This is a genomic window from Micromonospora sp. ZG13 (assembly GCF_059359355.1).
In genome coordinates, this window is sequence record NZ_JCADBQ010000003.1 from 343251 (window position 1) to 571346 (window position 228096).

Genomic DNA, 228096 nt, shown 5'->3' on the forward strand with positions numbered 1-228096 from the left:
GGCCACCGCCAGGTCGGCGATGGTGGTGTCCTCGGTCTCGCCGGAGCGGTGGCTCATCATGCACTTGAAGCCGGCCCGGTGGGCCAGGTCCACCGCGTCCAGGGTCTCGGTCAGCGAACCGATCTGGTTGACCTTGACGAGGACCGCGTTGGCGGCCTTCTCGGCGATGCCCCGGGCGATGCGCTGCGGGTTGGTGACGAAGAGGTCGTCGCCGACGATCTGGACGCGGTCGCCGAGCGAGGCGGTCAGCGTCTGCCAGCCGGTCCAGTCGTCCTCGGCCAGCGGGTCCTCGATCGACACGATCGGGTAGTCGCCGGCGAGCTTGGTGTAGTAGTTGCTCATCTCCTCGGCGCTCTTCGCGGCGCCCTCGAAGGTGTAGGTGCCGTTGTCGAAGAACTCCGTGGCGGCGACGTCGAGCGCGAAGACGATGTCGGTGCCGAGCCGGTAGCCGGCCTTCTCGACCGCCTCGGCGATGAGGTCCAGGGCGGCGGCGTTGGTGGGCAGGTTGGGCGCGAAGCCGCCCTCGTCACCGAGACCGGTGGAGAGGTCCTTCTTCTTCAGCACGGACTTGAGCGCGTGGTAGACCTCCGCACCGGAGCGCAGCGCCTCGCGGAAGCTGGGCGCGCCGATCGGCGCGATCATGAACTCCTGGATGTCGACGTTCGAGTCCGCGTGCGCGCCACCGTTGAGGATGTTCATCATCGGCACCGGCAGCAGGTGCGCGTTCGGGCCGCCCAGGTAGCGGAAGAGGCTCAGCTCGGCGCTGCCGGCCGCCGCCTTGGCCACCGCCAGGGAGACGCCGAGGATGGCGTTCGCGCCCAGCTCGGACTTGCTGTCGGTGCCGTCGACGTCGAGCATCTTCTGGTCGATCAGCCGCTGCTCGCTGGCCTCGTAGCCAATCAGCTCGTCGACGATCTTGTCCTCGATGTTCGAGACCGCCTTCTCGACGCCCTTGCCCTGGTAGCGGTCGGCGTCGCCGTCGCGCAGTTCGATCGCCTCGAAGGCGCCCGTGGAGGCGCCGGAGGGCACCGCCGCCCGGGCGATCGTGCCGTCGTCGAGTCCGACCTCGACCTCGACGGTCGGGTTGCCCCGCGAGTCCAGGATCTCCCGCGCGACGATTCCCTCGATGGTTGCCACTGAGTCGCTCCTCGTTTGTGTGTTCCGGTCCGGTATGGGCCGCGACGGTGCGGCTGAGGCAGTTGTTAAACGCAGCGTATCGGGCGGCGCTCGGACGCGGGCGGTCCGGGCGCTCGGCGGCCCCATCCGAAACCTGCCTCCGGGCAGTGTTTTACACGGACATTCCCGGATTCTCGTGCCTCAACCGGCAACGGGTTTGCGCGCGGTTGACCCGATCGGCCAGGCTGGGCGCCATGCCCGCCGCCTCGACCACCCTCCGCATGCTCGCCGTGTCGGTCATCGCGTCGCTCACGGTGACCGGTTGCCAGACCCTCGACGACGCCGGCCGGGCGATCGGGCGGTCCGACCTGGTGAACGACCTGGCCGCCCGGCTCGACCGGGCACTGGAGCTGACCTACTCCGCCGACTACCAGCTCCCCGGCGGGCAGACCGCCACCATCGCCCAGGCCCAGGACCCGGCCCGCTCCGCCTACACCTGGCCCGGCGGCAAGCTCACCGTCACCCCGGAGGCCACGACCCGCTGCGAGACCGCCGCCGGCCGCGCGACCTGCACCCTGGAGGCACCGCCCGCGCCCAACGCGAAGCCCACGGTGACCATGTTCACCGAGGCCAAGCAGCGGGGACTAATCACGCCGCCGGTCGTCGTGGGGCTGCTCACCACCGCCGCGCTCGACCCGCAGGCGGTCATCGACCAGAGCGACACCACCCTCGCCGGCCACCACGCCACCTGCGTCGACGTGACGCAGTCGGCCGGCGACTTCACCGCCTGCGTGACCACCGACGGGGTGCTGGGCAGCTTCACCGGCCGGGTCGACGGCCGCCAGGTCGAGCTGGCGCTCAACCGCTACCGCGAGACGGTCGACGGCGCCGCGTTCGACCTCCCGCCCGACGCCGGCGTCGTGGACCGCCGCCCGGCCAGCTCGTGACCGATCCCCCCGGCGATTTCGTGGCCAGGGCCGACCGGAAGCCCCCCGCCCGCGCCCAGCGCGACCGGTAGTACCGGCCGTCACGATCCCACCCGGCTCCGTCGGGAAGCGCGGCCCGGACTATGAACAACCGAGCGGATTCGCCGGCCTCATCGCCCCCGCTGCCGGCCCCGTTGGTGGACGCCCGGACAAATGACGGTAGGTGTCAGGCCACCGAAATGGCCTGACACCTACCGCTTTCACCGCCTTGCTTCGCCCTCAGCCAGTATTAATTGGACCACTGCTCTGACTCGATTTTCTTCCGGCGACTCGCTGAACCTCCGCTCGATCCCCTCTCTGATCACTCTCTCGAGGCGACCAGCCGAAGTATTCAGCAGATCGACGTTGTTGTCGGAAAGCAACACGAGGACCTCCAGAATCACATCGGAGTACTCATTCGGATGGCCGGGATACACCATGTCCATCGGGTCGACAGCTTCCAGCGATCTGGCCAGAAGTTGGTACTGCCAGGGAAACCGACGGCGCATGACAGTCGTCACCACCCGCGTCTCCGCATAGCCCTGGAAGTCCCAGAAGGACGGATGAAGGGGTCCCTCTTCCGCCGAAAGATGATCCATCAGTCAACCCTACCGCCGTTCCAGGATCGTCCTGAAGACGGCGTTGCCGTTCTTCTTGATCTGGTAGACGGCGTATGCGTTGGTACCGAAGGGCACGAGAACGCGGTCCTCAACCCGCCCATCCGAGTGGCTGTCAGGGATCGTTCCCTCGGGGAAGCCGTCCTTCTCGATCCTGACGCTGAGATCGCGCACTGCTTGCTGCGCCTCCCGGGCGTTGCCGAAACCCGCACGGAGGGCCCGCTCGTCGTCGATGTGATGCAGGTGCGTGTTGAGCGCCTTGCGCGGAATGTCCCCCGGCTTCGGAAGGCAGACCTCCGAGTTGGCTTCTGCCAGGGGCAGGCTCTGAGCCTTGACCGTCGCAAGCGACCCGCCTGCCCCCTGTTGAGATACCTGGCTCTGACTCTTGAGATGCAGAGGCCCTGAGCCATCGGCAGGAGCCGTCGCGGCAACACCTGCGAGCGAAACAGCACCGCCCACAAGGCAGGCCGAGTCACGCTTGCGGAGTTTGTTCAGTTCCCGGATCAGGTCGGCACCGCGTTTGCCGCCGAACAGCCAGCCACCGACCGGGATCATGGCGGCGAGGGCTTCGACGCCTCCCTGGACGTCGCCGCTGGCGAAGGCTATGAAGGCGTCGAGTGCGTCGCAGGGTTCTCCGACGACCGGGACGAACCCGCAGATGGCCAGAACGAGCTGAACGACGACCTTGGCCTTGGCGGCCTCTTCGGCGTTCTTCTCCGCGTAGTACTCCATGACGGTGTCGCAGGCTTCTGAGCTGCCGAACATGATCGTGCAGCTGTTCTGGCCGTCGAGGATCGCATTGAGCAGCTCACCGCCCTTGCAGGCGATTCCGTGCAGACGGTGGGCCAGCTGGCACTCAGGGAGGTTGTCGTAGTACTCCTGCCTGGCTTGGCGGCGTTCCGTCTCCTCCCTGTTCTGCAGGTCGATGGCGATCTTGAGTGCCTCGGCCGCGAGCCGGGTCGCCTCTGCGGCGTCCTTGCCGGCCGCGAGGGCCGACTTCTTGGCTTCGTCCGCCGACTTGCGGGCATCCGCGGCGAAGCCGTGCGCACGATCCGCAGACGACTGCGCCCGGGCTGCGGCAGCATTCGCAGCGGCCGCGTCGGCCTTGGCGGCGTTCGCCGCGTTCCGAGCACTCTGCGCCGACTGCGCTGCCTGTTCGGCGGACCGCTTGGCCTGATCTGCGGCGTCGGCGGCCTGGTTGGCGTAGATCTCCGCCGCCCTTGCCGACGCGGCGGCCTGGTCGGCGTACGCCTGCGCCTCGCCAGCGGCGTTCCTCGCCAGGGCCGCCAACCGGGCAGCCTCGGCAGCGCTCTGCCGCGCGAGGGCGGCGTCCTTGGCTGCGTCATGGATGATCTGCTGGATCTTCAGTACGTGCGCTGCGGTCTCGGCGTCCCGCTGGCGGGCGACGTACTGCACGACGGTGATGTAGTGACGCAGTCCGGCTCGCGGACCGGACAGGGCGATCTGCCCCGCCGCTTTGACCTCCGGGCCGCCGGCCGCCATGATCTGAGAGATCTTGATCCGGTCGTCGTGCTCCGCAGCGTCGAACTGCCCCCGGCTCAGGAACGCCTGACGATCAGCGGCCGTACCGTCCAGGGCCGCGGTTCCGGTCTCCTGGGTTCTCGGACCACCGTTCGCCATGATCTGAGTGATCTTGATCCGGTCGTCGTGTTCCTTGCCTTGGTACTCGCGGGTGGCAAGGAACGCCCTGACGTCGGTGATCGTCCCGGCCAGGGCAACCCTGGCCGCGTCCTTCAGCGCCTCCTTGTCCGCGGTGTCGTAGATCTGCGCGACCTTGGCGCGGTCGTCCTGCTCTGCAGCGACCTCGAGAGAGTTGAGGACGAAGTCCCGGACGTCCGTCTCCGAGCCCACCAGGGCGCGCTCGGCAACCTGCTGGGTCCACTTGCCGCCGGTCGTCAACAGGCGAGCAGCAATCTTCCGGCCGTTGCGCAGCACCACATCCGCCGGCGCACCGGGAGCCCGCGCCGCGGCGAGCAACTGGCGGGTCTCCTCGTCCCGCCGTGCCTGCTCCTCCGCGTCGTAGGCGGCCTTCGCAAGTCGCTCCAACTCGACGGCCCGCTCCGCCTCAGCCGCCGCCATGCCCTCGGCCACCAGGCTGTCGAGCCGCTCCTTGTCCGCGTCCCGAGCGTTCACCTCGACCAGGCGGGCCTGCTCCACCGCCTGGGCGGCGGTGTCGGCAGCCGCCAGGGCGGCGTTGGCGTGTGCGGTGGCTTTCGCCGCCGCGTAGGCAGCCTCGCCAGCGTGGGCTGCCGCCTCGTCCGCCGCCGCTGCCGCCGCCTCAGCCCGATCAGCCGCCTCACGGGCGTGACGTTCCGCTTCGCCGGCTGCGGTCGCGGCCTTACGCGCCAGCGCCTCCGCCCGGTCTGCCGCCCGATCGGCTTCCGCTGCCCGACGCCGGGCCTCCTCCGCCGCCCGGCGCGCCCGGTCAGCCTCCGCCTGGGAGACGTTCGCGTGGTTGCTTGCCGCATCCGCCGCTGCCGCCGCCTCGTTGGCATTCGCCACCGCGCTACGCGCAGCCTTTGAGGCGTCGCCCGCAGCGCCCGCCGCGTTCTTGGCTGCCTTCGCCGCATCCGCGGCCTTGCGCGCCGACGCCGCCACGTTCCGGGCGTTCTGCGCCGCCTGCCGCGCCTTGGCAGCCTTGGTGGCGTCCCCCGCCGCTTCCGACGCCGCCGAGTACGCGCGAGAAGCCGCGTCACCGGCCAACGCCGCCGCCGACGCCGCACGAGCAGCCGCGTTCGACGCCACCCGCGCTGCGCTGTTCGCCGCCGCTGCAGCCCCGATCGCCGTCCGCGCCGCCGCAGCCGCCCGCTTCGCCGCATCCGCCGCCCGGGCCGCCGCAGCCGAGGCCTTCATCGCAGAGTCCTTGGCCGCGGCCGTCTCGGCCGCAGCCCGCTGCGCCGCCTCCTTCGCCAGCCGTGCCGCTTCGATCGCCTTGTCCGCAGCCGCCTTCGCCGCCTGCGTCTCACGCTCCGCGATCTGGCTGGACTCCTTGGCCAGGTCGGCGAGTCGGCTGACCGTCGACAGTTCCTCGTCCCTCGCGCGAGCGACGTGCTGGCCGTAGCTGAGGAACTCCTCCACCGCAGCAGCATTGCCATCCAGTGCCGTCTGTGCCGCAGCCTGCACATACGGCCCGCCCGACATCATGATCTGCGAGGTGCGCACCCGGTTGTCGTGCTCACGCGCGAGGTACTGGCCCTTGGAGAGGAACTCCGTCACGTCGGCTTCACTGCCGTCCAGCGCTGCCTGACCAGCAGCCTTCAGACGAGAGCCGCCCACCGCCATAAGCTGGGTGACTCGAGTCCGCTCATCATGCGGCAGAGCCCGTTCCCAGCCAACGTCTAGAAAATCGAAACGGTTTGCGGTCGAGCCATCCAGTGCCGCTTGGGCAGCTTGTCGGGTGGCAATGCCCCCGCTCGCAAGGTAGCTGGCCACCTCGGCCGCGTTGTCCTGGTTGACCGCCTCTTGGAGACCCCGACTGAGAAATTCCTCAAAATCGGCGTCACTACCGGTGAGCGCGACTTCGGCGGCGCGAGCAGTGGCCGGACCGGCGCTCCGCATGAGTTCCACAGCCCACTGCCGTGCGTTGAAGGCAGAGGGCTCCGAAGCTGCGGCCGGAGACGGAACAGCGAGGAGCGCGGCGAGCAGGGCCACCACGACAGTGGCGGTTGTCAATCCCCTTGTTCGTAGCCACCGACCGGGGGTATGGAACGATTGGGCAGGTTTGTCGAGCATCGATCCCCCGTATATCAGGCGTCAGTCGGATACGCCGCATCGGCGCGGCACGCGAGAGCCTACGAGATGAGCGTCGATCTCGTTGTCCCGCGAAGACCGCCGCTCAATGGACGTGGCGGCCCGAATCGTCTTCCGCATCTGCACGGGACAGTTAACGAGTTGCTGCAGCGCCTATGAGGCAATAAGCAACGGAGAGTAACCGTGAAGACGGTGTGCCAGTCGTCCACTCCGAGAAATCCGAGCAACGAACCACCGCGACCGTGATACCGATGCTCCGCCCACGGGAGCCCGCGGGCGGTTGCCTCAGCCCAGGGGCGGTGCCACAGCGCGAACGACGAGTTCCGTCACACGCCGAGCAGGGTGCGCAGGTGGCGCGGGGGCGGGCAGTCGTGGGCGAGCATCGCGTCGTGCCACTCGCGCACCGATACTCCGGCCGGGCGGGCGGCGGCGATCCCGGCCACCTCGCTGTAGCCGACGAAGTACGTCGAGAGCTGCGTCGAGGTGAGCAGGGCGCGCCGCCACTTGCCGGCCGCCTCCCCCTCCTCCTGGAAGCCGCGCCCGGTCATCAGCGCCATCGCCTCGGCCTCCGGCAGCTCCTCGCAGTGCACGAGCTGGTCCAGCAGCGCGTTGATGGTCATCCGCAGCTGCATCTTGAGCTGCTGCAACCGCACCGGCAGGCCGCCGAAGCCGAGGCCGGCCATCAGCTCCTCGGTGTAGACCGCCCAGCCCTCGATGAAGGGCCCCGACTCCGTCAGCGCCCGCACCCGCGTCGGACCCACGTGCCGGCGGGCGTGGGCGAGCTGGAGGAAGTGCCCCGGCATCGCCTCGTGCACCGTCAGGTTGCGGATCATGTGGTCGTTGTACTCCCGGTAGAACGACTCGACACGATGTGCGGGCCACTCCTCGGGAGTGGGTGCGATGCAGTAGAAGGTCGGCACGTCCGCCGTCTCCAGCGGGCCGGGCGAGTCGCAGTACGCGACCGCCACGCCCCGGGCGAACCGCGGCATCTCCTGGATCACGCACGGGTCGTCGACCAGGGTGACCAGGTCGTGGGCGCGTACGAAGTCGGTCGCCTCGTCCAGGCTGACCGAGGCCAGGTCCACGATCGTGGCGTCGTCGGGGTGCTCGGCGGCCAGCAGGTCCAGCGCCCGGCGTACCGTCTCGTCGTCGGCCGGGCCGCCGACCAGCTCGACGGCCGCCGCACGGATCTCCTCGCCGACCCGGTCCAGGTTGGCCCAGGCCCGGCGCTGGATCTCGGCGGCCCTCAGCTCCGTGTCGAGGGTGTGCCAGAGCCGCGCCTCCCAGCGGCGCCGGCCCAGCCGCGGGTCCCGCCCGGGGCCGGCGTCGGCGGCCAGGCCCTGACGCAGCCACGCGACGAACTCCTCCAGCGCCGCGATCGCCGCCGTGGCGGCCGGCTCGACCCGGTCGTACAGGGCGGGGGCCTGCGTCAGCAGCGCCGGCACCTCGTCGCGGATCAGCGCCGCCGTGCCGGTGAACTGCCCGACCGCCGTCTCGGCGTGGATGCGCGGCATGTCGCGCAGCGTCGCGCGCGCCGTCGCCAGCGCGTCCGGTACGGCGGCGAGCCGCCCGGCCAGGCTGTTCAGCCGGACGTCGACCGGGGCGTACGGGCGGGCGAGCAGCGCGTGCAGCAGCGGCCCGGGGTTGTGCCGCAGCGGGTCCCACTCGTGGGCGCGGATGTCGCCGGACTCGAACAGCTCCCGGTCCACGAACGAGGTGAGCAGTGCGTGGTCGACGCGCTCCTCGACGTCCAGGGCGTCCGGGTCCAGCTCGGCGAGCGCGTCCGCGGCCTCCCTGAGCATGGCCTGGTCGGCCGCGACCGTTTCGGCGGAGAGGTCCGGCAGCCGGTCGTCGTAGCGGTGGTCACCGGTGGTGGTCGCCAGCCCGGGCCGGCTCTCCAGCAACGCGTCGACGATCCGCTCCGCGAGCGGCACAAACGATTCCACCCGCCGACCCTACCGGGTCGACTCAGGCCTTTTCGGCGGCGCGGACCGCGTCCGCGTAGGCGAGGGCGGCGCGGCGCAGGGCCGCCTCCGGGTCCAGACCCGCCTCGCGAGCCGCCGCGACCGAGGACAGCAGGCTCGCGCCGAGCCTCGCCTCCGGGTCCACCTGGGAATCCGCGAGGGGCGGCGGTACGGCGAGGCCGACCCGGCCGGCGCGCTCCAGGATCTTGGCGGCCAGGGCGAGCGCGGGCTGGCTCAGCGCGATCCCGTCCAACACCGAGTCACGTGCCTTCTCGGCCCGCTTGATCCGCTCCCAGCTCGCCTCGATCTCCGCCAGCGTGCCGGCCTCGGCGTCGGCGAAGACGTGCGGGTTGCGCCGGACCATCTTGTCGACCAGCCCACCGGCCACGTCGTCGACGGTCCACCGCTGCGCCTCGGGCAGCTCCTCGGCGAGCCGGGCGTGCAGCACCACCTGGAGCAGCACGTCGCCCAGCTCCTCGCGCAGCGCGTCGGTGTCACCCGCGCTGATCGCGTCGTACGCCTCGTAGCACTCCTCCAGCAGGAAGCCGGCGAGGCTGCGGTGGGTCTGCGCCCGCTTCCACGGGTCGCCGCCCGGGGAGGCCAGCCGGTCCATCACCGCCACGGCGTCGAGCAGCCGGGCCCCGGGCGGGTCCCAGGAGCCGTACATCAGCTCCAGCTCGGCCAGGCCGGGCTCGCGCGCCAGCCGCAGGCCCAGCTCCCGGGCCAGCGACTCGTCGCCGGCCGGGCCGGCCAGCCACACCGCGACGCCGTGCGCCGCCGCCGCGTCCAGCAGCGCCTGCGTCGCCCGGCCGTCGACCACCGTGACCTCGGCGCCCGCCGCGCGTACCGCCGTCGTCAGCTCGCTCTCCGCCCCCGCCAGCACCGGATGCCGGCGTACGGCGTCCCACGCGGCGGCGGTCAGCAGACCGGCCGGCAGCCGGGGCGAGGTGACGAGCAGGACGATCCGGGCGGGCATGCTCAGCTGTCGGTCCCGCCGGCCGCCTGCGGCCCACCGGGGGACAGCGGGTCCGGGGTGGAGACGTCGGTGACCCCGTCGGAGCCGGCCTCGCCCAGCGGCACGCTCACCGCCGGCGCGTTGCCGGAGAAGCTCAGCACCGGGAACTCCAGCGGACGGTAGCGGGGGTTGACCGTCACGTCGTACGCGGCGACCGCCTCGGCCAGCGACTTGCGGGTGGCCAGCGCGGTGCGCAGCTGCTCGCCGTCGAGCTGGCCGGCGGCGGCCTCGTCGGTCACGTCGGCCGGGATGGCACCCGCCTTGCGGCCCGCCGCCACCACGTCCGCCAGGTCCTGCGCGGTCGGCTCGGCCGGCGCGCCGGTCGGCACGCCCGACAGGCAGGTGTAGAGCTCGGCGACCTGGCGCACGTAGCCGGTGTCGGGCGAGAGGCCGAACTGCTGGGCGAGCTGCTCCGGCGCCACCTGCCCGCGCGGCTGGTAGTTCTTCTCCGCCGAGACCCGCTCGCAGACCTCGGCCAGCACCAGCACGCTGACGACCTGACCGCGGCCGGGCAGCTGCGGCGCCTGCGCCGGAGGCTGCCCCTCGGGCGCCTCGGGCTGCCCGGTCGGCGCCGGGTTCTTCGCCCGCAGGTCGTCCACGACGTCGGTGACGGCATCCTCGGTGATTCGCAGGTCGCCGACGTAGGCGGCGACACCGGGCTCGGCACGGCAACCGGAGAGGGCGACGAGGCCGAGCGCCACGCTGGCGACGGCGACAAGACGGCGAGCACGCATGACGGTCACTCTCTCATGCCGCCCCGGACCAGCGTGACGCCGCCCACCGGTCAGCCGGCCGCCCATCCCCCGGCGTCCGCGCCCGCCGGTCTGCCCGCCGCACCGCGCCCGCTCGCCACCCGCTCGGCGTCCGTCGCTCACCGGGCGGGGGCTCCCGCCACCGCCGGCTCGCCCAGCACGTCCTTCAGCAGCTGGGCGCACCACTCCAGCAGGGCCTGGTCGCGCAGCGGCTCGCCGCCCACCCGTCGGGTGTTCGGCCGGGGCACGCTGACCTGGTCGAGCGCGGACTTGTAGACCGAGTCCGGGTGGTAGCGCTTGAGCCGCAGTTGCTTCGAGTCGGGCAGCGGCAACGGGCCGAACCGGATGTGCTTGCCCTGCATGGAGACGTCGGTGAGGCCGTAGCGGCGGGCCAGCAGGCGGAACCGGGCCACCGCGACCAGGTTCTGCACCGGGGCCGGCGGCTCGCCGTAGCGGTCCGTCATCTCGGCGACCACCTCGCTCAGCCGCTCGGCGTCGCGCGCCTCCGCGAGCTTGCGGTACATCTCCAGGCGCAGCCGCTCCACGCCGACGTAGTCGTGCGGCAGGTGCGCGTCGACCGGCAGGTCGACCTTGACCTCGGTCTCCTCCTCCGGGCGCTCGCCCTTGAACGCGGAGACCGCCTCGCCGACCATCCGCACGTACAGGTCGAAGCCGACGCCCTCGATGTGCCCGGACTGCTCGCCGCCGAGCAGGTTGCCGGCGCCCCGGATCTCCAGGTCCTTCATCGCCACGTACATGCCGGCGCCCAGCTCGGTGTGCTGGGCGATGGTCGCCAGCCGCTCGTGGGCATGCTCGGTGAGCGGCTTCTCCGGCGGGTAGAGGAAGTACGCGTACGCCCGCTCCCGGCCCCGGCCGACCCGGCCGCGGATCTGGTGCAGCTGGGCCAGGCCGAGCAGGTCGGCCCGCTCCACGATCAGGGTGTTGGCGTTCGGGATGTCGATGCCGGACTCGACGATCGTGGTGCAGACCAGCACGTCGAACTCCTTCTCCCAGAAGCCGACCATGACCTTCTCCAGGGCCTCCTCGCCCATCTGGCCGTGCGCCACCGCGACCCGCGCCTCGGGCACCAGCTCGCGCAGCTTGCGGGCCGTCCGGTCGATCGACTCGACCCGGTTGTGCAGGTAGAAGACCTGCCCGTCGCGAAGCAGCTCGCGGTGGATGGAGGCCGCCACCTGCCGCTCGTCGTACGCGCCGACGAAGGTGAGCACCGGGTGCCGCTCCTCCGGCGGGGTGGCGATGGTGGACATCTCCCGGATGCCGGTGATGGCCATCTCAAGGGTGCGCGGGATCGGGGTGGCCGACATGCTCAGCACGTCGACCGAGGCGCGCATCGTCTTCAGGTGCTCCTTGTGCTCGACGCCGAAGCGCTGCTCCTCGTCGACGATGACCAGGCCGAGCGACTTGAACCGGGTGGCCGCCTGGAGCAGCCGGTGGGTGCCGATGACGATGTCGGCGGTGCCCGCGGCGGCCATCTCCAGGGTCCGCTCGGCCTCCTTCGGCGTCTGGAAGCGGGAGAGCTGCTTGATGGTCACCGGGAACTGGCTCATCCGCTCGGCGAACGTGTTGTAGTGCTGCTGCACCAGCAGCGTGGTGGGCACCAGCACCGCCACCTGCTTGCCGTCCTGCACCGCCTTGAACGCCGCCCGTACCGCGATCTCGGTCTTGCCGTAGCCGACGTCGCCGCAGATCAGCCGGTCCATCGGGACGGTCTGCTCCATGTCCCGCTTGACCTCCTCGATGGCGGCGAGCTGGTCCGGCGTCTCCTGCCACGGGAAGGCGTCCTCCAGCTCCCGCTGCCACGGGGTGTCGGGGCCGAAGTTGTGCCCCTTGGACGCCTTGCGGGCGGCGTAGAGCTGGATGAGCTGGGCGGCGATCTCCTTGACCGCCTTGCGGGCCCGGGCCTTGGACTTCTGCCAGTCCGAGCCGCCCATCTTGTGCAGGGTGGGCTGCTCCCCGCCCACGTAGCGGGAGAGCTGGTCGAGCTGGTCGGTGGGGACGAAGAGGCGGTCGCCGGGCTGGCCGCGCTTGCTCGGGGCGTACTCGATGACCAGGTATTCCCGGGAGGCGCCGTTGACGGTGCGCTGCACCAGTTCGACGTAGCGGCCGATGCCGTGCTGCTCGTGCACGACGTGGTCGCCGGCCTTCAGCTCCAGCGGGTCGATGGTGTTGCGCCGCCGGCTCGGCATCTTGCGCATGTCGCGGGTGGAGGTGCCCCGCCCGCCGGTGACGTCGTTGCCGGTGAGCAGCACGAACCGGGACGCCTCGTCGACGAAGCCGCTGGTCAGGCTGCCGCAGGAGACGAGCACCTCGCCGGGGGCGGGCGCGGTGGGGATCTCCTCGGTCAGCCGCGCGCCGAGGCCGGCGTCGCGGAGCACCTCGACCGCCCGCTGGGCGGGGCCGTGCCCCTCGAAGACCAGCGCGACCGACCAGCCCTCGCCGGCCCAGCGCTTGAGGTCGTCGACCACCCGGGCGGTCTCGCCGTGGTAGAGCGGGGCCGGCTGCGCGGCCAGGGTCACCGCGATCGCGTCGTCGGGGGTGACGTCGTACGCCTCCGGCCCGTCCTCCCACGGCTGTCGCGCCGGGGCGGCGTCCGCCTCCACGAGACCGAACGGCGACAGCGTCCACCAGGGCTGGCGCAGCTTCGCCGCGACGGCGCGTACCTCCGCCAGGGTCCGGAAGGCGGCGGCGCCGACGTCGACCGGGGCCTGGCCGCCGACGGCCGCCGCGGCCCAGCTCGCCTGGAGGAACTCGTCGGAGGTACGCACCAGGTCGTGCGCCCGGGTGCGGATGCGCTCCGGGTCGCAGAGGAGCACGTGGGTGCCGGCCGGCATGGCGTCCAGCAGCAGCTCCATCGAGTCGGCGCCGATCAGCGCCGGGGCCAGGGACTCCATCCCCTCCACCGGGATGCCCTCGGCCAGCTTGTCGAGGATCTCGGCCAGCTCCGGGTGCTCCTCGGCGAGGGCGGCGGCCCGCTTGCGCACCGACGGGGTGAGCAGCAGCTCCCGGCACGGCGGCGCCCACAGCCTCGGCACCTGCTCGATGGTGCGCTGGTCGGCGACGGCGAAGGTGCGGATCTCCTCCACCTCGTCGCCCCAGAACTCGACCCGCGACGGGTGCTCGTCGGTGGGCGGGAAGATGTCGAGGATGCCGCCGCGCACGGCGAACTCGCCCCGCTTGGTGACCAGGTCGACCCGCGCGTACGCCATGTCGGTCAGGCGACGGGCGACCTGCTCCAGGTCGGCCTCCTCCCCGGCGGCGAGCTGCACCGGCTCCAGGTCGCCGAGGCCCTTGAGCTGCGGTTGCAGCAGCGACCGAACGGGTGCCACGACCACCCGCAGCGGGCCGGTGCGGCCGTGCGCGTCGGCCGCCCCGGGGTGCGCCAGCCGGCGCAGCACGGCCAGCCGCCGGCCGACCGTGTCGGAGCGGGGCGACAGGCGCTCGTGCGGCAGCGTCTCCCAGGACGGGAACACCGTCACCTGCCCGGGTGGGAGGAGGGTGCCCAGCGCGGCGGCCAGGTCGTCGGCCTCCCGGGTGGTGGCGGTCACGGCGAGCACCGGACGACCCGCGCCGCCCGCCCCGCCGGCCTCGTCGGCCGCGACGGCGGCGACCGCGAAGGGACGCAGCGCGGCGGGCGCGGTGATGTCGAGGCCGTCGACCTGCGCGGCACCGGAGCGCGCCAGGTCACGTGCCCGGGCCAGCCCCGGATCGGCCAGGGCGGCGGAGAACAGACCGGTGAGCATGGGATCACTTCCAGCGGGAGGACACGACGATCACCCCTCGCCCGGCCGGGCGGGGGGTCCACCGGTCGACACTATCTCTCCGGTCGGACGAACCACCCCCGCGTAGGTTGGATCCTCGACAATCCGCGCAGGGCCACCCGAGGGGGAGGACGGATGCCTGAGGGAGTCGGCAGCGACCCGCGCCGGAAGACCACGCCCGGCCGGTGGCGGGTGCTGGGGCATCCGGAGGGGATCCTGATCTACGAGGTGCGCTGCATCGTCGAGAGCCACGGCTGGACCGAACCCGCCGTCGAGAGGTTCTACAACCTCATCCTCGGACGGTCGGGGGCGTACCGGCGGCGGCTCAACGGTCGTACGACGTTCTCGGACGCCACCTCGGTGCTGCTCACCCGGCCGGGCGACGTGATGTCCGTGTCCCACCCGCTGGGCTGCGGCGACTCGTACACCTGCGTGCAGGTCGACCCGGCGGTGCTGGCCGAACGCCCGGACGGGACCCGCTGGTTGGAGACCGCCGGCTGGGAGGGCACCTCCGACGCGGCGCTCGACCTGGCACACCGGATGCTCATCGCGGAGTTCCGGCGTGGAATCGACCGGTTCGAGATGTCGGAGCGGCTGCACCGCTTCCTCGACGGGGTGCTCAACCTCACCGACGCCCGGGCCGAGCCACCGGGGGCCGATCTGGCACGCGCCATCGGCCGGCGGCCCGCCACCCAGGTCGCCCACCGCCGCCTGGCCGACCGGGCCCGCGAGGTGCTCGCCGCCGGCGCCTTCTCGCTCGGCCTCGACGAGGTGGCCCGGGAGGTGGGCGCCTCCCCGCACCACTTGAGCCGGGTGTTCCACCGGGTCACCGGCAGCAGCCTCACCGCGTACCGCAACCGGCTGCGGGTCCGCGCGGTGCTGGACACCCTCGCGGAGGCGGACGGACGGCCGCTGCGCGCCGTGGCGGCCGAGCACGGCTTCGCCGACCAGGCGCACCTCACCCGCGTGGTCCGGGACCACGTCGGTCATCCACCGGCCCGCCTGCGCCGCCTGCTCACCCACCACTGACCGACCCGCCCGCCGCCCTCCGCGCCTCTCCCCGCCCGCCCCGGCGCGCCGGGGCACCGGGTCGCGGGACCGCCGCCCGGGCCAGCCCCGGATCGGCCAGAGCGGCGGAGAACAGACCGGTGAGCATGGGATCACTTCCAGCGGGACGACACGACGATCACCCCCTCGTCCAGTTGGACGGGGGCCACCGCTTGACACTATTTCTCCGGACGTGCGAGCCACCCCCGCGTACGCTTCTTCGATGGTCCGCGACGGTCAGCCGAGGGGGAGGACGGATGACTGAGGGAGTCGGCAGCGACCCACGCCGAACGACCACGCCCTGCCGCTGGCGGGTGCTGGGTCACCCGGCGGGGATCTCGCTCTCCGAGGTGCGCTGCGGCGTCGAAAAGCGCGGCTGGACGGCACCGACGGTCCTGCTGCGTCACGAGGTGAACCTTGGCTGGTCGGGCGCCTACCGGCGGCGCATCAACGGTCGTACGACGTTCTCGGACGCCACCTCGCTGCTACTCACCCGGCCAGGCGACGAGATGCAGGTGTCCCACCCGCTGGGCTGCGACACGTTCACCCGCCTGGAGATCGAGCCGGCGGTCCTCGCCGAACACCGGGGCGGGGCGCGCTGGTTGGCGACCGCCGGCTGGGACGGCACCTCGGACACGGCGCTCGACCTGGCACACCGGATGCTCGTCACGGAGTTCCGGCGAGGGCTGGACCTGTTCGAGATGGCGGAGCGACTGCACGGCTTCCTCGGCAGGGTGCTCGACTTCGTCAACGGCCGGGCCGAGCCACCGGGGGCGGACCTGGGGCGCGTCGTCAACCGGCGCCCCGCCACCGCGGCCGCCCACCGTCGCCTCGCCGACCGGGCCCGGGAGGTGCTCATGGTCCGCGACTTCTCTCTCACGCTCGACCAGGTGGCGCGGGAAGTGGGCGCCTCACCACACCACCTGAGCCGGGTGTTCCAGCGGGTCACCGGCAGCAGCCTCACCGCGTACCGCAACCGGCTACGGGTCCGCGCGGTGCTCGACACCCTCGCGGAGGCGGACGACCGACCGCTACGCGCCGTGGCGGCGGAGCACGGCTTCGCCGACCAGGCGCACCTCACCCGTGTGCTCCGGGAGCACGTCGGCCACCCGCCGGCCCGCCTGCGCCGCCTGCTCACCCACGACTGACCGACCCGCCGCCGCCCTCCGCGCCGGGTCCCGGCTGCTGGCGTCGGAGCCACAGGGCGGCGGGATCGCGGGCCGGTCGGGGCCGAGGCCGAGTGGGCGACGAACCGAGCATCGATGTTCAAGACCCGCGACCGCCCGACGGACGACCATGGAATCCGTCAGCCGGGATCGAGCCGCCGCAGCGGCGGTCGGGGTGCGCGGACCTTTTCGGGGAGGCCCGCAGCTCCACCCGGCTGCGACCTCGGCGGCAGCGAACTGCCGTCGCCGCCCGCCGGCGGTGTCGTACACCCCCCGTACGGCACTCCGGCGGGCGCGCGATGCTGTGGCTCGCCGGTTGATCACTAAACGTGCCGGCGGCCGGGCCCGGGGGCCGCGACGACCCTGCCCGAGCCGGCCGGCCAGCCAGGAAGGATCTTGACGAGGGCGACCGGCCGTGATCGGCTGCGCTGATGGACAACCAGTGGCGGGCACAGTTCGACGCGGAGGTCACCTTCGCCAACGGCGGCGGGCTGCGGACGGACGGGTTCCGACTGGACGTCCCCGGCCCCGACACCACCGACGACGAACTGGCGGCGCTGTTCGTCCGGCACCTCGGGCTGCTCATGGTGGCCGAGGTACGGATCACCGGCCGGACGATGATCGAGGAACCGCACAAGGGCGGCCGGGGCGTGGCTGCCCGGCCCGGCCCGGAGGGCAACTCCCGGCGGCTGGTCGAGCTGAGCCACGTGGTCACCGACGGCATGACCACCCTGCCGGGGTGGCCGGCGCCCCGGATCACCGAGTGGCTGACCCGGGAGGCGTCCCGGGCCAACTACGCCCCCGGCACCGAGTTCCAGGTGGGGCGCATCGACATGATCGCCAACACCGGCACGTACGTCGACACGCCCGCCCACCGCTTCGCCGACGGCGCCGACCTCGCCGCCACCGGGCTGGAGCGCCTCGCCGACCTGCCCGGCGTCGTGGTCCGGGTGCCTGCGGGCACCCGTGCGGTGGACCGGCTGCTGCTGGCGCCGTACGAGGTCGCCGGGCACGCGGTGCTGCTGCACACCGGTTGGTCGGCGCACTTCGGCACCGACCGGTACGGCGCGCCGGAGGCGCCGTACCTCACGGGGGACGGCGCCCGGGCCCTGGTCGACGCGGGCGCCGCCCTGGTCGGCATCGACTCGATCAACATCGACGACATGAGCCCGGCGGCAGCCGGCGAGCGCCCCGCGCACAGCGCCCTGCTGGCCGCCGGCGTACCGGTCGTGGAGCACCTGACCGGCCTCGACGCGCTGCCCCCGACCGGCTTCCGGTTCACGGCCGCCCCGCCGATGGTGGCCGGCATGGGCACCTTCCCGGTACGGGCGTTCGCCGTCCTCGACCCCACCTGACCCGCCGCACCACGGACCCTGAACCAGCCCCGAAACGTCCACGACGTCCTGATCACCGGGAGCGCCTACCCTGCGGCGGGTGGGGGGTCAGTAGTGGGCTGTGATGCGGCGCTCGACGGCGTCTACGCGGATCTCGCCGCCGTACGGGACGATCAGCTGCGGGTCGGTGTGGCCGAGGTCGACGTCGAAGACCACCACGGCGTCCGGCGCGTACGTGGCGAGCGCCCGGGTGACCGCCTCCCGCTGCGCGTCGGCCCAGGCGCGCCGCTCGTCGGGGCTGTGCGGTCGTTCGAAGTCCCACGCCTTCGCCCGGCCGACGAGGACCGCCGGGAAGCCGGCGAGCAGCCCGCGCTCCCCCATGTTGCGCAGGATCCGGAACACCTCGGTGGCCGGGGGCAGTTCCTCGGAAGTCTCGACCATCAGCACCGACCCGGCCAGTTCCCCGGCGGCGGGTACCCGGTCGGCGGCCAGCAGCCAGTGCAGGATCTCCAGGTTGCCGCCCCAGGTGCGCCCCTGGACCACCGTCGCCGGCCCCTGCCAGCGCCAGCCCTCGCCCGGCAGCATCTCCGGCTCGTCGGCCAGCGCCGCCGGGTCGTGCCAGTCGTTGGGCCGGTCGCCCCACTGCGGCGCGGGGGTGAGGTCGTACCAGCCGGAGGTGAACAGGGCCGCGCGCAGCGAGTCGAAGGTCAGCGGGTGCGGGCTGCCCGGCCGCCCGAGGTGCACCAGCACCGATCCGCCGTGGTAGGACACGATGCCGAGCCGGTACAGGTGGTTGAGGACGTTGGTGTTGTCGGAGTAGCCGAAGTACGGCTTCGGGTTGGCCCGCAGCACGGCGTCGTCCAGGTGCGGGGTGACCGTGATCAGGTCGTCCCCGCCCACCGTGGCGAGCACGGCGGTGATCGTCGGGTCGGCGAAGGCGGCGGTCAGGTCCCGGGCCCGGTCGCGGGGGTCGGCGCCGAACACCCGGGTCGTCGGATACTCCACCGGTTCCAGGCCGAACTCCTCGCGCAACCGGCGCAGCCCCAGCTCGTACACGTGGGGGAAGAGGGCCGGCAGGCCGGCGGAGGGCGAGACGACCGCGACCCGGTCTCCGGGGCGGGGCTTGGGGGGATAGTTCGGCGACGTCATGACCGGACGCTACCGACCGGCGGAACCGGTTTTTCCGGTCGCCGGCCCGCCGCCGCGCTGGCAGACGGCCCCTAGGCTGAGGCTCCCCCAACTTGATCGAGAAACTGGAGCCCTCGTGACCACCCCCGCCGGACACCCGTCGCAGCCCTTCCACGGCGGCCCGCCGCCCGGCGGAGGGTGGGCAGGCCCCGTGCCGCCGCCGGTGACCCGGCGCATCCCGGAGGACCAGCCCTTCGTGGTACGCCCCAACGTCGCGAAGCGCGGCCTGCTGATGATGGGGGTGGCGCTGGTCCTCATCCTCCCGATCGCCTGCTGCGCCGGCCTCGGCGTGGTGAACTCGACCGATCCGCAGTCGCGCTCCCAGTCCGTCGTCGGCCTCCTCGCCGTGGTGGGGTGTCTGCTGGCCCTGATCGCCCTGCCACTGGGGATCCAGCTCTGGCTGATCGGCTCCGGCGGCCCGGTGCTGGCGCTCGGCCCGGCCGGGCTCTGGATCCGCACCCGACCGACCCGGGGCCAGGCGATCTGGCTGCCCTGGGAGGGCGTCGCGCAGATCTCCCGCCGACGGTGGAGCCTGGAGAAGATGCTGGTGGTCACGCCGCGCGACGCACGGGTGCTCCAGAACCTCGGGGCGTTCACGGCGCTGGACGGCGCGGCGCTGAACGTCTTCTACGGCTCCGGGCTGGTCGCCACGCTCAACTTCGCCGACCGGCCCGAGGCGGAGATCATGGCGGCGGTCGCCCACTACAGCGCGGGTCGCTGCCAGCTCGTCTGATCGACGGCGGCCCCGGCCGGGCCACCGACCTGTTCAAGTCTGCCGGCTACTTCGACCGCCGGTCGACCGGCTGGCCGATCGCCGGCTCACCATCTGGACGTCGCTGGGCGTGGCGGGTGTGCTCAGCGCCACCCCGTTCCAGGCCGCCGCCGCGCCGGCCGACGCGCCGCACCTGTCCCCACCAGCGAAGACGCGCCCGGCGCCGGCTGAGACGCGAGGAAGGGCCACCTGCCGTACCGCGGGCGATTGCCCGGGTCCCCCTCCTTCCCGGCGGGGGACGCGGATACGATCCAGGGAGTCGGACAGCGCTGTCCTTCGTACTCGCGTAAGGAGCGCATCGTGACCGACCAGCACGACCACGACGGCCCCGACGCCGCCCTGCGGGCCGACATCCGCCGTCTCGGCACCCTGCTCGGGCAGACCCTCGCCCGCCAGGAGGGCCGGCCGCTGCTCGACCTCGTCGAGGAGATCCGCGCCCAGGTGCGTTCCGACGCCCCCGCCGCCGCGCAGCGCCTCGCCGGCCTGGACGTCACCACCGGCACCAAGCTGGCCCGCGCCTTCTCCACCTACTTCCACCTGGCCAACATCACCGAGCAGGTGCACCGGGCCCGGGAGCTGCGGCGCCGCCGGGCGGTGCAGGGCGGGTGGCTGGACCAGGCGGCCAAGATGATCGCCGAGCGCGGCGTGCCCGCCGAGGAGATCGCCGCGGCGGCGCGGCGGCTGGCGGTACGGCCCGTCTTCACCGCCCACCCGACCGAGGCGGCGCGCCGGTCCATCCTGTCCAAGCTGCGCGCCATCGCCGACGAGCTGGACACCGAGACCGCCAACGCGATCCTCTACGGCGCCAGCGACGAGGGCCCGGCCAACCGCCGCCTCGCCGAACTGCTCGACCTGATGTGGCAGACCGACGAGCTGCGGCTCGACCGGCCGGACCCGACCGACGAGGCCCGCAACGCCATCTACTACCTGCGCGACCTGTACGCCGAGGCCGCCCCGCAGGTCCTCGACGACCTCGCCGACACGCTGCGCGCCCTCGGCGTGGAGACCTCCCCCACGGCCCGGCCGCTGTCCTTCGGCACCTGGATCGGCGGCGACCGCGACGGCAACCCGTTCGTCACCCCGGCGGTGACCCGCGAGGTGCTGACGATCCAGCACGAGCACGGCATCGCGGCCACCGAGAAGGCGATGGACCACCTGATCGACGAGGTGTCGGTGTCCCGGCGGCTGCGCGGGGTGTCGCTCGACCTCTCCGCCAGCCTCGCCGCCGACCTGGACGCGTTGCCCGAGGTGGCGGCCCGGTTCCGCCGGGTCAACGCCGAGGAGCCCTACCGGCTCAAGGCCCGCTGCGTGAAGGCGAAGCTGGCCAACACCCGGCAGCGGCTGCGCCAGGGCACCGCGCACGTGCCCGGGCGGGACTACCGCGGCTCCGCCGAGCTGGTGGCCGACCTGGAACTGCTGCGCGCCTCGCTGGCCCGCAACGCCGGGCAGCTCACCGCCGTGGGCCGGCTCGCCTCCACTATCCGTACGGTCTCCGCGTTCGGGCTGCACCTGGCGACCATGGACGTCCGGGAGCACGCCGAGGCGCACCACGCGGTGCTCGCCCAGCTCTACGCGGCCGTCGGCGAGGTCTCCGACTACCCGTCGCTGAGCCGGCAGGAACGCACGAAGCTGCTCGCCGACGAGCTGACCGGTCGCCGGCCGCTCTCCACGGTGGACACCCCGCTGACCGAGGCGACCCGCAAGACGTTCGACGTGTTCGGCACCATCCGCGAGGCGCAGGACCGGTTCGGCGGCGAGGTCATCGAGTCGTACATCGTCTCGATGACGCTCGGCGTGGACGACGTGCTCGCCGCCGTGGTGCTGGCGCGCGAGGCGGGCCTGGTCGACGTGCACAGCGGCCGGTCCCGCATCGGCTTCGTACCGCTGCTGGAGACCCCCGCCGAACTGAACACGGGCGGCGAACTGCTCGACGAGCTGCTCTCGCTGCCGGCGTACCGGGCGCTGGTCGCGGCGCGCGGCGACGTGCAGGAGGTGATGCTGGGCTACTCCGACTCCAACAAGGAGGCCGGCATCACCACCAGCCAGTGGTCGATCCACCGGGCCCAGCGCGCGCTGCGCGACGTGGCCGCCCGGCACGGCGTGCACCTGCGGCTGTTCCACGGTCGCGGCGGCACCGTGGGTCGCGGCGGTGGGCCGACGCACGAGGCGATCCTGGCCCAGCCGTACGGCACCCTGGACGGCGCGATCAAGGTCACCGAGCAGGGCGAGGTCATCTCCGACAAGTACTCCCTGCCGTCGCTGGCCCGGGAGAACCTGGAGCTGACCCTGGCCGCGGTGCTCCAGGCCACCCTGCTGCACACCGCGCCCCGGCAGCCCGCCGAGATGCTGGAGCGCTGGGACGCCACCATGGAGCTGGTCTCCGACTCGGCCTTCCGGTCGTACCGGTCGCTGGTCGAGGACCCGGACCTGCCGGCGTACTTCTGGGCGTCGACGCCCACGGAGCTGCTCGGCGCGCTGAACATCGGCTCCCGCCCGGCGAAGCGGCCCAACACGGGCGCCGGGCTCGCCGGGCTGCGCGCCATCCCGTGGGTGTTCGGCTGGACCCAGACCCGGCAGATCGTGCCCGGCTGGTTCGGGGTCGGCTCGGGCCTGGCCGCGGCCCGGGAGGCCGGCCTGGAGGACGTGCTGGCCGAGATGCACCGCAACTGGCACTTCTTCCGCACGTTCCTGTCGAACGTCGAGATGATGCTCACCAAGACCGACCTGAGCATCGCCCGCCGCTACGTCGAGACGCTGGTGCCGAAGAAGCTGCACCCGATCTTCCACAAGATCGAGCAGGAGTACGAGCTGACCAAGCGGGAGGTGCTGGCGGTGACCTCCTCGCCGGCCCTGCTGGAGAACTCCCCGGTGCTCCAGCGCACCCTGGCCGTCCGCGACACCTACCTGGAGCCGCTGCACCACCTCCAGGTGGCCCTGCTGCGCCAGTACCGGGAGTCCGGGGCGGCGGGCCGGGCGGTGGCCACCGCGCCGGGCGGCCGGCGGGCACCGAGCGACGGTACGGCGCTGGAGCGCGCGCTCCTGACCACCGTGAACGGCATCGCCGCCGGCATGCGCAACACGGGCTGAGCGGCGGCCGGGGCACCTTCCCGCGCCTTGCGCGCCGGAGGGTGTCCCGGCCGACCCGCCACCGACGAGCCTGCCCGACACCGTCGCCGCCGGCCCCACCGATCACCGCCGGCCCCACCGGTCACCGCCGGTCGCGGCCGGTCGCCGTCGGTCCGGCCGGTCGGGACCGGTCGCCGTCGGTCCGACCATCGCTGGTGCGACCGGTCGCCGCTGTCGCTGGTGCTACCAGTCGCCGCCGCCGAAGTCGCCACCCCCGAAGTCGCCGCCGCCGAAGCCCCCACCGAAGTCACCGCCACCGCCGAAGTCGCCGCCGACCTCGCCGCCCTGCTCGCCGAAGCCGGTGGCGTCGCCGAAGCCCTCCTGGTAGCCGGCCTCGTAGCCGTACCCGGGATCGGCGAAGCCGGGCGAGAAGAGCGCGTCGGCGATCAGGACACCGCCGAGGACGCCCGCGCCGGCGCCCAGCGCGGTCTTCCACCACGGGGTGGAGTACCAGCCCGCCGGCACCGGCCGGCCCTGGTAGCGCCCGCCGGGGTAGTAGTAGGGGGTGTCGCGGCCGGGCTGCGGCCCGGCCTTGAAGGTCTGCCCCTGCACGTCGACCTGACGATCCCGGGTGAGCCGCCCGGCACCCTGTGCGGCGGCCAGCGGGGGCAGCTCGGGACCGGGGTCGATGCCGAGCGCCACCCGGGCCGCCCGCGCGTACGTCAGTCCCTCCAGCGCGGTCTCCCGGGCCAGGCGGAACTGCTCGACGCTGCGGGCCTGCTCGAGCTGGCTGCCGGCCGCGTTGTAGCGCTCCCCCGCGTCGACGAGCGCCTGGCGTACGGCCGGGTGGTCGCCGTGCAGGTTCATCACCTGGCCGCCGAGCCGCTCGTACCACCGCTGGGCGTCGGCCCGTACGTCGGCGAGGCGCCGCGCCTCCCGCGCGGCGCTCTCCCGGCGCCACCACAGGAACGCGCCCACCAGCAGCACCACGAGGATGAGCAGGGGCAGATATCTCATGGCAGCGACGTTACCCAGGCCAGGCCAGTGCCACGCCTGGGATCGGCACCGCGCAGCGGGGCCGGCGGGCGGCGACCGTGCCGGTCACCGGCGAGCGGCACTGTCCGCGCGGGAGCGGCACGGCGGCGCGCGGCGCGCCGGTCTGGCAAGCTCCGGGGGTGGACTTCTCGACGCTGGCCGTGGTGATCGTCTGCCTCGCCGCCGGGGGTGCGGTGGGCTGGTACGCCGCCCGGACCCGCTCGGCGACCGAAATCGCCCGGCTGGACGCCACGCTGCGGGCCACCCGGGAGGGCGAGGGGCGGCTGGAACAGTCCATGCGGGCGCTGAGCTACGAGGCCACCGCGCAGTCCCAGGAGGCGGTGGCCCGCGCCGTCGCCCCGCTGCACGACACGTTGCGCCGCTACGAGCAGCGCGTCGCCGAGTTGGAGCACGACCGGGTCGACGCGTACGCAGAACTGCGCGAACAGGTCCGCGCGATGAGCACGGTCTCGGGCGAGCTGCGTACCGAGACGAAGCAGCTGGTGGCGGCCCTGCGGGCACCCCAGGTGCGGGGCCGCTGGGGCGAGCACCAGTTGCGCCGGATCGTCGAGGCGGCCGGCATGCTGGAGCACTGCGACTTCTCCGAGCAGGTCACCGCCGCCACCGACCACCAGGGGGTCCGTCCCGACCTCGTGGTGCGGCTGCACGGCGGCCGGTCCGTGGTGGTGGACGCCAAGGCGCCGTTCGACGCCTACCTGACGGCGATGGAGGCCCGCGACGAGCGGGGTCGCGACACCCATCTCGACGCGCACGCGAAGCACCTGCGCGCCCACGTGGACGCGCTGGCCGCCAAGACCTACTGGGCCGCGTTCGACAGCACGCCGGAGTTCGTGGTGCTCTTCGTGCCGGCCGACCCGTTCCTCGACGTCGCGTTGCAGCGCGACCCGACGCTGCTGGAGCACGCGTTCGCCCGCAACGTGGTGCTGGCGACCCCGGCCACCCTGGTCGCGCTGCTGCGCACGGTCGCCTACTCGTGGCGGCAGGAGGCACTGGCGCGCAACGCGGTGGCGGTGCACTCCCTGGCCCGCGAGCTGTACGGGCGACTGTCGACGCTGGGTGAGCACGTCGGCAAGCTCGGCGCGTCGCTCGGCGGCGCGGTGACCGCGTACAACCGGGCCGTCGGGTCGTTGGAGGCGCGCGTGCTGGTCAGCGCCCGCAAGCTCGCCGAGCTGGGGGTCTCCGACCAGGAGCTGGCCGCGCCGGCGCAGGTCGAGCTGGCGCCCCGTCAGCCGCAGGCCCCGGAGCTGCTCGGAAACGCCGAGGCCGGGGCGCCGACCGGTCGGTCGACACTGGACTGACGGCCGATACCTATCATCGCCGATGTGACAATGGACGGCCGCCCATGTCACGAAGTGGTCACAACGAACTCCACGGTAGTGACATTGACCAGCGGCAGCGCGAAGGATTCGGTCACGCGTGCCCTGCATCTGAGGGCCCTGTTCTCTGGAGGAAAGAGAACGTGAGCAAACCCCGAAACCTGAGCCGGCGGACCTCCGCCGCGCTCTTCGCGTCGGTCGTGGCGGCCAGCGCGGTGACGGTGGCCGGTGGCGCCGCCACCGCGAGCGCCGCGCCCACCGCCGCACCCGACGCGTCCCAGGCCACCCCTGTGGAGGCGCTGGGCTCGCACGACGCCAAGCTCCTCGCCGAGGCGGAGGCGAAGAAGGCCCCGACCGTCACCCTGATCGTGGCCACCAAGAAGGGCGAGGCGAAGGACGTCGCCGCCGACCTCAAGAACCTGGGTGCGGCCGTCACCGAGCGCTACGACAGCATCGGCTACGTCCTGGCCAAGGTCCCCACCTCGAAGGTGGTCAAGGCGGCCACGCTGCCCGGCGTCTCCGCCGTCGACCTGGACGAGACCATCCAGCTGCCCGACCCGACGCCCGAGGTCGCCCCCTCCGGCAAGAAGGCGGCGAAGCAGGCGGCGACGCTGCCCGGCCCGGGGGCCGACACCCCGGCCGCCAACCCCTACATGCCGACCAACGAGATCGGCGCCGTCGACTTCGTCGCCAAGAACCCCCAGTGGGACGGCCGCGGCGTCACGATCGGCATCATGGACTCCGGTGTGGACCTCGCTCACCCGGCGTTGCAGAAGACCACCACGGGTGAGCGGAAGATCGTCGACTGGGTGACCGCGACGGACCCGTTCGAGGACGCCACCTGGCGCCCGATGCTCACCGAGGTGACCGGTCCGACGTTCACCTCCGGCGGCGCGACCTGGACGGCCCCGGCGGGCACCTACCGGTTCAACCGGTTCAGCGAGTCGATCACGGCTGCCAGCGATCCGGCCGGTGACATCAACCGCGACGGGGACCGGACCGACACGTTCGGCATCCTCTACGACCCGGCCACCCACAACATCTGGGTGGACGTCAACCAGAACAACAACTTCACCGACGACGCCATGATGCGGCCGTACAAGGAGAAGTTCGACGTCGGCTACTTCGGCACCGACAACGCGGCCACCCCGGTGGTCGAGCGGATCCCGTTCGTGGTCGAGTACCGCGAGGACGTGGACACCGCCCCCATCGGCGGTCCCGGCCTGGTGGACTACGTCAACATCGGCATCGTCGAGAGCACCCACGGCACCCACGTCGCCGGCATCACCGCCGCCAACGACATGCTCGGCAACGGCGCCTTCGACGGTGCCGCGCCCGGTGCCAAGCTCGTCTCGGCCCGCGCCTGCTCCTGGGGCGGCGGCTGCACGTACGCCGCCCTCACCACCGGCATGGCCGACCTGGTGATCAACCGCAAGGTCGACGTGGTCAACATGTCGATCGGCGGCCTGCCGGCGCTGAACGACGGCAACAACGCCCGCGCCGAGCTCTACAACAACCTGATCACCACCTACGGCGTGCAGATGTTCATCTCGGCCGGCAACTCCGGCCCGGGCCTGAACACCATCGGCGACCCGTCGGTGGCCGCCAACGTGGTCAGCGTCGCGGCGAGCATCAGCAAGGACACCTGGCTGGCCAACTACGGCTCTGCGGTGAAGAAGAAGAACGCGCTGTTCAACTTCTCCTCCCGCGGCCCGCGCGAGGACGGCGGCGTCAAGCCGAACATCGCCGCCCCCGGCTCGGCCATCTCCACCGCCCCGACCTGGCAGCCCGGCAACGCGGTCCCCGAGGCCGGCTACGCGCTGCCCCCGGGCTACGCGATGCTGAACGGCACCTCGATGGCCTCCCCGCAGGCCGCCGGCGCCGCCGCGCTGCTGCTGTCGGCCGCCAAGGCGACTGACAAGGGCGTCACCCCGGCCGCGCTGCGCCGGGCGATCTACACCTCGGCCAAGCCGATCGGGGACGTTCCGACGTACGCCCAGGGCTACGGCATGTTCAACGTGCCGGGCGCGTGGAAGCTGCTGCGTAAGGGCGTGGAGACGCGGTCCTACACCTCCGAGGCCCCGGTCTGCACCGTCCTGTCCGGTCAGCTGGGCACCCCGAACCGGGGCACCGGCCTCTACAACCGCTGCGCCTCCACCGACGGTGGGCAGCGGATCGGCCAGTCGAAGAGCTACCAGGTCAAGCTGACCCGCACCAGCGGGCCGGCCGGCACCGTGAAGCACAACGTGGGTCTGCGCGGCAACGACGGCACCTTCAAGGCGCCGAAGACCGTCTCGCTCCCGCTGAACAAGACCGTCACCGTCTCGGTCACCGCCAAGCCCGCCACCGCCGGCGCGCACGGCGCGATCATGACGATCGACGACCCGGCGACCTCGGTCGTCGACTTCGAGGTCTCCACCGTCGTGGTGGCCTCGAACGACGTGAAGAAGCCGAACTTCTCCTTCTCGGCCGAGGGCTCGGTCGACCGGAACGGCTTCACCTCGTACTTCGTGACGGTTCCGCCGGGCACGGGCGCCCTCCAGGTGAACCTCTCCGGCATCGCCACCGGTTCGCAGACCCGGTTCATCGCCTTCAACCCGTACGGCGTTCCGGTGGAGAGCACCTCCAGCCTCGCCTGCTACACCAACTTCTCCGACGCCAACGCCTGCAAGCCGCAGGAGCGCGACTACCAGAACCCGATCGCCGGGGTCTGGGAGATCGAGGTGGAGTCCCGTCGGACCTCGCCGTCGCTGAACAACCCGTTCCAGCTCACGGCGCGGGTGCAGGGTGTCGCGGTCGAGCCGGCCGTCGTCGAGCTGCCGTCGGTCACCGCCGGTACCGCGACCCCGGTGACCTGGTCGCTGACCAACACCTTCGGCCCGGTCGCGGTGACCGGCCAGGGTGGCCCGCTCTCCAGCGTCCACGCCGAGCGGCCCACCATCGCCGAGGGCGCGTCGCAGGAGTACACCGTGGAGGTGCCGGCGGGCGCGACCCGCTTCACCGCCCGGATCGGCAACCCGGCCAGCGCCGCGGCCGACCTCGACCTCTACGTCTTCCGCGGTACCGCGGAGGTCGGTCGGGCCGCCGACGGCGACTCCGAGGAGGCCGTGACCATCAACAACCCGCCGGCGGGCACCTACCGGGTGGTCGTCGAGGGTTACGCGGTGGACGGGGCCGGTGGCAGCACCGCCTACGACTACCGGGACTCGTTCTCGGCGGCGGCGCTGGGCACCCTCTCGGCGCCCGCCACCCCGCTGGACCTGGCCCACGGCGCCACCGCCACCCTCACCGGTACGGTGACCGCCCAGTCCACCCCGGTCGCCGGTCGGGCGCTCTTCGGTGAGCTGTCCGTGGTGACCACCGAGGGCGCGGTCGTCGGCCGCGGCGCCGTCTCCATCGGCACCGTGAACTGACCCGTCCCGCACCGGAAACACCGGAGCCCGCCCCCACCCGGGGGCGGGCTCCGCCCGTTGTGTCGGCTCAGCCCCGGCGGGCGGTCTCGACCAGGAAGGGCGTGCCCTGCTGGCAGGTGGTGAGCAGGTCGCGCTGGACCCGGCCCGTCACCGTGACCTTCGTGCCCGGCTTCAGCAGGTCACGCGGGCCGCCGACCAGCAGGTAGTTGTCGAGCAGCAGGCAGTTGGGCTCCACCCCGGAGGTGACGGTCCCGGTCAGGGTGGTGCCGCCGGTCGGCGGCTTCGTCGGCGCGTTGCTGGGCCTCGGGGGCGGGGGCAGGGCCGGCCCCGTCGGGTCCACCGGGTCGCCGGGGGTCGGGGTCATTCCGGGGGTGCCCGGATCCGGGCTGGGCGGGCTGGTCACCGGCTGCGCTCCCGTCGGGGTCGGGGTGGGGGTGTCGCCGGCACCGTCCTGGCCGCCGCAGGCGCTCAGCGCCACGCAGACGGCCAGCGCGGAGACGGCGAGCCGAAGAGTCCTCATACCCTTGTCTGACGCAGCGGGACCGCGAGCCGTTCCCGCCCGGTCAGCCACGGGCCGCGGCGGCGGCCTTCATGTCCCGCTTCAGCTCCTGCGGCAGCGAGAAGGTCAGCCGCTCGTTGGCGGTCACCACCTCGTCGACGTCGGTGAAGCCGCGTGCCGCGAGGTGGGCGAGCACCTCCTGGACCAGCTCGTCGGGGACGCTGGCGCCCGAGGTCAGGCCGACCGTACGCGCCCCCTCCAGCCACGCGTCGTCGATCTCGTGCGCGAAGTCGACGAGGTGACCAGCGCGCGCGCCGGCGTCCAGGGCGACCTCGACCAGGCGTACGGAGTTGGAGGAGTTGGTCGAGCCCACGACGATCATCACGTCGCACTCGGGCGCGATCTCCTTGACCACGTGCTGCCGGTTGGAGGTGGCGTAGCAGATGTCGTCGCTGGGCGGTGACTGGAGCATCGGCAGCCGCTTCTTGAGCCGGGCCACCGTCTCCAGCGTCTCGTCGACCGAGAGGGTGGTCTGGGAGAGCCAGACGACCTTGTTCGGGTCGCGGACGGTGATCGTGTCGGCGTCCTCCGGGCCGTCCACGAGCTGGATGTGCTCGGGTGCCTCGCCGGAGGTGCCGATGACCTCCTCGTGCCCCTCGTGGCCGATCAGCAGGATGTCGTAGTCCTCGGCGGCGAACCGCTTCGCCTCCTGGTGCACCTTCGTGACCAGCGGGCAGGTCGCGTCGATGGCCCGCAGCGAGCGGCTGCGGGCCTGCTCGTAGACCTCGGGGGCCACCCCGTGCGCGGAGAAGATGACGGTGGCGCCCTCGGGCACCTCCTCGTTCTCCTCCACGAAGATCGCGCCCTGGGCCTCCAGGGTCTGCACGACGTGCTTGTTGTGCACGATCTGCTTGCGTACGTAGATCGGGGCGCCGTAGAGCTTGAGTGCCTCCTCCACGGTCTGCACCGCGCGGTCCACGCCCGCGCAGTAGCCGCGGGGCTTGGCCAGGATCACGCGCTTGCCGGTCCGGGACGTCACTTCAGCCTCAGTCACCCACCCATCGTACGTGTCGCCCCGTGGGGCGACGCGGGCCGCGACCGCCGCCACCACGGCCCGCACCCGGCCGGGTGGGCGCACCTGGCGCGACGCCCGCCCCGCCGGGGCCGGCTCCGGGGTGCCGCCCGTCGAGCCGCGCGGGAGTGTCCGGGGCGGGCCGTAGGGTGGGGCGGGTGAGCACAGGTGAGGTGGGGCGGAGCACGTCCGAGGAGCCGTGGCCGGTCCGGGTGGTCAGCCAGAAGGTCGGCGCCTGGATCGCCCGGCTGGGCTGGGTGTGGGTGGACGGGCAGGTGGCGCAGATCAGCCGCCGGCCGGGCGCCAGCACCGTCTTCCTCACCCTGCGGGACCCGTCGGCCGACCTGAGCCTGACGGTCACCACCAACCGCGACGTCCTGGACGTCGGCGCGCCGGAGCTGCGCGAGGGTGCCCGGGTGGTGCTGCACGCCAAGCCGGAGTTCTACGCCGCCCGGGGCACGCTGAGCCTGCGCGCCGACGAGATCCGGCAGGTCGGCCTCGGCGAGCTGCTGGCGCGGCTGGAGAAGCTCAAGAAGCTGCTCGCGGCCGAGGGGCTGTTCGACCGGGCGCGCAAGCGCCGGCCCCCGTTCCTGCCCAACCGGGTCGGGCTGATCACCGGCCGCGCCTCCGCCGCCGAGCGCGACGTGCTGACCAACGCCCGCCGGCGCTGGCCGGCGGTGGAGTTCCGCACGGTCAACGTGGCCGTGCAGGGGCCGAGCGCGGTTCCCCAGATCGTCGACGCGCTCAAGGTGCTGGACGCCGACCCGACCGTCGACGTGATCGTCATCGCCCGGGGCGGCGGCGGCATCGAGGACCTGCTCCCCTTCTCCGACGAGGCGCTCTGCCGGGCCGTCTTCGCCTGCCGCACGCCGGTGGTGAGCGCGATCGGCCACGAGACCGACGCGCCGCTGGTCGACTACGTCGCCGACGTACGGGCCTCGACCCCGACCGACGCGGCCAAGCGCGTGGTGCCCGACCTCACCGAGGAGGTACGCGTCATCCGCCAGGCCCGCCACCGCCTCGAACGCGCGGTGCGAAACCTGGTGGACCGCGAGTCGCACCGGCTCGACGGGCTGCGTTCCCGGCCGGTGCTGGCCCGCCCGCAGGTGATGGTCGACCAGCGGTTCGTCGACCTCAACGGGCTGCGCCAGCGGGCCGGCCGCTGCCTCGACCACCGGCTCGCCGCCGCCGACGACGACCTGCGGCACACCCTGGCCCGGCTGCGCGCCCTCTCCCCCGCCGCCACCCTCGACCGGGGCTACGCGATCGTCCAGCGCGCCGACGGGCACGTCGTACGCGCCGCGTCGGAGGTCGGCAAGGGCGACCCGCTCCGGGTACGCCTCGCCGACGGCGAGCTGGCCGCGACGGTCGACGGCTGAACGACGACGGGATCACGATGTGGTGGGATGGCAGCGATGACTGACGAGAAGAAGGACGAACCGCTCAGCTACGAGCAGGCCCGCGCCGAACTGGCGTCGGTGGTCGAGCGGCTGGAGACCGGCGGCACCACGCTGGAGGAGTCACTGGCGCTCTGGGAGCGCGGTGAGAAGCTCGCCGACACCTGCCAGCGCTGGCTCGACGGCGCCCGCGCCCGGATCGACGCCGCCCGCCAGGACCCCACCCCCTGACCGCCGCGCCCGGGCTCGCCGGGCTTGCCGACGATCATGGAGTTGTGGTGGGCGGTACAGGGCGTTCTGCACCTTGTGTCACCCACCACAACTGCACGATCGACGCGGGCGGAAGCTGCGACGCGGCCGGGGTCAGTTGAAGAGGTTGTAGAGCTCGGTGGGGGCCTCGACCACCTGGTCCGCCGGGGGCTTCTGGGCGGCGGTGGCGTTGCCGTAGTCCGAGTACGTGATCCGGATGTCCTGCGCCTTGCTCTGGCCGGCGGCCGGGATCTGGATGACCATCTCGCTGAGCCGGCCCTGCGGGTCGAGCTTGGCGGTGAACGGCACCGACTTCGCCTGCGCACCGAGCGCCGTGATCACCGTCGGGTCCACCGAGCCGGCCTCCGCCGCCTTCGAGACGTCGATGGTGCCGGCGTACGCGCCGTCGCCGGTCTGGCGTACCTCCGTGATGCCCTGCGTCAGCACCTCGCTGCCGGCGGGGTCGACCTTGTCGAAGTCGAAGCCGAGGTTGCGGTTGCCCTTGATCCGGGTCTGGTCCAGGTGCTGGTACTTGCCGAGGTTCAGCTTCTGCACCCCCGGCACGCTGCTGGCGGTCGTGCCGCCGAGCTCGACCTTCACCCAGCTGTCCGGCTTGTAGTGGACGAGGTCGAGCTTCATGAACAGGTCGTCGGTCGGCTTGCCGATCGTCACCCGCATCTCGGCGCTCTGGGTGGGCTCGTGCACCCGACCCTCGGCCGTCGAGCCGACGCCGGACATGGTGAACCGGAAGTTGCCGTTGCTGATCTCGCGGGTGGAGGCGAGCAGCGCCTGCTTGGCGTCTCCGGACCCCGGGGCCGCGCTGCCGGAGGCAGGGGCCCCGCTGCCGGAGGCGGCGGGCGCGCCGGACGTCGAGACGGACGGGGAGGCGGACGAGCCCGCCGTCGGGGTCCCGGAGGCGTTGCAGGCGGCCAGGCCGGGAGTGAAGAGGGCGGCGGCCACCAGGCCGGCGCTCAGGCGTCGAACAGTCATACGTGTCTCCCACGTGGGTCACCCGACGCACCTGGCGGCGGCCGGAAACCGGGCGACGCACCACGTCGGCTGCGCCGCGCGAACCCCGCCGGGCCGGCTGCCGGAGGCGACCCGGCCCGGGTTCGCCCCACTCCTGTTCCCTGTCGCCGCGTCGCACAATCACCGCGATGTCCGGTTGCCCCGGTCGGGTGACCCCGGAACGCGGAAACGGGGCGGCCGAGGCCGCCCCGTTCCGTGTGCCGGTGCTACTTCTTGAACATCTCGTACGTCTCGGGGGACGCCTCGACCACCTTGTCGGCCGCCGGCTTCTGGGCGGCGGTGGCGTTGCCGTAGTCCGCGTACGTGACCTTGATGTCGTGCGCCTTGGTCTCGCCGGCGCTCGGCACGGAGATGACCAGCTCGGTGAGCCGGCCCTCGGCGTCCACCTTGGCGGTGAAGGGCAGCGCCTTGGCCTGCGCGCCCAGGGCCTTGACCGTGTCGGCGTCCACGGCGGAGGACTCGGTCGCGGCGGACGCGTCGAGCTTGCCGGCGTAGCTGCCCTCGGCGGTCTTCTCCACCTCGGTGATGCCCTTGGTCAGCATCGCGCTGCCGGCCGGGTCGGCCTGCTCCATGTAGCGGCTGAGCTCACCGGCGTCCTTGACCTTGGACTGGTCGAGGTGCTGGTACTTGCCCTTCATCTTCTCCGCGCCCGGGATCATGGCACCCAGCTCGCCGAGGTCCAGCTTCACCCAGCTGTCCGGCTGGATGAAGATCAGTTCCATGCCCATCGACGAGCCGGAGCCGTCGTCGAACTTCATGCTGAACTGGGCGCTGTTGCTGGGCTTGTGCACCAGGCCCTTGCCGCTGAGCCCGTCACCGGCCAGGGTGAAGGTGAAGTTGCCCTTCTCGAGCTCCTTCGTGGAGGCGATGAGCGCCTCCTTCGGGTCGGCGGGCACGGCCGACGCTGCCGAGCCCGCACCGGCCGGCGCGGGATCGTCCGACTTGCAGGCCGCGAGGCCGGGAACGAGCAGGGTGGCGGCGAGCACGCCGACGCTCCACCGTCGAATGTTCACAGTTGTCTCTCTTCGGGAAACGGAAAGCACCCGGCAGGCCTCAGCCGCCGGGCAGTGAGCCGGGGCAGCGTAGCCGATCCGACCGACACCTGGGGGGGCGGTTTCCCGGGGCGGGCTACCGGATCGCGGTGGCCAGGTGCCGCAGCTCGTTGTCCCGGGCGTCGCCGACCACGATCACCGTCCGGTTCGGTTCGAGCAGGACCAGCGCCTGCTCGTTGCCGCGGGCGGTGTACCGCTGCCAGGTGCGTCCGCCCAGGTCGGTCTGACCCTGCGGTTGCCCCTCGGCGGTCAGTTCGGTCGGCAGCAGCCGCTCCGGCGGGACGCTGCTCTGCACCAGCTGGGCGCCCCGCCCCTCCGGGGTGAGGTAGCCGAGGCGGAGGCTCGATCCGCCCTCGACAATCTGGAAGTTCGCGCTGACCGTGCGCCACCCGTCGTCCAGCTCCGCCGGCTCGCTGACCGGGAAGGCGTTGGCGGCCCGCGCCGACTCGATGGCGGGCGCCGGGTCGACGGTCGTCGGCTGCTCGCCGCCGAGGAACCCCCGGTAGAAGGCGATCAGCAGGGCGATCGGGATCAGCAGCACGAGCAGCGAGATCGCCATGTCCTTCGGCGAGCGTTCCGACTTGCGGGTGTCGATCGCCGGCGGCGGCGCGGGCCGCTCGCCCGTCTCCGCCACGCCGTCGGGCGGGGGCGCCCCCGCCGCGCCGGCGGGCTCGACCAGCGCCGGTTCCCCCTCGGGTACGGCGGCGGCCCGGCTCGGGGCGACCGGCGGCTGACCGTCCGGCGGCGTCGGGTCGGCGGGTACGCGATCGGCAGGCTGTGCGGCTTCCACCCTGCCATCTTCGCAGCCGCCCGACCGGCCGTATCCGGGCCATCACCGCCCCGATCCCGCACCGGGTGAGCCATCGTGTGAGGATCAGCGACAAAGCCGGCAGCGGCGACGCCGCACCCTGCCGCCCCGCAACGTCGCGAGGAGGAGCCGTCATGACGAACACCAGGACCCGGATCCCACAGGATCTCGACCGCAACCTCGCCCTCGACCTGGTCCGGGTCACCGAGGCCGCGGCGATGGCCGCCGGTCGCTGGGTCGGCCGGGGCGACAAGGAGGGCGGCGACGGGGCCGCCGTCGACGCGATGCGCAAGCTGATCAACTCGATCCCCATGCGGGGCGTCGTGGTGATCGGCGAGGGCGAGAAGGACAACGCCCCGATGCTCTTCAACGGTGAGCACGTCGGCGACGGCAGCGGCCCGGAGGTGGACGTCGCGGTCGACCCCGTCGACGGCACCACGCTGATGAGCAAGGGCATGCCGAACGCGGTGGCGGTGCTCGCCGTGTCCGAGCGGGGCGCCATGTTCGATCCGAGCGCGGTCTTCTACATGGAGAAGCTCGCCGTCGGACCGGCGTACGCCGACGTGGTGGACATCAACGCCGGGGTGGCCGAGAACCTGCGCCGGATCGCCAAGGTCAAGGGCACCGACGTCTCCGAGGTCACGGTCTGTGTGCTGGACCGCAGCCGCCACGACGACCTGGTCACGCAGATCCGCCGGGCCGGGGCGGGCATCCGCTTCATCTCGGACGGGGACATCGCCGGTTCCATCGCGGCGGCCCGGGGCGAGTCGGACGTCGACGTGCTGATGGGCATCGGCGGCACCCCCGAGGGCATCATCTCCGCCTGCGCCCTGAAGTGCATGGGCGGGGCGATGCAGGCCAAGCTCTGGCCGCGCGACGCCGAGGAGCGGGAGAAGGCACTCGCGGCCGGGCACGACCTGGACCGGGTGCTCAGCACGGACGACCTCGTGACCGGGGACAACTGCTTCTTCGTGGCCACCGGCGTCACCTCCGGCGACCTGCTGCGTGGCGTCCGCTACCGGGCCGGCGGCGCGTACACGCAGTCGATCGTCATGCGCTCGAAGAGCGGCACGATCCGGGTCATCGACTCGTACCACCGGCTGGAGAAGCTCGCGCTCTACTCGGCGGTCGACTTCGACGGCCGCCCGCTGGCCGAGCAGGAGTGAGCGTCACCGGGACGCTGGCCCCGCCGGCTCCGTCGGCGGCCCGCCGGATCACCGGCGTGGGCCTCGCGACCGCCTCCGGGCTGGCCGTGGCCGTGCAGTCCCGGATCAACGGCGAGTTGGGCGTACGCCTGGCCGACGGGATCGCCGCCGCGGTCGTCTCGTTCGGGCTGGGCCTGTTGGTGCTGCTGGTGCTGGTCCCCGCCACCCCGGGTGGGCGGCGGGGGCTGGTCGCCCTGCGCGACGCGCTCACCGACGGCACGCTACGGCCGTGGCAGTGTCTCGGCGGGGTGTGCGGGGCGTTCCTGGTCGCCGCACAGGGGCTGACGATCGGCGCCCTCGGCGTGGCGGTCTTCACGGTCGCGGTGGTGGCCGGCCAGTCCGGCAGCAGCCTGGCCGTCGACCGGGCGGGCGTCGGCCCGAGCGGCCCCCAGCCGGTCACCGGCCAGCGGCTGGCCGGCGCGGCGCTGACCGTGGTCGCGGTCCTGCTGGCCGTCGGCGACCGGCTCGGCGATCCCGCCACCCTCGGGCTGGCCCTGCTGCCGCTACTCGCCGGCGTGGGCATCGCCTGGCAGCAGGCCGTCAACGGCCGGGTACGGATGGCCTCCGGCAGCGCGCTGACCGCGACGCTGGTCAACTTCTCCGTCGGCACGGTGGCCCTGCTGGTCACCTTCGCCGTCGACGTCGCGGTACGGGGCTGGCCGGCGGGCGGTGCGCCGGCCGAGCCGTGGCTCTACCTGGGCGGGCCCATCGGGATCGTGTTCATCGCGATCGCCGCGGCGATCGTCCGGTTCACCGGCGTGCTGCTGCTCGGCCTGGCGACCATCGCCGGGCAGATCGTCGGCGCCGTACTCCTGGACGTGCTGCTGCCCACGGCGGCCTCCCGGCCGAGCGCCGTCACCCTGCTCGGCGCGGCGCTGACCCTGGTCGCCGTCGGGGTCGCCGCCCTCGCACCGGTCGTGCCCCGCCCGTCGCGCTGACCGGCCCGCCGCCGGCCGGGCTGCCGGGCCCCCGGCGGGAGGCGCACCGCGGCCGCCGGTGCGTCAGGTGCCGTCGGACGAGTGCCCGGGGAACAGGTGCGCGCTCGGGTCGATGGCCACCGCCGCGTTGTTGACCGCCGTGGCGGCCTCGCCGAAGCCGGTCGCGATCAGCCGCACCTTGCCCGGGTACTCCGTGATGTCGCCCGCCGCGAAGACGCGGGGCAGGTTCGTCGCCATCGCGCTGTCGACCACGATGTGCCGGCGGTCCAGCCGCAGGCCCCACTCGGCCAGCGGGCCGAGGTCGGCGGTGAAGCCGAGGGCGGCCACCACCGTGTCGACGGGCAGCAGCTCCGCCGCGCCGCCGCGTACGGTGATCTCGGCGCCGGTGACCGCGCCGTCGCCGTGCAGGCCGGTCACCTCGGCGTTGACGATCACGCGGACCGGCAGGCCCAGCACCCGGGCGACGGTGGCCGCGTGCGCCCGGAACTTCTCCCGCCGGTGCACCACCGTCACCGAGCGGGCCAGCGGCTGGAGCGTCGACGCCCAGTCGAACGCGGAGTCGCCGCCGCCGACGATCAGCACGTCCCGGCCGGTCAGCTCCGTCGGTCGCGGTACGAAGTAGACGATCCCGGTGCCGGCGAAGTGCTCGGCCACGGGCAGCGGGCGGGGCGTGAAGCTGCCCAGCCCGCCGGTGACGATCACCGCACCGCACCGCAGCTGCCCGCCGTCGGCGAGGCCGAGCACCGGCTTGCCGTCGGCGTACGAGAGCTTCTCGGCGCGGTTGCCGAGCAGGTAGCAGGGGTCGAAGGGGGCGGCCTGGGCCACGAGGTTGGCCACCAGGTCCCGGCCCTTGACGGCCGGAAGGCCGGCCACGTCGTGGATGAGCTTCTCCGGGTACATGGCGGTGATCTGGCCGCCCGGCTCGGGCAGCGCGTCGACGACCGCGACGGAGAGCCCCCGGAATCCGGCGTAGTACGCCGCGAACAGTCCGGCGGGGCCGGCCCCGATCACCGCGACATCGACCTCGCGCATGGGCGTACCGTCGCTTTCCGCTCACGGATCAACGCGTGCTGATCCCGACGGTAGGGCCGGCGGTGCGCTTCGGGCAAGCATGTCCCGTGCTCGGCTGGTGCCGGCGCGTCGGCGGTGCTCGCGGCGCGGCCCGGCCAGCTCGGCCAAGCTCAGGGCATGGTGAGCGTGGACTCCGAGCGGTAGGGGCCGCCCAGGTCCCGGCGGCGCCGGAAGATGATCGCCGCCACGACCCCGCCGAGCAGCCCGAACAGGTGCCCCTGCCAGGAGATCCGCTCGTCGGTGGGGAGGATGCCGACGAGTTGCCAGCCGTAGAGCAGGCCGACCAGCAGGAAGACCGCGAAGTTCCACCAGCTCCGCTCGACGATGCCCCGGGTGAGCAGGATGCCCAGGTAGCCGAAGATGACGCCGCTCGCCCCGACCACGACGGAGGTCGACGAGCCGGTGAACCACACCCCCAGCCCGCTGACCAGGATGATGACGAGCGTCGACCAGAGGAAGCGGCGGGCGCCGGCGGCCAGGACGAAGGTGCCGAGCAGGATCAGCGGGATGCTGTTGCTGTAGAGGTGGTCGAAGCCGTGGTGCAGGAACGGCGAGAAGAAGACCCCGTCGAGCCCGTCGATGCGCTTCGGGATGATGCCGGCGGTGGTGTCGAAGCCGGCCGCGAGCCCCTGGTCGAGGGCCTCGATGAGGAACAGGAACGGCACCACCGCGCACATGGCGACGAAGGCCCGGCCGAGCGCGGCGTAGAACGCCTCGGTGCCGAACCGGTTCGGGTCGCCGCTTGGCGGGTGCAGGGTCACCCGTCAAGAGCTATCAGGTGAGGGGCGCAGCCGCCACTTCTGCGGGCGATCCGAACGACGAGGGCGGGGTGTGTGGACGCCCACACACCCCGCCCTCGAAGGATCGGTCAGTACCAGCCCACGTCCTGGGAGTGCGCCCAGGCCTTGCAGGGCGAACCGTAGCGGCCCTCGATGTAGCCGAGGCCCCACTTGATCTGGGTCGTGGGGTTGGTCTGCCAGTCGTCGGCGACGGAGCCCATCTTGCTGCCGGGCAGCGCCTGCGGGATGCCGTACGCCCCGGACGAGGGGTTGCGGGCCTTGTGGTTCCAGCCGCTCTCCTTGTCCCAGAGCTTGTTGAGGCAGGGGAACTGGTCCATCCCGAAGCCCGCCTTGACCATCAGCGCGCAGCCGACCTCGCGGTTGCCGCTGAACTCGGCGCAGGACGCCGGGATCGGCCCGTCGTACGGCTTGCTCTCGGCGGCCTTCTCGGCTGCGGCCTTGGCGGCCGCCTCGCGCGCCTTCTTGCGCGACGCGGCGGCGGCCTCGGCCTCGCGGGCGCGCTTGGCGGCCTCCTTGGCCGCCGCGGCGGCGCGCAGCTTCGCCTGGTACTCGGCGGCCCGCTGCTTCGCGGACTGCACCTGGTGGCTGGCCTGCCGCTCGTGCTGGTACTCGAACTCGGCCTGCTCGACAGTGGCGCTGACCTGCGCGGTCAGGCCCTGCTGCTGGGTCTGTCGGTCTTCGCCCAGGTAGACACCGCCAGCGACGCCCACGGAGAGCAGCGCGACAGCGGCCGTACGGGCGCCGAACCGGCTCCACAGCCGACTCACGAAGTGGTCCCTTCGTCGGGTTCAAGGACACGGCGCGGGGCGGCACCCCGGGTGGGATGCGTCCGCGTCGCGAGCGCCCCGACCCGGTGTCGGTCGCAGCCGACGTACCCGGTGGATGCTGGCGTGTCCTGTGACGAACGATCACCAACGATCTTCTCGGTACGTGGGCGCTCGTGGGACACCATCGCGCACAGTGGGACTGTTGGGAAACCACGAGCCTGAATTGTGATCTGCGCCACAATGAGAATGCGGACAAACTCCTACATAACGGCCGTCATTGCGGGATGTCCTCCAGCAGATCCGTCACCATTGCGGCGATCGGTGAACGCTCCGAGCGGCTGAGGGTGACGTGGGCGAAGAGCGGATGGCCCTTGAGCGCCTCGATCACCGCGGTCACCCCGTCGTGCCGCCCGACGCGCAGATTGTCCCGCTGGGCGACGTCGTGGGTGAGCACCACGCGGGAGCCCTGGCCGATGCGGGAGAGCACCGTGAGCAGCACGCCCCGCTCCAGCGACTGCGCCTCGTCCACGATCACGAACGCGTCGTGCAGGCTGCGGCCCCGGATGTGCGTCAGCGGCAGCACCTCCAGCAGACCCCGCGAGGTGACCTCCTCCAGCACGTTCTCGTGCACCACCGCGCCCAGGGTGTCGAAGACCGCCTGTGCCCAGGGCGACATCTTCTCCGACTCCGAACCGGGCAGATAGCCCAGCTCCTGGCCGCCGACGGCGTAGAGCGGGCGGAAGACGACCACCTTCTTGTGCCGGCGGCGTTCCATCACCGCCTCCAGCCCGGCGCAGAGCGCCAGCGCCGACTTGCCGGTGCCGGCCCGCCCGCCCAGCGAGACGATGCCGACCGACTCGTCCAGCAGCAGGTCCAGCGCGATCCGCTGCTCGGCCGAGCGGCCGTGCAGCCCGAACGCCTCCCGGTCGCCACGGACCAGCCGTACGGTCTTGTCGGGCAGCACCCGGCCGAGCGCCGAGCCCCGGCCCGAGTGCAGCACCAGACCCGTGTGGCACGGCAGCCCGGCGGCGGCGTCCAGGTCGAGCGTCTCGCCCGCGTAGAGCCGGCCGATCTGCTCCTCGGCGAGCTCCAGTTCGGCCATCCCCGTCCAGGTCGGGTCGCTGGCCTGGCCGTGCCGGTACTCGTCCGCCCGCAGGCCCACCGAGGCGGCCTTGACCCGCAGTGGCATGTCCTTGCTGACCAGGGTCACCTCCCGCCCCTCGGCGGCGAGGTTGAGCGCGACGGAGAGGATCCGGGCGTCGTTGGAGTCGGTACGGAACCCCGGCGGGAGGACCCCGTCGTCGGAGTGGTTGAGCTCCACCCGCAGGGTGCCGCCGGAGTCGTTCGCGGGCACCGGGCGGTCCAGCCGCCCGTGCCGGACCCGCAGCTCGTCCAGCATGCGCAGGGACTGCCGGGCGAACCAGCCCAGCTCCGGGTGGTGTCGCTTGCCCTCCAGCTCGGAGATGACCACGAGGGGCAGGACCACCTCGTGCTCGGCGAAACGGTGGAAGGCCGCCGGGTCGGACAGGAGCACCGAGGTGTCCAGGACGAACGCCTGGCCTGCTGGTCGGGGCTCCTCGTTGCCGACCGGAGCGGCGGACGCGCTGCGGCGGCTCCGGGTGGCGCGGCGGGTCGTGGCAGTCGCGGCCGGGGTCTGGTCGGTCCCGGCGGGCGTACGGCGAGTCGTCACAGGCCTGCTCCGACGGATGGGCATCCGCCACCCGCGTTCCGCCTCCTCCGGTGCCCGGGGACACGGGGTCGGATGCGGAACCCCGTGCGCGAGGTCGCAGATCCGGGCGGACCGGCTGGCCCGGGAGAACCCCGCGCCATGCCTAGACGCTAGCGGCGTCGGACCCCGTGGGCTAGAGGGCGACGGTGGATCTGCGGGGACCGGCGGGTGAACTCGGCCGGCGGCGGAACCGGCCGGGATGCATGCCCCCTGCGCGCATCCCGGCCGGTGGGACCACCGTCACCGGTCTGACGTGGCCCCGACGGTGCGTGTCCGCCGCGGACGACGCACCGTGCCGTTACGGTCGACGGGGCCTCGGGCTCCCCGTCGACCGGGCTCAACCGGTCCGCCGGACCAGGGTGCCGGTCGGGTGCCGCCCGGTGACCGGGGCGACCGGCGCCGAGAACGACGAGCCGGTGTACGTGGTGCCGGGCCGGACCACCGTGCCGGCGACCCGGGCGGCGGTGACGGGCGACGGGCCGGCCAGGGCCGACGCGATGGCGGCCTGGGCGTCGCGGCGACGCCGGTTCCACGCCCCCCGGTCGCCGTCGAAGTAGCCCTGCCGGTAGCCGAACCGGTAGCCGATCCGGTAGCTGAGCTGACCGTGCAGCCGCCCGGCCGCGTAGCTCGTGGCACCGAGGACGAGCACGAGGAAGACGGCGAGGAAGGGGCTCATCCGGCGGCTCCCGTGCGCCGCGGGTCCCGGGTCATCGCTCCTCCGGCTCGGTCGGCGTCGGCTCGGCGACGAGGAGGCGGTCCAGGTCGTCGGTGCTGACCTCCTCGACCAGCTCGACGCTGATCCGGCAGCCGTCCAGGACGACCTCGGCCACCGAGGAGCGACGGATCTCCCCGCCGGCGTCGTACACCCGGACGCTGACCTCGGGGCAGCCGAGGTGGGTACGCCAGGAGTCCCACTCGGTGCGGTCGCCGACGCTGAGTGACAGGTAACGGCAACCTCTGGCGAGGTAGAGCCGCCATGGCGCGCTCAGGCCCGTGGCCACCCCCTCCGCGATCAGGCCGAAGGCCTGGGCCCGGGTGGCTAGCTCGGTCACCACGCCCCCCTCGCGCCGGGGGCGTGACACATGTGAGCACCGATCGTCTCATGCACGTGACACACCGTAGATTGTCCCATGGACGTGACAGTATCAGCTTTTCGTCCGTTTACGACGGCCTCTACGGGCTTCTATTCTGCCCAGGTGACACCCCTCAGGAGCGGTGCCGGATCGTTTACCGGCGCGTCGACGACTACGTCACGTCCGCGTGACAACAGCGTGCCAGGACACGCACCGGTGGCCGGATGGTCGTACCGTCACCGAGTGACCGAGACGGCCAACGCACGGAAGATCGCCTTCGCCACCTTCGTCCGGCGGGCGCTCGACGAGGCCCGGGCCACCCGGGCGTGGAGCGGCACCGAGGTGTCCCGTCGCACCGGCGTCTCCCGGCAGACCATCAACCGCTGGGTCCGGGGCGACTGGGCGAGCGACCCGGAGGCGGAGCGCGTGGTCGCGTTCTGCGAGGGTCTCGGGCTCAGCCCCGCGACCGCTTTCGCGGCACTGGGCTGGGAACGGACGTCCGCCCCCCGCAGCACGCCGACCCCGCCGCCGATGGACCCGGACGTGGAGGCGCTGCTGCGTCGGCTCGTGGACCCAGACGTCTCCGACGCGGAGAAGTTCCACATCCGGGAAACCATCAGATACCTCGCGTATCGGCCCACCCTCCCGGTCGATGTCCGAAAACGAGGGAAACAGGCCGGCTAGTTCCTCAGATGGCGAAAGAACGGCAGGTCAGACTCATTCGTTTCGCTCCGGGGCCGGAACGGGCGCGCTAGCGTCCGTATTCGTACTGCTTGGGCTCGTCGTCGGCGGGGGGACGGGACAAGGCCGAACCCAGCCCTGCGGGACAGAAGGAGGGGTCTGTCCATGACCCTGAAGTGGATGGCAGTCGTGATCGCCACCGTGTCGCTGACACTGGGCGTGACCGGAAACGTGGTGACCCTGGCGGTCAACGGCGGGCAGCTTCCCCTGCTCGTCAACCTCCTCGCGCTCACCTCCGCCAGCACCGCGGTGATCCTGGCGGTGGTCGCCGAGCTGCACGACCGGCTCGACAACCGGGTCAGCGCCCTGACCGACTTCCTCGTCGGCCGGCTGAAGGAGATCGAGGAGCGCACCGGCGACCGCAACAGCGGATTCGTCGAGGGCTACCTGCTCAGCCACGGCCAGGATGCCGCCGTCGTGCCGTTCGGCCGGCGGGGACGGGGAGCCGCCGAACGCTGACCGTCGGGCCCGCCGCGCACCGACCGCACCCCTCCGGGGCGCCGGCCGGCAGCCACCGCTCGGGCGGGGATTGAGCCGCCCCGCCCGGGGTACGCTGTCGCGCGTGCCGCCGTTGAATCTGGGCAACCAGCAGCCGAGGACCCCGTTGGACGCCGAGCAGGCCTGGCGGACGACCGCCGGTCGGTCGGCCGGGACCGTGCTCTTCTTCGACTTCGACGGCACCCTGGCGCCGGTCGACGACGATCCCACCGCCGTCCGCCCCGCCCCGAAGGTGCTGGCCGCGATCGAGGCGCTCGCCCCGGTGGTCCGGCGCGTGGCGATCGTCTCCGCGCGCCCGGTCGACTTCCTCCGCGACCACCTGGGCGGCCTGTCCGGCGTCGACCTCTACGGCCTCTACGGCCTGGAGCACAGCCACTCCGGCGGCGAGACCGTGACGGAGCCGGCGGCCCTGCCCTGGGTGCCCACCATGGCCGAGCTGAACGACCTGGCCCGGGCCGAGCTGCCCGAGGGCACCCTGGTGGAGTACAAGCGGCTCTCCGTGGCGCTGCACTGGCGCACCGCGCCGCAGCTCGGCGCGGACGTGGAGCGGTGGGGCCGGGCCCAGGCCGAGCGGCTCGGGCTCAAGGTCCAGGCCGGGCGCATGGTGCTGGAGCTCAAGCCGCCGGTCGACCGCGACAAGGGCATGGTGATCGACGAGATCGTCCGGGACGCCGAGGGCGCCTGGTACTTCGGCGACGACGTCTCCGACATCAAGGCGTTCGCCGCGCTGCGGGCCCGGGCCGCCGCTGATCCGCACTTCTTCGGCGTCTGCGTCGCCGTCGCCAACCCGGAGACGGGTCACGAGGTCGCGGAGGCCGCCGACCTGACCCTGGACTCCCCCGCCGCCCTCGGCGACTTCCTCACCGACGCCACCCGGCACCTCACCTGACGCGCCCGCGCCGGCCGGGGGCGGCACGCGCACCGGCCCGCCCCGGCGACCGCGCACCGGCCCGTCCCGCGACGGCGCGCGCTGCGGGGCCGACCCGGCGAGGGCGCTGCGGGGCGGTCAGGCGCCGTAGCGGCGTTGGCGGTTGGCGTAGGAGCGCAGGGCGCGCAGGAAGTCGATGTGCCGGAAGTCGGGCCAGTTCAACTCGCAGAAGTAGAACTCCGAGTGGGCCGACTGCCACAGCATGAAGCCGGAGAGGCGCTGCTCGCCGCTGGTCCGGATGACCAGGTCGGGGTCGGGCTGCCCCCGGGTGTAGAGGTGCTCGGCGATGTGCTCGACGTCCAGCACCTCGGCCAGTTCCTCGATGGTGCCGCCGGTGGCGGCGTACTCCAGCAGCAGCGAGCGCACCGCGTCGGTGATCTCCCGTCGGCCGCCGTAGCCCACCGCGATGTTGACCTCGGCCCCGCCGCTGCGGTCCCGCGTGCGTTCCTCGGCGGCCTTCAGCGCGGCGGCGGTCGAGGCCGGCAACAGGTCGAGCGCGCCCACCATCCGCAGCCGCCATGGGTTGCCCTCCTCGGCCAGCTCGACCACCAGGTCCTCGATGATCTGGAGCAGCGGGTCGAGTTCCTTGGCCGGTCGGCGCAGGTTGTCGGTGGCGAGGAGGTAGAGCGTCACGTGCCCGATGCCGGCCTGGTTGCACCAGCCCAGCATGTGTTTGATCTTGACGGCGCCCATGCGGTGCCCGTCGTTCGGGTCGACGTAGCCCATCTCCCGGGCCCAACGACGGTTGCCGTCGCACATCACGCCGACGTGCCGGGGCACCGGCTTGCCCGCGAGCTTCGCCGTCAGGCGACGCTCGTACACCGAGTAGATCAGGTCCCGCAGAGTCATCACCTTGCAGCGTAGCGACCCACGCCCCGGATCACCGCCTCGGAATGCGCTCCCGCGCCGACAGACCGATGCCGATCATGCCGAGGGTCCGGGCGTCGAGCCGCCCGTCGCCCAGCCCCAACTCGACCACCGTCCGGTAGACCCGGTCGTCCCGGCGGGCCGCGCGGACCGCCGCGTCGACCACCTGCCGGCGCCGGGCCAGCCACGCCGCGACCGAACTGTGCCGCAGGTGGGTGCCGAGGCGGCGGCGCAGCGTGGCCGCGTACCGCCGGGCGGCCTGCTCGGGCGAGCCGGCGGCAGCCGCGCCGGCGAGCGCCCCGGACAGCAGCGCGTAGAAGATGCCCTCCCCGGTGAACGGGTTGATCAGGGAGAGCGCGTCGCCGGCGAGCACCAGCCGCCCCTGCCCCGGGGCGGGGCGGTGCGTCGACAGCGGCAGGTGGTGGGCGCGCAGGTCGGTGACCGTGGCCGGGTCCGTGCCGGGCAGCAGCGCGCCGAGCCGGTCGACCAGGTGCGCCCGGCTCAGCGGCTCGCCCCGCAGCACCTCCCCGTACCCGACGTTCGCCCGACCGTCCCCGATCGGGAACGACCAGGCGTACGCCGGCCAGCGCGGCGCCGAGGTGACGATGAGCTGTTCGGGCGGGCCGGTCAGCGCCGGCGCGTACCCCCGGATGGCGAGCGCCAGGTGCCGGTCGGGATTCGGCCGGTGGCCCAGCGCCCGCCGGAGGACGGACCCGGCGCCGTCCGCGCCGACCACCGCCCGCGCCGCCAGCCCGCCGTCGAGCACCACCCGGTCGGCCCGGACCTCGACGTGCCGCACCGCGTGCCGGCGCAGCCGCGCGCCGGCCGCGACCGCCGCCGCCACCAGCCGGGCGTCGAAGACCTTCCGGGGCACGGTGTACGCGGGCCGCGGCAGCGCCCGCGCCACGGTGCCGCCACCCGGGCCGACCAGCCGGAGCGCCGGCAGGGGCGCGTACCCGGCCACCGCGTCGGGCACCCCCAGCTCGTCCAGTACGTCCAACGCGTGCGCGGCGATGCCGTCCCCGCACGCCTTGTCCCGGGGAAATTCGCTCCGGTCCAGCAGCAGTACGCTCGCCCCCGCCCGCCGGGCCGCCAGCGCCGCGGCCGACCCCGCCGGACCGGCCCCGACCACCACCACGTCGAACTCGTCGCCCACGGACTCGTCGCCCACCGCGTCGCCTCCCACCGCCGGTCCGGCTCCCTGCGGCCATCCTGCCGCCGGAGACGCGCAGCGCGGCGAAACCCGCCCGGCACGTCGGCGAGGACGTCCCGCGACCCCCACAGCGACGGCACCTCCCGACGCCACGTCGCCACGTCGGGGTGGCGGGGTGGCGACGTGGCAACGCGGCGGGGTGGCGGGGCGGCGCCGTGGCCACGCGGCGGGGTAAGCGCGGCGGCGCGGCGACGCCGACGCGCAGGAGATCTTGGTAGATGCGCGCCCCTCGCGGGGCATGTTCCTACCAAGATCGGCAGGAAGGACGGGCTGACGCCGTTGGGGACGAGTGCCAGGAGCGTGTCCTGGACGGAGGATCCGTCGCGGTGGGTGTCGCGGCAGGACGGCCGTTGGGGACGGGGCCGGGAGCGGTCTCATGGACGGGGCAGCTCGACAGCGCGGATGCGTCCCTACGCCGGCCGGGCGGCCCGTTCGGCGCGGGTGGCGCGCCAGAGGCCGTAGAGCGTCAGCGCCGCCGCGGCCACCAGCGGCCCGCCGTCGCGGACCAGACCGTCCGGGCCGAGCAGCCACCAGCACAGCGGCAGGTCGACGGCGAGCACGACAGCGGTGACGACCAGCAGCAGCGTGCGCGCCCAGCCCTTACCGCGCATGAGGAAGGCGGTGCAGAAGAGCACCGCGTAGCTGGTCACGATCCCGGCGGCGAACCAGAGCAGCACGGCGGGCACGGCGGTCAGCCGGTCGTCCAGCACCGCGCCGCCGGCGACCAGGGCCGGGACCAGCATGAGCGGGCTGTACGTGAACGCCGCGACCCGGCTGGTGAGCAGCCAACCGCTGACCTCCGGCCGGCGGGGCGGGGTCTCCCGCCAGGAGATGCCCTCGCGGTCGATGACCAGCCGGGGCCGGTGGCGGACCAGGTGCCCGGACACGGCTGGCGAGCGGTAGAGCAGCCAGACCACGGCGGCGCAGAGCACGGTGAGCAGGGCGAAGCCGAGCAACCCCGGCAGCGGCGGCACGCCCTGGCGGGGCACGATCAGCCGGCCGACCGCGAAGACCGTGGTCACCCCCAGGATCAGCCCGAACGGCCGGGCCACCCGCCGGCCCCGACGGACGTGCCCGATCAGCAGCAGGAAGCCGAGCGAGCGCAGCATCGCCCAGCCCGTCCGTACCGCCAGCCCGAAGCCCTGCTCCGGGGCGTACCACCAGTTGAGCAGCTCCACCACGACGGTGGCCGCCGCGGTCAGCGCGAGCAGCGTGGTCAGCGCCCGGACGGCGGACGGCCGCCGGACCTCGGTCGCGGCGGCCGTCCTCATGGGAACCGATGATGCCCGGTCGGGGCGTCCGTCACACCTGTCTCAGCGCTGCGGCGCCGCGTCGAGCCGGGCGCGCAGCGCGTCCAGCTCGGCCCAGAGCACGCCCGGCAGCTTGTCGCCGAACTTCTCGAACCACTCGGTGACCATCGGGAGCTCCTTGCGCCACTCCTCCGGGTCGACCTTCAGCGCGATCCGGACGTCCTCCGGGGTCATGTCGAGGCCGTCGACGTCGAGCGCGTCCTGGGCCGGGACCATGCCGATCGGGGTCTCCACCGCCTCGGCGCGCCCCTCGATCCGCTCGATGATCCACTTGAGCACGCGGGAGTTCTCGCCGAAACCGGGCCAGAGGAAGTTGCCCTCCGGGTCCTTGCGGAACCAGTTGACGTAGTAGATCTTCGGCAGCTTGGACTCGTCGCCGTCGGTGCCCTTGCCCATCTCGATCCAGTGCCGGAAGTAGTCGCCGGCGTGGTAGCCGATGAACGGCAGCATGGCCATCGGGTCGCGGCGGACGACGCCGACCGCACCGGAGGCGGCGGCGGTGGTCTCCGAGGAGAGCGTCGCGCCCATGTAGACGCCGTGCACCCAGTCGCGGGCCTCGGTCACCAGCGGGATGGTGTCCCGGCGGCGACCGCCGAAGAGGATCGCGTCGATCGGCACGCCGTTCGGGTCGTAGTAGTCCTCGGCGAGGATCGGGCACTGCGTGATCGGGGTGCAGAACCGGCTGTTCGCGTGCGAGGAGAGGCTGTCGCTCTCCGGCGTCCAGTCGTTGCCCTTCCAGTCGACCAGGTGCGCCGGCGGCTCGCCCATGCCCTCCCACCAGATGTCCCCGTCGTCGGTCAGGGCCACGTTGGTGAAGATGGAGTTGCCGCGGTCCAGCGTGCGCATCGCGTTGGCGTTGGTCTTCCAGTCGGTGCCGGGCGCGACGCCGAAGAGGCCGTACTCGGGGTTGACCGCGTAGAGGCGGCCGTCGGGGCCGAAGCGCATCCAGGCGATGTCGTCGCCGATGGTCTCGACCTTCCAGCCCGGGACGGTCGGCTCCAGCATCGCCAGGTTGGTCTTGCCGCAGGCCGACGGGAAGGCCCCGGCGACGTGGTAGACCTTGCCCTCCGGCGAGGTGATCTTGAGGATGAGCATGTGCTCGGCGAGCCAGCCCTCGTCACGGCCCATCACGCTGGCGATCCGCAGCGAGTAGCACTTCTTGCCCAGCAGCGAGTTGCCGCCGTAGCCGGAGCCGAAGGACCAGATCTCCCGGGTCTCCGGGAAGTGCGAGATGTACTTCGTCTCGTTGCACGGCCACGCCACGTCCTGCTGGCCGGGGGCGAGCGGCGCGCCGATGGAGTGCAGCGCGTGGACGAAGTCCGCGTCGTCGCCCATGGCCTCCAGGACCGTGGCGCCCATCCGGGTCATGATGCGCATGGAGGCGACCACGTACGGGCTGTCGGTGATCTCGACGCCGAACATGGGGCTCTCGGCCTCGACCGGGCCCATGCAGAACGGGATGACGTACATGGTGCGCCCGCGCATGCAACCGCGGTACAGCTCCGTCATCGTCCGCTTCATCTCGGCCGGCGCCATCCAGTTGTTGGTGGGGCCGGCGTCCGCCTCGTCGACGGAGCAGATGAAGGTGCGCTCCTCGACCCGGGCGACGTCCGTCGGGTCGGTGCGCGCGTAGAACGAGTTGGGCTTCTTCTCGGGGTTGAGTCGGATCAGGGTGCCGGCCTCGACCAGCTCGTCGGTGAGGCGACGCCATTCCTCGTCGGACCCGTCCACCCAGACGACACGGTCGGGGGTGGTCAGTTCAGCGACCTCACGGACCCAGGCGAGCAGTTTGGGGTGGGACGTCGGGGCCTGATCGATACCCCGAACGGTAGCCGGAGCAACCATGACACATCTCCTTGGTGGTCGACGCTGACCGATCTATGGGATGCACGAGTCTTGACGGCGCTATGCGTCGCCTTCGTGGGAACCTGGGATTGGCCTCAGCGTAAACCGGGTGAGGTCACCAGTCAGTGGGACTGGTTGTGAAGAACTGCACAAGCTGCGGTCACGCTGCGGCATCACGAGCTAATACCCGCTTTCACGCGCAGTTTCACGCAAATGCTCAGGTGAAACCTCACACGCCCGCCGGCGGCGTCCCGTCGACGCAACCCACCGAACCGCCCCGCCGCGCCGTCGATCTCGTTACGCTCTGTCCACAGGCACACACCCGGACAGGTGGTCCGTCGTTGCTACCCGTACGGGATGCCACCAGCCGGTAGGCTCGCGTCGTGGCCGCGACGATGACCGGGGAGCCCGGCTCCCGGCAGACCCGCACGGGTCTGGTCCACTCGCTGGTGGAGCGCTTCGGCCATCTCGTCCGCGAGCTGAGCAAGTTCGCCACCGTGGGCGGGGTCGCCTTCCTGATCGACTTCGCGCTCTTCAACTACCTGACGACTGTGCGGGGTGTCGAGCAGGTCACCGCGAAGACCATCTCGACGGTGATCGCGGCGACCGTCGCGTTCGTCGGCAACCGGTTCTGGACGTGGCGGCACCGCAAGCGCTCCAACCCGGCCCGCGAGTACGCGCTGTTCTTCTTCTTCAACGGCGTCGGCCTGGGGATCGCCGTGGCCTGCCTCGCGATCAGCCGCTACGGCCTGGGCAGCATCTGGCCGGAGGTGTTCCAGACCCCGCTGGCCGACAACATCGCCAGCTTCGTCGTCGGGACCGGCCTCGGGACGCTGTTCCGGTTCTGGTCCTACCGACGGTTCGTCTTCGTCGAAGCGGGAACTCCCACCGTTCCGGAAGAGAAGGACGACCGAGACCACCGGGCGTGACCTCCCGCCCACCCCGTCCCGGCCGGAGCCTGCCGGCCCCGCCCACTGCCCTAAGGTGTTCCGCATGCGTCTTGTCCGTCTGCTGCCTGAGCGCTGGCAGAAGTTCATCCACGAGGCGCTCAAGTTCGGAATCGTCGGCGGCGTCAACACCGTAATCAATTACGCCGTGTTCAACGCGCTCGCACTGACCGTTTTCGTCGACGGTCAACTGAAGGCGACGGTCATCGCGACCGTGGTGGCGACCATCACATCGTATCTGATGAATCGTCACTGGACGTACAGGGATCGTCCGAAATCGGCCATGCGGCGCGAGTACGTCCTCTTTTTCCTCTTCAACGGCGCCGGCCTGCTCATCGAGCTGGGCGTCCTGGCCGCTGCCAAGTACGGCCTGGGCCTGACCAGCCTGCTCGCCCTCAACGTGGCGAAGACCGGCGGCGTGCTGTTGGCGACGCTGTTCCGCTTCTGGTCCTACCGGACGTTCGTCTTCCAACCGGCACCCGCGCACGCGGCGGACACGTGGCACAGCATCCCGCGCGACGAGTGGGACACGATGGCCGAGATGGACCCGGTGGCCGAGCTGGCCGAGTCGATCTCCGAGCTGGAGGAGTCCGAGCCGCCGCCAGGTGCCGGGCGGCGCGTCCCGCGCGTCGCGCCCGGCCCGGGCCCCGCGCCGGCGGCGGGCCCGGCGGCCCCGGTCCAGGGGCGCCCCGTCCCGCTCGACGCCGGCCTCGGCGGCTCGCTGGACCGGGAACTGGAGGCGGAACTGGCCGCCGAGCTCCAGGCGAGCACCCGCCGACCGCCGCGCCGCTGACCCGCGCCGGGGCCCGCCGCCGGTCTCAGGCGGTGGGGTCGCGCAGGGGCTTGCCGTCGTGCAGGTCCGCCAGGATGTCGCGCATCTCGGAGTCGCCGAGGGAGTGCTTGTCGTGGTGGGCCTCCACCAGCTCGTAGAGCTTGGTCTGGACCTGACCGACCTTCGGCACGTCGTGCAGGACCGACTGGCCGCGCTCGCCGGCGGACTCGATGGTCAGCGTCCCGCAGCCGAGCAGGCGCTCCACGAACCGCTGGTTCATGGCGTGGTCGTTGATCCGGGTCAGCGGGATGTCCCGCCGGTCCCGGGAGAGCACGCCCTGTTGGAGCAGCACCCGCTCGTCGGTGAAGAGGTAGTGGGTGGTCCGCCAGACCAGGAACGGCCACAGCGCCAGCCACAGCACCGCCAGCAGGGCCAGGCCGCCGATGACGGCGAGCGCGATCGAGCCGCCCCCGCCGGACGGCAGCAGGACCACACCGGCCACCACCGCCGCGATGGCGAGCACGAGCACCGCGACCGGCCGGACCAGCGCCTTCCAGTGCGGGTGCAGGTGCAGTACGACGTGCTCGTCCTCGGTGAGCACGTCATCGGGGAACGCCACGGGAACCTCCTCGCAGAAACGGACGCGCTGACCGTAACCGCTCCCCTGTCGCCGGGGGATCAGCCGCGCGGCGGTCTGCGGGATTCAGCGCAGGTGCAACACGTCGCCGGCCGCGAGGGCGCGGGCACCGGCGGAGGTGGCGACCAGCAGCTGGCCGTCGGCGTCCACGCCGGTCGCGGTGCCGGTCACCTCCTCGCCGCCGGGCAGCAGCACGCGTACCTGCCGGTCGACCGTCGCGCAGGCGGCCAGGTAGGCGTCGCGCAGGCCGCAGGCGACCGCGTCGCCGCCCGCCGCGCGCCACTCGGCGTACCAGTCGGCGATCCCGCGCAGCAGCGCCCGCAGCAGCGGGTCCCGGTCGGTGGCTGCCGCGCCGGCCAGTTGCAGGGAGGTCGCCGGCAGCCCCGTCGGGTTCTCCGGCAGTTCGTCCGCCCGCAGAGTGACGTTGAGGCCGACGCCGAGCACGATCGCGGGCGGCCGGGCCGGCAAGGCCCCCGGCACCGCCTCGGCGAGGATGCCGGCGCACTTCGCGTCGCCGACGAGCAGGTCGTTCGGCCACTTCAGGCCCGCGTCCAGCTCGGCCAGCCGGGTGACCGCCTCGACGAGGGCGACGCCGGCGAGCAGCGGCAGCCAGCCGTACCCCGTCTGGGGTGCCGCCGGCCAGTCGCGGTCGGCGACGGCCTCCCCGGGGCGGAGCAACACGCTGGTGGCGATGCCGGCCCGGGCCGGCGACTGCCAGACCCGGCCGCGCCGGCCGCGCCCGGCCGTCTGCCGCTCGGCGACCACCACCAGGCCCTCCGGCTCGCCGGCCCGGGCCGCCTCGGCGACGTCCGCGTTGGTGGAGCCGGTCTCGACGCGCAGCTCCAGCCGGGCCCAGGGTCCGTGCGGGGCGACCAGCGCCCGCCGCAGCCGCGCCGCCGACAGCGGCGGGCGGTCCAGATCGGTGTACGGCGAGCCCGGCATCCCGTCAGCCTACGGCCGCCCCCGGCCGGCCAGCCGGGGGCGTCACGGCTCGGCTGAGGCGAACTGCACAGCGGCGGCGGCCTGAACCATCGTTATATTCCCAGGGTGACTACCGAGACCGGGATCAACATCCACAGCACCGCGGGCAAGCTGGCCGACCTGGAGCGGCGGGTCGACGAGGCGGTGCACGCCGGGTCGGCGCGTGCGGTCGAGAAGCAGCACGCGAGGGGCAAGAAGACCGCCCGCGAGCGCATCGAGATGCTCCTCGACGAGGGTTCCTTCGTCGAGCTGGACGAGCTGGCCCGGCACCGGTCCACCAACTTCGGGCTGGCGAAGACCCGCCCGTACGGCGACGGCGTCATCACCGGCTACGGCACCATCGACGGCCGGCAGGTCTGCGTCTTCGCCCAGGACTTCACCGTCTTCGGCGGCTCCCTCGGCGAGGTCTTCGGCGAGAAGATCGTCAAGGTCATGGACCTGGCCATGAAGATCGGCTGCCCGGTCGTCGGCATCAACGACTCCGGGGGCGCGCGCATCCAGGAGGGCGTCGCCTCGCTCGGCCTCTACGGCGAGATCTTCTTCCGCAACGTGCGGGCCAGCGGCGTCATCCCGCAGATCTCCCTGATCATGGGCCCGTGCGCCGGCGGCGCGGTCTACTCCCCGGCGGTCACCGACTTCACCGTGATGGTCGACCAGACCTCGCACATGTTCATCACCGGCCCGGACGTCATCAAGACGGTCACCGGCGAGGACGTCGGCATGGAGGAGCTGGGCGGCGCCCGTACGCACAACTCGCGCAGCGGCAACGCGCACTACCTCGCCACGGACGAGCAGGACGCGATCGACTACGTCAAGGCGCTGCTGTCGTACCTGCCGTCGAACAACCTGGACGAGCCGGTGGTCTTCGACGCCCCCGCCGACCCCGACGTGACCGACGCCGACCGGGAACTGGACACGCTGATCCCCGACTCGGCCAACCAGCCGTACGACATGCACCGGGTCATCGAGCACGTCCTCGACGACGGCGAGTTCCTGGAGGTCCAGCCGCTCTACGCGCAGAACATGGTCGTCGGCTACGGCCGGGTCGAGGGCCGGCCGGTGGGCGTGGTCGCGAACCAGCCGATGCACTTCGCCGGCACCCTGGACATCGCCGCCTCGGAGAAGGCCGCCCGGTTCGTGCGCACCTGCGACGCGTTCAACATCCCGGTGCTGACCTTCGTGGACGTCCCCGGCTTCCTGCCGGGCACCGGGCAGGAGTGGGACGGCATCATCCGCCGGGGCGCGAAGCTCATCTACGCGTACGCCGAGGCCACCGTCCCGAAGGTCACCGTGATCACCCGCAAGGCGTACGGCGGCGCGTACGACGTGATGGGCTCCAAGCACCTCGGCGCGGACCTGAACTTCGCGTGGCCGACCGCGCAGATCGCGGTGATGGGCGCGCAGGGTGCGGTGAACATCCTCTACCGCTCGGAGCTGGCCGCCGCCGAGGACCCGGCAGCCGTGCGGGCGGAGAAGATCGCCGAGTACGAGGACACCCTCGCCAACCCGTACATCGCGGCGGAGCGCGGTTACGTGGACAGCGTCATCCCGCCGCACGAGACGCGCACCCAGATCGTCCGCGCGCTGCGGATGCTGCGTACCAAGCGCGAGACCCTGCCCCCGAAGAAGCACGGCAACATCCCGCTCTGACGCCGCCGGCCCGGCGCCCGGCCGATCGCCGCCCCGGCCGGGCACGGGTCGGTCAGCAGCTTGGATTCGCCGACGCGCACATCCGGCGCGCCGCCGTCCTGCCCAGTGTCTGCAGGTCGGCGTAGCTCAGGCCACCGGGGCGCGTTCCGGCGACCGTGTCCTGCAGGGTCCCCGGGCTGAGCGCGACCACGGTGACCAGGTCGCCGACCCGCACCACCATGGTGACCTCGACCGCCTCGTCCGCGGCCGCCACCTTCCCGTTGGCCCGCAGGCGGGAGGGCAGCGACACGTGGCGCAGCATCACGGACTCGTCGCCGGCGAAGCCGCTGATCGGCGTCTCCCAGCGGTGCGTCTGGGTGGTCGCCACCGGACTGCCGCCAAGGAGCGTGGACTTCGTCAGCTGCCACTCGGCACAGGCGTTGAGCAGCAGCCCGACCAGGCCGAAGACCAGCCGGCCCTGGCCCGGATGGACACGGTAGACGTCCTGGGTGAGCGCCGGGCCCCGCGTCACCGGGCTCTCCGGGGCCCAGAGCAGGGTCTGCGACCGCGAGTAGCGGGACGTGGGCGCCGCCGACGGCACGCCCCGCTCGCGGCCGCAGGACTCCAGCACCGGGTCGACGCGTACCGGTTCCATCAGGCCGGCCTCGCCGAGCTGCACACCGGTCCTCAGGGGCAGGTCCGCCGGGGCGAGCAGCGCGTCCTGCGGGATCTCGGCCGGCGCGGCGGTCGTCGGCGACACGGAGGTGGCGGCGGCCATGGGCGCCGGGGGCGCGTCCCTCCGCCCGGCCCACTCCCCGACCGCCACGGCCGAGCCGGAGACGACGACGAGCACCGCGACGGCCGCCGTCAGCGCCGTACGCCTGCTGCGTCTGCGCGCCCGCGCGCGGATCTCCGCCGGCTCCGGCCAGCGGACGTCACGCAGGTCACGGTGCACCTGTTCGACGAACCTCGGCTCGTCACGCATCGGCGGCCTCCTCCAGGTCAGAGACGGCGAGCAGCCCGGCGAGCGCGGCACGCCCCCGGGAGAGTCGGGCCTTGACGGTGCCCACCGGGGCGGCCGTCTGCCGGGCCACCTCGGCGACCGGCATGCCCATCAGGTAGTAGAGCGCGATGGCGGTGCGCTGTTCCTCGGGGAGCCGTCGCAGGGCGGTGACCACCTCCACGGTGGCGGTGTCCGGGCCGGGCACGCTCTCGTTGGCGCCGTGCCGCAGGTAGGCGCGGGCCCGGCTGCGCAGGCTGCGCCACCGGCTGACCGCGATCCGGCTCGCCACGACCCGCACCCACGCCTCCGGCTCCTCGTACCCGCTGACCGTCGACCAGCGCTGCCAGGCCCGGATGTACGCCTCCTGCACGGCGTCCTGCGCCTCGGCGAGGTCGCCGGTGAGCGCGTAGACGAAGCCGAGCAGCCGTTGCCGGCTGCCCCGGTAGAACTCGTCGAACCCGTCGACGTCCGGCACCTGCTACCTCCCCGTGACGGTCACAGGGGACACGCGCCCGGCCGTGCCGCCGGTTGCCCGGCCGGCCGGTCATTTTCCGGGGGTCAGGCCGGCACGTCATGTTCCGGGTGTCAGGCCGGCCTCGGTGAGGATCGGGCCGGCCAGCAGCAACGCGCCGGCGCCGAGGGCGACCAGGTTGACCAGGGCGAAGACGGTGACCCAGAAGAACGCGGGCAGCGGGGTGAGACCGGCGAGCTGGTCGGCGTCGGAGGCGGGCATCCGGCCGCGCGAGCGCATCCGTTGCAGCTCCACCACCGGCCGTACGCCGCCGAGCAGCAGGAACCACACCCCGGCGTACGCGAACGCCGCCTGCACCTGCGGCGTGGCGTACCAGGAGACGGCGAGCACCACCCCGCCGGTGACCAGCAGCGAGATCACGCCGAAGACGTTGCGGATCATCACCAGCATGGCCAGCAGCAGCGCCACGGCGACCCAGAGCAGCAGGGTGATCCGGTTGCCGCCGAGCAGCCACGCGCCGGCCAGCCCGACCAGCGGCGGGGCGACGTAGCCGGCGAGCAGGGTGAGGATCATCCCCGGGCCGGTGGGCCGGCCGGCCGAGAGGGTCAGCCCGGACGTGTCGGAGTGCAGCCGAATGCCGTGCAGGCGGCGGCCGGTGAGCAGGGCGACCAGCGCGTGCCCGCCCTCGTGGGCGATGGTGACGGCGTTGCGGGCGATCCGCCAGGGCAACCGGGTGGAGACGACCACCAACGCGACGGCGGCGGTCAGCAGCACCAGCAGGGGCGGTGGGTCCGGCTGCGCCGCGAACAACTTGTCCCAGAGACCGCCGAGCCCGTCGATCGACACCATGGGGCGCGAGCCTACCGGCCCCGACCTGTGTCGCTGCGTCCTCTCCGGCCCGCATCAAGGGAGGCTGATCCGGTGGCGACCGGAGCGGGAGGTGGACGCCGGTGAGCGCGGTCCTCCGGGAACCCCACGTCGGCCTGTGGACCGAGGCCGAGTACCTCGCCATGGGCGAGACGCCGAACCGGATCGAGTTGCTCGACGGGAGCCTGATCGTGAGCCCTGCCCCGAGCAAGCGGCACCAGCGGGTGTCGCGACTGCTGGCCAACAGCCTGGACGACGCCGCGGCGGCCCTCGCGGTCTTCGAGGCGGTGAACGTCCGGCTCGGCGTCGACCGCATCGTCATCCCCGACGTGGTGGTGGCCGACACCGACGACGAGGGCACCGTGGTCGAGGCGAGTGAGGTCGTCCTCGTCTGCGAGATCGTCCCGCCGGGGAACGCGGCCGCCGACCGGTTGGTCAAGATGCAGCTCTACGCGATCACCGGGATCCCGTGGTATCTGCTGGTGGAGCAGGACGGCACCGGCCACTCGCTGCGGCTGCACCGGCTCGACGGCGCGCACTACGTCGAGGAGCAGGTCGCGAAGCCGGGCGAGGAGCTCAGCCTGGCCGCGCCGATCCGCTGGCGCGTCGACCCGGCCACGCTGCGCTGAGGCGGCGACACCCGCTCGGCGCGGTAATCCACTTCCACCGTTAATGAAGAATTCCTTAGCGCCCCTTGCCATCCGGGGCACTTACCTCCAAAGATGAACGTCTATTAAGTCCGGCGTCCTTGGAGGCATCCATGACCCGTACCGGAACATCCGTGCGGCGGCTGCTGGCCGCCACCCTCGCGGCCCTCGCCACCGCGGCGGCGGGGCTCGTCGCGACCGCGACCCCCGCAGCGGCCGCCACCACACCCGGCATCGACGTGTCCCACTACCAGGGCGCCATCAACTGGACCAGCGTCCGCAACGCGGGCATCCAGTTCGCCTTCATCAAGGCGACCGAGGGCACCAGCTACAAGGACCCGAGGTTCAACACGAACTACGTGGCCGCCTACAACGCCGGCGTCATCCGGGGCGCGTACCACTTCGCCCGGCCCAACATCTCCTCCGGGGCGGTGCAGGCGAACTACCTGGCCTCCAACGGCGGCGCCTGGTCGGCCGACAGCCGCACCCTCCCGGCCGCGCTGGACCTCGAGGCCAACCCGTACGCCGGCGGCTACTGCTACGGCCTGAGCACGACCGGCATGCGCAACTGGGTGCAGGACTTCCTGAACACCTACCGCTCCCGCACCGGCCGCTACGCCGTCATCTACACCACCACGAGCTGGTGGAACCAGTGCACCGGCAACTGGACGGCCCCGTGGGCCAACCACCCGCTCTGGGTCGCCCGCTGGTCGAGCACGGTCGGCGCGCTGCCGGCCGGGGCACCGTTCTGGAGCTTCTGGCAGTACACCGACCGGGGCAGCGTCTCGGGCATCAGCGGCGCCGTCGACCGCAACTACTGGAACGGTGACCGGAGCCGGCTGATCGCGCTGGCCAACAACACCTGAGCCTGAATCGCCTGGGGAGGCGGTTGGCGGCAGCGGGATCGGTTGTCACCGTACGGTCGACAACTGGTCCGGCTGCCGCCACGCCGCTCCCGCGGGCGTCAGGCCTGCCGTCGGGCCGCCACGGACACGGTCGCCGCGTTCTCGCGGGTGAGCGCGTTGCGCCGGGCGAAGCGCCGGACGCCCACCCCGGCGAGGGTGACGGTGACGACGCTGAGCAGCGCGAACAGCAGCGGCAGGCCGGCGGCGACGAGCAGCAGGACGATGTCGCCGAGGGCCACGAGCATCCACAGTGCCACTCGGGGCCGGGCGTCCCTCAGTCGGTAACCCATGTCGTACCCTCCCTTCCGTCGTGAAGGTCAGATACCCCGTACGGCCGAAGGTCATGCGAGTCGATCTCGCAACGGGCGCGAATCCCGCGGGTCAGTCCTTGCGGTCGGGCACGAAGCCCTTGGCGATCCGGTCGAAGTCGGCCAGCTTGGCCTGCCAGTCCTTCGCGGCGACCTCCCAGCGCAGGGCGTAACCGCGATTCTTGGCCGTGACGAAGCCCCGGTTGCGGACGTGGATCCGGGTGCCGTCGCGGGTCTCCAGCCACTCCCAGTCCGCGCAGGTCTTGAAGTAGTCGCAGGGCTCGATGCTCAGGTACTGGTAGTTTTTGACGAGCTTCCGGCGGTCCGGCTCGATCCGCTTCCAGTCGGCGTACGCGTCGGACTTCGGCGTGGAGGTCCACTGCACCAGCAACTCGCCCACCCCGCCGGGCTCGTCGAAGACGACGGTGTTCGCCCCGGCGTTGCGGCGCACCCAGTTCGCCGGCAGCGGCAGCGCGAAGCCGGCCGGGTCCTTGTGCAGCTTCCAGCCCGCCGGCAGCGCGTCCGGCGTCGGGGACGGGGTGGCCGAGGGCGTCGGGCTCGGCGCGGCGCTCGTGGGCGGGGCCGGCGCGGAGGACTGCTGCGGCTGCCCCTGCGAGGTCGCCGCGCCGGTCGGGTCGGCCTGCGGGGTGCCCCCGCCGTCCCCACCGTCGCCGCTGGTCAGCATCGGCACGACCACCACCAGGCCGAGCAGCAGCAGCGCCACCAGCACGCCGATCAGGACGTTGCGCCGGGTGTTGTCGGGCTTCGTACCGTCGGACGCCACGACCGCCGCCCGGCCGGACGGCGGGCCCACCGGCGGGGGCATCACCGAGGTGGGATTCGCCGGCTTGCGGGGCGCCGGGTCGGCCTTCGTGTCGTCGAGCGCCGGCTTCGGCGGGTCGACCTTCGCGGTCGGGGCCGAGTCCGACGTGGAGGCTCCGACCTTGGCCGTCGGCGCGGCGTCCGAGGAGACCGCCGCCGTCGCGTCCTCGGCGGTGGACGCCGCAGCGGCACCGGCACCGGCCGCCGCCAGCGGCGCACGCGGCGCCGGCGGGCTGACCGGCTTGTCGGACCCGCCCTCGGCCGGTCGCGGCGCCGGCACCAGCGGCGGGCGCGGCTCACGCGGACCGTTCGGCCCCGGCCGGCGTACGCCGTCGAGCAGCGGGATGGTCCGGGTGCGCTTGCCGCCGGCGCGGCGCAGCAGCTTCTCCGCCACCTCGGCGGTGATCCGCTCCTTGGGGTCCTTGCGCAGCAGGCCGTTGAGCACCGGCTTGAGCGGCCCGGCGTTCTTCGGCGGCGGCATCGGCTCGGTGGCGAGCGCCGCCAGGGTGGCGATCGCCGACGGCCGCGCGTACGGCGACTTGCCCTCCACCGCCGCGTAGAGGGTGGCGCCCAGCGACCAAAGGTCGGCCTCCGGCCCGGCGGTGCCCTCGCGGGCCCGCTCCGGCGAGATGTACGCGGGCGAGCCCAGCACCATGCCCGTGCGGGTCACGTTGGGGTCGCCGGGAATCGTGGCGAGGCCGAAATCGGTCAGTACCACCCGGCCGTCGTCGCCGAGCAGCACGTTGCCGGGCTTGACGTCGCGGTGCATCACGCCGGCCTTGTGCGCCGACTTCAGCGCGGCCAGCACGCCCAGGCCGATCTCCACCGCGCGCGCCGGCGTCACCGGGCCGTCCTCGGCCAGCGTGTCCTGCAACGACTTCGACGGCACGTACTCCATGACGATCCACGGGTCGCCGTCGGTACGCAGCACGTCGAAGATCCGGACCACGTTGATGTGGTTGAGCCGGGCGATGGCCCGAGCCTCACGCAGCGAGCGCTCCCGCATCTCGCGGCGCTCCTCGTCGGTGAGGCTGGGCGGCGGGACGAGTTCCTTGATCGCCACGTCCCGGTGCAGCACCTCGTCGCGCGCCTTCCACACCCGACCCATGCCACCCTGACCGAGCGGCGAGAGGAGCCGGTATCGGTCAGCGACGAGTTGGGGCAGCGCGTTCGACATCGCCCAGACGGTACCCGGAGCCGACGACGCTCACACCGCCGGCACGCCACTGTGCGGTTCAGGTCAACCTCTCCGGCGCGTACGCTGGCGCCATGTCTGCCGAAGAGCCGCTGTTCCGGGTCGTCCGCGGGGTCCCCACCGCCGAGGAACTGGCCGCGCTGGTGGGCGCGATCGTCGTACGGTCCCGCCCGGCCGCCGCGTCCCCTCCGGTCGCCGCGTCCGCCTGGGCGCGCTCCGGCCGACCCGCAGCGGCGGTCGCCGGCCCCGGCGCGTGGCGGGCGTCCGGCCTGCCCCGCTGACCTTTTCCGTCCTTTTCCGTACGGATCACCGCAGCTCGGCGCCCCTACGCGCCCGCAGGGTGACCGGTGTCGGTCGGGGCGGGGCTGCCGACATGCCCGGGGACCCATTAACCTCACTCAGGGAAACGGCGCAGTGACGGGCAGGGAGGGCCGATGATCCCCGAAGAGGACGGTCCAGCGTCCTGGCTCCGCGGCTACGGCAGCATCGAGGCCGACATCCGCCAGCTCCGCGAGTTCGCCGACAAGCTCCAGGCCGAGGTGGAACGCAACTACGCCCCGCACCTGTCGTACATCGCCGAGGACATGACCGCACCGGTGCCCAACCCGGCCGACGCGTTCATCGAGCTGGTCAACTTCCTGCGCGCCCACCACGAGACCCAGCAGGCCACCGCCGACATGGTCTGGGGCGTCCGCGACGCCACCGGCCACCTGGCCACGGCCGCCGGCACCGTCGCCACCAACTACACCGGGTCCGACGCCTTCGCCTCCGCGCGCGTGACCGACGTCGAGCGGGCCCTCGCCAACCCGGCCGCCACGGCGCCTCGCGGCGCGCCGCCGGTGCTGCCCGATCCCACCGGGCCGGAGCCCGTGCCGGGGCAGGTGCGGGGTCCGGTGGTGCTGCCATGATCGAGCGGGGCACCGGTGGCCGCACGTCCGCCCTCACCGACTGGCGGCTGATGGACGTCGCCAGCATGTGGGCCTGCCTCCAGGACCACGACACCACCAACCACTGGAAGCAGGTCGCCGGCTGGCGCAAGGTCTGCGACCTCGCGCGGGCCCACCTGAGCCGGCTCCAGGAATACCGCAAGGGGCTGGCCGAGGCCTGGCCTCCGGAGACCAACACGGCCGCCCGGGCGTACATTCGGGAGCTGGACGAGCTGATCGACAAGGTGCAGCGCACGCACGACGCCGCCAGCGCCAACTACACCGTGCTCTCCGCCGCCACGCAGGCCATCAGCACCACCCGCGCGGAGCTCAAGAAGATCTACGAGACGTACGCCGTCAAGGTCCAGGAGAAGCAGACGTACGACGCGACGCTCGCCGACCCGAAGGCAGCCATGGGCAGCCGGGTCCCCGACCGCCCGGTGACCGACGCCGACCTGGAACGACTCAACGTCCAGGCGCGCGGCATCATGTACGGCCTCAGCAACGAACTCCAACAGGCCCAAGTAATGCTCCGCCAACCACCACCCGTCAGGCCACCACGCCCCGGAGTTGACCCTGGGTCCACGGAGTACGCGGGAGGAACAGCGCCAGCCATCCCACCAATTATCCCTATACCAGTGTCGACATCAATCGGTGCATCAGCGGTCCGCTCGCCAACTGAGCCTGTTCGGCCAGTCCAAACCCCTGTCGCGCCGAACACTGGCCCCGTCCTGGGCGGCGCTGGCGTCGGGCCGGCACCGGCACCACCCAGCCCTGGGCTGCCCACCGCCACCCCGCCCGCATCACCCAATCCACCTCCAGTAGTTGGAGGGATGCCTCCGCCATCGGCAGGAATCGGCCGGCCCAGTACCGTAGCCCCGCAACAAAGCCCGTTGGATCGCCCCATCTCGAGAGGCCCTGGCAGCCAAGCAAACCCGGCGCAGCCATCTCCAAACCGGGCTTTGCCACCCAGCGGCCTGATCGGGGGAACACCCGGGGTAGGGCTAGGCCAACCTAGTGCAGGCAACAACCAACCACGACGAGTGAATCCGATCGGGGGCGTAATCGGGGGTGGCGGAGCGGGCACTGCACCGACTGGCGGGGCGGGCTCCCGGCCCGGTGGAAGCCGAGGGTTTGGGGGTTCCCACGGAATACTGCCCAACGGGGGCACTTCGCTTGGGAGTGTGGCAGGGACCGGCGGCCCGAATGGTATAGCCGGACGAGGCAGGGGGCCGGAGCCCGACGAAACACGTCGCTGGGATCCAGACCAACCCTGGGAAACAGATAAGGGAGGCCCCCCGGTCGTAGGACCGCCCGCCGAGGAGGGGCCGATCGACCCAGGACCAGCTATCGGCCTTGACAGGTGAAAATACGCGCTATTTTGGGCGCACTGATACTGAGTGCGTCGACGTCAACAGTTCCCGCCGACAAAATCGTCCTCTCGAATCATGCGACTCGGCCATTCGGCGTCGACCGCATCCGAGGCGACCAGTGGCACTTGCGGTACTTGAAGGTGACTCAAGCACATCTCATAACTCGTGGCGAAGGAGTAGTTGTCGCCGTACCAGATACCGGTGTCTACGCCCATCCCGATCTGCGCGACAACCTGCTCGTCGGCACAGACATCATTGCTGGCGGCAGCGGCAACGGTCAGCAGGACTCAAATGGGCACGGTACAGGAATGGCGGGATTGATTGCCGCTCACGGAAGACCTCTGAGCAAGGGGGCGCTCGGCGTGGCCCCTGAGGCCAAGATACTCCCTATTATGTCGTCCTCGGCCGACAATCTTGGCGACGCCGACGATCTCGCACTAGCGATAGAAATAGCGATCACTGAGGGCGCGGACGTAATCAGTGTATCCAGTGGAGGAGGCACTAGTCCACGCCTCACACAGGCCGTCAGGAAAGCCCTCATGTCCAATGTTGTAGTCGTTGCCGGTGCGGGAAACCTTCCAAATGATAGAACCGTTGCTTATCCCGCCCGAGAGCCAGGCGTGATCGCGGTTGGCGGGATAGACCAGGGCGGACGGCACGCAGCCATATCAGTGGCCGGCGCGGAAGTTGATGTAGTTGCTCCGGCGGTCGATATCTACAGCACAAGCGTGGACGGCAAGTACCGGAAAGGAACAGGAACCTCGAACTCCACCGCCATCGTCGCTGGGGCGGCAGCGTTAATTCGGTCCAAGTATCCGTACCTGCCCGCCTCCGAGGTGGCGCACAGGCTCACCGCCACCGCGATCGACAAGGGTCCTCCGGGACGGGACGACGAGTACGGGCACGGGGTCATCGACCTGGTGGCGGCGTTGACTGCTGACGTACCGCCGCTGGGTTTCGGTTCGGCGACGGCGAGCGCGCCGGCCCCCACCGCCCCGACCACGGCGGTAGCGGAGCCGGCGGACAACGGGAACAACGCGGCGACGGCCCGTGGGCTGGTCACTCTCGGTGTGATCGTGGCGGCCGGCGGCGTGTGGGCGTTCGTCGCCCGTCGGCGTCGTCGGGGTGACGACCCGCCGCCGCGCATCAGTCGCTGAGCCCGACCTGACGACCGACGGGCGGAGGAGTCCGCGACGCGGCGCGGGCAACAGGCCGACACGGCCCGCCGGGGGCGTGGTCGCTCCGATCAGCCGGTAACGTCGGCGACGTGCCGAAGTCCTTGCCGCTCCGCCTCGTGCTCGCGTCCGCCAGCCCTGCCCGCCGCAAGATTCTCCAAGCCGCCGGGATCGAGACGGACGTGCTGGTCAGCGGCGTCGACGAGTCCCTCGTGGTCACCGAGTGGGCAGAGGACCTCTGCTTGGAGTTGGCCCGGATGAAGGCGCAGGCCGTGCTCACCCGGCTGCGGCCGGCCGACGACCAGCGGACGCTGGTGATCGGCTGCGACTCTGTGCTGGCCTTCGACGGGGAGATCCTCGGCAAGCCGACCGACGCGGCGGACGCCACCCGGCGCTGGGAGCGGATGCGCGGGCGCAGCGGTGTGCTGCACAGCGGGCACTGCCTGATCGACGTCGAGGCCGGGCGGCGGGCCGAGGCGGTCGCGTCGACCGTGGTGCACTTCGCCGACGTCAGCGACGACGAGATCGCCACGTACGTGGGCACGGGCGAGCCACTGGCCGTGGCCGGCGCCTTCACCATCGACGGGCTGGGCGGGCCGTTCGTGGAGCGCATCGAGGGCGACCCGAGCACGGTCATCGGGCTCAGCCTGCCGGTGCTGCGCCGCCTCCTCGCCGAGTTGGATCTTCGGCTGACGGATCTGTGGACGAAGGTCGCGCCCGGCAACCAGACGGTCGAGCCGCTCGGCTAGCGTCCGTTCATGACCACCAAGTCGATCCCGCTCACGTCGGAACTGCACGCGTACCTGGTCTCGCACGGTGCGCCGCCGGACGAGATCATGCGGGACCTGGCCGAGGAGACCCGCGCGGTCCTGCCGAACGACGCGCAGATGCAGGTCGCGCCGGAGCAGGCCGCCTTCCTGACCTTCCTCACCCGGCTGCTGGGGGTACGGCAGGCCGTCGAGGTGGGCACGTTCACCGGTCTCTCGTCGCTGGCCATCGCCCGAGGGCTGCCCGAGGGCGGGCGGCTGACCTGCTTCGACATCTCGGAGGAGTTCACCGGGATCGCCCGGCGCTACTGGGCTCGCGCCGGCGTGGACGACCGCATCGAGCTACGCATCGGCCCGGCCGGCGACACGCTGCGCGAGCTGCCCCACGAGCGGCACCTGGACTTCGCGTTCATCGACGCCGACAAGACCGGCTACCCGATCTACTGGGCGGAGCTGGTGCCCCGGATGCGTCCCGGCGGGGTGATCGCCGTCGACAACGTGCTGCGCGGGGGCCGGGTGATCGCTCCGCAGAACGCCGACGACCGGGCCATCGCGGCGTTCAACGACGAGGTGCTCGCCGACGTCCGCGTGGACGCGGTGATGCTCCCGATCGCCGACGGCCTCACCCTGGCCCGGGTGCACTGACGCTCCCGCCCTGCGCGATCTTGGTAGGAAACGGCCCCTGGAGGGGCCGTTTCCTACCAAGATCCACGGGGACCGAAGGTCCACGGACGCCGAAGATCCACGGGGACCGAAGGTCCACGGACGCCGAAGATCCACGGGGACCGAAGGTCCAGGGACGCCGAAGATCCACGGGGACCGAAGATCTACGCGGGCGCCGCTTGGCGTCAGGCGGGAGCCGGGCGCAGGGCGCGGCCCAGGCGGGTGGCGAGCAGCGCGGCCGCCGCGATGAAGGCCGGCAGCAGCAGGAAGGCCAGGTGCGGGCCGACGCCGTCGGCCACCCAGCCGAGCGCGACCGGCGCGATCCCGAAGCCCACCCCCATCGAGTACGACGCATAGCCGGCCGCCCGGTCCGCGGCCGGCCCGGCGACGGCGAGCGCGATCGAGATCGCCAGCGGGTAGTGCAGGGCGTTGCCGAGGCCGAGGACGACCAGGCCGGTGACGGCGAGCCAGCCAACCGACGCGATCCAGAAGAGCGCGAACCCGGCCAGCGACACGCCCAGCGCGGCCAGCAGCAGCGGCACGGGCCGGTACCGCAGGGCGAGCCGGCCCCCGGCGAGCCGGCCCACGAACATGCCGCAGACGATCGCGGCGACGGCGGCCGAGGCGCCGCCGGCCGCCATCCCGGCGTGCGAGCGGAGCACGTCGGCCGTCCAGAGTGACAGGCAGACCTCGATCGAGCCGGTGACCGCCATCAGCACCCAGGCGATCCAGTACGCAGGCGGCAGCCGCCGACCCGACCACTGGGCGTCGGGCGCCGCGCCGGCACCCGGACCCGAGGCGACATCGACGCCAGCGGGGACCGTCGACCCCACGGCCGGACCCGAGGCCACGTCGACACCGGCGGGGACCGTCGACCCCACGGCCGCACCCGAGGCGACATCGACGCCAGCGGCGACCGCCGAGCCCACAGCCGCACCCGAGGCCACGTCGACACCGGCGGGGACCACCGACCCCACGGCCGCACCCGAGGCGGCGTCGACACCGGCGGGGACGGTCAGGGCGGCGGCGGCCGGGTCGGTGGTCGGCGGATCGCCGGGAGCCGCGGCAGCGGGGGCGGGTCGCGGCAGGCGTACGCGGAAGGTCAGGGCGGCGAGCGCGACCAGCGCGATCAGGCCGACCTCGACGGCCATCGCCGGTCGCCAGCCCCAGCCGGCGTCCACGCTGGCGCCGATGACCAGCGGGGCGAGGATGCCGGCGCCGGCGCAGACGGCGTTGGCCTCGGTCAGCGCGGCGGGCGCGCCGGCGCCGTGCCGGTCGGTGAGCACCACGGACACGCCGCTGATCACCAGCATGCCGAAGGTGGCGATCACCGCGACGGCGGTGATCGTGGCGGGCAGGGCGCGGACGAGGCCCAGGGCGGCGACGCCGGCCGCCACGCCGGTGAGCCCGGCCCAGATGGTCCGGCCCCGGCCGAACCGGCCGGCCAGGGGCGCGAAGAGCGCCCCGCCGGCCAGGGCGCCGACGGCGATACCGGTGCTGTGCAGGCCGGCGACGGCCGCCGAGGTGCCCTGTTCGTCGCGGAGCAGCGGCACGACGGGCCCGAAGCCGTAGAGGAAGAAGCCCCACAGCCCGAGCTGGGCGTAGGTCAGCCAGGTGAGCCGGTCACGGGTGAGGCGGGGCACCGGCCTCACGCTACAAGCGTCGGACCGGCGCCCCGCCCCTGGTGAGAGGCAACTCTCCCCGCCGTCAGGAAGGGGGAACCCCGCTCAGCGGACGCTGCGGGCGAACTGCCGCGCGGCCCAGACGACGCCGGCGGCGGCGAGGACCGCGATGATGCCGAGGCCCTGCCAGACCTTGTCGTCGCCGAGTTCGCCGGCGAAGAGGGCCCGGGTGCCGTCGACCGCCCAGGAGAACGGGTTCCACTCGGCGATGCCCTGGAGCCAGCCGGGGGCGAAGGTCAGCGGCAGCAGGATGCCGGAGAGCAGCAGGACGGGCTGGGCCACCGTGTTCATCAGCGGGGCCAGCGCGTCCTCGCTCTTGACCTTGAGCGCGATGCCGTAGGAGACGGCCGAGGTCATCAGCGCGATCAGGGCCAGCATGAGGTACGCCAGCAGCAGGTCGACGAGGGAGACGCGCAGGTCGAACAGGAGCGCGAGCAGCGTGATGATGACCGCCTGCACGATGAGCGACACCACGTCGCGCAGCGAGCGGCCGAGCAGCAGGGCGAGCCGGCTGACGGGGGTGACCCGGGAGCGTTCGATGACCCCGGCGCGCAGCTCGGCGATCAGGCCGAAGCCCTGGAACAGGCCGCCGAAGATGGCCAGCAGCACCAGCAGGCCCGGTACGAAGATCTTGTAGGCCTCCGCCTGGGTGGGCGCGTTCAGCGCCGGCTTGAGCAGCGGGGCGAAGAGCAGCAGGTACATCACCGGCTGGAAGACGCCGACGAAGACCCAGACGGGGTTGCGCAGCAGCAGCTGGAGCTGGCGCTGGAAGATCAGCCAGGTGTCACGGGCGAGTTTCATCAGATCTCTCCGGTCTGGGCTCAGGACTCGCGCAGCGAGCGGCCGGTCTTGGTGAGGAAGACGTCGTCGAGGCTGGGCCGGTGCAGCTCGATGGAGCTGAGCGCCAGGCCGGCGCCGTCCACCCGGCGCAGGATCTGCGGGATGGCGGTCGCGCCCTCGTCGACGTAGAGGCGCAGCCCGCCCTCGTCGACGGTCTCCAGCTTGTTGACGTACGGCTCGCCGTCGAGCAGTTGCGCGGCCTGCGGAGTGGCCGCGGCGTCGAGCCCGACCAGTACGACGTCGCCGGAGATCTCGCGCTTCAGGTCGGCCGGGGTGCCCTCGGCGACCACCTCGCCGTGATCCATGATCGCGATCCGGTCGCAGAGCGCGTCGGCCTCCTCCAGGTAGTGGGTCGTGATGAAGACGGTCATGCCGTCGGTACGCAGTCGCCGGATCTCGTCCCACATGTGCGCGCGGCTCTGCGGGTCGAGGCCGGTGGTCGGCTCGTCCAGGAAGACGATCTTCGGCTCGTGGATGATGCCGAGGGCGATCTCCACCCGCCGGCGCTGGCCGCCGGAGTAGGTCTTGCACTTGCGGTCGGCGTACTCGGTGAGCTGGAAGGCGTCGAGGGCGCGGGCGGCCCGCCGCTGCGCGTCGGCCTTGCCGATGCCGTACATCCGGGCGTGCAGGACCAGCTCCTCCCGGGCGGTGGACTCGTCCCAGGTGCTGCCGCCCTGGGCGACGTAGCCGATGCGCCGGCGCACCTCGGCCGGGTCCTTGCGCAGGTCGGCCCCGGCGACGGTGGCCTCGCCGCCGTCCGGCTCGATGAGCGTGGCCAGCATCCGCAGGGTGGTGGTCTTGCCGGCGCCGTTGGGGCCGAGGAAGCCGAAGATCTCCCCCTCGGCGACCTTCAGGTCCACGCCGCGCACCGCGTCGACGGTCTTCGTCTGGCGACCCTCTCGGGAGCGGAAGGACTTCCGCAACCCTCTGGTCTCGATCATCTCTGCTCCTGGTCGTCCGGGCCGGTGCCACCGGCCACCTGTCTGTCCCTCGGAGACGACGCCGGACGGCATGCTCCCCCGTGGCGTCCCGGGCAGGCTAACGCGATATAACTTTTATGGTCAACGTTGATTATTCGTCGTCCGTCGGCCGGGGCGGCAGCCGCTCCTCCCAGCCCTGCCACCCCTGCGCCCGATCCAGCCCCTCGGGCAGGTACGGCACTCCCGACTCGATCCGTTCCGCGATCCGCTCGCACCACGAGATCTCCGCCTCGGACCGGGCCGTCCACAGCTCGAACATCCACCCCACGTGCACCGGCTTGGTCTCACGCATCCAGCCAGAGCTCAACGACGTACGCATCCACTCGACACCGGCGCGCAGCAGGTTCGCCCGGTTGCGCAGGGCGGCCGCCGCCTCCTCGCGAGGCATCGCGGGCAGGAAGGAGAACGCCGCCGTGAACGGATCCGGCGGCTCGTGCAGCCGCCACCACAGGCCGCGCAGCAGCGACTCGAACTCCTCCTCCCCCTTCGGGGTCACCTCGTACGTGGTGCGGGCCGGACGGGCGCCCACCTGCTCCGTGGCCACCGCGCGCAACAGCCCCTCCTGGGTCAGCTTGCGCAGGGCGTGGTAGATCGACCCGGGCTGCACGTTCGCCCACTTGTCGGCGTTCCAACTGAGCAGCTCGCGGCGCACGTCGTAGCCGTGCACGGGCTGCATCCAGCGCACCAGGCCGAGGATCATCATTCGCGTGGCAGACACCGGACGAGCGTAATAGGCAAATTTGACTAGGGTGGCGGAAGACAGTGCGGCATCCCACACTGAGCGATCGTTAGGGCCGACACGGTGGCCGATACACTCCCGGTCAGTGACCCTCCGGGAGGAGCCAGCAAGGTGCGCAAGGTACTCATCGCCAACCGCGGCGAGATCGCCGTCCGCGTCATCCGCGCCTGCCGCGACGCCGGCCTCGGCAGCGTCGCCGTCTACGCCGACTCCGACCGGGACGCCCTGCACGCCACGCTGGCCGACGAGGCGTACGCGCTCGGCGGGGACACCGCCACCGAGACGTACCTGCGCATCGACAAGCTGCTGGAGGTCGCCGCGAAGGCCGGGGCCGACGCGGTGCACCCCGGCTACGGCTTCCTCTCCGAGAACGCCGACTTCGCCCAGGCCGTCATCGACGCCGGGCTGACCTGGATCGGCCCCACCCCGCAGGCGATCCGGGACCTCGGCGACAAGGTGACGGCCCGGCACATCGCCCAGCGCGCCGGCGCGCCGCTGGTGCCCGGCACCCCCGACCCGGTCGGCGGCCCCGACGAGGTGCTGGCGTTCGCCGTCGACCACGGCCTGCCGGTCGCCATCAAGGCCGCCTTCGGCGGCGGCGGGCGCGGGCTCAAGGTCGCCCGCACCATGGAGGAGATCCCGCACCTGTTCGAGTCGGCCACCCGCGAGGCGGTCGCCGCGTTCGGCCGGGGCGAGTGCTTCGTCGAGCGCTACCTCGACAAGCCCCGCCACGTCGAGGCACAGGTGCTGGCCGACCAGCACGGCAACGTGATCGTGGTCGGCACGCGCGACTGCTCGCTCCAGCGCCGGCACCAGAAGCTCGTCGAGGAGGCCCCCGCGCCGTTCCTCACCGACGCGCAGCGCGCCCAGATCCACGACAGCGCCAAGGCGATCTGCCGGGAGGCGGGCTACCACGGCGCCGGCACGGTGGAATACCTGGTCGGCGCCGACGGCACCATCTCCTTCCTGGAGGTCAACACCCGCCTCCAGGTCGAGCACCCGGTCACCGAGGAGACCGCCGGCATCGACCTGGTGCGCGAGCAGTTCCGCATCGCCGACGGCGAGAAGCTGCGCCTCACCGAGGACCCGACCCCGCGCGGGCACTCGATCGAGTTCCGGATCAACGGCGAGGACCCGGGCCGCAGCTTCCTGCCCGCCCCCGGCACGGTCACCGCGCTGCGGCTGCCCACCGGTCCCGGCGTCCGGGTCGACACCGGCATCTCCGCCGGCGACGTGATCGGCGGCAACTTCGACTCGCTGCTGGCAAAGGTGATCGTCACCGGCGAGACGCGTACCGAGGCGCTGGAGCGGGCCCGCCGCGCCCTGGACGAGATGGTCGTCGAGGGCATGGCCACCGCGCTGCCGTTCCACCGGCTGGTGGTCCGGGACGAGGCGTTCACCGCCGAGCCGTTCGCCGTGCACACCCGGTGGATCGAGACCGAGTTCGACAACACCGTCCCGCCGTTCACCGCCGCCGCCGGCGCCGCCGAGGCGCCGGCCGAGCGCGAGACCGTCGTGGTCGAGGTCGGCGGCAAGCGGCTGGAGGTCAGCCTCCCCGCCGGCCTCGGCGGGGGTACGGCCACCGCCGCGCCCGCCGCGCGCAAGCCGGCCCGTCGTGGCGGCGGAGCCAGGGCCGGCGTCGCGGTCAGCGGCGACGCGCTCACCTCCCCGATGCAGGGCACCATCGTCAAGATCGCGGTCGCCGACGGCGACACCGTGGCCGAGGGTGACCTGGTCGTGGTGCTGGAGGCGATGAAGATGGAGCAGCCGCTGCACGCCCACAAGGCGGGTACGGTCAGCGGCCTCGCGGCCGAGGTCGGCGCCGTCATCACCGCCGGCGCGGCGATCTGCACCATCGCCTGACCCGCCGCCCCGGCGCCGGGCGCCCCACGCCGCGGAGACCGGGTGAGGTCGGCGTCAGCGCAGCTCGACGTCAGCGCAGCTCGGCGCCGGCCACCGCCCGGACAGCGGCCGTCAACGCCTCCAGCGTGGTGGATGCCACCCGCCAGTGCTGCCAGTACAACGGGCGGTCCAGGTGCCGCCCGGCGCCGAGGTCCACGCAGCGCCCGGCGGCGATGTCGGCGCGGGCGACGCGTTCCGGCACCATCCCCCAGCCGAGCCCGAGCCGCACCGCCTCGTTGAAGCCGTCGAAGGACGGAACGTAGTGGATCGGCGGGTCGAACCGGCGCCGGGTGACCGTACGGGCGAACCGCTGCTGGAGCTGGTCCTTGCGGTCGAACGCCATCGCCGGCGCGGACGCGAGGGCGGCCTCGGTGAGACCGTCGGGGAAGTGCCGGGCTGCGAACCCCGCCTCGGCCAGCGCGACGTACCGCATGGCGCCCAGCCGCTCCACCCGGCAGCCCTGCACGGCCTCGCGCTGCGCGGTCACGGCGGCCATCGCCGTGCCGTCGCGGACCAGCTCCGCGGTGTGGTGCTCGTCGTCCCGGCGGACGTCGAACAGGAGCGCCAACTCGGTCGGCAGTCGCGCCAGCGCGCCGACGAACCAGGTGCCCAGCGAGTCCCCGTTCGCCACGACCGTCACCCGGGTGGGCACGGGCCCGCCGACGGCGGGCCGGGCGGCGTCCAGCGCCTCGCGTTCCAGCAGGGCGACCTGCCCGGCCAGCCGCAGCAGCGGCCGACCCGCGTCCGTGGCCCCGCACGGCTTCGTCCGCCGGACGAGCACCTGCCCGACGGCCTGCTCCAGCGCCTTGATCCGCTGGCTGACGGCCGAGGGGGTGACGTGCAGGGACCGCGCCGCCGCCTCGAAGCTGCCCTCGCGGACCACCGCCGCGAACGTCCGGAGCTGCGTGGTGTCCAGCATGATGAAGCCGAGCTTAACCGCCATGAGCATCCTTAGCTGGGCTGCATCCCGTGCGGCTCGTAGCCTCGGTGCGTGCCCGACATCCTCAGCAGCTCCGTGGCCGGCTCCGCCGCCGCCGGCTTCACCCTCGCCATCGCGCTGATCGCCGCCATCGGCGCGCAGAACGCCTTCGTCCTGCGGCAGGGCCTGCGCCGCGAGCACGTCCTGCCGGTCGTCGCCGTCTGCGCCGGGTCCGACGCGCTGCTGATCGCGCTCGGCATCGCCGGCATGGGCGGCGCCACGGCCGAGCATCCCGCCGCCCTCACCGCCGTCCGGTGGTTCGGCGCCGCGTTCCTGCTGGGGTACGCCGCGCTGGCCGCCCGCCGCGCGCTGCGCCCCGGCGCGCTCTCCCCCGCCGACCGGCCGCCGGCCACGCTCGGGGCGACGCTGCTGGCCTGTCTCGCGTTCACCTACCTCAACCCGCACGTCTACCTCGACACCGTGCTGCTGCTCGGCGGGGTGGCCCGCCAGCACCCGCACCACTGGGTCTTCGGCGCGGGCGCCGCGCTGGCCAGCGTGGTCTGGTTCACGGTCATCGGCGCCGCCGCCCACCGGCTCGCGCCCGTGCTGGCCCGCCCGGTGGCCTGGCGGATCATCGACGGCACGGTGGCCGTCGTGATGGTGGCGGTCGCGGCCACCCTGCTGTTCGGCTGACGGCGCCGACCTGCCGGTCGGGGTGTTTTCGGCTACCACCGGGGGCGCGGGCGCCGGCGGGCGGGAATGATGGCGACGTGCGGTTCCTTCACGGCGCGGCTCCCGCGCACGACCTGACCTACAACGACGTCTTCATGGCGCCCGCCCGTTCCGAGGTGGGCTCGCGGCTCGACGTCGACCTGGCCACCACCGACGGTACGGGCACCACCATCCCGCTGGTGGTGTCGAACATGACGGCGGTGGCCGGCCGCCGGATGGCCGAGACGGTCGCCCGGCGCGGCGCGATCGCGGTCATCCCGCAGGACATCCCCATCGAGGTGGTGGCGAACGTCGTCGCCTGGGTCAAGCGGCGGCACCTGGTGCACGACACGGCCATCACGCTGGGCCCGACCGACACCGTCGGCGACGCGATCCACCTGCTGCCGAAGCGGTCGCACGGCGCCGTGGTCGTGATCGACGACGAGAGCCGGCCGGTGGGCGTGGTGACCGAGGCCGACACGATCAGCGTGGACCGTTTCGCCCAGCTCCGGCACGTGATGTCCACCGAGCTGCACACCGTGCCGGCGGACGCGGACCCGCGTACCGGCTTCGACCGGCTCTCGGCGGGCCGGCGCCGGCTCGCCCCGGTCGTCGACGCGGAGGGACGCCTGGTCGGGGTGCTGACCCGGCAGGGCGCGCTGCGGGCCACCCTCTACCGGCCGGCCGTGGACGACCGGGGCCGGCTGCGGATCGCCGCCGCCGTGGGCATCAACGGCGACGTGACCGGCAAGGCGGCGGCGCTGCTGGAGGCGGGGGTGGACACGCTGGTCGTGGACACCGCGCACGGCCACCAGGAACGGATGATCAGCGCCCTGCGGGCGGTCCGGGCGCTGGACCCGGCGGTCCCGGTCGCGGCCGGCAACGTGGTGACCGCCGAGGGCGTACGCGACCTCGTGCGGGCGGGCGCCGACATCGTCAAGGTCGGCGTCGGCCCGGGTGCGATGTGCACCACCCGGATGATGACCGGGGTGGGCCGGCCGCAGTTCTCCGCCGTGCTCGACTGTGCCGCCGCGGCCCGCCAGCTCAACCGGCACGTCTGGGCCGACGGCGGGGTCCGCCACCCGCGCGACGTGGCGCTGGCGCTGGCCGCCGGGGCCTCGAACGTGATGATCGGCTCCTGGTTCGCCGGCACGTACGAGTCCCCCGGCGACCTCTACACCGACGCCGACGGCCGGCGCTACAAGGAAAGCTTCGGCATGGCCTCGGCACGGGCGGTCAGCGCGCGCACGGCCGACGACAGCGCGTACGACCGGGCCCGCAAGGCGGTCTTCGAGGAGGGCATCTCCTCGGCGCGGATGTACCTGGACCCGGCCCGCCCGGGCGTGGAGGACCTGATCGACGAGATCATCGCGGGGGTACGCAGCGCCTTCACCTACGCGGGCGCGCGCGACCTCGCAGAGTTCCACGAACGGGCCCTGGTCGGCGTGCAGAGCACGGCCGGCTACACCGAGGGGATGCCGCTGCCCACGAGCTGGTGACACCGCCACCCGGCCTACGGCCTCGCGGACCGCAGCCGGCTCGCGCTGCCGGCTGGCGAGCGGCTGCCGGCGGCCGGGTAGCCGGCGGCTGGCGGCCGGCTGGTGGACCGGACACGGCCGCGGGCCGACCACCTCTCTGCCGCCTGTCGAGCTGAATCGTCTACGACATCAGTTCGACAGGACCGGCACGGCCATCCAGCCATCCAGCCATCCGGCCGCCCGGGCCACGGGGCCATCAGGCCACGGGGCCACGGCCGCCCGGGCTACGGGGCTACCGGACTGGATCCGGATTCCGTCACGGCTGCGCCCGAGAGGGCTCGTCAGGGCTGCGGGAAGAGGCGGTGGATCACCTCGCGGGCCGCCTTGCGGGGGTCGTCGCCGACCCGGGGCGGCAGCGCGCCCGAGAGCCAGAGCGTGGCGAAGCCGTGCACGATGGACCAGGCCGCGAGCGCGTCGCCCAGCGGGTCCTCCGCCGTCGGGCGGCCCTCGGGCAGCCCGGCGACGCCCGAGTGCAGCGCGTCGCCGGCCCGCTGGCGGGCCGCCACCAGTTCCTTCGCGTCGGAGCGGTAGAGGTCCGGCCGGAACATCACCTCGAAGTGCGCGCGGTGCCCGACCGCGAAGTCGACGTACGCGACGCCCCTGTCGAGCAGGTCGCCGCCGGCGTCGTGCAACGCCTCGGCCAGCAGGTGGAAGCCCTCGGCGGCGAGGGCGGTGAGCAGCCCGGCCTTGTCGCCGAAGTGGTGTGCGGGGGCGGCGTGCGAGACACCGGCGCGGCGGGCGAGGTCGCGCAGGCTCAGTGCCGCGGGGCCGGATTCCTCGATCACCCGTACTGCTGCGGTGAGCAGGGCACGACGTAGGTCCCCGTGATGGTAGCCGCGCGTTCCGGTCATGTCAGGATCCTATCTTGTCATTGACAAGTTGATACTCCGAGAGGCAATCTTGCCGGCGACAAGTTTCCCCTTCGAGGAGGTACTGATGGCTCCGCTCGTCGCTCTCGTGACCGGCACCGTACTAGCCCGGCTGGCCGGGCTGGTCGGCGTGGCCGCCCTCGACGGCTGGCACCCCGCGCTGCGGGTGGGACTGGCGCTGATGTTCGTGGTGACCGGGGTGGCGCACTTCGCCCCGGCGTACCGCAGGGACATGATCGCGATGGTGCCGCCCGGCCTGCCCCGGCCCGACCTGCTGGTCACGCTCACCGGGGTGCTGGAACTGGTGGGCGCGGTCGGGCTGCTGGTGCCCGCGACCGCCCGCTGGGCCGCGGGCGGTCTCGCGCTGTTGATGCTGGCCATGTTCCCGGCGAACGTCTCGGCGGTCCGGCGCGGGCTGACCCTCGCCGGCCGGCCGGCGACCCCCCTCGGCCCGCGCACGGCGGAGCAGATCCTCTTCGTCGGCGCGGCGGCCGCTATTTGGTTTGGGGCCTGACGTTCAGGGAGCTAACCTGCTTCCCATGCATCTGACAGAGCTGCGGGACGTGCCCCTCGCGCGGCTGCTCGTGGTCGCCGGGCACGTCACCGGGCAACGGTGGAACCGCTATCTCGCCGAGGCGCACGGCCTCACCCAGGCCGGGATGGTCACCCTGATGACCCTCGCCGAGCACGGCGAACTGCCGCACCGCACGGTTGCCGAGCGCTGCTTCGTCCGGCCGGCCACCCTGACCGGCATCGTCGACACCCTCGTGCGCGACGGCCTCGTCGAGCGGCAGCGCGACACGACCGACCGACGCAGCGTCAAGATCGCGATCACGACGGCCGGTCGGGCCCGCGTCGAGGCGGTGACCGCCATGATCCGCTCCGGCGCCCCGCTCACCTCGGTGGACGCCGACCCGGCGAAGGCGGCGGTGATCCGCGAGTTCCTCCTCGAGGTCATCGGCAACGGCGACCAGGCCACCCCGGAAGGGGGCCTGGCATGCTGACCCGGCTGCTGCGTACGCACCTGCGTCCGTACCACCGGCCGCTGGCCGCGGTGGTGCTGCTCCAGTTCGTCGGCACCATCGCGTCGCTATACCTGCCCAGCCTCAACGCCGACATCATCGACCTGGGGGTAGCCCGGGGCGACACCGCCTTCATCCTGCGTACCGGCGGCTGGATGCTCGCGGTCAGCCTGGTGCAGATCGTCTGCTCGGTCGCGGCCGTCTACCTCGGCGCGCGGACCGCGATGGCCTTCGGCCGGGACGTCCGCTCGACGATCTTCGGGCACGTCAACCGCTTCTCCGCCCGTGAGGTCGCCCGGTTCGGCGCGCCCTCGCTGATCACCCGCAACACCAACGACGTGCAGCAGGTGCAGATGCTCGTGCTGATGAGCTGCACGATGCTCGTCGCCGCACCCATCATGAGCGTCGGCGGCGTGGTGATGGCGCTGCGCGAGGACGTCGGGCTCTCCTGGCTGATGCTGGTCAGCGTGCCCGGGCTGGCCGTCGCCCTGTGGCTGATCATCCGGCGGATGGTGCCGGGCTTCCGGCTCATGCAGACCCGCATCGACACCGTCAACAGGGTGCTGCGCGAGCAGATCACCGGCATCCGGGTGGTGCGGGCGTTCGTCCGGGAGCCGTACGAGACGGAGCGCTTCGCGACGGCGAACGCCGACCTCACCGCGACCGCGCTGCGCATCGGCCGCCTGATGGCGTTGATCTTCCCGGTGGTGATGCTGGTGCTCAACGTCTCCAGCGTCGCCGTGCTCTGGTTCGGCGCCGAGCGGGTGGACGCCGGGGCGATCCAGGTCGGCTCGCTGACCGCCTTCCTCCAGTACCTGATGCAGATCCTGATGGCCGTCATGATGGCCACCTTCATGCTGATGATGGTGCCGCGCGCGGCGGTCTGCGCCGAGCGGATCGTCGAGGTACTCGACACCGACTCCTCCGTGGTGCCCGCCGCCCGGCCCGTCACCGAGGTGACGACCCACGGCGAGTTGGAACTGCGCGACGTCGGGTTCCAGTACCCGGGCGCGGCCGAGCCGGTGCTGCGCAACGTGTCGTTCCGGGTGGCCCCGGGAACGACGACGGCGGTCATCGGCAGCACCGGCGCGGGCAAGACCACCCTGCTGTCGCTCGTGCCCCGGCTGGTCGACGCGACCGCCGGCGCGGTGCTCGTCGACGGCGTCGACGTACGGGACCTGGCGCCGGACGCGCTGTGGCGCCGGATCGGACTGGTGCCGCAGCGGCCGTACCTGTTCACCGGGACGGTGGCGAGCAACCTGCGCTACGGCAACCCGGACGCGACCGACGCGGAACTCTGGGACGCGCTGGAGATCGCCCAGGCGCGGGACTTCGTCGCCGCGATGCCCGAGGGGCTGGAGTCGTCCATCGCGCAGGGCGGCACGAACGTCTCCGGCGGGCAGCGGCAGCGGCTGGCCATCGCGCGGGCCCTGGTGCGACGCCCGGAGATCTACCTCTTCGACGACTCGTTCTCCGCGCTCGACCTCGGCACGGACGCGCGGCTGCGGGCGGCGCTGCGCCCCGTCACCGCGGACGCCGCCGTGGTGATCGTGGCGCAGCGGGTCTCCACCATCGTCGGCGCCGACCAGATCGTCGTGCTGGAGAACGGGGGCGTGGTGGGCATCGGCCGACACGACGAACTGTTGAGGACCTGTCCGACGTACGCCGAGATCGTGGCGTCGCAGAACACGGCGGAGGTGACGGCGTGAGCGAGCGGAGCGAGCGAACCATCAGGCACAGCAGCGTGGCGCCTCATGTCGCTACCGAGCGAAGCGAGGTGGCGGCATGAGCGCCGTACCGCAGCAGAAGCCGGCCGCCGAGGAGCGGACGCCGAAACGGCTGCCGCCCGGCGGACAGCGCGGCGGGCCGCCGTGGGCGGGGGCCGGGATGCCCGCCGAGCGGTCGATGAACTTCGGGCCCTCGGCCCGGCGGCTGCTGGGCCGGCTGCGCCCGCAACGCCTCCAGCTCGTCGCCGTGATCGCCCTGGCGGTGGTCAGCGTGGCGCTCAGCGTCATCGGGCCGAAGGTGCTCGGCTGGGCCACCGACCTGATCTTCACGGGGGTGATCGGCCGGCAGCTGCCGGCGGGCACCACCGCCGACCAGGCGGTGGCCGCCGCGCGGGCGGCCGGCAACGACAACTTCGCCGACATGCTCGCCCGGATGGACGTGGTGCCCGGCGTGGGCATCGACTTCGCCGCGCTGGCGCGCGTGCTGCTGCTGGCGCTGGGGCTCTTCGTGGGGGCCAGCCTGCTGATGTGGTGGCAGGGGTGGCTGCTCAACGGGGTGGTGCAGCGCACCGTGCTGCGGCTGCGCGCCGACGTGGAGGACAAGCTCAACCGGCTGCCGCTGCCCTACTTCGACCGGCAGCCCCGGGGCGAGCTGCTCAGCCGGGTCACCAACGACATCGACAACATCTCGACCAGCCTCCAGCAGACGCTGAGCCAGCTGCTCACCTCGCTGCTCACCGTGGTGGGCGTGCTGGCCATGATGTTCTGGATCTCGCCGCTGCTCGCCCTGGTGGCCCTGGTCGCGGTCCCGGTCTCGGTGGTCGTCACCACCAGCATCGCCAAGCGGTCGCAGCAGCAGTTCATCGCCCAGTGGACGCACACCGGCGAGCTGAACGGTCAGATCGAGGAGGCGTTCACCGGCCACGAGCTGGTCAAGGTCTTCGGCCGCCAGCGCGAGGTGGAGGCCGCCTTCACCGCGAAGAACGAGGAGCTGTTCCGGGCGAGCTTCGGCGCCCAGTTCGTCTCCGGGATCATCATGCCGGCGATGATGTTCGTCGGGAACCTCAGCTACGTGGCGATCGCCGTGGTGGGCGGCCTGCGGGTGGCGTCGGGGTCGATGAGCCTCGGCGACGTGCAGGCGTTCATCCAGTACTCCCGGCAGTTCACCCAGCCACTCACCCAGGTCGCCTCGATGGCGAACCTGCTCCAGTCCGGGGTGGCCTCCGCCGAGCGGGTCTTCGCCGTGCTCGACGCCGAGGAGCAGAGCCCCGACCCGGTCGAGCCGGCCCGGGTACGCGACCCGCGCGGCCGGGTCGAGTTCTCGAACGTCTCCTTCCGGTACACCCCGGACAAGCCGCTGATCGAGGACCTCTCCCTGGTCGCCGAGCCCGGCCACACGGTGGCCATCGTCGGGCCGACCGGGGCCGGCAAGACCACGCTGGTCAACCTGGTCATGCGCTTCTACGAGCTGGACGCCGGCCGGATCACGCTCGACGGGGTGGACGTCACCACGATGCGCCGCGACGACCTGCGCGGCCGGATCGGGATGGTGCTCCAGGAGACGTGGCTCTTCGGGGGCACCATCCGCGACAACATCGCGTACGGCCGCCCCGGGGCGAGCGAGGAGGAGATCGTGGCCGCCGCCCGGGCGACGTTCGTCGACCGGTTCGTCCGCAGCCTGCCCGACGGCTACGACACGGTGATCGACGAGGAGGGCAGCAACGTCAGCGCCGGCGAGAAGCAGCTCATCACGATCGCCCGCGCCTTCCTCGCCGAGCCGTCGCTGCTGATCCTTGACGAGGCGACCAGCTCGGTGGACACCCGCACCGAGGTGCTGCTCCAGCGGGCCATGGCCGCCCTGCGCTCGGACCGGACTAGCTTCGTCATCGCGCACCGGCTCTCCACCATCCGCGACGCCGACCTGATCCTGATGATGGAGGACGGCCGGATCGTGGAGCAGGGCACGCACGACCAACTGCTCGCCGCGCAGGGCGCGTACCACCGCCTGTACCGGTCGCAGTTCACCGCCGCCGTCCAGCCCGACCCCGACCCGCAGCCCGAGCCCGAGCCCGCGCTGGTCGAGGGGTCCACCCGGTGAGGGGCGGGCCGCCGGTGGCGCGGGGCGGGCGGCCGACGGGGTCGGGGCCGGACGGGGGCTCAGCCGGCCGGCAGCAGGGTCGGGGCGCGGTCGGCCACCACCGCGCCGATCAGCCGCAGGGCGTCGGCGGCGGGCATCGGGTCCAGGGCCCGGCCGCCGTGCAACCGCAGCGACACCGCCCCCTCGGCCGCCTCGCGGGGGCCGAGGACGGCGGCGTACGGGACCCGGGCCCGGGCCGCGTCGCGGATGCGGGAGCCCAGCGACCCGGCCCCGTCGACCTCGACGCGCAGCCCCGCGGCCAGCGCGTCGCGGGCGAGCCGGGCCGCCGCGTCGGCCTGGCCGTCCCCGACGGGCAGCACCACGAGCTGCACCGGGGCGTACCAGGCGGGGAAGGCGCCCTCGTGCACCTCGATCAGGTACGCGAAGAGCCGCTCCATGCTGCCGACGAGGCTGCGGTGCACCATCACGGGTCGACGCCGCGCCCCGGACGCGTCGGTGTACGACAGGTCGAACCGCTCCGGCTTGTCGAAGTCGAGCTGGACGGTGGAGAGGGTGAACTCCCGCCCGGCGGCGTCGCGCACCTGGACGTCGATCTTCGGCCCGTAGAACGCGGCCTCCCCCGGCGCCTCGGTGAACTCCACCCCGTCGAGCGCGGCGCGCAGCAGCTCCTCGGCCCGCGCCCAGCCGGCGTCGTCCCCGACGTACCTCTCCCCCGGACCGCGCAGCGACAGCCGGAACCCCGCCGGCCGTACGCCGAGCGCGGCGTGCGCCTCGCGGATGAGCCGCAGGATCTCGGCGACCTCCTCGCCCACCTGTTCCAGGGCGCAGAAGTTGTGCGCGTCGTTGAGCGAGATGGCCCGCACCCGGGACAGCCCGCCGAGCACCCCCGAGCGCTCGGCCCGGTACATGCCGCCCAGCTCGGCGATGCGCAGCGGCAGCTCCCGGTAGGAGCGGCCCCGGGCCCGGAACACGAGGGCGTGGTGCGGGCAGAGCGCCGGGCGCAGCACGAACTCGTCGTCGGCGCCGAGCGCCATCGGCGGGAACATGTCCTCGGCGAAGTAGCCGAGGTGGCCGGAGCGTTCGAAGAGTTCCCGCCTGCCCAGCGGCGGGGTGACGACGTGCCGGTAGCCGGCCCGGCGTTCCAGCTCGCGGACGTACTCCTCGACGGCGTGCCGGGCGGCCGCGCCCGCCGGCAGCCAGAGCGGCAGCCCGGCGCCGGCCAGCGGGTCGGAGTCGAACAGCTCCAGCTCCCGGCCGAGCCTGCGGTGGTCGATCATGTCGCGCTCCTTGATCGGGTGCGACCCGGAGGCGACCCGGTCACCGGACGCCACGAGGCCCCGGGGCGGATCGCCCCGGGGCCTCGTCGACGGTCAGGTCAGTGCGGCGCGCCGGGGTCTCCCGGCGTCGTGGTGGATACCGCACTGCGCATGCGGCGACGGTACGCCCCCGCCCTTGGCGGCCGCAGCCGGATTTTCCGGGCGGTCCGGGAAGGCGCGGGTCGGCGCGCCGGGCGGGACGTGGGTGGGCCGCCGGCACGGGACCTGCCGGCGGCCCGCGGCGGCCGCACCATCGGAAACGGGGGACCCGACGGTCGTGGGGCCGCGCGCCGACAACGGTACGCCGGGCCGCTGCGATCCGCCGACCCTCGACGGCACCCGCATCCGTCACCTCCGGCGGTGTCCGCTCGTTGCGCCCGGTGGCCCTGCCGTGTCGGTGGTCACCAGGAGCCAGGGTCGTGCCCCGTGACGTCGGACGACCAGTCAGGCTCGGTACCCGCAATCGGCCCCGTCCGGCGAGGTGGCAGTCGTGCCCGAACTACTCACTGAGATCGCGTCGCCGGCCTGGGCGTACGTCGCACTGCTCGCGCTGCTGGTCGCGGACGCCTTCGTCCCGGTGATCCCCACCCAGGTCGTCATGATCACGGGTGGCGCCCTCACCGTGTACGGCGGGCTGAACCTGCCGGTGACCATCGCCGTCGGCGCGCTCGGCGTCTTCGTCGGGGACCTGGCCTGCTACCTGCTCGGGCGGGGCGCCCCGGACCGCCGGGCACCGCGCGACGTGCAGCGGGGCCGGGCCCGGCGGGTCGCCAACCGGGTCACCCGGGGGCTGCGCCGGCCCGGGCCGCTCGTGATCCTGCTCTGCCGCTTCGTGCCGGGCGGCCGGATGGCGGCCTGCTTCTCGGCCGGCCGCAGCCGGTACCCGTACCGGCTCTTCGTGCTCTACGAGGGCCTGGCGGCGATCGGCTGGGCCACCTACGGCGGGCTGGTCGGGCACCTCGGCGGGACGGCGCTCACCGAGTCGGCGTGGCGGCTGGCGCTGATCGCGGGGCTCGCGGCGGCCGGCTTCGCGGCGGCGGGCTGGGCGATGACCGTCGTCGGCGCCCGGCGGGCCGCCGAGCCGGTGGCGGTGGTGCCGGTCGTCGTCACGGCCCGAAGGGACGGGCCCGGGGCGGAGTGACCGGCCGCGCCGGCACCGCCTAGGGGCGGTCCCGGGCATCGGTCTCGGTGGGGCGCCCGGATCCGTCTGGGGTTCCTTCCGCGACAGGCTGAGCCATGCCCGGAACCCGGAACAGTGGACTGCTGGCCCTCGGCGGGATCGCCCTGGCGGCGCTGCTCGCCGTGATCGGCCACGTCGAGGTGAACGAGGACCTGGACCCGTGGGCGCTGACCGTCAGCGACTTCGCCGTCTCCGACCGGGGCGGCGTGATCGACGCCGCCATGGTGGTGCTCGCGGCGGCCACCGCCGTGCTCCTGCCCGCCCTGTGGCGCGCCCACCGGCCGTCCGACGCCGGGCCGAAGCGGGCCGCCGAGGCGCTGCTGGCCGCCTGGGTCGGCGGGCTGCTGCTGGCCGCCGTGGTGCCGACGAACCAGCCCGGCCTGCCCATGGACGCCGCCGCCTACGTCCACCGGTACGCCTCCGTGGTCGCCTTCCTGGCGCTGCCGGTCGCCGGCTGGCTGCTCGCCCGACGCCTGCCCGGAGCCGCCGGCCGCCGGGTACGCGGCCTCGCCACGGCCAGCGTGGCGCTGGCGGCGGCGATGATCTGGTCGGCCTACCCCGGCGACCGGCTGCTGCTCGGCCTGGTCGAGCGGCTGCTCATCCTCACCGAGGTCGCCATGCTCGTCGTCGTCGCGGTCGCCCTGCTCCGCCGGGTCACTCCAGCTCGTGCAGCATGAGCTGGCGGGCGGCCTCGGTGATGGAGCCCGAGAGGCTCGGGTAGATCGTGATCGTCTGAGCCAGCTCGTTGACCGTGAGGTTGTTCTCCACCGCCATGGTGATCGGCAGGATCAGCTCGCTGGCCTTCGGCGCCACCACGACGCCGCCGATCACCTGGCCGCTGGCCGGACGGCAGAAGAGCTTGACGAAGCCGTCGGCGAGGTCGTCCATCTTCGCCCGGGCGTTGCCGTCCAGCGCCAGCATCACCTGCCGGGCCGGCACCTTGCCCGCGTCGACCTCGTCCTGCGAGACGCCCACGGTGGCCAGCTCCGGGTCGGTGAACACGTTAGCCGCGACGGTACGCAGCCGCAGCGGCCGGACCGCCTCGCCGAGCGCGTGCCACATCGCGATCCGGCCCTGCATGGCGGCCACGCTGGCCAGGGGCAGCACGCCCGTGCAGTCACCGGCGGCGTAGATGCCGGGCACGTTGGTCCGGGAGACCCGGTCGACGGTGACGTAGCCGCCCCGGGCCAGCGCGACTCCGTACTCGGCGAGGCCCAGGTCGGCGGTGTTGGGGATGGAGCCGACCGCGATCAGGGCGTGGGAGCCGGCCACCCGGCGGCCGTCGGAGAGTTCGACCTCCACCCCGTCGGCGGTACGCCGGACCGCGTCCGCCCGCGAGTTGTTCAGGATGCTCATGCCCCGGTTGCGGAAGACCCGCTCGATCGCCATCGCCGCGTCGGCGTCCTCGTGCGGCATCACCCGGTCGCGGCTGGAGACCAGGGTCACCTGCACGCCCATGGCCAGGTAGGCGCTGGCGAACTCCGCGCCGGTGACGCCGGAGCCGACCACGATCAGGTGCTCGGGCAGCTCCGGCAGGTCGTACACCTGGCGCCAGGTCAGGATGCGCTCGCCGTCGGGGACGGCGGTGGGCAGCTGGCGCGGGGTGGCGCCGGTGGCGATCAGCACGGTCGACGCGGCGATCGACTGCTCCTCGCCGCCGTCGGTCGGGGTGACGAGCACCCGGTGGGTGTGGCCGAGGGTGTCCTCGCCGAGGCGGGCGGTGCCCGGCACGAAGGTCACCCCGGCCTTGACCAGCTTGGCGTGGATGTCGGCGGACTGGGCGAGCGCGAGGCGCTTGACCCGCTCGTGCACCGCGCTGGCGTCGACGGTGACGGCCTCCAGCCCGTCGGAGTGCACCCCGAACTCCTCGGTGTCCCGGTAGCCGGTGACCACCTCGGAGCTGGCGATGAAGGTCTTCGACGGTACGCAGTCGGACAGCACGCAGGCCCCGCCGGCGCCCTCGGCCTCCACGACGGTGACATCAGCGTCCAACTGCGCGGCGACCAGGGCCGCCTCGTAGCCGGCCGGTCCACCGCCGATGATCACGATCCGGCTCACAGTGCCATCCTCTCGTTCGCGGCTGCGGGGCTCCGCTCCGCTGCACTCCTCGCGCTCACCGTGCCCGCCCCCGACCAATGCTCACAGTGACTTTCTTCTCCCGAACGCGTCCGACACGCTCTGTCGTATTCTCCCCCACCCCGCGGGCGGGCTATCGTCATCGCCGTGCGTCATCACGCCGCCTACGGCTCAAACCTCGACCCCGCCCGCATGCGCGCCTACTGCCCGCATTCGCCGATGGTGGGCACCGGCTGGCTGGAGGGCTGGCGGCTCACCTTCGCGGGCGAGGACGTGATCGGCTGGGAGGGCGCGGTCAGCACGGTCGTCGAGTCCCCCGGTGACCGGGTGTTCGTGGCGATCTACGACATCCACCCGTACGACGCCGCCCAGCTCGACGAGCTCGAGGGGGTGGCCGCCGGCACCTACCGCAAGCTGCACGTACGCGTCTCCACCCTCGACGGCGACGTGACCGCGTGGATCTACGTCTTCGACGGGTACGAGGGCGGGCTGCCCACGGCGTGGTACCTCTCGGAGATCGCGAACGCCGCCGAGAAGGCGGGCGCGCCGGACGACTACGTCACCGAGCTGCGGTCCCGCCCCACCGGCACCGCGTCGGCCTGACGCCTCTCGTCGGCCCAGCGCGTATCCCACGGCCCCCAGTCTGCTCCGGTGCCGGGCGGAGCCTCCAGCCGGCCCCGGCCGGCGTCGTCAATCACACACCGGCGGCTGGGACCACCAGCTCGTACATGTCGACCCAGCGCACCTCGCCAAGCCCCACCGACCGGTAGAGCGAGAGCGGGGCGGTCGGGTTCGTCAGGTCCACCCCGAGGCCGGCGGAGGCCCGGCCCTTCGCCGCGTACCGGGCGAACGCGTGGTGCAGCAGGGCCGCGCCCACGCCCCGGCGCCGCTGCCCGGGCAGCACGGCGAGGTTCTTGACCCAACCCTCGTTCCGGTCGAGCCCCTGGTCGGACGACTGGAGGATGCCCGCCGGCTCCCCGTCGACCTCGGCGACGAACCACTCGTCCCAGGCCGGGTCGGCCCCGATCCGGGTCCGCCACAGGTCGAAGCCGAGCGGCTCGTAGTCGGGGATGTCGCAGAAGGAGGTGTCGTAGATCCGGTGGAAGTCACGCAGATCCGACTCGTCGCCGGGGCGCAGCGGACGGACCGTCACCCCCGCCGAGGGTGCCGGCGGCTCGGCGGGCAGCCCCGCCAGCGACCGGCTCATGACCTGGTAACGCTTGACGAAGCCGAATCCCGCGTCGACCAGTTCCTCGGCCCACCGCCGCTCGGGCGGGTACGCGGGGCTGCGTACCGTCAGGGCCGGCAGACCGCGCTCGGCGGCCCGCCCGGCCACCCGGTCCAGCTGCCGGGCCAACAGCGACGCCCGCACCGCGGCGCCCCGCTCCGGGTCGACGAAGACGTCGACGAACTCCCGACCCACCCCGCCCGGGTTGTCCAGCATCGCCCACGCCACCAGCGTGCCGTCCGGCTCGGCCACCACCCAGGAGTCCCGTTCCGGGTCGACGTTCGGCGCGGTCAGCGCGTCACGCACGTCCTCGGCGGTGAAGTCCGGGTAGCCGAGGGTGAAGGTGTCGGCGGCGTGCACCACCGCCAGGATCGCCGGTACGTCGTCGAGGGTGGGTCGGCGGGCCTGCCAACCGGCGGGGAGAGTCACGGAGGCGATCCTGACAGCCGGGCCGCCGAAGCGCCGCCGAATTTCCGGCCGCGGCGGCTCAGCCCGCGTCGGCCAGGTGGGCCCGGGTCACGGTGAGCAGCTCCACCAGCTCGGCGCCGTCCGCCGGGCCGAGCGCCGCGAAGGCCGGCGCGGCCAGCCGGTCGGTCACCGCCTGGGCCCAGAGCCGCCGCCGGACCAGCGGCCCGACCGGAGGGTACGGCGGCGGCCAGCCGCAGGCGACCGCGCCAGCCTCGCCCTCCGGGCCGGCGAGCACGGCCTCCAGCGGCGTCATCCCGCTGGCCCGGACCGCGATCAGGTGCGCGCCGGCGAAGTGCTCCCGGAGCAGACGCAGGCCGGCGGCCGCCCGGGCGCCGGCCGTGCGGACCGGCACCGGCATGGCCCGCCAGGCGGCGAAGAGCGGCATGCCGCTGGCGTCCGCGGCGTCGACGGCGCGGCCGAGCAGGGCGGCGAGCCGGCTCACCCCGGAAAGCTGGTCGAGCCGCTCCTCGCCCCACCGGCAGCACTCGGCCAGGGTGGCGGCGGCCACCTCGACCGGCGGGACGACCCGCCGGGCCGCGTCCCAGCCGTCGGCGACCGCGTCGGGCGCCAGGAAGCCGAGGGCGGCGGCGACCGTCTCCGCGCGGACGTCCCCGAGGGCGCCGGCCCGCCCGGTGACGTAGAACGCCCAGCCGGAGATGCCGAGCAACCGCGCCCGGCGCAGGGTGGTCGGGCAGCGGGTGAAGAGGTCACCGAGTTCCAGCACGACCGGCTTGCTGGCCGCCGCCACCTGTTCCGGCGTCATCCGCACACTCCCCGGTCGCCCCGTCCGTCCACAAGGGTCAGTCTGCCGCGCCGGCGTCCGACTCGGCATCCCCCTCCTCGGCGTCGAGCGCCTCCACCGCCGCCTCCACCTCGCCGGCGCGGCGGCGGGCGGCGGTCACGGTCCGCTCCGCCCCGCGCCGCGCCAGCCTCGCCCGGCTCAGGTCCTGCTCGGCGACGGCCCGGCGGCGCTCCAGCTCGGCCAGTTCCGCCTCGATGGCGTCCAGGGCGGCGACGCCGTCGCGCTCGGCCGCCGTCGCGCCCGCCAGCTCCGCCTCGGCCCGTTCCTGATCGGTACGCGCCCTCGCCAGCTCCTTCTCCAACGCCCGCCGACGGCGTGCCCGCTCCGCCCGGGCGGCCCGATCCGCCTGATCGGCGCGGAGCGCGGACCGGTCGGCGTCGCGCCGCTGCTTCCCGCCCGGCTCGGGCCGGGGTGCCGGTTCCGGCTCCTCCCCGCCGGTCACCAGCCGCAACTGCGGCCGGGGCACCTCCCCGAAGCCGGCGTAGGTGGCGGCCTTCAGCAGCCGGCCGGAGCGGACCTGCTCGGCGACGTCGGTGTCGGCGAGCGCCGCGTTGAGGGTGGCCTCCACCTCGGCCAGCGGCAGCTTCCCGGCCGACGGGGCCCCCTCCGCCCCGGCCGCGAGCTTGCGTACCTCGGCGACGAGCGCGCCGACCACCGCCCGCCGCTGGGTGGAGAGTTCCCGCAGCCGGGGCCCGCGCAGGTCGCGTTGGGCGGTGCGTAGCGCCTCGGCCAGCTCGGCCAGGTCGGCGACCAGCTCGGGGCGGCGGATGGCGAGCAGGTTGACCAGCCAGGCGGCCACGGTGGGCCGGCGCAGCCGGGCGATCTCCCGCGCGCCCTTCGGGTCGCCGGCGCGGCGGGCCTCGGCGACCGCCTCGTCGCGGATCGCGACGAACCGGTCCGGCGCGGTGGTGTAGAGCCGGTGCACCAGCTCTCGGGACGGGCCGGGCATCGCCGTCAGGCGTCGATCCGGGTGCCCGGTTCGAGCCGGCGGTAGTCCACCTCGGACAGCCGGGTGAAGTTGCCGTTGAGCACGTTGAGCCCGTTGTCGTTGAGCAGCCCGTCGTGCAGCGCGTACGCCCGGCGCGGGGCGACCGCCCGGAGGAAGTCCAGCGACTCGGAGAACTTCGTCCACGGGGCGTGGATCGGCAGGAAGAGCGTGTCGACCTGGGTGTCCTCGGGGACCACCAGGCTGTCCCCGGGGTGGTAGACCACGTCGTCCAGCAGGTACGCCAGGTTGTCCACGACCGGGATGTCGGGGTGGATCACGGCGTGCCGGCCGCCGTAGGCGCGTACCGGCACGCCAGCGGCCGTGAACGACTGTCCCGGTCGGACCGCGTCGAGCACCTCGGCGGCGTCGCCCAGGGTGCCGGCCAGCGACGCCGGGCCGTGGATGACGAACCGACGCCGGTCGAGCTGCCGGCTGACCGCCTCGACGTCGACGTGGTCGGGGTGCTCGTGGGTGATCAGCACCGCGTCCGCCCCGTCGAGCGCCGCCGCCTCGCTGAACACACCCGGGTCGATGACCAGCACTCCCCCGTCGTGCTCCACCCGCAGGCAGGAGTGGGCGTACTTGGTGAGCTGCATCGTGACTCCAAGATTATCGAATCGTGACGTCCTGAGCGCAGTCTGCCGGAACCGACGTGGTGACGCGTCACGTCTGAGGTATCGCCCCACACGGGGGCGAGGACGATGGAGGCGGGATGGACGTAGGGGGACGGCGACGTCGGGGCGTACGGCTGACGGCTGCCGCCTTGGTCGCGCTGCTCGCGTTGGCGGGCTGTGGCAGCGACGCGGGTGACAACGCCGACAGCGGGCCGGCGGCGGCCCCGGCGGAGCGCGACCGGGGGGGCGACGCGGCGGACCAGGCGGGCGGCGCGGCCGAGCCGGGCGCCGGCAAGGCCGAGCCGGGCGCCGGCGCCGGTGCGCCCGACCTGCGGGTCGACCAGCGGTCCATCATCTACACCGGCACGATGCGCGTGCAGGTGGAGAATGTGGACGACGCGGCACGCAGCGCGATCGCCACGGTCACGGCGGCCGGCGGTTTCGTCGGCGGCGACCAGCGGCGCAGCGCCGACGCGGACGCGCGGGCCGAGTTGGAGCTGCGGGTGCCGGCGGCGAAGTTCCACGGCGTCGTCGAGGAGCTGGCGAAGCTGGGCCGGCAGCAGCGGCGGGAGATCCGCACCGAGGACGTCACCGAGCAGATGGTCGACCTGGACGCGCGGATCACCACCCAGCGCGCCCGGGTGGAGAGCGCCCGCAGGCTGCTGGCCAAGGCGACCTCGATCAGCGACCTGGTGTCGCTGGAGAACGAGCTGTCCCGGCGGGAGGCGGACCTGGCGTCGCTGGAGGCGAAGAAGGAGCGGCTGGCGGACCTGACCAGTCTGTCGACGATCACCGTGTCGCTGGTCGGCCCCGATGCGAGCACCGCCGACGAGGAGGCCGAGGTCGGCTTCATGGTGGGGCTCAAGGGTGGCTGGAAGGTCTTCCTGACCTCGATGACCGTCCTGCTGACGGTGCTCGGCGCGGTGCTGCCGTGGCTGCTGGCGATCGGCGTGCCGCTGACGGTGCTACTGGTGGTGCTGCGCCGGCGGCGGCGTACGAGCCCGCCGCCGGCGTTGCCGGGCGGACCGGCGGCGCCGCTGCCTACCGGGCCGCCGCCAGTGCCCGCAGCGCGGTCTGGACCATGAGCCGTACGCCGACCGGGATGGCCCGTTCGTCCACGTCGAACGAGGCCCGGTGCAGGTCCACGTTCGGGCCGGAGCGGCCGACGCCCAGCCGGGCGAGCGCGCCGGGGACGTACTCCAGGTACCAGGAGAAGTCCTCGCCGCCCATGCTCTGCGGGGTCTCGGCCACGCCCTCCGGCCCGAGCGTGGCGGTGGTGGCGCCCGTGAGGACCTGGATCGCGCGGGAGTCGTTGCACACCGGCGGGCGGCCCCGCAGGTATTCGAGGTCGACGGTGGCCCCGGTCGGGGCCACGACGTCGCGGACGACCTGACCCACGATCTTGGGGGCCAGCTCCCAGGTGTCGCGGTCCATCACCCGCAGGGTGCCGGACGCGGACGCCTCGGAGGGGATGACGTTGTAACGGGTGCCGGCCGAGGCGTGGCCGAAGACCAGCAGCAGCCCGCTGTTGGCCGGCACCCGGCGGCTGACCAACGCCGGTACCTCGGTGATCAGGCGACCCAGGGCGTCGACCAGGTCGACGGTCAGGTGCGGGCGGGCGGTGTGCCCGCCGGGGCCGGTGAGCCGGACGGTGACGTTGTCGGCGGCGGCGGTGATCGGGCCGACCCGCAGGCCGATCTGCCCGACCGGCAGGTTGGGGTCGCAGTGCAGCGCGAAGATCTGCACCACGTCGTCCAGGCCGCCGGCCTCGATGACCTCCAGCGAGCCGCAGGGCAGGATCTCCTCGGCGGGCTGGAAGATCAGCCGGACCCGGCCGGGCAGCTCGCCCAGGTCGGCGAGCTGGGCGAGCAGCATGCCGACGCCGAGCATGACGGTGGTGTGCACGTCGTGACCGCAGGCGTGGCAGACGCCGTCCACGGTGGAGCGGTACGGCACGTCCTTCGAGTCGGTCAGCGGCAGGGCGTCGATGTCGGCGCGCAGCGCGACGACCGGGCCGTCGGGGCGCCCGTCGATGTCGCAGATGACCCCGTTGCCCTTCGGCAGCAGCCGCGGCCGCAGCCCGGCCAGGGTCAGCTCCCGGGCGATCAGGGCGGCCGTCTCGAACTCCTCGCCGGAGAGCTCCGGGTGCGAGTGGAGGTGGCGACGGGTGGCGATCAGCCCGGGCACCCGGAGGGCGAGCAGGTGGTCCAGCTCGAACGGCAGGGGCTGGGACCCGGACGGCGCCTCCGGCCAGGACGACGCCAGCTGGTTGCCGGTGGGCAGCGTCAACGCACTCGTCACGTCGAATTCTCGTTCGCTAGAGATGGATGGATCATCAGGAACAGCAGACAGCCTAGACCTCCGACGGTGACGCTGCGCAACGTCGTTCCGGTAGCCGTCGGACCGCGCAGCGTCACGTATGCCCTGCTCGGAGCGCTCGTAGATCTGCGGGACAGCAGGTAGATCGCGGTCGAACGCCGTCATCTGCCACCCACCTCCTACAACGCGTAATCGGCCCGGCCGTCGCGAAATCGATGCCGATCGCAGAGGCCGCTTTTCCGAATTGTCGCATTAGTCGGTCACGCCGACGGACACTCCGACAATTACCCGACCATCGCCCGAGCGAGGGCACCCGAGACGGTCACACACCCCGTCGCCGACCAACCGCACACCGTGTGCGTCCACGTCCACCCGGTCGGGTTACCCCCGAACCCGTCCGGCACACGCCGTGGCCGGTGGGCCACGTCGCCCCGCACCGCGCGCGCAGCCCTCCGGCGGCGTCGCCGGGGCCACTCCACGCGCCCGCGCCGCCGATGGGCGGCCAGGGTCTCCTCCGACTGTAGCGCTCCTTCCCGCAGGCCCGCGACCAGCAGGAACGCGCCATGGGCGGGTCGTTACCCGCACGTGCACCGGCCGGTTACGGCGCAGAGGTGAAGCGGTGCCGCACCGACGCCGACGGCCGCCCGCCCCCGGCACGCCGGGAGGTCGGACGGCCGTCGGTCGACGTGATCAGAACCGGTCGCTCGGGCGGTACAGGCCCCACACCTGGCGCAGGGTGCCGCAGACCTCGCCCACGGTGGCGCGGGCCCGCAGCGCCTCCTTCATCGGGTAGAGCACGTTCTCCGTGCCCTCGGCGGCGGCCCGCAGCTCCGCCAGCCCCCGCTCGACCGCCCCGGCGTCGCGCTCGGCGCGCAGCCGGGCCAGCCGCTCGGCCTGCGCCGCCTCGATCGTCGGGTCGACCCGCAGCGGCTCGTACGGCTCCTCCTCGTCGACGGTGAACCGGTTGAGGCCCACCACCACCCGCTCGCCGGAGTCGATCTCCTGCGCGATCCGGTACGCGGACTGCTCGATCTCCCGCTTCTGGAAGCCCGCCTCGATGGCGTCGACCGCCGAGCCGTGGTCGGCCACCCGCTCCATCAGCTCGGTCGCCGCCGCCTCGATCTCGGCGGTCATCGCCTCCACCACGTACGAGCCGGCGAACGGGTCCACCGTGGCGGTCAGGTCCGTCTCGTACGCCAGCACCTGCTGGGTGCGCAGCGCCAGCCGGGCCGCCTTCTCGGTGGGCAGCGCGATCGCCTCGTCGAAGCTGTTGGTGTGCAGCGACTGGGTGCCGCCGAGGACCGCGCCGAGGCCCTGCACCGCCACCCGCACCAGGTTGACCTCGGGCTGCTGGGCGGTGAGCTGCACGCCCGCGGTCTGGGTGTGGAAGCGCAGCATCATCGACTTCGGGTTCTTGGCGCCGAAGTCGTCGCGCATCAGCCGGGCCCAGATCCGGCGGGCGGCCCGGAACTTGGCCACCTCCTCCAGCAGGGTGGTGCGGGCGACGAAGAAGAACGACAGCCGGGGCGCGAAGTCGTCCACGGCGAGGCCGGCCGCCAGCGCGGCCCGGACGTACTCGACGCCGTTGGCCAGGGTGAACGCGATCTCCTGCGCGGGCGACGCGCCGGCCTCGGCCATGTGGTAGCCGGAGATGGAGATCGTGTTCCACTTCGGCACCTCCTTGCGGCAGTAGCCGAAGGTGTCGGCCACCAGCCGCAGCGAGGGCTTCGGCGGGAAGATGTACGTCCCCCGGGCGATGTACTCCTTGAGGATGTCGTTCTGGATCGTGCCGTTGAGGGCCGAGCCGGCGACCCCGTTCTCCTCCGCCACGAGCTGGTAGAGCAGGAGCAGCACCGACCCCGGCGCGTTGATGGTCATCGACGTCGAGACCTTGTCGAGCGGGATGCCGTCGAAGAGCAGCCGCATGTCGTCGATCGAGTCGATGGCCACCCCGACCTTGCCCACCTCGCCGTGCGCGATCGGGTCGTCGGAGTCGTAGCCCATCTGCGTCGGCAGGTCGAAGGCCACGGAGAGACCCATCGTGCCGGCCCGCAACAACTGGTGGTACCGCGCGTTGGACTCGGTGGCGGTACCGAAGCCGGCGTACTGGCGCATGGTCCACGGGCGGGAGGTGTACATGGTGGGGTAGACCCCGCGCGTGTACGGGAACTCGCCCGGTCCGCCGAGCCGGGAGTCCAGTTCCTCCGGAAGGTCCGCCGCCGTGTAGACGCCCTTGATCGGAAAACCGGACTCGCTTGACCGCGGTTCGCTCATTAGCGGATGGTAGGACGCGCGACGGCGTCGGCGGGTGAGGGATACCGCACACCGGTCGACGCGTCGACGGGCATCGACGAGAGGTGAACGCTCGGACACGTACCGTCCAGTTCGACAAACGTCCGCCGCGTCGGGTTTCGCATCGGGCGTCGGAACCAGCAAGATAGGGGGGTTGTGTCCCAGCCCCCCTCGAATTCCCCCGGTGGCTTTTCTGTGACTCAGATCCCGACGTGGAGCGGCGGACCAGTCAGTTCCCCCAACGGACGCGCGACGCCCGGCACGACCATCGGCGAGCGCTACTCGCTGCGCTCGGCGGTGGGCAACGGCGGCATGGGTACGGTCTGGCGTGCCACGGACACACTCCTGCGGCGGGACGTGGCCGTCAAGGAGGTCGTCCTGCCCCCGGGGCTGGCCCCCAGCGACCGCGACGCCATGTACGAGCGCACCCTGCGCGAGGCCCGCGCGGCGGCGGCGATCCAGCACCCGGCCGTCGTCCAGGTCTACGACGTGGTCACCGAGGGCGGCCGGCCGTGGATCGTGATGGAGCTGCTCGACGCCCGCAGCCTCGCCGACATGGTGATCGAGGACGGGCCGGTCGCGCAGCGGGTGGTCGCCAAGATCGGCATCGCGCTGCTCGGCGCGCTGGAGGTGGCGCACGCGATCGGCGTGCTGCACCGCGACGTCAAGCCGGCCAACGTGCTGATCTGCGCCGACGGGCGCTGCGTGCTGACCGACTTCGGCGTGGCCCGGATGCCCACCGACGTGCAGCTCACCACCCCCGGGATGGTGCTCGGCTCGCCGCACTTCATCTCCCCCGAGCGCGCGATGGGCCAGGAGTTCGGCCCGCCGAGCGACCTCTTCTCGCTGGGCGTCACGCTCTACACGGCGGTGGAGGGGCGGCCCCCGTTCGACAAGGGCGACCCGATCGAGACCATGCACGCCGTGGTCGAGGACCCGCCCGCCCCGCCGCAGCGCAGCGGGCCGCTGGCCCGGGTGCTGATGGGGCTGCTCGAGAAGGACCCGGCCCGCCGTCTCGACGTGCACACCGCCCGGGCCATGCTGCGCGAACTGCTCGCCGGCCCGCTGACCAGCAACGCCGCCGCGGTGAACTCGGTGACCGATCCCTACTCCGTGGTGCCGGTGCAGCGACCCGTGCCGACCCCGCCGGCCGCCCAGCCGGAGCAGCCGAAGCCGAGCGGGCAGATCGGCGGCCGGGCGATGCTCGACCCCGGCGAGTCGCTCACCGACCGGCTGGCGGCGCTGCGCCGGGGCGAGCGCCCCGCGCAGGCCGCCCTCGCCGCGAGCCCCGCCGCGATGGACGACACCAGCGCCGACGCCCTGGCCGGGCCGCTGCACACCCCCACCGGCGCGATGCCGGCGCCGGGCGGGTCCACCCCGGCCGGCCGCACCTACGGCGGCGCCGAGGCGACCCAGCGGATGGGGTCCGGCGGTTCGGACGCCACCCAGCAGCTGCGCACCAACGCCGCCGGCCTGGTCGGCTTCAGCGGCCCGACGGAGGCGACCCCGCGGGTGAAGGCGGGCACGCCCACCTTCGGGCCACCGCCGGAGGCCACCCAGCGGGTGACCGCCGGCACCCCCGTCTTCGGCGCACCGCCGCCCGAGGCGACCCAGCAGCTCGGCGGGACGTACGGCGGCGGCCAGTGGTCGGTGCCCGGCACCGGCCAGGCGTGGACGACCCCGGCCACCGCGCCGGCCGCGGGCGGCTCCGGCGGCGGCTTCGCCGGTCGGGTCGGCACCGTCGGCAACCAGCTCGTCGGCATGGTCAAGGGCTGGCCGCGCAAGGTGCAGCTCGCCGCCGCCGGCGGCCTGGCCGCGCTGCTGCTGATCGGGGCGGTCGTCCTCTTCACCGGCGGCGACGACCCGGCACCCACCGTCCCGCAGGCCGCCCCGACCTCGCAGGCCCCGGCCGCCGGCGTGCCCGAGATGAAGGAGCACACCGGCAAGGGCGTACGGGTCCTGGTGCCGCAGGGCTGGGAGGTCAAGAGCGCCGGCGTGTGGGTGGACTACATCGACCCGGAGGACGAGGGCCGCAAGGTCCGGATCCTGGTGGAGGACTTCCGCACCACCTCCATGCGCTGGGCGGAGGTCGCCGAGGACACGCTGAAGAACCGTTCCAAGTCCTGCGCCAAGCCGTACGCCCAGGTCGCCATGAACGAGGTGCAGTGGGTCGGCAAGGCGGCGGCCGAGTTCGAGTACACCTGCGGTGAGGGCGAGGCCAAGCGGCACGGCGTGTGGCGCGGCGTGGTCCACGAGGGCAAGGTCTACTCGTTCTACCTGACCTCGACCGACGCGAAGTTCGCCGACAGCAGGCCGATCTTCGACGAGATGGTGAAGTCGTTCCAGCTCACCGAGGCCGGCTGAGCCCCGGGGGAAGCGCGGTGGTGATCCGCCGGCGTGCTATCAAGAGACATGCCGGCGGAAACCACTGACATCGACGACATTCGCGAGCGAGCGCGGCGCTGGCTCGACGACGATCCCGACCCGGCCAGCCGGGAGGAGCTGCGGGCGGTGCTCGACCGCCTGCCGGCGAGCGCCCCGGAGCTGGCCGACCGGTTCGCCGGCCCGCTGACCTTCGGCACCGCCGGGCTGCGCGGGCCGCTGCGCGCCGGCCCCAACGGGATGAACCTCGCGGTGGTCACCCAGGCCGCCGCCGGGCTGGTCGGCTGGCTCGCCGCCCAGGGCGGCACCGGTCCGCTGGTGATCGGGTACGACGCCCGGCACGGTTCCCGCGAGTTCGCCGAGCGCACCGCCCAGGTCGCCACCGGCGCGGGACGCCCGGCGCTGCTGCTGCCCCGTCCCCTGCCCACCCCCGTGCTCGCGTACGCGGTGCGCCACCTCGGGGCGGTCGCCGGGGTGATGGTCACGGCCAGCCACAACCCGCCGCAGGACAACGGCTACAAGGTCTACCTCGGCGCGGAGCTGGGCGGGGCGCTCGGCGCCGGCGCCCAGATCGTGCCGCCGGCCGACGCCGGCATCGAGGCCGCGATCCGGTCGGTCGGGCCGCTGGCCGAGGTGCCGCTCGGCCCGGCCGGGCAGGTGCTCGGCGACGACCTGGTGGCCTCCTACGTGGAGCGGGCCACCGCCGTCATCGACCCGGACGGCTCGCGCGACCTGGCGGTGGCGTACACGCCGCTGCACGGGGTGGGCGCGGCGGTGCTCACCGCGGTGTTCGCCAGCGCGGGCTTCCCCGTGCCCGGTGTGGTGCCCGAGCAGGCCGAGCCCGACCCCGCCTTCCCGACCGTCGCCTTCCCCAACCCGGAGGAGCCGGGGGCGGTGGACCGGCTGGTCGCGCTGGCCGAGGCGACCGGCGCGGACATCGCCATCGCCAACGATCCCGACGCGGACCGCTGCGCCGTGGCCGTCCGGGACACCGCCCGGGCGGCGAGCGCGGGCGGCGAGGTCGCCGGCCCCGCCCAGCCGGACGCGGCCCCGCCCGGCTGGCGGATGCTGCGCGGCGACGAGGTGGGCGTGCTGCTGGCCGACCACCTCATGCGGCGCGGCGTGACCGGGCTCTACGCCACCACGATCGTGTCGTCGTCACTGCTGCGGGCCATGTGCGCCGCCCGGGGCCTGCCGTACGACGAGACGCTGACCGGGTTCAAGTGGATCGTCCGGGCCGGCGGCGGGGCCGAGCCGCTGGTCTTCGGCTACGAGGAGGCGCTCGGCTACTGCGTCGCACCGGAGCACGTACGCGACAAGGACGGCATCACCGCCGCGCTGACCGTGGCCGAGCTGGCCGCCGGGCTGAAGGCGCGGGGCCGCACCCTGACCGACCGGCTGGACGAGCTGGCCGCCGAGTTCGGCGTGCACCACACCGACCAGCTCTCGGTGCGGGTGGACGACCTGCGGCTGATCGCCGACGCGATGGCCCGGATCCGGGCCGCCACCCCCACCACGCTGCTCGGCCAGCCGGTCACCGAGGCACAGGACCTGCTCCCCGAGGCGGACGTGGTGATCCTGCGTACCGGCACCGCCCGGGTGGTGATCCGCCCCTCGGGCACCGAGCCGAAGCTCAAGGCGTACCTGGAGGTGGTGGAGCCGGTGGCGGACGGCGACGTCGCCGGAGCCCGCGCCCGCGCCACCGACGCGGTAACCACCCTCCGCGCGGAAATGGCCAAGACCCTGAACCTCTGAACCCCGCCCCCACCCACCCCATCCCACAAGACCGCGCAGCCCGGCGCCCCGGGGTTAGGCCCGGTGATCAAGAAGTTCGCGTCAGGGAACGCGCCTCTCCAGGACGCAAACTTCTTGATCGACAAGGGCCGGCGACGGGGCCGCAGGGGGCCGCCGGTCGGGGGTGGTGGGCGGTGGGGGTGGGGGTGGGTGAATGGGTGGGTGGTTCAGGGCGGGTTCGGTCAGCGGCGGGGGCCCAGGGCGGCGTCGACGGCGCGGCCCAGGGCGGCCACGACGAGGCCGACCGAGGGGCGGACCACGGAGTCGTCGAGGCTGACGGTGCCGGAGAAACCGGAGCCACCCGCGATCTCCTCCAGCCGCTGCCGGGCCTCCCGGGCGGCGTCACCGGTCAGGCCGAGCGCCGGTTCCATCCGCAGCACCGCGACCAGGGTGGCCAGCGCGGCGGTCCGCTCGTCGGGCAGTTCGCCGCTGGCCAGCGCCTCGGCGAGCCGGCGTCGGGTGTCCGCCTCGACGGCGGGGTCCACCGTCGGGTAGCGGTGCACGTGGATGAAGCCCAGCTCGGTCTCGTCGACGTCACGCACCACGCCCTGGGCGCACAGGTCGCCGAGGATCCTGTCGCGCAGGCCATGCCGCAGCCGCTGCACCCAGGACGAGGGGCTGTGCGGCGTGTCGGCCGCCATGCGGGCGAGGACCCCGTCGACGAGCGGCTCACCGATGGGCGTCGGGTCGACCACCGTCAGGGACCCGTCGGAGTACGCGATCCGCCCGGCCAGGGCCAGTTCGATCAGCACCGCGGCGGCCATCCCCAGGTCGAGGCTGATCCGCGGCATGGTCGCCTTGCCGGTCTCGTCGTCGTACGCGAGGAGAAGCAGCTCTTCGGCGAGCGCAACACCAGTCATGGCCGGAGACGGTAGCGGCTGCGCGCATCCCGCGCACGGACTCGCGCACGGATTCACGCGCAGCCGCGCGGCGGACCTCAGAAGCGGGGCATGCCACCGAACTGGCGGTCGCCGGCGTCGCCGAGCCCCGGCACGATGAACATGCGGTCGTTGAGCCCCTCGTCGATGGAGGCGGTGACCAGGCGCAGCGGCAGGCCGGAGCGCTCCAGCCGCTCGATGCCGACGGGTGCGGCGAGCACGCAGAGCACCGTGATGTCGGTGCAGCCGCGGTCGGCCAGCAGCCGGCAGCAGTGCTCCAGCGAGCCGCCGGTGGCGAGCATCGGGTCGAGCACCAGCACCGGCAGGCCGCTGAGGTCGCGCGGCAGCGACTCCATGTAGGCGCGCGGCTCGTACGTCTCCTCGTCGCGGGCCAGGCCGACGAAGCCCATCGAGGACTCCGGCAGCAGGCCGAGCGCGGCGTCGGCCATGCCCAGGCCGGCCCGCAGCACCGGTACGAGCAGCGGCGGATTGGCCAGCCGGGTGCCCTCGGTGCCGGTGACGGGGGTCTGCACCGGGTACTTCTCGACGGGGAACGACCGCGCGGCCTCGTACACCAGCATGGTGGTGAGTTCGTGCAGCGCCGCCCGGAACGAGGAGGAGTCGGTGCGCGCGTCCCGCATGGCGGTCAGCCGCGACTGGGCGAGCGGATGGTCAATGACGTGTACGTCCACGATCGCTCAACCTACCGGTCGCCCCGCTCCCGCACTGCGGGTGCGGCCGGACCAGCGACCTCGCTCACCACCCGCGCCCCCGACGGCACCGTGACCAAGATCACTGCCGGATCGGGTGCGTAGACTTCTGGCCATGACGGCGACAGCGACGTCGGCCCGGTCGGAGCTCTCCGAGTTGGGACGATCCGAGACCGCTCTGCGGACCTTCCTGCACGGCCTGCCCGGCGTGGATCAGGTCGGCGCGGAGCAGCGGGCGGCACAGCTCGGCACCCGCTCCATCAAGACCACCGCCAAGGCCCAGGCCATCGACCTGGCGATCCGGATGGTCGACCTGACCACCCTCGAAGGGGCCGACACCCCCGGCAAGGTGCGGGCCCTCGCGGCCAAGGCACTGCGCCCCGACCCGGCCGATCCGTCCTGCCCGCACGTCGGCGCGGTCTGCGTCTATCCCTCGATGGTCCCGCACGTGGCCGAGGTGCTGCGCGGAAGCGGTGTGCACCTGGCCAGCGTGGCGACCGCCTTCCCGTCGGGCCAGGCACCGCTGGAGGTCAAGCTCGCCGACACCCGGGCGGCCGTGGCGGCGGGCGCCGACGAGATCGACATGGTGATCAACCGGGGCGCGTTCCTGGCCGGGCGCTACTCCGAGGTCCACGACGAGATCGTGGCCACCAAGGAGGCCTGCGGGGACGCCCACCTGAAGGTGATCCTGGAGACCGGCGAGCTGGCCACGTACGACAACGTGCGGCGCGCCTCCTGGCTGGCGATGCTGGCCGGCGGCGACTTCATCAAGACCTCCACCGGCAAGGTCCCGGTCGCGGCCACCCTCCCGGTGACCCTGGTGATGCTGGAGGCCGTACGCGACTTCCGGGCGGCCACCGGGCGGCAGGTCGGCGTGAAGCCGGCCGGCGGCATCAAGACCACCAAGGACGCCATCAAGTACCTGGTGATGGTCAACGAGACCGTCGGCGCGGACTGGCTGGACCCGGACTGGTTCCGCTTCGGCGCCTCCAGCCTGCTCAACGACCTGCTCATGCAGCGCACCAAGCTGACGACCGGCACCTACTCCGGTCCCGACTACTTCACCCTGGACTGAGAGCCGATGTTCGAATACGCACCCGCCCCCGAGTCCCGCTCGGTGGTGGACCTCAAGGCCTCCTACGGGCTCTTCGTCGACGGTGACTTCGTCGACCCGGCCGACGGCGGCACGTTCAAGACGGTCAACCCGGCCTCGGAGGAGGTGCTCGCCGAGGTCGCCGAGGCCGGCGCGCAGGACGTGGAACGCGCCGTCCGCGCCGCCCGGGCCGCGTACGAGAAGGTCTGGGGCCCGATGCCGGGCCGGGACCGGGCCAAGTACCTGTTCCGGATCGCCCGGATCATCCAGGAGCGCTCGCGCGAGCTGGCCGTGCTGGAGTCGCTGGACAACGGCAAGCCGATCAAGGAGTCCCGCGACGTCGACCTGCCGCTGGTCGCCGCGCACTTCTTCTACTACGCCGGCTGGGCCGACAAGCTCGAACACGCCGGCTTCGGCGCGAACCCGCGCCCGCTGGGCGTGGCCGCGCAGGTCATCCCGTGGAACTTCCCCCTGCTGATGCTGGCGTGGAAGATCGCCCCGGCGCTGGCCGCCGGCAACACGGTGGTGCTGAAGCCGGCCGAGACGACCCCGCTGACCGCGCTGCTCTTCGCCGAGATCTGCCAGCAGGCCGACCTGCCCGCCGGCGTGGTCAACATCGTCACGGGCGCCGGCGACACCGGCCGCGCGCTGGTCGAGCACCCGGGCGTGGACAAGGTCGCCTTCACCGGCTCGACCGAGGTGGGCCGGGCCATCGCCCGCGCCGTGGCCGGCACCCGCAAGAAGCTCACCCTGGAGCTGGGCGGCAAGGCGGCCAACATCGTCTTCGACGACGCCCCCGTCGACCAGGCGGTCGAGGGCATCGTCAACGGCATCTTCTTCAACCAGGGGCACGTCTGCTGCGCCGGCTCGCGGCTGCTGATCCAGGAGAACGTCGCCGACCGGGTGCTGGAGTCGCTGAAGCGGCGGATGGCCCAGCTGCGCGTCGGCGACCCGCTGGACAAGAACACCGACATCGGGGCGATCAACTCGGCCGCGCAGCTCGCGCGGATCCGGGAGCTGTCCGACGCCGGGTCCGCCGAGGGCGCCGAGCGCTGGTCGCCGTCGTGCGAGCTGCCGGAGCGCGGCTTCTGGTTCGCCCCGACGATCTTCACCGGGGTCACCCAGGCACACCGGATCGCCCGCGAGGAGATCTTCGGCCCGGTGCTGTCCGTGCTGACGTTCCGCACCCCGGCGGAGGCCGTCGAGAAGGCCAACAACACGCCGTACGGGCTGTCGGCCGGGATCTGGACCGACAAGGGCTCCCGGATCCTGTGGATGGCCGACCGGCTGCGCGCCGGCGTGGTCTGGGCCAACACGTTCAACAAGTTCGACCCCACCTCGCCGTTCGGCGGCTACAAGGAGTCGGGCTACGGTCGCGAGGGCGGCCGGCACGGGCTGGAGGGCTACCTCAATGTCTGAGCGGGTCGCGGTACGCAAGACGTACAAGCTCTTCATCGGCGGGAAGTTCCCGCGCAGCGAGTCGGGACGGTCGTATCTCGTGCAGGACGCGAATGTCTCCCTGGCCTCCCGCAAGGACGCGCGGGACGCCGTCGTCGCCGCCCGCGCCGCCGTGAAGGGCTGGGCCGGGGCGACCGCGTACAACCGGGGTCAGATCCTCTACCGGGTCGCCGAGATGCTGGAGGGCCGGCGGGAGCAGTTCGTCGCCCTCGGCGTGCCCGGCGACGAGGTCGACGCGGCCGTGGACCGCTGGGTCTGGTACGCCGGCTGGTCCGACAAGCTCCCCCAGGTGTACGGCGGCGCCAACCCGGTCGCCGGGCCGTACTTCAACCTGTCGGCGCCCGAGCCGACCGGCGTGGTGGCCGTGGTCGCCCCCGAGTCACCGGCGCTGCTCGGCCTGGTCAGCGTGATCGCCCCGGCGATCGTCACCGGCAACACCGTGGTGGTGGCGACCTCGCCGACGCAGCCCCTGGCGGCGGTGACCCTGGCGGAGGTGCTCGCCACCTCCGACCTGCCCGGCGGCGTGGTCAACCTGCTCACCGGGCGGATCGCCGAGACCGTGCCGGCGCTGGCCGCCCACATGGACGTCAACGCCATCGACCTGACCGGGGTGACCGACGCCGAACTGGCGGTCGAGCTGGAGGTCAAGGCGGCGCAGAACCTCAAGCGGGTGCTCCGGCCGGCCCCGGCCGACCACGACTGGTCCGCCGACCCGGGCATCACCCGGATGACCACGCTGCTGGAGACGAAGACGGTCTGGCACCCCAAGGGGGTGTGACTGTTCGCTGTCCTGGGGTTTTCCGGGGAGCCCCGCCCGCTCCGGGCGGTCAGGCTTGATCCCTGCGCAGGCGGGGCTCCCCGGAAAACCGTCCGTGGACAGGTTCGTGGGAAGGCTCGGCGCAGGCGTGCTGCCTCGGGTGGGGCAGGTCTACTACCGGGGGTAGGATTGCGGCGTGACTCGGCTTGGTGATCTTGAACGCGCGGTGATGGACGTCTTGTGGGACTCGGTCCCGGGCACGTCGGACGGGATCACCGTGCGCGAGGTGGCCGATGCGCTGGACGGGCGCGAGCTGGCGTACACGACGGTGATGACCGTGCTCGACCGGCTCGCCGGCAAGGGCATGGTGCAGCGCGAGCGGGAGGGGCGGGCCTGGCGTTACCGGGCCGCCGCCAGCCGCGAGCAGTACATCGCCCAGCTCATGCTCGACGCCCTCGACCTCGGCGGCAGCCGCGACGCCGCGCTGGTGCGCTTCGCCCGCTCGGTGACCGGCACCGAGGCCGAGGTGCTGCGCGCCGCCCTCGGGGCCGAGGCCGGGGCGACCGGGCACGACGGGAGCGCGCTGACCGACCGGGTCGAGGCGCCGTCGATCGACGGCCTGCCGCCCCGGACCGACAAGGCAGCGGACAGGTAGGGCGGCGGCCGTGGCGTACGCCCTGCACTTCGCCGCGTCGATGCTGGCCTGCTGGCTGACCGCGCAGGTGCTGTCCCGCTCCACCTGGACGTGGCGCAGCCCTCGCGTGGCGATCGTCTGCTGGCAGGCGGTCGGGCTGGCCCTCGGGCTCTCCGCCATGGGCGTGCCGATCGCGCTGGGCCTGGCCGCCTACGACCGCCCGACCGGCAGCGCGCTGGTCGCCCTCGCCACGGACCTCGCCCACGGCACCCTGCCCGTCGGGCTGGGCGCGCCGCACCTGGCCGCCGTCGGGGTGGGGCTCGGCATCGGCGCGGTCCTGCTGGCCACGACCGTCCGCAGCATCCACGGCACCGTACGCGCCCAGCGCCGGCACCGGGACCTGCTCGCCCTGGTCGCCCGCCGCGACCCGACGGTGCCCGGGGCGCTGGTGCTCGACCACCCGAGCGCCGCGGCGTACTGCCTGCCGGGGATGCGCCCCCGGGTGGTGGTCAGCGCGGGCACCCTCGACCTGCTGGACCCCGCCGAGCTGGCGGCCGTGCTCGCCCACGAGCGGGCGCACGCCCAGGAACGCCACGACCTGGTGCTGCTGCCGTTCACCGCGCTCAGCCGGGCGCTGCCGTGGTTCGCGTGGGTCCGCGAGGCGCACGACCGGGTCGCCCTGCTGGTCGAGATGCGGGCCGACGACAAGGCCCGGGAGGCGCACGCCGACGCCCCGCTCGCCGGTGCGCTGCGCCGCTTCGCCGCCGCCGGCAACCGGATCACTCCGGCGGGCGCCCTCGGGGTGGGCGACCGGGATCTCGACGTACGGGTGCAGCGGCTGCTGGTCGCCGGCCGGCCGCCCCGGCTGCTCGGAACCGCCGCGCTCACCGTGGCGACCACCGTGGCCGCCCTGCCGGTCTCCCTCTTCCTGAGCTGACTCCGGGCCGCCCCGCACCGCCTGCGGGCGGCCTTCCCGGGACTCGGCCGCCCTTGCGCATCGGCAGTTACCGCTGCGTGGAGCGCGTCCCGCCATGCTGGACGAGGCCCGCCCGGGTGGCGACGCGACCCGCCCGTCGCTCCTCCCCCACAGCTACTACAAGTCGTCGTAGGATCCTCTACGACGGGCCATAGTAGTTATGTGTAGGCAATCTACGTGTAGGCTCGCTACGACAAGTGAGCCAACCGTACGGAGAGCCGGCCATGGACACCCTGCTGCTCGCCCGCCTGCAGTTCGCCACCACCACCTCGATCCACTTCCTCTTCGTGGTGGTCACCCTCGGGCTGGTGACCCTGCTGGTCTACCTCCAGACCGCCTCGGTGATCACCAACAAGCCGGTCTACGAGCGACTGACCCGGTTCTGGGGCCAGCTCTACGTGATCAACTACGTCCTCGGGATCGCCACCGGCATCGTGATGGAGTTCCAGTTCGGTCTGAACTGGAGCGGGCTGTCGCGCTACGTCGGCAACGTCTTCGGCGCGCCGCTGGCCATCGAGACGCTGGTCGCCTTCTTCCTGGAGTCGACGTTCCTCGGCATGTGGATCTTCGGCTGGCACCGGCTGCGCCGGGGCGTCCACCTCGCCCTGCTCTGGGGCGTCGCGATCACCGCGTACGCCTCGGCGTTCTGGATCATGGTGGCCAACGCCTGGTTGCAGAACCCGGTCGGCCACGAGGTACGCGACGGGGTCGCGCACCTCACCGACTTCTCCGCGCTGCTGGACAACCCCACCTTCCGCATGGCGTTCGGGCACGTCGTCACGGCGGCGCTGCTGGTGGGCGGGATGCTGATGGCGGCGGTCAGCGCGTGGCACCTGGTCCGGCGCACCGACGACTTCGCGCTGCACCGCAAGGGGCTGCGGATCGGCCTGATCACCTCGGCGGTGGCGATCTTCTTCGTGCAGGGCTTCGGCTTCGCCCAGTTCTTCGCGATCAGCGACGTGCAGCCCACCAAGTTCGGCGACGACCCCGCCGCCGCGCCGCTGATCGCCGAATGGACCGCCCGGTTCGGTCCCGGCGACTACACACCGCCGGCCCTCGCCGACGTCGGCCTCGGCTTCATGATCCTGATCGGTTTCACCCTCGGCCTGCTCTGGCTGCTGCTCCCGCTGCTGTGGCGGGACTGGATCATCCGGCTACGCGTCCCGCTGTGGATCCTCCAGTTCGCCCTGCCGCTGCCGTTCGTCGCGGTCATCCTCGGCTGGATCGCCCGCGAGGTCGGCCGCCAGCCCTGGGCCGCGTACGGGCTGCTGCCCGTGGACCAGGCCGTGTCGCCGGTCAGCCCCTGGCTGATGCTCACCTCTCTGATCGGCTTCAGCCTGCTGCTCGGCACCCTCGCCGTCACGAACTGGGTGCTGCTGGCGCGGCACGCCGCCCGGGGCGCCCACGACCCGGCCCTGGGCCGGCAACCGGACCAGCCGCCGGCCGACCCCCACCCCGAGCCCGCCTTCGCCTGAGGAGACGACCGTGGAACTCGCCTGGTACGCCCTGCTCGGCCTCTTCTTCGCCGTCTACCTGGTGCTCGGCGGGTACGACTACGGCGTCGGCCTGCTGCTCGCCCGCGACACCGACCCGGCCCGCCGGCGCGCCGCGCTCAACGCGGTCGGCCCGTTCTTCCTCGGCAACGAGGTCTGGCTGGTGGCCGCCGTCGGCATCCTGTTCGGTGCCTTCCCGGTGCTGGAGGGGGAACTGCTCTCCGGCTTCTACCCGGCGGTGCTGGGCGCGTTGACCGGGGTCGTGCTGGTGACCGCCGGCGTGCAGCTGCGCAGCCGACCGGCCGGGCAGCGCGCCCGCGCCCGGTGGGACCGGATCGTGGTCGTCGGCAGCGCGCTCGCCGCGCTGGGCTGGGGTGCCGTGCTGGCCGGGCTGCTCCAGGGCGTACCGCTGCGCGCCGACGGCCACGTCGCCGGGGTGACCCACCTCTTCACCCCGTTCGTGGCCGCCGCCGCGCTCGCCGTCGTCGCGCTGGTCGCGCTGCACGGTGCGACCTTTCTCACGCTCCGGCTGCCCGCCGCCGACGCCGCGCCGGTCGGGCGGCTGGCCGCCCGGCTCGTCCCGGTGGCGCTGACCACCGTCGGCGCGGCCACCGTCGTGGGCCTGCTCTCCGCCGACGTACGCGCCGCCGCACAGCAGCCGCTGGCGGCCGTACTGCTGCTGTCGTTGCTGGTCACGGCGCTGCTGACGGCCCGCGCGGCGCTCGCGCGGCGACGGCCCGGGCTGGCCTTCGCCGCCACCTGCGCGGCCCTGGCCCTGCCGGTGGCGCTGGTCGGGGCGACCATCTGGCCCTACGCGCTGGTCTCCACGGTCGACCCGGGGGCGTCACTGACCGTGGCCGACGCGGCGGCGAGCACACCGACGCTGCGGCTGCTCGGCTGGCTGACGCTGCCGCTCCTGCCGGCCCTACTAGGCTTTCAGGCGATGTGCTGGTGGGTGTTCCGGGGACGGACCGACGGCAGGGCACCGGTGTACTGGTGAACCGCCGTCCCTTCGACCCGCGTCTGCTGCGCCGGGTCCCGGGGGCCCGGCGCGACCTCGCCATGCTCGCGCTACTCGGCGTGCTGGCCGCGGGGTTGGTCGTCGCGCAGGCCACGGCGCTGGCCGCGCTGCTGGCGACCGCGTTCGAAGGACGGCTCGACCGGCCCGCGCTGGCCGGCTTCGCCACCGCGGTGGCCGCCCGCTCGCTGCTGGTCTGGGCGCAGGGCACGGTGTCGGCGCGGGTCGCGGCGACGGTCAAGGCGGCGCTGCGGGCCGACCTGCTCGCGTCCGTCGGGCGACACGGCCCCGGCTGGGTCGCCGGGCAGCGCGCCGGGCAGCTCGCCACGCTGACCGGGCGCGGACTGGACGCGCTGGACGCCTACTTCACCGGTTACCTGCCGCAGCTGGTGCTCAGCGTCACCGTGCCGGTCGCCGTGCTGGCCCGGATCTTCGTCGCCGACTGGAGTTCGGCGCTGATCATCGCGGTGACCCTGCCGCTGATCCCGATCTTCGGCGCGCTGCTCGGCTGGCAGGCACAGGCCGCCACCGAGCGGCAGTGGCGACGGCTCTCCCTGCTCGGCGGGCACTTCCTCGACATGGTCGCCGGGCTGCCCACGCTGCGCGCGTTCGGCCGGGCGCGGGCGCAGACCGAGGTGGTCCGCCGGATGGCCGACGGCCACCGGGTCGCGACCATGAAGACGCTGCGGATCGCGTTCCTGTCCGCGCTGGTGCTGGAGCTGGTCGCCACCCTCTCCGTGGCGCTGGTCGCCGTGCCGGTGGGCGTACGGCTGCTCGGCGGCGGGCTGACCCTCCAGACCGCGCTGCTGGTGCTGCTGCTCACCCCGGAGGCGTACCTGCCGCTGCGGGCGGCCGGCGCCCGGTTCCACGCCAGCATGGAGGGGCTCACCGCGCTGGACGAGGCCCTCACCCTGTCGGCCGCCGCGCCCGCGCCGGCGCGCGGCGAGGGCGCGGCCGTCCCCGACGGCCGCGGCGAGATCCGGTTCGAGGCGGTGACCGTGCGGTACGAGCGGACCACCGCCCTGCGCGACGTCACGCTGACCATCCGGCCGGGCGAACGCGTCGCCGTGATCGGGCCCAGCGGCGCCGGCAAGAGCACGCTGCTCGGCCTGCTGCTCGGCTTCGTGACGCCGACCGCCGGCCGGGTCACCGTGGGCGGGGTGGACCTGGCCGACGCCGACGCCGACGGCTGGCGCCGCCAGGTGGCCTGGGTGCCGCAGCGGGCCCACCTCTTCGCCGCCTCACTGGCCGACAACATCCGGCTCGGCACCCCGGGCACCCCGGACGCGGCGCTCGCCGCGGCGGTCCACGACGCCGCCCTGGACGACGTGGTCGCCGGGCTGCCCGACGGGCTCGACACCGTACTCGGCGAGCGCGGGCACGGCCTGTCCAGCGGGCAACGGCAGCGGGTCGCCCTGGCCCGCGCGTTCCTGCGGGACGCGCCCGTGGTGCTGCTCGACGAGCCGACCGCCCGGCTGGACACCGCCGCCGAGGCCGTCGTCCTCGACGCCACCCGCCGCCTGGTGGCCGGCCGGACGGCGCTGCTGGTGGCGCACCGGCCGGCGCTGCTCGCCGACGCCGACCGGATCCTGCGGATCGAGGACGGCCGGGTCACGGAACTGACGCCCTCGGCGGCCGGGGAGGCCACCCGATGACCGACGAACGGCCCCCCGCCGACGCCCGGCCCAACAGGCAGCCCACCCACGCACCCGGCAGCGCCGACGCGGCCGGCGCCGCTACCGACGCCCGGCCCGGGCCGGGGCGCGCCGGCTCCGCCGAGCGGGCCGTGCTGCGGTTGGCCCGGCCGTACCTGAACCGGCTGCTCGGCGCGGGGCTGCTCGCCGCCGCCACCGAGTTCGCCGCCCTCGCCCTGATGGCCACCGCGACCTGGCTGCTGATGAGCGCCGCCGAACGGCCCCCGCTGGACCGCCTCACCGTGGCGATCGTGGCGGTCCGGGCGCTGGCGATCAGCCGGGGCGTGCTCCGCTACACCGAACGACTCGCCGGGCACGACGCCGTGCTGCGGCTGATCACCGACGTGCGGGCCCGGGTCTTCGGCACCCTCGCCGCCAGCCCGGCGGCACGGCAGCGCTCCGGCGACGCGCTGAGCCGGCTCGTCTCCGACGTGGAGGCGGTGCAGGACCTGCTGCTGCGGGTGCTGGTGCCGGCCTCGGCGGCGGCGCTGGTCGGCGTGCTCGCGGTCGGCGGGGCGGCACTGATGTCGCCGGCCGCCGCCGGGGTGCTCGCGGTCGGGCTGCTGCTCGCCGGGGTCGCGCTGCCCGTGCTGGCCACCGCGCTGACCCGCCGCGCCGCCGCCGAACTGGCGCCGCTGCGCGGCGCCCTCGCCACCGACGCGGTCGACCTCACCCACGGCGCCGCCGACCTGGCCGCGTTCGGCGCCACCGGGCAGGCGCTGGAGGCGGCCGGGGCGCGGGCCCGACGGCTGGCCCGGTTGGAGCGGCGGCTCGCCGCCACCGGCTTCGCGGTCGACGCGGCCGGGGTGCTGGTGGCCGGGCTGACCGCCGGGGCGGTGGTGCTCGCCGCGCTCGCCGACGGCGTGGACGGGGTGCTGGTCGGCGTCCTGGCGGTCGGCACACTCGCCGCCGTGGAGATCGCGCTGGCCCTGGTCGGAGCCGCCCGGCAGTGGACCCAGCTCCGGACCGGCCTGACCCGGGTCGCCGCCCTGCTGGAGGCCCCGGCCGGTCCGGCCGCCTCCGGCGGCGCCGAGGTCGGCCCCGGGCCGTACGAGGTGCGGTTCGAGGACGTCACCGTTTGGTACCGGGAGGGTGCCCCGCCCGCCCTGGACGGGTTCGGCCTCGACCTGTCGCCCGGTCGACGGGTGGCGGTGGTCGGCCCCAGCGGCGCCGGCAAGAGCACGCTGGCCGCCGTACTCACCGGCGCGGTGCGCCCCGCGCACGGGCGGATCACCCTCGACGGGCGGGAGCTGTCGGCGTACCGGGCCGAGGAGCTGCCCCGCGCCGTCGGCGGGCTGCTCGCCGAGGCGTACGTCTTCCACGCCTCGGTCCGGGAGAACCTGCTGCTCGGGCGGCCCGGCGCCGACGAGGAGGAGCTGGCGGCGGCGACCGCGGCGGCCGGGCTGCTGGACTGGGTACGCGAGCAGCCCGACGGCTGGGACACCGTGGTCGGCGAGGAGGGCGGTCAGCTCTCCGGCGGCCAGCGGCAGCGGGTCGCGCTGGCCCGGGCGCTGCTCGCGGCCCCGGGTGTGCTGGTGCTCGACGAGCCGACCGAGGGGCTCGATCCCGCCGCCGCCGACGCGGTGCTCGCCTCCGCGCTGGCCGCCACCCCGGCCGGGCACTCCGTACTGCTGATCAGCCACCGGCTCAGCGGGCTCGCCGGGCTCGACGAGATCGTGGTCCTGGACGCCGGGCGGGTGGCCCAGCGCGGCCGGCACGCCGAGCTGGTCGCCACCCCCGGCTGGTACCGGGACCAGTGGCTGATCCAGGAGGCGGCCGAACGCGGGTACCTGGCGCTGCGCCCCTGACGCCCGTCCGCCCGGATCCGGGTCGGGGCCAGGGTTCTCCCCGACGACGTCCGCTGCGGCCCCGTGACAGGGTGGGGCCATGCGGGGCGAGAACGACGCGACGATCGTGGAGGAACGGCTGCGGGAGCTGGGCGCGCGCCTGCGGGGGCCGCGCCGCCTCAGGTCCGACCTGCTGGCCGAGGCGCGGCACGGGCTGCTGGACGCCGTCGACGCGTACCGGGAGAGTGGGCTGCCGGCGGCGGAGGCGCAGCGCCGGGCGGTGGCCGAGTTCGGCGCGCCGGCGGAGCTCGCCCCGGCCTACCAGGCGGAGCTGGCGGCGGGTGCGCTGCGCGGGCTGTCGCTTCGGGTCGTCGCGCTCGCCACGGTCGCGTTCGTCGCCGGCGACCTCACCTGGCAGGGGGCGAGCTGGGACGGCTCCCCGCCGCCGGCCGCCTACCAACTGCTATCGGCGTCGGTGGGCTGGATCTGGGCGGCGGCGTTCGTGCTGGCCGCGATCGGGCTGCTGCCGGCGGGGCGGTCGGCGCTGCGCGGCCGTGCCGTGGACCGGGCGGTGGGGACGGCCCTCACCGGGGTCCTCGCCCTCGGCGTGCTGGCCGGCTCGACCCTCTTCGCGTGGTCGATCGGCCTCTGGGACGCCGCGCTCACCTGGCCGCCCATGATCATCGGCACGGTGGTGGCCGCCGCCGGCTACCTCTGGCTCGGCCGGGCCGCGCACACCTGGCTGCTCGCCACCCGCTGAACCGGCGGTCAGGCCGGGGCGGTCGGCGGGGTGTCGGTGTCGAGGAAGCGGCCGACGGTGGAGCGGAACTCGTGCCACCCCGACCGCTCGCCGGCCAGCGCCCGCCGGCCCTCGTCGGTGAGCTGGTACGTCCGCCGCTCCCGCCCGTTGACGGTGCTCCAGGTGCTGGCCACGTGGCCGGCCCGCTCCAGCCGACGCAGCGCCGGGTAGATGGTGCCCGTCGGCAGGTCGAGCTGGCCGTCGCTGCGGCTGCGCAGCGCCTCGATGATCGCGTAGCCGTGCAGCGGACCCTGCTCGAGCACCGCGAGCAGCAGCGCGTCGAGGTGTCCGTGCAGCGCCTGGGCCTTCATGCGTAGCAACGCTACTTGTCGGCGGGCGGGACCGCCACCGGGGTGCGGGCACCGGTCTCCCGGAGACGCCCACTAGGGTATGTGCCCAGAGTCACTCGTCGGCGGCGGACGCCGACGGGTGGGCAACCCGAAGCACACGGAGGTCAGCGTGGCCCGCCAGTCGCCCCAACGGCCCGACGCCGACGAGCCCGAGCTCGACGACGCCGACGCCCCGGCCGAGTCCGGCACCGCAACCGTCTCTGCCGAGGCCGCCCGCGCCCTCTGGGACGAGCTGCGGATCGACCCGGTGGAGATCGCGCTGCCCGCCGGCACCGGCTACACGCTGCGGGCCTACCGCCCGGCTCGGGAGCTGACCCCGACCGACGTCGCCGAGCGCGACCAGGACGACCCGTTCCTGGCCCGCCGCCAGGTCGCGGAGGAGGAAGAGGAGGACGACGACGAGGCCGTCGTCATCCTCGACGAGGAGGTCGCCCAGGAGTTCGCCGAGAGCGACGAGGAGGAGGCCAAGGGCCGCCGCCGCGACGCGACCGACGACGAGGACGCCAAGGCCGACTCCGAGGACGAGGACGAGGCGGGCGACGAGGAGGTGCCGGTCTTCCTCAGCCACCGCGGGAAGCTGCTGCTCTTCAAGACGCCCGAGTCGCTGGTCAGTTTCGTCCGGTCCGGGGCGCCCAACGACCTGTCTCAGCTGGACAGCTGGAATGAACTGTCCGAACGGGTGGAGCCGGCCGACATCGCGCCGCTCGACGAGGACGTCTACGAGCTCGACCTGGTGGTCGAGAACCTCCGCGGCGGGCACGACACCTGGGACCCGACGCTGCTCATCGAGGCCGGCGAGGTCGCCCGCGACCTGGCGTACGCGCTGCGGCTGCCCGCGGTGCTGGACATGCTCTCCGCCGGCTCCAGCCTCGACGATCTCGACGAGGCGCTGCGCGCCACGGTCGACGGCGGCGTCGGCGGCTTCTTCGGGCGGCGCCGACTGAAGAAAATCGGGGCACAAACCGCAAGTCTGGGTTGGCGCACCATTGTCGGGAAGATCTCTGCGGTCGTGGACTGGCGCGACTGACCCTTTACGGGGAGCATCAGTCTCTGGCAGTGAAAGCCTTGTGTCCCGGGAGGAGGACGACGCCGTGGCGCTCGTGCGCGTGTACTGCGGTCTGGCCTCGGCGGATCCGGCCGACCGACCGGTCTCGGCCGGTTCGACGCTGACGTCCGCTGTGGTCGACGACGCAGGCCGTCTGCTGCATGTCTGCGAGATCGGCGACGACCCCGCTGGCTACGCCCAGCTGGTCGCGCTGCTCGTGGAGCGGTCGGGCGGGCCGAGCGGTGCGGCCATCGCCGCCGACAGCGACGACCACACGGTCACCTCGCTGCTCAGCGCGGCGGGTCGTCCACTGGCGATCGCGGACGACGACTCCGTCGACGACTTCGCCGAGCGCTTCGCCGACGACGACTCCCTGGAGGAGATGCAGTCGCCCCCGGCCGAGCGGCGTGCCGTCGGCCTGGCCCGTGCCCTGCAGGCCGGCGCCCTCTCCGCCGTCACCCTCCCGGCTCCCCGGGACCTCGCCGGCTACAAGCAGGTCCTCGCCGCGCACGCCGCCCTGGCCAGCGGCCGGCACTCCGCCGCCGTCGCGCTGCGGGAGGTGCTGCGCGAGCTCTACCCGGCCGCGTTGCGCGCGTACCCGGACCCGGCCGAGCCGGTCTCGCTGGCCGTGCTGGACGCGCTGCCCGAGCCCGGCATGCTGACCGGCACCGTGGGTCGCGGCGGCGACGCCCCGGCGGAGGCGGTCGCGACGCGTCTCGCCGCCGACGGGGTCGCCGACGCCGACGACCTCACCTCGGCGGTGACCGCCCTGCGGGTCGCCATCAGCGAGACGCCCCGACGCGCCACCGTCAACCGCGCCCTCACCTCCGCGGTGGCCGACACCGTACGGCAGGCCGTCGCCTCCGTCCGGGCCTGCGACGCCGGCTGCCAGGCCCTGGTCGGCGCGCTCAACGAGCGGGTGGGCGCGCCCGCCACGCCGGCCCCGGGCCGCCGCGCCGCGACCCGCCACGGCGAGCCGCTCGGCGACGCGCCCGGTCGCGCCCCCGCCGGCGCGCTGCCCGGCCTGACTCCCACCGGCGGCCTGTCCGGCCTCGCCCCCACCGGCGCCGCTCCGCGTCCCCTGCGGCCCGCCGAACCCGAGCCCGCCCCGGGCGGTGGCCGCCGCAGCCGGCCCGAGCCCGTCTCCGGCACGACGGCGCCCCCGGCCCCCCGGCCGCTCGGCCCGCCGCCGGTCGCCCCGGCCCCCGTCACCCCGCCCCCGGTCGCGCCGACGCCGGTCACGCCGGCTGCGGTCGCCGGTCCCCCGGTCTCCGCGCCCCCCTCGCGGCCCGGAGCGCTGCCGAGCCGGATCGACGGTCCGACCAACCGGCCGGTGTCCGCGCCGCCGCCTCCGCCGCCGGGGATCACCCCCATCGCCCCGGCGCAGCGTGGCGCGGTGCCGCCGGCCGAGGCGGGCGAGCCGTTCCGCCCGACCCTGACCACCGCGGCGATCCAGAACGCCCGCGCCGAGCGCCAGCGCACCGTGATCCCGCCCCGGCCGAAGACGAACGTCGAGCCGGCCCCGCCCACCGGCGGTTTCAGCGCCACCGACCTCAGCGTTCCCGTGCCCACGCCCCGGCCCGACCAGGAGGCCACCCCGGCCGCCCGCACGGAGCCCGCTCCCCCCGGCTCCCGGGCGAACTGGCCGCTGGTCAACAACCCGGAGGACCCGGCCGACAGCTCCGCCAAGAACCCGGTCGCCAACTCCTACGGAGAGCGCGGCGGACGCGGCGTCGACGCCCCGACCGATCCGGGGGCGGAGCGCCGGGTCACCCCGCCCTGGCTGGCCGACGACCTGCCCCAGGAGCCTCCGGTGCTGCGGTTGGTCGAGCCGCCGCCGCTGGCCGACCGCGCGCTGCGCGGCGGGACGGGTCCCGCCCCGGACGCGCAGCCCGAGACGCCTCCGCTGCGGCTGGTCGACCGCGAGGAGGCCGCACGCGGTGGCCGACCTGTCCCCCGTGACGAGCGGCCCGCAGCCGAGTACCGGCCGGCGCCCCCGGTCGAGCGCCGGCCTCCGCCGGTATCCGACGAGGGCGACGGCGACCTGCTGATCTTCGCCCAGGCCAAGTCCGCCTGGTTCGTGGGGCACGACGACGAGTCCAACCTGGACTGGTCCACCACCGCGGACACCGGCTGGCAGGCGGCCGAGCAGGCCGCCCGCCCGGCGGTCGGCGCCGAGACCCCGGCCGGGCTGCCGAAGCGGGTCCCCCAGGCCAACCTCGTCCCCGGCTCCCCGCTGCGGGACGAGCGACCACTGCGGATCGTCCGCGACGCGGCGAGCCTCGCCGAGAACACCACCGGCTACTTCCGTGGCTGGCGCCGCGGGCAGGAGATCGGCGGGTTCGCGGTGGGCGGTCGGCCCGGTCGCGAAGCCGCCGGGGGCTGGGACTTCACCCGTGACACGGGCGACCGCGACGACGACCGGGAATACGAGTACCGCTCCGCCGGCTACCGCTCCTGACCGCCGGGAAATCGCCTCCCACCTGCGTGTTCATGCCCACACCCGGATAATTTGACGCCACCTCGCGGCGGCCGGGAGCATACCGGCGGAACAGCCGGCGGCAGGGGTCGTCGGGTGGGAAGGCGACTCATGGCGACATCGGCAACCGGCTCCTCCGCGTTCACCCGCCGTGGCCTGCTGGCCGCGACGGCGGGCACGTTCCTGCTCAGCGCCTGCGGGCGAGGCGAGGGGGACGCGGGCGGTCCCGCCACGACGGTCGCGCCGGGCGGCCAGGAGCTGCTGATCGGGGTCAGCCTGGAGCTGACCGGCCCCGGCGCCGCGCTCGGCGTACTCCAGCAGCGGGCGTTGGAGATCACCCTCGAATCGCTCAACGCCAAGGGCGTCCCGATCGGAAACCTCCGTCGCGCCGTACGGCTCGAGGTGCGCGACAACGCCGGCGACCCCGCGCTGGCAGCCCGGCAGGCCACCGCGCTGGCCCGCGACACCGGCGTGCACGCCCTGCTCGGCGGCACCATGGCCGAGACCTCGATGGCTCTGGTCCAGGTGGCACAGAAGGAGCGGGTGCCGTTCCTCTCGCTCGCCTTCGGCGACGGGATCGTGCTGCCGCTGGCGCAGCGGACGTACGTCTACAAGATGACTCCGGACGCCGGCGACATGGCCCGTCGGCTCGCCCGGCTCATCGCCTCGCAGCGGCTCTCCCGGGTCGCCGTGCTGGCCGCGGCCGGCCTGCACGGCGAATCGGGCGTACGGGCGATGCGAGGTGCCCTGCGCACGGCCGGGGTGACGCTGGCCGCCGACACCCTGCTGCCCCGCACCGGCGAGGACTTCCGCCCGGCGGCCCGCGCGGCGGCGGGTACCCGCCCCGACGGGGTGGTGGTGTGGGCGACCGCCCCCGACTCGGCCGCCGCCGTCGGGGCGCTGCGCCGGGCCGGCTACGACGGGCCGGTGTTCCTCGACGCGGGCGCGGTGGCGGAGCAGACCCTCCAGGGCGGGAACGCGGCCCTCCTGGAGGGCGCGTACGCCGTGCACCCGACCTCGCTGGGCGGGGCGATGCTCGCCAACACCACCATGTCGGCGTTGGAGCGCAAGGAGTTCGTCTACCGCTACGTGCAGCTGCACGGCGGGTTCAGCGGCTTCGCCCCGTACGCGTCCGACGCGGTGCAGCTCATCGCCGACGCGGCCCGGCTCTCCACCAGCGTCGACCGTGGACGGATCCGCGCGTTCCTCCAGAACCAGGTCACCGAGGGGATGGCGGGGATGTACTCCTTCACCCCCATCCGGCACGGCGGCATGGACCAGGGCTCGCTGGGCGTCTACACCGTCAGCGCGGGTGCCTGGACGCGGGTGTCCTGACCCCGCCCCGACGGGCCACCCGAGCGCGCCCGGCCAGCGCGGGCGGCTCACCGCGCGGGCCAGGCCCGCGCCCCGCGACCTGGACAGCGACGAGCGCCCGGTGGCGGCCGAGGCCGTCACCGGGCGCGTGTCGCGTCGATCAGGCCGGCGCCACGGCGCGCGAGCGCCGCATGGTGAGCACGTACTCGACCAGCGAGATCAGCACGTGCTTCGTCGACTCCCGGTTGCGGGCGTCGCACGCCACCACCGGCACGTCCCCGGAGATCGCGAGCGCGTCCCGGACGTCCTGCGGATCGTGGTACTGCATCCCGTCGAAGCAGTTGATGGCCACCAGGTATGGCAGCCGCCGGTGCTCGAAGAAGTCGATCGCCGCGAAGCAGTCGGCCAGCCGGCGGGTGTCCACCAGCACGACCGCGCCGATCGCGCCCCGGACCAACTCGTCCCACATGAACCAGAACCGGGTCTGACCCGGCGTACCGAACAGGTACAGGATCAGGTCACGGTCGATCGAGATGCGGCCGAAGTCCATCGCCACCGTGGTCGTCGTCTTGCCCGGCACCTGCCGGGTGTCGTCGACGCCCACGCCGGCGGAGGTCATGATGGCCTCGGTCGTCAGCGGCGTGATCTCCGAGACCGAGCCGACCAGCGTCGTCTTGCCGACGCCGAATCCACCGGCGATAACGATCTTCGCCGACGTCACGCGCCCACTCGGGGTCGGCGGGCGGTGCGACATGTCAGAGCCTGCGAAGTCCACTCAGCACCCTCTCCAGCAGTTCAGTGCCCACCGCGTCGTCCGAGTCGTCCAAGATGGTCGGCTCGTGGACCGCGACCAGGCCGTCCGTCGCCATGTCGGCGATGAGCACCCGGGCCACACCGAGCGGGAGCTGCATCCGCGCCGCGATCTCGGCGAGCGACTGCACACGTCCATCACACAGCGCAGCGATGTACTGGTGCTCGCGACCCTGACCGCCGTTGCCATTGGCAGCGGCGCGGCCGCGCACCGTCGTCTCGACGAGCGCCTCCAGCGCGATGTCGAGGCGGGGGCGGGTACGACCGCGGGTCACGGCGTATGGACGGACCAACGCTCCGGTCGGCTCGTCACGATCGACCATGTCGCCGCTCACCTCCCTCGCACCCGGCACCGGCTCCGATTGGAGCCCGTCGTCGTCGTTGTCGTCGTCGGCCCGCCGACCTCACGGGTCAACGGGTCGTCAGCCCAGCATGCCCGCAGCCGCACGTGGCTGCGGGGTCAACGCGTCGCCCACCCGGTCGACCAGCAGGGCCATCTCGTAGCCCACCTGCCCCACGTCGCAGCTGCGGGCGGCGAGCACCGCGAACGACGACCCGTCCGAGATGGACATGAGGAACAGGAAGCCATTGTCCATCTCCACCACTGTCTGCAGCACCGCGCCTCCCTCGAAGCAGCGGGCCGCACCCTGGGTGAGGCTGACCAGGCCGGACGCGATGGCGGCCAACTGGTCCGCCCGGTCCCGCGGGAGGTCCCGTGACGACGCGAGGAGCAGGCCGTCCGCGGAGACGGCGACCGCGTGCGCGACACCGGGTACCCGGTCGGCGAAGTTGGCCAGCAGCCAACCGAGATCCTGCGTAGTTGTCATCGTTCTTGCTCCTTCTGCCCGCTCCCGGCCACCGGGCCTGAGCCAGACTGCGAGGATTGCTGCCCTCCCGGAGTCGCCTCCGGGCTGGTCGGGTTGTCCGACGGGTTCGTACGACCCCGCTGCACGCCCCGATGGTAGGCCGACAGGAGGCCGCGGACACCCTCCGGCGTACGCCGCTGCACCGACGTGGTGGGCTTCTCCACCGCACCGGGCACCAGCTGCGCCATCGGGGTGCGCTTCGGCAGCCCCGTCGAGGTGGTCGCCGCGACGGGCACCTCGGTCGCCGCGGTGGCGGCACGCCACCCGTCGTCGGCCGCGGTCTGCCAACCGCCCGTCTGCTGCTGAGCGGACCGCCGGTGACCGAAGCTGTCGGCGAAGGCGGGGCGGGCACCCCCGTTGGCCGTCGATCCGTTCTCGCGCGGCGCTCCTCCGGCCGCCGGAGTGTCTGCCATCGGTGCGTTACCTGTCGTCCCGGGTGGTGTCGGCTGCACGGCCCGACCGCCGGCGTCGACCCGGGCGAACTGCTGGGTCGATCCACTGTCGGTCGGCGTCTTCGCGGCGGCCGTCGCCGCCTCCTCCGGCCCCGGGCGGCGGGTACGGAACCAGGCCGACTCGAGCTCCCGGAAGATCGGCAGCTCCATCGTCTCGTCCGCGTACCGCTGCCTGTTCTGGACCGGCGGCGTGGCCGGCCGCGTCTGCGGAGCGGCCGGGGTCGGCGGGGCGGTCGGCGCGGGAGCGGCCGGGGCCGGCGCGCCGGAGCGCGGCACCCGCGGCAGTTCGGTGGTCATGTCCAGCGCGGCGGCCAGACGCTCGGGCACCGGCGGGGTCGCCGCGTCCCGGTCCCCACCGGCGACCGGCGGCCAGGCCGGCGGCGCAGGCGTGGCCGGGCCCGGCGCGCCGGGACCCTGGCGCTGGGGCAGCGGGTTGGTCGGCGGCGCCGAGACCGGCATGCCGGAGTACGGCGCGGCCGAGACCGGCGGACCCGAGTAAGGGTGGCCGGAGACGGGTGACGCCGAGACGGGCATGCCGGAGACCGGAGGGCTGGACACCGGCGGTGCGGAGTAGGGCGCCGGCGGGGTCGACACCGGCGGGCCCGCGTAGGGCACGGGCGGCGCGGAGACCGGCGGCACGGAGTACGGCCGGGCCTCGGGGGTGCTGGGCAGCTGCCGCGGGACGGCCTGCTGCTGACCCGTGGCGTCCTGGTCGTCGGCCGACCGCCGCTGCGGCAGCGGGTCGATCGACTGGCCGTTCGAGGTGCGCGGCTGGAAGGCCTCGCCGCCGTTGAAGCCGCTGGCGCCGGTCAGGTCGGACCAGGCCGGCATCGACCGCGCCGCGCCGGCCGAGGCGGGTGCGCCGGCCCCGTTGCGCGGCGCCGGGTCGAACGGCCGGCCGCCCAGGGTGACCTGGTTGCCGGACTCGCCGGGGCGCTGCGTGGGCATCGGGTTGGCGGGGCCGTTGCCGAGGGCCGGCAGGGCGCCGAAGGCCGGGGCCGGGCCGGACGAGCGCGGGCCGGGCGGCGGCAGCGCGGGCAACGACTGCGGGCGGCCGGAGAGCGCCCGGGGCACGAGCACCGAGGTCGGCATGACCACCTCGGCGACGGTGCCCCGGTCGGTGCCCGGACGCAGCTCGACCTTGACGCCGTGCCGGGACGCCAGCCGGGCGACCACGACCAGGCCCATCATCCGGGAGACGGCCACGTCCACCTGCGGCGGCGTGGCGAGCCGCTCGTTGAGGTCGTGGAGCTGCTCGGGGCTGATCCCGATGCCCCGGTCCTCCACGTAGAGCGACGCGCGGTCGCCCACACGCCGGGCCTCCACCATGACGTGCGAGTCCGGCGGCGAGAAGGCGGTGGCGTTGTCGAACAGCTCGGCGACCAGGTGGACCAGGTCGTTGACGGCGTGCGCCGCCACCTCGATGTCCCGGTCGATCACACCGAACTCGATGCGGGTGTAGTGCTCGACCTCGGACTGGGCGGCCCGGAGCACGTCGATCAGGGCGGCCGGCTCCCGCTGTACGCGGGTGGAGTCGGCGCCGGCGAGCACGAGGAGGTTTTCGTCGTTGCGGCGCATCCGGGTCGCCAGGTGGTCGAGCTGGAACAGCTCGGCCAGCCGGTCCGGGTCCTCCTCGCCGCGCTCCAGCCGGTCGAGGTGACCGATGAGGCGGTCGACCAGGATCTGCGAGCGGCGGGCCAGGTTGACGAACATCGTCGCGACGGACGCGCGCAGCGCGGCCTGCTCGGCGGCGGTGCGGACGGCCTCCAGGTGGACCGCGTTGAACGCCTCGGTCACCTGACCGAACTCGTCCTTGCTGCGCACCGGCAGCGGCTCGGCGATCTGGTTGGCGAGCTGCACCGGGGAGAGCTGGCCGGTCACCTTGGGGTCGCGCAGCCGGGCCACGGCCTGGGGCAGGCCGTACTGGGCGATGGAGAGCGCGCCCTGACGCAGGTCGCGCAGGGAGCGGGCCATCGAGCGGGCGACCAGGTAGGCGAAGAGGATCGCCAGGAGCAGCATGCTCAGCAGCAGGCCGGTCTCCAGGAACACCTGACGCTGCACGTCCGAGCGCAGCTTCTCGGCGCCCGCGACGACCTCACGGTCGATCTTCGACTCGACCGTGCGGATCAGCTTGGCGTTGGCCACCATCGCCGCGTCCCACTCGTCCGCGTCGAACGGGGCGCCGGTCAGGCTGTCGGCGGTGGTGATGCCGTTGAGCCAGCTGTTGTAGGTGTTCGCCTCGCGCAGGTCGGGGCCGGCGACCACCTGGGCGTAGTACTCCTGCTCCGGCTGGCTCGCCACCACCTGGAAGCTCTGCAACCACTGGCTGGAGCCGGTGCTGGTGGCGATGTACTCGTTGCGCAGGTTGGGGGTGAGCCGCTGCTGGATGAAGGCCCGGTGCACCACGTCCCGGCGGCGCGACAGGAACTCCTTGTTGCGGGCGGTGGCGGTCGACGCGCGCATCTGGTCGCTGAGCTCGTTGTCGCCGGCGAGCTGGGTGGCCGAGTCGCGGATGCTGATCAGGTCGTCGATCAGGCCGTCGTACGCCTGCATGGCCGGGACGAGCCCGAGCTTGCCGTTGAAGACCTGGCTGCGGGTGCCGGGCAGGTCGGTCAGCGTCTGGTCGATCTCGCCCAACAGGGTGTCGAGGTTGGCCGGGAGGTCCTCGACCTCGGCCCGCTGCTGCGAGTACAGCCGCTTGGCCTTGTCCACGCTGGTGTTGGCCTGCTCGTACGCCTGCTTGTAGCGGGCGCTGTCCTGGTTGCGCGGCACGCCCAGCAGGCGCAGCGCGTTGGTGCGCTCGTTCTGGAGGGTGTCGACCAGGTCACCCGAGTAGCCGACGAGGTTGGCCAGGTCACCGGCCCGGTTGGCGTTGTTGAGGGTCTCCAGGTGGTCGACGAGGCCGCTGGTGCCCACGACCACCGTGGCGATGGTCGGCACGATCATGATGAGACCGAGCTTGGACCAGATCGGCATGTCGCGGAGCCGACCGGTCGGCCGGCGCAGACGCGACAGGAAGGAGCCCGCCGCCTTTGGCCGTTTGCTCACGTCACCGCCCTCGCGAAATTCTGGAACTGCGTTGCCCCTGGACAACGCCCAGCGGCCGACCCCACGGGCCGGACCATTCGAGATTCCATCACGCCACCTGCGAAAGAGAAAGCCCAGGTTGGCCGCAGCGGGAGGTGTGATGAGATGTTGATGCAATTTGATAGCAATCCGTCTGGCCGGAGTCACTGAAGGTAATGAAGCACCCCCATCGCGTTGTCCTGCTCGCCGGCCCTTCCGGGTCCGGAAAGTCGTACATAGCGCAGCGAACCGGCCTTCCGGTGCTCTGCCTGGACGACTTCTACAAGAACGGCGACGACCCTACGTTGCCGCGACGAAACGGCCTGGTGGATTGGGAGTCGCCCCGCTCCTGGGACGCCGCGGCGGCCGTGGAGACGATTGCCCGGTTGGCCAGTGAGGGCAGGGCCGATGTGCCGGTCTACGCGATCGGTGCGGACCGCCGGGTGTCCACCCGGCCATTCGAGGTCGCCGGTTCGCCACTTTTCGTGGCCGAAGGGATCTTCGCAGCCGAGATCGTCGAGGAGTGCCGTCGGCGCGGGGTGCTCGCCGGGGCGTACGCCCTGCGTCGGCCCCGGGGCGCGACCTTCGTCCGCCGCCTGGCCCGCGACCTCGCCGAGCAGCGCAAGGCGCCCCGGGTGCTCGTGCGCCGCGGCCTGGCGCTGCTGCGCGCGGAGCCGGCGGTGCTGCGGCGGCAGACCGGCCTGGGCGCCGAGGCGGCCCGGGCGGGCGAGGTGCTGCGCGCGGTGGCCGGCATGCTCGCCGGCCACCCGCACCGCTCCTGAGTCCCGCCGCGGTCAGCCCAGCAGCTTGCCGTACGCGGGCTTGATCACCTCATCGATGATCTTCAGCCGCTCGTCGAACGGGATGAAGGCGCTCTTCATGGCGTTGATGGTGAACCACTGGAGTTCCTTCCAGCCGTAGCCGAAGGCGTCCACCAGCAGGGCCATCTCCCGCGACATCGACGTGCCGCTCATCAGCCGGTTGTCGGTGTTGACCGTCACCCGGAACCGCAGGTCCCGCAGCAGCCCGATCGGGTGCTCGGCGATCGACGCCGCGGCGCCGGTCTGCACGTTCGACGACGGGCACAGCTCCAGCGGGATCCGCTTGTCCCGCACGTACGCGGCCAGCCGCCCGAGCACCGGCTCCGTGCCGGGCGTGATGTCGTCCACGATGCGCACCCCGTGGCCGAGCCGGTCCGCCCCGCACCACTGGATCGCCTGCCAGATCGACGGCAGGCCGAACGCCTCGCCGGCGTGGATGGTGAAGTGGAAGTTCTCCCGCTGGAGGTATTCGAAGGCGTCCAGGTGCCGGGTGGGCGGGAAGCCCGCCTCGGCGCCGGCGATGTCGAAGCCGACCACCCCGGCGTCCCGGTGCCGGACGGCCAGCTCGGCGATCTCCTGGGACCGGGCGGCGTGCCGCATCGCGGTGAGCAGGGTGCCGACCCGGATCGGGGTGCCCGCCTCGGCGGCCAGCGCGCTGCCCTCGACGAAGCCGGCGAGCACCGCCTCGACCACCTCGTCCAGGGTCAGGTCCCGCTCCAGGTGCTGCTCGGGGGCGAACCGCACCTCGGCGTAGACCACCCCGTCGGCGGCCAGGTCCTGGGCGCACTCCCGGGCCACCCGCCGCAGGGACGACGCGGTCTGCATGACGGCGACGGTGTGCGCGAACGTCTCCAGGTAACGCTCCAGGGAGCCGGAGTCGGCCGCCTCGACGAACCACCGGCCGAGCGCCTCGGGATCGGTGGTGGGCAGCTCGTGGCCCACCTCGGCGGCCAGTTCGACGATCGTCGCCGGCCGCAGGCCGCCGTCGAGGTGATCGTGCAGCAGCGCCTTCGGGACCTTGACGATGTCCTCGTAACGGATTGTCGCGACCATGCACAGACCCTAGTCGGCGCCGCCGGGCCGACCGACGGGACCGGCACGGATCGGCGCTCGGCGCGCCGCCCCGCCGGCCCCGCGCCAGCGGCGCCCGTTCCGGCCGGACGCCCCGCGTCGCCCGGCCGGAACCGCCGGCACGGTGGGCCGAACCTGCCGGAACGGTGGGCCGGAACCGCCCGGCGCGGGTCAGGGACGCCAGCCGTACACCCGGTCGACGGCGAGCCGGAGCACCAGGCGGCCGTCGGCGACCATCGCCGCCCGGTAGTCGGCCCAGTCGGGGTGCTCGCCCCGGATCCGTCGGTAGACCTCGACCAGCTCCTCGACGCTCGCGTCGTCGGTGGCCGCCGCCGGCGGGCCGAGCGTGACCACGCCCTCCGCGACCGCGTAGGCCCCACCGTCGGCGGTGGTGACGTGCAGGCTGGCCCGGGGATCGCGGCGCAGGTTGCGCACCTTGGCGCGGTCGCCGGTGGTGGAGCAGCGGATCAGGCCGGGTTCGGCGAGGAAGTCGAGGTTGGACAGCTGGGGCCGCCCGTCGCGGCGCAGGGTCACCAGCACGCCCCGGCCGCGCTCGCCGAACAGCTCCCACAGCCGGGCGTTCACGCCGTCACCCGCAGCGGGGCGAGGGCGGCGGCCAGCCGGGCCAACTCGTCGAGCAGCACCGTGGCGGCGGCGTCGCGCCCCGGGTCCGGCACGAGGTCCCCCGTGTCGTCCAGCGCCTGCCGCAGGAACACGGTCACCGCCTCGTTGGCCGGCATCATCTTGAGGGTGGTCACGACCTGCTTGATCATCTGGACCGCGCGCAGGCCGCCGGAGGTCATGCCGTAGCTGACGAAGCCGACCGGCTTGTACTGCCACTCCGTGTAGAGGTAGTCGATCGCGTTCTTCAACGGCGCGCTGAAGCCGTAGTTGTACTCCGGCATGACGAAGACGAAGGCGTCCGCGGCGGCGACGGTGGCGCTCCACTCCCGGGTGTGCCGGTGCAGGTAGCGGCCCTCGGAGGGGTGGTGCGGCTCGTCGTGGAAGGGCAGGTCCACCTCGGCGAGGTCGACGAGGCGTACGTCGTCGAAGGCGTCGTACGCGGTGGCGACGGCGGTGAACCAGTCGCCGATCCGGCGGCCCGCGCGGCCGGGCCGGGTGCTGGCGACGATGACGGTCAGGCAGGGCATGGCGAGGTCGCTCCCGTGGTGAGGGGCCGGACCGGGGCCGGCACGGTGAACTTCGGGATGAGGCGCTGCGCCAGCGGGCCGATGCTGACGGCGAAGAGGAGGGTCCCGGGGCCGACGGTGCCGCCGAGCGCCCAGCCGACAGCGAGCACGCCGAGCTCGATGGCCGTGCGTACCCGCCCGATCGGCAGGCCGCGGGCGGCCAGCCCGGTCATCAGGCCGTCGCGCGGCCCGGGACCGAGGCGGGCCCCGAGGTAGAGGGCCGTGGCGAGCCCGTTGAGCAGGATGCCGACGAGCAGCAGGCCGACCCGGCCGGCGACCGGGGCCACGGGCGGCAGGACGGCGAGCGCAACGTCGGCCGCGACGCCGACCACCACCGCGTTCGCGACGGTGCCGACGCCGGGGCGCTGCCGGAGCGGGATCCAGAGCAGCAGCACGGCGAGGGCGACCAGGTTCACCACCTGCCCGAGGGGCAGCCCGGTCCGGGCGGCGAGGCCCTGGTGCAGCACGTCCCAGGACGCGAGGCCCAGGTCGGCGCGGACCATCAGGGCCACGCTGACGCCGAACAGCACGAGGCCGCTCAGCAGGCGGGCCAGCCGGCCCGGCAATCTGGTTGACATGTCACTCACCCTAGGAGGCGGGTAGATGACGTGTCAACCAAGTGGCTAGGATGGTCGGCATGGAGCAACCACGCTGGCTGGACAAGCGGGAGCAGAGCGCCTGGCGGGGCTACCGGCGGATGCGCCGCCTGCTCGACCTGGAGCTGGCCCGCGAGCTGATGCGCGACGCCGGGCTCTCCGAGCCCGACTACGACGTCCTCTCCGACCTCTCGGAGACACCCGACCAGCGGCTGCGGCTCAGCGAGCTGGCCGACCGGATGCTCTGGTCGCGCAGCCGGCTCTCCCACCACCTCACCCGGATGCAGCAGCGCGGCCTCGTCACCCGCGAGGAGTGCGCCTCGGACGGGCGCGGCGCCGTCGTCGTACTCACCGCCGAGGGCCGGCGCGCCATCGAGGCCGCCGCCCCCGGCCACGTGGCGGCCGTCCGCCGGCACCTCATCGACCTGCTGACCCCCGACGAGGTCGCCGCGCTGGACGCGCTCACCCACCGGGTGGTCGACCACCTCACCGGCCGGGACGCCGCGCGAGGCTGAGCGTGGTGGTGCAGGCACCACCATCGAACCGGCGTACGCGCACCATCGAAGTGCCCCGTCCGGCTCCCTAGCGTCAACGGCACACGCAGGAGCCGACGCGGGGAGTTGCACGTGTTCACGACATTGGCCACAGCGGTGGTCCGCCGTCCGGGGCGGGTGATCGCCGGCTGGCTGCTCGCCATCGCCGCGCTGACCGCCGCCACCTTCGCCGTCTACGGGCCGGGCGGACCGCGCCCCGCCGACAGCCAGGCCGACATCCTGCCGGCCCGGTACGAGTCCGCGCAGGCCGCCGCCATCGCGGCGCGGATCTTCCCCGAGCCGCCCGGCAGCAGTGCGGTGCTGGTCGTCCGCCGCGCCGACGGGGCGCCGCTGACCGCCGACGACAGCGCCCGGATCGACCGGCTGCCGCAGGAGCTCCGGGTCGCCGGCGTCACGGAGGTGACCCCCGGCGCGGCGGCCCCGGACGGGCGGCTGCGCCTGGCCGAGGCCCGCCTGGCCGGCGACGCGCACGAGGAGACCACCGTGCAGGCGGTCGGGCGGCTGCGGGACGCCACCGACGACGCGCTGGCGGGCAGCGGACTGGTCGCCGGCTGGACCGGGCAGGCGGCCGCCGCCGCCGACAGCTTCCTGCTCGACATGATCGTCAACGGCGCCATGGTGCTGGTGATCCTGATCCTGCTGCTCGTCGTGTTCCGCAGCCCGACGATCGCGCTGCTCAACCTCTTCCTGGTGCTGCTGGTCGCGCAGGCCGCCACCGGCCTGCTCGCGTTGGGCGCGAAGGTCTTCGGGTACCCGCTGGACGCCTCCACCACGGGCCTGCTCCCGGTCGTACTGCTCGGCATCGGCACCGACTACGCGGTCTTCCTGCTCTTCCGCTACCGGGAACGGCTGCGGGCCGGCGAGGACCGCCGGGTCGCGATGGTCCACGCGGTCGGCCGAATCGGCGGCCCGGTCGCCGTGTCCGCCCTGGTCGTGGCCGTCGCGTTCGGCGCCCTCGTGCTCTCCCGGCTGGCCTCCTTCCAGGTGCTCGGGCCGGCCCTGGCCGTCGCCGTGCTGCTCATGGTGGCCGCCGCGCTGACGCTGTTCCCCGCCGTCTACTCGCTGCTCGGCCGCCGGGCGTACTGGCCGGCGAAGCTGGTCGCGGCGGACGACGGCGGGGCCGCGCCGACGGGGCTGGCGGCCCGCGCCGGCCGGCTGGTCGCCCGCCGGCCCGCCCGGGTCGTGCTGACCACCCTCGCCGTGCTCCTGCTGCTCGGCCTCGGCGCGCTGCACCACCGGCCCAGCTACGAACTCGACGCGCTGCCGCCCGGCTCCGAGTCGGCCCGGGCCCTGGACTGGCTCCGCTCCGGGCTGCCCGCCGGGACCCTCTCCCCGACCGACGTCTACCTCACGGGCCCCGGCGTCGACGACGCCGCCGCCGAACGGTTCGCCGGCCGACTCGCCGAGGTGCCGATCGTGGCGGCCCCGGCCGGCGTCGAGGTCACCGACGGCGTGGCCCGGGTGCGGGTGCTGCTCGCCGAGCCGCCGTACTCGCAGCGAGCCATCGACGCCGTGGAGACCGGGTTGCGGCCGGCCGCGCACGCGGCGGCGCCGCCCGGCACCCGGGCGTACGTCGGCGGGGAGACCGCCACCTTCGCCGACATCCGTGCCGTGCTCGACGAGGACCTGCGGCTGGTCCTCCCGGTGGCCGCCGGGCTGATCGGGCTGCTCCTGCTGCTGATGCTGCGCGGGCTGCTCGCCTCGCTGGGTCTCCTCGCCGCCGTGGCGCTCGGCTTCGCCGCCACCCTGGGCACCAGCGTGCTGGTGTTCCAGGTCCTCGGCGGGCAGGACGGGCTCAACTTCCAGCTGCCGCTGGTCGTGTTCCTCTTCGTCACGGCGATCGGCACCGACTACAACATCCTGATGGTCGCCCGGCTCCGGGAGGAGCTGCGCGCGGGACGCCCGCCCCGCCAGGCCGCCGAGGAGGCGGTACGCCGCAGCGGGCCGGCCGTCGCCGCGGCCGGGGTGATCCTGGCCGGCAGCTTCGGGGTGCTGGTCGCTTCGCCGATGATGGCCCAGATCGGGCTCGCCGTCGCCGTCGGCGTGCTGATCGCCACGTTCGGGCTCTCCTGGCTGCTGGTGCCGGCGTCGACCGCGCTCACCGGCCGGGTGGCCTTCTGGCCGGCCCGTACCCGTCCGGAGCCGGCCGTGGTGGCGACGCGCGTCCCGCCGGAGGCCGCCCCGGCCCCCACGCCGGCGCAGGGTGCCACGCCGGCTGGGACAATGGCCCGATGAGCGGGGTGCGGCGGGCTCGGCGCGAGCTGAACCAGTTGGCTGTCGCGGCGGGGCTGGCCTGCGCGGGCATCCTGTTCGCGCTGGCCACGCTCCTCACCGCCGGGCTCAGCCTGCTCGGCGTCGGCCTGCCCCTGCTCGACCGCACCCTCACCGGCACCCGGACGCTGCTGCGCCGGCAGCGCCACCGGGTGCCCGGGCCGCCGGTCCGCTCGCCGTACCGGCCCGTGTCCGGCCCGCTGGCGGCCCGGCTGCGGACGATGGCCGGCGACCCGGCGACCTACCGGGACGTCGCGTACCTGTTCGCGCACTTCGCCTACGCCCCGGTCGCCCTGGTCCTCGCCGTGGGGCTCTGGCTCGGCGTCGCGCAGGGCCTCGCCCTGCCGGTGATCCACACGGTCGCCCCCGGCGCGGTCGACAACTACCTGGGCCTGCCCATCGACTCGCTGGGCAACGCCGCGCTGGCCGTGGTGCCCGCGCTGCTGGTGGGGGTGGGGGCGTACTGGCTGCCCCGGGGGCTGGTCCACCTCGACGAGGCGCTGACCCGTGCGCTGCTCGGACCGACCGCGCGGGCGGCCCTCGCCGAGCGGGTCGTGGAACTGGCCGACACCCGTGCGCAGAGCGTCGACGCGCAGGCGGCCGAGCTGCGCCGCATCGAACGGGACCTGCACGACGGCGCGCAGGCGCGGCTGGTCGCGATGGCGATGAACCTCGGCCTCGCCGAGGAGCTGCTGGCCCGCGACCCCGAGGCCGCGCGGGGGCTGGTCGCGGAGGCCCGTACGAGCGCCGGCACCGCCCTGTCCGAGCTGCGCGACGTGGTGCGCGGCATCCACCCGCCGGTGCTCGCCGACCGAGGGCTCGCCGGCGGCCTCGCCGCCCTCGCCCTCGGCGCGGCCCTCCCGGTCGACCTGGACGTCGACCTGCCCGGCCGGCTGGCACCCCCGCTGGAGTCGGCGCTCTACTTCACCGCCGCCGAACTGATCACCAACGCGGCCCGGCACAGCGGGGCGGCGCGCGTGGCGGTGCGGCTGCGCCGGACGGCCGAAACGGTCCGGCTGACCGTCTCCGACGACGGCCGGGGCGGCGCCGACCCGCAGCGGGGCACCGGGCTGGCCGGCATCCGGCGGCGGCTCGCCGTCTTCGACGGCCGGGTCCGGATCGACTCGCCCGCGGGCGGGCCTACGGTGGTCGACGTGGAGCTGCCGTGCGAGTCGTGATCGCCGAGGACCTGGCGCTGCTGCGCGACGGGCTGATCCGGCTGCTCACCGCGTACGGCGACGAGGTGGTGGCCGCCGTGGAGACCGGCGACGAGCTGCTCGCCGCCCTGCTGGAGCACCGCCCCGACGTGGCGGTGGTGGACGTCCGGCTGCCGCCCACCCACACGGACGAGGGGCTGCGCGCCGCGCTGGCCGCCCGGGAACGGATCCCCGGCCTGCCGGTGCTGGTCCTCTCCCAGTACGTCGAGCAGCTCTACGCCCGGGAGCTGCTCTCCGACGGCGCGGGATCGGTCGGCTACCTGCTCAAGGACCGGGTGGCCGACGTGACGCAGTTCGTCGACGCGGTGCACCGGGTCGCCGACGGCGGGATGGCGATGGACCCGGAGGTCGTCTCGCAACTGCTGGCCCGGCCGACCCGGGCCGCGCCGCTGCGCCGGCTCACCCCGCGCGAGCACGAGGTGCTGGCGCTGATGGCCGAGGGGCGCTCCAACGGCGCGATCGCCCAGCGCATGGTGGTCACCGAGAAGGCCGTCAGCAAGCACATCAACTCGATCTTCGCCAAGCTCGACCTGCGCGACTGCGACGACGACCACCGCCGGGTACGCGCGGTGCTGACCTTCCTGGACGCCTGACGTGGACCCCCGCATCGTCGACCGGCTCCGCTGCCCGGTCTGCGCCGAGCCGCTGGCCGAGGAGGCCACCGGTGGCGCCGGCGCGCTGCGCTGCCCGCGCCGGCACAGCTTCGACGTGGCCCGCCAGGGCTACGTCAACCTGCTCGCCGGCCGCGCCCCGCACGCCGGGGACACCGCGGAGATGGTGGCCGCCCGCGCCGACTTCCTCTCCGCCGGCCACTACGACCTCATCTCGGCCGCCCTCGCCGCCGCCGCCACGGAGGCCGTCGACCGCGTGACGGCTGCTCGGCGCCTGCCGGCCGGGGAGGAGAACGGGGCACGCGTCGGCGGGGCGTACCCCCTGGTGGTGGATGCCGGCGCGGGGACGGGCCGGCACCTCGCGGCGGTGCTGGCGGCGCTGCCAGACGCCGTGGGTCTCGCCCTCGACGTGTCGAAGCCGGCGCTGCGTCGGGCCGCCCGCGCGCACCCGCGCGCGGCGGCGGCGCTCGCCGACACCTGGCAGCGGCTGCCCCTGGCCGACGCCGGCACGGCCGTGCTGCTGAACGTCTTCGCACCGCGCAACGGCGCCGAGTTCCACCGGGTCCTCGACCCGGCCGGGTCCCTGCTGGTGGTCACGCCGGCCGCCGACCACCTCGCCGAACTGGTCGGCGCCCTCGGCCTGCTCCGGGTCGACCCGGCCAAGGCGGACCGGGTCGCCGAGAGCCTCGGCGGGCACTTCACCGAGGTGGCGGCGGCCGAGCACCGGCGCGAGCTGGCGCTGACCGGCCCGGAGGTCGCGACGCTGGTCGGGATGGGTCCCAGCGCCTGGCACACCGATCCGGCCGGGCTCGCCGCCCGGGTGGCCGCCCTCGCCGAGCCGGTCCGGGTGACCGTCGCGGTGCGGCTGACCGTCTGGCGCCCCGCCCCGCGCTGACCGCCCCTCAGGTGGAGAGGTCGACCTCTTCCCAGCCGGGGGGCTCGTCGTGGTACGGCCCGCGCAGCATCACCGCCCATTCCAGCGCCCAGCGGCGCTGGCCGATCGCGTTGGCGTCGACCAGCCCGGGCGGCGTCCGGCCGGCCCGTTCCGTCTCCAGGTACGCCCAGTCCAGGCAGTAGTGCAGGTCCAGCAGGGCGGCCGCGTCGGCGGGGTGCTGCGGGGCGGTGAGGATCCGGGCCCGCCACTGGCCGAAGGTCTCCCCCTCGGGGATGTGCGGCATCCGCTCCACCAGCCGCTCGTCGACCGGCAGCGTCGGGTCGAGCTGCTTGGTCAGGCCGAGGACCCAGGCCAGGGCGAAGAGCGCGTCGTGGTGCAGCACGAACGACCGGTGGTCGCCCTTGCCGCCGGTCACGAACTGGAACTCCGGCGGCGTGACCATCTCCACCAGGTGCGAGGCGAGCAGCCAGCTCATCGCCGCCTGCGGCGGCATCCCGAAGCAGCGGGCCAGGATCAGGTGCAGCACCGCGATGCGGGCCTCGATCTCCACCGTGGGGCGGAGCTCGATCTGGTCGCCGGGCTCCCACACGAGCGGGAACTGGGCGGGCGGCAGCGGGAGACGCAGCCGGGACAACTCGTCCAGGCTCGCCTCACGCACCTCCCGCGGATCGGGGGCAGGTACGGTCACGGCGAAAGATCCTGTCTGCTCGCGACGACTCGGCGCCGGTTGTCCCCCCTTGGCCAGGGAGGATAGCGGTCCGAACGGGCGGACACCATGCCGCCCCGGCGACCGCCGCGCTCAGCCGATCCGCTCGATCACCAGCGGCTTCGCGGCGGGCGCGACCGGCGCGATCCGCACCGCCCGCGCGGCGTCGTCCCGCGCCGCCGGGATGCGGGCGGCGTCCTGCGCGCGCAGCTCGTAGAGCGGGTCGCCCGCCCGCACCGCCTCGCCCGGGCGCTTGTGCAGCACCACCCCCGCCGGCACGCTGACCGGGTCCTCCTTGCGGGCGCGTCCGGCGCCGAGCCGCCAGGCGGCCACCCCCATGTCGTACGCGTCGATCGCCGCGACGTAACCGTCGGTGTCCGCGCGGACCACCTCGACCTCGTTGGCGGTGGGCATCGGGGCGTCCGGGTCCCCGCCCTGGGCGCGGATCATCGCCCGCCAGGAGTCCATCGCCCGGCCGTCGCGCAGGGCGGCCTCCGGGTCGACGTCCGGCAGCCCGGCCGCGTCGAGCATCTCGCGGGCCAGCGCCAGGGTCAGCTCGACCACGTCGGCGGGACCGCCCCCGGAGAGCACCTCGACGGACTCGGTCACCTCGACGGCGTTGCCGATGGCCAGGCCCAGCGGGGTGGACATGTCGGTGAGCAGGGCGACCGTCCGTACGCCGTGCGCGCCCCCCAGCTCGACCATCGTCCGGGCCAGCTCGCGGGCCTGCTCGACGGACTTCATGAACGCGCCGGAACCGACCTTCACGTCGAGCACCAGCGCGCCGGTGCCCTCCGCGATCTTCTTGCTCATGATCGAACTGGCGATCAGCGGGATGGCCTCGACGGTCCCGGTCACGTCGCGCAGCGCGTACAGCTTGCGGTCGGCGGGGGCGAGCCCGGCGCCGGCCGCGCAGATCACCGCGCCGACGTCGCGGAGCTGGGCGGTGAACTCGTCGTTGCTCAGCGCCGCCCGCCAGCCCGGGATCGACTCCAGCTTGTCCAGGGTGCCGCCGGTGTGCCCGAGGCCCCGGCCGCTGAGCTGCGGCACGGCGGCGCCGCAGGCGGCGACCAGCGGGGTGAGCGGCAGGGTGATCTTGTCACCGACGCCGCCCGTGGAGTGCTTGTCGACGGTCGGCCGGTCGACGGCGGAGAGGTCGAGCCGCTCCCCGCTGGCGATCATCGCGGCCGTCCACCGGGCGATCTCGGGTGCGGTCATGCCGCGCAGCAGGATCGCCATGGCCAGCGCCGACATCTGCTCGTCGGCCACCACCCCCCGGGTGTACGCGTCCACCACCCAGTCGATCTGCGCGTCGGAGAGCACACCCCCGTCCCGCTTGACCCGGATGACGTCAACCGCCGTGAAAGCACTCATCACAAAAGATCTTTCTCGTCGTTATGGCGATACCGGTTCGCGGACCGCGCCCACCAGGGCTGGGGCCGACCGTGACCGGCGGAGGGATCAAGCCTGACCGCCCGGAGCCGGTCACGGTCGGCCCCAGCCGCTCTAAGCTCAACCACCCCAGCGGGCAGGAATCTCCATCGGCGGCTCACCCTCGCCCGCCCAGAAGATCGCCCCCGAGGCGTCCACGACCACCACCCGGGGCGTACGGGCCAGACCCCACGTGATCGCCTCCGCCGGGTCGCCCCAGCTCGGGCCCTCCTCCAGCACGCCGGTCTCGGCGCCCTCGTCGTCGCCCGCCGACCGCTCCCAGTAGGCCGTCCAGACCTGCTGGCCGGCGGAGAGGTCGGGGTGCACGAAGACCGTGCCGCGCCCACGCCAGGCGGCCAGCCGATCCGGCACCACGGGCACCGGGGCCTCCCCGGTCACGGCCTCCAGGTCGGCGACGTCGAAGGCGTGCGGCAGCAGCTCGGCCATCCGCAGCGGGCCGCCCTTCGCCTCGATGAGGCACTCCGGCCCGCCCTGCTCCCAGAGCAGCTGGCGGCACCGGCCGCACGGCATCAGCGGCTCGCCGGTGGCGTCGACGCAGGACAGGGCCACGATCCGGCCGCCCCCGGTGGCGTGCAGCGAGGAGACCACGCCGCACTCGGCGCAGAGCACCACGCCGTACGCGGCGTTCTCCACGTTGCAGCCGACCACCACCCGGCCGTCGTCGACCAGCGCGGCCGCCCCGACCGGGAACTTCGAGTACGGCACGTACGCGTGCCGCATCACCTCGGTGGCGGCGTCCCGCAGCCGCTCCCAGTCGATCTCCATGTGGTACTCCCCCGTCAGCCCTTGATGTACGGCTTGCCGTCGGCGGCCGGTGCCCGGACCCGGCCGACCAGTCCGGCCACCGCCAGGATCGTCGCCAGGTAGGGCAGCATGGCGAGGAACTGGCTCGGAATCGCGCTGTTGATGGCGCCCAGGTAGGTGGCGAGCTGGTCGGCGAAGCCGAAGAAGAGCGCCGCGAGCAGCGCCCCCGTCGGGCTCCACCGGCCGAAGATCAGCGCGGCGAGGGCGATGAAGCCCTTGCCGCCGATCATGTTCTTGGTGAACGAGTAGAGCGCCAGCGTGTAGGAGGCGCCGCCGATGCCGGCCACCACCCCGGCGAGCAGCACGTTGCGGTAGCGCAGCCCGAGCACCTTGACGCCCAGGGTGTCGGCGGCGGTGGGGTGCTCGCCGACCGAGCGGGTACGCAGGCCCCACCGGGTGCGGAACAGCGCGATGTGGATGACCAGCACCAGCAGCAGGCCGAGGTAGAGGAAGATGTTGCCCCGGAACAGCGCCGGGCCGAGCAGCGGGATGTCCGACAGCAGCGGGATCTCCCAGTTGCTGAACCGGGGGGCGCTGTTGTACTTCTGCGCGTTGGTCTGCATCAGCCGCTCGTAGAGGAAGCCGGTGACGCCGACGGCCAGCAGGTTGAGCACGATGCCCATGACGACCTGGTCGACCAGGTAGCGGATCGAGAAGACGGCCAGCAGCAGCGAGATGAACGCGCCGCCGATCGCCGCCGCGACCAGGCCCACCCAGACGTTGCCGGTGAGGCTGCCGAAGAGCGCGCCGCTGAAGGCGCCCATCAGCAGCTGCCCCTCGATGGCCACGTTGACCACGCCGGAGCGCTCACAGAGCACACCGGCCAGCGCGCCGAAGACCAGCGGCAGGGCCAGGATGAACGTGCCCCGGACGATGTTGACCAGCGGCATGAAGTTCTGCCCGGCCGGCGCGTCGGAGACCTGCCAGCAGAGGAACGACAGCACGAAGCCGACCAGGCCGACGCCGAGCACTACGGTGAACCAGCGCTTCGGCAGCCCGGCGAGCATCGCGACGCCGGCGGCGACCGCGACGAGGCCGAAGAGGATCGCGCCGAGGGTGCCGTGGATCTTCAGGGCGGCGCCGGCGGCGTCCTCGCTGAGGGTGAAGCGGGCCTGCTCGCCGGTGGCGAGCGCCCCGAACAGCACCGTCGCCAGCAGGCCGAGGGCGAGCAGCACTGCGCCGACCTTGCGGGTACGGGTCCAGAAGCCCTGGTCCACAGGGGCGACCGCGACGTCTTCGACAGCCATCGTGGACATGAGTTACCAGCCCTTCGCCAGGCTCGTCTGCAACCGGGCGGCGCGGGCGGCCCGGAGCTGGAAGATCGCCTTCACCAGGGCCGGCGCGGCGATGAAGATGACGATCAGCGCCTGGAGCACGGTGACCAGCTCCAGCGAGATCCCCGAGTAGGACTGCATCCGGTTGCCGCCGGCCTGGAGCGCGCCGAAGAGCAGCGCGGCCAGCGCGACGCCCCACGGCTTCACCCGGCCGAGCAGCGCCACCAGGATGCCGTCGAAGCCGATCTGCGCCACGACCAGCGGGGTCAGCGCGCTCGCGGTGGAGCCGAGCACCATGTTGGAGCCGCCGAGGCCGGCCAGGATCCCGGCGAAGACCATGATCAGGACGTACGTCCGGGTGACGCTGATGCCGGCGGTCCGTGCGGCGTCCGGGTTGGCGCCGACGGCGCGCAGCTCGAAGCCGAGCGTGGAACGGTTCAGCAGCCACCAGACCGCCCAGGTCGCCAGCACCGCCAGGATGATGCCGGCGTGCACCCGGAGCCCGTCGCCGAGCAGCCGGGGCAGCTGGGCCGAGCCGTCGACCGGCCGGCTGATCGCGTCCGTACGGTTCGGGTCCTGGACGCCGTTCTGCACGATGATCCAGGTCAGGAAGTACGTGGCGATGTAGTTGAGCATGATCGTGTTGATCACCTCGTGGGCGCCGGTGCGCGCCTTGAGGATGCCCGGGATGAAGCCCCAGATCGCGCCGCCGAGCGCGCCGGCGAGCACCGCGACGAGCAGGTGCAGGCCCGGCGGCAGCGGCAGCAGGAAGCCGGCCAGCGCGGCCAGGATCACGCCCATGACGGCCTGGCCCTGGGCGCCGATGTTGAACAGGCCGCCCCGGAACGCCAGCGCCACCGACAGGCCGGTGAAGACCAGCGGCGCGGTGTAGGTGAGCGTCTCGGAGATCGGGCTCATCGCCGCCTGGAAGCCGACCGCGTCCGGGTCGAAGACCGCGCCCTTGAAGAGGTTCCCGTACGCCTCACTGACCAGCGTCCAGCTCGCGTTGAGCGCGTCGGCCGGGCGGGCGGTGATGTAGCTGTAGGTGGCGAGCACGTCGGGGTCGGACACGATCATCAGGATCGCGCCGACCACCATCGCCAGCACCAGCGACAGCAGAGTCACCGTGAAGGTGTTGGCCGCCCAGAGGTTGTCCAGGAACAGCCGGCCCAGCGAGGGCTTCGGCTCCGGGGCCGGGGCCTTCGGGGAGGTGGCCGTCTCGGCGCGCTCGGTGTTGCCGAGCGCGGCCTGCGCGGCGTGCGCCTCGGTGGCCGGCTCCTTGTCCGGGGAGCCCGGGTTCGGGTTGGTCATGCCTCGTCCTCGTTACCAGGGCTCTCGGCGGCGGGGGCCGCCGCGCCGCCGTCGGCCGGGGTCGTGCCGTTCGCCGCGGCGGGGGCCGCGTCGGGGGTGATGCCGGCCATCAGCAGGCCGATCTCCTCGCGCGGGGTGTCGGGGCCGACGATGCCGATGATCCGGCCGCGGTACATCACCGCGATGCGGTCGGCCAGGCCGATCACCTCGTCGAGCTCGCTGGAGACCACCATGACGGCGGTGCCGACGTCCCGCTCGCGGATGACCTGGCTGTGGATGAACTCGATCGACCCGACGTCGACGCCGCGGGTCGGCTGGGCGGCGATGAAGAGCTTCAGCGGCCGGGACAGCTCACGGGCCACGATGACCTTCTGCTGGTTGCCGCCCGAGAGGGTGCCGACGGGCGCGTCGGCCGAGGAGGTGCGGACGTCGAACTGCTCGATCCGTTCCCTGGCCGACTTCGCGATGGCGTCCGGCTGCAACGCCAGGCCCTTGCCGAACGGCGGCCGGTCGTAGATGTCGAGCACCAGGTTCTCCGCGACGGAGAACTCCTTGACCAGGCCGTCGACGCTGCGGTCCTCGGGCACGTAGCCGACGCCCGCGCGGAGCACCTTCTTGGTCGACCAGCCGTGCACCGGCTGCCCGTCGAGCGTGACCGTGCCGGCGAGCGTCGGGCGCAGCCCCATGATCGCCTCGATCAGCTCGGTCTGGCCGTTGCCCTGCACGCCCGCGACGCCGAGCACCTCGCCCGCGTGCACGGTCAGGTCGATCCCGTCGACCGCCCGGACCTGCCGGTCGTCGTCGACGACCAGGCCGGAGACCTCCAGGACCGGCTTGCCGGGGGTGGCGGCCTCCTTGTCGACGGTGAGCCGCACGCTGCGTCCGACCATGAGCGCGGCCAGCTCGTCCCGGCTCGCCTCGGGGGAGGCGGTGCCGACGGTCTTCCCGCGCCGGATCACGGTGATCCGGTCGGCGATGGCCTTGACCTCGCCCAGCTTGTGGGTGATGAAGACGATCGACTTGCCGGCGGCCTTGAGCGACCGCATCACGGTGAGCAGTTCCTCGGTCTCCTGCGGCGTGAGCACGGCCGTCGGCTCGTCGAGGATGAGCAGGTCGACGTCGCGGGTGAGCGCCTTGACGATCTCCACCCGCTGTTGGATGCCGACCGGCAGGTCCTCGATCACCGCGTCCGGGTCGACCCGCAGGTTGTACCGCTCCGAGACCTCGGCGACCTCGCGCCGGGCCCGACGCCGGTCCAGGAAGCCGGCGATGCCGCCCCGGACCTGCTCGGCGCCGAGCATGATGTTCTCGGTCACGGTGAAGACGGGCACCAGCATGAAGTGCTGGTGCACCATGCCGATCCCGGCCGCGATCGCGTCGGACGGGCCCCGCAGCTTCAGCGGCGCGCCATCGACCAGGATCTCGCCCTCGTCGGGCTGGTAGAGCCCGTAGAGCACGTTCATCAGGGTCGACTTACCCGCGCCGTTCTCGCCGAGCAGGGCGTGGATCTCTCCAGGCTCCACCGTCAGATCGATGTGGTCGTTGGCGACCAGGTCACCGAACCGTTTGGTGATGCCGCGCAGTTCGAGTCTCAGCGCAACCTCCTGGAGTGCGAAGCGATGGTGCAGCGTAGCTGCCGGTGTACCGCTCGCGGCGCGGGGCCGTCGTCGGGTGGGTGTGGATCGGCCGCCCCGGCGCCGTGGGGGTTTCCCCGCGACGCCGGGGCGGCCGGATCGTCGTGCTGTACCGCTCGCCGGCCTACCCGGGTGATCGTCTCACCGCGGGCGGCCGGCGGAGCCTCACTTCGGCTGGGCCGCGGAGGTGACGGTGACGGTGCCGGCGGCGATGTCCGCCTTCAGCTTGTCGATCTCGGCCTTCAGCTCGGCCGGGACCTTGCTGTCGAACTCGTGGTACGGGGCGAGCCCGACGCCGTTGTTCGACAGGTTGCCGAGGTAGCCCGGGGTGGCCGACAGCTTCTCGCCGTTGGCGGCCTTGACGACGGCCTCCTTGACGGCGTCCGGGATGTTCTTCTCGACGGTGGTGATGATCGCCGCGCAGTCCTGGGTGCTCTCGCAGCCGTCGACGTCGACCCAGATGGTGTTGTACTTGCCGCCCGACGCCTTGGCCGCGCCGGTGGTGCCGAGGCCGGCGCCGCCGGCGACCGGCATGATGATGTCGGCGCCCTGGGCGACCAGCGCGTCGCTGACCTTCTTGCCCTCGTCCTGCTTGACGAAGTCGTTGGTGAAGGAGCCCTTCTGGGCGGCCTTGTCCCAGCCGACGACCTTGACCGTCTTGCTCTTGGTCTTGTTGTAGTGCGCGACGCCGTCGGCGTAGCCGTCCATGAAGATGGTGACCGGCGGGATCGGCAGGCCGCCGTAGGTGCCCACCGTGCCGCTCTTGGTCATGCCGGCGGCCAGGTAACCGGCGAGGAAGCCGGCCTGGGCGGTGTCGAACTGCATCGGGTAGACGTTGGTCTCCGGGACCTTCGCGTCGACGATGCCGAACTGCTGGTTCGGGTTCGCCTTGGCGATCTTGGAGGTGGCGTCACCCATCAGGCCACCGACGGCCAGGATGAAGTCGCACTTCTGGTTGACGTACTGGGTCAGGTTGACCTCGTAGTCCGCCTCGGCCTTCGACGCGACGTACTTGATGTCGATCTTGTCGTTGGCCTTCTTGGCCTCCTCCAGGCCCTTCCAGGCGGAGGTGTTGAACGACTTGTCGTCGATGCCGCCGACGTCGGTCACCATGCAGGCGCTGTATTTCTTGTCGCCGCTGCCGGCGTTGTTGTTCTCCTCGGGGGCCTCACCGCACGCGGCGGCGCCCAGCACGAGCCCACCCACCGCGAAGGCGGAGGCGATCCGCATCCCACGCATCGAGCGCAAGACGTCTCCTTCCCATTGCACACCGCGTCCTGCACGGTGGCAGCCCTTTGAGCCGGCCTGCGCTGCGCCGCCGGCGTCCCACGTTACGGACGGGAGCGTACGCCCGCGCCCACCCACCGGCCGACAATCGTGCACGACTGTTGAGTGCCTGTTACCCCTACGTAACCCTTAGGTGTGGCAGATCACTCTCGGTGCTGGTAGATGCGCGGCGGGGCGTCGCGGAACGTCCGGTTCTGCACGCCACCCCCTGCCGGTGACGTTACCGCCAGAAGACGGCCACCGCCGCGTTGACCAGGGTCAACCCGACGATTGCCAGGAAGTGCCCACGGTTGACCACGTCACGCTTCCGGGAAAAGAACACCATGACAAAGATCAGGATGGCGAGCACCAACTTGGTAACAAGTTTCGCGGGGGCCGGCTCGTCGCCGTCACGCAGTGGCGCGGAGAGGCCGATCCCGGTCGCCAGCATGATCACGGACCCCCACAGCATGGGTGGGTTGATCCGCAGCTTCCCGCTGACGTACTGGACGATCGCGCCGCCGAGCAGCAGGGCGAAACCGATCAGATGGACGTAGCGAAGTATCAGTCTCAGAGCTTCCACGCCCACCATCCTCCCCCATCAACGACGGATCGTAGTAGCGGGGCGGGTAGGGGTTCCGCCCCGCTACCCGGCCGTCAGGTCAGGCGCCACGCCTGGAAGGTGGGGCCGTCCGCCGGGAGGGTGACCGCGCCGTCGGCGTCGGGCCGCAGGGCGGGGGCACCGCCGTACAGGTTCTCCGCCGGCCGCAGCCCGCTCAGGCGCAGCGGCTCGCCGGCGGCGCGGCGGGCCAGCACCAGCACCGTGCCGGTCGGCGCCTCGCGCAGGAAGACCAGCGTGTCCGCGTCGGCGTGCAGCCAGCGCAGGCCGCCGTGGCGCAGCGCGGGCTCCGCGCGGCGCAGCGCGACCAGGGCGCGGTACGCGGCGAACGTCGCGGCGTCCCAACTCTCGGGCCGGTGCCACGGCATCGGGGTACGCGAGCCCTCCCCGTTGGTACCGGTCAGGCCCAGCTCGTCGCCGGCGAAGATCATCGGGGTGCCGGGCATGGTGGCGAGCAGGCCGGCGGCGACCTCCTGCCGGGCGGCGTCGCCGACCACCGTGCGGATCCGGGCGGAGTCGTGCGACCCGAGCAGCTGCCACGAGTGGGTGTACGACCGCCAGGAGATCAGCGAGCGGTAGGCGTTCATGGTGGCGAGCACCGCGCCCGCGTCCCGCCGGCGCACCCCGCCCGGGGTACCGAGGAAGTTCGGCACGGGCTGGTCGCCGTGGCGCAGCCAGGACCAGAGCGGATCGGTGAAGCCGACGTAGTTCATCGTGCCGTGCCAGCCGTTCCGGTCGAGGTCGCCGGTGTGGTCGTGGCCGTGTTCGGCCATCAGCAGGGCGTCGGCCCGGGTCCGGGCGACCACCTCGCGCAGCAGCGCCGCCACCTCGTGGGTGTACGCGTCGGCGCCGCGCCGCCCGGTCATGTTCGCCACGTCCACCCGCCAGCCGTCCAGCCCGTACGGCGGGCGCAGCCAGCGGCGCAGCAGCGAGTCGTCGGCGGTGGCGAAGCGCCGACGCAGCTCGGCGCTTCCCCAGTTCAGCTTGGGCAGCGACCTGACCCCGTTCCAGGACTCGTAGTCACCGGAGACCTCGTCGAAGTAGTACAGCTCCCGCTCGGGCGCGGACACGTCGGAGGCAGCCCTGGTGAACCACTCGTGCGCGTCGCCGGTGTGGTTGCTGGTGATGTCGCCGAGCAGCCGCCAGCCCCGGGCGCGTACGGCGTCGGCGAGGCGGGCCAGGGCGGCGTCCCCGCCGAGCAGCGGGTCGACGGTGTCGAAGCTGGCCGCGTCGTAGCGGTGGTTGGAGCGGGCCGGGAAGATCGGGGTCAGGTAGACGGTGTTCACCCCGAGCCGGTCCAGGTGGTCCAGCCGCCCGGTGACGCCGTCCAGGTCTCCCCCGTAGAACTGCCGGGGCGTCTCGGGCCCGCGCCCGATCACCGGGGTGTCCCAGTCGCACGGGATGGCCCAGTCCGGCAGTTCGCGACCCTCGGCGGCGGCGGAACGGGCGAACCGGTCGGGGAAGATCTGGTAGATCACCGCGTCGCGGGCCCAGGCCGGCGGCGGCGCGTGGGTGACCAGCTTGAAGTCGCCGTTGTCGGGCACGTCGTGGTGCACCAGGCCGGCAGCGTTCAGCCAGCGGTAGCCGCGGCTGCCGGTGAGCATGAACCGGTAGTTGCTGACCGGGTTGCGGGCCTCGACGGGGACCCGCCACCAGACGTCGCCGCCGTCGGTGCGGTCGACGACCGCCTCGGTGAAGCGGGGCTCGCCGTCGCCGGTGGTGCGCACGTGCACCTGCCGGACGTCGGCGCCGGCCGGCACCCGGACGAAGACGTCGACGACGTCGCCGAGGGCGGGCTCCTGCTCGGGCACGTACAGGGCGGAACCGTCGTGGTGCGGCAACAGGGACATGGTGGCGCCTTTCGCGTCGGTCGGACTGGGAGAGAAAGGGGTCTCCCGCCGCGGCCGGTTGCCCGGCCGCGGCGGTCGATCCGTGACTGCTCCGGTGTACGTCGGACGCCGACGCCCTTGCCGCAGCGGTGAGCCGAGGAGGCTCAGCCCTTGACCGCCCCGGCCGTGAGGCCGTTGACGATGTAGCGCTGGAGGAGCTGGAACACCAGCACCGTCGGGATGGCGGTGAGCAGGGTGCCCGCCGCGAAGATCCCGAAGTTGTTGTTGCGCTCGCCGGCCACCAGCCCGAACATTCCGACCGCGAGGGTCTTCGAGTTGGTGTTCGTGAGGAACACGTTGGCGATCACGAACTCGTTGATCGAACCGATGAAGGCGAGCAGGCCGGTCACCGCCAGGATCGGCGCCACCAGCGGCAGCATGATCCGGAAGAAGACCTGGGCGTGCGAGGCGCCGTCCATGGTGGCCGACTCGTCCAGCTCCTTCGGCAGCGTGTCGAAGAAGCCCTTCATCAGCCAGGTGTTCGCGCCGAGGGCGGCACCCATGTAGAGCAGGAAGAGGCCCCACGGGGTGTTGAAGCCGATCACCGGCCACAGTTCGGTGACCTTCGTGAAGATCAGGAAGATCGCCACGATCGCCAGGAACTGCGGGAACATCTGGATCAGCAGCAGGGAGAGCAGTCCGACGCGACGGCCGGCGAACCGCATCCGGGAGAAGGCGTACGCCGCCAGCGCCGACAGGAAGATCGACGCGAAGCTGGCCACCCCCGCCAGGAGCAGCGAGTTGAGGAACCAGCGGGCGAAGGCCGTCCGCTCGAAGAGGTTGGTGAAGTTTTCCAGCGAGGCGCCGGTCGGCAGCAGCTCCGTGGAGGAGAGCGTGCCGAGCGGGTTGAGTGCCGCCGAGACGACGAACAGGATCGGGAAGAGGCTGAACGCCACCGCCAGAATGCCGACCAGGTGCCGCCATCCCACCTGGGCGAACCAGCGGTTCCTCCGTCCGGCCGCGTTGCGGTTGGCGACGGGCGCGTCCGTGCGGGTGCTCACGAGTACACCTCCTCCTGCTTGCGGGTCCGGGAGAAGCTGATCGCCGACACCGTCGCCACGATCGCGAAGATGAAGATCGAGACAGCGGCGGCCAGGCCGTACTCGGCGCCCTGGGCGCCGAAGGCCAGCCGGTAGGTGTAGGTGATCAGCAGGTCGGTGGCGCCGGCCGTCGGGTTGTCCGCCGGGAACGGTCCACCCTCGGTGACGAACTGGATCGCGTTGAAGTTGTTGAAGTTGTACGCGAAGGACGCGATCAGCAGCGGCGAGATCGCCACCAGCAGCAGCGGCATGGTCACCGCGCGGAACGACTGGAACGGCGACGCCCCGTCGACCGAGGTGGCCTCGGTCAACTCGCGTGGGATGGCCTGCAACGCGCCGGTGGTCACCAGGAACATGTACGGATAGCCGAGCCAGAGCTGCACCAGCAGCACCGCGAGCCGGGCCGACCAGGTCTCACCGAACCAGTCCACTCCCAGCCCGAACAGGTTGTTGATCAGGCCGAAGTCGGTGTTGAACATGTCCCGCCAGACCAGCAGCATCGCGAAGGACGGCATGGCGTAGGGCAGGATCAGCAACACCCGGTAGAAGTTCGTGCCCCGCATCCGGGGCGAGTGCAGCGCCAGCGCGATGCCCATGCCGAGCAGGAACGTGAAGCCGGTGGAGCCGAGCGCGAAGGCGAAGTTCCAGATCAGCGTGCTGAAGAACGGGCCGGAGATGGCCGGGTCGGTGAGCACGCTGGCGAAGTTCCGCAGCCCGACGTTGACCTGCCAGCCCTGGGCCAGGGTCTCGCCGTCGGCGGCGACGAAGGAGCCGACCTCCCCGTCGGCGGTCCAGGTCTTTCCGGTCTCGCTGTCGCGGATGCAGTCGCAGCCCGCGTCGTACGCCCGGACCGCCTTGCCCTCGTAGGCACGCGACAGGCCGGACGAGCGCAGCGCGCCCCCGGAGGTCGGCACCACCAGGTCGGTGATGTCCTTGCTCCGCTTGCTGGCCTCGCCGAAGTTGAGGATCTGGTAGCCGTCGGCGGCGGTGACCTTGCCGCCCGGCGCGACGGTGACGCTGCCGGCGTCGAGCGGGCGCAGGCCCTCGGTGTCGCCGACGGAGACCGTATTCGTCTGCGGGTCGGTGACCAGGAAGACCAGCGCGCCGGTGGCCGGGTCGCCCTTGGTGGCGACGGTCAGCGGGTACTGGGTCGAGCCGGGGACCTGCGTCACCGAGCCGCTCTGGATGGCGACGATGGCGTCGTCCTTGCTGCCCCGGTGGCCGTCGCCGAAGTTCGTGAAGGCGGTGCTGGCGGTGTAGAGCACCGGGATGATCTGGAACGCCACCAGGAAGAGCGTGCCCGGGATCAGGTACTTGACGGGGATGTGCCGGGGGGTCAGGTAGAGGTAGAAGAGTCCGGCGGTGGTCGCCAGCAGGATCGCCAACCCGACCCAGAGCTCGGCCTCGATGAGCGGGAAGGCCGCCCAGACCGCGATCCCGGCCACGAGGCCGAGCAGGACCACCTTGACGAGCAGGCCGGTCAGGGTGATCGGCGCGTGGTTCCGCGCGGTACGGGACTTGCGCGGGGACCCGGACCGTACGGGCCCCCGGCCCGGGGCCTGCGTGGCAGCCCCCGGGCCGGATGACGACGTGCTCATTACTTGATCTGGCCGGCGATCGTCTTACCGGCTGCGGTGATCGTCTTGGCCGGGTCGGCGCCGCCGATGATGGCGGCCTCCGCCTTGCCGAACGGGTCCCAGATCGCGGCCATGGCCGGGATCGCCGGGAGCACCTGGCCGTTCTTGCCGGCCTCCTGGAACTTGGCCAGGTCCGGGTCGCTGCCCTTGACCTGGTCCAGCGCGGCGGTCAGCGCCGGGGGACGCGGCTCGGCGTTGTAGAGCGCCACGGCGAGGTCCGGGGTGGTCACGTGGTTCGCGACGAACTCCTGCGCCAGGGCCTTGTTCTGGCCCTTGGACGCGACGTAGAAGGACTGGACGCCCACGAACGGCTGGGCCTCCTTGCCACCGGCGAAGCCGGGGACCGGGGAGATGTCGTACTTGATGTTGGCCTTCTTGGCGTCGGCGATGGCCCACGGGCCGGAGACCAGGAAGGCGCACTTCTTGCCGGTGAAGGTGGCGATGGAGTTCTCGCCGGTGATGGAGCGCTTCAGCGCACCCTCGCCCTTCTCACCCAGCTTGGCGATCTTCTGGAACGCCGCGATCGACTCCGGCTTGCCCACGCCCAGGTCCTTCGGGTCGTAGTCGCCGTTGGCGCTGGTACCGAAGAGGTAGCCGCCGGCCGAGGTGTAGAGCGGGTAGATGTGGTACGCGTCGCCGTTCTGGCCGGACTGGAGGCAGAGGATCTCGCTGGCCTTCTTCTCGGCCTTGAGCTTCTTGCCGGTCGCGACCAGCTCTTCGATGGTCTTCGGCGCCTCGGGGGCCAGCTCGGTGTTACGGATCAGCGCCAGGTTCTCCATGGCGTAGGGCACGCCGTAGAGCTGGCCGTTGAAGGTCACGGCCTTGACGGCGGTCTCGTTGAAGGCGCTCTTCTGCTCGGCGGCGAGCTGGACCGGGTCGATGGCGCCGTTCTGCACCAGGTTGCCGATCCAGTCGTGCGCGCCGACCACGACGTCCGGGCCGCTGCCCTGCTGGGAGGCGGTGACGAAGTTGGTCTGGAGGTCCTTGGAGACGGCCTGGACCTCGACCGTGACGCCGTTCTCCTGGCCGAACTTCTCGCCGAACGGCTTGAGGGCGGCGGCGCGCTTGTCGTCGGCCCAGATCACCAGCTTGCCGCCGGTGGCGGCCTTGCTGGACTCGTTCGCGGCCGGCTCGTCGTTGCTGTCGCCACCACAGCCGGAGGCGGCGAGCGCCAGGCCGAGGACGGCGACCACACCCGCGGTACGGATGCGCATCGGTACTCCTGTCGTCATGGCGGCCCGCCGGGGGAGGGGCGATCCCGCCAGTGGAAGCTCTGTAATTTTCTTGCCAACCGGCGCCGGGCGTGCTGCGCCGCTGCTCTCGCGTGTTGCGGGGACGTTAGCAAGAGGTTGCAGAGAATGGAAGGGCTTGCAGAAGTGTACGCAAGAACTTGCCTTTGAGCTAAAGTGCGGCCATGCGCGCTCGACTGTCCGACATCGCCCAACAGGCCGAAGTCAGCGAGGCCACGGTGTCGCGGGTGCTCAACGACCGCCCGGGAGTGGCCCCCGAGACCCGGCAGGCCGTACTGACCGCCCTCGATGTGCTCGGTTACGAGCGCCCGGCCCGGCTGCGCAAGCGAAGCGCCGGCCTCGTGGGCCTGGTGGTCCCCGAACTCGACAACCCGATCTTCCCCGCCTTCGCCCAGGTGATCGAGTCGACCCTGGCGCAGAGCGGCTTCACCCCCGTGCTCTGCACCCAGACCGCCGGCGGGGTCACCGAGGACGAGTACGTGGAGATGCTGCTCGACCGGCAGGTCTCCGGAATAGTCTTCGTCTCCGGCCTGCACGCCGACACCGCCGCCAACCACGACCGCTACCGGGCTCTGATCGCCCGCCCGCTGCCCGTCGTGATGATCAACGGGTACGCGCCCGGCATCCCCGCGCCCTTCGTCTCCTGCGACGACGGCGAGGCCACCGAGCTGGCCGTGGCCCACCTGGTGGCGCTCGGGCACCGCCGCATCGGCCTGATCACCGGGCCGGACCGGTTCGTGCCGGTGCAGCGCCGGGTGGCCGGCTTCCGGGCCGCGATGGGCCGGCTCGTCGGGGTCGACGAGCCCGGCCTCGACGAGCTGGCCGAGCTGTCGCTGTTCGGCGTGGAGGGCGGCGAGGCCGCCGCCGCCCGGCTGCTGGACCGGGGCGTCACGGGCATCGTCTGCGGCTCCGACCTGATGGCGCTCGGCGCGATCCGGGCCGCCCGGCAGCGCGGCATGTCCGTGCCGGGAGAGCTGTCGGTGGTCGGCTACGACGACTCCCCGCTGATGGCCTTCACCGACCCGCCGCTGACCACGATGCGGCAGCCGGTGGCCGCGATGGCCGTCGCCGCCGTCCGGGCCCTGGTGGACGAGATCAACGGGCACGCCGCCCCGCACTCGGAGTACGTCTTCCGCCCGGAACTGGTCGTGCGCGGCTCCACCGCCGTCGCCCCCACCGGCGCCGCGCGCCCGGCCCCGGGCGGCCCGACCCGGCAGCGCCCGGCCCCGCCCGCGCTCGCCGTCCCGGCCTGACCGCCCGTCCCCGGAAGGCCCGCGCGAGCGGGGCTTTCTCGGGGCACCGCGTGACCGACGCCATTTCTTGCGCAAGGAATGCTTGACTCTTGCAGTAACGAGCGGCATTCTGCTCAGACACCACCCCCGCACCCGCGCCGCGCTCGGGTGCCGCCCTCCCGCGCCACAGAACGGGGAACGCCACCCATGACCGTCAGCAACCCCTCGCCGCTGGCCTCCGACGACGACTGGTGGCGCTCCGCGGTCGTCTACCAGGTCTACGTACGCAGCTTCGCCGACTCCAACGGCGACGGCGTCGGCGACCTCCAGGGCATCCGGGAGCGCCTGCCGTACCTGCACGACCTCGGCGTGGACGCGCTCTGGCTGACCCCCTTCTACACCTCCCCGATGATCGACGGCGGGTACGACGTCGCCGACTACCGCGACGTCGACCCGATGTTCGGCACCCTCGCGGACTTCGACAACATGATCACCGACGCGCACGCCCTCGGCCTGCGGATCATCGTCGACCTGGTGCCCAACCACACCTCCAGCGCGCACCCGTGGTTCCAGGCGGCGCTGGCCGCCGGGCCCGGCTCCCCCGAGCGGGCGCGCTACCTCTTCGCCGAGGGCAAGGGCGAGAACGGCGAACTGCCGCCGAACGACTGGGAGAGCATCTTCGGCGGCCCCGCCTGGACGCGGATCGACGACGGCCAGTGGTACCTGCACCTGTTCGACCCGGCCCAGCCCGATTTGAACTGGCGGCACCCCGAGGTGCGCGCCGAGTTCGAGGGCGTGCTGCGCTTCTGGCTCGACCGGGGCGTGGACGGCTTCCGGATCGACGTGGCGCACGGCATGATCAAGGCCGAGGGGCTGCCGGACGTCGGTTTCAACTCCATGACCACCGGCCAGCGCCAGGCGGAGCTGCTCGGCAAGGGCCGGCTCCCCTACTTCGACCAGGACGAGGTCCACGACATCTACCGCGCCTGGCGGCCGATCCTGGACAGCTACCCGGGCGGCCGGATGGCGGTCGCCGAGGCGTGGGCCGAGACCCCGCAGCGCCTCGCCCGCTACATCGGCCCGGACGAGCTGCACCAGGCGTTCAGCTTCGACTTCCTCGACGCGACCTGGTCCGCCGACTCGTTCCGCAAGGTCATCGACACCGCGCTCGCCGAGTCGACCATCGTCGGCGCGCCCACCACCTGGGTGCTCTCCAACCACGACAAGCAGCGGCACGTGACCCGCTACGGCGACGGCGCCGAGGGGCTGCGCCGGGCGCGCGCCGCCACCCTGCTGATGCTCGCCCTGCCCGGCTGCGCCTACCTCTACCAGGGCGAGGAACTGGGCCTGCCGGAGGTGCTCGACCTGCCGGACGAGCTGCGCCAGGACCCGGCGTTCCTGCGCACCGGCGAGAGCCGCGACGGCTGCCGGGTGCCGATCCCGTGGAGCGGCGAGCTGGCCCCGTACGGCTTCGGGCCGGCCGGCAGCGAGCTGAGCTGGCTGCCGGCCCCGGCCACCTGGCGTGCCCTCTCGGTCGCCGCCCAGACCGGCATGCCCGGCTCGACGCTGGAGCTCTACCGCACCGCGCTGCGGATCCGCCGCGAGCACCCGGCGCTGGCCGCCGACGCGGGCGCAGTCACCTGGTTGGAGGCCGGGCCGGGCGTGCTCGCCTTCAGCCGCACCGCCGGCGACACCGTGCTGACCTGCGTGGTCAACATCAGCGGTGCGCCGGCCCTGATCGACGGGTACGGCGCACCGATCGCCGCCAGCGAGCCGCTCACCGGGCAGGGCTCCGGCCACCTGCTCGGCGTCGACGCGGCCGCTTGGTTCGAACGGCGCTGAGCGGGTAACCCGTCATCGACCTGGTCGTCCGTTGTGCCCCGCGCCGACGGGCGACTGGGCTACCGACCCCTTGTGGTGGGGGGTGAGGTGGCGCCGGCGCCTCCGGAGTCCGCTCCGGTGGCGCCGGCGTCCATCGGGATGCGCCGGCCGGACCGGTTCAGGCGCCGCCGGGGAGCTTGGCGGCGATGCGCCCGAAGCCGGCCCGCAGCTCGGCCTCGGTGGGCGGGGCGAGCGGCTCCGCGCGGTCGGCCTCCTCGGCCGCCGCCTCCAACTCCTCGTCGATGGTGTCCTCGAAGTCGCCGTAGAGATCGGCCTGGTCGAGCTGCGCCGCCTCGTCCTCGGCGGCGATCTGCGCCGCGGCGATCTCGCCCCGGATCTCCTCGGCCGAGACCGCCGGCAGCAGCGGCTCGACGACCGCCATCAGCTGCTCCTCGGCGACGATCGACTCGGCCAGCGCGAGGGCGTGCGGCCGCTCGTAGGGGCCGCAGACCACCGGCTCCCACTCGTCGGCGTCGCCGAGCGGGCCGAAGGTGATGATCCACGGCAGGCCGAGCATCGGCGAGTCGTCCGGCAGGTCCAGTGTCACGAGTGCGCCCACGCGCCCATCATGTCCGTGGCGCCGGGCACCCGGGGAGTCATTCCCGCCATTCCACCTACCGCGCGCGGGTCGCCGGCGCCCCGACCCGGGGTCGCCGGCACCGTCAGGCCGGTCGCGTCGCGTCCAACGCCGCGCGGACCAGGGCCAGCGCCGTCGCGGGCGGTACGCCCAGCCGGGCGGCCTCGGCGGCGTACTCGGCCGCCACCCGCTGCAACCGGTCCGACGCGTCGTCGCGTCCGGGCGCGACGAAGGTGCCGTGCCGGCCCCGGGTCTCCAGCAGACCGGCCGCCTCCAGCTCCCGGTAGGCCCGGGCCACCGTGTTGACCGCCAGCCCGAGGTCGGCCGCGAACCGACGGACGGTCGGCAGCCGGGTGCCCACCGCCAACCGGCCCGTCCCGATCAGCTCCGCGAGCTGCCCGCGCACCTGCTCGTACGGCGGCACCGCCGAGCCCTGGTCGACCGTGATCCGCACGCCCGCTCCCCCACTCATCCGGCCCCGCCCGGGGTGCCCGGGTCCGTGTCCGCGTCCGGGTCGACCGGCCCCGGAGCCGCCGCCAGGTCCACCACCCGACCGCGTGGGCTGGTCGCGGCCAGCGCCGCGCCGAAGAGCACCAGCTGGTTGAGCAGGTAGAGGTAGAGCAGCAGCCCCACGGCGCCCGCCACCACCGTGTACGCCGGGTTCCGCTCGGTGCGCACCACGTAGAAGCGCCCGACGGTGTTCAGCAGCGTGATGCCGACCGCGACCAGCAGCACCACCGGGCGCAGCCGGGACCGGCTCATCCGCAGCCTCGGCACCGCCACCAGCAGCAGGGTGGCCAGCACCGCGTTGACCACCACGCTGAGCACCGCGCTGACCGTGGTCAGGCCGACCGAGCCGGTGCTGCGCAGCAGGAACCGCAGCAGCGACTCCAGGGCGTCCACCGCCGCCACCGAGACGCCGAGCAGCACGAAGATGACCACCAGCACGCCGAGGTCGACCAGGCGGCGGACCACCAGGTTGCCGGGCTGCTGGTTGAGCCCGTACATGAGCCGCTGGGAGGACCGGATCGCCTCCACCCAGCCGACTCCGGTGAACGCGAGGATGATCAGGCCGATCACCCCGACCGTGCCGCTGCTGTCGGCGATCTGCACCGGATCGAGGAACGGCAGGTTCTCCCGGAGGAAGTCCGCGGCGGCCGCGCTGACCTCGTCGTTGTCCTCCAGGATGGCCCCGAAGATCGAGTACCCGACCAGCGCCAGCGCGAAGACCGCGAAGAAGCCGTAGTAGGCGATCGCGGCGGCCAGCCGCCCGCCCAGCACGTCGTTGTAGAGCACGCCGGCCCGCCAGAGGTGGTCGGCGGCGCCCCACCGGCGGCGGGTGGCGCTGATCCGGCGGTCGATGCCCGCCTCGATGCGGCCCAGCACGTTCACGCCGTCATCCTCGCCGATCTTCCGCCGCCGCGCGGGCAACCGGGCGCCGGCCCGCGCCGGGCGGCGGTCGTACGGCGGGAGCCGGCGTCGACGCCGTGGCGCACCCGGGCGACCGCTCAGCCGCCCAGCCGGAAGTCCCGGCGCGGCTGCCACCGGGTCTGCCCGCTGTGCGAAAAGAGGGTGAACGCCTCGACCTCGAACATGGCCGAGAAGTCGGCCAGGTCCTCGTACGCCCGGTCCAGCGCCTCCGGCGCGACGTCCTGGGCGACCGTGACGTGCGGGTGGTAGGGGAAGCGTGTCTCGCGGTGCAGCTCGGGGGCGGCCCTGATCGCGGCGGCGAGCAGTTCGCACTCGCTGATCCCGGCGGCCACCGCCACGAAGACGACCTGGGTCACCGGGCGGAACGTGCCGGTGCCCCGCAGGTGCAGGGTGAAGGGCAGGTGGGCGGCGGCGACCGCGCCGAGGTGCCGTTCCACCGCCGGCAACGTCGCCACCGGGATCTCGGTCGGCCCGAGCAGGGTCACGTGGGCGGGGACGACCCGGGGGTCGCCGGCCTCGACCCGCCGCCGGGTGAGCAGGCCGCCCCACGGTTCGGGGATGTCGACGGCGATGCCGATCTCGATGGTGTCGCCGGCGTCCGGCGCCCCGTCCCTGCGATCCACGCTGTGCGTCATCCCTCCGGCCACCGACCCGTCCGCCCTCACCCGTCGCGCCGGGGCGCTACTCGCCGCGCACCGGCGGGAAGAAGCCCACCCGCTCATACACGGTGCGCAGCGTCGCGCCGGCGAGCACGCGGGCCTTCTCCGCGCCGGCGGCGAGCAGCTTGTCGAGCTGCGCCGGGTCGTCGAGGTAGGCCTTGGTGCGCTCCTGGATCGGGCCGACGAACTCCCGCACCACCTCGCCGAGGTCCTTTTTGAGGTCGCCGTAGCCCTTGCCGGCGTACGCGGCGACCAGGTCGTCGACGCTCCGCCCGCTCAGCGCGGAGTAGATGGTCAGCAGGTTGGAGACGCCCGGCTTGGTCTCGGTGTCGAAGACGATCTCCCGCCCGGTGTCGGTGACCGCGGAGCGGATCTTCTTGGCCGAGCGGGCCGGATCCTCCAGCAGGTTGACGATGCCGGCCGGCGACGAGGACGACTTCGACATCTTGGCCGTCGGGTCCTGGAGGTCGGTGATCTTCGCGGTGTCCTTGACGATGTGCGGCGCGGGCACCGTCAGGGTCGGCCCGAACAGCGAGTTGAACCGCTGGGCCAGGTCGCGGGAGAGCTCCAGGTGCTGGCGCTGGTCCTCGCCGACCGGCACGGCGTTGGCCTGGTAGAGCAGGATGTCGGCGGCCTGGAGGATCGGGTAGGTGAACAGGCCGACGCTCGCCCGCTCGCCGCCCTGCTTCTGCGACTTGTCCTTGAACTGCGTCATCCGGCTCGCCTCGCCGAAGCCGGTGATGCAGCCCAGCACCCAGGCGAGCTGCGAGTGCTCGGGCACCTGCGACTGCACGAAGAGCGTGCTGCGCTCGGGGTCGAGGCCGACGGCGAAGAGCTGCGCGGCGGCCATCCGGGAGCGCTGCGTGAGCGTCTTCGGGTCGTGCCCCGCCGTGATCGCGTGCAGGTCGACCACGCAGTAGTAGGCGTCGTGGGTGTCCTGCAACGCCACCCAGTGCCGCACGGCGCCCAGGTAGTTGCCGAGGTGGAACGAGTCGGCCGTCGGCTGGATGCCGGAGAAGACGCGGGGGCGGGCGGGAACGTCGGACATGGCGGCAATTCTGTCAGCAAGACCCGGTGCGCGTCATGACGGGCCGGCGGGTCGGTTCCGCCCCACCGGCGCGGGGGCGGTGATCTCGCGCCGCGGCTCCGGCAGACGCCCGGCGGAGACGGTGAGCCGGGCCACCCGCCGTCCCTCCAGCGTGAGCACCCGCAGCAGCCAGCCGTCGGGCGGGTCGTCGGGTTCCGCGCCGCCGTCGCCGGGCGGGCCGACGGTCACCGGCACCTCGTCGCCGGCGACGGGGAGCCGGCCCAGCGCGGCCATCACGAAGCCGCCGACCGTCTCGTACGGGCCGGGTGGCAGGCGCACCCCGGTGTGCTCGGCGAAGTCGGCGAGGTTGAGCCGGCCGTCCACCACGGCGGGCAGGCCGGCGTGCACCGGGTCGGGATCGGTGTCGTACTCGTCGTGGATCTCCCCGATCAGCTCCTCGATCAGGTCCTCCAGGGTGACGATGCCGGCGGTGCCGCCGTACTCGTCGACGACCACGGCGAGGTGGTGGCGCTCCCGGCGCATCTCGCTGAGCGCGGCGAGCACCCGTTTGCTGCCGGGCAGCCGCTTCACCTCCCGGGTCAGCTCGCCGACGGTGGTGCAGGGGTCGACGTCCGGGCGGAGCAGCACGTCGCGCAGGTGCACGAAGCCGACCACGTCGTCGTGGGTGCCGTCGATGACCGGGTAGCGGGTGTGGGTCTCGGCCCGCACCATCCGCTCCGCCTCGGCGATGGTGAGCCGGGCGGAGAGGAAGACGACCTCGGTGCGCGGCATCATCACCTCGCGGACCAGGCTCGCGCCCGCGACCAGCACCTCGTCGATGATCCGCCGCTCGACCGGGTCGAGCAGGGTGTTGGCGGCGACCAGGTCGCGCAGCTCCGCCTCGCTGATCCGCTCCCGGCCGGCCGCCGGGCTGGCGCCGAGCAGCGCCGTCACCGCGCGGGTGGCGGCGTCGGCGGCGCGCACCACGATCCGGGCGACGGCCCGGGGCAACGGCCCCGGCTCGCGGCGTGGCCGGCTCCGGGCGCGTCGCCGCAACCCGGGAGCACCCGCTTCCCGCATGACAGTGATGGTAGACAGCGCCGGGCCCGCGGGCAGCCCGTGTTCGGCTCTGTTCGAAGTTGTGGAATCATGATGGAATCACAAGGTGGCCGACGCGGGGCGGGCACCGGCCGGCCGGCCGTAGGGTGATCACGACACGGGCCGCCACCGGACGGCCAGGCAGGAGGAGACCAACGTGAAACTGCTCGTCACCGGCGGCGCCGGCTTCATCGGCAGCGTGGTGACCCGGATGCTGCTCGACGCCGGCCACGAGGTCGTGGTGCTCGACGACCTGCGCACCGGCCACCGCGAGGCGCTCGCCCCCGACGCGACGCACGTCGACGCGCCCGTCCACGACGCCGCGCGGGTGCTCACCCCCGGCGCGGGCTTCGACGGGGTGCTGCACTTCGCCGCGCTGATCGCCGCGGGCGAGTCGATGACCCGGCCCGAGCTCTACTGGCACACCAACACCGTCGGCTCGATCGCCCTGATCGACGCCGTCCGGGCCGCCGGCGTGCCCCGCCTGGTCTTCTCCTCCACCGCCGCCGTCTACGGCAACCCCACCGAGCTGCCGATCCCCGAGACGGCGGTGAAGGCCCCGACGAACACGTACGGCGCCACCAAGCTCGCCGTCGACATGGCCCTCACCTCCGAGGCGATCGGGCACAACCTGGCCGCCGTCTCGCTGCGCTACTTCAACGTCGCCGGGGCGTACCTCGACGGCGACGTCGCGCTCGGCGAACGGCACGACCCGGAGACCCACCTCATCCCGATCGCGCTGGAGGTGGCCGCCGGCCGGCGGGAGAAGCTCCAGCTCTTCGGCGACGACTACCCGACCGTCGACGGCACCTGCGTGCGCGACTACATCCACGTCGCCGACCTCGCCCGCGCCCACCTGCTCGCGCTCGACGCGGCGACCGGCGGGCAGCACCGGATCTACAACCTGGGCAACGGCAACGGCTTCACCAACCGCCAGGTGGTCGACGTGGTCCGCGAGGTCACCGGGCACCCCGTGCCGGTCGAGGTCGCGCCGCGCCGCGAGGGCGATCCCGCCGAGCTGGTCGCGTCGTCCGCGCTGGCCCGCGAGGAGCTGGGCTGGGTGCCGCGCAAGCCGACCCTGCCCGACATCGTCGCCGACGCCTGGGCGTTCTACCGCACGCACGTCGCGGGGCCACGGTGACCGACGACGTCGCGGCCCGCGCCACCGCCGACTTCCACTCGGCGTACGGCGAGCCGCCCGCCGGCCGCTGGGCGGCTCCCGGGCGGGCGAACCTCATCGGCGAGCCTGCCGCTGCGCACGGTGGTGGCAGCCGCCCCGCAGCCCGGCGACACCTGGACGGTCCGCTCGGAGCTCACCGGTGAGACGATCACCTTCGGCGCCGAGGAGGTCGCCGGGCCAGGCCGGGTCACCGGCTGGGGCGCGTACGTGGCCGGGGTCGTCTGGGCGCTGCGGGAGGCGGGGCACGCGGTGCCCGGCGCCCGCCTGGCGATCGCCTCCGACGTGCCCCTGGGCGCCGGGCTGTCCTCCTCGGCGGCACTGGAGGCCGCCGTGCTGGCCGCCCTGGTCGACCTGGGCGGGCTGGACCTGCCCGCCGAGCGACGGCCCCGGCTGGCCCAGCGCGCCGAGAACGACTACGTGGGCGCGCCGACCGGCATCATGGACCAGTCGGCGGTGATCCGCTGTCGCGCCGGGCACGCGCTCTTCCTGGACTGCCGCGACGAGTCCGTCGAGCAGGTCCCGTTCGACCTGGACGCCGCCGGCCTCGCCGTGCTGGTCGTCGACAGCCGGGCCCCGCACCGGCACGCCGACGGCGAGTACGCCGCCCGCCGCGGCTCCTGCGAGCGGGCCGCCGGGCTGCTCGGCGTCGCGGCGCTGCGCGACGTCCCCGCCGACGGGCTGGCCGACGCCCTGGCCCGGCTCGACGAGGACGAGACCCGCCGCCGGGTGCGGCACGTCGTAACCGAGAACCAGCGCGTGCTCGACACCGTCGCGCTGCTGCGCGCCGGCCGGGTACGCGAGATCGGGCCGCTGCTGACCGCCTCGCACGCCTCGATGCGGAACGACTTCGAGATCACCGTCCCGGAGATCGACACGGCCGTCGAGGCGGCCCTGGCCGCCGGGGCGCTCGGCGCCCGGATGACCGGCGGCGGGTTCGGCGGCTGCGTCCTCGCCCTCGTCGACGCGGAACGGGCCGACGGGGTCGCCGCCGCCGTCACGGCCGCGTACGCCGAGCGGGGCTTCGCCGCGCCCGGCCACGTCACCGTCCTGCCCGGCCCGGGCGCCACCCGGCTGGACTGACCACGGTGGGCGGTCACCCGCCCACCGTGGGGGTCACTGCGCTTCGACGATCATCCCCGCGCCGACGGTGCGGTTGGTGGACTCGTCGATGATCACGAAGCCGCCGGTGGTGCGGTTGCGGCGGTACTCGTCCGCGAGCAGCGGCACGGTCGTCCGCAGCCGCACCCGGCCGATCTCGTTGAGCCCCAGCCCGTCCGCGGACTCGTCGCGGTGCAGCGAGTTGATGTCCAGCCGGTAGTGCAGGCCGCGCACGATCGCCCGCGCCGAGCGGGTGGTGTGCTTGATGGCGTACTTCCCACCGACCTGGAGCGGGCGGGTCTCGTCCATCCAGCACACCATCGCCTCGATGTCCTGGGACACCGCCGGGGCGTTGTTCGGGCGGCAGATCATGTCGCCCCGGGAGATGTCGATCTCGTCTTCGAGGCGTACGGTCACCGACATCGGCGGGAACGCCTCCGCGACCGGCCCGTCGGCGGTCTCCACGGCGGCGATCCGGCTGGTGAAGCCGGACGGCAGCACCATCACCTCGTCGCCCGGCTTGAGCACGCCGGAGGCGACCTGGCCGGCGTAGCCCCGGTAGTCGGTGACGGTGGTCGACTGCGGGCGGATCACGTACTGCACCGGGAAGCGCACGTCGACCAGGTTGCGGTCGCTGGCGATGTGCACCCGCTCCAGGTGGTGCAGCAGCGACGGGCCCTCGTACCAGGGCATGTTCTCCGACCGGGTGACGATGTTGTCGCCACGCAGCGCCGAGACCGGCACCACCGTCAGGTCGGGCACGTCGAGCTTCGCGGCGAACGCGGTGAACTCGTCGGCGATCCGCTCGAAGACCTCCTGCGAGAAGTCGACCAGGTCCATCTTGTTGACGCAGAGGACCAGGTGCGGCACCCGCAGCAGCGAGCAGAGGAACGCGTGCCGGCGGGACTGCTCGACCAGGCCCTTGCGGGCGTCCACCAGGATCAGCGCCAGGTCGGCCGTCGACGCCCCGGTCACCATGTTGCGGGTGTACTGGATGTGCCCGGGGGTGTCCGCGATGATGAACTTCCGCCGGGGCGTGGCGAAGTAGCGGTACGCCACGTCGATGGTGATGCCCTGCTCGCGCTCCGCCCGCAGGCCGTCGGTGAGCAGCGCCAGGTTGGTGTACTCGTCGCCCCGCGCGGCGCTGACCGCCTCGACGGCGGCGAGCTGGTCGGTGAAGAGCGACTTCGTGTCGTAGAGCAGCCGGCCGATCAGGGTCGACTTGCCGTCGTCGACGCTGCCGGCGGTGGCGAAGCGCAGCAGGTCCATCGGCCGGGGCTCCGGCACGGCCCGGGCGTCCGTCGGGCTCGCGTCGGCCGGCGGGACGGTCTCGGTGGTCATCAGAAGTAGCCCTCCCGCTTGCGGTCCTCCATGGCGGCCTCGCTGACCCGGTCGTCGCCGCGGGTCGCGCCGCGCTCGGTGATCCGGGTGGCGGCGACCTCCTCGATGACCTTCTCGACCGTGTCGGCGTCGGAGCGCACGGCGGCGGTGCAGGACGCGTCGCCCACCGTCCGGTAGCGCACCCGCGCCTTGAACCGGTCCTCGCCCGCCCGGGGCCGGAAGAACTCGTTGACCGCGTAGAGCATCCCGTCGCGCTCGACCACCTCGCGCTCGTGGGCGTAGTAGATCGACGGCAGGGCGATGCGCTCGCGGGCGATGTAGTGCCAGACGTCCAGCTCGGTCCAGTTGGACAGCGGGAAGACCCGGATCGACTCGCCCGGGTGGTGGCGGCCGTTGTAGAGCGCCCACAGCTCCGGGCGCTGGTTCTTCGGGTCCCACTGACCGAACTCGTCGCGGAAGCTGAACACCCGCTCCTTGGCGCGGGCCTTCTCCTCGTCGCGACGGGCGCCGCCGAAAAGCGCGTCGAAGCGGTGCTTCTCCACCGCGTCCAGCAGCACCGGCGTCTGGATCCGGTTGCGCATCCCGTCGGCCGACTCGCGCACCAGCCCGCGGGCCAGCGCCTCCGGCACGCTCGCCACCACCAGTTGCAGCCCCAGCTCCGCGACCCGCTGGTCCCGGTATTCCAGGACCTCGGGGAAGTTGTGCCCGGTGTCCACGTGCATGACCGGGAACGGGACGTTGGCCGGGGCGAACGCCTTCTGGGCCAGCCGGAGCATGACGATCGAGTCCTTGCCGCCCGAGAAGAGCAGCACCGGCCGCTCCATCTCGGCGACCACCTCGCGCATCACGAAGATGCTCTCGGCCTCCAGCGCGTCGAGATGCGACACCTGGTAGGCGGCGGGGGCGGTCATGACACGGGCTCGCTTCGCTCGAATCCGCTCATCGTATTCCAGACCTTTCCGGTCGGGCATGCCAAGAAGTGCCGCTCAGGCTACCCGGAATGACGCTGCAACGCTGCAAGCAACCGACTGGCGAGATCCTCGCGGCAGACCAGCAGGTCGGGCAGGCGCGGATCCGCCTCGTTGTATCTCAGCGCAGAACCGTCGATCCGGGAAGCGTGCAGGCCGGTGGCCGTCGCCACAGCGACCGGCGCGGCCGAGTCCCACTCGTACTGGCCGCCCGCGTGGATGTAGGCGTCCACCTCACCGGTCACCACCGCGGCGATCTTCGCCCCGGCCGAGCCCATCGGCACCAGGTGCGCGCCGACGTCCTCCGCCAGGTCGGTCAGGAACACCGGCGGCCGGCTCCGGCTCGCCGCCAGGCGGATCGTCCGCCCGCCGGGCGCCGCCGCCTCCACCGTCGCCGGAGGGTACGCCGGCGGATAGTCGGTGCCCAGCACCCGCTGCTGCGCCGGTAGCCCGACCGCGCCCGCGACCAGCCCGTGCGGCGTCGGAGCGGTACGCGACCAGAGCGCCACGTGCACCGCCCAGTCCGAACGGCCCTCCTCGGAGAATTCCCGGGTGCCGTCCAGCGGGTCGATGATCCACACCCGGTCGGCGGTCAGCCGGGACACCGCCTCGGCGTTCACCTCCGCCGCCCACGCCAGCCGCGAACCCTCGTCCTCCTCGGAGAGGACGGCGTCGTCCGGCCGCCACTTCGCCAGCTCGGTGCGGATGAGGTCGTGCGAGACCTTGTCGCCCGCCGAGCGCAACGCCCCCGCGTCCGCGAAGCCCATCTCGGCGCGCAGGCCGAGCAGCGCCTGACCGGCCCGGGCCGCCAGCCACCGGGCGAAGGCCCCGTCGATCATCGGAGGACTGCCCATGACTCTCGCTCCCGTCGCCTCGCCTCGCTCCGCGCCCGGCACGCCCACGCCGACGACCCCGCCCCGACGGTCGCGTCGCGCCGAAAGGCGAAGACTACCGGCCCCGGGCGCCCAACCCGGCGCTCACACCCCGTGGTAGAGGTTCTGCGTCGGCTCCACGCCCCTGGTGACCACCGACTCCACCACGTCAGCGGCCCGGTCCACCAGGAACTCCAGTTCCTTACGCTCGGTCGCGCCGAAATCCGACAGTACGTAGTCCGCCGGATCCTGCCGCCCCGGCGGCCGGCCGATGCCGAAGCGCACCCGGACGTACTCCTTCGTGCCCAGCGACTTGGACATCGACCGCAGGCCGTTGTGCCCGCCCTCGCCGCCGCCGCACTTCACCCGCAGCTGGCCGTAGCCGATGTCCAGCTCGTCGTGCACGGCGATCACCCGGCCCGGCGGCACCTTGTGGAACTGGGCGAGGCCGGCCACCGGCCCGCCGGAGAGGTTCATATACGTCAGCGGCTTGACCAGTACCAGCTTCGGCCCGCCGAACCCGAGCCGCCCCTCGGCTACCTCCGCCACCGCCCGCTTGTGCCGGCCGAACTTCGCGCCGAGCCGGCCCGCCAGCAGGTCGGCCACCATGAAGCCGACGTTGTGCCGGTTGCCGGCGTACTCCCGGCCCGGGTTGCCCAGGCCGACCACCAGCCACGGCCCCGCCTCGTCCGTCACGCCCCGCCCCTCCCGCTGCTCGCCGTCACCGCATCCACCGGACACCGATACGCCGACAGGCGCCCCCGACCGCGCGGGGACGCCTGTCGCAACGTTGCGAACCGATCAGGCCTCGGTCTTCGCCTCGGCGTTCTCCTCGCCCTCGGCGGCCGGAGCCTCGGCGCCCTCGGCGGTCTCCTCGCCGACACCGGCCTCGGCCTCCTCGGCGGCCTCCTCGACCTCGGGGAGGGTGGCCTCGAGCTGCTCGGCGGTCGGCGCGGCGGTCACCGAGGCGACCGTCTGGTCCGCGTCGGCGGCCAGCTCGACGCCGGCCGGCAGCTCCACGTCGCCGGCGGTGACCTGCGTGCCGGCCTCCAGGCCCTCGATCGAGGCCTCCAGGTGGTCCGGCACCTTGGTGGCGTCGGCGGTGACCGACAGGGTGTCGTGGTCGTGCACGATCAGGGTGTCCTTGGCGGCCTCGCCGGTCAGCTGGACCGGGACCTCGACGGTGACCTTCTCGCCCCGGCGGACCAGCAGCAGGTCCACGTGCTCGAAGGTGTCCTTGATCGGGTCACGCTGGATCGCCTTCGGCAGCGCCAGCACCTGGGTGCCGTCGCTGACCTCGATCGCGAAGAGCTGGTTGGCGCCACCCTTGCGGATCGCGGCGGCGAACTCGCGGGACGGCAGCGCGATGTGCTTGGGCTTCTCGCCGTGGCCGTACAGCACGGCGGGCACCTTGCCGGCCCGGCGGGTACGACGGGCACCACCCTTGCCGAACTCGGTGCGGGGCTCGGCGCTGATCTTTACCTCGGACACGGGGAAACTCCTGATGCTTTCGCTGCGGCGGCTTGTCGTCTGGCGGTGCTGGGGCGAGGGGCTCGCTGGGGCTCATGCGTCGAGAACGACTGCCCGGAGCACCGCGTCGATGACGGTGCCTCCGTGCGGCGCTTGTCAGCGGCCCGCCGGGCACCCTCGCCGTGGCAACCGCACCAGTCTACCCGAGCTGATTCCGCGCGCTCCGGCAGTCCCCTTATCACCGTTCCCGCAGGCCCGCAGGGTGATCGGGCCCCGGCCGACGACACCCCGTACGCCGGGGCGTCCGACGCCGGGCCGGAGGCGTTCGCGCCGCCCGGCCCGGCGTCGCACGGTCAGCTCAGGCCACCGAAGAGGGTGGTCACCGAGCCGTCGTCGAAGACCTCGCGGATCGCCCGCGCCAGCAGCGGCGCGATCGACAGTACGGTGATCTTGTCGAGCTGCTTCTCCGGCGGCAGCGGCAGCGTGTTGGTGACCACGACCTCGCTGATCGGGGCGTTCTTCAGCCGCTCGGTCGCCGGGTCGGAGAGCAGGGCGTGGGTCGAGGCCACGATCACGTCGGCCGCACCGGACTCCCGGAGGATGTCCGCCGCCCCGCAGATCGTGCCGCCCGTGTCGATCATGTCGTCGACGATCAGGCAGACCCGGCCCTCGACCTCGCCGACCACCCGGTTCGCCACCACCTGGTTCGGCTTCAGCGGGTCGCGCGTCTTGTGGATGAACGCCAGCGGGCAGCCGCCCAGCCGGTCCGTCCACCGCTCCGCCACCCGCACCCGGCCCGAGTCCGGCGCGACCACCGTCATCGGGCGGCCGTCGTACTTGTGCTGGACGTACTCGGCGAGGATGTCCATGGCGAAGAGGTGGTCGACGGGGCCGTCGAAGAAGCCCTGGATCTGCGCGGTGTGCAGGTCGACGGTGAGGATGCGGTTCGCCCCGGCCGTCTTCAGCAGGTCCGCCACCAGCCGGGCCGAGATCGGCTCCCGGCCGCGGTGCTTCTTGTCCTGCCGGGCGTACGGGTAGAACGGCAGGACCACGGTGATCCGCTTGGCCGAACCGCGCTTCAGCGCGTCGATCATGATGAGGGTCTCCATGACCCACGTGTTGACCCCGTGCGTGACGGACTGGACCACGAAGGCGTCCGAACCGCGTACCGAGTCCTTGAACCGTACGAAGATCTCACCGTTGGCGAACTCGTACGCGTCGGCCGGCGTCGGCGCGACGCCGAGCACCTCACCGATCTCCTTGGCCAACTCCGGAAAGCCACGTCCGGAAAAAAGCATCAGGCTCTTGCGGTTTTCGGCGACGATGCTGCCCATGGGCCCGTCTGCTCCCGTTGGTCGGTGGTACCCGGCGGTGGTGGTGGGCCGGGGACTATTCGGTTGCAGTATCCCCCGCGCCCGAGGCCGACCTGACCGGCTCGGCATCCCCGTGGATTGCCTCACCTTCACTTGCCCGGGATCCCGATGCCGACGCATCCTCATCGGCCTTCTGGGCCCGCGCCGCCGCCTCCGCCGAGGCCGTACCGGCGCGCTTGCGGGCCACCCAGCCGTCGATGCTGCGCTGCGGCGCGCGGGTCACCCCGAGCGCCCCCGGCGGCACGTCCTGCGTGATCGCGCTGCCCGCCGCCACGTACGCCCCGGCGCCCACCTCGACGGGGGCGATGAGGCTGGTGTCGCAGCCGACGAACGCGGCCTCGCCGACCGTGGTGCGGTGCTTGTTCACCCCGTCGTAGTTGACGAAGATCGTCGCCGCGCCGATGTTCGCCTTCGCGCCGATCGTCGCGTCGCCCACGTACGACAGGTGCGGCACCTTCGCCCCCGCGCCCACCTCGGAGTTCTTGACCTCGACGAACGTGCCGACCTTGGCCTTCTCGGCCAGCCGGGCGTCCGGCCGCAGGTACGCGTACGGCCCGACGCTGGCGCCCGGGCCGACCTCCGCGCCCACCGCGTGGCTGCGCAGCACCGTGGCGCCGGGGCCGACGACCGTGTCGATCAGCGTCACGTCCGGCCCGACGACCGCGCCCGTGCCGACCACCGTGCCGCCGCGCAGCTGGGTGTTCTGGTCGACCACGGCGTCCCGGTCCAGGGCGACCGTCACGTCGATCCAGGTGGTGTCCGGGTCGAGCAGGCTGACCCCGGTACGCATCCAGGCCTCGTTGACGCGGTCGCGCAGCAGCCGGCGCAGCGTGGCCAGCTCGACCCGGTCGTTGCAGCCCAGCGTCTCCACGTGGTCCGCCGCCACGTGCACGGCCACCGGCTCACCGGCCGAGCCCAGCAGGGCGAAGACGTCGGTCAGGTACTCCTCGCCCTGGTCGTTGTCGGTCGACAACTTGCCCAGCGCGTCGCGCAACCGGGCGACGTCGAACGCGTAGATGCCCGCGTTGATCTCCCGGATCGCCCGCTGCGCCTCGGTGGCGTCGCGCTCCTCGACGATCTGCTCGAGCCGCCCGCCGGCGTCGCGCACGATCCGGCCCAGGCCGGTCGGGTCGGGCACCTCGGCGGCGAGCACGGTCGCCGCCGCACCCGCGCCCTCGTGCGCCTCCACCAGCGCGGCCACCGTCTCCGGGCGCAGCAGCGGCACGTCGCCGTTGATGACGACCACGGTGCCGGTGGCGTCCGGCACGGCGTCCAGCGCGATCCGGACGGCGTGGCCGGTGCCGAGCTGCTCGGCCTGGAGCACCGGGGTGGACGCGGGGGCGATCTCCGTCAGGTGCGCGCGGACCTGGTCGGCGCCGTGCCCCACCACGACCACCGTGCGGTCCGCGGCCAGCGGCGCGGCGGCGGCGAGCACGTGGCCGACGAGGGTACGGCCGAGCAGCGGGTGCAGCACCTTGGGCAGCGCCGACTTCATCCGCTTGCCCTCACCGGCGGCGAGCACGACAACGGTGCGGAGGTGGGGCTGGGACACGACACGGGCTCCCGTCGGGACGGCGAACAATCTCGCGGCCATGCTAACCAGACATCGTCTGCGACGAGCGGAAGCTCCCGGGAGAGGACTCGAACCCCTACAATCAGGACCAAAACCTGACGTCCTGCCATTAGACGACCCGGGACGGTCTAAAACGGGCAAACTTAACAGCCTGCCGGACCCCTACACCTTAGCGCCCCTCGCCCGAGACGCCATCGCCCATTTCCTCCCCGCATCTGTCGGCAGGCGGTGGAGTGGTCGCGGGCAGCACCCCGGGCGGGCGTACGACACGATCAGATATTCATCCGCGCCGCTGTCCCGTGCGCGCGCCGGGCACCTAAGTTACGGTGACGTAGGCGTAACTACGTGATCATCGCGTCCCCTTGCGAGGTGCCATGGCCGCCACGTCCCTCGATCCTGCCGCCGGTCCGAAGCCGCTCACCCAGGGCACCCAGTCACGGGGCATCCTCGTCGCCCTCTGGGCGTTCGTGGTGATCCCCTTCCTGGCCCTCCTCGCCGCCGTGCCGGTCGCCTGGGGCGGCTGGCTGAGCTGGACCGACGTGGCCGTCGCCGCGTTCTGGTACGTCGTCTCGGGGCTGGGCATCACCGTCGGCTACCACCGGTACTTCACCCACGGGTCGTTCAAGGCGAAGCGCTGGCTGCGGGTCGCGCTGGGGGTGTCCGGTTCGCTGGCGGTGCAGGGCGAGATCATCCAGTGGGTGGCCGACCACCGGCGTCACCACGCCTTCTCCGACCTGGAGGGCGACCCGCACTCGCCGTGGCGGTACGGCGAGAGCGTGCGGGGCCTGACCAGGGGCCTGTTCCACGCGCACGTCGGCTGGCTCTTCGGCCGGGAGCTGTCCAACCGCCGACGCTTCGCCCCGGACCTGCTCGCCGACCGGGACATCAGCCGCGTGGACCGGCTGTTCCCGCTGCTGGTGGTGGTCTCGGTCCTCGGCCCAGCGCTGATGGGCGGCCTGCTCACCTGGTCGTGGCGGGGGGCGCTGTCCGCGCTCTTCTGGGCCGGCCTGGTGCGCATCGCGCTCCTGCACCACGTCACCTGGTCCATCAACTCCGTCTGCCACGTCTACGGGGAGCGGCCGTTCGCGGTGCGCCAGGGCGACCGGGCGTCGAACTTCTGGCCGCTGGCGATCGTGTCGTTCGGCGAGAGCTGGCACAACCTGCACCACGCCGACCCGACCAGCGCCCGGCACGGCGTACTGCGCGGGCAGGTGGACGTCTCGGCCCGGGTGATCTGGCTGTTCGAGAAGGCCGGCGCGGCCTGGGACGTGCGCTGGCCGAAGCCCGAGCGCGTCGCGGCGAAGCTCGTCGAACCGGCCGCCGGGCGGTAGCGCGGGCGGTGGGCGCGGGGGCCGCCTGGCAGGATGGCCGGGTGACCGAGCGCCGGCGGACTGACGAGAACATGGCCGATGTCCCTGGCCGCGACCGCGCGACCGGCCGGCGGCCGGTGGTTCCCGTCGGGGCCGGCAAACCATCCGCGCGCGTACGCATGTCGGCGGCCCAGCGCCGGGAGCAGCTGATCGCGATCGCCCGGCAGATCTTCGCCGAGCGCGGCTTCGACGCCACCTCCATCGAGGAGGTGGCGGCCCGCGCGAAGGTCTCCAAGCCGGTGGTCTACGAGCACTTCGGGGGCAAGGAGGGGCTCTACGCGGTGGTGGTGGACCGGGAGGTACGCGCCCTGCTGGACCGGATCACCACGGCCCTGACCGCCGGGCACCCGCGCGAGCTGCTGGAGCAGGCGGCACTGGCCCTGCTGACCTACATCGAGGAGGAGACCAGCGGCTTCCGGGTGCTGGTACGGGAGTCGCCGGTGCTGTCGGCGGCGGGCAACTTCAGCAGCGTGATGAACGACGTGGCCCACCAGGTGGAGCACATCCTCGGGGCCGAGTTCTCCAGCCGGGGCTACGACCCGAAGCTGGCCGAGCTCTACTCGCAGGCCCTGGTGGGGATGGTGGCGCTGACCGGCCGCTGGTGGCTGGAGGTGCGCAAGCCCCGCAAGGAGACCGTGGCGGCGCACCTGGTCAACCTGGCCTGGAGCGGGCTGTCGCACCTGGAGGCGAAGCCGAGCCTGATCACGGTCCGGGGGCGCTGAGCCCGGTGCCGGTCAGCGGCCGTGGGCCTCGGAGACCGGGTGGTGGCGGCGGCGCCGTTCCTCCTCGGCGTGCTCGTCGGTGCCGACCTTGTCGTACAGGCCGGTGCCGAGCAGGAGCAGGCCGAAGAGCATCGACACGATCACCGTCGACATCGAGAAGTTGAGGAAGTTGGCCTCGGTCTGGAGCACCGACATCATGAGGATGCTGGTGACCAGGAAGATGATCCCGGCGGTCAGGTTCATGTAGTGGCCGAGGTTGCCGCGCCGGGACGCCCCGACGATGAGCACGATCCCGAAGACCACGGAGGCCAGCGAGAAGGCCAGGTTGGTGCGGAGCCCGAGGGCCCAGTTGTCGCCCCGGTCGAAGAGCGGGTCGCCGATCGTCAGGGCGACGCCCCAGACCCCGAAGACCAGGATGTAGAGCCCCACCAGGCCGGCGAGGAGCCGGTAGACCGGTCGCGCCGGATGGTTCACGGGAAAGTGCGGCATGGCCCCTCCACCAATCAGGACATTCACCCCGATTGTCCCCCGGAGGGGGTCGTCCGTCCGCCAAACCGTTCAACGGCGGGCGGAAACACAAAGATCCCACCCCACCGGGCCGCAGGGCCGGGTCGGAGCGGGACCACGTCGGTTGTCGCCGGAGCCCGACCCGCGCAGGGATCAACCCTGACCGCCCGGAGCGGGTCGGGCTCCGGCGACAACCCAGCAGCAGAAGAGCTCAGAGCACGAGGCGGGCCTTCTGCCAGGCCTCCTGCTCCTCGTCCGTGCCGACCTTGCCGTACATGCCGACCATCAGCAGGACCAGGCTGAGCACCATCAGCGTGATGACGGTGAAGATGCTGAAGTTGAAGATGTTGGCCTCGGTCTGGATGAAGGCGAGGCCGGCGAGGCTGATCACCATCATGACGTACGCCAGCCACTGGTTGATCATCACGTCGAGGTTGCGGCCGATCGCGGTGCCGGCCAGCACCGCGGCCCCCAGCAGGACGCTGAGCAGCGAGAAGCCGAGATTCGTGCCCTGGCCGAGGACCTGCGTGTCATCCTGGGCGAGGACCTCGTTGCCGGCGCTCGCGATGATGCCGAGCACGCCGAAGGCCACCAGGTACAGACCGGTCAGCCCGCCGATCGCCCGGTAGACCGGCCGCGCGGGGTGGTTGACGGGGGTGTGGGCCATGTCTGAGTCTCCAACGCCGTTCGGGTGAGGGTCGACAGCGATTGTCCCGCACGCCGGGGTGTGACGCCGCACACGGGGGGCCTCCCGGTGCGGCGCCACGAGCAGGTGGTGGCTCAGCTCGCCGGGATCTCGTCGGCCAGGGCCAGCCAGGACTCCTCGGTCCGCTCCCGCTCGGCCCGCAGCTCCTTGAGCTGGGCGTCGAGTTCGGCGACCTTCGCGTAGTCGGTGGCGTGCGCGGCGAGCTGGTCGAGCAGCGCCGCCTCCTTCTGCTCCAGCTTGGCGACCTGCCGTTCCAGCCGGGCCAGCTCCTTGCGGGCCTGCCGCGCCTCGGCGGCGGACATGCCGGTCGCGGCGGGGGCGTCGGCGTCGGCTCCGGACGCCGTCTCGGGCAGCACCGGGTCGGGCCGGCCGGCGGCCCGGGCGAGGTACTCGTCGACGCCGCCGGGCAGGTGCACCAGCCGGCCGTCGCCGAACATCCCGTACGCGACGTCGGTGACCCGTTCGATGAGGTACCGGTCGTGGCTGGCCACGATGACGGTGCCGGGCCAGGAGTCGAGCAGGTCCTCCAGCGCGGCGAGGGTGTCGGTGTCCAGGTCGTTCGTGGGCTCGTCGAACAGGAGCACGTTCGGCTCCCCGGCGAGCAGCCGCAGCATCTGCAAGCGGCGGCGCTCGCCACCGGAGAGGTCGCTGACCGGCGTCCAGAGCCGCCGGTCGTCGAAGCCGAAGACCTCGGCGAGCTGGGCGGCGGAGACCTCCCGGTCGCCGAGCTGCACCCGCCGGGCCACCTCCTCCACCGCTTCGAGCACGCGCAGGTGACCGGGCAGCTCGGCCAGTTCCTGGGAGAGGAAGGCCGGCCGGACCGTCGAGCCGGTGGCGAAGCGCCCGCCGTCGGGACGGGTGATGCCGGCCAGCATCCGCAGCAGGGTGGTCTTGCCCGCCCCGTTGCGGCCGAGGACGGCGATCCGGTCGCCGGGGCCTACCTGCCAGGTGGTGTCGCGCAGGATCTCCTTCGGGCCGGCGTGCAGGGTGACGTGCTCCAGGTCGTACACCTGCTTGCCGAGCCGGGCGGTGGCGAGCCGTTGCAGCGACATGGTGTCGCGGGCCGGCGGGACGTCGGCGATGAGGGCGTTGGCGGCGTCGATACGGAAACGCGGCTTGGACGTGCGGGCGGGCGGGCCGCGCCGCAGCCAGGCGATCTCCTTGCGGAGCAGGTTCTGCCGGCGGGCCTCGGTGGCCGCGGCGACCCGGTCCCGCTCGGCGCGGGCCAGCGTCCACGCGGCGAAGCCGCCCTCGTACGCCCGGACGGTCTGGTCGGCGACCTCCCAGGTGGTGGTGCAGACGGCGTCCAGGAACCACCGGTCGTGGGTGACCACGACGAGCGCGCCCTTGCGGCCGACGAGGTACTTCGCCAGCCAGTCGACCCCGCCGACGTCGAGGTGGTTGGTGGGCTCGTCGAGGATGAGCAGGTCGGACTCGCGCACCAGCAGCGCGGCCAGCGCGACCCGCCGCCGCTCGCCGCCGGACATCGGGCCGACGGGCTGGTCGAGGCCGAGATGGGGCATGCCGAGGCCGTCGAGGATGGCCCGCACGCCGGCGTCGCCGGCCCACTCGTGCTCGGCGCCCATGCTCTCGCCGAGCCAGGCGGTGCCGAGCACCACGTCCCGGACGGTGGCCTCGGGGGCGAGCTGGAGGGTCTGCGGCAGCCAGGCGACCCGCAGGTCGCGGCGGTGGGTGACCCGGCCGTCGTCCGGCTCCTCGATCCGGGTGAGCAGCCGCAGCAGCGTGGACTTGCCGGCGCCGTTGAGGCCGACCACGCCGATCCGGTCGGCGTCGTCCAGGCCGAGCGAGACGTCGGTGAGCAGCGGCCCGGCGGCCCCGTAGCCCTTGGACACCCGGTCCAGGTTGACGATGTTGGCCACGACCTCACCTCCCATGATCAAGGCGTCCCGGTGCCGGTCGGCACCTGGGACGCCTGAGCTTCCAGCGTACGCGGACCGCCCCGCCGCCCGCCGGGCGCGGGCTCCCGCGAACCTGGGCCGGCGGCCCCCGGGGAGGCCGGGTCGGGTGCGGGGAGGAGCGGGCCGGTCAGGTGACGCGCGCGCCGGGGACCGGGCCGTGCGCGGTGCGCGCCTCGCGGCACACGTCGGCGGTGGTCAGCTCCGCGGCGATGCGCTCCGCGTCGGCGGCGTCCGTCGCGAGGAAGACGCAGGTCGGCCCCGAACCGGAGACGATGCCGGCCAGCGTGCCGGCCGCCTCGCCGGCCTTCAGCGTCTCCGCCAGCGACGGGCGCATCGCCAGGGCGGCGTCCTGGAGGTCGTTGCCGAGGGTCGCGGCGAGCACCCGGGGGTCGCGCTGGCGCAGCGCGGCGAAGAGCGCGTCGGTGCTGCCCAGCGGCTCGCCGGCGGTGCCGGCGTCGCGCAGCCGGTCCAGTTCCCGGTAGGCGGCCGGCGTGGAGAGGCCGCCGTCGGCGACGGCCACCACCCAGTGCCAGGTGGTGGGGCGGGCCAGCACGGGACTGACCGTCTCGCCCCGGCCGGTGCCCAGCGCGGTGCCGCCGTGGATCAGGAACGGCACGTCGGAGCCGAGGCCGGCGGCGATGCGGGCCAGCTCGTCGCGCGACAGCCCGGTCCCCCAGAGCGCGTCGCAGGCGACCAGTGCGGCGGCCGCGTCGGCGCTGCCGCCGGCCAGCCCGCCGGCCAGCGGGATCTGCTTGCGCAGGTGCAGCCGGGCGTGCGGCGGCACCTTGGCGTAGCCGGCGAGGGCGTGGGCCGCCCGGATGACCAGGTTGGTGTCGTCCAGGGCCAGCTCGCCGGCGCCCTCGCCCTCCATGGTGAGGGTGAGCGTGTCGCCCCGACGGGCGGTCAGCTCGTCGTAGATCGAGATGGCGTGGTAGACGGTGTTCAGCTCGTGGTAGCCGTCGCGGCGCAGCGGCCCCACCCCGAGATGCAGGTTGACCTTGGCGGGAACCCGGACGCGCACCGGTCCGCTGGCGCCACGCCGCCGCTGCTCGTCCTCGTCGTCCGGTCCCCAGGCCTCGGTCACGGGCGTCAGCCTACTGCGCGGCGGGTGGGGCGACCGGAGCCGACGCGGCGATGGCGGCGAACTGCTCGACGGTGAGCGCCTCGCCCCGCGCGCCGGGGTCGACGCCGGCGGCGGTGAGCGCCTCGGCCGCCCGGTCGGCGCCGCCGGCCCAGCCGGCCAGCGCGGCGCGCAGGGTCTTGCGGCGCTGCGCGAAGGCCGCGTCCACCACGGCGAAGACCCGTTCCCGGGGTACGTCGGCGCGGGGCGGCTCGCGGCGGGTGAAGGCGACCAGCCCCGAGTCCACGTTCGGCACCGGCCAGAAGACGTTCGGCGGGACCTTCCCGGCGGCGCGGGACGAGGCGTACCAGGCGAGCTTGACCGACGGCACCCCGTACACCTTGGAGCCCGGGCCGGCGACGAGCCGGTCGGCGACCTCCTTCTGCACCATCACCAGCCCGTGGCGCAGGCTGGGCAGCTCGGCCAGCAGGTGCAGCACCACCGGCACGGCCACGTTGTAGGGCAGGTTCGCCACCAGCGCGGTCGGCGCGGGATCGGCCAGCTCGGCGGCGCGGACGCGCAGCGCGTCGGCGTGGTGCACGCTCAGCCGCGCGGCGTCGGCGCCGGCGTGCCGGGCGGCGGTCTCCGGCAGCGCGGCGGCCAGCGTCGGGTCCAGCTCCACGGCGTGCACGTGCGCGGCGGCGGGAAGCAGGGCGAGGGTGAGGGAGCCGAGGCCGGGGCCGACCTCCAGCGCCACGTCGTCCGGGGTCAGCCCGGCGGCGGTGACGATGCGCCGGACGGTGTTCGGGTCGTGCACGAAGTTCTGGCCGAGCCTCTTGGTGGGGGTGACGCCCAGCCGGGCGGCCAGTTCCCGGATCTCCGCCGGGCCGAGGAGACCGGTCACGCCCCGTAGCCTATGCGGGCCGCTCCCGGGGCGCGCGGGCCAGGGGTCCTCCCCGTCACCACGGGCCGAAGACGCGCTCGCCGGTGGCGGAGATGGCGGCGCAGAGTTCGTCCAGGTCCGTGCCGGTCGTCTCGGCCAGCGACCGAACGGTCAGCGGGATCAGGTACGAGGCGTTCGGTCGGCCCCGGTGCGGCATCGGGGTCAGGTAGGGCGCGTCGGTCTCCACCAGGAGCTGCTCGACCGGGGTCGCCGCGGCGGCCTCCCGCAGGGCGGCGGCGCTGCCGAAGGTGACCGTGCCGGCGAAGCTGAGCAGGTAGCCCCGGCGGACGCACTCGCGGGCGAAGTCGGCGTCGCCGGAGAAGCAGTGCAGCACGACGGTATCCGGTGCGCCCTCGTCGTCGAGGATCCGCAGCACGTCGGCGTGCGCGTCGCGGTCGTGCACGACCAGCGCCTTGCCGTACCGCTTGGCGATGGCGACGTGCGCCCGGAAGCTCTCCTCCTGCACGGCGCGGCCCTCCTCGCCGGTGCGGAAGAAGTCCATTCCCGTCTCGCCGATGCCGCGTACCCGGTCCCGGGCGGCGAGCGCCTCGATCTCGCGCAGCGCCTCGTCCAGGTCGGACAGGCGGGGGGCCTCGTTGGGGTGCAGCGCCACGGTGGCCAGCACGGCCGGGTGGGTGTCGGCGACGTCGGCGCCCCAGCAGGAGGAGGCGACGTCCACGCCGACCTGCACCAGCCGGTCGACGCCCACCGACGCGGCGACGGCGACGGCCGCGGCGACCGGGTCCCCGGCGGGCCCGTCGCCCGGCTCACCGTCCGCGCGCGGGCGTGGCGGTACGCCGGCCTCGCTGACGGTGATGTCGAGGTGGGTGTGGCTGTCCAGCACGGGGCGGGGCAGCGGCTCGGGTACGGGCGGGAACTCCCCGGCCCGGCGGGCGGCGCGCTGCTTGCGGGTTTCGGTGGGCTCGCTCATCGCGGCCAGCATCACACACCGCGGGCGGCCGGTGTTCCGGGGACGCCACCGGCCGTTCACCGCAACGGCACATCTCGCGCCTAGCGTCGTCGGCGTGACCGTCACCCCTCAGAGCAGCGGAAACGGCCCGCGCGTGACGTACGGGGGCGTGGTGTACCCGGCGGAGGAGATCGCCAGGGGCGCGGCGTACGAGCTGTTCAGTGCCGAGGAGGCACCCGGATTCGAGTGGGCGCCCCGGCCCGGCGCCGCGCTGCCGTGGCGCAGGTTCGCGCACGCGACCGAGGTCGGCGTCGTGCCTCCGGCGGCGGTGCCGGCCGAGGACGCGGAGCCCCCGCTGCTGGTGCCGCTGCACCGCGATCGGGGCTGGTCGTACGTGCAGCAGCTCAGCCAGCAGCCGGCTGCCGCCGGTGACCCGACGCTGGCGGCGGTGCGCGCCTCGGCGGTGCTGCGGCGGGGCACCCGGATGGTCAAGGTGCTCTCCGCCCGGCAGCTCGCCGGGTACGTGCGCGGGTGGCTGCCGCACGGCTTCTGCTACCGGGAGCACGACGTGGCGCACCTGCGTACGCCGGCGGCCACGGCCGTGCTGCGCACCGACGGCACGGAGGGCCACGACGGCGCGGACGTCACGTACGCGCTGCGCTGGCGGGCGGCCGACCCGACCGACTACGACGTGCCGGTCGGCGAGGCGCACCGGGGGTTGACCGCGCTCGCGCCCCGGGACCGGCTGGGCGGGGCGGTGCTCGGCACCGGTTTCGTGCCCAGCAGCGCCCAGCTCGTCCCGGAGTTCGTCACCCGGGACTTCGCGGACCTGCCGATGCCGGCGAACGCCACCCTGCTCGCCTACCCGCCCGACGGCGCGGAGGTGGTGCTCTACAGCTACCAGGCCGAGCAGCGCGGCTGGCTGCGGATGGTGGGCCCGCAGTGGCGGCACCTGCTGGCGGCGGTGCCGGGGCTCTCCCCCGACCAGGAGTACGTGCCGACCGGCGAGGCACCCCGCTCCACCCGCCTGGTCGGCGGCTACGCCGGCGGCGAGTACGAGGCGGTGGCCGACCTGCCGGGCGGGTTCCGGGTGCTGGCGATGACGCGGGCCGCCCGCTACCCGGTGGAGTCGGCGGCGCGCCGGCTGCGGCTGGCCGACTGGCGGGGCGTGCCCTGCCTGGTGCTGCGGGAGGAGTCCGGGTGGCTGCGCCTGCGCCTGCGCCGGCCCGGCCCGGACGCCGTGGCGGAGACCGGGGCGCAGTGCCAGGAGCGGGGCGTCTACGAGACGTGGGCGCCCGCGGCCGAGGCCACCGACGACCGGGTGGTGGACCTGCCGTACGCGCCGTGACCCGGGCCCGGCAGGCGCGTGCGGCGGCATAACCCCGGGCAGGGCGGGAACCCGCCGGCGTCCCGACCGTCACGTGACGAGGAGACGCGCATGCCTTTCATCACCGTGGGGACGGAGAACTCCGCCCCCGTAGACCTGTACTACGAGGACCACGGCTCCGGGCAGCCGATCGTGCTCATCCACGGCTTCCCGTTCAACGGGGCGACCTGGGAGAAGCAGACCGGGCCGCTGTTGGCCGCCGGATACCGGACGATCACGTACGACCGGCGGGGTTTCGGCAACTCCGCCCAGCCGGCGTCCGGGTACGACTACGACACCTTCGCCGCCGACCTCGACGTGCTGATGACGGAGCTGGACCTGCGCGACGCGATCCTGGTCGGGCACTCGATGGGCACCGGCGAGGTGACCCGCTACCTGGGCGTGTACGGCTCGCAGCGGGTGGACCGGGCGGTGCTGCTGGCCCCGCTCGCGCCGTTCCTGCTGAAGACCTCGGACAACCCGGAGGGGGTGGAGAAGAGCCTGTTCCAGGGCTTCCAGCAGGCCATCATCGACGACAGGTTCGCCTACCTCACCACCTTCTGCGAGGCGTTCTTCAACTACCGGGAGAACAAGGGCAGGCTGGTCAGCGAGGAGGCGTTCCGGGCGCACTGGGAGATCGGCACCCGGGCCTCGGCGAAGGGCACGCACGACAGCGTGGACGCCTGGCAGACCGACTTCCGGGGCGACGTGTCCCGCATCGACGTGCCGGTGCTGATCGTGCAGGGTGACGCCGACGCGGTGCTGCCGTACCCGAAGACCGGTCAGCGGCTCCAGCCGATGCTGCCCGGCAGCCAGCTCGTCACGCTGAAGGGCGCGCCGCACGGCATCCCGTGGACGAACGCGGCGGAGGTGAACCGCAGCATCATGGACTTCATCGGCGCGCCGGCGATGGCCCGGGCCTGACGCGTCAGGGCCGCCGGCTCCTCGGCGGCGACGGGCGCGGCGGTCGGCACCCGACGGCGACGGGCGCGGCCCCCGAGGGGGTCGCGCCCGTCGGCACGGCAGGCGGCCGTCAGTCGGCCAGGCGGGCCAGTTCCTCGTCGACGATCGACGGGTCGAGCTTGCGGAAGACCGGCTTCGGCGCGGCCAGCGGCCGGCCGGCCTGAAGCGGTACGGACTCCCAGCGCGCGCCGACGGTGTAGTCGCCGGTCAGCACCGGGTACGCGGGCCCGCCGTCGAGGTCCTCGACCTCCTCGATCACCGGCATCGGGGCGTGCACGCCGGTGCCGCCGAGCAGCTCGTGCACCTTCTGCGCGGAGTGCGGCAGGAACGGGGTGAGCAGCGTGTTGGCGTCGCTGACCACCTGGAGGGCGACGTGCAGGATGGTGCCCATCCGCGGCTTGTCGTCCTCGCCCTTGAGCTTCCACGGCGCCTGCTCGGAGAGGTACCGGTTGGCCTCGGCGACCACCCGCATCGCCTCGCCGATGGCCTGCTTCTGCCGGTGCCGGGCGATCAGGTCGCCGACGGTGGCGAAGCCGGCCCGGGCTACGGCGAGCAGCGCCTCGTCGGCCTCGGTGAGGCCGGCCGGGTCGACGGGCGGGATCGCGCCGAAGTTCTTGGCCGCCATGGAGACGGACCGGTTGACCAGGTTGCCCCAGCCGGCGACCAGCTCGTCGTTGTTGCGGCGGAGGAACTCGGCCCAGGTGAAGTCGGTGTCGTTGCTCTCCGGGCCGGCGGCGGCGATGAAGTAGCGCAGCGCGTCGGCGTCGTAGCGCTCCAGGAAGTCACGGACGTAGATGACGACCCGGCGCGACGAGGAGAACTTCTTCCCCTCCATGGTCAGGTATTCGCTGGAGACCACCTCGGTGGGCAGGTTGAGCCGGCCCAGCCGGCCCGGCTCGCCGTCGCGGCTGCCCTCGCCGGAGTAGCCGGAGAGCAGCGCCGGCCAGATCACCGAGTGGAAGACGATGTTGTCCTTGCCCATGAAGTAGTAGGCGCGGGCGTCCTTCCCCTCACCGTCGGTGGACCACCACCGGCGCCACGCCTCGGGGTCGCCGGAGCGGCGGGCCCACTCGATGGAGGCGGACAGGTAGCCGATCACCGCGTCGAACCAGACGTAGATGCGCTTGTCGGGGCGCTCGCGCCAGCCGTCGAGCGGGATCGGCACGCCCCACTCCAGGTCGCGGGTGATGGCCCGGGGCTGGAGGTCGTCGAGCAGGTTCTTCGAGAAGCGCAGCACGTTGGGCCGCCAGCCCTCGCGGGTGTCGAGCCACTGCCGCAGCACGTCGGCCAGGGCGGGCAGGTCGAGGAAGAAGTGCTCGGTCTCGACGAACTTCGGGGTCTCGCCGTTGATCCGCGACTTCGGGTCAATGAGGTCGATCGGGTCGAGCTGGTTGCCGCAGTTGTCGCACTGGTCGCCGCGCGCGCTGTCGTAGCCGCAGATCGGGCAGGTGCCCTCGATGTAGCGGTCGGGCAGCGTCCGGCCGGTGGACGGGGAGATCGCCCCCATGGTGGTCTTCGGGACGATGTAGCCGTTGCGGTACATGCCCTCGAACAGCTCCTGCACCACCGCGTAGTGGTTGCGGGTGGTGGTGCGGGTGAACAGGTCGTAGGAGAGCCCGAGGCCGTGCAGGTCCTCGACGATCACCCGGTTGTAGCGGTCGGCCAGCTCGCGCGGGGTGACCCCGTCGGCGTCCGCCTGCACCTGGATGGGGGTGCCGTGCTCGTCGGTGCCCGAGACCATGAGCACGTCGTGCCCGGCCATCCGCATGTACCGGCTGAAGACGTCGGAGGGAACGCCGAAACCGGAGACGTGGCCGATGTGGCGCGGGCCGTTGGCGTACGGCCAGGCGACCGCCGCGAGAACGTGACTCATGACCAGCAAGCCTAGTGACCCGCTCTCGGTGACCGCGAACCAATAGGGCCCGCGGGTCGGCGGCCCGGTCGGAAGGGCTCCGCCGATTGCCCGATTTGTCGCCGACACGCGGCCTGAGCTGCCGGCCCCCGCCCCGGTGACGGGGTGCAATGAACGCCGTGACTGGCAGACGAGCGGCCCCCGATCACGACGACCGCCCCTCCGGCCCCGCGGACGGCGGCGGGGCGGGGGCGTCGCGCGGCACCCTCGCGCCGCACCCCCGGGTGGTCCCGGCCGCCGCGCCGCCGGAGCCGCCCACCGATGCCGCCGTCGCGGGGTCCGCGCCGCCGCCCCCCGCGCCCGCCGTGGAGGTGGAGCCCACGACCGGGGCGCCGGTGGACGCCCTGCCACGCCGGGTCCCGGTCCGCCAGCCAAACCGCTGGCCCCGGCGGGGACGTCCGGCCGCCGACGGCCCGCCGGACCCCGACGACGGTGGGCGTACGCCGGACGGCGCGGGCGGTCGGTCCGCGCCCGACCGGAACGACGCCGGGCGTACGCCGGGCGGCGGGGACGGGCCGGACGACGACGGCGCGTACTGGCCGCCGATCGAGCTGGTGCACTGGGACGGCACGCCGGTCCGGGAGGACCCGCCGCACGAGCGGCAACGGTCGACGCGGGACGAGGCCGCGCGGCGGCGGGCACCACGCCGCCCCCGCCCGCCCGATCCGCTGCCGGGGCTGGCCGCGCTGCTCGCGTTGAGCCTGGTCGCGGCGTTCTTCGCGTGGGTCAGCGCCGGCCCGTTCTGGCTGGCGGTGGGGCACGCCACGCGGGGCACGGTGGTGATCGCCGACTGCACCGGGGGCGGGTTGACGCAGCGCTGCCGGGGCAACTTCGCCCCGGCCGACGAGACGTGGACCGCACACGGCGTGCGGGTGAGCGGGGTGGCCGCCGAGCGCACCGCGACCGGCACGACGCTGCCGGCCCGGATGACCGGCCCGCACAGCGGCACCGCGTACGCGGACACCGGCCCGGCCGCGCACCTGCGCTGGCTGCTCGGCCTGCTGGTGGTGCTGGGCTGCGCCGCCGGGATCGCCCGCTGGACGGGGTCGACCCGGATCGCCGACCCGCGCGCCCGCCGCTGGGCGGTCACCGTCGCGCTGGCCGGCCCGCTGGTGATCACCGTCGGCTTCCTCGTCGCCGCCTGGTGAGGCCCCGGTCGGACGCCGCCGGCTGAGCGCCGGGTGCCCGGTCGGGGTGCCGGGTGCCGGCAACCCGCGTGGGTGCTCAGGCGTGCACGACGGTGTAGACGTCGCGGCGGCGCAGCGCGTACTGGGTGGCGACCTCGGTGATCGCGTCGCGGCGGGACAGGCCGGCGGCCTCGCGGGCGGCGACGGCGGCCCGCAGCGTGTCGTCGTCGGGCCGCTCGGGGGCCGACTCGGGCGCGCCGGCCACGACGAGGGTGATCTCGCCGCGCGGCTCCCCCTCGGTCGCCCAGTCCGCCAACTCGCCGAGGGGGCGGCGGACGATCTCCTCGTACGTCTTGGTGAGCTCGCGGCAGAGCGCGGCCGGCCGGTCGGCGCCGAACGCGGCGGCCAGGTCGGCCAGCGCGGCGGCGATCCGGTGCGGCGCCTCGAAGAAGACCAGCGTCCGCTCCTCGGCGGCGAGGGCCCGCAGGCGCGACCGGCGGGCGCCGCCGGTGCGCGGCAGGAAGCCCTCGAAGCAGAACCGGTCGCAGGGCAGGCCGGAGAGGGCCAGGGCGGTGGTGACCGCGCTCGGGCCCGGCGCGGCGGTGACCGGCACGCCGGCGTCCAGGGCGGCGGTGACCAGCCGGTAGCCCGGGTCGGAGACGCTCGGCATGCCGCCGTCGGTCACCAGGGCCACGACGTAGCCGGCGGCGAGCACGTCGACCAGCTCGGGGGTGCGCCGCTCCTCGTTGCCCTCGAAGTAGGAGACGATCCGGCCGCCGACGGTGACGTCGAGGTCCCGGGCCAGCCGGGTGAGCCGGCGGGTGTCCTCGGCGGCCACCACGTCCGCGGCGGCGAGCACCTCGCGGAACCGGGCAGAGGCGTCGGCGGGGTTGCCGAGCGGCGCGCCGAGCAGGACCAGGCGCCCGGTTGCGGACATTTCACCCACGAGATGGGACTCCTTCATCGACGATGTTGCCGGTATCGGAGACGACGGGCGCCACCGGGCACCTTCGCAGCCTACGATCGCCGGGTGACGAGTGCGTCGACAGCACAGAGCGCGGACCAGGCGGGGCCGGATCCCACGGACGGGGGCCCGCCCCAGGGACCGCCGAGCGCGTCCGGCGGGGTTCCCGGCGCGGTCCGGCGACGGCTGGCCACGGTCGAGGCCGGGCTGGACGGGCGCTCCTGGCTCGCCACGGGCGTGGTCGTCGCGATCGCGGCGATCCTGCGCTTCGTCGGGCTGAGCCACCCGCCGGGCAAGATCTTCGACGAGACCTACTACGCCCGGGACGCCTGGGGGCTGGTCGACAAGGGCGTCGAGTGGAACTTCAAGGACGGCGGCCCGTCGTACGTGGTCCATCCGCCACTGGGCAAGTGGCTGATCGGGCTCGGCGAGTGGGCCTTCGGCTACTCGGACGCCGAGCACGGCATCTCGGTGCCGGGGCAGCTGATGACGACCGCGCCGGAGTTCGGCTGGCGGGTCTCGGCGGCGGTCGTCGGCACCCTGTCGGTGCTGCTGCTGGTGCGCATCGGCCGGCGCATGTTCCGCTCCACCGTGCTCGGCTGCGCCGCCGGCCTGCTGCTCGCCCTGGACGGCTTCCACCTGGTGCTCTCGCGCACCGCGCTGCTCGACATCTTCCTGCTCTTCTTCGTGCTGGCCACCTTCGGCGCCCTGGTGCTCGACCGCGACGCGCGGCGCCGCCGGTGGGCGCGGGCGTTGGAGGCCGGCCTGGACCCGGGCCGGCCGGGGCGGGCCGGGCGGCCCGCGGGCGGCTGGCGGAACTGGCCGTGGTGGCGGCTCGCCGCCGGCGTCCTGTTCGGCTGCGCCTGCGCGGTCAAGTGGAGCGCGCTCTACTTCCTGCCCGTCTTCGCGCTGCTGGTGATCCTGTGGGAGGTGGGCGTCCGCCGCTCCGCGGGCGTACGCCGGCCGTGGCGGGACACGCTCCTCGACGAGGTGCCGTGGCTGGTGCTGGCCGGGGTGCTGCTCGTGCTCACCTACGTCGCCACCTGGTCCGGCTGGCTGCTCGGCGACGAGGGCTACTACCGGCTGGCCGAGCGGTACCCGAACGCCCCGCTGAGCGACACCCCGGTGTTCGGCGCGCTCAACAACCTGATCGAGTACCACAAGGCCGCGTACGGCTTCCACGCCGGCCTCGACGACCCGCACAAGTACCAGTCGTGGCCGTGGCAGTGGCTGCTGCTGGGTCGGCCGGTCGCCTTCTACTGGTCCGGCGACGGGTCCTGCGGGGCGGCGAGCTGCGCCGCGGAGGTCCTGCTGCTCGGCACTCCCCTGCTCTGGTGGTCGTTCCTGCCGGCCCTGGTGGCGCTGGCCTGGCTGGGCCTGGCCCGGCGGGACTGGCGGGCGGGGGCGATCCTGCTCGTCGTGGCGGCCGGCCTGCTGCCCTGGTTCTGGTTCGCGCTCGACGGCCGGACGATGTTCTCCTTCTACACCGCACCGGCGCTGCCGTTCCTGGTGCTGGCGGTGACCTACGTGCTCGGCGCGATCGTCACGCCGGCCGGCCCACCGGGCGCCGCCACCGCGCAGATCGGCGCCCCGGCCACGGACGCGCAGCCGGGCTCCCCCGCCCCGGGTGGCGAGTCCGACGAGGCGCGGGAACGCAGGCTCGTCGGCGGGGTGATCGTCGGGGCGTACGTCCTGCTGGTCGCGCTCTGCTTCGCGTACTTCTATCCGATCTTCGTCGGGAAGCTGCTGCCGTACGCGGAGTGGTCCGCGCGGATGTGGCTGGACGGCCGCTGGATCTGACGGACGGCACGGCACCCGTCGCCCGGCGCGGCGGGTGCACGGAGAACGGGCCCGCACGCGGTGGCGTGCGGGCCCGTTCGACGTAGAAGCGCGCCCCGATCGCCTGCCACGGGGGAAGCGGGCGATTGGGGCGCGCATCAAGAGCTTAACCACCCCGTACCACTGGCACAACGGGTCGACTTCGGTCAGATTTCCGACCGACGTGACACCGAACAGATGGTTTACATCCGGCATCTTACGGTCCGTCATCCTGCGCAAACGGTACGGATCGACGCCGTCGGCGGGTCCGGCATCTGCCACATTTTGCCGTTGACGGGATTCCCAGCAGTCACGACTTCCCGTAACGTATCGACAGATTTGGTTCTCCGGCCATCTCGGGTCCGGTCCGCCGGCACCCCGGCCGGTTGCACTGTGGGCCAACCCCCGATCGATCGGACGGAGTTCGCGATGACCCGTACCCTCCGCTGGGCAGGCGGCCTGCTGGCCACCGTCACCGCCGCCACCCTCGGACTGTCCGCCCCCGCCCACGCGGCCACCGTCTCGGTGCCGTTGCGCACCCTCGTCGCCGACCTGCCGGTGGCCGCCGAGAGCCGCACCGGGTACTCCCGGAGCCTCTTCCCACACTGGACCGACGCGGACTCCGACGGCTGCAACACCCGGTACGAGGTACTGATCGCCGAGGCCACCACCCGCCCCACCGTCGGCTCCGGCTGCCAACTGACCGGTGGGCGCTGGCGCTCCTACTACGACGGCGCCTACTGGACCAACCCGTCCGACCTCGACATCGACCACATGGTCCCGCTGGCCGAGGCGTGGGACTCCGGCGCCCGGAACTGGACCACGTCGCGGCGGCAGGCGTTCGCCAACGACCTCGGCGACGTCCGTTCACTGGTCGCGGTGACCGACAACGTCAACCAGGCCAAGGGCGACCAGGACCCGGCGACCTGGCTGCCGACCAACGAGAAGTGCCGCTACGTCGGCGAGTGGGTCGCGGTGAAGACCCGGTGGCGGCTGAGCGTGGACAGCGCCGAGAAGAGCGCGCTGACCAGCCGAGCGGCTTCCTGCACGAACATCACGATCACGGTGACGCACGCGTACTGACCGTCAAGCGTCCGGGGCGGCCGGTCGGCCGCCCCGACACTGGTCAGGAGACCCGGGGGACGCGGGGCAACCAGCCGATGAAGCGGTCCTGAAGGGACGCCCCGGGCGCCGCCGGCAGGTCCTGGGCGGCGGCCGCGAGGCAGGACCCCAGGTAGACGCTGAGCATGGCCCGGTCCGTCCGGTACTCCTCCAGCAGCCGGGACCGCTTGACCGCGCACGGCCAGTCGGCGCCGCAGGTGCCGCAGGTCCAGCCGGGTGCCAGTGGAGCGTGCTCGTCCGATCCGGACGCCGAGGACTCCACACCACCGGTCATCGCACTCCCTCTCCGGTTCGCCAGACGGTCCGTTCCGGACGGCCGCCGTCGACAGTGGAAGGTGATCGTCCCCCGGCGACGCCCTGTCAGCGCCGCAGGACGCTCCGGCGTTACGCGGTGCGGTACGTTCACCAGTCATGGCCCTCGCGACGCCGACCGTGGACCGGGCGCCGGCCCGCCGGCGCGGTCCACACCTGCCGCACCGGCCGCCGCCCGCCGGGCCCGCCGTCGGGCGGGCGTACCCCTGGGGAGGCGGCGATGCGTGACCTGCTGCCGCCGGCCGTGGCGGTGGCCGTGGCCGGGCCGTCGGACTGGACGGGCGAGTTGCTGCCGGCCGAGCGGGCCTGCCTCAGCGACCGCGCGGTGCAGAGCCGCCGCCGCGACTTCACCGCCGGACGGGTCTGCGCCCGACGGGCGATGGCCGCCCTCGGCGTGCCCCCGGTCGCGGTGCCGTCGGCCGCCGACCGGTCACCGGTCTGGCCGGGCGGCGTGGTCGGCGCCATCACCCACACCGCCGGCTACTGCGCGGCAGTCGCGGCCCGTGAAGACGAGATCCGGTCGGTCGGCATCGACGCCGAGGGGCACCGCGAGCTCAACGCGGGCGTACGCCGGCTGGTCTGCCTGCCCGAGGAGGAGGACCGGTGCGCCCGCCTGCCTGCGGGGACCTCCTGGCCGGCGGTGGTGTTCAGCGTCAAGGAGACGGTCTACAAGGTGTGGCACCCGCTCGTCGGCACGTGGCTGGACTTCCACGACGCCCTGGTGGAGCTCGACCCGGAGGCCGGCACGTTCACGGCCCGCATCGCGCCGGCGCGGCGGGACACCGCCCCCGTGCCCGATCCGCCCGCGCTGGTCACGGGCCGCTTCAGCGTCGACGAGGCCCTGGTACGCACCGCCGCCGTGCTGCTGCCCCGCTGAGCCGCACACGGCACGGGTCGGGGCGGGCGTAACCGAACAGGGGACGGCGCGGCGCCGGCGGAGACGCGAAGATGGTCCGTTGTCCGCGCACGGTAGCGTCAGCCGCGTTTGCCGTCGTCGTCAGGTGTGCCTAGGAGTACGGTGAGTCACCCCCCGCCCCCTTACGGGCCTCAGGATCCGAACCAACCGAACCCGGAGCAGCAGCCGCAGCCGTACCCGCCGGCCCCGATGCCGCAGTTCCCCGCCGAACAGGGCGGCCAGCCGCCCCAGCCGCCGACCTCCGGGGCCCCGCAGACCACGGGCGATCCGTGGGCCCCGCTCCCGCCCGTGCCGCCGCAGCAGCCGGCCGGGGACCCGTGGGCCGCGCCGCAGCCACCCTTCTCCGGGGCGCCCCAACCCCCGGTGTCGGGCGCGCCCGGCGAGCCGTGGGCGCCGCCGCCAATCTCCGGCGCACCGCACCAGCCGGTCTCCGGCATGCCGCAGCCGCCGGTCTCCGGCGCACCGGGCGAGCCGTGGGCCGCCCCGCACCAGCCGACCTCCGGTACGCCGTACCCGCCGGTGTCCGGCACGCCCGGCTACCCGGCCGGTGGGGCCGGCTACCCGCCGCCCGGTGGGCCCGGCTACCCGCCGCCCGGTGGGCCCGGCTACCCGCCGCCCGGCGCACCCGGTTACCCGCTCGGGGCGCCGCACCCGGTGGCGCCGCCGAAGAAGAACAACACCGTCCTGATCGTCGTGGCCGTGGTGGCCGTGCTGGCCCTGCTCTGCTGCGTCGGCGGCATCGTCGCGCTCGTCGCCGGCGCCAACAAGGCCGCGAACGACCTGGAGAAGGCCGTCCCGGGAATCACGCTTCAGCCGGACGGCCCCGCCCCGACGGCGAGGACCGGCGAGAACTTCAACCTGAGGCCCGGCGCCACCCTGGTGGTCGCCGACGACGAGGGCACCATCGAGATCACGGTCACCCGGTTCACCACGGAGACCAAGGGCTGCCGGTCGTACGCGCCGGCCCCGGACAAGGGCATGTACCTGATCGCCCACGTCGACGCGACGGTGACCAAGGGCAGGAGTTCCATCAACCCGTTCTACTTCGAGTGGGTGGCCGCCAACGGCACCAAGGCCAACGGCCTGGCGAGCGCGCTCTCCGGCTGCGGCGACCTGCTGGGCTCCGGCAACAACCTGCCCGAGGGCAGCAAGCGGGCGGGCACGGTGGTGTTCAACGTGGCCGACAAGAACGGCACGCTCGAGTACCGGCACAGGTTCAAGACCGCCGGCTCCTGGCGGCCGTGACCCGCGCCTCGTGACGGGAGGCCGGTCCCTCGGGGCCGGCCTCCCGCGCATCTTCCGTCCGCCGTCCGTGCTGGTCGGGTCCGCCGGCCTCCCCCGCGCTGGTCGGGTCCGCCGGCCGCCGTCACGTCGGCCGGCCCGCGGATCGCAGGCGGTGCACGGTCAGCGGCCCTGCTCCAGCAGGTCCGCGACCGTGATCAACGGGGTCACCAGCGACGGCAGCAGGGCGGGATCGTCCAACCGGCCGCCCCGGTGGGTGATCAGCTCCGCCGCCCGGACGCTCCAGCTCGGCACCGCCCCGGCGAGGTGCGCGGCGATCAGGGTCGGCCCGACCAGCGCCTGCTGCCCCGGCGCCGCCGCGGCCACCCGCCACTGCCGGTCGAACTCCTCGTGGCCCGTGGCGTAGGTGTCGCTGCCGAACAACGCGCGACCCAGCTTCGAGAGGGCGTGCCGCGGCGCGACCGCCAGCGTGGGGAACTCCCGTCGCAGCCACACCGAGCTGACGACGTACGTGTGGGTCTGCGAGCTGGTCGTCTGGTTGCCGTCGGCGCCGGTCGAGGTGTGCGTCTCGGTGTACGCGTACTCGGCCACGCAGACGGGCCGGCCGTGCAGCGTCCCGGTCAGCGCGAACCGCACGCCCCGGCGGTCGCGCCCCGGTACGCGGTCCGTCCAGGTGAGCTGGGGCCGCTCGACGAAGGTCCAGCCGTACCGGGCGGCCCACTGTCGCCAGCGCTCCCGCCGCTCCCGCTCCTGCCGGTGGGTCGTCACGATCAGCGCGACGATGCCCACACCGATGAGGAGGGCGACGGCCACGCAGCCGCCCATCCAGAACACGCTCCCCATCCGCTCCACGGGCGGCAGCGTAGTGACCGGCCGCACGCCTGCCGGCGCCCGGGACTGTCGCGGCTGCCGGGTCCCCGTACGGGTTCCCTCGACGCCACGCCTCGCGGACGTCACCCGGTGTCGCGCCGACCCCTGTCGACCCATTGATCCCACCCCAGACGTCCACGGATCGATTGATCCCCATCTGGCGCGCTGCTTAGCTCCCGGGGGCACCGTCGACCACGGCGATGCCGATTTCTGCCGACATACCAGGAAGCGATCCCCATGAACACCATGAAGACGGTCCTGCGCCGGATCGGCGGGGCCGTGACTGCCCTGCTGGTGGTTGCCGGGGCCACGGTCGCCGGCGCGACCCCCGCCGCCGCCGCGAACTACTACTACGAGCTGCCGTACCCGGCGGGCGAGTCCTACCGGGTCACCCAGGGGCCGGAGGGCACCTACTCGCACGTCGGCCCCTACAACGAGTACGCCTGGGACTTCGGGCTGCCGGCCAACTACGAGGTCTCCGCCTCGCAGGGGGGCACCATCATCATGTCGAACTGGTCGCCGTACTGGCAGAACGGCATCGAGGTGATCATCCGGCACTCGAACGGCCAGTGCACCCACTACGCGCACCTGAACCGGGCGATCTACAACGCCGGCACCTGGGTGCCGCAGGGCCGCGTCATCGGCTGGTCGGGCAGCACCGGCGCGTCCACCGGCCCGCACCTGCACTTCCAGGTCATCAACTGCAACACCCGGGTGGGCATCCCCGCCACCCTCCAGGGCTGGACGCCGTACACCGGCACCTGGCCGGTCAGCGTGAACTACTACGCCTGAGGCCCGTGACCGATAATCCCAGCCACTGATGGAAGCGCTCCCGGGCGCCGCCCCCGGCATCGGCCGGTCGGCGCCCGGGACGCGTCGCGGACGGGGTGCCGGCGCCTGCCGGCACCCCGGTCCACAGGCAGCTACGGAGGGAAGTCGGATGGCGGCACGGACGGACGACGCGGTCGAGTTGAGCGTGGTCATACCCACCTACCAGGACGCGCAGTGCCTGGCGCTGACGCTGCGGTCGCTGACCCGGCAGACCGTCCGTCCTGAACGCTTCGAGGTGGTCGTGGCCCGCGACGGCGGCTCCCCCGCCGGATACGCCGACGCCGTCGGGGCGGCCACCGGCCTCGACCTCCGGTTGATCGAGTTCCCCCGGCGGAGGGGCCGCTCCGCAGCCCGCAACGAGGCCGTCAGGCACACCCGGGCGCCGCTGCTGCTGTTCCTCGACGCCGACTCGTACGCCTCCCCGCAGTTGCTGGAGCGCCACCTGGCCCACCACGCGGTCGCCGGCCGGCCCGCCGTGCTGATGGGCCGGCGCGACGAGCTGAGCCTGGAACACGTCGAGGCCGTCGTCGACGGGCGGGAGCTGACCGGCGTCCCCCGCCGCCGCGCGGACCGCTCCGGGGACCTGCGCTTCCCGCACGGCGAGCCGCCGGGGCAGGACTGGCTCCGGGCGGGCTGGGCGCTGGCCTACACCCACAACATCTCGCTCGCCCGCGACCTGTTCGACCGCGCCGGCGGGTTCGACGAACGCGCCGGGCTGCGCTGGGGCCTGGAGGACATCGAGCTGTTCTACCGGGTGCACCGGCACCTCGGCGTCACCGGGTCGAACTTCGCGTACGACGACGAGGCCCGCGCGTTCCACCTCCCGCACCACCGCAACACCGACCGCAACTTTGCCGACTTCGCGGCCAACCGGAGCCTCCTGACGGGGCAGTACCACGTCATCGAGTGGGAGTTCTACGGCCTGCTGGACGTGTACGACTCGCTGGAGCGCATCGTCTACTACCGCTGGGCGGCCACCGACTGCGCACGGCGCTCGACGTGCCGCATCGGCCCGGCGTTCGACCGGCTCGCCGACCGGCTGCCCGGCCCCCGCGTGCTGTGGGTGGGCACCGGCAGCGCGCAGGTCGACCTGCCGCCCGGCGCGCTGACCTTCGACTACGCCGCCCCGCCCGGTCCCACGAACCACCACCTGGTCGGCATGGACCCGCCCATCCCGGCGGGCAGCCTCGACGCGGTGGTCAGCGTCGACTTCTGGCGGTACCTGCGCTGGGACGACCTCTGCCGGTTCGTCAACACCTCCGGACGACTCGCCCGCGAGGTGCACCTGGTCTCCACCGGCGACACCGGATCCGCGCCGCCCACCCCCGGGCCGGCGGTGCTGGGCTACCTGCGCCGCGCCCTGGGCGACGCGTTCGCCACCGACCTGTCCCACGTCGACGGGCTCGGTGACGTGCTGACCCTGCGGTCCCTGACGCCGGCCGCGCGGGGCGCCCGCCCGCACCGGCGATGACATCATCGAGCCATGCCTCTGATCGAAGTGGTACGTGGTGACATCACCCGCGAGGCCGTCGACGCCATCGTCAACGCGGCGAACGAGTCGCTGCTCGGCGGCGGTGGCGTCGACGGGGCCATCCACCGGGCGGCGGGACCGCGGCTGGCGCAGGCGGGCGCCGCCCTCGCGCCGTGCGACCCGGGCGAGGCCGTCGCCACCCCCGCGTTCGACCTCGACCCGCCCGTACGCCACGTCATTCACACGGTCGGTCCGGTGTGGGAGGGCGGCGGCCACGGCGAGACGGACGTCCTGGCGTCGTGTTACCGGCGCAGTCTCCAGGTCGCCGACGAGATCGGCGCTCGCAGCGTCGCCTTCCCCGCCATCGGCACCGGCGTCTACGGATACCCGTCCGACCAGGCGGCGACGATCGCGGTCACGACCATCAGGGCGACACCCACCGCCGTCGAACACGTCCGCCTGGTCGCCTTCGACGAGGCCACGTACCGGCTCCTGGCAGCAGCCGCGTCGGCCGACTGAGCCGGGCCAGCGTGCCAGACATCTCGCCTCGACTCCGACGTCGGATCGGCGCTGACTTTCCAGATCACGATGACGTGGTCCTTCACAAGCTGCACGGTCTCGACCAGTTGGTCACTGGTTCTCGCCAGGCCCCGGAGCGGATGTTCGCAGCCATCGTGCGACTGGTGCAGGGCCGCCTCGACAAGCTCGATGACGCCGTGCGCCTGGCCAACGAGGACTGGCCGGATCTCCTGGTCGCAGCGGGATTCGCCAACCAGGACTGGCCGACGCGCCTCACCGCTTGGCTCGACGCCCCGCCGCAGCAGAACCGCTGACGGGTCGGTCCGGTCGACCTGTTCGGCAACCGCTGCGAAGGCTGAAAAGGCCGTCCCCGACTGGCGGAAACGGCCTGAACTGGGTGGAGTTGAGGGGATTCGAACCCCTGACCCCCTCGATGCGAACGAGGTGCGCTACCGGACTGCGCCACAACCCCTCCGCCGGCGGACCGGCGTCGGTCCCACCCGGCTTTCACCGGGCGGGCCGGCGCCAAGGTTAACAGGTTCACCGCCCCCGCCGCGAACCCACCCCTCCCGCGAGCGAGATCTTGGCGCGAAACGGCCCCTCCGGGGGCCGCCAGCCACCAAGATCTCGCAAGGCGCCCCGGCGCCGGCGCAGCAGCGCCGGTCACGCCGAGTGGGAGCCGCGACCGGACTGGTAGGGGCGGCCGCGCAGGCCGCCCGAGCGGCGGTAGGAGACGGAGCCGCCGTTGGCCGCCGCCGGCAGGTCCGCCGGACGGTCCAGGCCCATCGCGGCGCGGCGTACCACCTCGCGCTGGGCCGCCAGGCGGCGCTGCGCCTCCCGGCGGGCCGCCGCGCGCCGGGCCTGCTCGCGCCGCACCTCGGCCTGCCGGGCGGCCAGCCACGCCGCCTCCCGGGCCCGGGCCCGCCGCCGGCGGCGATCCGCCACGGCGAGCCGCCGCAGGTGTACGACGTACGCGACGAGCAGGGTGGCGCTGACCCCGAAGCTGATCCAGAAGCCGGGGCTGACCACGACCACGCCGATCAGCTCGACGAAGTTGAGCAGCAGCAGAGCGGCGAGCACCCGGCGGCGCCGGTAGACGGCGGGGGCGTGCTGTCGGCGGGGCGGCGGCCGACGGCGGCCCTTGCGGGGGGCCGGCGGCACGGCGCGCAGCCGCTTCGACCGGCGAGCGGCGGGGGGCGCGGAAACGGGTGCGGAGAGCCCACCGGTGCTCGCATCCTCACTGAGGGTGATGACGAGGCTACGGGGCGGGTGCACCGGGCGGCGCCCCGGCACAGTACGGCGCCGCCGGCGGCGCTGGAGCACCCGCGCCGTCGACTGCGCCCGCTCCGCCACCAGCCGCTCGGTGGCGTCGTACCGGCGAACCAGCGCCGGGGCGAGTGCGAGCAGGCCGGCGGCGGCGAGGACGGCGAGGAGCACCGAGGTCGGCACCCTCACCCCTCCCGTCACCGAATTCGGAGCAACCACCGCCCGGCCGCAGGATCTTCCACCGATGGTGGTCGGATGCGCGGATCGTACGGATGGAGCAGCGCTTGCCACAGCTTGCAGTTACTTGAGGTTACGGGCCGTGGACGCGGATGCTGACACGCCGCGCCGATCCCGTGCGTGGGACGGCTCACCCCGTGGTGGCGCGGACCCGGTGCCAGCGGGCCAGCAGCCCTCCCTCGGCGGCGACCTCCTCGCTGGTCATCGCATATCCGATGTGGTCCCGCCACGCACCGTCGATGTGCATGTAGCGCACGTGGTACGACTCCTCGCGGAACCCCAGCTTCTCCACCACCCGCCGGGATGGCCGGTTCTCGGGGCGGATGTTCACCTCGACCCGGTGCAGCCCGCCCTCGCCGAACGCGTGGTCGACCGCGAGCGCCAGCGCGGTGGGGATGACGCCGCGACCGGCCACCCGGGAGTCGACCCAGTAGCCCACGTACGCCGAGCAGAACGCCCGCCGCACGATGCTGCCCACGTTGAGGTGGCCGACCAGCCGCTCCCGGCCGCCCTCGCGCAGGCAGACGGCGAACGGCATCCCCTCGCCGACGCGCGCCGAGCGGCGCTGGTCGCGGTACACCCAGCGGAACGCGGCCGGCGAGTTCAGCTCGTGCCAGTTGCCGGGGATGGACGACTCCCACGGCGCCAGCCACTCCCGGTTGGCGCGACGCACCTCCGACCAGGCGGCGGCGTCCGAACGCCGGTAGGGCCGCAGCAGCACCGGCCCGTCGGTCAGCACCGCCGGCCACCCCGGCGCCCGCCCGACCCCGAACAGACTCACGGACCAGACCTTCCGCTCGCGATCGAACACACCGATGCCCGGGCGGCGCCCGCCGGGCCACCCCCTCCGCTCGCGGCCGAGGGCACGCTCCGCGCGCTCACCGGCGCCGGTCCAGCAGAAGGACGTCCACCGTGGAGCCGGCCGCCGCGGTGGTCACCCGCTCGCCGAGCACCATCAGCCCGTTCGCCTCCGCCAGCCCCGAGAGGGTGTAGGGGCCACCGTTGAGCGGCTGCACCGTGTAGCCGCCGCCGCGCCGCTCGGCGACGTGCGCGGGACGGAACTCGCGCAGCCCCACCGGGGACGAGATCGTCTCCAGCAGGTGCGCGCGGACGCTGGGCCGGAACACCGGTTCCGCCCCGGCCAGCAGGTTGATCGCCGGGCGGGCCAGCACCTCGAAGCCGATCAGGGCCGAGCCCGTGTCGCCGGGCAGGCACACCACCGGCACCTCCTCGGCGCCGACCGTGCCGAAGCCGAGCGAGGTGCCGGGATAGAGCGCGACCTCGGTGAAGGTGACGGGGCCGGCCCGGCTGCCCTCCCGGCGGGAGAGGATCCGCCGCACCATGTCGCCCGGCCCGGTGCCGGTGCCCCCCGTGGTGATGATCAGGTCGGCGCGCAGCGTCTGGTCCTCCAGCAGCCCGCGCAGCCCTTCCGGATCGTCGTCGCAGATGCCCACCCGGTACGCGAGGGCCCCCACCTCGGCCGCGGCGGCCGTCAGCGCGTGGGAGTTGGCGTCGACGGTCTGGCCGGGCTGGCTGCCCCGGCCCACGTCGACCAGCTCGTCGCCGGTGGCCACGATGACCACCCGGGGGCTGGGCCGGACCACGACGTGCCCGATGCCGGTGGCGGCGAAGACCGCCACCAGCGCCGGCGACACGTAGGTGCCGGCCCGGGCCAGCAGGGTGCCGGCGGGCAGCTCCTCGCCGGCCCGGCGCACCCCGTACCCCCGTTTGGGGACGCGGAAGATCTCCACCGCGGCCATGCCCTGGTCGGTCCACTCGACCGGGACGACCACGTCCGCGGCGAGCGGCAGCGGCGCCCCGGCGGCGACGGAGAAGCAGGCTCCCGGGGTGAGCCGGACCGGCCGCCAACTCGCCGCGCCGAGGTCGCCGACGACGTTGAGCCGGACGGTGCGCCCGCCCGGCCCGCCGGACTGGGACGGGACGTAGCCCACGCCCCGGCCCCCTCCGGAGATGTCCTCCCAGCGCGCCGCGTACCCGTCCACGGCCGCCTGGTCGAAGGCCGGGAAGGAGTGCGGCGCCACGACGTCCTCGGCGAGGACGTTGCCGTGCGCCTGGGTGAGGTCGAGGTCGAGCGGAGGCAGCGCGCGTAACCTGCGCAGCACGCTGCCCAGGTAGTCGGCGAGCGGCGTCAACTCGTTCGCGGCCGCCTCGGCGTCGGCCGACGCTGTCATGTACCAGTCACGCCCGACGCGTCGGTGTTGACGAACTCGGCCAGCCACTTGCGGAACTCGGCGCCGAGGTCGTCGCGCTCGGCGGCGATCTGCACCACGGTCTGGAGGTAGCCCAGCGGCATGCCGGTGTCGTAGCGGGTGCCCCGGTAGACGATCGCGTGCACCGGCGTGCCCTCGTTGCGCAGCAACTCCATCGCGTCGGTGAGCTGGATCTCCCCGCCGCTGCCCGGCTCCGTCCGCCGGATCGCGTCGAAGATGCTGGCCGGCAGCACGTAGCGGCCCAGCACCGCGAGGTTGCTCGGCGCGTCCTCCGGCTTGGGCTTCTCCACCATGCCGGTGACCCGCACGACCTCGCCGATGTCGGTCAGCTCCGCCTCCGCCGGCTCCACCGAGGCGATGCCGTAGCGCTTCGTCTCGGCCGGGTCGACCTCGAAGAAGGCCAGTACCACGCCGCCGGTGCGCGCCTGGAGCTCCAGCATGGCCGGCAGCAGCGGCTCGGCGGGCTTGACGAACTCGTCGCCCAGCAGCACCGCGAAGGGCTGGCCGCCGACGTGCGACTCGGCGTAGCCGACCGCGTGGCCCAGGCCGAGCTGCTCGGGCTGGCGGCAGGTGTAGATCTCGGCCAGTTCGCTGGGGCCGCGTACGGCGGCCAGCCGCTCGGCGTCGCCCTTCGCCTCCAGCCGCGCCTCCAGGTCGGGGCGGCGGTCGAAGTGGTCGACCATCGAGGTCTTGCCCCGGCCCGTGATCAGCAGCACGTCACCGATGCCGGCCTGGGTGGCCTCCTCGACGATGTACTGCAACACCGGGCGGTCGACCACCGGGAGCAGCTCCTTGGGCACCGCCTTCGTGGCCGGCAGGAACCGGGTGGCCAGACCGGCCGCCGGGATGACGGCCTTGACCGCGCGGGAGCGACCGGTTGCGGCGGTCGCCGTTGAGGGGTTCGCTGAGTGCTCCGACATGTCGCGAGACTATCGGCCACGGCTCTGTCGTGGAGGGTGAGGACCGGAAGACGCGCCGCCGCAGGGACCGGGCCGCACCGGGTCGGGCGCGGCCGGCTCGCTCCCCGCGGTGGTGTCGGCGGGATCAGCCGGTTCGGGGTGGGCCCGCACCGGCTGGCGGGGGGCGCCGGCGCGCGGCATCCCGTCCTCGGGGGTCACCGCCGCGGCCGGGACGGGGATCTCCCGCGCCGGTGGACCCGCCCGCTCCTCGGCGATGCGCCAGGTGTCCCGGCCGGCCGCCTTCGCGGCGTAGAGCGCGTCGTCGGCGGCGTCCAGCACCTGCTGGCCGGTGCCGCCGTGGTCGGGGTGCACGGCGATGCCGATGGAGACGGTGACTGCGATGGCCACGGCCGCGCCGCCGTGCCCGCCGGCGGCGATCGGGGCGTCGCGGACCGCCGCGCCGAGCCGCTCCGCGACGATCGCCGCGCCCCGGGCGTCGGTCTCCGGCAGCAGCAGCACGAACTCCTCGCCGCCCTGCCGGAAGGCGAGGTCGACCTCGCGGATCTCACCGCGCACCCGCCGGGCGAACTCGGCCAGCACGGCGTCGCCGGCCGCGTGCCCGTAGGTGTCGTTGACGGCCTTGAAGCGGTCCAGGTCGAGGGCGAGGACGCTCAGCATCCGGCCGAACCGGGTCGCCCGCTCGACCTCCCGGCGGATCGACTCCCGCAGGTAGCGGTAGTTCCACAGCCCGGTGAGCGGATCGGTCAGCGAGAGCCGCTGCGCCTCCTCGTGCACCCGGACGTTGTCGACCGCCACGGCGGCGTGACCGGCGAAGGTGCGCAGCGTGACGAGGTCGTCGTCGTCGAACTCGTCCGCGCCGAGCCGGTCGTAGAGGGCCAGCACGCCGAGCGCCCCGGTGGGGACGGCGGGCTCCGGCCCGGGGCGGAGGGCCGAGGAGTCGCGGGCGGTCGCGTCGGTCGGGCCGGGAGCGGCGAACGGCACCGCGATGTACGTGCGGCAGACCGGCTCCCCGGGCGGCGCGGCGGACGGCTCCACCCGGCCCCGGCGCGGCTCCCCGGTGGCCGCGACCGCGCCCACCACGCCGCTGCCCAGCGGCACCCGCAACGGCCCCGACCCCTCGTCCGCCGCCCCGGCCTCCTCCAGCCCCTCGGTGCACTGCGCGACGAGCACCCCGCCGTCGTCGACGAGCAGCACCGCGCCGGCCCGGGCGCCGGTCGCGGCGATCGCGCTGTGCAGGATCACCCGCAGGATGCGTTGCAGGTCGTGCGTGCTGGCGAGGGTGTCCCCCAGCACGGCGAGGTGCCCGCGCAGCTGGTCCCGGCTGCTGGTCAGCGCCGCCACGTAGGTGCCCGTCTCGCGGGTCATCCGGTTGAAGGCGCCGGCCAGCCGGCCGATCTCGTCCCGGCTGCGCACCGGCACCCGGGCGGTCAGGTCGCCGCGCGCCACCCGGTCCACCGCGCCCGCCAGCTCGACCAGCGGGCGGGTCGTCACCCGGGCCAGCCGCCAGGCGACCACCAGGGCCAGCAGGGTGGCCACCAGCACCGCCGAGCCCAGTGCGACGTACAGACCCCGGGGGCGTTCGCTGGGCACCGAGAGCACCAGCGGCAGGGGTTGCCCGGAGGACGGGCCGACCCGGCGGACGTACCGCCCGTCGGGCGTCTCGGTGACCCGCTCGCCGTGCAGCGTGCCGGCGGCGGCGAGCACGGCGTCGCGTACGGCGGTCGACTCGGTGCTGTGGGCGAGCCGGACGGGCGCCGAGGCGTCGTCGAGCAGGGTGACCGCCACCCCCGTCACGGCCGCGAGGCGCGCCACGAACGCCGGGTCGACCGGCTGCGCGGCGGTGACCGCGCCCAGCGGTCCGCCGGCCCGGTCGTGCAGGTCGGCCCGGGCCGCGAGCGCCCGCACCGGCCCGGCGACCGGCGGGCCGGCGCAGTCGCGCCACGGCTCGGCGGGGCCGCCGGGCGTGGCGTAGGTGACCCGGCCGGCGACGTCGGTGACCCGCACGGCGGCGGCCAGGTTGCGGCGGACGGCCTGGGTCGCGGCGGCCGGTCGGTCACTGGTCAGGGCGACCGCGTCGGCGGCGGCCCGCAGCTGCTGGCAGAGGGCGGCGACCGAGGTGCGCACGGTCGCGGCGGCCACCGCCAGCCGCTCGGTCGAGCGGCTGGAGTCGACCGCCGCCACGGTCGCCCCGACGAACATCACCCCGAGCACCACCGGGCCGAGCGCCACCGCCAGGAAGGCTGTGGTCAACCGCCCGCGTAGCGTCACTCGGTCCCCCCGGAAGTTCCGCCGCCGTTGCTTGCGATGCTGACACAGAGCCACCAGGGGACAAGCGTTGCGTCAGGAGTGTTGCGTGCCCGATTTTTCTCATGGAGCGGAAGAGGCGAAGCGGGAAGCGCGCGCCGCCGTGCTCGCCCGCCGCCGGGCGCTGGGCGCGCCGCGGCGGGCCGACGCCGCCGGGCGCGTCCAGGCCGAGCTGGTGGCTCTCGTACGCCGGCTGCGCCCACCGAGGATGACGGCGTACGTGCCGGTCGGCTCCGAGCCGGGCGGGCCCGACCTGCCGGCGGTGCTGCACGCGGCGCTGCCGCCGGGCGGGGAGCTGCTGCTGCCGGTGCTCCGCGACGACCTCGACCTCGACTGGGCGGCCTGGAGCGGGCCGGACGACCTGGTGGCCGCCGGGCGGGGGATGCGCGAGCCGGCGGGGCCGCGGCTGGGCCGGGCGGCGGTCGCCGGGGCGGCGCTGGTGGTGGTGCCGGCGCTGGCCGTGGACCGCCGGGGGCGGCGGCTGGGCCGGGGCGGCGGCTCGTACGACCGGGCGCTCGCCCGGGTGCCGGCGGCCACCCTGACCGTGGTGCCGCTGCACGACGGCGAGCTGGTGGCGGCGCTGCCCGCCGAGCCGCACGACCGGCCGGTGCGCGCGGTCGTCACGCCCGCCGAGGGGCTGCGTACGCTGGACGCCGCCCCGGGTGTCACGGACCACACTTCCGCTGGACGAATCCGGGGGCGATGACGCACCATTGGCACTCGAATACGTCGAGTGCCAACCGGCCGTGTCCAGATCCGGAGGAGAACGTGCCCACGTACCAGTACGCCTGCACCGCGTGCGGTCACCAGCTCGAGGCGGTGCAGTCCTTCTCCGACTCGCCGCTGACCGAGTGCCCGGCGTGTGAGGGACGGCTGCGGAAGGTCTTCAACTCCGTCGGCATCGTGTTCAAGGGGTCGGGCTTCTACCGTACGGACTCGCGCTCGTCCGGCTCGGACACCGCGAGCAGCGGCGCCGCCGCCAAGCCGGCGAAGTCGGAATCGTCCTCCGGCGGCGACTCCGGCTCGACCGGCTCGTCGTCGGCGGGTTCGTCCTCGTCGTCGGGCTCGTCCTCGTCGTCGGGCGCGGGCGGCTCCTCCGGCGGCGGCGGGGGCAAGACCCCGGCCGCCAGCACCGCCAGCGCCTCCTGACCCACCCCACGGGTGGGCCGGGTCAGTCCCAGTGCGGGGGGCGCTCCGCGAGCAGCCAGTCGTCGTTGCCGCCGGAGCGCTCGCCCCACCCCCGGTCGGTGTCGTCGGCGGTCTGCTCGGGCAGCACCACGAAGTCGTCGCTGAGGTCGACCGTGCGGTCGTCGTCGCCGCGTACCGCCGGGGTGCCCGGATCCTCGGTGATGCTCACGAGCGGCAAGACTAGCGCAGCCGCCACCGGCGGGACCGGCGACGAACCGCCGGGCCGACGCGTCCGGCCGGTCGGCGGGCCACGGCGTTGGTAGCGTCGGACGGCGTGACGACCCCCACCTCCGGCGGCGCCCCGGACGAGTACTGGCGGCGCCCCGACGCCTCGCCCGAGCGGCCCACGGGCGCGCCGGCGGGGTCGGCCGTGTCGCCCCCGGTGCGGGAGAGCGGCTACGCGGGCCCGCCCGCGACCACCCCGCCCCCGGCCGGGTGGCGCCCGCCGGTGCACCTGCGACCGCCACCGCCCCGACGACTGCCGCCGCAGGACATGGCGGAACTCGACGCGGCCGAGCAGCGGGCCCAGCGGCTCACGTACGGCGTGGGCACGGTGGCCGCCGTGGTGCTGGTGATCCTCGTCTGCGTGCTCTGCTCCCGGCTCGTGTTCTGACCGGGTACGGCCCGGCGCCGTCGGCGGGACGTCAGAGGGTGTTGCCCCAGACCGCCTCGGCCCCGGAGTGCCCGGTCAGATAGACGTAGACGAGGCTGACGACGCCGAGCGCCACCACCACGACCGACAGCGCCGGGGTCGCCCAGGACGGCAGCTTCGGCACCCGCCGGTGCCCGCTCGTCACGAACAGCAGCAGCAACGACGCCACGGCCAGCGGCAGCACCCAGCGGAACAGGATGTCGCCGTAGCGCGAGTGCGTGAAGATCTGCTCCACGATCGGGCCCTGCATGCCCCGGGCGAGGAACGCGTCGGTCAACTCCTCCCCCGACTCGACGGCGACGAAGGCCGACACCGGCGCCACCACGGCGAGGATCGCCACCGCCCAGTCCAGCCGCGCCCGGAACCGGGGCAGCGCCACGTACGCGGCGGAGAGCAGGGCCAGCAGCGGCACGAGCACGACGACCGCGTGCACCACCAGCACGTGGGCCGGCAGACCCAGGATCTCCTTGAACATCCACACCTCCGGCGGTACGCGGTCGCGGGCTGCCAGCGTACGGTGCGCCGGCGGGCCCGCCCAGATCGTCTCGACCGTGAACACGCGCCCGGGGCCGGTCCGGTTCACCACCGCACTGCCCCAGCCCGGGCGGCGACGCCCCGCCCGGGGCGGCCTGCCGGGCGACCGGGCTGTGGCCGGCGCCACGCTGCCGCAGAGGCCGGTTGTCGCTCTCCGGGCCGCGTGCTGTCATTGGCAGATGCCCGGTGGTGAGGAACTGCTCCGGTCGAGGGGCCTGCGGGTCACCCGGCCGCGCCTCGCCGTGCTCGACGTGCTGGCCGCGGGCGGTCACCTCGAGGTCGACGAGATCACCCGCCGGGTCCGCGAACGCCTCGACTCGGTCTCCACCCAGGCGGTCTACGACGTGCTGGGCGCCTTGTCGCGGGCCGGGCTGTCCCGCCGCATCGAGCCGGCCGGCAGCCCCGCCCGCTACGAGGCCCGGGCCGGGGACAACCACCACCACGTCGTCTGCCGGGGCTGCGGCGAGATCGCCGACATCGACTGCGCGGTCGGCAGCGCGCCCTGCCTGGACCCGGACATCGCCCACGGCTTCGAGGTCGACGAGGCGGAAGTGACGTTCTGGGGCCTCTGCCCCACCTGCCAGGCCCGCCGATCCGCCGACGACTGACGCCCGGCGGCCCTCCGCGCGGCGCGCGGCGGCGGGGCGTGGCACGCTTGGCCGGTGGACTCCGATGACCTCGGCCTCTTCGGTCCGGGTTCGGTCACGTGGAAGGTGCACGAGGAGCCGATCCTGATCGTCGCCGGCCTGCGTTCGCTCTATCTCCAGTCGCTGCATCCCCGGGCCATGGCCGGGGTCGCCCAGAACAGCAACTACCGCTCCGACGCCTGGGGCCGCCTGGTGCGCACCGCCACCTACGGTGGGCACCACCATCTACGGCACCACCGCCGAGGCGGAGGCCGCCGGGCTGCGCGTACGCCGCCGGCACGCCCGCCTGCGGGCCACCGACCTGTTCACCGGGGAGGAGTTCCGCGTCGACGACCCCGACCTGCTGCGCTGGGTGCACGTCACCGAGGTCGAGTCGTTCCTCGACACGGCCCGCCGGGCCGGGCTGCCGCTGACCGCCGACGAGGTCGACGGCTACTACACCGAGCAGCGGCGCTCGGCCGCCCTGGTCGGCCTCGACCCGGAGACCGTCCCCGGCACCGCCGCCGAGGTGGCCGACTACTACCGGCGGGTCCGCCCCGAGCTGCGGATGACCCGCGAGGCGGCCGAGACGGCGCTCTTCCTCACCGCGCCGCCGATCCCGTGGAAGCTCGGCCTGCCCGCCCGGATCGGGCTCAACCTCGGGCCGCCCCGCTGGGCGTACTTCGGCATCGCCGGCACCGCCCTCGCGCTGCTGCCGGCCTGGGCCCGGCGGATGTACGGCGGGCTGGGCCTGCCCACGACCGCGCTCTCCGCCGACCTGAGCGTCCGGGCGCTGCGGCTGACCCTCGCCACGTTGCCCCGCCGGTGGCGGGAGGGCCCGTTGCAGCAGGCCGCCAGGGAACGCGCCGCCCGGCTCACCGGCACGCCGGCCTGAGGGCGACGGCTGGGCGGCTGCCGACTCGGCCGTGCCGGGCCGCTCAGTCCTGGCCGGGCACCGGCTCGGTGGCGCGCTCGACGGCCGCCCACGGCTCCTTGCCCGGGGCCTGCGCCCCCACCGGGCAGGTGCGCCGGTAGTCGCACCAGCCGCAGCGTGGGCCGGGTGTGGTCGGGAACGCCTCGTCGGGATCCTCCCCGTCGGCCACCGCCCGCTCGGCGGCCATGATGTCGCGGGCGGTCTCCTCCGCCCGGGTGAGCTGCCGGGCCAGGGACTCCACCGTGTGCTCGTGCGCGGCCACGGTGCCGGTAGGCAGGTGGTGCAGCTCCACCCGGCGGCACGGCCGGCGGAACACCCGCTCGGCGGCGTACGCGTAGAGCGCCAGCGCCTGCGAGCCGCGCGCGTCGTCGGCGTCCAGCCCGGTGCGGCCCGTCTTGTAGTCGACGATCACCAGCTCCGGGCCGTCGGGCCCGGGGCGGGAGTCGATCCGGTCGGCCCGGCCGTTGAAGGCCAGCACGGCGGTCTTGACCGCCACGACGCGCTCCACGCCGAGCGGGTCGACGCCGGGCTCCAGGGTCTCGACGTAGGACTCCAGCCAGCCCAGGGCCCGGCGGTAGGCCGCCCGCTCCTGCTCGTCGTCGCGGTAGCCCTCGCGCACCCAGGTGCCCTTGAGCAACGCGGCGAGGGCCTCCGGCCGGCGCCGCTCGGGGCTCAACGCATACCAGTTCTTCAGGGCGGTGTGCACGCTCGCGCCAAGGGAGTTGTGCGCCCACGGCGGGCCCTTCTGCGGGGCTGGACGGTCGACGTAGGAGTAGCGGTAGCGCCGGGGACAGTCGGCGTAGGCGCCCAGCTTGCTGGGGGTGCAGACGAAGAGCCGTTCCGGCATGCCCTCGAAGCCGAGCTGCTCGGGCTGCTCGCCGCGCTGCCGGGGCGCCCGGCCGCCGCCGGTGGAGGACCGTCCCGCTGAAGAGGCTCGTCGCACACCGCGATCCTGCCATCCATCCCCGACGGGATCGGCCGCCGGTCAGGTCATGTTGGCGTACTGGGTCACGAACGCGGCCACCGCGTCCGCGATGAGCTGCACCGCGATGGCGGCCAGCAGCAGGCCGGCGATCCGCGTCAGCACCTCGATCCCGCCGGGACGCAGGATCTTGACGATCCCGCCGGAGAACCGGAGCACGACCCACACGGTGAGCATCACGGCCACGATCGCGGCGGCGATGGCCGTGACGTCCGCCCCGCCGTCGGCCTGCTGGACGAAGAGCATGGTGGCCACGATGGCGCCGGGACCGGCCAGCAGCGGCGTACCCAGCGGCACCAGGGCGATGTTCGAGGTGACCTGCTGGCTCGGGTCGTCGGCCTTGCCGGTCAGCAGCTCCAGCGCCACCAGGATGAGCAGCAGCCCGCCAGCGGCCTGGAGGGCCGGCAGGTCCACGTGCAGGTAGTCGAGCAGCGTCTGCCCCGCCACCGCGAAGATCACGATCACGCCCAGCGCCAGGGCGACGGCCTGCCAGGCCGCCCGGTTGCGGTCCCGCGCCGTCAGGGGGCCGGTCAGCGCCAGGAAGATGGGCATCATGCCCGGTGGGTCGACGATCACCAGCAGGGTCACGAAGACCTCGCCGAACAGCTTGGCATCCACGTGATCAACGTAGCCGCGCCGCCGGAGACGGAAACGCGGATCAGCCGGAAGCGACCTCGGTCACCCCGCGCGCCTCGGCGACGATCCGCTCGTACGCCTCCGGGTCGGTGGTGAACGCGCCGAGCCGGACGGTCTTGTGCGTGCCGTGGAAGTCCGACGAGCCGGTCACCAGCAGGCCCAGCTCGTCGGCCAGGGCCCGGACGTGCGCCCGTTCGGCCGGCGAGTGGTCCTCGTGGTCGGCCTCCAGCCCCGCCAGCCCGATCGCGGCCAGGTCGGCGATCAGCTCGTCGGGCACGATCCGCCCCCGCCGGCTGGCCCTGGGGTGGGCGAAAACGGGCACGCCGCCCGCCGCGCGCACGAGCCGGACCGCGCGGAAGACGTCGATGTCCTCCTTGGGCAGCCGGTAGCGCTCGCCCAGCCAGTCCGGCCCGAACGCCTCCGTCGTCGTGGTCACCAGGCCGGCCCGGATCAGCGCCTGCGCGATGTGCGGCCGGCCCACGGTCCCGCCGGCCGCGCCGGCCAGGATCTCGGACCAGCTCACGTCGATCCCGTCGGCCCGCAGCAGCGCCACGATCCGCTCGCCCCGCTCCTCCCGGGCGGCCCGCACCCGGGCCAGCTCCGCCACGAGTTCCGGCGCGTCCGGATCGAACAGGTACGCCAGCAGGTGCAGCGGCACCGGGGGTTCCTCGCCGTACCAGCGGCAGGAGAGTTCCGCGCCCCGGACCAGGCTGAGCCCGGCCGGCAGCGCCGCCAGCGCGGGCGCCCAGCCGGCCGTGGTGTCGTGGTCGGTGATCGCCACCACGTCCAGCCCCGACTCCGCCGCCGCCCGTACCAGCTCGGCCGGGCCGAGCGTGCCGTCGCTGGCGGTGGAGTGGGTGTGCAGGTCGATCCGCGGTGCCGCGCTCATCGGCCCGACGCTACCGCCCGGGGGGCGCGGACGCGCTCAGGAGGGGCCCTCGCCGCCCACCGGCACCGGGCGTCCCCCGGAGGGCAGGCCGGTCACGGGTGTGGGCAGGGCCGCCTCGCCGTCGAGCACCCGGCCCACCTCGACCCGCACCAGGGCGCCGGAGGTGTCGGAGTAGTGGGCCGTGCCCTGCGGCGTCCAGACCACCGGCCCGGCAGCGGGCGGACCGGCGGGGCGGGCCGCCGGGGCGGCGAGCCGGTCCAGGTCGACCAGCAACGCCCGGTCCCGCCCGCTCACCCTGCCGTTGGCCAGGAGCCACCGCCCGTCGGCGGAGACCGCGCCGGCGCCGGCGACGGTCAGCGTCGGCCCGCAGCCCGTCCGCACCGGCGCGAGGTCGCGGGCCGGGTCGAGCAGGGCGAGGCAGGGCCGGCGGGGGGTTCCGGCGGACACCAGCGCGACCACCAGGCCGTCGGGGCGCGTCGCGTAGACGTGCAGGGCGGCGTCACCCGCCCCGCGCGGCGGGCCCGCCGCCGGGCGCCACAGGGCGTGGCCGGCGCGCGCCGGGTCGAGGCGGACCAGGACGGTGTCGCCGGCGAAGCCGACCGGCACCGCGGTGGTGGACACCGGGGTCCGGGCGGCGGCGACGACCTGGGTGCCGACGATGCCCGCGGCGACCAGATCCGTCCCCTCCCGCCAGGCGACCTGCCGCCCGTCGGGGCTGAGGACGATGTCCCGCGCCCCGGCCAGGAGCAGGTGTGCCGCGCCCTGCGGCTGCACCACCCACAGCGAGCGGCCGGCCGTCGTGGGCGCGCCCACCACCGCCCAGCCGGCCCGGTCGGGGAGCCGCTGGGCGCGCTCGGCTGCCCGGCCCACGTCGGGCAGGGCGAGCCGCGGTCCGTCGGCGGTGACCAGGACGTCGGCGAGGATGAGATCCACCTCGCCGCGCCCCAGGTCGGGCTGCGGGGCGGCCGAGAGCTGCGGGGTCGGCTCCGCCAGCGGCGAGGCGTACGGGTCGCCGAGCACCACGGTGGGGTGGGTCGGCCGCCCGGGCTGCTGCCCCAACTGCGCCATCCCGGCGCTGACCGTCACGGTGGCCACGGCGGCGAGGGCGATCCCGGTCAGCGTCCGCCGGCGCCGGGACCGGTCGGCCCGCCGGATCGCCAGCCCCGCCGGATCGGCGACGAGCGGGCGCGCGACGGCCACCCGGCGGGCGAACGCCTCCCGTACCGCCTGCTCCAGCTCGTCCTGGGTCACGGCGAATGGACGCGTCGGGCCGTCGGTCCGGTTGTCACCATGGCCGGCCGGACGGCTCACCGGTGCTCTCCGGTGCCGGTGCGGGCGGCCTGTCGCCCGTGTCGCCCCTCGCCGGCGGTACGCGGCGCCGGCCCGGCCCCGGCCCGCGCCCCCGAGGCCACGGGCACCGGATCGCCCGCTGACTCTTCGGCCGTTCCGGCGGGCGGCGGGCCGCCCGCGGCGTCCGGGGCGGCGGGCCCTGCGGCCCGGATCGGAAGGCCGGTCGCGGGGCCGTCGGGAACGGAGAGGGTGTTTCCGCTCCTGCCCGGGGTGGCGTCCGGGCCGCCCACGGTGGTCGGTGGGGCGTTCGTCGCCGCGACCACGGCCGCGGCGTCCTCCCCCACCACCATCGTCGGGGCCCCGTAGGCCGTCGACGGACGGATCGGTGCGGGACGGCCGGCACCGCCGTGCGTCGGGGCGCGACCGGTCCCGCCGGTGGCGGGGGCGGCAGGTTCCGGGCCGCCGTGCGCCGGGACAGGACGACCGGCGCCGCCGGGGACGGGGCGACCGGCGCCGCCGGGGGCGGACGCGTGCGTGCCGTCGGTGCGGGCCGGGTCGGTCCCGGCGGGCAGGTCGAGGACGGCCTCGGCGCCCATCCGGCGGCGCAGGGTGCCCAGGGCGCGCGAGGTCTGGCTCTTGACCGTGCCCGGCGAGATGCCGAGCAGGGCGGCGGTCTGCGCCTCGGACATGTCCTCGTAGAAGCGCAGCACGAGCACCGCCCGCTGCCGGCTGGGCAGCGCGCTCAGGTGGCGCCAGAGCAGGTCCCGGTCGAGCTGCTGCTCGATCTCGTCGACCCCGGCCCGCTCGGGCAGCACCTCGGTGGGGCGTTCACCGTGCCAGCGCCGGCGCCACCAGCTCGTCGATGTGTTGATCATGACCCGGCGGGCGTACGGCTCGATCGCCTCGATCCCGCCGAGCCGCTTCCAGGCCAGGTACGTCTTGGTCAACGAGGTCTGCAACAGGTCCTCGGCGGTGGCCCAGTCACCGCTGAGCAGGTAGGCCGTGCGCAGCAGGGCGCTGGAGCGGGCCGCGACGAAGTCGCGGAACTCCTCCTCCAGGGGATCCCTGCTCACCACCGGCCACCTCCGCGCCCCGTTCCCCTGGCAGGTTGCCACGCCGGGGGCGGTCGGGTCGACGGCGAACGGTGCGCAGTTCCTCCGATGTTCGGACGAAAAGTTTCACGCCCCGTCGTCGGCCTTGGCCTCGTCGGCCTCCTTGCCCAGCCGCGCCTCGACCGCCTGCGGCTCGTACATCTCCTCGACGACGCGCAGGTAGAGCTCGTTCGGGTTGGGCAGATTCTTGATCTCGCGCAGCGCCTGCTCCTGACCGGCGGACTCCAGCACGAACGTGCCGTAGTTGAGTGCGCGCCCGGTCGGGCTCTGCTCGTACTTCATGTCGGTGACCCGGGTCAGCGGCATCATCGCGACCTTCCGGGTGATGATGCCGTTGACCACCATCACCCGCTTGTTGGTCAGGATGAAGCGGTCGTACCACCAGTCGGCGACCTTCCACGCCACCCAGCCCATCACGGCGAACCAGAGCAGCACGGCGATGGTGGTGAGCGCGCCCACGTCCTGCCCGGCGAGGAAGCCGGAGAGGTAGCCGAGCACGAAGGTGGCGGCCACGCCGACGAGCAGCGGGGTGGTGAGGTGCACCCAGTGCCGCTTCCATTCGCCCCGGTAGCGCTCGGTCGGGAAGAGGTAGCGCGCCACCAGCGAGCTGGGCTCGTCCTCCAGCGGCAGCACCCGGCGCGGCGCCGCGCCGGCGGCGTCGGCCCGCAGGCCGGCCAGCTCGTCCTCGGAGATCTGGGGCGGCTGGTAGCCGGCCTCCGGGTCCCGGATCCAGGCCCGGCCGGAGCGCTCCGAGCCGCCGTACGGCGACGGGTCGCCGTAGCCGGCATCGTCCGAAAAGGAGGGGCCGCCGGAGCGGCCCGGACCGGTGCCGTAGCCCGGCCCGTCGTCGGGGCCGAGCCGGGGGATCGGCTCCGTGTCTCGCTCCCGGCGCTCCCGATCGGGATCGTCGGGATCGAAGGGTGGACCGGAGGGGTTTCCCATCGGTGGCTAGGCGACGAGGCTGGTGAAGAAGTCGCCGAACCCCTGGGCGATGTCCATGATCCCGCCGCCCAGCGACTTGAACACGTCCGCCGCAGAATTTGGCCGATAGGCGACGAAGAAGATCAAGAATGCGATTCCGGCCCAGGTGAGGACCTTCTTGACCATGGCGGGCCATCCTCTCGCGCGGCGCCGGGTCCCATTACCGCAGCGGCACCCAGAGTATCAGTGTGGTGTCGTACAGTGAATATCTGCGTCCGTTCTCCGACATTCCGGGTTGCCTGTCAAGCCCTGAGGCCCGTCAAGCCTTCCCGTGCAGATACGGAGAGGGTGCGCCGTACACGAGCTCGGGCGGTGTCCACTCGGTCAGGTCGTGCAAGACGACGTCTTCCGCGAGGAGGTGACCCGCACTCGCCGGCCAGGCTATCGCATGGAGCCACAATCCCCGAGCCTCGCCGGCGTACGCGCTTCGATCCGTCGGCGAGTTCACGAGCCACAGTGGAGTGGGATGACCGGCCACCTTGATCCTGGCCTGCCCCACATGCTCCGGATGCCCCGGTCCGGGATCGGTCAGCGCCTGCGCGAGTTCCGGGCCCGGATCCGGGCCGGCCAGCCCCGCGAAGCGGGTGCCCAGGCCGACGCCCGGCTCCTCGGCCACGAAGACCAGATCCGCGGGGCCCTCGCCGAGCGGAGCCGGCCCGGCGCAGGCGACCGCCGTGGCGCGCACCCCGGTGCGGTCGTCGCCGGCGTACGCCACGCCGGTCATGGTCCAGCCGGTCGGCAGCGGCCACGGGCACCACAGCGGCGCCCTCGGCCGGGCCGGCGGCTCGGCGGCGGCGACGATCCGCTCCACCACGCTGGCCACGATCTGGGCCCCGATGTGCTCGGGGACGTGCAGTGGGGGAACCGGCCCGCAGTCCAGGCAGCGCGACTCGGTGTGCATCAGGTCCGGCGCCCGCACCGGCCCACCACATTTAGGGCAACTCACCGCGACACTCACCATCCCACCGTCACCCCGTCGCGCCGCCCCGTCAAGCGGAGCGCCGGTTTCGGTGCCGCCGGAGGCCATCGGGGCGGGCGGCTCAGCCCGGCGGCGGCCCGGCGTGCGTACGGATCCAGGCGTGCATGGCGATGCCGCTGGCCACGCCGGCGTTGATCGACCGGGTGGAGCCGTACTGGGCGATGGAGAAGAGCTGGTCGCAGGCGGCCCGCGCCGGCTCGGAGAGGCCCGGCCCCTCCTGCCCGAACAGCAGGACGCAACGGCGGGGCAGGGTGGTGGTCTCCAACGGCCGGGAGCCGGGAAGGTTGTCGATGCCGACGACGGGCAGCCCGTGCCCGGCCGCCCAGGCGACGAACTCCTCGATGGTCTCGTGGTGCCGGACGTGCTGGTAGCGGTCGGTCACCATGGCACCCCGCCGGTTCCACCGCCGGCGGCCCACGACGTGCACCTCGGCGGCGAGGAAGGCGTTGGCGTTGCGGACGACCGTGCCGATGTTGAAGTCGTGCTGCCAGTTCTCGATCGCCACGTGGAAGTCGTGCCGCCGCCGGTCCAGGTCGGCCACCACGGCCTCCCGCCGCCAGTAGCGGTAGCGGTCGACGACGTTGCGCCGGTCGCCCTCGGCGAGCAGCTCGGGGTCGTAGCGCGGGTCGTCCGGCGGGTCACCGGGCCACGGTCCCACGCCGACGTCGAGCTGGTCTCCGGTCACGATCCCGCAGGGTACGGCCCGCGGACCCCGCCCCGGGCCGCGCCCCCGGCTCCCGCCCGGGCACCGGCCCCGCACCTCCAGCGGCAGCGACAGCCGAAACGGCGACCGCACTGGCGGTGGCAGCCGCGACGGCAGCGGCAGGGGCACCGGTCCGCGCACCGGCAGCCACAACGGGTGGGGCGGAGCGGTTCAGCGCAGCCCCAACGCGACGCCGAGCCGGTCGAGGAAGCGGCGGTCGGCGGGGGCCGGCGGCAGCGCCGGGGCACCGGTCGTCGCGACCCCGCACACCCGGGCCGCCACCGACTGCACCCACTGCCGGTACGCCGCCGAGTCGGCGGGATCCGCCCGCCGCCGCAGCACCCGGGTCGCGGCCCGGCAGGCGGCGAGCAGGTCCACCACGTCGGTGAGGCGGTCGACGGGTTCGCCCGCCCCGTCGTGCCGGGCGTAGATGGCGACGACCACCGCGCGTACGAGATCGCTGTCGAAGGCCCGGCCGGCGGCGACCGCGTCCAGGCCGGCGAGCCCGGCGGCGACGGTACGGCGGGGCCGCCCGGTGCCGGGCGCGGCGGCGGCCACGATCACGCGGCCGGGCAGGCTGGTCAGCAGATCCCACTCGGCGGCGGAGTAGACGGCGGTGGTCAGCGGTGCGGCGCGGCGGCCGGCAGAGGACGGCTCTCCGGCGACGGAGTGGCTCATGGGGACCTCCGGCGCCAGCATATGCCCCGGATCGGAAAAAGGGCCCCTACCACCCGGAACCCGGATGAGAAGGGGCCCGTCGGTCAGCGCGGCTCGGGGAAGCTGGGCCGTTCCGGGTCGACGCCCTCAGGCACCGCCGTCGCGGCGTACTCCTTCTTGGGGACCATCACCCGGCGGCGGAAGACGCAGACCAGGGTGCCGTCCTGGTTGTAGCCCCGGGTCTCCACGGAGACCACGCCCCGGTCGGGCTTGGAGGACGACTCGCGCTTGTCCAGCACGGTGGTCTCGCCGTAGATCGTGTCGCCGTGGAAGGTGGGCGCCACGTGCCGCAGGGACTCGACCTCGAGGTTGGCGATGGCCTTGCCGCTGACGTCGGGCACCGACATGCCCAGCAGCAGCGAGTAGATGTAGTTGCCGACCACCACGTTGCGCTTGAACTGGCTCGCCGTCTCGGCGTAGTGCGCGTCCATGTGCAGCGGGTGGTGGTTCATGGTGAGCAGGCAGAAGAGGTGGTCGTCGTACTCGGTGACCGTCTTGCCGGGCCAGTGGCGGTAGACCGCGCCGACCTCGAACTCCTCGTAGTAGCGGCCGAACTGCATCCTTGTCCCCTTCGACGGGCGGCGATGGAGTTCGGCACAGCATGCCTTATGGAGTGTTAAGGCGATGCGCGGGGCGCGTGGCGTGCGGAAATGTCACACCGCCGCAACCGGGGGGAGACGCAATGAGCGGCGGGGCCCTCCCCGGCACCCGCCGCCCACGCTCTGATGCAGAGGATTCTGCCGTACGACAAGGCACACCGAACAGAGACGGAGGTCACATTTACCTTTTCGTAACACTACTGTGCGTGCCCGACCGGCCGAGCCTCGGCGATCTCCGCACGCCGGATAGCCGCTTGTCAACCGCCTGATTGCTCATTCGCGCCGGCCAATCGTGTCGATCTCCATGGAAACGCTCCCATCACGTCCGGTCACGCAAATGCGTCGTGCACTTGCGTAACGCAACGACTGACGGGAACAACCACCGTCGATGGGAGCGCGGCCCGGGCAGCGCCGCGACGAGCACGTTTCGGCGGAGATGGGCCGGGAATTCCACGCGGTACGCCCTGGTTCCACCTGACGTAGCTATTCCGCGCCGATCGGAGACATTCATGGCAACCGTAGAGCTGACCACGGCAAACTTCGACGAGGTGACCGGCAGCGACGGCATCGTGCTCGTCGACTTCTGGGCCGAGTGGTGCGGCCCGTGCAAGCGGTTCGCCCCGGTCTACGAGCGCTCCTCCGAGAAGCACTCCGAGATCGTGTTCGGCAAGGTCGACACCGAGGCGCAGCAGGAGCTGGCCGCCAAGTTCGACATCCGGTCGATCCCGACCATCATGGCGATCCGCGACGGCGTCATCGTCTTCGCCCAGCCCGGCGCCCTGCCCGAGTCCGCCCTGGAGAACCTGATCGAGCAGGTCCAGGCCCTCGACATGGACGACGTACGCAAGAAGCTGGCCGGGCACAGCCACTGAGCCGCAGCGCCGCACGACGGCCGGGTCCCGAGGGACCCGGCCGTCGTCGTCTTCCCGCCGGCCGGCGGGGACGGGGTCGCACTGGCCCTCCGGCCAGCGGTTCGTGGCCGGCGGAGGGAGCCGGGGCGGGCGGTACATCCCGTATCGTCACGACCCGATGGAAACCTTGACCACCCGCGGTCGCGCCGCCCGGCTCGCCGCCACCGCCCTCGGCCTGGCCGTCCTGCTGGCCGGCACCGTCTGGGGCACCGACGACCACTTCCCGTTCGGCCCGTTCCGGATGTACTCCACGTCCAACCCGCCGAACTCCCCCGCTCCGGACACCCGCGTCGAGGGCGTCGACAGCAGCGGAGCGGTCGTCGACCTGGGCGAGAGCGCCACGGGCATCCGCCGGGCTGAGATCGAGGGCCAGCAGAGCCGCTACGCCGCCGACCCCGCGCGGCTCGCCGAGGTCGCCGACGCCTACGCCGAACGCCACCCGGACGCGGCGGAGTTGGTCGAGGTCCGCATCGTCGTCCGCTGGCACGGCATCCGCGACGGGCGGCCCACCGGCCGCTGGACCGACGAGACCGTGGTCGCCTGGCGGGCGGACCGATGAGCCGCTGGTTGACCGAGGCCGTGCCGCGCGGGCGGGTGGCCGCCTTCCGCACGCTGATCTACCTCTTCGTCGCCGCCGACCTGGTCGTCTTCACCCCCTGGGTACGCACCCGGGTGGCGGTGCCCGGCGAGCTCTACCAGCCGCTGCTGGTCGGCCGCCTGCTGCCGCTGCCCACGCCGACCCCGGCGGTGGTCGCCGCGCTCTTCTGGGCCCTGCTGCTGCTCGCCCTGCTCGCCGCGACCGGCCGGGCGCCCCGGCTGCTCGGCTGGACGGTCTTCGCGCTCTACTTCGAGTGGATGATCGTCGCGATGAGCTACGGCAAGGTCGACCACGACCGGTTCGGCCTGCTCGTCGCGCTGGCCGTGCTGCCCACGGCGGGCCGCGCCCGGCACGGCGACGCCACCCGCACCGAGGCGGGCGGCTGGGCCCTGCGGGTCACCCAGATCGCCGTCATCTGCACGTACTTCCTGGCCGCCTGGGCCAAGCTGCGCTTCGGCGGGCTGGACTGGCTCACCGGCTCCGTGCTGGCCCGGGCCATCATCCGGCGCGGCACCGAGCTGGCCGACCTGATCGCCTCGGTGCCGTACCTGCTGATCGTCGCCCAGTTCGGCATCGTCGCGTTCGAGCTGCTCAGCCCGGTGGTCTTCCTGCTCAGGGAGCGCTGGCGCCTGGCCACGGTGGGCTTCTTCTACTCGTTCCACCTGGTCACCATGGCGACCATCACGATCTCGTTCGCCCCGCACCTCGCCGCGATGACCGCCTTCCTCCCGCTGGAGCGGGTCCGGCCGGTGGTCTGGGCCCGCCGACTGTTCAGCCGCCGGGGGCGCAACGCCGCGAGGCCCGCCGGTGCCGCGCCGGCACTCGCGGGTCAGGCGTCGGCGGCCGGGCGACCGGACGGCCCGTAGAGGCGTTCCCGCGCCTCCTGGGGCAGCGCACACGCGGCCGTGCCGCCGGGCAACCGGTGCCGGTTGCGGGCCACCCAGCGGTACGCGGGCCAGGCGGCGGCGCGTACCGGGGCGAACCGGAGGCCGGCGCCCGCGACCCGCCAGAGCGGACCACTGTCGCCGAGCAGCCGCGCGATCGCGTCCGGCCCGGCCGCGCGGGAGCCGTCCGCGCCCACCCACTGCACCGCCTCCTCGCACTCGGCCTCGCTCAGGCCCAGCGCGTCGAGGTCGGCGAACTGCCACGGCACCACGCGGGCGCCGGTCGGGATGCGCCGGTCGATGAACTCGGCGCACCGGGTGCAGAACGCGCAGTCCCCGTCGTAGACGAACGTCGACCTCTCCATGCCTCCATCCTCCACCCGCCGACCGCGCCCGGTGCGGCGAGGTGGGCGGGAACACGGCGGGTCGCTTGCGCTGCGCTCGTACGCGTGTTCGAATGATGGCCATGCGCTGGGACAACCTCGCCGCTCCCCCGGACGAGGGGGTCCCGGGCCGGGCAGCGCCGGCGACACCACCCCTGCCGCTGGCGCTGCCCGGCGCCGTCGCCCGCACCTTCGACACGCCGGGCTTCGCCGGCATGACGTTCTACGAGGTGCAGGCCAAGTCGATCATCAACAAGGTGCCCGGCGCCTCCCGCGTCCCGTTCGAGTGGACGATCAACCCCTACCGGGGATGCAGTCATGCATGCAAATATTGCTTTGCGCGGAACACGCACACCTACCTCGACCTCGACGCCGGGGCGGACTTCGACCGGAAGGTCATCGTCAAGGTCAACGCCGGTGAGCTGGTCCGGCGGGAGCTGGCCGCGCCGCGCTGGCGGGGCGCGCCCGTCGCGATGGGCACCAACGTCGACTGCTACCAGCGGGCCGAGGGGCGCTACCAGCTCATGCCGCAGATCATCGCGGCGCTGCGCGACTTCGCGAACCCGTTCTCGATCCTCACCAAGGGCACGCTGATCCTGCGGGACCTGCCGCTGCTGCGCCAGGCCGCCGAGGTCACCCGGGTCGGCGTGTCGTACTCGGTGGGCTTCGTCGACGAGCACCTCTGGCGCGCGGTGGAGCCGGGCACCCCCAGCCCGAGGCGGCGGCTGGACGCCGTACGGGCGCTGGCCGACGCCGGCTTCGACGTCGGCGTACTGATGGCGCCGATCCTGCCCGGGCTCAGCGACGACGACGCGTCGATCGACGCGACCGTGGCGGCGATCGCCGCAGCCGGGGCGAGCAGCGTGACGCCGTTGGCGCTGCACCTGCGCCCGGGCGCCCGGGAGTGGTACGCGCGCTGGCTCGGCCGCGAGTTCCCGCACCTGGTCCCCCGCTACCGCGAGCTCTACCGCTCCGGCGCGTACGCTCCGCAGTCCTACCAGCGGGAGCTGACGGCCCGGGTGCGCATCGCGGCCCGCCGGCACGGGCTGCACCGGGGCGAGCGCGGCGACGACCGCCGCCCACCCGACCCGGCATCCGCGCCGCCGCCCGCCGAGCAGCTCACTCTCCTGTAGACGGCCACCGATACGCTGCCGGCGTGCGGGAGACGATCGGTCGGGCACTGCGTCGGCAGCGCGTCGCGGTGGCGGTCGCGGTGGCCGTCGGCCTGCTCTGGGGGCTGGCGGCGGGGTTGGCGCGCACCAGCGGCCAGACCGCCCTGCTCATGCTGGTTCCGTTGGTCGCGCTGCTGTGGAGCCTGATGCGCGCCTTCGGCAAGCCTGGCGCCGCCGACCTACGGGCGGACGAGCGGGAGCGCGCCTTCTTCGTCCCGCCGACGGGACGGATGAGCTACCGCTGGGTCCTGCTCGCCTTCCTCACCTACACGACGACGAACCAGCTCGCCTCGGACCGGGAGGACCTGTGGTGGTTCTACCCCGCCCTCGCCGGCCCGCTCGCCGTGCTCCTGGCCGTCCTCCTCTGGCGCCGGGTGCCGAGCGTCGCGCTGACCCCGGCCGGGATCGAGGCCAGCCATCCGCTGCAGCAGGTCCGGGTGCCGTGGGAGGCCCTGGACCCGGCGGTTCCGAGCCTTTCGTACCGGCGCTCCACCGTCCTGCGGCTGCCGGTACGGAGCCGGGACCAGGTCCGGCTCCGGGGGATCGGCTCGCGCCGCCACACCGTCGTCGAGACCGGGGAGCTGGACGTCGCACCGGACGTGCTGGCCTCGGCCATCCAGCACTACGCCGCGCATCCCGAGCACCGCGCGGCGATCGGCACGCCGCAGGAGTACGCCCGACTGCGCAGCGCGCTCGCGGGCGGGGGCTGAGCGGCGGGGTTAGAGTCGGCGGGTGCGCTCCGCTCAGCAGATCCTCGCCGACTCCGCCGTGATCGCCGTCGTGGGCGCGTCCCGCGACCCGCGCAAGGCCGCGCACAGCGTGCCGTTGCAGATGCAGCGGTACGGCTGGCGGATCATCCCGGTCAACCCGACGGCCGACGAACTCTTCGGTGAGCGGGTCTACCGGTCTCTGGCCGACATCCCGCACCCGGTCGACCTGGTCGACGTGTTCCGGCCCGCCGAGGACGCGGTCGACGTGGTACGCGAGGCGGTGGCGATCGGTGCCCCGGCGGTCTGGTTGCAGCTCGGCATCGTCTCGGCCGAGGCGCGGCGGATCGCCACGGAGGCGGGCGTCGACTACGTCGAGGACCGCTGCCTGATCGTCGAGCGCGCCGCCGCCGGCCTGACCCGACCGGGCTGAGCGGGCGTACGGCGAGCGGCGTCGGTGCCGTCGGACCGGCCCTGTCGAGCTGATGTCGTAAACGACTCACAGCCGCACGGCCGGGTGACGTCGTCGTGGGCGCCCACCTCCGCTGATGCGCGACACCCGCGTCCGCGCGGCCGCTGATGTCGTATCCGACTCAACTCGACAGGGGCCAGCGGGCGGCACCGGCAACGTGCCGGTGCCACCCGGGCGGCGGGGACGGGGCGGCCGTGCCGCCGGGGACGTCAGAGCTTGTACTGCTTGAGCAGGCCCCGGGAGATGATCGTCTTCTGGATCTCCGAGGTGCCCTCGCCGATGAGCAGGAACGGCGCCTCGCGCATCAGGCGCTCGATCTCGTATTCCTTCGAGTAGCCGTAGCCGCCGTGGATGCGGAACGCCTCCTGGACGACCTCGGCGCAGTACTCCGAGGCGAGCAGCTTGGCCATGCCGGCCTCGACGTCGTTGCGCTGGCCGGCGTCCTTGAGCCGGGCGGCGTTGACCATCAGCGCGTGCGCGGCCTCGATCTTCGTGCCCATCTCGGCGAGCTTGAAGGCGACGGCCTGGTGCTTCGCGAGGGGCTGGCCGAAGGTGTGGCGCTGCTGGGCGTACGCGACGGCCAGCTCGAAGGCGCGGATGGAGATGCCGCAGGCGCGGGCGGCCACGTTGACGCGGCCGACCTCGATGCCGTCCATCATCTGGTAGAAGCCGCGGCCGACCATCTCCGCGCCGCCGAGGACGGCGGACTCGTCGACGGTCACGCCGTCGAGCACCATCTCGGTGGTCTCGACGCCCTTGTAGCCCATCTTGTCGATCTTGCCGGGGATGGTCAGGCCGGGGGCGGTCTCGCCGAAGCCGGGCTCCTTCTCCAGCAGGAAGGTGCTCATGTTGCCGTAGACGGAGTCGGCACCGGTGTCGGTCTTGACCAGGGTCGCCACCACCGACGAGTACGCCCCGTTGGTCAGCCACATCTTCTGGCCGTTGATCACGTATCGGTCGCCGTCGCGGACGGCCTTCGACTTGATCGCGGAGACGTCGGAGCCGCACTCCGGCTCGGACATGGAGAAGGCGCCGCGCACCTCGCCGGTGGCCATCCTCGGCAGCAGCCGGGCCTTCTGCTCGGCGGAGCCGTGCTGGGAGATCAGGTAGGCGACGATGAAGTGGGTGTTGACGATGCCGGAGATCGACATCCAGCCCCGCGACAGCTCCTCGACCACCAGCGCGTAGGTCAGCAGGGACTCGCCGAGCCCGCCGTACTCCTCGTCGATGGTGAGGCCGAAGAGGCCCATCTCGCGCATCCCGTCGAGGATGTCGCTCGGGTACTCGTCGGCGTGCTCGAGCCGCTGCGCGTGCGGAATGATCTCCTTGTCGGCGAACTCCCGGACGGTTTCCAGGATCGACCGCTGCACATCGGTCAGGCCGGGCGTCTGGGCGAGTCTGGCCATCTCAGCCTCCGGGGGTCGGCGCCTTACTCATGGGTAACTGAACGCTCCGTCAGTATTGGCCGCACGGCCGTCGAGGCCAAGGTGACCAGTCCACACAACCGCTGTGAAAAGGTTCACCGCTGCCGGTAGCGTCCGGCAAGAGGGGACGCGATCCGCCACCGGCAGGAGGAGACCGTGAGCCAGCCACCGTCGTCGGGCCCGCCCGATCCGGACCGGTCGTCGTCGCCCTGGGAGCCCCCGCCGGGGCACGACCCGTCACGGTACGAGCCGCCGCCCGCCCCCGAACCGCCGTCGTACGGCCCACCCGCTCACGAGCAGCCCGGCTACGAGGAACGCGGTTACGAGCAGCCCGCGTACGGGCAGCCCAGCTACGAGCGGCCCGGCGAGCCGCCGCAGGGGCAGCAGTGGGGGCACCAGCCCCCGTACACCCCGCAGGTGCCCTACGGGCAGTACGGCCCGCCGTCCGGTCCCCGGCCCGGCGGGACGAACGTGCTGGCCATCCTCTCGCTGGTCTTCGCGTTCGTCTTCTCCCCGGCGGGCATCGTCCTCGGCCACCTGGCCAAGCGGCAGATCCGCACGTCGGGCGAGGAGGGCGACCAGCTCGCCACGTGGGGACTCATCCTCAGCTACGTCATCACGGGGCTCGGGCTGCTGGCCTGCTGCGGCTGGATCGTGCTGATCGCCGTCGCCGGCAACAGCGGCCCCAACTACTGAGGCCGCGCAATCAGCGGAACTGGGCCTCCCGGACGCTGTTGCCGCCGTCCACCACCAGCATCTGTCCGGTGATGTACGAGGCGGCCGGCGAGCAGAGGAAGGCGATCGCCGCGGCCACCTCGTCCGGGGTGCCGGGGCGGCCAACCGGGGTGCCGAGGCCCTGCCTGATCTCCGCCACGGTGGAGGCGGCGGTGTGGATGGTGCCCGGCGCGACCGCGTTGACGGTCACCCCGTCGGCGATCATCTCCATTGCCAGCGCCCGGGTCAGCCCGACCACGCCCGCCTTGGCCGCCGCGTAGGCCGCCTCGGTGGGCAGGGCGTTGACCGGCCCGGCGGTCGCGGCCAGGTTGACGATCCGGCCCCAGCCCCGCTCCGCCATGCCGCCGATGAAGGCCCGGCTGCACAGGAACGCGGTGGTGAGGTTGCGGTCGATCTCGCCGTGCCACTCGTCGTAGCTGAGCTGGGCGACCGGGCGCAGCACCTCGGGGCTGGCCCGGCTGGCCAGGCCGGCGTTGTTGACGAGCACCTCGACGTCGCCGAGCTGCTCGGTGACCGCGTCGGCGAGCGCGCCCACCTCCGACTCGTCGGTGAGGTCGGCGACGAAGCCGGTGACGCCCAGCTCGCCGGCCCGCTCGTGGATGCGTCGGGTGGTGGAGACGATGGCCACCCGGGCGCCGAGGTCGGCCAGCCGCCGCGCCGTCGCGTACCCGATGCCGTCCGGGCTGCCCGCCCCGGTGACCAGGGCGACCTTCCCGTCGAGCCGCATGGTCACCGGGTCCGGCAGGGCCGCGGGTTCGTCGGTGCCGGCAGCGCCCGGCGGGGCGGCGGCGCGGGTGCGCCGGGCCAGGCCGGGTCGGCTCGCGTCCCGTCTCGGTCGGCTGCCGGAGCGGTCCGCGGCTCGCGCGTCAATCACCATGCCGAGATCCTGCCCGCTGGAGGGAGCGCGGGCAACGCGGCACACCCGGCGGCGACGCCCCGGCGTCTGGGCAGGGCTGACTACCCTGACGGACGCACCCCGCACCCAACGGAGCAGACGAATGACATATCCCCCGCCCTCCGGCGGCTGGAACGACCCGGCGTGGTCGGGCCAGCAGTCGAGCCCGCCCGCCGACCCCGCCCGCCCGGTGAGCGGCAATCCCGTCCCCACCCAACCCACCGGCAGTGACCCGTACGCGCCGGCCGACCCGTACGCCGCGGACCCGTACGCGGGCGGCGACCCGTACGCCGGGATGATGCACGCCTCCGGGCAGCCCGGACCCGCCGCCTACCCGCCGGCGTACCCGAACTACGGCTACGCCCCCGCGATGAGGACCAACGGCCTCGCCATCGCCGCCCTGGTGCTCGCCCTGGTCGGCATCGGCTCCTGCGTCACCGCGCCGATCGGCGCGATCCTCGGCCATGTCGCGCAGAAGCAGATCCGGGAGACCGGCGAGGGCGGCGAGGGCATGGCGAAGGCCGGCATCATCGTCGGCTGGATCGTCACCGGCCTGTACCTGCTGGTGGTCCTCTTCTACGTGGCGATCATCGTCTTCGCGATCAGCCAGGCCGACACCAGCAGCACCGGCTACTGAACCGACGGTGCCGCCCCGGCGTGGACCGGGGCGGCACGGATCGTCGGAAGGGCGGACCTACTCCGCCGGCGGGGTGAAGGACGAGGTGCGGGTCATGCCCGCGGCCCGGCCCTTCGCCGCCACCACGAGGGCCATCTTGCGGGACGCCTCGTCGATCATCTCGTCGCCGAGCATCACCGCGCCGAGCCGGCCGCCCGCCTCCGAGGTGTAGTGCTCGTACGCGTCGAGGATCAGCTCGGCGTGGTCGTAGTCGGCCTGGGCCGGCGAGTAGACCTCGTTCGCGGCGTCGATCTGACCCGGGTGCAGCACCCACTTGCCGTCGAAGCCGAGCGCCGCCGAGCGCTTGGCCACCTCGCGGAACCCGTCCACGTCGCGGATCTGGAGGAACGGGCCGTCGATGGCCTGCTTGTCGTGCATCCGGGCCGCCATCAGGATGCGCATGAGGATGTAGTGGTAGGGGTCGCCCGGGTAGTCCGGAATGAGCGCGCCGACCACCAGCGACTTCATGTTGATCGAGGCCATGAAGTCGGCCGGGCCGAAGATGATGGTCTCGACCCGCGGCGAGGCGGCCGCGATGGCGTCGATGTTGACCAGGCCGGCCGCGTTCTCGATCTGCGCCTCGATGCCGATCCGGCCGACCTCCAGGCCGAGCGTCCGCTCCAACTGGGTCAGCGTCATGTCGAGCCACTGCACCTGGGCCGCGTTCTGCACCTTCGGCAGCATGATGCAGTCGAGGTTGGCGCCGGCGCCCTCCACCACGTCGATGACGTCGCGGTAGGTCCACGGGGTGGTGAGGTCGTTGACCCGTACGACGCGGGTCTTGCCCGACCAGTCGCCCTCGTTCAGGGCCGCGACGATGTTCTTGCGGGCGTCGGGCTTGGCGAGCGGGGCGACCGCGTCCTCCAGGTCGAGGAAGACCTGGTCGGCGGGGAGCCCCTGGGCCTTGCCGAGCATCTTGACGCTGGAGCCGGGTACCGCGAGGCAGGACCGGCGGGGGCGACCGACTGCGGCCATGGATGCGCTCCTTCCAGCGTGCGGAGGGCACGCCGACGTCACGTGGCGGAAATGCGAGGGCCGGACGATGCCGAGGGCCTTTGTGACGCCACGGTAACCTCGTGCCGTGACCGGGGTGAATGGACCTGTGGAAGATCTCACTGGGCGTCGACTCGTGGTGGTGACCGGGGCCAGTTCCGGTATCGGCCTGGCGGCCGCCGTCGACCTGGCGCGCCGCGGTGACCAGGTGGTACTCGTCGGCCGGGACCCGGCCCGGCTCCAGGCCGCGGCGGAACAGGTGCGGGAGGCGTCCGGCGAACGACCGGAGCTGTTCCGCGCCGATTTCGCGGTCCTCGACGACGTCCGCGGGCTGGCTGCCAGGCTGCGCGGGGCGTACGACCGGATCGACGTGCTCGCCAACAACGCCGGGGCCATCGCCCTCCAGCCCCTCACCACCGTCGACGGCTTCGAGCTGTCGATCCAGGCCAACCACCTGGCCCCCTTCCTGCTCAGCAACCTGCTGCGGGACCGGATCGGCCGGATGGTGGTCACCGCCTCCGGCGCGCACCGCAGCGGCGTGCTCGACCCGGCCGACCTGAACGCCCCGCTGCGCCGCTACCGGCCGATGCAGGCGTACGGCACCAGCAAGCAGGCGAACATCCTCTTCACGGCCGAGGCGGCCCGACGCTGGCCGGAGATCCCCGCGTACTCCTTCCACCCGGGGGTGGTGCGCAGCCGGTTCGGCAACGACAGCCGGCTGGTCGCCCTCGGCATGCGGTTCCTGCCGTTCCGCAGCCCGGAGAAGGGCGCGGAGACGCTGGTCTGGCTGGCCAACCAGGCCCCGGAGCGGCTCATCACGGGCGGCTACTACCTCGACCGGCGGCTGCGCCGGCCGCTGCCCAGGGCGGCCGACCCGCAGCTGGCCGCCCGGCTCTGGGCGGCCAGCGCCGAGGCGGTCGGCCTCGCCGGATGACGGTGTCGCCGGCCGCCGGGACGCTGCCATACTCCGCCGCATGACGACGGGGAACGACATCGGCGGGCCCGGGGGCGGTGGCGACATCCTGCAGGTGCTCGGCGAGGACGGGGAACTCCGGGCACGGCTCGACGCCGAGCTGACCGCCTTCAACAACCGGGCGACCGGCGCGGACGACGAGGCCGGCCTCTGCGTCCGGGTCGACGACGCCGACGGCGGGCTGGTCGCCGGCCTGACCGGGTGGACCTGGGGCGGCTGCGCCGGGATCGACATGGTGTGGGTGCGCGAGGACCGCCGTGGCGAGGGCTGGGGTGGCCGGCTGCTGCGCGCCGCCGAGGAGGAGGCCCGCCGGCGCGGCTGCACGGAGGTCTCGGTGGCCTCGTTCTCGTTCCAGGCGCCGGAGTTCTACCGCCGGCACGGCTACCTGGACACGGGTCGCCGGGAGGGCATCCCCGGGGGCCACGTCGACCACCACTTCTTCAAGTCGCTGGTCACCGACCCGTCCGCCGCCGTGCGCCTGGTGGCGCTGGTGGAGCTGGCCGCCGACGCGGTGGAGGCCGGCCGGCGGTACGAGGACGCGGTGCTGGGCCTGCTCGGGCGGCACGGCGGCCGGCTGGAGCGCCGGCTGCGCACCGGCGACGGGCGTACGGAGGTGCACCTGATCCGGTTCGACACCCGCGACGGGTACGCCGGCTTCCTCGCCGACCCGCAGCGGGTGGCGCTCCGCGGTGAGCTGGGCGGGGCCGCCCCGACCGCCCGGGTGCTGGAGGTCCACGAGGTCTGAACCGGCGCGGGGGCGGCCCGGGCCGCTCCGCTCGACGGGCATGTTCACTGTGGACGGTCTGATACGGTGCATCGCAGTGATCAACGCCGATTAGTGAGGGGAGCTCCCGCATGACCGAGCAGATCGAGGCCTTCGAGCCGGTGGCGTCCGACGACTACGACCAGGAACTGACGTGCCTGGAGCCTCCGGTCGAGGCCTGACCGGCCGAAGCCTGAGCAGCCATGCGTGTCCGTGTGTCGCGGCTGGTCGTCTTCCTGTGGCGTGACGGCCAACTGGTCTGCGACGACCCGCTGCGGCACCGGCAGTTCGCGTTGACTGTCGAGGCGGAGAGGCTGCTGCGCGACTACGCCGACTGGGCCGAGCTCGACGGCCGGCTCGCGCAGCAGCTCCTCGACGCCCACGTCCTCGTCGCCGAGGGTTCGCCGGAACACGCCCGGGAGGAACGCCTCGGCGCCTGGCGCGACCTGGGGCCGGCGGCCACCTACTACCACCTGGCCAGCCGTACGCTCGGCAGCGACGTCTTCCGCTCGGCGGCGCAGGACGCGGCGGTGCTGCGCGCCAAGAGCAACCAGCCGGAGCCGGTCAAGGAGCACGACGGTCCCCGGATCGCCCTGCCCCCCACCGACCCGCCCCCGGTCGACTTCACCACGGTCCTCGCGGCCCGGCGGTCGACCCGATGGTTCGACCCGGACAACCCGGTGCCGCTGCCGGCGTTCGCCGCCCTGCTGCGCTGGACGGCCGGGATCCGCCGCGAGGTGGACGTCTCCGGAGTCGGTACGGCACTGCTCAAGACCGCCCCCTCCGGCGGGGCCCGCCACCCGGTCGAGGTCTACCCGGTGGTCCGCGACGTGGAAGGGCTGGAGCCCGGGATCTACCACTACGCGGTGCGCCGCCACGAGCTGGTGCGGCTCGCGCCCGCGCCCGGCAAGGACCGGCTGCGCGAGTGGTGCGGCGGGCAGCCGCACGCCGCCCAGGCCGGCTTCCTGCTGATGTACGCGGCGGTGCTCGACCGCACCGTGTGGAAGTACCCGGCGGCCCGCGCCTACCGCGCGCTCCTGCTCGACGTCGGTCACCTGAGCCAGACCGTCTACCTCACCGCGACCGCGCTCGGTCTCGGGACGTTCTTCACCGCCGCCACCCGCGACGCCCCCGTCGAGGACGCCCTCGGCCTGTCCTGGCCGGACGAGGTCTTCCTCGGCGTCTCCGGCGTCGGCGTGCCGCACCCCGCCGAGCGGGACCGCCAGGCGGCGATGCTCGCGGGCGGCGACGCGGCGTTCTCCTTCCCCCCGGACGCCTGGCACGGACGCGGCGAATGACCCCGACGGTGACCGTCGACCTGGCCCGGCTGGACGCGAACATCGCGCGCTGCACCGGGCGCGCGGCCGAGGCCGGGGTGGCCCTACGGGCACACGTCAAGGGGCACCGGAGCCCCGAGATCGCCGCCCGGCAGGTGGCCGCCGGCGCGGTGGGCGTCGCCGTCCACTCGGCCGCCGAGGCCGAGGCCTACGTCGCGGTGGGCGTGACGGACGTGACGGTGGCGTGGCCGTGGCGCGACGCGTGGCGGTGGAGCAGGTTCGCCCGGCTCGCGCGGCACTGCGCGGTGACGGTGCACGTGGACCACCCCGACGCGGTGGCCGGGCTCGGCGCGGCGGCCGAGGCCCACGGCGTCGAACTCGGCGTACGGATCGAGGTCGACACGGGCCTGCACCGCGTCGGCGTCGACCCCGACGCGGCCGGGGAGCTGGCCGCCACGATCGCCAGGACCGGCGGGCTGCGCCTGTCGGGCGTGACCGGCTACGTGGGGATCACCGGCCCCGACGACGCCCGCGACCGGGTCGGGCTGGGCCGTAGCCGGGCACGCCTGCTGGTGTCCGTCGCGGAGCGGATCCGCGCGACCGGGACGCCCTGCCCGCAGGTGAGCGTCGGCGGCACCCCGACCCTCGCCGGGGCGCTGGACGTCGCCGGCGTGACCGAGGTGTGCGCCGGCGCGTACGCGCTGCTCGACGGCGGGCTGGCCCGGCTGGGCGAGTGCGACCCGGGGGCGGTCGCGATCGCCGTCACCACGACCGTCACCGGCACCGACGGGCAGGGGCTGCGCACCGACGCCGACGAGCTGCTCGCGGGCGCCGACCAGACCTGGATGAGCGGTGTCGTGCTGACCGCCCCCGACGGCGCGCCGGTCCGCCCGGAGTCGGTGTCGGTGGGCGACGAGCTGCGGGTGCTGCCCGGGCACGTGTGCCCGGTGGTGGCCCGCCGACCGCTGCTGCACGTGCTCGACGCCGGCGAGCCGGTGGCCCGATGGCAGGCACTGGTGCTTCCGGACCGGGCATGACCCGGGCGGTCGCGCCCCTGGACCGTCCGGCCGACCCGCTGCGTGAGCGCCGGTTCGTCCTGTTCGCCACGGCCAGGACGATCTCCGTCTTCGGCAACGCGGTCGGCCCGCTCGCGCTGACCTTCGCCGTGCTGGACCTTCCCGGCTCCTCGCCCCCGGCGCTGTCGCTCGTGCTCGCCGCGATCTCGGTGCCCCGGATCGCGCTGATGCTGCTCGGCGGCGTCATCGGCGACCGGCTGCCCCGGCACCGCGTACTCGTGGCGGCGGAGCTGATGTGCGGCAGCTCGTACGGCGCAATGACGCTCCTCGTGCTGACCGGGCGGGCGGGCGTCGCCGCCCTCGCCGTCTGCGCGGCCGTCGCCGGCACCGCCTCCGCGCTGCTGCTGCCGTCGCTGAACGGGCTGACCGCCGAGCTGGTCGCGCCGCAGGCGCGGCAGCGTGGCAACGCCCTGCTGCGGCTGGGTACGAACACCGCCACGGTGGCGGGCTTCGCCGCGGGCGGCGCGCTGATCACCTGGCTCGGGCCGGGCTGGGCGCTGGCCCTCGACGCCGCCACGTTCGCCGTCGCCGCCGGGCTTCTCGCGCGGCTGCGCCTCGCCGGGACGGCCCGGACGGCCCGGCGGAACCTGCCGGCCGAGCTGCGCGACGGCTGGCGGGAGTTCGTCCGGCGGCGCTGGCTGTGGCAGATCGTGCTCGCCGCAGCCGTGATCAACGCCGCCGTCGGGGTCACCTTCGGGCTCGCGGGGCCGCTGCTCGCCAGGGCGCACCTGGGCGGCGCGGGCGCCTGGTCCGGCGTCCTCGCCGGGTACGCAGTGGGCATGTTCGCCGGCGTGCTCGTGGCGATGCGGATCAGGACGACCCGCCCCCTGCGCACGGCCGTACTCGCCGTGTCGATGCTGGGGCTGCCGGCGCTGCTGCTCGGCTCCGGCGCCGCCCTGCCGTTCGTGATCCTCGCCGCCGTGCTGGCCGGGGTGGCCTTCGACGTCTTCGGGGTGCTGTGGGAGACGACCGTCCAGTCCGAGGTGCCGACGGAGGCGATGTCCCGCGTGAGCGCGTACGAGTGGCTGGGGGCGGTGGGGCTGGGACCGCCCGTCATGATCGCCGCCGGCTTCGTCGTACCCGGGATCGGCGTGCGGACCACCCTGCTCGGCCTGGCCGCGGTGATCGCCGTCGCCGCGCTCGTCCCGTTGGCCAGCTCCTCCGTCCGGCACTACGAAAGGCAACCCGATGGCCGAGTACGTTGACGCCTTCGTCACGGCGTATGACCGCTTCTGGGCGCCGTACCCGCAGCGGATGGGCGACGCGTGGCTGCGGCTGCACGGGCACGTGGCACCCGGAGCCGAGCGGAGCCTGCTCGACGTCGGCTGCGGCACCGGCATCGTGGCCGCCCGGTTCGCCTCCGTGGGCTACCGGGTCGTCGGGGTCGACGTCTCCGAGGCGATGGTCGCCCGCGCCCGCGTACGGCTGGCCGGCACCGACGCGGTGCTGATCGCCGCGGACGCCGCGGACTTCGAGGTGCCGGTCCCCTGCGCGTTCGCGGTCTCCACGTACGACGTCCTCAACCACGTCGGCGGGATCGACCGGGTCCGCGCCTACCTGCGCTGCGTGCACCGGGCGGTCGCGCCGGGCGGCTGGTTCGGCTTCGACATGTCCACGGTCAAGGGCCTCCTCGCCGAGGTGCCGCCCGTCAGCCGACAGGACGGGACCGTCTCGGTCGAGGTCGCGCGGGGCCCGCTCGACGGCGACCGCCGTCCGCTGCACGTCACCGGTGAGCTGCGTGCCGACGACGGCCACGCGACCCCGTTTTCCACGACGATCACCAACACCGCCCATCCGGTCGCCGACGTGCTCTCCGCCCTGGCGGAGGCCGGCTGGGAGACGAGTCACGTCGCGGCCGTCGACGACCTGCTCACCCCCGTACCGGACCCGGAGGCGCTGCCCCGGGTCGCCGTGCTCGCCCGCCGCCCCTGACGGCGGGCCGGTCAGGCTGATCAGCCGGGCGGCGGGCCCGCGTCGGCGGGGACGGCGGTGGCGACCGGGCGGACGCGACGGGCCGCCCGGGCACCGCCGAGCACCACCACCGCGACGCCGGCCAGCAGCAGCGCCAGCCCGGCCAGGGCGGTCACCCCGGGCAGCTGCCCCAGCCAGGCCCAGCCGATCAGGGCCGCGCCCGGGGCCTCCAGCAGGGCCAGCACGCTGACCGTGGTCGCCGAGACCCGCTTCAGCGCGTAGTTGAACATCGAGTGCCCGAGCAGTTGGGCGCCGGCCACCAGGGCCAGCACGACGAGCCAGGTGCCGGTGTCGAAGCCGGTGAGCGGCACCCGGCCGACCAGGCAGACCACGAGCAGCACCAGCGCGCACACCCCGTAGCAGATGGTGGTGTAGGTGGTCGTGCTGATCGTCGTACGGGCCCGCTCGCCGAGCGCGGTGTAGACCGCCGCGAAGAGACCCCCGGCCACCGCGAGCAGGTCGCCGGCGACGGCCCGACCGGAGACGGCGAAGTCGGCGCCGGTCGCCACGGCCGCCCCCGCGACCGCCACCCCGATGCCGAGCCAGACGGCGCCCGGCAGCCGACGCCCCTGGGCCCGGGCGATCAGCCCCTGCCAGACCGGCTGGGTGGCGCACAGCGCGGTCGCCGCGGCGACCGAGGTGAGCTTGGTGCTGGGCATCCAGGTGGCGAAGTGCGCGGCGAGCGCGACCCCCGACAGTACGCAGTAGACGCCCTCGCGCCGGCCGGCGCCGACCGTCAGCGACCGGAACTCGACGCGCCGCCGGGCCGCCGAGAACGGGCCGAGCACGGCCACCGACAGCAGGTTGCGCCAGAACGCGACGGCCAGCGCGGGCGCCGCCGCGAAGGCCACCAGCGGCGCGGACGACGAGACGGCGACGACGGCCAGCACGACCGCCCCGGTGGTCACCGGGTCGAAGGGCGGGCGGTGCGTGGCGGGGGACACGAGGTGCAATCCTCACACGCCACGGGCCACCACGTACCGTCAGCGCTCCGTTACGATCATGCATGTCCGCGCCGGCGATTCCCCTACCGCCCGGAGGCGCTCCCCCATGCCCACGTACCAGGCGGTCCTGTTCGACTTCTTCGGCACGCTGACCTGTTCCGTCCAGCGGGGCGCGGCCCACCGGTCGACCGCCGAGCTGCTCGGCTGCGCGCCGCACACGCTCGTCGACGTGCTCGACCGCACCTACTACGAGCGGGCCTGCGGGCGGCTCGGCGACGCCGCGGCGACCCTGCGCTGGGTCTGCGAGCAGGCCGGCGTGCACCCCTCCGAGGACGCGATCCGCTCGGCGGTCGCCTCCCACCACCGGGCCGTACGCGCCGACACCCGGCTGCGGGACGAGGCGGTGCCGACGCTGACCGCGCTGCGCGGGCTCGGCCTGCGTACGGGGGTGATCAGCGACTGCACGCACGAGCTGCCGGCGTTCCTGCCGCAGTTGCCGATCGCCCCGCTGCTCGACGTGCGGGTCTTCTCCGTGCAGGTGGGGCGCTGCAAGCCCGACCCGGCGCTCTACCAGGCGGCGTGCCGGCGGCTCGACCTGGCGCCGGCGGACTGCCTCTACGTCGGCGACGGCGGCAGTCAGGAGCTGACCGGGGCGGAGCGGGCCGGGATGACCGCCGTACGGCTGGCGGCCCCGGACCTGGCCGGCCACATGGTGTTCAACGCCGACGCCGCCTGGAGCGGGCCGGCGCTGCGCTCCCTCGATGAGGTGGTCCACCTCGTCGAGCGGGTGCCCGAACGGGCGGACGTGCTCCTGCCGGCGGACGTCCCCGTGCCGGCGGGCGCAGGCGTGCCGGCCGGCTGCTCGCCGGTGTGAGCCCGGGGCTTCCCGGTCACCCGCGTCGCCGGCCGGCGCGTCCAGCGGCGGACGGGCGGGTGGGCGGCGCGGCCGTCGGACGGGCGCCTCAGCGGCGGCGGACCCGGTGCAGGCGGAACGGCTTGCGGACCGCCCGCACCGCCGGCGTCTCCCGGGGCACCTCGGCCAGCGAGTCCGTGGGCAACCCGGTGCCGGCGACGGGCTCGCCGGCCGGGGCCAGCCGGTTCACCGCGCAGCCGTCGGCCGCCCAGCGCTCCACGAGCTCGGCGGCGGGGCCGGGCGCGTTCAGCCGCTTCGCGGCCACGAGGGGCGCGACGGTCTCCCAGTGCTCGGTGCCGGGCGTCACGCGGCTCACCCGGGCCGGCCAGGTGACGATGCGCCCGCCATGGTCACCGCGCAGGGTGACCTGCGCCTCGGTCGCGTCGGCCAGCCCCGGGGCGGACTGCTCCCCCGGACCGCTGACCACGAAGAGCGCCCCCTCCAGGGGCAGGCACCACAGCGCCAGCGCCGGCCCGCCGGCCACGCTCACCCAGGCCACGGCGGCCTTCTTCACAGCCTCGTCGACCAGCGGCGTGCTGGCCCGCTCCGCGTCGGTCACCCCGGCATCCTCCCGCATCCACCCCCGTCCCGTCAGCGCCACCCGGGGTCCGTCGACGGCCGGGGATCCGCCGAGGGTCCGGCCGCGCCGACGTCCGTCGACGTCGACCGGGTCCGTCCGCGTGCCCTGAGACGCGGGTGGCCCGGAGGCGCGGTGGCCCGGAGGCGCGGACCCGCCGGTCAGCCGACGAACGGCGGGACCATGATCTCGCCCCGGGCGACCGGCATGACGTGGCCGGCCACGGTGGCGCCCACCGCCTGGCCCTCGGCGGCGGTCACCGTGCAGGCCAGCACGGACGGCCGGTTGATCTCGATGCCCTGGTGGACGGTGTACTCCGCGCGACCGTCGGCCGGCAGCAGGCCGCTGGCGACCAGCCACACCCCGAGGCCGAGGGCGGCCGAGCCGGTGGCCGGATCCTCCGGCACGCCCAGTCCCGGGACGAAGACCCGGGCGTGGGCGGTTTGCGCGGCGGCGTCCCAGGAGAAGACGCTGACGTGCTCCACTCCGTACCGCTGTGCCGCCGCCGCGTTGACCCGGGCGCGGGCCACCGCGTCCGGGCGGACCGGAAGGTAGGGGAACTCCAGCCCGCAGCCGGCCACCCGCGGCGCCGGACCGACGTGGTCGTCGGCGCTCAGGCCGGCCATCTCCAGCAGCGGCTCCGGGTCCAGCTCCGGGCCGAGGGTGGGGACGCCGCCGGTGAGCGTGGCCCCGGTCGCGGTCACCTCGATCGGCAGCACGCCCGCGCCGCACTCCTGAGTGACCTGCCCCACACCGAACATGCCCCGGCGGCTGGCGGTCACCGCCGCGCCGACGCTGGGATGCCCGGCGAAGGGCAGTTCCTCGGCCGGTGTGAAGATACGGGCGCGGTAGGTGGCGCCGACCTGGGTGGGCGGGAGCACGAACACCGTCTCGGAGAGGTTGAACTCACACGCGAGCGCCTGCATCTGCTCGGTGGCCAGCGCTTGGGCGCCGAACACCACGGCCAGCGGGTTGCCGGCGAACGGGCGGTCGGTGAAGACGTCCACGATCTCGTAGGCCAAGGTCGACATGTTGATAAACACTAGGCGCTTAGGCTGGTGCCCGTGAGCACGCCGACCCGGATCTACATCGCCCGGCTCGCCGGGGTCGCCGTCTTCGACCCCAACGGCGACCAGGTGGGCCGGGTCCGCGACGCGGTGGCCCGGCTACGGCCGACGCAGCGCCCGCCGGAGGTGGTCGGGCTGGTCGCCGAGATGCCGATGCGCCGGCGCATCTTCCTCTCCATCAACCGGATCACCTCCATCGACGCCGACGCGGTCGTGCTCGGCAGTGGCACGCTCAACCTGCGGCGCTTCGAGAAGCGCCCGAACGAACTGCTCGTGCTCCAGGAGCTGCTGGACCGTCGGGTGCAGCTCGACCCCGGCGGGCAGGCGGGTTCCGTGGTCGACGTGGCGATGGAGTGCAGCCGGGGCGGCGAGTGGTCGCTGGCCCGGGTCGCCGTACGCGAGCACACCGGCCGGCTGACCCGCCGGGGCCACCTGCACCAGGTCGAGTGGGAGCGGGTACGCGGGCTCAGCGGCATCGCCGACAGCCGGGGCACGGCCAACCTGCTCTCGGTGCTGGAGGACATGCGCCCCGCCGACCTCGCCAACGCCCTCCAGGACCTCCCCGACACCCGGCGCAACGAGATCGCCGCCGCGCTCGACGACGAGCGCCTCGCCGACGTGCTCAGCGAGCTGCCGGAGCACGACCAGGTGGAGATCCTGGCCGCGCTGGACCGGGAGCGGGCGGCCGACGTGCTGGAGGAGATGGACCCGGACGACGCCGCCGACCTGCTCAGCGAGCTGCCCCCGCCCGAGCAGGACGTGCTGCTCGACCTGATGCAGCCCGACGAGGCCGACCCCGTACGTCAGCTGCTCAAGTACACGCCGGGCACCGCGGGCAGCGTGATGACCTCCGAGCCGGTCATCCTGCCGCCGGACGCCACCGTCGCCGAGGCCCTGGCCCGGATCCGGGAACCGCAGCTCTCCCCCGCGATCGCCGCGCAGGTCTTCGTGTCCCGGGCGCCGATGACCACGCCGACCGGCCGCTACCTCGGCATGGTGCACTTCCAGCGGCTGCTGCGCGAGCCGCCGGCCGACCTGCTCGGCGGCATCGTGGTCAACGACATCGACCCGCTGCGGCCGACCACCCCGCTGCCGGAGATCACCCGCCGGATGGCCACGTACGACCTGGTCGCCATGCCCGTGATCGACCGCAACAACCGGCTCGTCGGCGCGGTCACCGTCGACGACGTGCTGGACCACCTCCTGCCCCGGGACTGGCGGGACCGGGACGCCGCCGGGCGCCCGTTCCCCGCCGAGCCGACGCTGGACGGCGCGGATGGCTGAGCAGCGACGGGCGCCGCGGCTCGACCAGCCGCGCGAGCCCCGGGGCGTCAGGCTGCCCCGATTCGACCCGGAGGCCTTCGGCCGGTGGTCCGAGGGGATCGCCCGGGGGATGGGCACCGCGAACTTCATCGTCTACATGACGATCGTGATCACGCTGTGGTTCGGCTGGAACACCCTGGCCCCGGCGCACCTGCGCTTCGACCCGTACACCTTCACGTTCCTGACCCTGGTGCTGTCCCTCCAGGCCAGCTATGCGGCCCCGCTGATCCTGCTGGCGCAGAACCGGCAGGCCGACCGGGACCGGGTCACCCAGGAGGAGGACCGCCGGCGGGCGACCATGCAGAAGGCCGACACGGAGTACCTGACCCGGGAGATCGCCGCGCTGCGCAACGCGATGGGCGAGGTGGCGACCCGGGACTTCCTCCGTTCGGAGCTGGCCCGGCTCGCCGAGGAGCTGGACGAGGCGGGCCGCCGCCGGCAG

At 73.5% G+C, this 228096-nt stretch carries 210 protein-coding genes, 2 tRNA genes and 2 pseudogenes (2 of these 214 running past the window's edge); 96 read left to right on the top strand and 118 right to left on the bottom strand.

Features of this window, described 5'->3' with window-relative positions; translation table 11 throughout:
• Positions 1–1137 carry the 5' portion of a phosphopyruvate hydratase gene (eno, locus tag AC5L34_RS09120; RefSeq protein WP_101414196.1) on the bottom strand. Its footprint begins 147 nt before the window's first position, so 1137 of the gene's 1284 nt are visible here — the first part of the coding sequence; the start codon lies at positions 1135–1137; the stop codon falls past the left edge of the window.
• Positions 1138–1370: 233 nt separating this feature from the next.
• Between eno and AC5L34_RS09125 the strand changes: the two genes are divergently transcribed.
• The gene (locus AC5L34_RS09125; protein ID WP_441174361.1) at positions 1371–2063 is read left to right on the top strand and encodes a hypothetical protein; all 693 of its coding nucleotides are present in this window, start codon (positions 1371–1373) and stop codon (positions 2061–2063) included.
• A 239-nt stretch (positions 2064–2302) separates the two neighbouring features.
• Here the strand turns inward: AC5L34_RS09125 and AC5L34_RS09130 are convergent, their stop codons facing one another.
• From AC5L34_RS09130 to mfd, 6 genes are all read right to left on the bottom strand, one after another.
• Complete coding sequence (locus tag AC5L34_RS09130) at positions 2303–2680, bottom strand: hypothetical protein (RefSeq protein ID WP_494824450.1); 378 nt, start codon at positions 2678–2680, stop codon at positions 2303–2305.
• A gap of 9 nt (positions 2681–2689) precedes the next feature.
• A complete protein-coding gene (locus AC5L34_RS09135; protein WP_441174363.1) occupies positions 2690–6373 on the bottom strand; it encodes an ALF repeat-containing protein in 3684 nt (1227 codons plus the stop codon).
• A gap of 422 nt (positions 6374–6795) precedes the next feature.
• Positions 6796–8415, bottom strand: coding sequence for a DUF885 domain-containing protein (locus AC5L34_RS09140; RefSeq protein ID WP_494824452.1), 1620 nt, complete (start codon positions 8413–8415; stop codon positions 6796–6798).
• 22 nt (positions 8416–8437) lie between these two features.
• The gene (locus tag AC5L34_RS09145) at positions 8438–9409 is read right to left on the bottom strand and encodes a nucleoside triphosphate pyrophosphohydrolase (RefSeq protein ID WP_494824453.1); all 972 of its coding nucleotides are present in this window, start codon (positions 9407–9409) and stop codon (positions 8438–8440) included.
• A gap of 2 nt (positions 9410–9411) precedes the next feature.
• Positions 9412–10182, bottom strand: coding sequence for a hypothetical protein (locus AC5L34_RS09150; protein ID WP_441174366.1), 771 nt, complete (start codon positions 10180–10182; stop codon positions 9412–9414).
• 137 nt (positions 10183–10319) lie between these two features.
• A complete protein-coding gene (gene mfd, locus AC5L34_RS09155; RefSeq protein ID WP_441174367.1) occupies positions 10320–13961 on the bottom strand; it encodes a transcription-repair coupling factor in 3642 nt (1213 codons plus the stop codon).
• Between the two features lie 153 nt (positions 13962–14114).
• On the opposite strand from mfd, the gene AC5L34_RS09160 reads away from it, so the two are divergent.
• The 3 genes from AC5L34_RS09160 to AC5L34_RS09170 all read left to right on the top strand — a co-directional run bounded on the left by AC5L34_RS09160 (position 14115) and on the right by AC5L34_RS09170 (position 17547).
• Entirely contained in the window at positions 14115–15008 is an 894-nt protein-coding gene (locus AC5L34_RS09160) for a helix-turn-helix domain-containing protein (RefSeq protein WP_494824455.1), read from the top strand.
• A gap of 275 nt (positions 15009–15283) precedes the next feature.
• The gene (locus AC5L34_RS09165; RefSeq protein WP_494824457.1) at positions 15284–16174 is read left to right on the top strand and encodes a helix-turn-helix domain-containing protein; all 891 of its coding nucleotides are present in this window, start codon (positions 15284–15286) and stop codon (positions 16172–16174) included.
• A gap of 449 nt (positions 16175–16623) precedes the next feature.
• The gene (locus AC5L34_RS09170; protein WP_441174370.1) at positions 16624–17547 is read left to right on the top strand and encodes a cyclase family protein; all 924 of its coding nucleotides are present in this window, start codon (positions 16624–16626) and stop codon (positions 17545–17547) included.
• Positions 17548–17634: 87 nt separating this feature from the next.
• On the opposite strand, the gene AC5L34_RS09175 is transcribed toward AC5L34_RS09170, so the two are convergent.
• Positions 17635–18675 carry a S66 family peptidase gene (locus AC5L34_RS09175; protein ID WP_441174371.1) on the bottom strand — a complete coding sequence of 347 codons (1041 nt, stop codon included), beginning with the start codon at positions 18673–18675 and terminating at the stop codon, positions 17635–17637.
• A 190-nt stretch (positions 18676–18865) separates the two neighbouring features.
• Here AC5L34_RS09175 and AC5L34_RS09180 point away from each other — a divergent pair, with 190 nt between their 5' ends.
• Positions 18866–19447 (top strand): hypothetical protein, encoded by a 582-nt coding sequence (locus AC5L34_RS09180; protein ID WP_494824459.1) that lies wholly within the window; start codon positions 18866–18868, stop codon positions 19445–19447.
• 339 nt (positions 19448–19786) lie between these two features.
• Complete coding sequence (ppc, locus tag AC5L34_RS09185; RefSeq protein ID WP_494824461.1) at positions 19787–22573, top strand: phosphoenolpyruvate carboxylase; 2787 nt, start codon at positions 19787–19789, stop codon at positions 22571–22573.
• A gap of 222 nt (positions 22574–22795) precedes the next feature.
• On the opposite strand, the gene AC5L34_RS09190 is transcribed toward ppc, so the two are convergent.
• A complete protein-coding gene (locus AC5L34_RS09190) occupies positions 22796–23569 on the bottom strand; it encodes a hypothetical protein (RefSeq protein WP_441174374.1) in 774 nt (257 codons plus the stop codon).
• Positions 23570–23727: 158 nt separating this feature from the next.
• Between AC5L34_RS09190 and AC5L34_RS09195 the strand changes: the two genes are divergently transcribed.
• Positions 23728–24906, top strand: coding sequence for a DNA recombination protein RmuC (locus AC5L34_RS09195; protein ID WP_357715556.1), 1179 nt, complete (start codon positions 23728–23730; stop codon positions 24904–24906).
• 161 nt (positions 24907–25067) lie between these two features.
• Complete coding sequence (locus AC5L34_RS09200; RefSeq protein WP_441174375.1) at positions 25068–28337, top strand: S8 family serine peptidase; 3270 nt, start codon at positions 25068–25070, stop codon at positions 28335–28337.
• A 67-nt stretch (positions 28338–28404) separates the two neighbouring features.
• Here AC5L34_RS09200 and AC5L34_RS09205 read toward each other — a convergent pair whose 3' ends face one another.
• On the bottom strand, positions 28405–28857 hold the full coding sequence (locus AC5L34_RS09205) for a hypothetical protein (RefSeq protein ID WP_441174376.1): 453 nt from the start codon (positions 28855–28857) through the stop codon (positions 28405–28407).
• Between the two features lie 43 nt (positions 28858–28900).
• Entirely contained in the window at positions 28901–29890 is a 990-nt protein-coding gene (locus tag AC5L34_RS09210) for a 4-hydroxy-3-methylbut-2-enyl diphosphate reductase (protein WP_441174377.1), read from the bottom strand.
• Positions 29891–30120: 230 nt separating this feature from the next.
• On the opposite strand from AC5L34_RS09210, the gene xseA reads away from it, so the two are divergent.
• Positions 30121–31287 (top strand): exodeoxyribonuclease VII large subunit, encoded by a 1167-nt coding sequence (gene xseA, locus AC5L34_RS09215; protein WP_441174655.1) that lies wholly within the window; start codon positions 30121–30123, stop codon positions 31285–31287.
• Positions 31288–31323: 36 nt separating this feature from the next.
• The gene (locus tag AC5L34_RS09220) at positions 31324–31536 is read left to right on the top strand and encodes an exodeoxyribonuclease VII small subunit (RefSeq protein ID WP_089001991.1); all 213 of its coding nucleotides are present in this window, start codon (positions 31324–31326) and stop codon (positions 31534–31536) included.
• Positions 31537–31668: 132 nt separating this feature from the next.
• Here the strand turns inward: AC5L34_RS09220 and AC5L34_RS09225 are convergent, their stop codons facing one another.
• The 3 genes from AC5L34_RS09225 to AC5L34_RS09235 all read right to left on the bottom strand — a co-directional run bounded on the left by AC5L34_RS09225 (position 31669) and on the right by AC5L34_RS09235 (position 34425).
• Positions 31669–32544, bottom strand: a complete 876-nt coding sequence (locus AC5L34_RS09225; RefSeq protein ID WP_441174378.1) for a hypothetical protein — start codon at positions 32542–32544, stop codon at positions 31669–31671.
• Positions 32545–32789: 245 nt separating this feature from the next.
• Positions 32790–33596: a hypothetical protein gene (locus tag AC5L34_RS09230; RefSeq protein WP_441174379.1), complete on the bottom strand. Its 807-nt coding sequence runs from the start codon at positions 33594–33596 to the stop codon at positions 32790–32792.
• 115 nt (positions 33597–33711) lie between these two features.
• Entirely contained in the window at positions 33712–34425 is a 714-nt protein-coding gene (locus AC5L34_RS09235) for a DUF4245 domain-containing protein (RefSeq protein ID WP_441174380.1), read from the bottom strand.
• A gap of 152 nt (positions 34426–34577) precedes the next feature.
• Between AC5L34_RS09235 and glpX the strand changes: the two genes are divergently transcribed.
• Together glpX and AC5L34_RS09245 are read left to right on the top strand one after the other, a co-directional pair.
• On the top strand, positions 34578–35609 hold the full coding sequence (gene glpX / locus AC5L34_RS09240; RefSeq protein WP_089001995.1) for a class II fructose-bisphosphatase: 1032 nt from the start codon (positions 34578–34580) through the stop codon (positions 35607–35609).
• Positions 35606–36586: a DMT family transporter gene (locus AC5L34_RS09245; protein ID WP_441174381.1), complete on the top strand. Its 981-nt coding sequence runs from the start codon at positions 35606–35608 to the stop codon at positions 36584–36586. Before glpX ends, AC5L34_RS09245 begins: the two co-directional genes overlap by 4 nt.
• 63 nt (positions 36587–36649) lie before the next feature.
• On the opposite strand, the gene AC5L34_RS09250 is transcribed toward AC5L34_RS09245, so the two are convergent.
• The 6 genes from AC5L34_RS09250 to AC5L34_RS09275 form a co-directional block, all read right to left on the bottom strand.
• Positions 36650–37618 (bottom strand): NAD(P)/FAD-dependent oxidoreductase, encoded by a 969-nt coding sequence (locus AC5L34_RS09250; RefSeq protein ID WP_441174382.1) that lies wholly within the window; start codon positions 37616–37618, stop codon positions 36650–36652.
• A gap of 149 nt (positions 37619–37767) precedes the next feature.
• Positions 37768–38418 (bottom strand): rhomboid family intramembrane serine protease, encoded by a 651-nt coding sequence (locus AC5L34_RS09255; RefSeq protein ID WP_441174383.1) that lies wholly within the window; start codon positions 38416–38418, stop codon positions 37768–37770.
• 107 nt (positions 38419–38525) lie between these two features.
• Positions 38526–39224 carry an aggregation-promoting factor C-terminal-like domain-containing protein gene (locus tag AC5L34_RS09260; RefSeq protein WP_494824465.1) on the bottom strand — a complete coding sequence of 233 codons (699 nt, stop codon included), beginning with the start codon at positions 39222–39224 and terminating at the stop codon, positions 38526–38528.
• A gap of 274 nt (positions 39225–39498) precedes the next feature.
• Positions 39499–40914: an RNA 5'-3' helicase PhoH2 gene (gene phoH2 / locus AC5L34_RS09265; protein ID WP_441174384.1), complete on the bottom strand. Its 1416-nt coding sequence runs from the start codon at positions 40912–40914 to the stop codon at positions 39499–39501.
• A gap of 376 nt (positions 40915–41290) precedes the next feature.
• Positions 41291–41629 carry a hypothetical protein gene (locus tag AC5L34_RS09270; RefSeq protein ID WP_441174386.1) on the bottom strand — a complete coding sequence of 113 codons (339 nt, stop codon included), beginning with the start codon at positions 41627–41629 and terminating at the stop codon, positions 41291–41293.
• 31 nt (positions 41630–41660) lie between these two features.
• A complete protein-coding gene (locus tag AC5L34_RS09275) occupies positions 41661–42005 on the bottom strand; it encodes a hypothetical protein (protein ID WP_363626919.1) in 345 nt (114 codons plus the stop codon).
• A gap of 264 nt (positions 42006–42269) precedes the next feature.
• Here AC5L34_RS09275 and AC5L34_RS09280 point away from each other — a divergent pair, with 264 nt between their 5' ends.
• The 3 genes from AC5L34_RS09280 to otsB all read left to right on the top strand — a co-directional run bounded on the left by AC5L34_RS09280 (position 42270) and on the right by otsB (position 44154).
• A complete protein-coding gene (locus AC5L34_RS09280; RefSeq protein ID WP_089002002.1) occupies positions 42270–42710 on the top strand; it encodes a helix-turn-helix domain-containing protein in 441 nt (146 codons plus the stop codon).
• A 162-nt stretch (positions 42711–42872) separates the two neighbouring features.
• Positions 42873–43226 carry a hypothetical protein gene (locus AC5L34_RS09285; protein ID WP_089002003.1) on the top strand — a complete coding sequence of 118 codons (354 nt, stop codon included), beginning with the start codon at positions 42873–42875 and terminating at the stop codon, positions 43224–43226.
• Positions 43227–43329: 103 nt separating this feature from the next.
• Positions 43330–44154 (top strand): trehalose-phosphatase, encoded by an 825-nt coding sequence (gene otsB, locus AC5L34_RS09290; protein ID WP_089002004.1) that lies wholly within the window; start codon positions 43330–43332, stop codon positions 44152–44154.
• A gap of 117 nt (positions 44155–44271) precedes the next feature.
• Here otsB and AC5L34_RS09295 read toward each other — a convergent pair whose 3' ends face one another.
• The 4 genes from AC5L34_RS09295 to AC5L34_RS09310 form a co-directional block, all read right to left on the bottom strand.
• Positions 44272–45042 carry an isoprenyl transferase gene (locus AC5L34_RS09295; protein ID WP_089002005.1) on the bottom strand — a complete coding sequence of 257 codons (771 nt, stop codon included), beginning with the start codon at positions 45040–45042 and terminating at the stop codon, positions 44272–44274.
• A 31-nt stretch (positions 45043–45073) separates the two neighbouring features.
• Positions 45074–46231, bottom strand: coding sequence for a geranylgeranyl reductase family protein (locus tag AC5L34_RS09300; protein WP_494824470.1), 1158 nt, complete (start codon positions 46229–46231; stop codon positions 45074–45076).
• Positions 46232–46683: 452 nt separating this feature from the next.
• Positions 46684–47544, bottom strand: coding sequence for a hypothetical protein (locus AC5L34_RS09305; protein WP_441174391.1), 861 nt, complete (start codon positions 47542–47544; stop codon positions 46684–46686).
• 42 nt (positions 47545–47586) lie between these two features.
• Positions 47587–49428, bottom strand: coding sequence for a phosphoenolpyruvate carboxykinase (GTP) (locus tag AC5L34_RS09310; protein WP_441174392.1), 1842 nt, complete (start codon positions 49426–49428; stop codon positions 47587–47589).
• Positions 49429–49823: 395 nt separating this feature from the next.
• Here AC5L34_RS09310 and AC5L34_RS09315 point away from each other — a divergent pair, with 395 nt between their 5' ends.
• Positions 49824–50357 carry a GtrA family protein gene (locus AC5L34_RS09315; protein WP_441174657.1) on the top strand — a complete coding sequence of 178 codons (534 nt, stop codon included), beginning with the start codon at positions 49824–49826 and terminating at the stop codon, positions 50355–50357.
• 64 nt (positions 50358–50421) lie between these two features.
• Complete coding sequence (locus tag AC5L34_RS09320; protein ID WP_441174659.1) at positions 50422–51168, top strand: GtrA family protein; 747 nt, start codon at positions 50422–50424, stop codon at positions 51166–51168.
• A gap of 25 nt (positions 51169–51193) precedes the next feature.
• On the opposite strand, the gene AC5L34_RS09325 is transcribed toward AC5L34_RS09320, so the two are convergent.
• Both AC5L34_RS09325 and AC5L34_RS09330 read right to left on the bottom strand, forming a co-directional pair.
• The gene (locus AC5L34_RS09325; RefSeq protein WP_089002009.1) at positions 51194–51766 is read right to left on the bottom strand and encodes a PH domain-containing protein; all 573 of its coding nucleotides are present in this window, start codon (positions 51764–51766) and stop codon (positions 51194–51196) included.
• Between the two features lie 84 nt (positions 51767–51850).
• Positions 51851–52726, bottom strand: coding sequence for a biotin--[acetyl-CoA-carboxylase] ligase (locus tag AC5L34_RS09330; RefSeq protein WP_441174393.1), 876 nt, complete (start codon positions 52724–52726; stop codon positions 51851–51853).
• 105 nt (positions 52727–52831) lie between these two features.
• Here AC5L34_RS09330 and AC5L34_RS09335 point away from each other — a divergent pair, with 105 nt between their 5' ends.
• A complete protein-coding gene (locus AC5L34_RS09335) occupies positions 52832–54415 on the top strand; it encodes an acyl-CoA carboxylase subunit beta (protein WP_441174394.1) in 1584 nt (527 codons plus the stop codon).
• Positions 54416–54467: 52 nt separating this feature from the next.
• Here AC5L34_RS09335 and AC5L34_RS09340 read toward each other — a convergent pair whose 3' ends face one another.
• From AC5L34_RS09340 to AC5L34_RS09350, 3 genes are all read right to left on the bottom strand, one after another.
• Positions 54468–55379, bottom strand: coding sequence for a hypothetical protein (locus AC5L34_RS09340; protein WP_441174395.1), 912 nt, complete (start codon positions 55377–55379; stop codon positions 54468–54470).
• The gene (locus AC5L34_RS09345; RefSeq protein WP_089002013.1) at positions 55372–55872 is read right to left on the bottom strand and encodes an RNA polymerase sigma factor; all 501 of its coding nucleotides are present in this window, start codon (positions 55870–55872) and stop codon (positions 55372–55374) included. The genes AC5L34_RS09340 and AC5L34_RS09345 overlap by 8 nt, the downstream gene beginning before the upstream one ends.
• 96 nt (positions 55873–55968) lie before the next feature.
• Positions 55969–56718 carry a M50 family metallopeptidase gene (locus AC5L34_RS09350; RefSeq protein ID WP_441174397.1) on the bottom strand — a complete coding sequence of 250 codons (750 nt, stop codon included), beginning with the start codon at positions 56716–56718 and terminating at the stop codon, positions 55969–55971.
• Positions 56719–56819: 101 nt separating this feature from the next.
• On the opposite strand from AC5L34_RS09350, the gene AC5L34_RS09355 reads away from it, so the two are divergent.
• Positions 56820–57365: a Uma2 family endonuclease gene (locus AC5L34_RS09355; protein WP_441174398.1), complete on the top strand. Its 546-nt coding sequence runs from the start codon at positions 56820–56822 to the stop codon at positions 57363–57365.
• Between the two features lie 131 nt (positions 57366–57496).
• Entirely contained in the window at positions 57497–58249 is a 753-nt protein-coding gene (locus tag AC5L34_RS09360) for a GH25 family lysozyme (RefSeq protein ID WP_441174399.1), read from the top strand.
• A 98-nt stretch (positions 58250–58347) separates the two neighbouring features.
• On the opposite strand, the gene AC5L34_RS09365 is transcribed toward AC5L34_RS09360, so the two are convergent.
• Positions 58348–58578, bottom strand: a complete 231-nt coding sequence (locus AC5L34_RS09365) for a hypothetical protein (protein ID WP_441174400.1) — start codon at positions 58576–58578, stop codon at positions 58348–58350.
• A gap of 91 nt (positions 58579–58669) precedes the next feature.
• Positions 58670–60595: a serine/threonine-protein kinase gene (locus AC5L34_RS09370; protein ID WP_441174401.1), complete on the bottom strand. Its 1926-nt coding sequence runs from the start codon at positions 60593–60595 to the stop codon at positions 58670–58672.
• Positions 60596–60687: 92 nt separating this feature from the next.
• On the opposite strand from AC5L34_RS09370, the gene AC5L34_RS09375 reads away from it, so the two are divergent.
• The 5 genes from AC5L34_RS09375 (at position 60688) to AC5L34_RS09395 (ending at position 65499) form a co-directional block, all read left to right on the top strand.
• Entirely contained in the window at positions 60688–60894 is a 207-nt protein-coding gene (locus AC5L34_RS09375; protein ID WP_089002018.1) for an acyl-CoA carboxylase subunit epsilon, read from the top strand.
• Between the two features lie 153 nt (positions 60895–61047).
• Positions 61048–61521, top strand: a complete 474-nt coding sequence (locus AC5L34_RS09380) for a hypothetical protein (RefSeq protein ID WP_101414157.1) — start codon at positions 61048–61050, stop codon at positions 61519–61521.
• Between the two features lie 1381 nt (positions 61522–62902).
• Positions 62903–64069, top strand: coding sequence for a S8 family serine peptidase (locus AC5L34_RS09385; protein WP_494824475.1), 1167 nt, complete (start codon positions 62903–62905; stop codon positions 64067–64069).
• A 110-nt stretch (positions 64070–64179) separates the two neighbouring features.
• Positions 64180–64836 (top strand): Maf family protein, encoded by a 657-nt coding sequence (locus AC5L34_RS09390; protein ID WP_494824477.1) that lies wholly within the window; start codon positions 64180–64182, stop codon positions 64834–64836.
• Positions 64837–64845: 9 nt separating this feature from the next.
• On the top strand, positions 64846–65499 hold the full coding sequence (locus tag AC5L34_RS09395; RefSeq protein WP_441174404.1) for an O-methyltransferase: 654 nt from the start codon (positions 64846–64848) through the stop codon (positions 65497–65499).
• A gap of 203 nt (positions 65500–65702) precedes the next feature.
• Here the strand turns inward: AC5L34_RS09395 and AC5L34_RS09400 are convergent, their stop codons facing one another.
• The 4 genes from AC5L34_RS09400 to AC5L34_RS09415 form a co-directional block, all read right to left on the bottom strand.
• Complete coding sequence (locus AC5L34_RS09400) at positions 65703–67160, bottom strand: MFS transporter (RefSeq protein WP_494824479.1); 1458 nt, start codon at positions 67158–67160, stop codon at positions 65703–65705.
• Positions 67161–67244: 84 nt separating this feature from the next.
• The gene (locus AC5L34_RS09405; protein ID WP_101414152.1) at positions 67245–68000 is read right to left on the bottom strand and encodes an ABC transporter permease; all 756 of its coding nucleotides are present in this window, start codon (positions 67998–68000) and stop codon (positions 67245–67247) included.
• A 20-nt stretch (positions 68001–68020) separates the two neighbouring features.
• Positions 68021–68980 (bottom strand): ATP-binding cassette domain-containing protein, encoded by a 960-nt coding sequence (locus AC5L34_RS09410; RefSeq protein ID WP_494824481.1) that lies wholly within the window; start codon positions 68978–68980, stop codon positions 68021–68023.
• 130 nt (positions 68981–69110) lie between these two features.
• A complete protein-coding gene (locus AC5L34_RS09415) occupies positions 69111–69722 on the bottom strand; it encodes a PadR family transcriptional regulator (protein WP_396800707.1) in 612 nt (203 codons plus the stop codon).
• A gap of 147 nt (positions 69723–69869) precedes the next feature.
• Between AC5L34_RS09415 and AC5L34_RS09420 the strand changes: the two genes are divergently transcribed.
• Positions 69870–71621 carry an acetyl/propionyl/methylcrotonyl-CoA carboxylase subunit alpha gene (locus tag AC5L34_RS09420; RefSeq protein WP_441174407.1) on the top strand — a complete coding sequence of 584 codons (1752 nt, stop codon included), beginning with the start codon at positions 69870–69872 and terminating at the stop codon, positions 71619–71621.
• Positions 71622–71691: 70 nt separating this feature from the next.
• On the opposite strand, the gene AC5L34_RS09425 is transcribed toward AC5L34_RS09420, so the two are convergent.
• Positions 71692–72579, bottom strand: a complete 888-nt coding sequence (locus AC5L34_RS09425; protein ID WP_358165744.1) for a LysR family transcriptional regulator ArgP — start codon at positions 72577–72579, stop codon at positions 71692–71694.
• Between the two features lie 96 nt (positions 72580–72675).
• On the opposite strand from AC5L34_RS09425, the gene AC5L34_RS09430 reads away from it, so the two are divergent.
• Positions 72676–73272, top strand: a complete 597-nt coding sequence (locus tag AC5L34_RS09430; protein WP_441174664.1) for a LysE/ArgO family amino acid transporter — start codon at positions 72676–72678, stop codon at positions 73270–73272.
• Between the two features lie 77 nt (positions 73273–73349).
• Positions 73350–74789, top strand: coding sequence for a GuaB1 family IMP dehydrogenase-related protein (locus AC5L34_RS09435; RefSeq protein ID WP_441174408.1), 1440 nt, complete (start codon positions 73350–73352; stop codon positions 74787–74789).
• Between the two features lie 320 nt (positions 74790–75109).
• Here AC5L34_RS09435 and AC5L34_RS09440 read toward each other — a convergent pair whose 3' ends face one another.
• Positions 75110–75679 carry a TetR/AcrR family transcriptional regulator gene (locus AC5L34_RS09440; protein ID WP_494824483.1) on the bottom strand — a complete coding sequence of 190 codons (570 nt, stop codon included), beginning with the start codon at positions 75677–75679 and terminating at the stop codon, positions 75110–75112.
• Between the two features lie 85 nt (positions 75680–75764).
• On the opposite strand from AC5L34_RS09440, the gene AC5L34_RS09445 reads away from it, so the two are divergent.
• The 4 genes from AC5L34_RS09445 (at position 75765) to AC5L34_RS09460 (ending at position 80544) form a co-directional block, all read left to right on the top strand.
• Complete coding sequence (locus AC5L34_RS09445) at positions 75765–76211, top strand: DoxX family protein (protein ID WP_441174410.1); 447 nt, start codon at positions 75765–75767, stop codon at positions 76209–76211.
• A 25-nt stretch (positions 76212–76236) separates the two neighbouring features.
• Complete coding sequence (locus AC5L34_RS09450; protein ID WP_250101518.1) at positions 76237–76701, top strand: MarR family winged helix-turn-helix transcriptional regulator; 465 nt, start codon at positions 76237–76239, stop codon at positions 76699–76701.
• Positions 76695–78428, top strand: coding sequence for an ABC transporter ATP-binding protein (locus AC5L34_RS09455; protein ID WP_494824486.1), 1734 nt, complete (start codon positions 76695–76697; stop codon positions 78426–78428). The genes AC5L34_RS09450 and AC5L34_RS09455 overlap by 7 nt, the downstream gene beginning before the upstream one ends.
• Before the next feature lie 76 nt (positions 78429–78504).
• On the top strand, positions 78505–80544 hold the full coding sequence (locus AC5L34_RS09460; RefSeq protein ID WP_358165441.1) for an ABC transporter ATP-binding protein: 2040 nt from the start codon (positions 78505–78507) through the stop codon (positions 80542–80544).
• A gap of 59 nt (positions 80545–80603) precedes the next feature.
• Here AC5L34_RS09460 and thrS read toward each other — a convergent pair whose 3' ends face one another.
• Positions 80604–81836, bottom strand: a complete 1233-nt coding sequence (gene thrS, locus AC5L34_RS09465) for a threonine--tRNA ligase (protein WP_494824664.1) — start codon at positions 81834–81836, stop codon at positions 80604–80606.
• A 514-nt stretch (positions 81837–82350) separates the two neighbouring features.
• Here thrS and AC5L34_RS09470 point away from each other — a divergent pair.
• Together AC5L34_RS09470 and AC5L34_RS09475 are read left to right on the top strand one after the other, a co-directional pair.
• Entirely contained in the window at positions 82351–83001 is a 651-nt protein-coding gene (locus tag AC5L34_RS09470; RefSeq protein WP_441174412.1) for a DedA family protein, read from the top strand.
• 95 nt (positions 83002–83096) lie between these two features.
• Positions 83097–83717 carry a DUF998 domain-containing protein gene (locus AC5L34_RS09475; protein ID WP_494824489.1) on the top strand — a complete coding sequence of 207 codons (621 nt, stop codon included), beginning with the start codon at positions 83097–83099 and terminating at the stop codon, positions 83715–83717.
• Here AC5L34_RS09475 and AC5L34_RS09480 read toward each other — a convergent pair.
• Positions 83695–85098: an NAD(P)H-quinone dehydrogenase gene (locus tag AC5L34_RS09480; protein ID WP_363626946.1), complete on the bottom strand. Its 1404-nt coding sequence runs from the start codon at positions 85096–85098 to the stop codon at positions 83695–83697. The genes AC5L34_RS09475 and AC5L34_RS09480 overlap by 23 nt on opposite strands.
• Before the next feature lie 165 nt (positions 85099–85263).
• Here AC5L34_RS09480 and AC5L34_RS09485 point away from each other — a divergent pair, with 165 nt between their 5' ends.
• Positions 85264–85719, top strand: coding sequence for a gamma-glutamylcyclotransferase family protein (locus tag AC5L34_RS09485; RefSeq protein ID WP_357715684.1), 456 nt, complete (start codon positions 85264–85266; stop codon positions 85717–85719).
• A gap of 91 nt (positions 85720–85810) precedes the next feature.
• On the opposite strand, the gene AC5L34_RS09490 is transcribed toward AC5L34_RS09485, so the two are convergent.
• The 4 genes from AC5L34_RS09490 to AC5L34_RS09505 are packed head-to-tail and all read right to left on the bottom strand — an operon-like array spanning position 85811 to position 89198.
• Entirely contained in the window at positions 85811–86773 is a 963-nt protein-coding gene (locus AC5L34_RS09490; protein ID WP_441174414.1) for a GNAT family N-acetyltransferase, read from the bottom strand.
• A 58-nt stretch (positions 86774–86831) separates the two neighbouring features.
• Entirely contained in the window at positions 86832–87575 is a 744-nt protein-coding gene (locus AC5L34_RS09495; protein ID WP_494824492.1) for an SCO6745 family protein, read from the bottom strand.
• Between the two features lie 37 nt (positions 87576–87612).
• Entirely contained in the window at positions 87613–88563 is a 951-nt protein-coding gene (locus AC5L34_RS09500) for a hypothetical protein (protein WP_494824493.1), read from the bottom strand.
• Between the two features lie 5 nt (positions 88564–88568).
• The gene (locus AC5L34_RS09505; RefSeq protein ID WP_494824495.1) at positions 88569–89198 is read right to left on the bottom strand and encodes an MBL fold metallo-hydrolase; all 630 of its coding nucleotides are present in this window, start codon (positions 89196–89198) and stop codon (positions 88569–88571) included.
• Between the two features lie 116 nt (positions 89199–89314).
• On the opposite strand from AC5L34_RS09505, the gene AC5L34_RS09510 reads away from it, so the two are divergent.
• Positions 89315–90301, top strand: a complete 987-nt coding sequence (locus tag AC5L34_RS09510; protein ID WP_494824496.1) for a DUF4349 domain-containing protein — start codon at positions 89315–89317, stop codon at positions 90299–90301.
• Here the strand turns inward: AC5L34_RS09510 and AC5L34_RS09515 are convergent.
• Together AC5L34_RS09515 and AC5L34_RS09520 are read right to left on the bottom strand one after the other, a co-directional pair.
• Positions 90258–91517 (bottom strand): amidohydrolase, encoded by a 1260-nt coding sequence (locus tag AC5L34_RS09515; RefSeq protein ID WP_089002045.1) that lies wholly within the window; start codon positions 91515–91517, stop codon positions 90258–90260. The two genes, AC5L34_RS09510 and AC5L34_RS09515, sit on opposite strands and share 44 nt — an antisense overlap.
• 708 nt (positions 91518–92225) lie before the next feature.
• Positions 92226–93809 carry an acyl-CoA mutase large subunit family protein gene (locus AC5L34_RS09520; protein WP_494824498.1) on the bottom strand — a complete coding sequence of 528 codons (1584 nt, stop codon included), beginning with the start codon at positions 93807–93809 and terminating at the stop codon, positions 92226–92228.
• A 213-nt stretch (positions 93810–94022) separates the two neighbouring features.
• On the opposite strand from AC5L34_RS09520, the gene AC5L34_RS09525 reads away from it, so the two are divergent.
• Complete coding sequence (locus AC5L34_RS09525; RefSeq protein ID WP_494824500.1) at positions 94023–96191, top strand: serine/threonine-protein kinase; 2169 nt, start codon at positions 94023–94025, stop codon at positions 96189–96191.
• A gap of 48 nt (positions 96192–96239) precedes the next feature.
• Complete coding sequence (locus tag AC5L34_RS09530; RefSeq protein WP_494824502.1) at positions 96240–97964, top strand: phospho-sugar mutase; 1725 nt, start codon at positions 96240–96242, stop codon at positions 97962–97964.
• A 221-nt stretch (positions 97965–98185) separates the two neighbouring features.
• On the opposite strand, the gene AC5L34_RS09535 is transcribed toward AC5L34_RS09530, so the two are convergent.
• Both AC5L34_RS09535 and upp read right to left on the bottom strand, forming a co-directional pair.
• On the bottom strand, positions 98186–98863 hold the full coding sequence (locus AC5L34_RS09535; protein ID WP_441174422.1) for a GOLPH3/VPS74 family protein: 678 nt from the start codon (positions 98861–98863) through the stop codon (positions 98186–98188).
• A 77-nt stretch (positions 98864–98940) separates the two neighbouring features.
• Entirely contained in the window at positions 98941–99573 is a 633-nt protein-coding gene (gene upp / locus AC5L34_RS09540; RefSeq protein ID WP_089002050.1) for a uracil phosphoribosyltransferase, read from the bottom strand.
• A gap of 133 nt (positions 99574–99706) precedes the next feature.
• Between upp and deoC the strand changes: the two genes are divergently transcribed.
• The 10 genes from deoC to AC5L34_RS09590 all read left to right on the top strand — a co-directional run bounded on the left by deoC (position 99707) and on the right by AC5L34_RS09590 (position 111261).
• The gene (deoC, locus tag AC5L34_RS09545; RefSeq protein WP_089002051.1) at positions 99707–100666 is read left to right on the top strand and encodes a deoxyribose-phosphate aldolase; all 960 of its coding nucleotides are present in this window, start codon (positions 99707–99709) and stop codon (positions 100664–100666) included.
• A 6-nt stretch (positions 100667–100672) separates the two neighbouring features.
• On the top strand, positions 100673–102103 hold the full coding sequence (locus tag AC5L34_RS09550; protein WP_357715714.1) for an aldehyde dehydrogenase family protein: 1431 nt from the start codon (positions 100673–100675) through the stop codon (positions 102101–102103).
• A complete protein-coding gene (locus tag AC5L34_RS09555; RefSeq protein ID WP_089002053.1) occupies positions 102096–102920 on the top strand; it encodes an aldehyde dehydrogenase family protein in 825 nt (274 codons plus the stop codon). The genes AC5L34_RS09550 and AC5L34_RS09555 overlap by 8 nt, the downstream gene beginning before the upstream one ends.
• Positions 102921–103095: 175 nt before the next feature.
• Positions 103096–103554 carry a BlaI/MecI/CopY family transcriptional regulator gene (locus tag AC5L34_RS09560; protein ID WP_441174424.1) on the top strand — a complete coding sequence of 153 codons (459 nt, stop codon included), beginning with the start codon at positions 103096–103098 and terminating at the stop codon, positions 103552–103554.
• Between the two features lie 10 nt (positions 103555–103564).
• On the top strand, positions 103565–104470 hold the full coding sequence (locus tag AC5L34_RS09565; protein ID WP_441174425.1) for a M56 family metallopeptidase: 906 nt from the start codon (positions 103565–103567) through the stop codon (positions 104468–104470).
• 236 nt (positions 104471–104706) lie between these two features.
• Positions 104707–105984 (top strand): cytochrome ubiquinol oxidase subunit I, encoded by a 1278-nt coding sequence (locus AC5L34_RS09570; RefSeq protein WP_494824506.1) that lies wholly within the window; start codon positions 104707–104709, stop codon positions 105982–105984.
• A gap of 10 nt (positions 105985–105994) precedes the next feature.
• Entirely contained in the window at positions 105995–107002 is a 1008-nt protein-coding gene (locus AC5L34_RS09575) for a cytochrome d ubiquinol oxidase subunit II (RefSeq protein ID WP_441174427.1), read from the top strand.
• On the top strand, positions 106999–108675 hold the full coding sequence (gene cydD, locus AC5L34_RS09580; protein ID WP_494824508.1) for a thiol reductant ABC exporter subunit CydD: 1677 nt from the start codon (positions 106999–107001) through the stop codon (positions 108673–108675). Before AC5L34_RS09575 ends, cydD begins: the two co-directional genes overlap by 4 nt.
• Positions 108672–110522 (top strand): thiol reductant ABC exporter subunit CydC, encoded by a 1851-nt coding sequence (gene cydC, locus AC5L34_RS09585; RefSeq protein ID WP_494824509.1) that lies wholly within the window; start codon positions 108672–108674, stop codon positions 110520–110522. Before cydD ends, cydC begins: the two co-directional genes overlap by 4 nt.
• 79 nt (positions 110523–110601) lie before the next feature.
• Positions 110602–111261: a permease prefix domain 1-containing protein gene (locus AC5L34_RS09590; protein WP_494824511.1), complete on the top strand. Its 660-nt coding sequence runs from the start codon at positions 110602–110604 to the stop codon at positions 111259–111261.
• Positions 111262–111269: 8 nt separating this feature from the next.
• Here AC5L34_RS09590 and AC5L34_RS09595 read toward each other — a convergent pair whose 3' ends face one another.
• Positions 111270–111611 (bottom strand): PadR family transcriptional regulator, encoded by a 342-nt coding sequence (locus tag AC5L34_RS09595; RefSeq protein WP_363620355.1) that lies wholly within the window; start codon positions 111609–111611, stop codon positions 111270–111272.
• Between the two features lie 118 nt (positions 111612–111729).
• Here AC5L34_RS09595 and AC5L34_RS09600 point away from each other — a divergent pair, with 118 nt between their 5' ends.
• The 3 genes from AC5L34_RS09600 (at position 111730) to AC5L34_RS09610 (ending at position 116509) form a co-directional block, all read left to right on the top strand.
• Positions 111730–112677 (top strand): SatS C-terminal domain-containing protein, encoded by a 948-nt coding sequence (locus AC5L34_RS09600; protein WP_441174431.1) that lies wholly within the window; start codon positions 111730–111732, stop codon positions 112675–112677.
• A 40-nt stretch (positions 112678–112717) separates the two neighbouring features.
• A complete protein-coding gene (locus AC5L34_RS09605) occupies positions 112718–115156 on the top strand; it encodes a transposase (protein WP_494824514.1) in 2439 nt (812 codons plus the stop codon).
• 129 nt (positions 115157–115285) lie between these two features.
• Positions 115286–116509 carry an ABC transporter substrate-binding protein gene (locus tag AC5L34_RS09610; protein ID WP_494824515.1) on the top strand — a complete coding sequence of 408 codons (1224 nt, stop codon included), beginning with the start codon at positions 115286–115288 and terminating at the stop codon, positions 116507–116509.
• Between the two features lie 139 nt (positions 116510–116648).
• Here the strand turns inward: AC5L34_RS09610 and AC5L34_RS09615 are convergent, their stop codons facing one another.
• The 4 genes from AC5L34_RS09615 to AC5L34_RS09630 form a co-directional block, all read right to left on the bottom strand.
• A complete protein-coding gene (locus tag AC5L34_RS09615; protein WP_089002065.1) occupies positions 116649–117242 on the bottom strand; it encodes a GTP-binding protein in 594 nt (197 codons plus the stop codon).
• 1 nt (position 117243) lies between these two features.
• A complete protein-coding gene (locus tag AC5L34_RS09620; RefSeq protein WP_350685443.1) occupies positions 117244–117621 on the bottom strand; it encodes a DUF742 domain-containing protein in 378 nt (125 codons plus the stop codon).
• Positions 117622–117720: 99 nt separating this feature from the next.
• Positions 117721–118125, bottom strand: coding sequence for a roadblock/LC7 domain-containing protein (locus AC5L34_RS09625; RefSeq protein ID WP_067370442.1), 405 nt, complete (start codon positions 118123–118125; stop codon positions 117721–117723).
• Positions 118122–121664, bottom strand: coding sequence for a sensor histidine kinase (locus AC5L34_RS09630; RefSeq protein ID WP_494824518.1), 3543 nt, complete (start codon positions 121662–121664; stop codon positions 118122–118124). Before AC5L34_RS09630 ends, AC5L34_RS09625 begins: the two co-directional genes overlap by 4 nt.
• Before the next feature lie 278 nt (positions 121665–121942).
• Between AC5L34_RS09630 and AC5L34_RS09635 the strand changes: the two genes are divergently transcribed.
• Entirely contained in the window at positions 121943–122464 is a 522-nt protein-coding gene (locus AC5L34_RS09635) for an ATP-binding protein (RefSeq protein WP_441174437.1), read from the top strand.
• A 12-nt stretch (positions 122465–122476) separates the two neighbouring features.
• Here the strand turns inward: AC5L34_RS09635 and AC5L34_RS09640 are convergent, their stop codons facing one another.
• The 4 genes from AC5L34_RS09640 to yczE form a co-directional block, all read right to left on the bottom strand.
• Positions 122477–123556 (bottom strand): adenosine deaminase, encoded by a 1080-nt coding sequence (locus AC5L34_RS09640; protein WP_441174438.1) that lies wholly within the window; start codon positions 123554–123556, stop codon positions 122477–122479.
• A 189-nt stretch (positions 123557–123745) separates the two neighbouring features.
• Positions 123746–124159, bottom strand: coding sequence for a PPOX class F420-dependent oxidoreductase (locus tag AC5L34_RS09645; protein ID WP_441174439.1), 414 nt, complete (start codon positions 124157–124159; stop codon positions 123746–123748).
• Positions 124156–124725, bottom strand: coding sequence for an NADPH-dependent FMN reductase (locus AC5L34_RS09650; RefSeq protein WP_441174441.1), 570 nt, complete (start codon positions 124723–124725; stop codon positions 124156–124158). The genes AC5L34_RS09645 and AC5L34_RS09650 overlap by 4 nt, the downstream gene beginning before the upstream one ends.
• Positions 124713–125342: a membrane protein YczE gene (gene yczE, locus AC5L34_RS09655; protein WP_494824521.1), complete on the bottom strand. Its 630-nt coding sequence runs from the start codon at positions 125340–125342 to the stop codon at positions 124713–124715. The genes AC5L34_RS09650 and yczE overlap by 13 nt, the downstream gene beginning before the upstream one ends.
• 59 nt (positions 125343–125401) lie before the next feature.
• Here yczE and AC5L34_RS09660 point away from each other — a divergent pair, with 59 nt between their 5' ends.
• The 5 genes from AC5L34_RS09660 to AC5L34_RS09680 all read left to right on the top strand — a co-directional run bounded on the left by AC5L34_RS09660 (position 125402) and on the right by AC5L34_RS09680 (position 130908).
• Positions 125402–125875, top strand: a complete 474-nt coding sequence (locus tag AC5L34_RS09660) for a MarR family winged helix-turn-helix transcriptional regulator (protein WP_494824523.1) — start codon at positions 125402–125404, stop codon at positions 125873–125875.
• A 111-nt stretch (positions 125876–125986) separates the two neighbouring features.
• Positions 125987–128149 (top strand): MMPL family transporter, encoded by a 2163-nt coding sequence (locus tag AC5L34_RS09665; protein WP_494824524.1) that lies wholly within the window; start codon positions 125987–125989, stop codon positions 128147–128149.
• Complete coding sequence (locus tag AC5L34_RS09670; protein WP_494824526.1) at positions 128146–129363, top strand: sensor histidine kinase; 1218 nt, start codon at positions 128146–128148, stop codon at positions 129361–129363. The genes AC5L34_RS09665 and AC5L34_RS09670 overlap by 4 nt, the downstream gene beginning before the upstream one ends.
• Positions 129351–129995 carry a response regulator transcription factor gene (locus AC5L34_RS09675; RefSeq protein WP_101414110.1) on the top strand — a complete coding sequence of 215 codons (645 nt, stop codon included), beginning with the start codon at positions 129351–129353 and terminating at the stop codon, positions 129993–129995. The genes AC5L34_RS09670 and AC5L34_RS09675 overlap by 13 nt, the downstream gene beginning before the upstream one ends.
• 1 nt (position 129996) lies before the next feature.
• Positions 129997–130908, top strand: a complete 912-nt coding sequence (locus tag AC5L34_RS09680) for a putative RNA methyltransferase (RefSeq protein WP_494824528.1) — start codon at positions 129997–129999, stop codon at positions 130906–130908.
• A 7-nt stretch (positions 130909–130915) separates the two neighbouring features.
• Here AC5L34_RS09680 and AC5L34_RS09685 read toward each other — a convergent pair whose 3' ends face one another.
• The 12 genes from AC5L34_RS09685 to AC5L34_RS09740 all read right to left on the bottom strand — a co-directional run bounded on the left by AC5L34_RS09685 (position 130916) and on the right by AC5L34_RS09740 (position 145754).
• On the bottom strand, positions 130916–131596 hold the full coding sequence (locus AC5L34_RS09685; protein WP_363620380.1) for a DUF4272 domain-containing protein: 681 nt from the start codon (positions 131594–131596) through the stop codon (positions 130916–130918).
• A gap of 111 nt (positions 131597–131707) precedes the next feature.
• Entirely contained in the window at positions 131708–132988 is a 1281-nt protein-coding gene (locus AC5L34_RS09690; protein WP_494824530.1) for a thymidine phosphorylase, read from the bottom strand.
• Between the two features lie 138 nt (positions 132989–133126).
• Positions 133127–133831, bottom strand: a complete 705-nt coding sequence (locus AC5L34_RS09695; protein WP_363893431.1) for a cytidine deaminase — start codon at positions 133829–133831, stop codon at positions 133127–133129.
• 14 nt (positions 133832–133845) lie between these two features.
• Positions 133846–135126: an ABC transporter permease gene (locus AC5L34_RS09700; protein ID WP_441174447.1), complete on the bottom strand. Its 1281-nt coding sequence runs from the start codon at positions 135124–135126 to the stop codon at positions 133846–133848.
• 3 nt (positions 135127–135129) lie between these two features.
• Positions 135130–136455 (bottom strand): ABC transporter permease, encoded by a 1326-nt coding sequence (locus tag AC5L34_RS09705; RefSeq protein WP_441174449.1) that lies wholly within the window; start codon positions 136453–136455, stop codon positions 135130–135132.
• A complete protein-coding gene (locus tag AC5L34_RS09710; RefSeq protein ID WP_441174669.1) occupies positions 136452–138083 on the bottom strand; it encodes an ABC transporter ATP-binding protein in 1632 nt (543 codons plus the stop codon). Before AC5L34_RS09710 ends, AC5L34_RS09705 begins: the two co-directional genes overlap by 4 nt.
• 171 nt (positions 138084–138254) lie before the next feature.
• Positions 138255–139319, bottom strand: a complete 1065-nt coding sequence (locus AC5L34_RS09715) for a BMP family lipoprotein (RefSeq protein WP_441174671.1) — start codon at positions 139317–139319, stop codon at positions 138255–138257.
• Between the two features lie 277 nt (positions 139320–139596).
• Complete coding sequence (locus AC5L34_RS09720) at positions 139597–139938, bottom strand: hypothetical protein (protein WP_441174450.1); 342 nt, start codon at positions 139936–139938, stop codon at positions 139597–139599.
• A 74-nt stretch (positions 139939–140012) separates the two neighbouring features.
• Positions 140013–141824: a glycoside hydrolase family 13 protein gene (locus AC5L34_RS09725; RefSeq protein ID WP_494824533.1), complete on the bottom strand. Its 1812-nt coding sequence runs from the start codon at positions 141822–141824 to the stop codon at positions 140013–140015.
• Between the two features lie 143 nt (positions 141825–141967).
• Positions 141968–142864: a sugar ABC transporter permease gene (locus AC5L34_RS09730; protein ID WP_441174453.1), complete on the bottom strand. Its 897-nt coding sequence runs from the start codon at positions 142862–142864 to the stop codon at positions 141968–141970.
• Positions 142861–144501, bottom strand: coding sequence for an ABC transporter permease subunit (locus tag AC5L34_RS09735; protein ID WP_441174454.1), 1641 nt, complete (start codon positions 144499–144501; stop codon positions 142861–142863). Before AC5L34_RS09735 ends, AC5L34_RS09730 begins: the two co-directional genes overlap by 4 nt.
• The gene (locus AC5L34_RS09740) at positions 144501–145754 is read right to left on the bottom strand and encodes a sugar ABC transporter substrate-binding protein (protein ID WP_357715794.1); all 1254 of its coding nucleotides are present in this window, start codon (positions 145752–145754) and stop codon (positions 144501–144503) included. Before AC5L34_RS09740 ends, AC5L34_RS09735 begins: the two co-directional genes overlap by 1 nt.
• A 200-nt stretch (positions 145755–145954) precedes the next feature.
• Between AC5L34_RS09740 and AC5L34_RS09745 the strand changes: the two genes are divergently transcribed.
• Complete coding sequence (locus AC5L34_RS09745; protein WP_089002088.1) at positions 145955–147043, top strand: LacI family DNA-binding transcriptional regulator; 1089 nt, start codon at positions 145955–145957, stop codon at positions 147041–147043.
• Positions 147044–147229: 186 nt separating this feature from the next.
• Positions 147230–148864 (top strand): glycoside hydrolase family 13 protein, encoded by a 1635-nt coding sequence (locus AC5L34_RS09750; protein WP_494824536.1) that lies wholly within the window; start codon positions 147230–147232, stop codon positions 148862–148864.
• Positions 148865–149021: 157 nt separating this feature from the next.
• Here AC5L34_RS09750 and AC5L34_RS09755 read toward each other — a convergent pair whose 3' ends face one another.
• The 6 genes from AC5L34_RS09755 to AC5L34_RS09780 form a co-directional block, all read right to left on the bottom strand.
• Positions 149022–149462: a hypothetical protein gene (locus tag AC5L34_RS09755; protein WP_441174458.1), complete on the bottom strand. Its 441-nt coding sequence runs from the start codon at positions 149460–149462 to the stop codon at positions 149022–149024.
• A 103-nt stretch (positions 149463–149565) separates the two neighbouring features.
• Positions 149566–149934, bottom strand: a complete 369-nt coding sequence (locus AC5L34_RS09760) for a GntR family transcriptional regulator (RefSeq protein WP_494824538.1) — start codon at positions 149932–149934, stop codon at positions 149566–149568.
• A 14-nt stretch (positions 149935–149948) separates the two neighbouring features.
• Positions 149949–150872, bottom strand: a complete 924-nt coding sequence (locus AC5L34_RS09765; protein ID WP_441174459.1) for a YihY/virulence factor BrkB family protein — start codon at positions 150870–150872, stop codon at positions 149949–149951.
• A 116-nt stretch (positions 150873–150988) separates the two neighbouring features.
• Positions 150989–151546, bottom strand: a complete 558-nt coding sequence (locus AC5L34_RS09770; RefSeq protein WP_441174460.1) for a 2'-5' RNA ligase family protein — start codon at positions 151544–151546, stop codon at positions 150989–150991.
• A 46-nt stretch (positions 151547–151592) separates the two neighbouring features.
• Positions 151593–152618 (bottom strand): tryptophan--tRNA ligase, encoded by a 1026-nt coding sequence (trpS, locus tag AC5L34_RS09775; RefSeq protein WP_441174461.1) that lies wholly within the window; start codon positions 152616–152618, stop codon positions 151593–151595.
• 33 nt (positions 152619–152651) lie between these two features.
• The gene (locus tag AC5L34_RS09780) at positions 152652–153677 is read right to left on the bottom strand and encodes a hemolysin family protein (RefSeq protein WP_441174462.1); all 1026 of its coding nucleotides are present in this window, start codon (positions 153675–153677) and stop codon (positions 152652–152654) included.
• Positions 153678–153852: 175 nt separating this feature from the next.
• Here AC5L34_RS09780 and galE point away from each other — a divergent pair, with 175 nt between their 5' ends.
• Together galE and galK are read left to right on the top strand one after the other, a co-directional pair.
• Entirely contained in the window at positions 153853–154836 is a 984-nt protein-coding gene (gene galE, locus AC5L34_RS09785) for a UDP-glucose 4-epimerase GalE (protein ID WP_441174463.1), read from the top strand.
• Positions 154833–155955 (top strand): annotated as a pseudogene (galK, locus tag AC5L34_RS09790) (galactokinase). The gene galE and the pseudogene galK overlap by 4 nt, the downstream one beginning before the upstream one ends.
• A gap of 33 nt (positions 155956–155988) precedes the next feature.
• On the opposite strand, the gene AC5L34_RS09795 reads toward galK, so the two are convergent.
• From AC5L34_RS09795 to AC5L34_RS09830, 8 genes are all read right to left on the bottom strand, one after another.
• The gene (locus AC5L34_RS09795; protein ID WP_494824541.1) at positions 155989–157314 is read right to left on the bottom strand and encodes a sulfate adenylyltransferase subunit 1; all 1326 of its coding nucleotides are present in this window, start codon (positions 157312–157314) and stop codon (positions 155989–155991) included.
• Positions 157314–158225 carry a sulfate adenylyltransferase subunit CysD gene (gene cysD / locus AC5L34_RS09800; RefSeq protein WP_089002098.1) on the bottom strand — a complete coding sequence of 304 codons (912 nt, stop codon included), beginning with the start codon at positions 158223–158225 and terminating at the stop codon, positions 157314–157316. Before cysD ends, AC5L34_RS09795 begins: the two co-directional genes overlap by 1 nt.
• Before the next feature lie 80 nt (positions 158226–158305).
• Entirely contained in the window at positions 158306–159136 is an 831-nt protein-coding gene (locus AC5L34_RS09805; RefSeq protein ID WP_441174464.1) for an inositol monophosphatase family protein, read from the bottom strand.
• Positions 159137–159259: 123 nt separating this feature from the next.
• Positions 159260–159850 (bottom strand): aminoacyl-tRNA hydrolase, encoded by a 591-nt coding sequence (gene pth, locus AC5L34_RS09810; protein WP_350822118.1) that lies wholly within the window; start codon positions 159848–159850, stop codon positions 159260–159262.
• A 105-nt stretch (positions 159851–159955) separates the two neighbouring features.
• Positions 159956–160645: a 50S ribosomal protein L25/general stress protein Ctc gene (locus AC5L34_RS09815; RefSeq protein WP_441174465.1), complete on the bottom strand. Its 690-nt coding sequence runs from the start codon at positions 160643–160645 to the stop codon at positions 159956–159958.
• Between the two features lie 332 nt (positions 160646–160977).
• Positions 160978–161958: a ribose-phosphate diphosphokinase gene (locus AC5L34_RS09820; protein ID WP_101414085.1), complete on the bottom strand. Its 981-nt coding sequence runs from the start codon at positions 161956–161958 to the stop codon at positions 160978–160980.
• Between the two features lie 55 nt (positions 161959–162013).
• On the bottom strand, positions 162014–163549 hold the full coding sequence (glmU, locus tag AC5L34_RS09825; protein ID WP_494824544.1) for a bifunctional UDP-N-acetylglucosamine diphosphorylase/glucosamine-1-phosphate N-acetyltransferase GlmU: 1536 nt from the start codon (positions 163547–163549) through the stop codon (positions 162014–162016).
• Between the two features lie 74 nt (positions 163550–163623).
• Positions 163624–163694 (bottom strand) — tRNA-Gln (locus tag AC5L34_RS09830).
• A 250-nt stretch (positions 163695–163944) separates the two neighbouring features.
• Here AC5L34_RS09830 and AC5L34_RS09835 point away from each other — a divergent pair.
• Positions 163945–164901, top strand: coding sequence for an acyl-CoA desaturase (locus AC5L34_RS09835; RefSeq protein ID WP_441174467.1), 957 nt, complete (start codon positions 163945–163947; stop codon positions 164899–164901).
• Positions 164902–164972: 71 nt separating this feature from the next.
• Complete coding sequence (locus AC5L34_RS09840; protein WP_441174672.1) at positions 164973–165662, top strand: TetR family transcriptional regulator; 690 nt, start codon at positions 164973–164975, stop codon at positions 165660–165662.
• A gap of 12 nt (positions 165663–165674) precedes the next feature.
• Here the strand turns inward: AC5L34_RS09840 and AC5L34_RS09845 are convergent, their stop codons facing one another.
• From AC5L34_RS09845 to AC5L34_RS09870, 6 genes are all read right to left on the bottom strand, one after another.
• Entirely contained in the window at positions 165675–166151 is a 477-nt protein-coding gene (locus AC5L34_RS09845; protein ID WP_441174468.1) for a DUF4383 domain-containing protein, read from the bottom strand.
• A 229-nt stretch (positions 166152–166380) separates the two neighbouring features.
• Positions 166381–166836 (bottom strand): DUF4383 domain-containing protein, encoded by a 456-nt coding sequence (locus AC5L34_RS09850; RefSeq protein ID WP_441174469.1) that lies wholly within the window; start codon positions 166834–166836, stop codon positions 166381–166383.
• Positions 166837–166949: 113 nt separating this feature from the next.
• Complete coding sequence (locus AC5L34_RS09855; RefSeq protein ID WP_441174470.1) at positions 166950–168755, bottom strand: ABC-F family ATP-binding cassette domain-containing protein; 1806 nt, start codon at positions 168753–168755, stop codon at positions 166950–166952.
• A 166-nt stretch (positions 168756–168921) separates the two neighbouring features.
• A complete protein-coding gene (locus AC5L34_RS09860) occupies positions 168922–169878 on the bottom strand; it encodes a 4-(cytidine 5'-diphospho)-2-C-methyl-D-erythritol kinase (RefSeq protein ID WP_494824547.1) in 957 nt (318 codons plus the stop codon).
• Positions 169879–169888: 10 nt separating this feature from the next.
• On the bottom strand, positions 169889–170758 hold the full coding sequence (rsmA, locus tag AC5L34_RS09865) for a 16S rRNA (adenine(1518)-N(6)/adenine(1519)-N(6))-dimethyltransferase RsmA (RefSeq protein WP_441174472.1): 870 nt from the start codon (positions 170756–170758) through the stop codon (positions 169889–169891).
• Positions 170759–170813: 55 nt separating this feature from the next.
• Positions 170814–171740 carry a TatD family hydrolase gene (locus tag AC5L34_RS09870; RefSeq protein ID WP_494824549.1) on the bottom strand — a complete coding sequence of 309 codons (927 nt, stop codon included), beginning with the start codon at positions 171738–171740 and terminating at the stop codon, positions 170814–170816.
• Between the two features lie 82 nt (positions 171741–171822).
• Between AC5L34_RS09870 and AC5L34_RS09875 the strand changes: the two genes are divergently transcribed.
• Together AC5L34_RS09875 and AC5L34_RS09880 are read left to right on the top strand one after the other, a co-directional pair.
• Positions 171823–173055: a hypothetical protein gene (locus AC5L34_RS09875; RefSeq protein WP_441174474.1), complete on the top strand. Its 1233-nt coding sequence runs from the start codon at positions 171823–171825 to the stop codon at positions 173053–173055.
• A 90-nt stretch (positions 173056–173145) separates the two neighbouring features.
• Positions 173146–173997: an alpha/beta fold hydrolase gene (locus AC5L34_RS09880; RefSeq protein WP_494824551.1), complete on the top strand. Its 852-nt coding sequence runs from the start codon at positions 173146–173148 to the stop codon at positions 173995–173997.
• Positions 173998–174106: 109 nt separating this feature from the next.
• Here AC5L34_RS09880 and metG read toward each other — a convergent pair whose 3' ends face one another.
• Positions 174107–175909, bottom strand: a complete 1803-nt coding sequence (gene metG, locus AC5L34_RS09885) for a methionine--tRNA ligase (RefSeq protein WP_494824553.1) — start codon at positions 175907–175909, stop codon at positions 174107–174109.
• 149 nt (positions 175910–176058) lie between these two features.
• Here metG and AC5L34_RS09890 point away from each other — a divergent pair, with 149 nt between their 5' ends.
• Complete coding sequence (locus AC5L34_RS09890; protein WP_494824555.1) at positions 176059–177096, top strand: hypothetical protein; 1038 nt, start codon at positions 176059–176061, stop codon at positions 177094–177096.
• Positions 177097–177172: 76 nt separating this feature from the next.
• Here the strand turns inward: AC5L34_RS09890 and rsmI are convergent, their stop codons facing one another.
• Entirely contained in the window at positions 177173–178039 is an 867-nt protein-coding gene (gene rsmI / locus AC5L34_RS09895) for a 16S rRNA (cytidine(1402)-2'-O)-methyltransferase (protein ID WP_441174478.1), read from the bottom strand.
• A 66-nt stretch (positions 178040–178105) separates the two neighbouring features.
• Between rsmI and AC5L34_RS09900 the strand changes: the two genes are divergently transcribed.
• Both AC5L34_RS09900 and AC5L34_RS09905 read left to right on the top strand, forming a co-directional pair.
• On the top strand, positions 178106–179839 hold the full coding sequence (locus AC5L34_RS09900) for a dolichyl-phosphate-mannose--protein mannosyltransferase (protein ID WP_494824557.1): 1734 nt from the start codon (positions 178106–178108) through the stop codon (positions 179837–179839).
• Between the two features lie 447 nt (positions 179840–180286).
• A complete protein-coding gene (locus AC5L34_RS09905) occupies positions 180287–180940 on the top strand; it encodes an HNH endonuclease family protein (protein WP_494824558.1) in 654 nt (217 codons plus the stop codon).
• Between the two features lie 43 nt (positions 180941–180983).
• On the opposite strand, the gene AC5L34_RS09910 is transcribed toward AC5L34_RS09905, so the two are convergent.
• Complete coding sequence (locus AC5L34_RS09910; RefSeq protein ID WP_441174481.1) at positions 180984–181253, bottom strand: hypothetical protein; 270 nt, start codon at positions 181251–181253, stop codon at positions 180984–180986.
• 258 nt (positions 181254–181511) lie between these two features.
• Between AC5L34_RS09910 and AC5L34_RS09915 the strand changes: the two genes are divergently transcribed.
• Together AC5L34_RS09915 and AC5L34_RS09920 are read left to right on the top strand one after the other, a co-directional pair.
• Positions 181512–182168: a 4'-phosphopantetheinyl transferase family protein gene (locus AC5L34_RS09915; protein ID WP_494824559.1), complete on the top strand. Its 657-nt coding sequence runs from the start codon at positions 181512–181514 to the stop codon at positions 182166–182168.
• A 228-nt stretch (positions 182169–182396) separates the two neighbouring features.
• Positions 182397–183452 (top strand): hypothetical protein, encoded by a 1056-nt coding sequence (locus AC5L34_RS09920; RefSeq protein WP_494824560.1) that lies wholly within the window; start codon positions 182397–182399, stop codon positions 183450–183452.
• 159 nt (positions 183453–183611) lie between these two features.
• Here the strand turns inward: AC5L34_RS09920 and AC5L34_RS09925 are convergent, their stop codons facing one another.
• Positions 183612–184301, bottom strand: a complete 690-nt coding sequence (locus AC5L34_RS09925; protein WP_494824561.1) for a hypothetical protein — start codon at positions 184299–184301, stop codon at positions 183612–183614.
• A gap of 255 nt (positions 184302–184556) precedes the next feature.
• Here AC5L34_RS09925 and AC5L34_RS09930 point away from each other — a divergent pair, with 255 nt between their 5' ends.
• The 4 genes from AC5L34_RS09930 to AC5L34_RS09945 all read left to right on the top strand — a co-directional run bounded on the left by AC5L34_RS09930 (position 184557) and on the right by AC5L34_RS09945 (position 187454).
• Positions 184557–185111, top strand: a complete 555-nt coding sequence (locus AC5L34_RS09930) for a M23 family metallopeptidase (protein ID WP_441174487.1) — start codon at positions 184557–184559, stop codon at positions 185109–185111.
• 148 nt (positions 185112–185259) lie between these two features.
• Positions 185260–186621 carry a glycosyltransferase family 2 protein gene (locus tag AC5L34_RS09935; protein WP_441174488.1) on the top strand — a complete coding sequence of 454 codons (1362 nt, stop codon included), beginning with the start codon at positions 185260–185262 and terminating at the stop codon, positions 186619–186621.
• 12 nt (positions 186622–186633) lie between these two features.
• Complete coding sequence (locus AC5L34_RS09940) at positions 186634–187140, top strand: O-acetyl-ADP-ribose deacetylase (protein ID WP_494824563.1); 507 nt, start codon at positions 186634–186636, stop codon at positions 187138–187140.
• Positions 187141–187214: 74 nt separating this feature from the next.
• Positions 187215–187454, top strand: a complete 240-nt coding sequence (locus AC5L34_RS09945) for a hypothetical protein (protein WP_494824564.1) — start codon at positions 187215–187217, stop codon at positions 187452–187454.
• A gap of 84 nt (positions 187455–187538) precedes the next feature.
• Here the strand turns inward: AC5L34_RS09945 and AC5L34_RS09950 are convergent.
• From AC5L34_RS09950 to AC5L34_RS09975, 6 genes are all read right to left on the bottom strand, one after another.
• Positions 187539–187612, bottom strand: a tRNA-Ala gene (locus tag AC5L34_RS09950).
• Between the two features lie 191 nt (positions 187613–187803).
• Positions 187804–188595, bottom strand: a complete 792-nt coding sequence (gene sepX, locus AC5L34_RS09955) for a divisome protein SepX/GlpR (protein ID WP_441174491.1) — start codon at positions 188593–188595, stop codon at positions 187804–187806.
• A gap of 178 nt (positions 188596–188773) precedes the next feature.
• The gene (locus tag AC5L34_RS09960) at positions 188774–189382 is read right to left on the bottom strand and encodes a GNAT family N-acetyltransferase (RefSeq protein ID WP_441174673.1); all 609 of its coding nucleotides are present in this window, start codon (positions 189380–189382) and stop codon (positions 188774–188776) included.
• 139 nt (positions 189383–189521) lie between these two features.
• Entirely contained in the window at positions 189522–190835 is a 1314-nt protein-coding gene (locus AC5L34_RS09965; RefSeq protein WP_089002126.1) for a molybdopterin molybdotransferase MoeA, read from the bottom strand.
• Positions 190832–191794, bottom strand: coding sequence for a UTP--glucose-1-phosphate uridylyltransferase (locus tag AC5L34_RS09970; RefSeq protein ID WP_101414057.1), 963 nt, complete (start codon positions 191792–191794; stop codon positions 190832–190834). The genes AC5L34_RS09965 and AC5L34_RS09970 overlap by 4 nt, the downstream gene beginning before the upstream one ends.
• 9 nt (positions 191795–191803) lie before the next feature.
• Positions 191804–194062, bottom strand: a complete 2259-nt coding sequence (locus tag AC5L34_RS09975) for a GGDEF domain-containing protein (protein WP_494824567.1) — start codon at positions 194060–194062, stop codon at positions 191804–191806.
• 85 nt (positions 194063–194147) lie between these two features.
• Between AC5L34_RS09975 and AC5L34_RS09980 the strand changes: the two genes are divergently transcribed.
• Positions 194148–194804, top strand: coding sequence for a 5-formyltetrahydrofolate cyclo-ligase (locus AC5L34_RS09980; protein WP_494824569.1), 657 nt, complete (start codon positions 194148–194150; stop codon positions 194802–194804).
• Positions 194805–194866: 62 nt separating this feature from the next.
• A complete protein-coding gene (locus AC5L34_RS09985; RefSeq protein ID WP_494824571.1) occupies positions 194867–195247 on the top strand; it encodes an FmdB family zinc ribbon protein in 381 nt (126 codons plus the stop codon).
• A gap of 22 nt (positions 195248–195269) precedes the next feature.
• Here the strand turns inward: AC5L34_RS09985 and AC5L34_RS09990 are convergent, their stop codons facing one another.
• Positions 195270–195464 (bottom strand): hypothetical protein, encoded by a 195-nt coding sequence (locus tag AC5L34_RS09990; protein WP_089002131.1) that lies wholly within the window; start codon positions 195462–195464, stop codon positions 195270–195272.
• Between the two features lie 96 nt (positions 195465–195560).
• On the opposite strand from AC5L34_RS09990, the gene AC5L34_RS09995 reads away from it, so the two are divergent.
• Positions 195561–195899 (top strand): hypothetical protein, encoded by a 339-nt coding sequence (locus AC5L34_RS09995; protein WP_441174497.1) that lies wholly within the window; start codon positions 195561–195563, stop codon positions 195897–195899.
• 31 nt (positions 195900–195930) lie between these two features.
• Here AC5L34_RS09995 and AC5L34_RS10000 read toward each other — a convergent pair whose 3' ends face one another.
• A complete protein-coding gene (locus tag AC5L34_RS10000; protein WP_441174675.1) occupies positions 195931–196413 on the bottom strand; it encodes a DUF2231 domain-containing protein in 483 nt (160 codons plus the stop codon).
• Positions 196414–196651: 238 nt separating this feature from the next.
• Here AC5L34_RS10000 and AC5L34_RS10005 point away from each other — a divergent pair, with 238 nt between their 5' ends.
• Together AC5L34_RS10005 and AC5L34_RS10010 are read left to right on the top strand one after the other, a co-directional pair.
• Positions 196652–197080, top strand: coding sequence for a Fur family transcriptional regulator (locus tag AC5L34_RS10005; protein ID WP_358090950.1), 429 nt, complete (start codon positions 196652–196654; stop codon positions 197078–197080).
• Positions 197081–197134: 54 nt separating this feature from the next.
• Positions 197135–197993 (top strand): annotated as a pseudogene (locus tag AC5L34_RS10010) (oxygenase MpaB family protein).
• Between the two features lie 43 nt (positions 197994–198036).
• Here AC5L34_RS10010 and AC5L34_RS10015 read toward each other — a convergent pair.
• The 11 genes from AC5L34_RS10015 to AC5L34_RS10065 form a co-directional block, all read right to left on the bottom strand.
• Positions 198037–198879, bottom strand: coding sequence for a RecB family exonuclease (locus tag AC5L34_RS10015; protein ID WP_494824667.1), 843 nt, complete (start codon positions 198877–198879; stop codon positions 198037–198039).
• A 138-nt stretch (positions 198880–199017) separates the two neighbouring features.
• Positions 199018–199632, bottom strand: a complete 615-nt coding sequence (locus AC5L34_RS10020) for a MarC family protein (RefSeq protein WP_441174501.1) — start codon at positions 199630–199632, stop codon at positions 199018–199020.
• Positions 199633–199672: 40 nt separating this feature from the next.
• A complete protein-coding gene (locus AC5L34_RS10025; protein WP_441174503.1) occupies positions 199673–200539 on the bottom strand; it encodes a PHP domain-containing protein in 867 nt (288 codons plus the stop codon).
• 36 nt (positions 200540–200575) lie between these two features.
• Positions 200576–201790: a hypothetical protein gene (locus tag AC5L34_RS10030; RefSeq protein WP_441174504.1), complete on the bottom strand. Its 1215-nt coding sequence runs from the start codon at positions 201788–201790 to the stop codon at positions 200576–200578.
• Between the two features lie 56 nt (positions 201791–201846).
• Complete coding sequence (locus tag AC5L34_RS10035) at positions 201847–202902, bottom strand: SigE family RNA polymerase sigma factor (protein ID WP_441174505.1); 1056 nt, start codon at positions 202900–202902, stop codon at positions 201847–201849.
• 105 nt (positions 202903–203007) lie between these two features.
• Complete coding sequence (locus tag AC5L34_RS10040) at positions 203008–203883, bottom strand: PH domain-containing protein (protein WP_441174507.1); 876 nt, start codon at positions 203881–203883, stop codon at positions 203008–203010.
• A 6-nt stretch (positions 203884–203889) separates the two neighbouring features.
• On the bottom strand, positions 203890–204048 hold the full coding sequence (locus tag AC5L34_RS10045; RefSeq protein WP_007455302.1) for a hypothetical protein: 159 nt from the start codon (positions 204046–204048) through the stop codon (positions 203890–203892).
• A 133-nt stretch (positions 204049–204181) separates the two neighbouring features.
• Entirely contained in the window at positions 204182–204949 is a 768-nt protein-coding gene (locus AC5L34_RS10050; protein ID WP_441174508.1) for a DUF6758 family protein, read from the bottom strand.
• A gap of 13 nt (positions 204950–204962) precedes the next feature.
• Positions 204963–205586 carry a TrmH family RNA methyltransferase gene (locus AC5L34_RS10055; protein WP_494824575.1) on the bottom strand — a complete coding sequence of 208 codons (624 nt, stop codon included), beginning with the start codon at positions 205584–205586 and terminating at the stop codon, positions 204963–204965.
• Between the two features lie 189 nt (positions 205587–205775).
• Entirely contained in the window at positions 205776–206303 is a 528-nt protein-coding gene (locus tag AC5L34_RS10060) for a hypothetical protein (protein ID WP_441174510.1), read from the bottom strand.
• A 62-nt stretch (positions 206304–206365) separates the two neighbouring features.
• Positions 206366–206881: a MaoC family dehydratase gene (locus AC5L34_RS10065; protein ID WP_089002140.1), complete on the bottom strand. Its 516-nt coding sequence runs from the start codon at positions 206879–206881 to the stop codon at positions 206366–206368.
• 548 nt (positions 206882–207429) lie between these two features.
• Here AC5L34_RS10065 and trxA point away from each other — a divergent pair.
• From trxA to AC5L34_RS10080, 3 genes are all read left to right on the top strand, one after another.
• Positions 207430–207792 (top strand): thioredoxin, encoded by a 363-nt coding sequence (gene trxA, locus AC5L34_RS10070; protein WP_350822089.1) that lies wholly within the window; start codon positions 207430–207432, stop codon positions 207790–207792.
• 157 nt (positions 207793–207949) lie between these two features.
• Entirely contained in the window at positions 207950–208390 is a 441-nt protein-coding gene (locus AC5L34_RS10075; RefSeq protein WP_089002142.1) for a hypothetical protein, read from the top strand.
• On the top strand, positions 208387–209295 hold the full coding sequence (locus AC5L34_RS10080; protein WP_494824578.1) for an HTTM domain-containing protein: 909 nt from the start codon (positions 208387–208389) through the stop codon (positions 209293–209295). Before AC5L34_RS10075 ends, AC5L34_RS10080 begins: the two co-directional genes overlap by 4 nt.
• Here the strand turns inward: AC5L34_RS10080 and AC5L34_RS10085 are convergent.
• Positions 209259–209678, bottom strand: coding sequence for a thiol-disulfide oxidoreductase DCC family protein (locus AC5L34_RS10085; protein ID WP_441174512.1), 420 nt, complete (start codon positions 209676–209678; stop codon positions 209259–209261). The genes AC5L34_RS10080 and AC5L34_RS10085 overlap by 37 nt on opposite strands.
• Before the next feature lie 101 nt (positions 209679–209779).
• Here AC5L34_RS10085 and AC5L34_RS10090 point away from each other — a divergent pair, with 101 nt between their 5' ends.
• Genes AC5L34_RS10090 through AC5L34_RS10100 form a run of 3 tightly spaced genes read left to right on the top strand, consistent with a single transcriptional unit; the run spans position 209780 to position 212008 of the window.
• On the top strand, positions 209780–210829 hold the full coding sequence (locus AC5L34_RS10090) for an Rv2578c family radical SAM protein (protein ID WP_494824580.1): 1050 nt from the start codon (positions 209780–209782) through the stop codon (positions 210827–210829).
• Positions 210830–210852: 23 nt separating this feature from the next.
• On the top strand, positions 210853–211578 hold the full coding sequence (locus AC5L34_RS10095; protein ID WP_441174515.1) for a hypothetical protein: 726 nt from the start codon (positions 210853–210855) through the stop codon (positions 211576–211578).
• Positions 211579–211600: 22 nt separating this feature from the next.
• Complete coding sequence (locus AC5L34_RS10100) at positions 211601–212008, top strand: CoA-binding protein (RefSeq protein WP_441174516.1); 408 nt, start codon at positions 211601–211603, stop codon at positions 212006–212008.
• Positions 212009–212256: 248 nt separating this feature from the next.
• On the opposite strand, the gene AC5L34_RS10105 is transcribed toward AC5L34_RS10100, so the two are convergent.
• Positions 212257–213453 (bottom strand): acyl-CoA dehydrogenase family protein, encoded by a 1197-nt coding sequence (locus tag AC5L34_RS10105; RefSeq protein WP_363893248.1) that lies wholly within the window; start codon positions 213451–213453, stop codon positions 212257–212259.
• A gap of 174 nt (positions 213454–213627) precedes the next feature.
• Here AC5L34_RS10105 and AC5L34_RS10110 point away from each other — a divergent pair, with 174 nt between their 5' ends.
• The gene (locus AC5L34_RS10110) at positions 213628–214167 is read left to right on the top strand and encodes a DUF4190 domain-containing protein (protein WP_441174517.1); all 540 of its coding nucleotides are present in this window, start codon (positions 213628–213630) and stop codon (positions 214165–214167) included.
• Positions 214168–214177: 10 nt separating this feature from the next.
• Here AC5L34_RS10110 and AC5L34_RS10115 read toward each other — a convergent pair whose 3' ends face one another.
• Entirely contained in the window at positions 214178–215083 is a 906-nt protein-coding gene (locus AC5L34_RS10115; protein WP_363620515.1) for an SDR family NAD(P)-dependent oxidoreductase, read from the bottom strand.
• A 121-nt stretch (positions 215084–215204) separates the two neighbouring features.
• On the opposite strand from AC5L34_RS10115, the gene AC5L34_RS10120 reads away from it, so the two are divergent.
• Complete coding sequence (locus tag AC5L34_RS10120) at positions 215205–215738, top strand: DUF4190 domain-containing protein (protein WP_494824583.1); 534 nt, start codon at positions 215205–215207, stop codon at positions 215736–215738.
• A 57-nt stretch (positions 215739–215795) separates the two neighbouring features.
• On the opposite strand, the gene AC5L34_RS10125 is transcribed toward AC5L34_RS10120, so the two are convergent.
• The gene (locus AC5L34_RS10125; protein ID WP_089002151.1) at positions 215796–216752 is read right to left on the bottom strand and encodes an HpcH/HpaI aldolase/citrate lyase family protein; all 957 of its coding nucleotides are present in this window, start codon (positions 216750–216752) and stop codon (positions 215796–215798) included.
• A 127-nt stretch (positions 216753–216879) separates the two neighbouring features.
• Between AC5L34_RS10125 and AC5L34_RS10130 the strand changes: the two genes are divergently transcribed.
• From AC5L34_RS10130 to AC5L34_RS10155, 6 genes are all read left to right on the top strand, one after another.
• A complete protein-coding gene (locus AC5L34_RS10130; protein ID WP_441174519.1) occupies positions 216880–217704 on the top strand; it encodes an SDR family NAD(P)-dependent oxidoreductase in 825 nt (274 codons plus the stop codon).
• A 40-nt stretch (positions 217705–217744) separates the two neighbouring features.
• Positions 217745–218488, top strand: coding sequence for a GNAT family N-acetyltransferase (locus AC5L34_RS10135; protein ID WP_494824585.1), 744 nt, complete (start codon positions 217745–217747; stop codon positions 218486–218488).
• 221 nt (positions 218489–218709) lie between these two features.
• Positions 218710–219804: a SagB/ThcOx family dehydrogenase gene (locus tag AC5L34_RS10140; protein ID WP_494824587.1), complete on the top strand. Its 1095-nt coding sequence runs from the start codon at positions 218710–218712 to the stop codon at positions 219802–219804.
• Positions 219801–220820 (top strand): alanine racemase, encoded by a 1020-nt coding sequence (locus AC5L34_RS10145; protein WP_441174522.1) that lies wholly within the window; start codon positions 219801–219803, stop codon positions 220818–220820. Before AC5L34_RS10140 ends, AC5L34_RS10145 begins: the two co-directional genes overlap by 4 nt.
• Positions 220817–222064, top strand: a complete 1248-nt coding sequence (locus AC5L34_RS10150) for an MFS transporter (protein ID WP_494824589.1) — start codon at positions 220817–220819, stop codon at positions 222062–222064. The genes AC5L34_RS10145 and AC5L34_RS10150 overlap by 4 nt, the downstream gene beginning before the upstream one ends.
• Positions 222048–222791, top strand: a complete 744-nt coding sequence (locus tag AC5L34_RS10155; protein WP_441174524.1) for a class I SAM-dependent DNA methyltransferase — start codon at positions 222048–222050, stop codon at positions 222789–222791. The genes AC5L34_RS10150 and AC5L34_RS10155 overlap by 17 nt, the downstream gene beginning before the upstream one ends.
• 20 nt (positions 222792–222811) lie before the next feature.
• Here the strand turns inward: AC5L34_RS10155 and AC5L34_RS10160 are convergent, their stop codons facing one another.
• The gene (locus tag AC5L34_RS10160) at positions 222812–223774 is read right to left on the bottom strand and encodes a DMT family transporter (RefSeq protein ID WP_494824590.1); all 963 of its coding nucleotides are present in this window, start codon (positions 223772–223774) and stop codon (positions 222812–222814) included.
• Positions 223775–223880: 106 nt separating this feature from the next.
• Between AC5L34_RS10160 and AC5L34_RS10165 the strand changes: the two genes are divergently transcribed.
• Entirely contained in the window at positions 223881–224648 is a 768-nt protein-coding gene (locus AC5L34_RS10165) for an HAD family hydrolase (RefSeq protein ID WP_441174526.1), read from the top strand.
• A gap of 88 nt (positions 224649–224736) precedes the next feature.
• Here the strand turns inward: AC5L34_RS10165 and AC5L34_RS10170 are convergent, their stop codons facing one another.
• On the bottom strand, positions 224737–225264 hold the full coding sequence (locus AC5L34_RS10170) for a hypothetical protein (protein ID WP_441174527.1): 528 nt from the start codon (positions 225262–225264) through the stop codon (positions 224737–224739).
• Between the two features lie 161 nt (positions 225265–225425).
• Positions 225426–226295, bottom strand: coding sequence for a PhzF family phenazine biosynthesis protein (locus AC5L34_RS10175; protein WP_441174528.1), 870 nt, complete (start codon positions 226293–226295; stop codon positions 225426–225428).
• A 33-nt stretch (positions 226296–226328) separates the two neighbouring features.
• Here AC5L34_RS10175 and AC5L34_RS10180 point away from each other — a divergent pair, with 33 nt between their 5' ends.
• Both AC5L34_RS10180 and AC5L34_RS10185 read left to right on the top strand, forming a co-directional pair.
• Positions 226329–227615, top strand: a complete 1287-nt coding sequence (locus AC5L34_RS10180) for a magnesium transporter MgtE N-terminal domain-containing protein (protein WP_441174529.1) — start codon at positions 226329–226331, stop codon at positions 227613–227615.
• Positions 227608–228096: the 5' portion of a DUF1003 domain-containing protein gene (locus AC5L34_RS10185; protein ID WP_441174530.1), read on the top strand. Its footprint extends 132 nt past the window's final position; the window shows 489 of its 621 coding nt (coding positions 1–489); the start codon lies at positions 227608–227610; the stop codon falls past the right edge of the window. The genes AC5L34_RS10180 and AC5L34_RS10185 overlap by 8 nt, the downstream gene beginning before the upstream one ends.

Bases quoted from the DNA above. Each gene is read 5' to 3' on its own strand.
- AC5L34_RS09125 (WP_441174361.1), top strand. From the start codon at position 1,371: ATGCCCGCCGCCTCGACCACCCTCCGCATGCTCGCCGTGTCGGTCATC.
- AC5L34_RS09130 (WP_494824450.1), bottom strand. From the start codon at position 2,680: ATGGATCATCTTTCGGCGGAAGAGGGACCCCTTCATCCGTCCTTCTGG.
- AC5L34_RS09145 (WP_494824453.1), bottom strand. From the start codon at position 9,409: ATGCCCGCCCGGATCGTCCTGCTCGTCACCTCGCCCCGGCTGCCGGCC.
- AC5L34_RS09150 (WP_441174366.1), bottom strand. From the start codon at position 10,182: ATGCGTGCTCGCCGTCTTGTCGCCGTCGCCAGCGTGGCGCTCGGCCTC.
- mfd (WP_441174367.1), bottom strand. From the start codon at position 13,961: ATGCTCACCGGTCTGTTCTCCGCCGCCCTGGCCGATCCGGGGCTGGCC.
- AC5L34_RS09160 (WP_494824455.1), top strand. From the start codon at position 14,115: ATGCCTGAGGGAGTCGGCAGCGACCCGCGCCGGAAGACCACGCCCGGC.
- AC5L34_RS09165 (WP_494824457.1), top strand. From the start codon at position 15,284: ATGACTGAGGGAGTCGGCAGCGACCCACGCCGAACGACCACGCCCTGC.
- AC5L34_RS09170 (WP_441174370.1), top strand. From the start codon at position 16,624: ATGGACAACCAGTGGCGGGCACAGTTCGACGCGGAGGTCACCTTCGCC.
- AC5L34_RS09175 (WP_441174371.1), bottom strand. From the start codon at position 18,675: ATGACGTCGCCGAACTATCCCCCCAAGCCCCGCCCCGGAGACCGGGTC.
- AC5L34_RS09190 (WP_441174374.1), bottom strand. From the start codon at position 23,569: ATGAGATATCTGCCCCTGCTCATCCTCGTGGTGCTGCTGGTGGGCGCG.
- AC5L34_RS09205 (WP_441174376.1), bottom strand. From the start codon at position 28,857: ATGAGGACTCTTCGGCTCGCCGTCTCCGCGCTGGCCGTCTGCGTGGCG.
- AC5L34_RS09220 (WP_089001991.1), top strand. From the start codon at position 31,324: ATGACTGACGAGAAGAAGGACGAACCGCTCAGCTACGAGCAGGCCCGC.
- AC5L34_RS09225 (WP_441174378.1), bottom strand. From the start codon at position 32,544: ATGACTGTTCGACGCCTGAGCGCCGGCCTGGTGGCCGCCGCCCTCTTC.
- glpX (WP_089001995.1), top strand. From the start codon at position 34,578: ATGACGAACACCAGGACCCGGATCCCACAGGATCTCGACCGCAACCTC.
- AC5L34_RS09250 (WP_441174382.1), bottom strand. From the start codon at position 37,618: ATGCGCGAGGTCGATGTCGCGGTGATCGGGGCCGGCCCCGCCGGACTG.
- AC5L34_RS09270 (WP_441174386.1), bottom strand. From the start codon at position 41,629: ATGAGCCCCTTCCTCGCCGTCTTCCTCGTGCTCGTCCTCGGTGCCACG.
- AC5L34_RS09285 (WP_089002003.1), top strand. From the start codon at position 42,873: ATGACCCTGAAGTGGATGGCAGTCGTGATCGCCACCGTGTCGCTGACA.
- AC5L34_RS09295 (WP_089002005.1), bottom strand. From the start codon at position 45,042: ATGACTCTGCGGGACCTGATCTACTCGGTGTACGAGCGTCGCCTGACG.
- AC5L34_RS09305 (WP_441174391.1), bottom strand. From the start codon at position 47,544: ATGAGGACGGCCGCCGCGACCGAGGTCCGGCGGCCGTCCGCCGTCCGG.
- AC5L34_RS09310 (WP_441174392.1), bottom strand. From the start codon at position 49,428: ATGGTTGCTCCGGCTACCGTTCGGGGTATCGATCAGGCCCCGACGTCC.
- AC5L34_RS09315 (WP_441174657.1), top strand. From the start codon at position 49,824: ATGACCGGGGAGCCCGGCTCCCGGCAGACCCGCACGGGTCTGGTCCAC.
- AC5L34_RS09320 (WP_441174659.1), top strand. From the start codon at position 50,422: ATGCGTCTTGTCCGTCTGCTGCCTGAGCGCTGGCAGAAGTTCATCCAC.
- AC5L34_RS09330 (WP_441174393.1), bottom strand. From the start codon at position 52,726: ATGCCGGGCTCGCCGTACACCGATCTGGACCGCCCGCCGCTGTCGGCG.
- AC5L34_RS09340 (WP_441174395.1), bottom strand. From the start codon at position 55,379: ATGCGTGACGAGCCGAGGTTCGTCGAACAGGTGCACCGTGACCTGCGT.
- AC5L34_RS09350 (WP_441174397.1), bottom strand. From the start codon at position 56,718: ATGGTGTCGATCGACGGGCTCGGCGGTCTCTGGGACAAGTTGTTCGCG.
- AC5L34_RS09360 (WP_441174399.1), top strand. From the start codon at position 57,497: ATGACCCGTACCGGAACATCCGTGCGGCGGCTGCTGGCCGCCACCCTC.
- AC5L34_RS09365 (WP_441174400.1), bottom strand. From the start codon at position 58,578: ATGGGTTACCGACTGAGGGACGCCCGGCCCCGAGTGGCACTGTGGATG.
- AC5L34_RS09370 (WP_441174401.1), bottom strand. From the start codon at position 60,595: ATGTCGAACGCGCTGCCCCAACTCGTCGCTGACCGATACCGGCTCCTC.
- AC5L34_RS09375 (WP_089002018.1), top strand. From the start codon at position 60,688: ATGTCTGCCGAAGAGCCGCTGTTCCGGGTCGTCCGCGGGGTCCCCACC.
- AC5L34_RS09380 (WP_101414157.1), top strand. From the start codon at position 61,048: ATGATCCCCGAAGAGGACGGTCCAGCGTCCTGGCTCCGCGGCTACGGC.
- AC5L34_RS09395 (WP_441174404.1), top strand. From the start codon at position 64,846: ATGACCACCAAGTCGATCCCGCTCACGTCGGAACTGCACGCGTACCTG.
- AC5L34_RS09405 (WP_101414152.1), bottom strand. From the start codon at position 68,000: ATGAAACTCGCCCGTGACACCTGGCTGATCTTCCAGCGCCAGCTCCAG.
- AC5L34_RS09410 (WP_494824481.1), bottom strand. From the start codon at position 68,980: ATGATCGAGACCAGAGGGTTGCGGAAGTCCTTCCGCTCCCGAGAGGGT.
- AC5L34_RS09415 (WP_396800707.1), bottom strand. From the start codon at position 69,722: ATGATGATCCTCGGCCTGGTGCGCTGGATGCAGCCCGTGCACGGCTAC.
- AC5L34_RS09425 (WP_358165744.1), bottom strand. From the start codon at position 72,579: ATGCTGGACACCACGCAGCTCCGGACGTTCGCGGCGGTGGTCCGCGAG.
- AC5L34_RS09440 (WP_494824483.1), bottom strand. From the start codon at position 75,679: ATGACCGGAACGCGCGGCTACCATCACGGGGACCTACGTCGTGCCCTG.
- AC5L34_RS09445 (WP_441174410.1), top strand. From the start codon at position 75,765: ATGGCTCCGCTCGTCGCTCTCGTGACCGGCACCGTACTAGCCCGGCTG.
- AC5L34_RS09450 (WP_250101518.1), top strand. From the start codon at position 76,237: ATGCATCTGACAGAGCTGCGGGACGTGCCCCTCGCGCGGCTGCTCGTG.
- AC5L34_RS09455 (WP_494824486.1), top strand. From the start codon at position 76,695: ATGCTGACCCGGCTGCTGCGTACGCACCTGCGTCCGTACCACCGGCCG.
- AC5L34_RS09460 (WP_358165441.1), top strand. From the start codon at position 78,505: ATGAGCGCCGTACCGCAGCAGAAGCCGGCCGCCGAGGAGCGGACGCCG.
- AC5L34_RS09475 (WP_494824489.1), top strand. From the start codon at position 83,097: ATGCCCGGAACCCGGAACAGTGGACTGCTGGCCCTCGGCGGGATCGCC.
- AC5L34_RS09495 (WP_494824492.1), bottom strand. From the start codon at position 87,575: ATGACGCCGGAACAGGTGGCGGCGGCCAGCAAGCCGGTCGTGCTGGAA.
- AC5L34_RS09500 (WP_494824493.1), bottom strand. From the start codon at position 88,563: ATGCCCGGCCCGTCCCGAGAGCTGGTGCACCGGCTCTACACCACCGCG.
- AC5L34_RS09505 (WP_494824495.1), bottom strand. From the start codon at position 89,198: ATGCAGCTCACCAAGTACGCCCACTCCTGCCTGCGGGTGGAGCACGAC.
- AC5L34_RS09510 (WP_494824496.1), top strand. From the start codon at position 89,315: ATGGACGTAGGGGGACGGCGACGTCGGGGCGTACGGCTGACGGCTGCC.
- AC5L34_RS09520 (WP_494824498.1), bottom strand. From the start codon at position 93,809: ATGAGCGAACCGCGGTCAAGCGAGTCCGGTTTTCCGATCAAGGGCGTC.
- AC5L34_RS09530 (WP_494824502.1), top strand. From the start codon at position 96,240: ATGCCGGCGGAAACCACTGACATCGACGACATTCGCGAGCGAGCGCGG.
- AC5L34_RS09535 (WP_441174422.1), bottom strand. From the start codon at position 98,863: ATGACTGGTGTTGCGCTCGCCGAAGAGCTGCTTCTCCTCGCGTACGAC.
- deoC (WP_089002051.1), top strand. From the start codon at position 99,707: ATGACGGCGACAGCGACGTCGGCCCGGTCGGAGCTCTCCGAGTTGGGA.
- AC5L34_RS09550 (WP_357715714.1), top strand. From the start codon at position 100,673: ATGTTCGAATACGCACCCGCCCCCGAGTCCCGCTCGGTGGTGGACCTC.
- AC5L34_RS09555 (WP_089002053.1), top strand. From the start codon at position 102,096: ATGTCTGAGCGGGTCGCGGTACGCAAGACGTACAAGCTCTTCATCGGC.
- cydC (WP_494824509.1), top strand. From the start codon at position 108,672: ATGACCGACGAACGGCCCCCCGCCGACGCCCGGCCCAACAGGCAGCCC.
- AC5L34_RS09590 (WP_494824511.1), top strand. From the start codon at position 110,602: ATGCGGGGCGAGAACGACGCGACGATCGTGGAGGAACGGCTGCGGGAG.
- AC5L34_RS09595 (WP_363620355.1), bottom strand. From the start codon at position 111,611: ATGAAGGCCCAGGCGCTGCACGGACACCTCGACGCGCTGCTGCTCGCG.
- AC5L34_RS09610 (WP_494824515.1), top strand. From the start codon at position 115,286: ATGGCGACATCGGCAACCGGCTCCTCCGCGTTCACCCGCCGTGGCCTG.
- AC5L34_RS09615 (WP_089002065.1), bottom strand. From the start codon at position 117,242: ATGTCGCACCGCCCGCCGACCCCGAGTGGGCGCGTGACGTCGGCGAAG.
- AC5L34_RS09620 (WP_350685443.1), bottom strand. From the start codon at position 117,621: ATGGTCGATCGTGACGAGCCGACCGGAGCGTTGGTCCGTCCATACGCC.
- AC5L34_RS09625 (WP_067370442.1), bottom strand. From the start codon at position 118,125: ATGACAACTACGCAGGATCTCGGTTGGCTGCTGGCCAACTTCGCCGAC.
- AC5L34_RS09640 (WP_441174438.1), bottom strand. From the start codon at position 123,556: ATGGTCGCGACAATCCGTTACGAGGACATCGTCAAGGTCCCGAAGGCG.
- AC5L34_RS09650 (WP_441174441.1), bottom strand. From the start codon at position 124,725: ATGCCCTGCCTGACCGTCATCGTCGCCAGCACCCGGCCCGGCCGCGCG.
- yczE (WP_494824521.1), bottom strand. From the start codon at position 125,342: ATGTCAACCAGATTGCCGGGCCGGCTGGCCCGCCTGCTGAGCGGCCTC.
- AC5L34_RS09660 (WP_494824523.1), top strand. From the start codon at position 125,402: ATGGAGCAACCACGCTGGCTGGACAAGCGGGAGCAGAGCGCCTGGCGG.
- AC5L34_RS09670 (WP_494824526.1), top strand. From the start codon at position 128,146: ATGAGCGGGGTGCGGCGGGCTCGGCGCGAGCTGAACCAGTTGGCTGTC.
- AC5L34_RS09690 (WP_494824530.1), bottom strand. From the start codon at position 132,988: ATGAGTGCTTTCACGGCGGTTGACGTCATCCGGGTCAAGCGGGACGGG.
- AC5L34_RS09695 (WP_363893431.1), bottom strand. From the start codon at position 133,831: ATGGAGATCGACTGGGAGCGGCTGCGGGACGCCGCCACCGAGGTGATG.
- AC5L34_RS09700 (WP_441174447.1), bottom strand. From the start codon at position 135,126: ATGTCCACGATGGCTGTCGAAGACGTCGCGGTCGCCCCTGTGGACCAG.
- AC5L34_RS09705 (WP_441174449.1), bottom strand. From the start codon at position 136,455: ATGACCAACCCGAACCCGGGCTCCCCGGACAAGGAGCCGGCCACCGAG.
- AC5L34_RS09715 (WP_441174671.1), bottom strand. From the start codon at position 139,319: ATGCGGATCGCCTCCGCCTTCGCGGTGGGTGGGCTCGTGCTGGGCGCC.
- AC5L34_RS09725 (WP_494824533.1), bottom strand. From the start codon at position 141,824: ATGTCCCTGTTGCCGCACCACGACGGTTCCGCCCTGTACGTGCCCGAG.
- AC5L34_RS09735 (WP_441174454.1), bottom strand. From the start codon at position 144,501: ATGAGCACGTCGTCATCCGGCCCGGGGGCTGCCACGCAGGCCCCGGGC.
- AC5L34_RS09740 (WP_357715794.1), bottom strand. From the start codon at position 145,754: ATGCGCATCCGTACCGCGGGTGTGGTCGCCGTCCTCGGCCTGGCGCTC.
- AC5L34_RS09745 (WP_089002088.1), top strand. From the start codon at position 145,955: ATGCGCGCTCGACTGTCCGACATCGCCCAACAGGCCGAAGTCAGCGAG.
- AC5L34_RS09750 (WP_494824536.1), top strand. From the start codon at position 147,230: ATGACCGTCAGCAACCCCTCGCCGCTGGCCTCCGACGACGACTGGTGG.
- AC5L34_RS09770 (WP_441174460.1), bottom strand. From the start codon at position 151,546: ATGACGCACAGCGTGGATCGCAGGGACGGGGCGCCGGACGCCGGCGAC.
- trpS (WP_441174461.1), bottom strand. From the start codon at position 152,618: ATGTCCGACGTTCCCGCCCGCCCCCGCGTCTTCTCCGGCATCCAGCCG.
- AC5L34_RS09780 (WP_441174462.1), bottom strand. From the start codon at position 153,677: ATGCGGGAAGCGGGTGCTCCCGGGTTGCGGCGACGCGCCCGGAGCCGG.
- AC5L34_RS09795 (WP_494824541.1), bottom strand. From the start codon at position 157,314: ATGACCACCGAGACCGTCCCGCCGGCCGACGCGAGCCCGACGGACGCC.
- cysD (WP_089002098.1), bottom strand. From the start codon at position 158,225: ATGACCGCCCCCGCCGCCTACCAGGTGTCGCATCTCGACGCGCTGGAG.
- AC5L34_RS09805 (WP_441174464.1), bottom strand. From the start codon at position 159,136: ATGGGCAGTCCTCCGATGATCGACGGGGCCTTCGCCCGGTGGCTGGCG.
- AC5L34_RS09820 (WP_101414085.1), bottom strand. From the start codon at position 161,958: ATGGGCAGCATCGTCGCCGAAAACCGCAAGAGCCTGATGCTTTTTTCC.
- AC5L34_RS09835 (WP_441174467.1), top strand. From the start codon at position 163,945: ATGGCCGCCACGTCCCTCGATCCTGCCGCCGGTCCGAAGCCGCTCACC.
- AC5L34_RS09840 (WP_441174672.1), top strand. From the start codon at position 164,973: ATGGCCGATGTCCCTGGCCGCGACCGCGCGACCGGCCGGCGGCCGGTG.
- AC5L34_RS09845 (WP_441174468.1), bottom strand. From the start codon at position 166,151: ATGCCGCACTTTCCCGTGAACCATCCGGCGCGACCGGTCTACCGGCTC.
- AC5L34_RS09850 (WP_441174469.1), bottom strand. From the start codon at position 166,836: ATGGCCCACACCCCCGTCAACCACCCCGCGCGGCCGGTCTACCGGGCG.
- AC5L34_RS09870 (WP_494824549.1), bottom strand. From the start codon at position 171,740: ATGCTGGCCGCGATGAGCGAGCCCACCGAAACCCGCAAGCAGCGCGCC.
- AC5L34_RS09880 (WP_494824551.1), top strand. From the start codon at position 173,146: ATGCCTTTCATCACCGTGGGGACGGAGAACTCCGCCCCCGTAGACCTG.
- metG (WP_494824553.1), bottom strand. From the start codon at position 175,909: ATGAGTCACGTTCTCGCGGCGGTCGCCTGGCCGTACGCCAACGGCCCG.
- AC5L34_RS09890 (WP_494824555.1), top strand. From the start codon at position 176,059: ATGAACGCCGTGACTGGCAGACGAGCGGCCCCCGATCACGACGACCGC.
- rsmI (WP_441174478.1), bottom strand. From the start codon at position 178,039: ATGAAGGAGTCCCATCTCGTGGGTGAAATGTCCGCAACCGGGCGCCTG.
- AC5L34_RS09905 (WP_494824558.1), top strand. From the start codon at position 180,287: ATGACCCGTACCCTCCGCTGGGCAGGCGGCCTGCTGGCCACCGTCACC.
- AC5L34_RS09910 (WP_441174481.1), bottom strand. From the start codon at position 181,253: ATGACCGGTGGTGTGGAGTCCTCGGCGTCCGGATCGGACGAGCACGCT.
- AC5L34_RS09915 (WP_494824559.1), top strand. From the start codon at position 181,512: ATGCGTGACCTGCTGCCGCCGGCCGTGGCGGTGGCCGTGGCCGGGCCG.
- AC5L34_RS09920 (WP_494824560.1), top strand. From the start codon at position 182,397: ATGCCGCAGTTCCCCGCCGAACAGGGCGGCCAGCCGCCCCAGCCGCCG.
- AC5L34_RS09930 (WP_441174487.1), top strand. From the start codon at position 184,557: ATGAACACCATGAAGACGGTCCTGCGCCGGATCGGCGGGGCCGTGACT.
- AC5L34_RS09935 (WP_441174488.1), top strand. From the start codon at position 185,260: ATGGCGGCACGGACGGACGACGCGGTCGAGTTGAGCGTGGTCATACCC.
- AC5L34_RS09940 (WP_494824563.1), top strand. From the start codon at position 186,634: ATGCCTCTGATCGAAGTGGTACGTGGTGACATCACCCGCGAGGCCGTC.
- AC5L34_RS09965 (WP_089002126.1), bottom strand. From the start codon at position 190,835: ATGACAGCGTCGGCCGACGCCGAGGCGGCCGCGAACGAGTTGACGCCG.
- AC5L34_RS09970 (WP_101414057.1), bottom strand. From the start codon at position 191,794: ATGTCGGAGCACTCAGCGAACCCCTCAACGGCGACCGCCGCAACCGGT.
- AC5L34_RS10000 (WP_441174675.1), bottom strand. From the start codon at position 196,413: ATGTTCAAGGAGATCCTGGGTCTGCCGGCCCACGTGCTGGTGGTGCAC.
- AC5L34_RS10005 (WP_358090950.1), top strand. From the start codon at position 196,652: ATGCCCGGTGGTGAGGAACTGCTCCGGTCGAGGGGCCTGCGGGTCACC.
- AC5L34_RS10015 (WP_494824667.1), bottom strand. From the start codon at position 198,879: ATGCCGGAACGGCTCTTCGTCTGCACCCCCAGCAAGCTGGGCGCCTAC.
- AC5L34_RS10025 (WP_441174503.1), bottom strand. From the start codon at position 200,539: ATGAGCGCGGCACCGCGGATCGACCTGCACACCCACTCCACCGCCAGC.
- AC5L34_RS10040 (WP_441174507.1), bottom strand. From the start codon at position 203,883: ATGGGAAACCCCTCCGGTCCACCCTTCGATCCCGACGATCCCGATCGG.
- AC5L34_RS10045 (WP_007455302.1), bottom strand. From the start codon at position 204,048: ATGGTCAAGAAGGTCCTCACCTGGGCCGGAATCGCATTCTTGATCTTC.
- AC5L34_RS10050 (WP_441174508.1), bottom strand. From the start codon at position 204,949: ATGGCCTCCGGCGGCACCGAAACCGGCGCTCCGCTTGACGGGGCGGCG.
- AC5L34_RS10060 (WP_441174510.1), bottom strand. From the start codon at position 206,303: ATGCTGGCGCCGGAGGTCCCCATGAGCCACTCCGTCGCCGGAGAGCCG.
- AC5L34_RS10065 (WP_089002140.1), bottom strand. From the start codon at position 206,881: ATGCAGTTCGGCCGCTACTACGAGGAGTTCGAGGTCGGCGCGGTCTAC.
- trxA (WP_350822089.1), top strand. From the start codon at position 207,430: ATGGCAACCGTAGAGCTGACCACGGCAAACTTCGACGAGGTGACCGGC.
- AC5L34_RS10075 (WP_089002142.1), top strand. From the start codon at position 207,950: ATGGAAACCTTGACCACCCGCGGTCGCGCCGCCCGGCTCGCCGCCACC.
- AC5L34_RS10080 (WP_494824578.1), top strand. From the start codon at position 208,387: ATGAGCCGCTGGTTGACCGAGGCCGTGCCGCGCGGGCGGGTGGCCGCC.
- AC5L34_RS10085 (WP_441174512.1), bottom strand. From the start codon at position 209,678: ATGGAGAGGTCGACGTTCGTCTACGACGGGGACTGCGCGTTCTGCACC.
- AC5L34_RS10090 (WP_494824580.1), top strand. From the start codon at position 209,780: ATGCGCTGGGACAACCTCGCCGCTCCCCCGGACGAGGGGGTCCCGGGC.
- AC5L34_RS10105 (WP_363893248.1), bottom strand. From the start codon at position 213,453: ATGGCCAGACTCGCCCAGACGCCCGGCCTGACCGATGTGCAGCGGTCG.
- AC5L34_RS10115 (WP_363620515.1), bottom strand. From the start codon at position 215,083: ATGGTGATTGACGCGCGAGCCGCGGACCGCTCCGGCAGCCGACCGAGA.
- AC5L34_RS10120 (WP_494824583.1), top strand. From the start codon at position 215,205: ATGACATATCCCCCGCCCTCCGGCGGCTGGAACGACCCGGCGTGGTCG.
- AC5L34_RS10125 (WP_089002151.1), bottom strand. From the start codon at position 216,752: ATGGCCGCAGTCGGTCGCCCCCGCCGGTCCTGCCTCGCGGTACCCGGC.
- AC5L34_RS10135 (WP_494824585.1), top strand. From the start codon at position 217,745: ATGACGACGGGGAACGACATCGGCGGGCCCGGGGGCGGTGGCGACATC.
- AC5L34_RS10140 (WP_494824587.1), top strand. From the start codon at position 218,710: ATGCGTGTCCGTGTGTCGCGGCTGGTCGTCTTCCTGTGGCGTGACGGC.
- AC5L34_RS10145 (WP_441174522.1), top strand. From the start codon at position 219,801: ATGACCCCGACGGTGACCGTCGACCTGGCCCGGCTGGACGCGAACATC.
- AC5L34_RS10150 (WP_494824589.1), top strand. From the start codon at position 220,817: ATGACCCGGGCGGTCGCGCCCCTGGACCGTCCGGCCGACCCGCTGCGT.
- AC5L34_RS10155 (WP_441174524.1), top strand. From the start codon at position 222,048: ATGGCCGAGTACGTTGACGCCTTCGTCACGGCGTATGACCGCTTCTGG.
- AC5L34_RS10165 (WP_441174526.1), top strand. From the start codon at position 223,881: ATGCCCACGTACCAGGCGGTCCTGTTCGACTTCTTCGGCACGCTGACC.
- AC5L34_RS10170 (WP_441174527.1), bottom strand. From the start codon at position 225,264: ATGCGGGAGGATGCCGGGGTGACCGACGCGGAGCGGGCCAGCACGCCG.
- AC5L34_RS10175 (WP_441174528.1), bottom strand. From the start codon at position 226,295: ATGTCGACCTTGGCCTACGAGATCGTGGACGTCTTCACCGACCGCCCG.